The following is a 230,686-nucleotide window of genomic DNA, read 5'->3' as shown; positions in this document are numbered from 1 at the left end:
GCGGCTCTGCTCGACGCCGGCCACCGCGTCGTGACGTACGACCGTCGAGGCTTCGGACAGTCGAGCAAGCCCACGTCCGGGTACGACTACGACACCTTCGCCTCGGACCTGAACGAGGTGCTAGAAGCGCTGGATCTGCGCGACGTGATTCTCGTCGGATTCTCCATGGGTACCGGTGAACTGGCGCGGTATGCCTCGCGATACGGGACCGACCGTGTGGCGAAATTCGCCTTCCTCGCGTCGCTCGAGCCGTTCCTCCTGCAGACCGACGACAACCCGACGGGTGTGCCGCAGTCGGTGTTCGACAGCATCGAAGCCGCCGCACGCGGAGACCGCTTCGCCTGGTTCGACGCGTTCTACAAGGACTTCTACAACCTGGACGACACGCTCGGCACGCGCATCAGCGAGGCCGCCGTCCGCAACAGCTGGAATGTCGCGGCGGCGAGTGCGCCGATCGCCGCGTACGCGGTGGTTCCGACGTGGCTCACCGACTTCCGCGCCGACGTACAAACCGTCCGGGAGTCGGGCAAGCCCACGCTGATCCTGCACGGCACCGCGGACAACATCCTGCCGATCGATTCGACGGGTCGCCCGTTCCACGACGCCTTCCCCGAGGCCACCTACGTCGAGGTGGAGGGCGCGCCCCACGGTCTCCTGTGGACCCACTACCAGGAGGTCAACACGGCGCTGCTCGACTTCCTCGAGTGACGTCAGAAGCGGGACGCGTCGAGCAGTGACTCCGCGACCGAGGTGTCACCGAAGACGGTGAGCACGTCGAGTGGTCGACGACGGCAGAGCACCAGCAGCAGGTGCTCTGCCGTACCCCGCAGTGCCACATCGGCTTTCCCGTGCCCGCGCGCACTGGCGAGGACGTCGGCCCCGAGCGTGAACGTCCACTCCAGGTCGTCCACGTCCGTTCCGTGCACGTGCACGGTGCGCCCGATCGACTCGGGCGTCAGGCGGTCGAGGAGCAGTCGGTGCGGATACTGCACCTCGGTCAGCTCGGCCACGGCGTCCGCGGCGGCGTCGGGATCGAGCGCCTCGGGCGCCACTCCCCCGGCGGCGCGGACGGCGTCGGCGGCGTCGATGCGGTGCACGGCGACCTCGTGTGCCTGCCGTCGGAGCCACCACGCGGCCGTGCGCGCGCCGACGAACGTCTCCACGACCGCCTCGGGATCCGTCGACTCGAACGTGGCGACCATCGCCTCCAGCGACGATCGGTACGCGGGGAGACTGTCCGGGCCCTTGGGCAACGACTCGACCTGCTGCTTCGCCACCGCGCCCGTGTCCGCACCCGGGCCCGCCAGGATCACCGCGTTCGCCCACCGGTGGACCTTGCCCGTGTGTCGGACCACGTGCTCGAGCGTCCATCCCGGCACGGTGGGTACCGGCGCCGTCAGCGCATCGACAGGCATCGACGCGAGGCGGTCGCCCTCGCGTCGCAGTGTGGCGAGGAGGTCGAGGCTCATCGCACCGGAAGCACGGTCAGGCCGTGCGGCCGCGTGTTGACCGACTCGCACCCCTCCGGAGTCACGATGACGATGTCCTCGATGCGGGCGCCCCACTCGCCGGTGAAGTACACCCCCGGCTCGATGCTGAACGCCATCCCCACCTCGAGCGGAATGTCGTTGCCCGCCACGATGTACGGCTCCTCGTGCACCGAGAGGCCGATGCCGTGCCCGGTGCGGTGCACGAAGACGTCGCCGTAGCCGGCGTCGACCAGGATGTCGCGTGCGGCGGCGTCGATCGCCTCCGCGGTGACTCCGGGACGTACTGCATCGACAGCTGCCTGCTGCGCGCGCTCGAGGACCGCCACGGTCGCAGCGACCGAGTCCGACGGCTCGCCGATGCTGTAGGTCCGGGTGGAGTCCGAGTTGTAGCCCGGCTCGACGGGGCCACCGATGTCGATGACGACGACGTCGCCCTCCTCGATGACGCGCTCGGACACCTCGTGGTGCGGGTCGGCGCCGTGCGGGCCCGAGCCGACGATGACGAACGCCGCCTCGGTGTGCCCCTCCTCGAGGATCGCGGCCGAGATGTCGGCAGCGACCTGCGCTTCGGTGCGCCCGGCCGCGAGGAACTCGCCCATGCGCGCGTGGACGCGGTCGATGGCGGCGCCCGCCGTGCGCAACGCGCCGATCTCCGCGTCGTCCTTGGTCATCCGGAGTTCGCGCAGGACCGCCGTCGCCAGGACGGGCATCGCGCCGAGCGCCTCGGTCAGCGGAACGAGATGCAGGGCGGGCATGGCGTCGGTGACAGCGGTCCGGGCCGGGCCGGGAAGCAGCGCCGCGACTGCCTGATGCGGATTCACGCCGTCGACCCAGTCCCGCAGCTCGATTCCCAGGTCGGCCGCGGCCGAGTCCTTCAACGCCGCCAGTTCGATGCGAGGTACCACCACCGACGCGGGCGTGCCGTCCGCCTGGACGACGAGGCAGGTCAGACGCTCGAACGACTCGGCGCGCGAGCCGAGCAGATAGCGCAGGTCGGGTCCGGGCGTGATCAACAGCGCGTCGAGACCGGCCTCGGCGGCGAGAGCCGCCGCTCGGTCGAGGCGGGTGCGATACACGGAGGAGGGAAACCGAGACGTCATGACGCCAGGCTATCGACTCCGGTGCCGCCCACATGCGGCAGGATGTGGCGCATGACGGCCGAGAGCAGAGACACGGTACTTCTCCTCGATGCGGCGAGCCTGTGGTTCCGGGCCTTCCACGCGTTGCCCGAATCGATCACGGCGCCCGACGGTCGGCCGGTGAACGCGGTGCGTGGTTTCACCGACATGGTCGCGTCCCTCATCACGCGGACGGGTGCGTCCCGACTGGCCGTCTGCCTCGACCTCGACTGGCGTCCCACCTTCCGGGTCGATCTGGTGCCGTCCTACAAGGCGCATCGGGTGCTCACCGAGTCCGCTGCTGGCCCGGACGCGGAGGAGGCACCCGACGCTCTGGGTCCGCAGGTGAACCTGATCCTGGAGATCCTCGAGGCCGCGGGCATCGCGACGGCCGGAGCGGAGGGTCTCGAGGCGGACGACGTGTTGGGCACCCTCGCCGCCACCGAGCGCGACGGCACCGTGGTGGTGGTCAGCGGAGACCGCGACCTGTTGCAGGTCGTCTCCGACGATCCGGTTCCGGTGCGTGTGCTCTACGCGGGACGCGGACTGGCGAAAGCCGAGCTGTTCGGCCCGGCAGAAGTGGCCGAGAAGTACGGGGTGCCCGCGGACCGACCCGGGCCGGGCTACGCGGAACTCGCACTGCTGCGCGGTGATTCGTCCGACGGACTGCCCGGGGTGAAGGGCGTCGGGGAGAAGACCGCGGCGTCGCTCATGAAGAAGTTCGGCTCCCTCGAGGCGTTGCTCGCCGCCGCCGACTCGGGCGACCCCGAGATGTCGGCCGGGGTGCGCGCGAAGATCCAGAGCTCCCGCGACTACATCGACGCCGCCCTCCCGGTGGTACGGGTGGTGACCGATGCGGACATCATCTGGTCGCGCCCCGACGTGCTGCCGCACGAGCCCGTCGATCCGGAACGCCTCGCGGCGCTCGCCGAGGAACTCGGCGTGCAGAACTCCGTCGGCCGCCTTCTCACCGCGATGGCGCGGTGAGCTACTGGGGCCGGCCGACCTCGTAGGTGCCCTGGTCGTCCTTGACGGTCACCGTCACCGAGCGCGCCTCACCGTCCACCGTCAGGTCGCAGGAGAAGGTCGTGTTCGCCTCCACCTTCTGGCCCGACGGGCAGGACACCGCGGAGACGTCGATCGCGCCGTAGGACTCGGTCACGATCTTGGCCACTCCGCTCTGCACCGCGGAGTTGTCCAGAGTGTCGCCGCCCAGCGACGTGGCCGCGTAGATCCCACCCGCCACGACGATCGCGGCGATGACGACGCCGCCCACGATGAACGGCACCTTCGACTGCTTCTGCGCCGGCGCGGCGTTCCACTGCTGGTTGCCCTGCGGGTAACCCGGCTGTCCGTAGGGCTGCTGGCCGTACTGGGGCTGCTGGCCGTAGGGCTGTTGGCCGTAAGGCTGCTGGCCGTACTGGGGCTGCTGGCCATAAGGCTGTTGGCCGTACTGGGGCTGCTGGCCGTAAGGCTGCTGCCCGTACTGGGGTTGCTGACCGTAGGCCTGCTGGTCGTAGCCCGGCTGCTGACCATAGGGCTGTTGACCATAGGGCTGTTGACCGTAGGGCTGTTGACCGTAAGCCTGCTGGTCGTAGCCCGGCTGCTGTCCGCTCGGGTACTGGCTGGTGGGCGTGTCCTCACCGGCCGAGGAACGGTCGTCGGGGTTGTACGGGCCGCTCATCATCGCCTCCGGTGGGTGCCTGTGGTGACTGCTGTGACTGTGGAGACCATCATGCGGCATCGACGGCGACGACTCCGCGCCGTATCGCCGAGATCGCCTTCGTGGCGGTCGCGGTGACCTCGTCGTCGGGGGACGCCGAGCGGATCTGGTCGAGCAGATCGATGACCTGGCGGCACCACCGTACGAAGTCTCCGCCGGACAGGGCGCGGCCGTGCTGACCCGCGGCGAACAGCACGTCCTCGAGCGACTCCTTGCGAGCCCACTTGTAGACGGCCACCGCGAACCCGGTGTCGGGTTCCCGCGTCGGAGGCAGCTTCAGTCGGATCTCGTCCGCGCGGAGCTCGTGCCACGCGGCGACGGTGCGGGTCAACGCGTGTCGGATGTTCCCGGTCGGACCCTGCTCCGCGCTCTCACCCTCCTGGCGCGACTCGTACACGACGGTCGAGACCACGGCGGCGAGCTCGGCCGGCCCGAGGCCTCGCCAGATTCCCTCGGCGAGGCACTCCGCGACCAGCAGGTCCGACTCCGAGTACAGACGTCCGAGCTTGGCTCCACGGTCGGTGACCGCGACCTCGCCGTCAGGACCGGCGGCCAGATAGCCGCGCTCGGTGAGCAGCGCCAGGATGCGATCGAAGGTACGGGCCAACGAGTTGGTGGTCGCGGCGACCTTCTGCTTCATCGCATCGGTGTCACGTTCGAGCCGGCTGTACTTCTCGGCCAGCCGGGCGAGATGCTCACGATCCGGCCAGGTGTGGCACGGATGCGAGCGGACGGCGCGGCGCAGCACTCCGAGCTCGCGATCGTCGCCTGCGGACGACTGCCGGCGCCGACCGCGTCCCGGCGCGCTGATTCCCGTTCCACGGAGCGCGGACGCCAGGTCCCGACGGGTCTGCGCCGTGCGGTGATCGACGTGGCGGGGAAGGCGCATGTGGCCGAGAGCCGACACCGGTGTGGGGAAGTCAGCCGACGACACGCGCCCCGCCCACTTGTCCTCGGTGAGCACCAGCGGCCGCGGGTCCACCGAGTTCGCGTCGGTCTCCAGGACGACAGCCAGTCCCGAGCGTCGACCGGACGGGATGGAGATGACGTCGCCGCGCCGCAGCGACACCAGCGACGTGACGGCATCGTTGCGACGATCCGTGCGGCCCTGACGCTCGAGCTCGCGTTCGCGCTCCTTGAGGCGCGCGCGCAGGGCGGTGTACTCGACGTAGGGCGAGTCCTCGCCGCCCAACTTGCCGAGCAACTCGCGCCGAGCCACGGCGTTCTTCTCGATACCGCGCACCAACCCGACGACGGACGCATCGGCCTGGTACTGCGCGAACGACCGTTCGAGCAGCATCCGGGACGCGTCGACACCCATCCGGTCGACCAGGTTCACCGCCATGTTGTACGAGGGGCGGAACGAACTCCGCAGGGGGAACGTACGGGTGGAGGCCAACCCGGCCACCTCGGTCGGCTCGACACCCGACTGCCACAGCACTACCGCATGACCCTCGACGTCGATACCGCGACGACCGGCGCGGCCGGTGAGTTGCGTGTACTCCCCCGCCGACAGGTTGGCGTACGCCTCACCGTTGAACTTCACGAGGCGCTCGAGCACCACCGTCCGCGCCGGCATGTTGATGCCGAGGGCGAGGGTCTCCGTCGCGAAGACCGCGCGGACCAGACCGCGGACGAACAGCTCCTCGACCGTGTGCCGGAACACCGGCAGCATCCCTGCGTGATGCGCGGCGATGCCCCGCTCGAGGGCGTCGCGCCACTCCCAGTAGCCGAGCACCTCGAGGTCGCTGCGCGGGATCTCGGCGGTGTGGCGCTCGACGACCTCGGTGATCTCGCGCGCCTGCTCCTCGGAGGTCAGCCGCAGTCCCGATCGAAGACACTGATCGACGGCGCCGTCGCACCCGGCGCGGCTGAAGATGAACGTGATGGCGGGAAGCAACCCCTCCTGGTCGAGGAGCTTGATGACGTCGGGCCGCGGGATCGGACGAGATTCCGGCCGGCCGGGGCGGCCACCGGACCGACCCGACCGCGGGCCACGGCCGCGTGGGGCCTCCCAGGCGCCCATGCGCTCGGCCTGCACTCGTTCCTTGACGTACCGGACGAGGTTCTTGTCCACGACCACGCCGCCCGGAGCACCGTTGTTCGCCTCGACGTCGAAGAGGTCGAACAGGCGGCGACCGACGAGGATGTGCTGCCACAGCGGAACCGGGCGGGTCTCGTCGACGACGACGGTGGTGTTGCCCCGCACCGTCTCCATCCAGGCGCCGAACTCCTCGGCGTTGCTCACCGTCGCCGACAGGCTGACGAGCCGGACGTCCTCGGACAGGTGCAGGATGACCTCCTCCCACACGGCGCCGCGGAACCGGTCGGCGAGGTAGTGCACCTCGTCCATCACCACGTGCGAGAGTCCGCGCAGCGCAGGCGATTCCGCGTACAGCATGTTGCGGAGCACCTCGGTGGTCATGATGACGATCGGTGCGTCCGAATTGATGCTCTGGTCACCGGTCAGCAGGCCGACGTAGCCCTTGCCGTAGCGCGCGACGAGCTCGGCGTACTTCTGGTTGCTCAGTGCCTTGATGGGGGTGGTGTAGAAACACTTCGCGCCGCTGGTGAGTGCGAGGTGGACGGCGAACTCGCCGACGACGGTCTTGCCGGCTCCGGTCGGCGCGCACACCAGCACGCCGTGCCCGTCCTCGAGGGCCGAGCAGGCGCGGATCTGGAAGGGATCGAGCGGGAACGGAAGCGACGCCGCGAACTCCGTCAGCTTCGGCCCGTCCACGAGTCGAGTCCGGATGTCGCCGGTGTTCTGCTGCCCGCTGTGATTGGCCACGACTCCAGATTAGAGGGTGTCCGCCGATGGGGGTCACTCAGACAGCGTGGGCAGCTCAGAGAGTGTCGGAGTAGTCGGCCTCGGCGTCGTGACGCACCGGGACGGGCCTGCCGACCGGGGCGGCGGAGGTGTCGAGAGGCGACGCCTCGTCGTCGGAGACGTTCCCCCACTCCTCGGTCTCGCGCCGTGCGCGCCGTCGATCGTTGACGCGCGCGATCTGGATGGCGAACTCGACGAGGATGCTCAGCGCGAGCGCCAGCGCGGTCATCGAGAAGGGGTCACCGCCGGGCGTGACGACGGCGGCGAAGGCGAACATCGCGAAGATGAGCCCGCGACGCCAGCCGCGGAGCTTCTCGTACTTCAGGACGCCGACGGCGTTGAGCGCGACGATCAGGAGCGGGATCTCGAAGCTGACGCCGAAGATGACGAGCAGGTTGATGACGAAGCCGAAGTACTCGGCGCCACTGAGAGCGGTGACCTGGACGTTGTCGCCGATGGTCAGCAGGAAGTGCAGGGCCTTCGCGACGACGATGTAGGCGAGGACGGCGCCGGAGACGAAGAGCACGGCCGCCGCCGTGACGAACGAGATGGCGTAGCGCCGTTCCTGGCGGTAGAGGCCGGGCGTGATGAACGCCCACACCTGATAGAGCCAGATGGGGCAGGCGAGCACGACGCCCGCGGTGATGGCCACCTTGAACCGGAGCATGAACTGCTCGAACGGTCCGGTGGCGAGCAGCCGACACGTGCCGTCGTCGGTGAGCTCGGCGCGACTCTCGGACGGGAGCGAGCAGTACGGCCCGCGGAGCAGGTCACCGAGCGACTCGATGCCCAGCAGCGAGTGCGAGTACCAGAAGAACCCCACGATCGTGGTGAGGACGATGGCCAGCATCGACCACAGCAGACGCGTGCGGAGCTCGTAGAGATGCTCCACCAACGACATGGTGCCGTCGGGATTGACGCGACGCCTGCGCTGTCGCGGATCGAACGGTATGCGCACGGTGACTCTTCGCCTGTCGACTGCGGTGCCTGGACTGAAGACTGTGGTTGGCGGTGACGGGTGCCGAGGTGCGCACGCCGCAGCGGGCGCGAACCTCGGTCACCACCCACGAAACGGCCGAGGCGACATCGCCCCGACCGTGGTGCCTGCGAGTGTCAGGCCGAGCGCGGGTGCTGCTCGTGCGTCGGTTCGGTCGACGCGACGGTCGGGGTGACCGTGTTCGGGGACGGCAACTGCGACTGCGGTGCCGGCGCCGTGTTCGTGGTGGTGTCCGGCTTCTTGCCGTCGTTCTGCATCTCCTGCACTTCACTCTTGAAGATGCGCATCGAGCGTCCCAGGCCACGTGCGGCCTCGGGCAGCTTCTTCGATCCGAACAGCAGTACGAGCACGACGATCAGGACGATCCAGTGCCAGGGTTGTAACGCACCCATGAAAACCTCCCAGTTTCGGTGGATTCGATGCTACCGGACCCGAGGGCTCCCACCCGGTGTCCGGTGGACCCGCGTACCGACCGTTCGCCGAGAGTTCACCGGACGAGTCCTGCATGTCCGGACGACTCGAGATGGGCCGGTCACGCTCCCGAGACGGCGCGATAGACGTCGAGGGCGTCGCGCGACCGAGCGGTGACCTCACGAACCAGTGCGGGCGGTCCGAGCACCCGCACTCCCGACCCCAGACCCAGCGCCAGACGGCTCATCCAGTCGAGCGTCGCGAATCGCATCGAGACCTCGATCGAGCCGTCGTCGTGCGCAGCGGTCTGCGTCATGGGGTAGTAGTCCAGAATCCACACGTGGTCGGGTGCGACGACGAGCCGTGCGAGCGGCAGCGACGGATCGTCGTGGAAGAGATCGAGTGCGTCCCCACCGGTCCGGGCCTGCTCGGGCGGTGCGGACGGCTCGTCCAGCTCGGTCGCGGCATCGATGCGGTCCAGCCGGAACAGCCGGACGCCCTCCGCGTCGCGGCACCAGGCCTGCAGGTAGCTCTGGTCGTCGACGAGGACGATGCGCAACGGATCGACGGTGCGTTCGGACACCACGTCCCGCGATGCCGAGTAGTAGGTGATGTGCAGCGCGCGACCGCGGGCGAGCGCCCCACGGACGGTCGTGACACTGGGACTCTCCTGCGGCTCGGGCGTGTCGTCCGGCCCCTCGGCCGCCGCGACACCCGCCGCGGCCTCGATCTTCGCGATGGCGCGGTACGCCGCGGACGGGTCCACCATGCCGGGCATCTCGACGAGTGACCGCAGCGCGATGAGCAGCGCGGTCGCTTCCGTGGACGTCAGACGCAGCGGCCTGTCGATACCGGCGGAGAACGTGACCTCGATGCTGTCCTCGGAGAACGACAGATCGATGAGATCGCCCGGACCGTATCCGGGCAGTCCGCACATCCACAGCTGGTTCAGGTCGTCCATCAGCTGTTTGGTCGTGACCCCGAGCTCGGCCGCGGCGTCGGCCGCGCTGATACCCGGATTGGCGATGAAGTACGGCACGAGGTTGAGCAGCCGGGCCAGCCGCGAGGACAGGCGAACGCTCATGAGCTGCTCCCGGGCGAGACGGCGTCGGTCGGCGCGCGGTGCGCGCTCACGGACAGGGTGCCGACGACGATGTCGCGGAGTTCGGTCGGCGACAGCACGATCGCGTCGGCGCCGTGGCCGGCGACCACCCGGGCGATCCACTCCCACGACCGCACCGGGATGCGGACCACGGAACCGCGTCGCCCCACGAGATCACGTGTCTCCACCTCGGTGCCGAGACGGCGCAGCTCGAGTCCCCGTCCCTCCGACACCCAGACGTCGGCGCTGCCCGCCACGTCACCGCTCGCGGCGGCGCGGGCCACGATGACACCGAGATCGACGTCGTCGGGCTTGCGCACCGATCCCGCCGGTCCGAAGGCCACGACGTCGTCCCCGATCCGTGACAGGCGGAAGGTACGGACGGCGTCGCGCTCGGTGTCGTGCCCGACGAGGTACCAGCGTCCGGAGTGGGTGACCACTCCCCACGGCTCGACGGTGCGCTCCCGGAAGGGGGCGGCCGGGGTGGAGCGGTGCGAGAACCGCACGGACCGGCCGGCGTCGATAGCGGCGAGCAGCTTGCCCAACGCGGGCTCGGAACCTCGACTGCGGGACGGAACGGCGGTCACGGCGGCCGGCGAGTTCTCGGTGTCCACCTGCACGCCCGCGGCGCGCAACTTCAACATCGCGCTCTGAGCGGCGGAGGTGAGCTCGGGCGACTCCCAGAGTTGGACGGCCACGGCGACCGCAGCGGCCTCGTCGCTGGCCAGGTCGACGTCGGGGAGTTCGTACCGATCGCGGTTGATGCGGTACCCCTCGACCGTCGAGAAGCGCGAGATCTGACCGGTCTCGAGCGGGACGCCGAGATCACGCAGTTCGTTCTTGTCGCGCTCGAACATGCGACTGAAGGCCTCGTCGCTCGCCGAGTCCTCGTATCCGGCGACGGACTCGCGGATGCGCTCGGCGGTCAGGTACTGCCGTGTCGAGAGCAGGCAGATGACGAGGTTCATCAACCGCTCGACTTTGGAGATCGCCACCGACCCAGCCTAGTGGCTGAGCATCTCCCCACCCGTGCGCATCGCCGGGGTGGGGAGGGCGGGACTCCTGTGGAGAAGGAGGACCGTCGGCCTCTACATCGACGCGATCAGGCGCTCCACGCGCTCGTCGACCGAGCGGAACGGGTCCTTGCACAGCACCGTGCGCTGAGCCTGGTCGTTGAGCTTGAGATGCACCCAGTCGACGGTGAAGTCGCGTCCCGCCTCCTGTGCGGCGCTGATGAACTCGCCACGCAGCTTCGCGCGTGTCGTCTGCGGCGGCGTGTTCACCGCCTCGTCGATCTGGTCGTCCTCGGTGACGCGCTTGACCAGTCCCTTGCGCTGCAGCACGTCGAAGACGCCGCGGCCGCGCTTGATGTCGTGATAGGCCAAGTCCAGCTGGGCGATCTTCGGGTCGGACAGGTCCATCGAGTACCTGTCCTGATAGCGATCGAACAGCTTGCGCTTGATAACCCAGTCGATCTCGGTGTCCACCTTGGCGAAGTCCTGCGCCTCGACGGCGTCGAGGGTGCGGCCCCACAGGTCGACGACCTGCTCGATCTGCGCGTCCGGCTCGCGGTTGCGCAGGTGCTCGACGGCGCGGGCGTGGTACTCGCGCTGGATCTCGAGTGCACTGGCCTGGCGTCCCCCCGCGAGACGGACGGGGCGCCGCCCCGTCGAGTCGTGGGACACCTCGCGGATGGCGCGAATCGGGTTGTCCAGGGCGAAGTCTCGGAACGAGACGCCCGCCTCGATCATCTCCAGGACGAGCGCTGCGGTGCCGACCTTGAGCATGGTCGTCGGCTCGGCCATGTTGGAGTCGCCGACGATGACGTGCAGACGACGGTACTTCTCGGCGTCGGCATGCGGTTCGTCACGCGTGTTGATGATGGGCCGTGAGCGGGTGGTCGCGGACGACACGCCCTCCCAGATGTGCTCGGCGCGCTGCGAGAGGCAGAACGTGGCGGCCTTCGGCGTCTGCAGGATCTTGCCCGCGCCGCAGATGAGCTGGCGGGTGACCAGGAACGGCAACAGCACGTCGGAGATGCGGGAGAACTCGCCGGCGCGCACCACGAGGTAGTTCTCGTGGCAGCCGTAGGAGTTGCCCGCGGAGTCGGTGTTGTTCTTGAACAGGTAGATGTCGCCGCCGATGCCCTCCTCGACGAGACGCTGCTCGGCGTCGATGAGCAGGTCCTCGAGAACACGCTCGCCGGCGCGGTCGTGCGTGACCAGCTGCAGAAGGCTGTCGCACTCGGCAGTGGCGTACTCGGGATGGGAGCCGACGTCCAGGTAGAGCCGCGCACCGTTGCGCAGGAACACGTTGGAGCTGCGTCCCCACGACACGACACGCCGGAACAGATACCGGGCCACCTCGTCCGGGCTGAGTCGACGGTGCCCGTGGAACGTGCACGTCACACCGAACTCGGTCTCGATCCCCATGATTCGTCGCTGCACACTTCGACAGTACAACGGCATCGACCGCGGCATCGGCTACCCGAGCCCGTGGCAGCCGTAGTGTGGCGCAGGTGAATCCCCGATCGCTGCGCGGCCGCACCCGTTCCGTCGATCTGGCGCTGGTGAAGGCCAGTTTCGCGTCGCGACCGTCGGGGTTGGACCCCGCGCTGCGCACGCTCACCGGGCTCGCCGATCACAGTGTTCTGTGGGCGATCGTGGCGTCGGCGCTCGCCGCGTCCGGCGGCCCCCGACGACGAGGTGCCGTACGCGGCATGCTCGCGGTCGTGGGTGCCAGCTCGCTCGCGAACGGGGTGCTCAAGCCGCTGCTCCCCCGCGATCGTCCACCGGCCGCGTCGGTCCCCGCGCTCCGGCGGATCATGACCCCACCCGTGTCGTCGTCGTTCCCGTCCGGTCACGCCGCCTCCGCCGCGGCGTTCGCGACGGGCGTGGCGCTCGAGGCTCCGCTCGCCGGTCTCCTCGTCGCCCCGCTGGCCGCGACCGTCGCGTACTCGCGAGTGCACGTCGGTGTGCACTGGCCGTCGGACGTGGTGGTGGGCGCGGCGCTCGGGGTCGCGGTCGCGCTGTCGACCCGCCGCTGGTGGGCCGTGCGCTCCACCGAGTCGGCCGAGTTGGGCCCCGCGGGGCCGGCGCCCGCCCTGCACGAGGGTGAGGGAATGCTTGTGCTGGTCAATCCGGGCGCGGGCACCCACAATTCGGAAGTCGTCGCCGACGTGGCGAAGGCCCTGCCGAGGGCGCGGTTCCTCGAGCCGAACGCCGACGACGACTTCACCGCCCAGTTCGTCCGCGCCGCAGGATCGGACGTGCTCGCGCTCGGAGTCTGCGGAGGGGACGGCACGGTGGCCGCTGCCGTCGCGGCCGCGGTGCGGACGGGGCTTCCTCTCGCGGTGTTCCCCGGCGGCACGCTGAACCACTTCGCACGGGACGTCGGCGCGGTGGAGGTGTCGGTCACCGCGGACGCCGTCACTCGCGGCGCGTCCAGCCGGGTGGATCTCGGCGGTGTGAGCATCGACGGCGGTGAGGAGATCCTCTTCGTCAACACCGCCAGCATCGGGGGCTACCCGGATTCGGTTCGGCTGCGGGACAAGTGGAGCTCACGCATCGGGAAGTGGCCCGCGGCCGCGGCCGCGATGGTGGCCGTCCTGGCGGTGGCCGAGCCGATGCACGTGGAGATCGACGGGCGCCGCGACTCGGTGTGGATGATGTTCGTCGGCAACGGCACCTACACGCCGGGTGATCAGGTGCCCATGTCGCGGCCGTCGATCGCGAGCGGTGTGCTGGACGTGCGGTTCCTGCGCGCGCACATGCGGCTCTCGCGTACCCGCCTCGCACTCGCCGCGATGACCGGGACTCTCGGCACGTCGCCCACCTACCGCCATCTGCGGGTGCCGGCGGTCTCGGTGCGCAACCTGCAGACCACGGTCGCGGTGGCGGTGGACGGGGAGGTGGCGGGCAAGGGCCGGGCCTTCGACTACCGGGCCCGGCCCTCGCTGCTCACGCTGTACGGAACGGGCACCGCCGACGCGCCGCGCGCGTGACGGGTGCTTCGTAGCCGGTCGGTCAGGTGCCCGCAGGTTCCGAACCGGGGGGCAACAGTCCCTGGAGCGCCGCTCCGGAGATCCGCCGGAACGCACGCCTCGGCCGCGTCTGTTCGAGAACGGCCACTTCGAGGCTCGTGACCTCGAGGACGCGCTTCTCCGCGGGCTCGCTCGCGGCACCGTTGGTCGGCGGGTTCGACGTGGAGTCCTGGAGCGCACCGACTGCCAGCGCGACCGCCGCGTCGAGATCGAGCCCCGAGCGGTACTTCTCGCGCAGGACCGTCGAGATCGGTTCGGTGGCACCGCCCATGACCACGAAGTCGACCTCGTCGACGATCGAGCCGTCGTACGTGATGCGGTAGAGCTGGGACCGGGGGCTCTCGTCGACGGCACCGACCTCGGCCACGCAGATCTCCACCTCGTACGGCTTGAGCTGCTCGGTGAAGATGGTGCCGAGCGTCTGCGCGTACGCCTTGGCCAACGATCGTCCGGTGACGTCCGCACGGTCGTAGGTGTAGCCCTTGGTGTCGGCGTGCACGATGCCGGCGCGACGTAGATTCTCGAACTCGTTGTACTTGCCCACCGCGGCGAAGCCGAGGCGGTCGTACAGCTCGCTCACCTTGTGCAGTGCGGAGGACCGGTTCTCGGCGACGAAGAGCACGCCGTCCGCGTAGGTCAGCACGACCACGCTGCGACCGCGTGCGATTCCCTTGCGCGCCAGTTCCGAACGATCGCGCATGATCTGTTCGGCGGACGCGTAGTACGGCATCGTCATCGGCGCGGACCCCCTTCTTCCGATCGGTCCTGCAGTACCGCACGGGCCAGAGCCTCGATGCGGTCCGATCCCACCAGGTTCGCTCCCCCGGCACCGATGGCCACCGCCGTCGGGTAGATGCCGCGGGTCAGATCCGGTCCGCCGGTCGCCGAATCGTCGTCGGCAGCGTCGTACAGCGATTCGACCGCGACGCGCAGTGCCTCGTCCTCGGTCATGTCCTCGCGGTAGAGCTTCTTCATCGCCGACTTCGCGAACAGCGATCCCGATCCCACCGCGTGGTAGCCGGACCGTTCCTCGTAGCGGCCACCGACCACGTCGTAGGACACGATGCGCCCCGCATGGCGGGCGTCGACGGCGTCGAGGTCGTAACCGACGAGCAGCGGAACCACAGCCAGACCCTGCATGGCCGCACCGAGATTGGCCCGCACCATGGAGGACAGCTTGTTGGCCTTGCCGTTGAAGGTGAGGGAGACGCCCTCGATCTTCTCGTAGTGCTCGAGTTCGACCGCGAACAGCCGCACCAGCTCGATCGCCATGCCGGCGGTTCCCGCGATGCCGGCGGCCGAGTAGTCGTCCGTGACGTACACCTTGTCGACGTCGCGACTGGCGATGAGGTTGCCCATCGTCGCGCGGCGATCACCCGCGAGGATGACGCCGCCGTCGAAGGTGACGGCCACGATGGTGGTGCCGTGCGGTGCGATGTCGGACTGCATCGTCGCCTCCGGGGACAGAGCGAGATCCGCACGAAAACGGTTCTCGGGCAACAGGTGCGGTGCGTAGGCGCGCAGGTGTTCACTGAAGGAGGAGAACGGCGACCCGTAGCGCAGGGTGGTGTCGCTCTCGTGGGGACGGGGAACGGAGTTCGCGTCCGTCACTGGCCGCCCTTTTGCACGTAGGCGCGGACGAAGTCCTCCGCGTTCTCCTCGAGCACGTCGTCGATCTCGTCGAGGAGATCGTCGGTCTCCTCGGCGAGCTTCTCGCGTCGTTCCTGACCCGATGCGCCCTCGGCCGAACCGTCGTCGTCATCGCCACCGCCGGAGCGTGTGGTCTGCTCTTGTGCCATAGCCGACCTCCTCGTCACGAACCGCGTGTTCTCTCGACACGCAGCGAAACTTCACCCTACCGAGCATGCGCCGTCACAGGGTGACAACCCACCGTACGTCCGGCACGGGCGGACCGTCAGGTGGTGAGCTGGTCCACCAGTTCTGCGGCCGAGTCCACCGATTCGAGCAGAGCACCGACGTGGGCCTTGCTCCCCCGCAGTGGCTCGAGGGTGGGGATACGCACCAGCGAGTCTCCACCGAGGTCGAAGATGACGGAGTCCCAGCTCGCGGCCGCTATGTCGCGGCCGAACTTGCGGAGGCACTCGCCGCGGAAGTACGCGCGGGTGTCGGTCGGGGGGTTCGAGACGGCGTCCATGACGTCCTGCTCGGCGACCAGCCGTTCCATCGATCCGCGCGCGACGAGCCGGTTGTAGAGACCCTTGTCGAGGCGGACGTCCGAGTACTGCAGGTCCACGAGGTGCAGTCGCGGCGCCGACCAGCCGAGTCCCTCGCGGTTGCGGAACCCTTCGAGCAGCCGCAGTTTCGCCGGCCAGTCGAGGAGGGACGCGCAGTCCATCGGGTCGCGCTCGAGCTTGTCGAGGATCATCGCCCACTTCTCGACCACGTCGGCGGCGCGCGGATCCTTCTCGCCCTGTGCGTCGAGATGCGCGGAGACGCGCTCGAGGTAGATGCGCTGCAGTGCCAACGCCGTCAGCTCGCGACCGTCCGCGAGCGCGACCGTGCGGCGCAGCGTCGGGTCGTGACTGATCTGGTGCACCGCCGTCACCGGACGGGCCAGCTGCAGATCGGACAGGTCCACGCCGGCCTCGACGATGTCGAGCACCAGGGCCGTCGTTCCGACCTTGAGATAGGTCGCCATCTCGGCGAGGTTGGCGTCACCGATGATCACGTGCAGGCGCCGGTACTTGTCGGCGTCGGCGTGCGGCTCGTCGCGGGTGTTGATGATGCCGCGCTTGAGCGTCGTCTCGAGGCCCACCTCGACCTCGATGTAGTCGGCGCGCTGCGAGAGCTGGAATCCGGGCTCGTCTCCGGACTGACCGATGCCGACGCGGCCCGAGCCGGTGAACACCTGGCGGGAGGCGAAGAACGGCGAGAGCCCGGCGATGATCGCGGAGAACGGGGTCTCGCGAGACATCAGGTAGTTCTCGTGGGTGCCGTAGGACGCGCCCTTGCCGTCGACGTTGTTCTTGTACAACTGCAGGCGCGGGGCGCCGGGCACGCTCGAGGCATGGCGCGCAGCCGCTTCCATGACGCGCTCCCCCGCCTTGTCCCAGATGACGGCGTCGAGCGGATCGCGCACCTCCGGTGCGGAGTACTCCGGGTGGGCGTGGTCGACGTAGAGACGCGCGCCGTTGGTGAGGATCATGTTGGCCGCGCCGACCTCGTCGGCGTCGATGATCGGCGCCGGGCCACTGAACCGGCCCAGGTCGAACCCGCGTGCGTCACGCAGCGGGGATTCCACCTCGTAGTCCCAGCGCGTCCGCTTGGCCCGCGGCACACCCGCCGCGGCGGCGTACGCCAGCACCGCCTGGGTGGACGTCAGGATCGGATTGGCGGAAGGCTCGGTAGGAGAGGAAATTCCGTACTCGACCTCGATGCCGATGATGCGCTGCATGCTCTCGACCCTAGGCTATCGACCCTGTGACCCCTGATCGAGTGGGAGCGGTGACACATGCCTGACGACGAGATCGTGGCCGTGTACGACGAGCGTGGCCACGTGGTGGGCGCGGCGCCGCGCACCGAGGTGTACGAGCGCGGTCTGTGGCACGCGAGTGCCGGCGTGCTGGTGCGATCCACCGACGGGTCACGCGTGTACGTCCACCGCCGCACGACGACCAAGTCGGTGTTCGCGGGGATGCACGACGTTCTGGCCGGTGGGGTCGTCGATACCGGGGAGGACCCTCGACAAACCGCCTCGCGAGAACTCGCCGAGGAACTCGGCGTCGTAGCGGACGTGACGGGCGACCCGGTGGTCGGCCGCTGGACGGGACGATCCGGCGCTGCGACGGTGCGCTGCCACCTGTTCGCGTACGAGGTGCGCCACGACGGGCCGATGCACCACCAGCCGTCCGAGATCGCGGACGGCTGGTGGTGGTCGGACGTCGAGGTGCTGACACACCTGGACGATCCCGCGTGGCCCTTCGTTCCGGACACCCGCGTGATCGTCTCGGCGCTGCTACAGGTGGGCGGTCAGAGGTACTGACCCGTGTTCGACTCGGTGTCGATCGAGCGGCTCGCACTGGCGTTCTTACCGGTGACGAGCGTGCGGATGTAGACGATCCGCTCACCCTTCTTGCCCGAGATGCGGGCCCAGTCATCGGGATTGGTGGTGTTGGGCAGATCCTCGTTCTCGGCGAACTCGTCGACGATGGAGTCGAAGAGGTGTCCGACGCGCAGACCCGGTGTCCCGGTGTCGAGCACCGACTTGATGGCGTACTTCTTCGCGCGGTCGACGATGTTCTGGATCATCGCGCCCGAGTTGAAGTCCTTGAAGTACAGGACCTCCTTGTCGCCGTTGGCATAGGTGACCTCGAGGAATCGGTTGTCGTCGCTCTCGGCGTACATGCGCTCGACGACGCGTTCGATCATGCCGCGGATGCAGGCGGCGCGATCGCCGCCGAACTCCGCGAGATCGTCGGCGTTGACGGGCAGCGAGTCGTCGAGGTACTTCGAGAAGATGTCGAGCGCGGACTCGGCGTCCGGCCGCTCGATCTTGATCTTCACGTCCAGACGGCCCGGGCGCAGAATGGCCGGGTCGATCATGTCCTCGCGGTTGGACGCACCGATCACGATGACGTTCTCGAGGCCCTCGACACCGTCGATCTCGGCCAGCAGCTGAGGAACGACGGTGGTCTCCACGTCGGACGAGACGCCCGACCCACGGGTACGGAAGATGGAGTCCATCTCGTCGAAGAACACGATGACGGGAGTGCCCTCGGACGCCTTCTCGCGAGCCCGCTGGAAGATCAACCGGATGTGGCGCTCGGTCTCACCGACGAACTTGTTGAGCAGCTCGGGGCCCTTGATGTTGAGGAAGTAGGACTTCGCGTCGCGTGCGTCCTGCCCCCGTGCCTCGGCGATCTTCTTCGCCAGTGAGTTGGCGACCGCCTTGGCGATGAGTGTCTTGCCGCAGCCGGGAGGCCCGTAGAGCAACACACCCTTGGGCGGGCGCAGCGAGTACTCACGGAACAGATCCTTGTGCAGGAACGGCAGTTCCACGGCGTCGCGGATCTGCTCGATCTGCCGCCCGAGGCCGCCGATGTCCTCGTAGCCGACGTCGGGGACCTCCTCGAGCACGAGGTCCTCGACCTCGGCCTTGGGAATGCGCTCGAACGCGTAGCCGGCCTTGGTGTCGACCAGCAACGAGTCGCCGGGGCGCAGGCGGCGCGACGGCCCGTCCGGATCCTCCGGTGCCTCGTCGTCGGCCATCTCCTGCAGCGGAGTCGCCAACCACACGACACGTTCCTCGTCGGCGTGGCCGACGACGAGGGCGCGCTTGCCGTCCTCGAGGATCTCGCGAAGGGAGCTGATCTCGCCGACGCGTTCGAATTCACACGCCTCGACGATGGTGAGGGCCTCGTTCAGACGCACGGTCTGGCCGGGCCGGAGTGCGGTGGCGTCGACGTTCGGCGAGCACGTCAGGCGCATCTTGCGGCCCGAGGTGAACACGTCCACCGTCGCGTCGTCGTAGGTGTGCACCAGGACGCCGTAACCGCTGGGCGGTGCGCCGAGCCGGTCGACCTCCTCGCGCAGGGCGATGAGCTGCTGGCGCGCCTCCTTGAGCGTCTCCATCAGCTTCGTGTTGCGTGTGGAGAGCGAGTCGACCCGCGACTCGAGATCACGCACGTCGGTGTTACGGGTGTCCGCCGACGGCGCACCCCCACGGGAAGCGTCGAGTTGTCGACGCAGGACGGTGGCCTCGGCTCGCAGGGCATCGAGTTCGGCCAGGACTGCGGACTGGTCCGGGTTGTCTGTAGGGCTCATGCAGGACTCCTCCCAAAGCGATTTCTCAACGCTACCGGGCGAAACGCAAACGTGTGTGACGACCGTGGTCAGACACTGTCACCGACCACCGACAGACAGCGGACGAACGGCACACGGTCGGTGCATGAACCCCCGGTGTCAGGCGGGTTCGGTGGGGGTCTTGCCGGCCCGTCGCTGCGGTTTCGGGGTGACGGTGCCCTCGGCCAGACGACGCGCACTGACCAGGAACGCGGTGTGCCCCTGCATGCGGTGCTCGGGTCGCACTGCCAGCCCGACGACGTGCCACCCCCGCACGATCGACTCCCACGACCGCGGCTCGGTCCAGCACTCCTGCGCACGCAGGGCCTCGACGACCTTGGACAACTGCGTGACGGTGGCCACGTAGACGATCAGCACGCCGCCCGGAACCAGCGCACCGGCGACGGCGTCGAGTGCGTCCCACGGCGCCAGCATGTCCAGCACCACCCGGTCGACCATGCCCTCGTGACGCGCGACGTCGAACGCGGCGACGTCGTCGATCACCAGGTCCCAGTTCTCCGGCCGCTCGCCGAAGAAGGTCTCCACGTTGCGCACCGCGTGCACGGCGTGGTCCTCGCGCACCTCGTAGGAGATGACGCGCCCCTGCGGACCGACGGCACGCAGCAGCGAACACGTCAGGGCGCCGGAACCGGCACCCGCCTCGAGCACGCGGGCACCCGGGAAGACGTCGCCCTCGTGCACGATCTGGGCGGCGTCCTTGGGGTAGATGACCTGCGCGCCGCGCGGCATCGACAGCACGTAGTCGACGAGGAGCGGGCGCAGAGCGAGATACGGGGTGCCGTTCGTCGACTTCACGACGCTGCCCTCGTCGACACCGATCAGATCGTCGTGGCGGATCCCGCCGCGGTGGGTGTGGAATTCCTTGGCCGCGTCGAGCACCACCGTGTAGTGCCGCCCCTTGGCGTCGGTGAGCTGCACGCGATCACCGACGCGGAACGGTCCGCTCGCGCGCGCAGACGTGTCGGTGTCGGTCGGTTCCACGGGTGGTCCTCTTTCCGGTGCACTCTGGTCCCGCCCACGAAGCGGGGCGCTCTAGGGGCGCGACGCGCCCCGGGGAACTGTAGGGCAGATACCGGATCGTGTCGGTGAGCGGGCATAGTGTCGGCGCCGTGAGCATCTCGACCGAAGACCCCGTCGTCACCGACGTCGCCGCGGCGGCACCCGACCGTCCTCGCCGTCGTCCCGCGTTGTCGCCCTCGCGCGCAGCGGATTACAAGCAGTGCCCCCTGCTCTACCGGTTCCGGGCCATCGACCGCCTGCCCGCACCGCCGTCGAAGGCGCAGTTGCGCGGCACCCTCGTGCACTCCGCCCTCGAGTCGCTCTACGCGTTGCCCGCGGCGGACCGGGTCTCGACGCGGGCCGGCACCCTCGTGCAGGAGGAATGGGACGCCATGGTCGTGTCGCACGAGTACGCGGCCGATCTCGTCGAGGAGCACGAGCGCGAGAAGTTCGTCGCCGAGGCGCAGTCGCTCGTGGCGTCCTACTACTCGCTCGAGGACCCCACACGGTTCGACCCCGAGTCGTGCGAGCAGCTCGTCGAGACCGAACTGGACGACGGCGTGCTGTTGCGCGGCTACATCGACCGCATCGACGTCGCGCCCACCGGGCAGCTGCGCGTCGTCGACTACAAGACGGGCAAGGCGCCGCGCGAGATCGCCGAGGCCAAGGCGTTGTTCCAGATGAAGTTCTACGCGGTGGTGCTGATGCGCACGCGCGGCATCGTTCCCGCGCAGCTGCGCCTGCTGTTCCTGAAGGACAGCCAGATTCTCACCTACGCCCCGGACGAGGACGAGCTCCGCCGGTTCGAACGGACGCTGTCCGCCATCTGGACGGCCATCCGGTCCGCCGGCGAGACGGGCGACTTCCGCCCCAAGCCCGGAAAGCTGTGTGGGTGGTGCGACTTCCAGGCCCTGTGCCCGTCCTTCGGCGGCACTCCGCCCGAGTACCCGGGGTGGCCGAGCGAGCCGACGGAGGTCACGGCGTGAGCGAGGATGCACTCTTCGTCCGTGTCGAGGGAACCGATCGCTATCGCGCCACGCGGCTCACCACGAGTGTGTGGGCGGAGACCATGCAACACGGCGCTCCCCCGTCGGCGCTGCTCGCGCGAGCACTGGAGCAGTGTTCGCCGGTGCCGGGCACCCGGCTCGCGCGGGTGACGATGGAGATCCTCGGGCCGGTGCCCGTCGGAGAACTCACCGTTCAGGCCCGTGTGGAACGCCCCGGTCGACGGGTCGCCATGCTGTCGGCCGACCTCGTCGCGGATCTGCCCGACGGGTCGACCAGGGCGGTCGCGCGTGCCACGGCCTGGCGCGTGGCGATGACCGACACCTCGGCGGCCGGGCAGACTCTCGATCCACCGTTGGTGCCCGGTCCGGACGAGTCCGAGGCCGGGTGGGCATTTCCGGACCACTGGCACGGCGGGTTCCTCGACAGTCTCGAGTTCCGGGGCGCCCGCCCGGTGACGGCGTCGGAGCCCGGCCGGGTGTGGGCACGTCCGAGGTATCCCGTGGTGGCAGGCGAGCAGACGTCGCCGATCGTCGGACTGTTCGCCGTGGCGGACATCGCCAATGGCGTCGCGGCGCTTCTCGATCCGACGGAGTGGACGTTCCTCAACACCGATCTGACGGTGCAGATCGTGCGCGAACCCGTCGGCGAATGGGTGGGTGTGCAGGCCCGCACCGCGATCGGCGACGACGGCATCGGGCTGTGCACCTCGACGTTGTACGACGCGACGGGGTCGGTGGGCCGCACGTTCCAGACACTCGAGGTGCGCGCTCGCGCCTGACGTCTCCACACCGGATCAGCCGAGCCGGACCACCTGTCCGACGCGGAAGATCCCCGCGGGATCGTGCTGTTCGGCCAGGGCTCCGAGCCAGGCCCGAGTGTCCTCGTCGTAGACCCGTGCGAGGTGAGCGGGGTCGTCGGACGCCGCGAAGTTGGGCAACGCGCCACCGGTCGACCACGGTGCCAGAGCCTCCACGACTGCCTCGCCGTGCGCGATCACCGCATCGGCGACGGGAGGCGCCAGCACTCCGATGCACAGGAGGCTGTAGGCGGCCTCGCGATGGCAGTACACGTCGGGATGCGGTCCCGGCCGGCCGAGAGCGCCGCCGAGCAGCCTCAGCTCCACGATCACCTGCGGTGAACTCGACGCGGGGCCGGTCATGACCAACACGGTCGCTGCCGCCTCCTCGTCGAATACGCGGAGCATCGTCGTGGCCTCACGTGTCGGCATCGGATCCACCGGGTCGGCATGCACCGACCCCACCGCCGCGTACGGAATGGTCGTGACCGTGTCGATGACGGTCGGGGCCGCAGCGCGCATCGGCGCGAGAACGTCGGCTGCGATCCCCGGCTCCGCGACCGATGCGAAACGCACCGCGACCACGAACTTCCCGGCCAATGGTTCCGGCACGCCGGGCAGCGGTGGAAGCTGGAGGAACGCCAGCGAGGTGTTGTGCTCCTCGGTCAGCGTGGCGCTCCACACCCGCCACGCCTCGAGTACCGCCGCCGCGTGCCGGCCGTCGTAATACAGTGCGCCCGCGTAGAACTCGGCGATCGGCAGCAGCTCCGTCTCGACCGAGGTGACGATGCCGAGTGTCGACTTGCCCCCACACAGGCCGCGGAAGAGATCGGCGTCGCTGTCCGGTGTCACCCGGCGCAGTGTGCCGTCGCCCGTGACGAGATCGAACGCGCGCACACGACTCGACGAGACCCCGTACGTCCGAGCCACCGGCCCGATTCCCCCACCGGTCAGAAATCCCGTGACGCCGGTGTTCGGCGACGACCCACACAGCGGCGCCGATCCGGACGGCGCACCGGCGTCGAGAACCTGCTGCCACAGGACCCCGGCGCCGAGCCGGGCGACGCGCGTGTCGGGGTCGATCGTCAGTTCGTCGAGATCACCGGTGAGGACCAGAATCGTGTCCGGACCGATGTGCACCGCCCCGTGTCCGGTGGCCTGCACGGCCACGCGAAGCCCGGCCTCGCGCGCTGCCCGCACGGTGGCGGCGACATCGTCCGCGGTGGCGGCCGCGACGACTGCCACCGGATCGACGGGGACGGCGACGTTCCACGGCACCGACCGCTCGTATCCGGGCTCCCCCGGACGCGACAGTGTTCCGGTGAGTGCGGCGGCGAGCGAGACCAGCAGGTCGGGGCTCGCAGAATCGACGACGGTCATGACGGATCCTCTCGACGACGCGACTCTAGCGACGAGAGGAGACTGGTCGGTACCGATCAGAAACTACTGGGACCGATCACAACGGAGCGGACGCGTCAGAATGCGCGGCACGACCGGATGTCGGACGCCAGAATCGCCTTGGCGCCGAGCTCGGCGAGCTCGTCCATCACGGCATTGTGTCCCTTGCGCGGAACCATGGCACGAATGGCCACCCACGCCTCGTCAGCGAGCGGGGACAACGTCGGCGACTCGAGGCCGGGCGTGATCTTGACGGCGTCGTCGAGGATGCTGCGCGGGCAGTCGTAGTCGAGCATCAGGTACTGCTGGGCGAAGACGACGCCCTGGACACGCGCAATGAGCTGGTTGCGCGCCTTGTCGTCGACGGGCGAGCCCGCCTGCTCGATGAGCACGCCCTCCGAATCGCACAGGGATTCACCGAACGCCACCAGGTTGTGTTGGCGCAGTGTGCGTCCCGAGCCCACGACATCGGCGATCGCATCGGCGACACCCAACTGGATGGAGATCTCGACGGCTCCGTCCAGACGGATCACGGTGGCCTCGAGGCCCCGCGCCGCGAGGTCCCGGCGGACCAGGTTGGGGTACGACGTGGCGATGCGGAGCCCGGCCAGATCGTTCGGGGTCCACTCCTTGCCGGCCGGCGCGGCGTAGCGGAAGGTGCTGTTGCCGAATCCGAGTGCGAGCCGCTCGGTCACGGGTGCGCCCGAATCGAGCGACAGATCCCGGCCGGTGATGCCGAGATCGAGCTCACCCGAGCCCACGTAGATGGCGATGTCCTTGGGACGGAGGAAGAAGAACTCGACGTTGTTGGCGTTGTCGAGCACGGTGAGATCGCGGGAATCGGCGCGGCGACGGTAGCCCGCCTCGCTCAGAATCTCTCCGGCGAGCTCGGACAGGGAACCTTTGTTGGGGACGGCGACGCGAAGCATGGTGGGACTCCTGGGGTGCGGGAAGATCGGTGGCGGTGGAAGTGGGGTGGTCCGCTCACAGATGTCGGTAGACATCCTCGAGGGAGAGGTTCTTCCCGACCATCAACACCTGGATCCAGTACAGGAGCTGCGAGATCTCCTCCGCCAGCGCCTCGTCCGTCTCGTGCTCCGCGGCGATCCACACCTCGCCGGCCTCCTCGAGGATCTTCTTGCCCTGCTGATGCACACCCGCGTCCAACGCGGCGACGGTGCCCGAGCCCTCGGGCCTGGTGGCAGCGCGGTCGGTGAGCTCGGCGAACAGGGACTCGAAGTTCTTCACGGGTGATGATTGTTCCACGACGCGGCCCGCGGACCGCTATCAGTGTCCCCCGGCGCGCGCAGACCGGAGATCGTCGAGGGTGAGCCCCTCGAGGGTCGTGCGGAACGTACGGCCCGGTCCGCTGGGCACCTGCACCTCGGAAGGCACCACCACGACGGCGCATCCCGCCGAGACGGCGGACTCGGTTCCCGTGGGCGAATCCTCGACGGCGACGCACGACGCCGTGTCGACACCGAGCAGCTCTGCGCCCCGGCGGTACGGATCGGGAGCGGGCTTCGCGTGCGTCACCTCGTCGCCGCACACGGTCGCGCCGAAGCGGTGACGGCCCAGCGTCTCGAGCGCGATCTCCGTCAGCATGCGCTCGGTGTTGGTGACGAGGGCACAGCCCAGACCGGCCGACTGCACCAGATCCAGCGCCGCCTCCGCACCCGGACGCCACGGCAGACCACCCGCGAACAGCTCGACAACACGGCCGTTGAGCCAGGCAGCGGACTCCGCCAGGTTCTCCGGCGACGCCTCCCGTCCCACGTGCGCGTAGACCTTCGCCAGCGCACCCATCATCGAGTTGCCCAGAGTCGACTCCCGCACCTCCGGAGTGAGCTCGCGCCCGAGGGACTCGGACAGCTCGTACACCGCGATGTCCCACAGGCGCTCCGAGTCCAACAGCGTCCCGTCCATGTCGAACAAGACGGCCTGGAGCTCAGACATCCGACCGGCCTCCGGCCTGCCCGCTCAACTCCGACCGGCTCCGGCCTGCCCGCTAGACATTGAAGTACTTCGCCTCCGGGTGGTGCAGCACGAACGCATCTGTCGACTGCTCGGGGTGCAACTGCAACTCGTCGGACAGATCCACCCCTATGCGCTGGGGTTCGAGCATCGCGACGAGCTTGATGCGGTCCTCCAGATCGGGGCACGCGCCGTACCCGAACGAGTACCGGGCACCGCGGTACTCGAGCTTGAAGTACCCCTCCACGTCGGACGGATCCTGATCCACGAGGGAGCGGCCGCTGGGCAGCACCAGTTCCTCGCGGACGCGGCGATGCCAGTACTCTGCGAGCGCCTCGGTGAGCTGCACGCCGATGCCGTGCACCTCGAGGTAGTCGCGGTACGCATCCGCCTTGAAGAGCTCGTTGGCGAAGTCGGCGATGGGCTGACCCATCGTCACCAGGTTCATCGGCAGGACGTCGACCACACCCGTCTCACGGGCGAGGTCTCGCGACCGCACGAAGTCCGCGATGCAGAGGAACCTGCCGCGGTCCTGGCGCGGGAACGTGAACCGGAAGCGCTCCGCCGCATCGGGTTCCGGGGACTCGAGAACCACCACGTCGTCACCCTCGGACACTGTCGGGAAGTACCCGTACACCAGTGCCGCGTGCGCGAGGATGCCGTCGGTGCTGAGGCGGTCGAGCCAGTACCGCAGGCGCGGACGGCCCTCGGTCTCCACGAGGTCCTCGTAGGACGGGCCCTCACCGGCGCGTGCGCCGCGCAGACCCCACTGACCGAGGAACAGGGCACGCTCGTCGAGAAGCCCCGAGTACTCGGACAGCGAGATGCCCTTGACGATCCTGCTGCCCCAGAACGGCGGCGCCGGAAGCTCCTTCTCGACGGAGACGTCGGAGCGCTCGGGAACGACGACCGGTGTCTCCGCGGCCTTGCGCTTCTCGGCGATGCGCCGGGACCGCTCGTGCCGCTCCTTGCGCTCCGCGGTCTTCTGCTGAGCGGCGAGCGCCTCCTCGCTGTCGGGAGCCGGCGCCACACCGCGTTTGGTGTTCATGATCGTGTCCATCAGGCGCAAGCCCTCGAACGCGTCACGCGCGTACGACACCTCACCCTCGTAGACCTCGGCGAGATCGTTCTCGACATAGGACCGGGTGAGCGCTGCGCCACCGAGCATGACGGGGAACTTCTCGGCGACGCCCTTGGCGTTGAGCTCGAGCAGGTTCTCCTTCATGACCACCGTGGACTTCACCAGCAGACCGGACATGCCGATGACGTCGGCACGCTTGTCCACCGCGGCGTCGAGAATCGCCGAGATGGGCTGCTTGATACCGAGATTGACCACCTCGTAGCCGTTGTTGCTCAGGATGATGTCGACGAGGTTCTTGCCGATGTCGTGGACGTCGCCCTTGACGGTGGCGAGCACGATGCGGCCCTTGCCGTCCTCGTCGGACGCCTCCATGTGCGGCTCGAGGTGTGCCACAGCCGCTTTCATCACCTCGGCGGACTGCAGCACGAACGGAAGCTGCATCTGCCCGGACCCGAACAGCTCACCGACGGTCTTCATGCCGGACAGCAGCGTCTCGTTGATGATCGCGAGCGGCGGCTTCTCCTGCATCGCCTCGTCGAGATCGTCTCCCAGCCCGGCACGCTCACCGTCGACGATGCGGCGCTCGAGGCGATCGAACAAGGGAAGGCCGGCCAGTTCCTGCGCCCGCGACTCGCGTGCGGACGCCGCGGAGACGCCTTCGAACAGCGCCATGAGCGCCTGCAACGGGTCGTAGCCCTCGCGGCGACGGTCGTACACGAGGTCGAGCGCGACCTGGCGCTGCTCCTCGGGGATACGCGCCATGGGGAGGATCTTCGACGCGTGAACGATGGCCGTGTCGAGCCCGGCCTCCGTGCACTCGTGCAGGAAGACCGAGTTGAGCACCTGCCTCGCAGCAGGATTGAGGCCGAACGAGATGTTCGAGATACCCAGGGTGAAGTGCACCTCGGGATGACTCTCGTGCAGTCGACGGATGGCCTCGATGGTCTCGATGCCGTCCCGCCGGACCTCTTCCTGGCCCGTCGAGATGGGGAACGTCAGGGTGTCGAGGATGATGTCCGATTCCGGAAGACCCCAGTTGTCGCGGATGTCGGCGATGAGCCGCTCCGCGATGCGGATCTTCCAGTCCGCCGTCCGGGCCTGACCCTCCTCGTCGATCGTCAGCGCGACGACCGCCGCTCCGTGACGCTTGACCAGCGTCATGATGCGCTGGAAGCGCGAGTCGGGCCCGTCGCCGTCCTCGTAGTTGACGGAGTTGACCGCGCTGCGCCCACCGAGGTGCTCGAGCCCGGCCTCCAGGACTGCGGGCTCGGTGGAGTCGAGCATGATCGGCAGCGTCGAGGAGGTGGCCAGGCGCGAGGCCAGAGCCGACATGTCGGCAGCACCGTCGCGGCCGACGTAGTCGACGTTGAGATCGAGCATGTGCGCGCCGTCGCGCGTCTGGTCCTTCGCGATGTCGAGGCACTTCTGGTAGTCCTCGGCCAGCATCGCGTCACGGAACGCCTTCGAACCGTTGGAGTTGGTGCGTTCGCCGATCATGAGGATGCTGGCGTCCTGCTCGAACGGCACCGCTGCGTAGAGAGACGAGACACCCTTCTCGGGCTTCGGGTCCCGCACTCCGCGGCGCGCGTCGTGCACCGCGTCGGCGACCTGGCGGATGTGCTCCGGGGTGGTTCCACAGCAGCCACCCACCAGGGAGAGGCCGAACTCGGTGACGAAGCCGCTGAGCGCCTCGGCCAGCTCGTCGGGACCGAGCGGGTACTCGGCACCCTTGGGGCCGAGCTGCGGCAGGCCGGCGTTGGGCATGACCGAGACCGGCACGGTGGCATGCCTGCTGAGGTGACGCAGGTGCTCGCTCATCTCGGCGGGGCCCGTGGCGCAGTTGAGGCCGATCAGGTCGACCCCGAGCGGCTCGATCGCGGTCAGTGCCGCGCCGATCTCGCTGCCCAGCAACATCGTGCCGGTGGTCTCGACCGTCACGTGCGTGATGATCGGGATGCGGATGCCCAGCTGCTCCATCGCGGCCTGACTGCCGAGGATGGCGGCCTTCACCTGGAGCAGGTCCTGGCACGTCTCGATCAGGACGGCGTCGGCGCCACCGTCGATCATTCCCAGCGCAGCTTCGGCGTAGGCGTCGCGCAGCGCCCGGAACGGGGCGTGGCCGAGGGTGGGCAGTTTGGTGCCCGGCCCCATGGACCCGAGCACGAAGCGGCCCATGCCGTCTCGCCCGGTACCCATCTCGTCGGCGACCTCGCGGGCCAGGATCGTTCCCTTGTAGGACAGCTCGCGGATGCGGTCCGAGATGTCGTAGTCGGCGAGGTTGGGGAGGTTGCACCCGAAGGTGTTGGTCTCGACGGCGTCCGCGCCCGCCTCGAAGTACTCCCGGTGGATCTGGCGGAGCACGTCGGGACGCGTGTCGTTGAGGATCTCGTTACAGCCTTCGAGGCCGCGGAAATCGTCCAGCGTCAGGTCTGCGGCCTGCAGCATCGTTCCCATGGCACCGTCGCCGATGACAACACGCTGGGACAGCGCATCGAGCAGGCGTGATCGGAATTCGACAGGCATGCCCCCAAGCGTAGTGGTCTGTCCCGACAGCTCTGGTCGTAGGCTGGGCGGGTGAGTGCGCCAGAAACGCCCGAGGGCGATCTCCCCGTGGTCCAGGACCCCCCGACAGACCTCGCCGCCGGCGTCGCTGCCGAGCTGGTGGCCGGTGTCGGAGCGGACGATCAGGACTCCGCGACGGACGAGTCCGAGCTGGACGAGATCCTGCCGACCCTGCGCAGCCCGATTCTCGTCGCGGCGTTCGAGGGATGGAACGACGCGGGCGACGCCGCGAGCGGCGCGGTGGAGCATCTCGAACTGATCTGGGACGCGACGCCCCTGGCCGAGCTCGACTCCGAGGACTACTACGACTACCAGGTCAACCGCCCGACGGTCCGACAGGTGGACGGTGTGACGCGCGAGATCGAGTGGCCGTCGACGAGGTTGTCGGTGTGTTCGCCTCCCGGCAGCGACCGCGACGTCGTGCTGCTGCGCGGTATCGAGCCCAACATGCGGTGGCGGAGCTTCTGCGACGACCTGCTCGAGTTCATCGACCAGCTCGGGGTCGAGACGGTCGTGATTCTCGGCGCACTGCTCGCCGACACGCCCCACACCCGGCCCGTTCCCGTGACCGGCACCGCGTACAGCACCGAGTCGGCGGAGCAGTTCAACCTCGAGCAGACCCGGTACGAGGGCCCGACCGGCATCACCGGTGTTCTGCAGGACGAGTGCGTCAAAGCGGGGATTCCGGCAGTGTCCCTGTGGGCGGCGGTCCCGCACTACGTGTCCCAGCCGCCGAACCCCAAGGCCACCGTCGCCCTGCTCCAGCGTGTCGAGGACGTCCTCGACATCGAGGTGCCGCTCGGCGAGCTGCCGTCCCAGGCGGAGGACTGGGAGGAGTCGGTCACCGAGATGACCAAGGACGACGACGAGATCGCCGAGTACGTCCGCACCCTCGAGGAGCGCGGCGACGCCGAGGTCGACATGTCCGAGGCCGTCTCCAAGGTGGACGGCGATGCGCTGGCCGCCGAGTTCGAGCGCTACCTGCGCCGACGCGGGCCGGGCAGCTTCGGGCTGTGACGCGCGCTCGTCACCGGTGAGCGCACGACTCGCACGGCTCCGCATCGGCGCTCTGTACGCCGGTGGCTTCCTCGGCCCGTTCGGCGGCGGAGTGGTGTCCTCGATGCTGCCCGAGATGGGCGCGGATCTGGGGGTGTCCACCGGGTCGGCGGCATCGACTCTCAGCGCGTACCTGTTTCCGTTCGCTCTGGCCATGCTGGTGTCGGGCACTCTCGGCGCGCGATGGGGCCGGGTGCGCACCGTGCGCCTCGCCTACCTGCTCTACGTCGTCTCCTCGCTCCTGTGTGCGGTCGCGCCCACGCTCGACCTGTTGCTGGGTGCGCGCGCACTGCAGGGTATCGGCAATTCCTTCACGACGCCGCTGCTCCTCGCGTCACTGGCGGCCGTCACTCCCCGCGAGCGCCTGGGACGGGTGCTGGGTACCTTCGGCGCCCTGCAGGCGGCGGGTCAGACCAGTGCGCCGCTGGTCGGTGGCCTGGCCGCCGAGTTCGACTGGCGGTACGCGTTCGTCGTGCTGGCCGTCGTCGCCGCGATCCTCGGGCTGGTCGGGCTCCCCGCGGCCACCGCGCCGTCCACCCCCGGCGGTCGTCCCGAACGGTTGCGCGACGCTCTCACCGTCCCGGTCCTCCGCGTGGCAGTGGTCGCGCTCCTCGGCTGGGGCGCCCTCGGGGGACTCAACTTCCTCGTCGCCTTCCGCGCGGAGGACACGTTCGGTCTGTCCTCCACACAGCGCGGACTGCTGCTGACCGTGTTCGGGGTCGCCGGAATCCTGGTGGCACGACGCGTCGGTGGACTGATCGACCGCATCGGTCCACGTCGAGCGATCGTCGGCGCAGCTCCTGTCGGCGCAGTCCTCATCGCCCTCGCCGGCACCATGCCCAGCCTGGTGGTCGTCGGCCTCGTCTGGGCGGCAGCGGGTGTGGCCAGCCAGTTCATCCTCGTCGGCGTCAACGCCGCTGTCCTCGGCTCGTCGGGGGCGAACCGCGGCGGCGCCGTGTCGGTCGTCCAGTCGTTCCGGTTCTCCGGGGCGGCCTTCGCTCCTCTCGCGCTCACCCCGCTGTACGGGGTGCACCCGACGCTGGCGTTCGTCATCCCCGCCGTTCTGTTGGCAGTCGTCGCGCCGCTGGTGATGACCGGGCCGAAGACCTGACAGCGCGCCGGTCGCGCTCGAGAGTGAATGATGACGCCGCCGTAACACGAGCGCAGCAGTGCCGTCACCGCGTGCACGGACAGTCGACCCATGGCCAGCACTCCGAAGTTCATCCAAGGCGTCTTTCCCTTCGTCGGGCACGGCCTGGGCAAGTCCGAGCTTCTCGACGCCGCCACGGCGTACACCGTTCCGTCGGGCCTGACCGCCCAGCCGCTCTACTTCCGCGGCGGTAACTCCTCCGACGAACTGGTCGTCGTCACGCTCACGCGCGACGGAGAGTCGATGCGCGTGTTCCCGATGGGCGCGAAGGCGAGCGTCAACGTTCCGCTACGCGTCGTCGAGGACGTCGATCCCGACTCGGTCCTCGAGCTCACCGTCGCGGCGCCCGACGGCTGCAGCGGCGAGGTCGTCGTCGATTTCGGGATGATGATTTTCTGATGTCGGCTGCAGGGGAACGGCACCGCCTGCTCGTCGTCGGCAACGGAATGGCGGGGGCTCGCACCGTCGAGGAGATCCTCGGCCGCGACCCCGACAAGTTCGACGTCACGATGATCGGCGACGAACCGTACGGCAACTACAACCGCATCATGCTCTCGCACGTGCTCTCCGGCGAGTCGTCCATCGACGACGACGATCTGATGCTCAACCCCATGGCCTGGTACCGGGAGAACGGCGTCACCCTCCACGTCGGTGACCGGGCGGTCGCGCTGGACCGATTCGCCAAGAACGTGACATGCGAGAGCGGGCGAGTCGTCCCGTACGACACCGTGATCATCGCGACCGGGAGCACGACGTTCTTTCCCAACATGGACGGACTTCGAGAGGCCGACGGCAGACTGGCGCGCGGCGTCTTCGGTTTCCGGACGATCGAGGACACCAACGGGATGCTGCAGATGGCGTCCTCCCGCGACGGCATCCGCGCCGTCGTCATCGGTGGCGGACTGCTGGGACTCGAAGCCGCCTACGGTTTGCGCACTCAAGGCATCGACGTCGACGTCGTGCACTCCCCCGGTCACCTGATGAACCAGCAGCTCGACGAACGTGGTGGACGCGTGCTGCGCAACAAGATCGAGGACCTCGGCGTCGGCGTGTACACGTCCAAGCGCACCACGGCTGTGTTGCGGGACGAGAGCGGTGCCGTCACCGGGGTCGCGTTCAACGACGGTTCCACCCTGCCCGCGGACATGATCGTCGTGACGGCCGGTATCCGCCCCAACGTAGACCTCGCGCGGCGTGCCGGACTGGTGATCGAGCGCGGCATCGTCGTCGACGATCAGATGCGGTGCGAGGACGAGGGAGCGATCCACGCAGTCGGAGAATGCTGCCAGCATCGCGGTGAGGTGTACGGCCTCGTGGCTCCCTTGTGGGAGCAGGCGTCGGTCCTGGCCGACGTGCTGACCGGTGCGAATCCGGCTGCGGCTTATCATGGTTCGCGACTGACGACGAAGCTCAAGGTCGCGGGCATCGACGTTGCGGCGATGGGCGTCAAGGGTCCCGAGCGGGACACCGACGAGTTCGTGCAGTTCTACGAACCCCGCAGCGGCACCTACAAGTCGGTGGTCGTGCGCGACAACAAGCTGATCGGCGCGATGCTGCTGGGCGACATCAGCAAGGTGAGCTTCCTGACTCAGGCGTTCGACGAGAAGGTACCGCTTCCCGACGAGCGCATCAGCATGCTGTTCGACATGGGCACGCCGAGCGCGGAGACCGGCGCCGCCGAACTGTCCGACGATGTCCAGGTGTGCAACTGCAACGGGGTCACGAAGGGCGACATCGTCGCCTGCGTGCACGGCGGGGCCACCACCGTCTCCGAGGTCGTGGGAAAGACCCGTGCGGGCAAGGGATGCGGATCCTGCAAGGGCCTGGTCGCCGACATCGTCGCCTGCGCCGCCGGTGGAGCGCTCGCGGTCGATCCCGCGGCGGACTGGTACGTCCCCTGTATCCCGATGTCCAAGCCCGAGCTGATCGAGGCCGTCCGCTCGCAGAACCTCCGGTCCGTCTCCGCAGTCTTCGATGCGTTGGCCGACGCCGAGGACGCGACCGCGAAGATGCCGCTGGCCTCGCTGCTGCGCGTGGTCTGGGGACCCGACTGGGTCGACGAGCGAGGCGCGCTGTTCATCAACGACCGCGTTCACGCCAACATCCAGCGAGACGGCACCTTCTCCGTCGTGCCGCAGATGAAGGGCGGCGTGACCACCCCGGACCAGTTGCGGCGCATCGCCGATGTGGCCGACAAGTACGGGGTCCCGCTGGTCAAGGTCACCGGTGGACAGCGCATCGATCTTCTCGGCATCAAGAAGGAGGACCTGCCGAAGGTGTGGGGCGATCTCGACATGCCGTCCGGGTTCGCGTACGGCAAGAGCATGCGCACCGTGAAGACCTGTGTCGGCAGCGATTTCTGCCGTTTCGGGCTCGGTGACTCCACCGCACTCGGCATCGCGATCGAGGAACGGTTCCAGGGTCTCGAAACTCCCGCAAAGCTCAAGCTGGCCGTGGCCGGATGCCCCCGCAACTGCTCCGAGGCGCTCTGCAAGGACTTCGGTGTGGTGGCCGTCGGCGACGGCCGCTGGGAGATCTACATCGGCGGCGCGGCCGGCGCACACATCCGCAAGGGCGACGTCCTCGCCACGGTCGACTCCCCCGAGGAGGTCCTGACCCTCGCGGGCCGATTCATCCAGTACTACCGCGAGGAGGCGAAGTGGCTTGAGCGGACCTACGCCTTCGTCCCGCGGGTCGGCCTCGAGACGTTGCAGCGACTGCTCGTCGACGACGCCGAGGGTCTCTGTGCAGGACTCGACGAGCGCATCCAGATATCCATCGACGGCTACACCGATCCGTGGAAGGAACGCGCGGCGCCGCGGTCACCGGCCCAGTTCGCGCCCTCCCTCCCGCTTCTCCCGCTGCCTCAGGTGCCGGTTCGATGACGACGGCACAGGCGACCGTGGTGGGAACCGTCGACGATCTCACCCCCGGCGAGGGCCGGACCTACGTGGTCGACGGACGACAGATCGCCGTCTTCCTCCTGACCGACGGGACGGTCCGCGCCATGGACGCGGTGTGCCCCCATCGCGGCGGGCCGCTGGCGGACGGGCAGATCGACGGGGCCGTCGTCGTGTGTCCACTGCACCAGTACCAGTTCTCCCTGGACACCGGCCGGTGCACCACCGACGGCATCGGAACGGTCGCGACCCACCGTGCCGACGTCGTCGACGGGCAGGTGGCTGTCCGACTGTCCTGACCGCCTACCCTGTTGCAGTGACCGAATCCGCCGACTCCTTCGTGGTGGACGACAGGCTCCGGCTCTTCTCGTTCGCGACAGCCGAGAAACGGGCCGACTACCTGCGGGTTCTGCGCGCTTTCGAACATGCACGCACCGGCTACGTCGTTCTTCTGCACGCCGGCGAGGTGGCCGAGATCCTGGCCCGCACCGACGGCGGCGACACTCTGACCGGCGTCGAGATCGGCCCGCTGCTCGAACAGTTGCACACGTGGGGCGTCCTCGAACGCAGCTACGACGGCACCCGCGCGGCCACGCTCGCCGAGTACCGCAATCGCCACTACGTCTACCAGTTCGGTCAGGTCGGCTACCAGGCATACCGCGCCGTCGAGGACGTCCTGGCCGCCCGCCCCGAGGACGCCTCGCTCTCGCGTCTGGTGCTGCCCGAGCTGCTCGCCGACCTGGAGGATCTCGCGGCGGCGAACCTCGCCGGGGACGCCGAGCTGGTGTACCGCAAACTCGATCGGCTCGACACCGCTCTCAACGACATGGCCACACGCGCCGCGCACTTCTACCTGTCGCTGGGCGACCTCGTCCGCACCACGGACGTCACACCCGAGTCGTTCCTGGCACACAAGGACGCATTGCTCTCCCACATGCGGGAGTTCTCCCTCGACCTCGCCCGCTTCGGCCCCAAGCTCACCGCCGCCATAGAGCGGGTGGATGCCACCGGACTCGACTCGCTGCTCGACCGGGTGGCAGCCAGTGACGAACGCGTCTTCCTCAGCCGCGAGGAGCGCCGCGCCGACTGGGCGGGCCGGTGGACCGGTCTCGTGCACTGGTTCACCTCCACCGACGGCGAGCTCACCGAGTCGGATCGTCTGCGGGAGGGCACCATGAGCGCCATCGCCGCCGTGCTGTCGCTGCTGCGCCGCGTCACCGAGACCCGCAGGGGCGGAGTCAGTCGCGAGTCCCAGCTGCGACATCTCGCCGGGTGGTTCGCGTCCGCTCCCTCCGAGGAGTCCGCCCACGCCCTGTTCGGTGCCGTGTTCGGCCTCGGCCGGCCTCGTCACCTGTCGATGGTCCACCCCGACGACGACATCATTCCCACCACGCGATCGTGGTGGGACGCTCCGCCTGTCGAGATCTCGCGCACGCTCGCCGAGACCGGTCGGCCCCCCGCCGCCGGTGCTCCTGCCAGGGTCCACCGCAACGACGCCGGTGTCCGGCGTCTGCGCGAGGAACAGCTGAGCGTGCAGCGTCGCCGCGCTCAGGCCGCGCGATCACTCGCCGAACACGGGGTGTACGAACGGGATCTGACCAACGAGGAGACCGACGTGCTGCTCGGGCTGCTCAACGCCGCCCTCACCGCACGCGTCCCGGTCAGCGGCCGCGTGGGCAGCTCGACCGGCTCCGAGGGTGGCGTCACCCTGACACTGGCACCGCACGAGCAGTCCACCGTGGTGCGCACCGAACGCGGTCTACTGCACCTCGAACGGCTGTCACTCACCATCGGCGCGCGGCGATGAGAGCACGCACCATTCCGAGCCTGGCACTCGACTCGTACCAGCGCGCCGCCCGAGTCGTGTTGTCCCACCACCTGATCACCCGCACCTACCCGGACCGCATCGCCCTGCCCCTGGTTCGCCGATGGGCCACGGAACTGCGCGAGGACATGCTCGATCTCTTCGGATACCGACTCGAGGTCACGGAGACCACGGCCCGGCTCTACCCCGTACTCGACCGGTTGGACGCGAGTCGACCGGCCCGCACGACCTCCGACCGCGTCTTCGACCGTCGCCGCTACGCATTCCTGGCGCTCACCCTGGCGGCACTCGGTCGCGCGGGTGACCAGATCACGTTGTCCGAGTTGGCGGTTCAGGTCGCCTCCGATGCCGGACGGGTGGTCGGGGTCGACCTCGACACCGAACGCGCGACCGACCGGGACGCCTTCGTCGACGCCGTCGGCTGGTTGTCCGTTCGCGGTGCGATCACCCTGGCCGACGGCGATGCCGGCGGGTGGGCGCACAACCCCGACGCGGGAGAGGCCTTGTACGACATCGACCGCTCCGTCGTCGTGGCCCTGTTTCGTCCACCGCGCGCGCTCCAGCATCTGCGCAGCACGGCACACCTGCTGCACAGCACCACGGACGACCCGGCCGATCGCGCTCGCCGTGCCCGCCGTGCGCTCGTCGAGCAGCCCGTGGTCCACGGCCCCGACTCGGTGCCGGACGACCGGTCCGTCGAGGATGTCCGGCTGCTGACCGGACTGTCCGTCGAACGCCGGGCGGAGGGCATCGCGCTCATCGACACGTCGGGACGCCTGTCGGACATCAGGTTTCCGTCCACCGGCACGGTCGCGCAGGTCGCCCTTCTCCTCGCCGGTGAGATCGCGGAGCGGGTACTCGATCCCGATGCCGACGATCGGACCATGCTCGAGGCGGACATCGACCCTACCGACGCGCTGCTCGCGGCCCTCGACAGCGCGATCCCGGACGGCGGCGTCGTGGACGACCTGGTCGACGACTCTGTCGCCCCGGACACGGTGGAGGCGTCGGACGAGACGATCCGGCACCCGTTCGTCGCGGACTCCTGGCTCGACGAGACCGTCGGCGCCCTCGTCGACGCCTACGGCCGCACCTTCGCCGCTCAGTGGCAGGCGGACCGTGCCGGTGTTCGCGCGGCCGCTGTCGCACTCCTGACGAACCTCACTCTGGTGGCACCGGTACGCGGGGGCATCGTCGCGTTGCCGGCCCTGGCGCGCTATCGGGGAGTGGTCGTCACCGTCCGAGAACAGGCGTCCGCCGGCCTCTTTCCCACCGATCACACGAGCACCCTCGAGGAGCACACCCCGTGACGCGCAGCACCCGATTCCGGCCCACGCGCGCCGGCATCATCAACCTCTGGGACTACCGCGATCAGGAGTTCTCGTTCGCCGACGGTCGGCTGGTGTTGCGTGGCCCCAACGGATCCGGCAAGACCAAGGCACTCGAGGTGCTGTTCCCGTTCGTGTTCGACGGCCGGATCGAGCCGCGTCGCCTCAACCCGTTCGCGGGTGAGGAACGCACCATGAAGTCCAATCTGCTCTACCGCGGCCAGGATTCGGCGCACTCGTACGTGTGGATGGAGTTCGCACGTGGCGATCGGGACGAGCCCGAAGCGGTGACCGTCGGCATCGGCATGCGTGCGACACGGTCGGCGGACAAGGTGACGCGCTGGTACTTCGTCGCCGACGGCCGCGTGGGCGTCGACTTCTCGCTGCTGGGCACCGACGACAGGCCGCTGACGAAGAAGCAACTGGCCGAGCAGATCGGGACCGACGCCATCGTCGATCGGCCGGTGGACTACCGCGCCGCCATCGACGCGCGACTGTTCGGTCTCGGCGCCGAGCGGTACGACCAGCTCATCACCCTGATTCTCACGCTGCGACGCCCGCAGTTGGCGAAGAACCTCGACCCGAAGGGCTTGTCCCGTGCGCTGTCCGACGGACTGCGCCCCCTCGACGAGCACCTCGTCCTCGAGGCGGCGCGCTCCTTCAGCGACATGGAGGAGGTGGGCCGCGCCCTCGAGGGACTGGTGCAGGCCGACCACGCGTCGAAGAGGTTCGTCGAGGTCTACTCGAAGTACCTTGCCGTCCAGGCGCGCACCGACGTCGATCAGGTCGGTCGACGTCTCGAGGCCGTCGACCACGCCACCGTCGCCCTCTTCGCCGCCAAGGGCTTGCGTGAACGACGACGGGTCGAGCGCGTCGAGGCGGAGAAGCGGTACGAGGCAGCCGAGCGCGCACTCGATCTCGCCGTCGCCGACCAGCAGACCTTGCAACGGTCCACCGCCTACGAGGGCAAGCAGCAGCTCGACGATCTCGCGGATGCGGTCCGCAAGCTCGAGGTGTCCACCGTGCAGCAGCGCGACAAGGCTCGCAAGGCGACGGAGGCCGTCGACGTCCGGCGACGAGAGGCAGACGAGGCCGCAGTGGCGCTGCGGGAGTCGACCGCGTCGATCGTCCGCGCCGAGGACGAGCTCCTCGCGGCCGCCGAGGACGCCGGCATCGCCTGGACGCCACTCCCCCGCGACGCCCGTACCGACCAGATCACGGCAGCGGTACGCGGTCATGCCGAGGAGCGGGACGGGGACGTCCGGGCCGTGCGTGCCGCGCTGTCCGTCGTCGACCGTGCCACCACCGAGCGTGCCCGTACCGAACGGGCCGCCGACCGCGCCCACACACTGCACGACGCCGCGGTGGCCTCCGTCCGCGAGGCCGAGGCCGCCGTCGAGTCGTCCCGTGCCGCGACAGCGGAATCGCTGCGCGCGTGGTGGGCCACGCACGCCTCGGTGCTGGACGACGGCGAGATCTTCGAGTCGTTGCACACCGCGCTCGCACGCATCGGTGAGGACGACGCACCCACGCTCGGCGAGGTACTCGGCGACGGAGTTCGCGAGCTGCTCGACACGGTGCGGGACCGACGGAGTGCTGCACTGCAGGACCGGGACGACGCGGCGCGCACCATCGCCGAGTCGACGGCCGAGCGCGCGTCGGTCGCCGCCGAGCACGACGACGCTCCCCCGGCGCTGCGCACCCGTACCGGCGACCGTGCGGGTCTCGACGGCGCACCGTTCTGGACACTCGTCCGCTTCGCCGACGACGTCAGCGCCGACGATGCCGCGGACCTCGAGGCCGCGCTCGACGCGGCCACCCTGCTGGACGCGTGGGTCGCCGACACGGCTCCGACGGGGCTCGTCTCGGATCAGTACCTGACCGCCACCACACCGGTGAGCGGGCGATCGCTGGCCGACGTCCTCGTCGTCGAGGACGACATCCCCGTGCAGCACAGCACCGTGCGGGCGATCCTCGACTCGATCGCTCTGGACGACGTGGGCAGTTCTGTGGGGGTCGGACGGGACGGGAGCTTCGCGCACGGTCTCGTGCGCGGCGCGCACCACAAGGACGCCGCCGAGTACATCGGCGCGACGGCACGAGCTGCACGGCGCACGTCCCGCATCGCGGAGATCGACGAGGCCCTCGAGGTGGCCACCGCGCGGCGCGACGAGGCCGATCGAGTCGCCGAGCAGTGTCGAGAACGTCTCGACTCGATCCGCGCCGCCGTCTCGACGGTTCCTCGTACGTCGGAGGTCACCGCGGCGCTCCGAGCGGTCACGTCGGCCGCCGGCGCTCTCCGATCGACGACCGAGTCGGTCGCGTCCGCCGACCGAGAACTGGACCACGCGATCGCCGAACTGTCTGCCGCCGAACGACGTCTGCGGACGGACGCCGTCGCGCGGCGGGCTCCGTTCACGCCGCGAGACCTCGACGCGCTCGCGGCGGCGATCCGCCACTTCGAGAACACCGGTTCCGCCATCCTGCGCCACCGCGGCGACGCGGACCGGTCCGCCGAGCGCGACCGGGAAGCTGCCGGGCGCCTCGACGAGGCCATGATTCTGGCCGAGGAGTACGCGGAGGAAGCGGCCATCGCCGAATCCGACTACGAGCAACAGCACGCCAAGTTGGAGATGCTGCGGGACTCGCTCGGTGCGAGCGCCGAGAAGATCGATGCCGAACTCGACGTGATCAGGATGCGCATCGAGGCGTGCAAGACCGAGCAGCGCGCCGCCACGAAGGCGGACCGTGAATCGGGCGAGGCCATCGGCAAGGCGGAGGGCGCGCACGAGACGGCCGTCGCCGGACTGACGACCGCGTTGACCGAAGCGCTCAGCGACGCCGCGCGACTGGCTCCCTACGCGCACCGCGATCTGCTGGCGGTGCTCGGTGCGGCGCGCGACTGCTCCTGGCCGGCGAGCGACGCGGCCTGGTCGACGGTCGAGCAACTGCTCTACCGAACCGACACGGCTGCCGGGCCAGACGAGGCCCCGGACGTGCTGCCCCCGGAAGTGCACCGACTGCACACCGAGCTGACCGAGGCGACGGCGCAGGTCAAGGTCAGCGATGCGAGCCGCCGCTCCACACGCAGCGCGCTGACGGCGGCGTTGCAGGAGTTCGACGCTCAGCTGGCCGCGTCGGGTCAGGATTTCCGGCTCAGTTGGGACGCGGCCGACGGGGTCACGGTGGTGCGGGTGCAGGACGAGCAGGGCCACTCCACCATCGCCGACTTCGCGGATCGCATCGACGCGGCACGACGCGACCAGGAGACGCTGCTCACCGATGCCGAGCGCCGTATCCTTGAGGACGCTCTGCTCACCGGCCTGGCGCAGCAGATCCACGAGCGCACGGTCGACGCCCGCGAACTGATCGCCCGTATGGGATCGGAGATGAAGCAGCGCCGCATGTCGTCGGGCAACACCATCGGCGTGCACTGGGTGCTCGCGGACAACCTCGACGACAGCACCCGTGCCGTGTCGAAGCTGCTCGAGCGGGACGCCTCCGCGCTCGGACCCGAGGAACTGGCCGAGATGCGTGTGCACTTCGCGGCACAGATCCGGACGGCGCGGGCGCAGCATCCTGAGCGCTCGTACCCCGAGATCCTCAGTGCCGCACTGGACTACCGGCAGTGGCGCGTCTTCGCGTTCACGCTCATCTCCGGTGACGGCTCCGAGGACAGGCTCACCGTCGCACGCCACAGTGCGCTCTCGGGCGGCGAGCAGTCGGTGTCGCTGCACCTCCCGCTCTTCGCGGCGGCGCACGTGATGCTGTCGTCCGCGGACCCGCACTCACCGCGGTTGCTCGCACTGGACGAGGCGTTCGCGGGTGTCGACGACAACGGTCGCAGCGAACTCCTCGGTCTCAGTGTGCAGTTCGACCTGGACCTCTTCATGACGGGCTACGACCTCTGGATCACCTACCGCGACGTGCCAGGGTGCGCCCACTACGACCTCGCGCACTCGACGGTCGAGAACACCGTCAGCGCAGCGCTTCTCGTGTGGGAGAACGGGGAGTTGCTCGCGGAGCACGACGGGTCGGACCTGGCGGCGGCACTGGGCTCGCCGTTGAGCCGCCGCGTCGACCTCCCCGCGGAGGGTGGGCTGGACTTCGCCGAGGTGTGATGGTGGGTGTTCTGCTCCTCTCGTGACCCCATTCGAGCGGGAACCCGCTTGAAAGCTGGGCGAGCGGAGCAGAACCATCACCGCCGCGCGTGCCGACGACGTCGTACCTCCGCGACGATCTCGTCGGCGACGGCACCGGGATCCTTCAGCACGTCGAACGCGGCATACCGCAGAACTCGCAGATCGCCGAGGATCAGAACGTTCTGCCGTCGCCTGTCGTGGCGAAACACCTTCGGTGCACTGTGGAATGCGTACCCGTCCACCTCCACCACCAGGTTGGCGAGCTCGTCGTAGAAGTCCACCACGAACGCACCCACCCGGACATTGGTCTGCATGCGGAGATGTCGCCGAATCAGCTCACGCCCGAGAACTCGCTCGGGCTCGGAGGCGAAGCCGCGCGCAGCGGTGTCGACGAGGCGCCGCGCACGGATGTGCCCGCGCCGGCCAGGTAGTGCGTCGAGGAGCGCGCGAACGCGGTTCTCGTCGACCTCGTGCACCAGAGCGTCGTCCACGAGCCGCTCGGCAGCGGCATCGCTCAGCACCGCCGCGCAGTCGATGAGGGTCTGCTCCCGAGTGGTGACCGGCAACCCCAGCACCTCGTCGCAGGCACCCTGCCTGCGTCTGTGCACCGTCAACCATTCAGGTGCCCGTGGCCTTGCGAATTCGCCGACCAGAGCGTGAACACCGGACGGTTCGCCGATCCACCCGTACAGCCGGGCAGCACTCGTATGACTCAGCAACGCGTCGGGGCGCCACAGAGTCACGGCCAGGCAGCGGTCGAACCAGGCGGGCTCCTCCTGGCAGAAGACTCCGGGCAGCACGCGGTGGAAGCGTCGACGAATTGTCGTGGCGGACATTCCGGCACCGGTCAACTGGGCGAGGGTCGACACTCGAGTGACGGGCACAGCATCGACGATGGCCCATCGCGGACACTGCCCGATGACGGCGATCTGCGGCGATGGTCGACCCCGGGGACGGACGGCTACCTGTGGATGTGGAGTTTCTGCTCCGCTCGAGCGCCGAATCGGCGGGATCCCGCTAGATATCGCACCGAGAGGAGCAAAAACACCACTCCCGACGAGCTAGAGCTTCACACCCAGCAGCGCGTCCACCGCCAGCGACACCAGCCCCGGCGCCGCGGGGTCGGAGCCGCCGAGCGTCACGGCGTCGTGTGCCCACGCATCGATCGCGTCGAGTGCCTTGGCGGAGTCGAGATCGTCGGCCAGGTGCTGGCGCACGCGGGCGACGGTGTCCTCGGCGGACTGTGCCGACTCGAGCGCCACGGCCTTGCGCCACAACGCGAGTCGGTCCTGCGCAGCGGCGAGGATCTCATCGGTCCAGGTGCGGTCCTGCCGGTAGTGGCCGGCGAGGAGACCGAGGCGGATGGCACCGGGATCGACGCCCGCAGCGGTGAGCTTCGAGACCAGGACGAGATTGCCCAGCGACTTGGACATCTTCTCGCCGTCGAGGCCGATCATGCCGGTGTGCACGTAGTGTCGCGCGAAACGGTCTGCGCCCGTGAGCGATTCGGCGTGAGCCGCGGAGAATTCGTGGTGCGGGAAGATGAGGTCACTGCCGCCACCCTGCACGTCGAAGCCGGATCCGATGCGGTTCAACGCGATCGCCGCGCACTCGATGTGCCAGCCGGGGCGCCCCGGACCGAACGGCGAGGGCCACGACGGCTCGCCCGGACGCTCGGCCTTCCAGACGAGGGCGTCGAGAGGGTCGCGCTTGCCGGGGCGGTCGGGATCTCCGCCGCGCTCGGCGAAGAAGGTGTCCATCGTCGCCCGGTCGTACCCGGACTCGTAGCCGAACTGCTCGGTGGCGTCCGCGCGGAAGTACACGTCGGGGTACTCGGCGTCGTCCACCACGTAGGCAGCGCCCGAGGCGACGAGCTTCTCGACGAGCTCCACGACCTCGGTCACGGACTCGACCGCGCCGATGTAGTCGCGCGGCGGGATGACGCGGAGCGCGGTCATGTCCGACCGGAAGAGGTCGGTCTCGCGCTGTCCGAGCGACACCCAGTCGTCGCCGTCGCGTGCCGCGCGCTCGAAGAGCGGGTCGTCGACGTCGGTGACGTTCTGGACGTAGTGCACGTCGTGGCCGGCGTCGCGCCAGACCCGGTTGACGAGGTCGAACGTCAGGTAGGTGGCCGCATGGCCCAGGTGCGTCGCGTCGTACGGGGTGATGCCGCAGACGTACATGGTGGCGGTCGAACCGGGCGCGACGGGACGCACGGCGCGATCGGCCGTGTCGTACAAACGGAGCGGCGGGCCCTCGCCCGGCACGCTGGGAACGTCCACTTCGGGCCACGACTGCATGGGTGAAGACTATCCGGTCGGGCCGGAGCCGCCGCCGCGTGCCCGGTCTAGAACGCGGGCCAGGGAATGGGCCTGCTGGAGTCGGGCGCCGGCATGACCGGTTCCGCGAGCAACCGCGACACGCGACCGGCCAGCGCCTCGATCTCCTCGTCGGTGATGTGTGGCGCGAGGGTGTCCCCGAAGGCACCGCGCAGGTCGCGGGAGAAGTCGACGAGGTCGGCCACCAGAGCGGCGTCGACGGGTCGACCGGCCCACCCCCACAGCACGGTCCGCAGCTTGTTCTGCCGGTGCAGGGCGATGCCGTGGTCCACGCCGTACACGGAGCCGTCGAGTGCCTCGAGCACGTGTCCGCCCTTGCGGTCGGCGTTGTTGATGACGACGTCGAGAACAGCCATCCGGTGCAGCCGCGGATCGTCCGCGTGCACCAGTGCCACCTCGTCGCCGGCATCGTCGTAGGCCCGGAGCACGGGGATGTAGGACGAGGGCACGAGGTCGGGGCGGCAGAGGTCCACCATGTCGTAGCCCTCGCCCTTCTCGGGGAGGCGCTCGACGGTGTCGATCCACCGCTGCACCATGCCGACACCGAGCGGACCGTCCCGTAGCACGGTCGTGGGCACGACGCCCCAGCCCAGTGCGTCGGAGATCAGGTAGGACGAGATCTCGCGGCCCGCCAGCGTGCCGTCGGGGAAGTCCCACAACGGCTGTTCCCCGCGCACCGGCTTGTAGACACATCGCAGTGCCGGCGCCGGATCCTCACGCTCGATCTCGCACACGAGCGTCGCGTTGGACGCCTGCACCACGCGACCGACGATGGTCATCTCGCCGTGCGCGAGCAGGTCCGTGTCGTCGTCGGTCCAGGGCGCGGTGGCGTCGCCGGCGGAGGTCAGGACTCGTCCCCGAACTCGGTGGTGTCGCTTCCCAGCACGGTGCCGCGCCGGTACCCGTTGGTCCGCACGCACATGTGACCACCGGGCGCGAGGGGCTCACCGCAGAGCGGGCACGGGGGCCGACCGGCAGCGATGACGCGCTCGCTGCGCGCGGCGAACTCACGGGCCTGCTCCGGACTCAGGAACACCCGCACGGCGTCCGGACCCTCGTCCGTGTCGTCGAGCACCACCGACTCGTCGATCTCGGTCTCGGTGATGGCGAGCAGCTCCACCACGACGGCGCCGGCGTCGGCGTCCCAGCCCAGACCCATGGTCCCGACCCGGAACTCGGCGTCCACGGGCATCACCAGTGGGTCGACGTCGCTCGGATCGGCTTCCTCGGGTGGCACATCGGTACCGAAGCGCCTCGCCACCTCGTCGAGCAGGAGCCCGACACGGTCGGCCAGGACCTGAACCTGCTGCTTCTCGAGCGCCACCGACACCACTCGGGCGTCGTGCACTGCCTGGAGGTAGAAGGATCGATCGCCGGGCTCACCCACCGTTCCGGCGACGAACCGGTCGGGGGTGCGAAAGACGTGAATCGCGCGTGGCATATCTGCACCTCCAAAGATCGCGCCGCCGAACTGCCGCGGCTGTGACTCCCATTATCCGCGTGTTGTCACTGTCCGGTGGAACCACCGGGGACGGCGTCCGATTCCGACGCGGTCGGAGCCTGGTCGGACGGGGCCTCGGCAGTGGTGTCCGTCTCGGCGGGCGGCGTCGGAACGAACTGCGTCAGATCCCCACCGAGATCGCCGAGACGATGGACGAACGGCCGCGTCTCGGTGTACCGGACGACACTGATCGACGCCGGGTCCACCACGATGCGCTGGAACTGGTCCAGGTGCGACCCCAGAGCATCGGCCAGGACGGACTTGATGACGTCGCCGTGCGAACAGGCCACCCACAGCACGTCGGCGCCGTGCTCGGCGGCGAGCCGCGCGTCGATCTCACGGATCGCGCGCACCGCCCTGATCTGCACGTCGGCGAGGCTCTCACCCCCGGGGAAGACGGCAGCGGACGGGTGCTGCTGCACCACCTTCCACAGCGGCTCCCCCACGAGATCCTTGATCGGCTTGCCGGTCCACTCGCCGTAGTCGACCTCGAGCAGCCGATCCTCCACGACGGGTTCGAGCTCGCGCGCCGCAGCGAGAGGCGCGATCGTCTGTTCGCACCGGAGCAACGGTGATCGCACGATCGCCGCGAGCGGAAGCACCTCGAGACGGGCGACGACACGCTCCGCCTGCTCCCGACCGAGATCGTCGAGTTCCACGCCGTCCGACCTGCCCGCGAGCGTGCCGGCCGTGTTGGACGTCGAGCGTCCGTGGCGCAGAAGTATGACCGTCATGACCTCAGCCTAGTGAGACGCGAGGGGCGCCCGGCGTCGCGGTGGCATCAGTTCGCTGCGACGACACCTGTGGCGAGGAGGCCGAGAACCGCGACGCCGACGACGATGCGGTACCCGACGAACCAGTACAGCGAGTGGTTCTCGACGAAGCGCAGCAACCAGGCGATGGAGGCGTACCCCAGTACGAAGGCCACGAGCGTCGCCACGACGAGCTGGGAACCCGATGCCTGCAGACCTTCGCCCGCCGGTTCGAAGGCATCCGGCAAGGAGAAGAGTCCGGACGCGGTGACGGCCGGGATCGCGAGCAGGAACGAGAAGCGGACTGCGGCGGCACGCGTCAGCCCCATGAACAGACCGGCACTCGTGGTGGCGCCGGATCGGGACACGCCCGGGATGAGCGCGAGACACTGCGCCGCGCCCATGACGAGGCCGTCGCGGGTGGTGAGCTTCTCGATCGGTCGCGTCTGTCGGCCGACCTTCTCCGCGACGGCGATGACCACGGCGAACACGATGAGCAGCGTCGCGATGATCCACAGGTTGCGCGCACCCGTCCGGATCGCGTCCTTGAAGACGAAGCCGAGCACCCCGATCGGGATGGTGGCGAAGATGACGTACCACCCCATGCGGTAGTCCAGCGTGTCGCGCTGGGACTTGTCGGCGATACCGCGGAACCACGCCGCGACGATGCGCCCGATGTCGCGGGCGAAGTAGAGCAGGACCGCGGCCTCGGTACCGAGCTGCGTCACCGCGGTGAACGACGCGCCGGCGTCGTCACCGAAGAAGACCTCGGAGACGATGCGCAGGTGTGCAGAGGAGGAGATGGGGAGGAACTCGGTCAACCCCTGCACGGCGCCGAGCACGAGGGCCTGCACCCAGGACATCGATTCCGCGATCATCGCTGCTCTCCTGCCGTCCGATTCCGCGGCGCGCAGACGCCACCGACGAGGTTTCCTGTCGAAGTCACGAGGCACGACCGTACTAGGGTCGTGCCTCGACCACCGTGTCGGCAGGACGAGACACGGACGGAACACGGCGAAACGGATGCACTGCCTTCATGAAGCACAGAACGGTCGGGAGCAGCGGGCTGCGGGTGTCACGCCTGGGGCTCGGAACGGGTGAATGGGGACGCGGAGTCGACGGTGACGACGCCGCGGCGCAGGTGACGGCGTTCGTCGACGCGGGCGGGACCCTCGTCGACGCGTCCGCCTCGTATGGAGACGGACGCGCGGTGCGGGTGTTGGCCGAAATCGTCGACGACGTGGTTCCGCGCGGTGAGCTGGTTCTCAGCATCGATTCCGGCGTCTCGCGTCCGGACACCTCGGGGCACTGGACCGTCGACTGCTCGCGGCGCGCGCTCCTCGCAGACCTGGACAGGACACTGCGCGAGCTCGGCACCGATCACCTCGATCTGTGGAGCGTCGGCGCGTGGGATCCGCAGACCCCTCTCGGTGAGGTGGCGGCGACTCTGGAGCACGCGGTCTCGTCCGGGCGGGTCCGCTACGCGGGTGTTCGCGGCTTCACGGCGTGGCAGCTGGCCACCGTGTCGGCGTCCGTCGACATCACCGCGGCGCAGGCGGAGTACTCCCTGCTCGCGCGCGGCGCCGAGGACGAGCTGTTCCCCGCGGCCGACCACCACGGCGTGGGCGTTCTCGCTGTGTCGGCTCTGGCGGGCGGCGTGCTCACGGGCAAGTACCGGGACGGTGTGCCCGCGGATTCACGCGGCGCGGACGATCACCGACGCCACGCGCTCGCACCCTTCCTCGGTGAGGACGGCGGGAAGGTGGTCGAGGCTGTCCTCACGGCGGCCGACGGTCTGGGCACGTCGCCACTCGCGGTGGCTCTGGCGTGGGCCCGAGATCGCCCCGGTGTCGCGTCGGTCGTGGTCGGGACGCGGGACATCGGTCAGCTGACGGGTGTGTTGGCCGCCGAGGAGGTCGCGCTTCCGTCGGCCATCACCTCCGCGCTGGACGACGTCAGTTCCTGACCGTCACTTCGGGTCGATCGCGTTGCCCAGCCGCCCGAGCAGCGATCGCAGGAGTGTGGTGTCGGGCGGCTGCGGCGAGTCGAGCGGACGGACGTCGGCGACCGCGTCCCGGACCGCGGCGACGATCGAGCGCTCGTCCGAGAGGTCGACGTCCGTGACATCGCGCTCCGCGACCGCGTCGACGTCGAGATCGTCGGGAACGGCCTGCGCCAGGTCGGAGCGGTAGACCTCCACGCGCAACGACTTACCGCGTACCCGGAAGGCGAAGCTCCGCCCGTCCGGAGTGGACCCGAACCCGTGGGCGTGCGCCCCCACCGACACGTCCTCCACCGAGAACTCCGTATTGCTCGGCCCCGTCATGCGCCCTCCCTCGCTCTCTCTCGTCGACAGGCACTCGTCGAAACGTACAGACGCGTCATGGTGGACACATCCCTCCCCTGTGCTCGCGCCGGGACGGCGAGATGATCGGATGAGAGAAGACCTGAAGGAGAATCACCCCCATGGCACCCCGACCGACCAGTGCCCAGTCGGCACGACGCAGCAGTACCCGTTTCGTCCTTCTCGGCCTCGCCCTGGTGACGACGGTCACAGCAGGATGCGCGAACTCCGACGATCCGGAGCAGCTGAACACGCGTGAGCCGGAGGTCGCCGCGGTGTCCCCCGACACGACCGTCACGCCGGCGGGCGTCACGGCCGACCCGCGCTTCGGCGGTCCGGCCACCGTCGACGGCCTCGCGATCGAGCCTCGCGACCGGATCGCCGGGATCCTCACCGACGACGGTACGACGCTGCTGCTGACCCCGCTCGACTCGGAGGATAATCCGCGCTCGGTGCGACTCTCCGCACCCGGCACATCCGTCTCCGCCGGCAGGGACGGCGAACTGTTGGTCACGTCGTCGTCGGGCATCAGCCGGGTGGACGCGCAGTCCGGTGAGGCGACCGACGTCGCGATCGACGGCGGCGCCGCCTCGGTGACGCCGTGGGACGACGGGTACGCCGTCGGGACGCCGACCGGAACCGTCGTGATCACGGGAGCCGACGGCGCGGTCGAGAGCACCATCCCCGGTCAGGCGTCGGTCGACGGTCTCGTACGCACCGGAGACGATCTGGTGTCCCTGGACACCCGGCAGACGTCGGTGACGTCCGTGAACGTCGGTGCCGAACGTCTCGGCGCCGCGCTGCGCGCAGGCGACGGGGCCACCCGCATGACCGGATGCGCCGACGGTGCCGTCGTGGTCGCCGACACGACCGACGACGAACTGCTCGTCTTCACGGGCGACCCCGATCTGATCATGCGACAGCGCTACCCCGTCGCCGGTTCCCCGTTCGCCGTCGCGTGCGAGGACGACGGCACCGTGTGGGTGACCGTGACCGCACTGAACGAGGTGGTGGGATTTGACATCACCTCCGGAATTCCTGTCGAGTCGGCACGGTTCCCCACAGTGCGCCAGCCCGACTCGCTCGCCGTGGACTCGCAGTCCGGCGAACTTTTCGTAGGCTCGAACAGTGGCGCCGGGGTCCAGGTGATCCCGACCCGGGCGTGAGTGCCCGCGAGGACGAGAGCGAGATCCGTGAACCGGAACAACCGTGCGATGCCCGTCGGCTGGGAGACCCAGTCGGACGACTGGGAGTACGTGCCCATCAAGCTGCCGCCGGACGTCACCCGAGTGACGGCCTCGATGCGGCTGGCCATCTCCGCCGAGTTCGGTGGGTGGGAGCTCTCCCGGGTCCGGCTGTACACCGACGGCAGCAGGCGAGTACTTCTCAAACGACGCAAGACCGCGCACCACGTGCCCGATCCCGGTCTCTGACCGAGTGGCGGCGCCGCACCACCGACGAGATTCCCCGACGAGAGGTTTCCAGGCTGTGAGCCCGTACCGGCTGCTGCTCCGCGCGATGTTCCTGCTCCCTCCGGAACGCATTCATCACCTCGCATTCGCGGCGATGGTCGCGGTGACTCGATTCGCGCCCCTGCGTGCGCTGGTCTCGCGCGTGCTCTCGGTCCGAGATCCGGCACTGCGGACGACCGCCTTCGGCGTGACGTTTCCCACCCCGGTCGGGCTGGCCGCCGGTTTCGACAAGACCGGTGAGGGTGTCGACGCGTGGGGTCCGCTGGGGTTCGGTTTCGCGGAGGTCGGCACCGTGACCGCGCAGGCGCAACCCGGAAACCCACAGCCTCGACTCTTCCGGCTTCCCGCCGACCGAGGCCTGCTCAACCGCATGGGTTTCAACAATCCGGGTGCTGCGGCGGTGGCCGAGCGTCTGCGCGGACGACGCGGGGACATCCCGGTCGGCGCCAACATCGGCAAGACCAAGGTGGTTCCCGCGGCGGACGCCGCGATCGACTACACGGAGAGTGCGCGGCTGCTCGGCCCGCTGTCGGACTTCGTCGTGGTCAACGTGAGTTCGCCGAACACCCCCGGACTGCGGGATCTGCAGGCGGTGGAATCGCTGCGGCCTCTGCTGGCCGCCGTGGCGAGCGTCGTGACGGTGCCCGTCCTGGTGAAGATCGCGCCCGACCTGTCGGACGACGACGTCGACGCGGTGGCAGACCTGGCCATGGAGCTGGGATCCGCCGGCATCGTGGCGACCAACACGACCATCGGGCGCGACGGGCTGCGGACGGCCGGGGCCGCGGATCTCGGAGCGGGTGGCGTCTCCGGCCCGTACGTCGCGGACCGATCACTCGAGGTGCTGCGCCGACTGCGTGCACGCGTCGGGGACTCGATGACGCTGATCTCGGTCGGCGGTGTCGAGACCGCCGACGACGCGTGGGAACGCATCCTCGCCGGTGCCACCCTCGTGCAGGGGTACACCGGCTTCGTCTACGGCGGTCCGTTCTGGGCGCGTCGCGTCGCCGTCGGCCTGGCTCGACGAGCCCGGGCCGCGGGATTCGCCTCGGTGGCCGACGCGGTCGGCACGGAGACTGTCCCGCGGCCCGGGCCGCGCTGACTCGGTTCTCGTCAGCTCTGCTCGTACGTGCCCACGATGACGGCACGCGCGATGGCGTGACTGAAGAGGTTGAATCCGAGGTACGCCGGTGACGCACTCTCGTCGATCTCGAGCTTCTCGACGTCGACGGCGTGTACCGCCACGAAGTAGCGGTGCGGTCCGTGCCCCTGCGGGGGTGCGGCACCGATGAACCGGGCCAGGCCCGCGTCGTTGCGCAGCGTGATCGCGTCGTTCGGCAACCCGGTGGAGCTGTCGTCGCCCGCTCCGGTGACCAGGGTGGTGGTCGAGACGGGGATGTTCGCCACCGCCCAGTGCCAGAAACCGGACGCCGTCGGCGCATCGGGGTCGTAGACGGTGACGGCGAAGCTCTTGGTCTCCTCCGGGAAACCCGACCACGAGAGCTGCGGCGAGTTGTCGTGGCCGCCCGCGCCCATGATGCCGCTGACCTGGTCCTCGTGGAGCGGCTGACCGTCGGTGACGTTGTCCGACGTGAGCTCGAACGACGGCAGCGACGGCAGTGCGGCGTAGGGATCGTGTGACATGAGGTCCTCTCGGGAGATATGGGTTCGGGGGTTGTCAGCTGTGCAGAAGGAAGTGCTCGAAGACCTTGGTACCGAAGATCAACGACTCGACGGGTACCCGTTCGTCCACGCCGTGGAACAACGCCGCGAAGTCGAGCTCGGGCGGCAGCTTGAGCGGCGCGAAGCCGAAGCAGCGGATGCCCAGCTTGGCGAACGCCTTGGCGTCGGTGCCGCCGGACAGCATGTAGGGCACCGTGCGACCGTTCTCGTCGAACGCCAGTATCGCGTCGTTCATCGCGTCGACGAGGTGCCCGTCGAATGTGGTCTCGTACGGCTCCAGGTCGGTGATCCAGGACCGTTCGACGTGCGGACCGATGAGCGCGTCGACCTCGCGCTCGAACTGCGCCTTGCGTCCCGGCAGGACGCGGCAGTCGATGGTGGCGGAGGCCGTCTGCGGGATGACGTTGGCCTTGTACCCGGCCGAGAGCATCGTGGGGTTTGCCGTGTCGCGCAGTGTCGCGCCGACGATGCGGGCGATGCTGCCGAGCTTGGCGAGGGTGCCGTCGATGTCGGGCGACTCGGGGTCGAAGGCCAGGCCGGTCTCCGAGCTCACGGCGGCGAGGAACTCGGTCACCGAGTCCGTCATCACCAGCGGGAACTGGTGGTTACCCAGTGCTGCAACGGCTTCGGCGAGGTACGTCACGGCGTTGTCCTCGTGCAGGAACGATCCGTGACCGGCGCGAGCCTTGGCCGTCAGACGCATCCAGGCGAGCCCCTTCTCCGCCGTCTCGACGAGGTAGAGGCGACGCTCGTCGCCCTCGGGGGTGGACACCGTCAGCGAGAAGCCGCCGACCTCGCCGACGGCCTCGGTGACACCCTCGAACAGATCGGGTCGGTGCTCGACGAGCCAGTGCGACCCGTACCTGCCGCCGGCCTCCTCGTCGGCCAGGAACGCGAAGACCAGGTCGCGGGGCGGGACGGTGCCGGCCGACTTGAACTGTCGGGCCAGCGCCAGGGCCATGCCGACCATGTCCTTCATGTCGACGGCGCCGCGTCCCCACAGGTAGCCGTCCTCGACGGCACCCGAGAAGGGATGCACGCTCCAGTCGGCGGGCTCGGCCGGAACGACGTCGAGGTGGCCGTGCACGAGCAACGCGCCGCGTGAGCTGTCGGCGCCGGCCAGTCGGGCGAAGACGTTGCCGCGGCCGGGCGCACCCGACTCGACGTACTCGGTCTCGTACCCCACGGCCTCGAGCTGGCGCGCCACCCACTCGGCGCACTCCTTCTCGCCGGCGGTGGTCTCGAGCTCACCGGTGTTGGAGGTGTCGAAGCGGATCAGCGACGAGACGAGGTCGACCACCTCGTCCACGGCCACGGTCTGCTTCTCGGTCTGGTGGTCGTTCTCTCCTGTTGCGGACACAGCTCGTTCCTACCACTCCAGGTGCCTCGGCAGGTGCTCCGACGTGCGGTTTTGGTCCAGGGCGCGGTATCGGCTAGATTTAGCGACCGCACCGAGAACACGGGTGCGACGCGATCGTGAACTGTGTGTGACCAGCAGGGTGTGACGCGGGTTGTCCGAGTGGCGGAATGGCAGACGCGCTAGCTTGAGGTGCTAGTGTCCTATTAACGGACGTGGGGGTTCAAGTCCCCCCTCGGACACCGAAGACAGACCGACGAAAGCCCCGATTCCTCACGGAATCGGGGCTTTCGTCATGACACGGGAGCGTGGAGGCGGCGATGACGGAGCACAGCGTGACGGGCATCGACCCCGACGAACTCGCCGCGTGCCTGCGCGTGCTCGACCGCGCGGCGGCCCTGGACGACGATCACCCCGACGCCGTGACCGTGCAGCGTGCCACGGCCGGCATGTTCAAGGCCGCGAAGAAGCGTCGCCGCCTGGAGTCGCGCGCCCGCGTCGCCGACGCCGACCGCGCCGTCGTCGCCGCCACGGCGACCGGATCACCCGACCGCATCGACGACGAGACCGCCGGGCTGGCGCTGACGTCGGCCACCACCACCGAGACCGCGGGCACACTGCAGCGTGCACGTCCCTGCTACATCTGCAAGCAGCGGTACACGACGGTGGACGCGTTCTATCACCAGCTCTGCCCCGAGTGCGCCGCCCTGAACCACGCGAAGCGGGACGCCCGGACCGATCTCACCGGCCGCCGCGCCGTGCTCACCGGCGGGCGCGCGAAGATCGGCATGTACATCGCGTTGCGCCTGCTGCGCGACGGTGCTCACCTGACCATCACGACGCGCTTCCCCGCGGACGCGGTGCGCCGGTTCTCCTCGATGTCCGACAGCCACGACTGGATGCATCGGCTGTCCGTCGTCGGCATCGACCTGCGTGATCCCGCGCAGGTGGTCGCGTTCGCGGACTCCGTCGCGGCGGAGGGCCCGCTCGACATCCTGATCAACAACGCCGCTCAGACCGTCAAGCGGTCCGCCGGCTCGTACACCGCCCTCGAGGACGGTGAGCACGGCGTCGATCTGGCAGCGCTCGGGGTGCGCACGTTCGGCGCGACGAGCGATGCCCACCCGGCAGCGCTGGTGGGAGCGTTCGGCGAGACCGACGGCGACACCGTCGCTCTCGACACCGCCGTCATGGCGAACATGGGGCCGTCGCAGGTGACCTCCATGGCCCTCGTCGCCGGTTCGGCGTCCCTGCAGCGCATGGCTGCCGGAACGGCGATCGACGCGGGTGGGCTGGTACCCGACGAGGCGCCGACCAACAGCTGGGTGCACACCGTCGACCAGGTGGATCCCGTCGAGCTGCTCGAGGTGCAGCTGTGCAACTCGGTGGCGCCGTTCATCCTCGTCTCGCGCCTGCGCGCCGCCCTGGCGGCGTCGCCGCATCGCCGGTCCTACGTCGTCAACGTCTCCGCGATGGAGGGCCAGTTCGGCCGCGGCTACAAGGGAGCGGGTCATCCGCACACCAACATGGCCAAGGCCGCACTGAACATGCTGACGCGCACCAGTGCGAACGAGATGCTCGACGACGGCATCTCGATGAGCGCGGTGGACACCGGCTGGATCACCGACGAACGCCCGCACCCGACGAAGATCCGCCTCGCCGACGAGGGCTTCCACGCGCCCCTGGATCTGGTGGACGGCGCGGCTCGTGTCTACGACCCCATCGTCCAGGGTGAGCTCGGTGTCGATCTGCACGGGAAGTTCCTCAAGGACTACGCGGCCTCGCCCTGGTGACACCGCCGAACCCCCGTGTCGTGCGCCTGGCGGCCGCCCACGTGGTGCAATGTCGTGATGGGCGACGAGGTCGAGCAGCGCACGTTCAGCCGTAAGGACCGGCAGATGTTCCGGCACAAGGTGCAGGAGTGTCTGGACGCCCTGGCGGCGATGTTGGCGGACGACACCTTCCGGGTGGACGAGCCACGCCTGGGCATGGAGATCGAGCTCAACCTGGTGGACGAGTCGATGCAGCCGGCCATGGCCAACGCGGCCGTGCTCGAGGCGATCGCCGATCCGGACTTCCAGACCGAGCTGGGCCAGTTCAACATCGAGATCAACGTGGCCCCGGAACCGCTGGCGGGCGACCGGATGCGCATCCTGGAGAACGGATTACGCACCTCCCTGGACACCGCGGACGCCCGTGCTCGTGAGCAGGGATGCGCCCTGGCGATGATCGGGATGCTGCCCACGCTGGGCAAGGATCACTTCGCCCACCAGTGGTTGTCCAGCAATCCGCGATACGACCTGCTCAACCAACAGATCTTCGCGGCGCGCGGCGAGGACATCGAACTGTCGATCACCGGGGTCCCTCTGCCCGGCAGCCACGACATCGAGTCGTTGAACGAGATCTCCGACACGATCCTCCCCGAGGCCGCGTGCACCTCCGTGCAACTACACCTGCAGGTCTCGCCGACGGAGTTCCCCGCGCACTGGAACGCCGCGCAGGCGCTGGCGGGAGTGCAGGTGGCACTGGCCGCCAACTCCCCCTTCCTCGCCGGCAAGGCACTGTGGCACGAGACCCGGATCCCCCTGTTCGAACAGGCGACGGACACGCGCCCACAGGAACTCAAGAACCAGGGAGTACGACCCCGCGTGTGGTTCGGCGAGCGCTGGATCACGTCGATCTTCGATCTGTTCGAGGAGAACTCGCGGTATTTCCCCGCGCTGCTGCCGGTCGTGTCCGACGAGGATCCGATGGCCGAACTCGCGGCGGGCCGAGCGCCCGGCCTGACCGAGCTGAAGATGCACAACGGCACCGTCTACCGATGGAACCGTCCGATCTACGACACCTCGAACGGCGAGCAGCACATCCGCCTCGAGAACCGCGTTCTTCCCGCAGGGCCGACCGTGCTCGACGTCCTCGCCGACGCGGCGCTGTACTACGGCACCCTGCGGTCGCTCGTCGACGCGGACCGGCCGGTGTGGACGCAGATGTCGTTCGACGCCGCCGTGGAGAACCTGCACTCGGCGGCCCGCGGCGGGTTCGACTCGCGGCTCTACTGGCCGGAGGTCGGATGGATCTCGCCGCAGGAGCTGGTCCTGCGCCGACTGCTGCCCATGGCCGAGGCGGGTCTCGCGTCGTACGGCGTGGACACCGAGGTGCGCGACCGCTACCTCCGGGTCATCGAGGGTCGATGCCTGCGCCGTCAGTCCGGATCGGTGTGGCAACGCAATGCCGTCGTCGCACGCGAGCGTGCCGGGGAGTCGCGCGAGCGCGCCGTGGCGGGCATGTTGTCCGACTACCTGCAGCTCATGCACGAGGGCGAGGCCGTCCACACGTGGTCTTGGTGAGTGGTGGTGGGTCACAGGAGCGCTTGTAGGCTCGGGTGATGGCCGAGACTTCCGCACCTGACCCATCCGAACTCGACACTGCGTCCGATCTCGACACGGCAGGGGATCGCGAGTTGGACGTCGTCGTCTACGGCGCCACCGGTTTCGTGGGCGCGCTCACCGCCGAGTACCTGGCGAATCATGCCCCGCAGGGCACGTCGATCGCTCTCGCGGGCCGGTCCCGATCCAAGCTGGAGTCGACCCGTCGCGGTCTGCCGTCCCGCGCCGCCGACTGGCCACTGCTCGTCGCGGACGCGGACGACGAGGCCGCGCTCACCGACATCGCTTCTCGCACACAGGTCGTCATCACCACGGTCGGGCCGTACGCGAAGTTCGGACGCACGCTCGCGCACGTCTGCGCGGCGCAGGGCACGGACTACGTCGACCTCACCGGCGAAGTGCTGTTCGCTCGTCTCAGTGCCGACCAGAACCACGATCTCGCACACTCCACCGGCGCTCGGATCGTGCACTCCTGCGGCTTCGACTCGGTGCCGTCCGACATCGGCGTGCACGCGCTCTACTCCAAGGTCCACGAGGACGGAGCAGGCGACCTGACAGACACCACCCTCGTCGTGACGTCGATGAGCGGCGGAGTCAGCGGCGGCACCATCGACTCGCTGCGCGGCCAGATCGACGAGATCACGAAGGACCGCGCCGCGGCGAAGATGGCGGCGAGCCCCTACTCGCTCAGCCCCGACCGCTCGATCGAGCCGGATCTGGGACGCCAGAGCGACACCCCCATCGTCAAGGGCGCCGACATCCACCCCGATCTCAAGGGGTGGAAGGCACCGTTCGTGATGTCCTCGTACAACACTCGGGTCGTGCGCCGCACGAACGCGCTGCTCGGATACCCGTACGGCAAGAACTTCCGCTACAGCGAGGTCATGAGCGTCGGCTCGTCGCCCGCCTCCCCGGTGATCGCCGGTGCCGTGCTCGCCGGACTGGGCGCCTTCGTCGCGGGCATGGCCTTCAAGCCCACCCGTTTCCTCCTCGACAAGATCCTGCCCAAGCCGGGCGACGGTCCCAGCGAGAAGACCCGGCAGAAGGGGCATTTCACGATCGACGTCTACACCACCACCAGCACCGGTGACCGGTACGTCTCGCGCGTGAAGGCGAAGGGAGATCCCGGCTACGCGGCCACCGCCATGATGCTGGGCGAATCGGCACTGGCGCTCGCGCTCGACCGTGACGCACTCCCCTCCGTCGGCGGCGGCGTGCTCACCCCGGCCTCCGGAATCGGTGACGCGCTGATCCACCGACTCCGCGGCGCCGGCATGGAGATCTCCGCGCGCAAGGTATGACCGACCTGCTGCACCGGTACCAGGCCGACCTGGGTCTCGCTCAGGCCGCCGACATCACCGTGCGACCCGTGTCCGAGGGCGTGTTGTCGTCGACCCTGCCGGTGGCCGCGCTGGCCGTCGGTGCGGTCGCTGCACTCGGTTCCGCGGTCGACCGGTTCCGCGTCGCCTCGGGGCTTACCGCGCCGTCACCGCACGTGGTGGTCGGTGATCGGGTCGCGGCGTCGTTCGCGGGAGACAGACTGTTGCGCATCGACGGGCGGCCGGTCGCAGGGTTCGCCGCCCTGTCCGGCTTCTTCCGCACCGCGGACGGGTGGGTGCGCACCCACGCCAACTACCCGCACCACCGGGCGCGACTGCTCTCGCTCCTCGAGCTCGCCGACGACTCCGACCACACCGCCGTCGCGGCGGCTCTCCTCCGCCGCGAGGCTCTGGACGTGGAGGAGCGTGCAGCAGAACTCGGCGCGCTCGTCGTGGCGGTGCGGACCCCGGACGAGTGGTTCGGCTCGGCGCCCGGCCGTTTCACACGTTCCGGCCCCATCGTCTCGTCCACCGTGCGTCCCGACGGTCTGCCGTCGCTTCCCGAACCACCGACCGACCCGATGCGACCGCTGGCCGGGGTGCGCGTACTGGATCTCACGCGGGTCATCGCCGGCCCGGTCGCCACGCGCGATCTGGCCCTCCTCGGTGCATCGGTACTGCGGGTCGACTCCCCACTGCTGCCGGAGATCGAAGCCCAGCACCTCGACACCGGCGCCGGCAAGTACTCGACTCTCCTGGACGTGCTCGTCGACGACGACGACGAGCGACTGACGGCGCTGATGTCGTCGGTGGACGTGGTGGTCGGCGGCTACCGGCCGGGCTCCTACATCGACGACCACCTCCGAGCGCACCGGCCGAGCGGAGCGATCATCGGGACGGTGAGTGCGTGGGGCGGCCGGGGGCCGTGGGCACGGCGGCGCGGATTCGACAGCCTGGCGCAGGCAGCGTCCGGCATCGCGAACATGTGCGGCGGGAAGGCCGGAGGCCGGTCGGATGACGGCGGGAAGGCCGGAGGCCGGTCGGATGACGGCGGGAAGGCCGGAGGCCGGTCGGATGACGGCGGGACGACCGGGGTTCCGGGGGCGCTGCCGGTGCAGGCGCTCGACCACGCGTCCGGCCACCTGCTGGCGGCGGGGATCGTCGACGCTCTGACCCAGCGCCTCGACGGTGGCATCGGTAGGACGGTGTCGGTCTCGTTGGCACGCACTGCCGCCTGGCTGCTCGATGCCGACGGCAGGGTCGACACTCCGGCCGACCCCGTGCTGCCGACGGACGAGCACACCGTCCTCCACGACGACGTGCGCACGGCCCGACCGGCGCTCGCGGAGTACGACGATCACCCCTTCCCGGCCCGCCCGTGGGGATGCGACGAGCCGCGCTTCCCGTCCTGACAGGATGGCGGCATGACCGACGTCGACTCCCCCGCCCGCACTCGACTCCTCGTCGACGTCGACACCGGAATCGACGATTCCCTCGCTCTGGTCTATCTGGCTGCGAGTCCGGAGGCCGAGATCGTGGCCGTGTGCTGCACGGCGGGCAACGTGCCCACCGCGCAGGTGACACGGAACACGCTGTCCTGGTTGGAGATCTGTGGTCTGACCGACGTGGAGGTGGCCGTCGGCGTCGACGCACCGCTGGTCGCCCCGCTGATGACGACGGAGGACACGCACGGTCCGCTGGGAGTGGGCTACGCGAATCTGCCGGCGCCCACCATGACCGTCTCCGACCGGACGGCGGCGCAGGCGTGGGTGGACCTGGCGCGCGAGAACCCGGGCGAGCTGGTCGGGCTGGTGACCGGTCCGATGACGAATCTGGCTCTGGCACTGCGGCTCGAGCCCGCACTACCCGTGCTGCTGAAGCGTCTGGTGATCATGGGCGGCAGCATCGATCACCCGGGGAACACGACGCCCACCTCCGAATGGAACGTGGCGGTCGACCCGGAAGCTGCGAAGGAGGTGTTCGACGCCTTCGACGCGGTGCCCTCGGGCCGGGAGCCGATCGTGTGCGCCCTGGGCCTGACGGAACGGATCGAGATGCATCCGTCGCACGTGGCACGTCTGGCAGAGATCGCCGGATCCGTTCCGATGGAGCACCTCTCGATCGACGAGGTGGGAGCACGCTCGACGGCGTCGGTGCCCGTCGTGCGGTACCTGACGGACGCGGTGCGGTTCTACATGGAGTTCCACCACGCGCAGGGTGAGGGATACCTGGCGCACATGCACGACCCGTTCGCGGCGGCCGTCGCACTGCACCCGGAGATCGCCGAGTACGCCCTGGCCACCGTCGACGTCGAACTCGTCGGGACCCTCACGCGGGGAACGACGGTGGCCGACCGGCGCGGGTTCTGGGGACGTCGCCCCAATGCCGCGATCGCCGTGTCGACCGATCCGGACGCCTTCTTCGATCACCTGCTCGCGACGGTCGGGGCGTTCGCCGCCGGGAACTGAGTTCAGCCGTCGAAGGCGGTCAGGATCTCCTGCGCACCCAGTGCGGCCGTGAGCGATCCGTCGGCCACGCGCCTCTCCACGTCGGCGCGGACGGCGGTCACCGCGGGACTCGACGACAGTCGGCGCATCAGCTGGTCCTGCACCATGGTCCACACCCACTGGACCTGCTGGTCGCGGCGGCGGGCGTCGAAGTCGCCTGCCGCGGTGAGGACGTCGCGGTGGCGGCACACAGTGTCCCAGAACTCCGTGAGTCCGGTCTCCTCGATCGCGCTCATCGTCAGCACGGGCGGCGTCCACAGGGCGTCGTGCGGGTAGATCAGTCGGAGCGCTCCGGCGAGTTCGCGCGCGGCACCCTTGGCGTCGCGGAGATGGTTCCCGTCGGCCTTGTTGACGGCGACCACGTCGGCGAGTTCGAGGACACCCTTCTTGATGCCCTGCAGCTGATCTCCCGTGCGCGCGAGCGTCAGGAAGCAGAAGGTGTCCACCATGCCCGCGACCGTGATCTCGGACTGCCCGACCCCGACGGTCTCCACCAGCACGACGTCGTAGCCGGCCGCCTCGAGCAGCACGATCGTCTCGCGGGTCGCCTTCGCGACACCGCCGAGGGTTCCCGACGTCGGGGACGGCCGGATGTACGCCTCGGGCGCGACCGTGAGCCGTGCCATCCGTGTCTTGTCCCCGAGGATGGAGCCCCCGGTACGGGTCGACGACGGATCCACCGCGAGAACCGCGACGCGGTGGCCCTTCTCGATGAGCGTCATGCCCAGGGCATCGATGAACGTCGACTTGCCGACTCCCGGTACGCCCGTGATGCCCACCCGATGCGACCCCCCGGCGTGCGGAAGGAGCTCGAGCAGCATCTGTTGGGCGAGGTCGCGATGGTCGTCGCGGGTGGACTCGACGAGGGTGATGGCACGCGCCAGCCCGGCACGCTCACCGGCCCGCACCGAGGCCACGAGCGCGTCGAGATCGATCGCCGGACGCGTGGGACGTGCTGCGGTCGCGTCGGACATGCTCAGGCGTTCGCTCCTGCGTCCGAGACGGCCGCGCCGTGACCCAGGCTCTCCGCGAGCTGGCCGATGAGATCGACCGCGGCGTCGGCGATCACCGTGCCGGGCGGGAAGATCGCGGCCGCCCCGGCCTCACGCAGCGCGTCGAAGTCGCCCGGCGGGATGACGCCGCCGACCACGACCATGATGTCGGACCGGCCGACGGCGGCGAGTGCTTCCCGCAGCGCCGGAACCAGCGTCAGGTGACCGGCGGCGAGCGACGACACCCCGATGACGTGGACGTCGTTGTCGGCGGCCTGGTTCGCCACCTCCTCGGGGGTCTGGAACAGGGGGCCGACATCGACGTCGAAGCCGATGTCGGCGAACGCCGTCGCGATGACCTTCTGCCCGCGATCGTGTCCGTCCTGCCCCATCTTCGCCACCAGGATGCGGGGTCGGCGGCCCTCCGCCTTCGCGAACGCCGTCGCCAGCTCGCCTGCATGCACCATGTTCGTGGCCTTCCCCGCCTCGTCCCGGTAGACACCGCTGATCGTGCGGATCTCGGCGCGGTGCCGTCCGTAGACCTTCTCGAGAGCGTCGGAGATCTCGCCCACCGTCGCCATGGCCCGCGCCGCGTCGACGGCGAGGGCGAGCAGGTTGTTCTCCATCCCGCCGTCGGTGGACGCGGCCGCCGCGGTGAGGGCGGACAGCGCCGCCTCGACGCGGCCGGGGTCGCGCTCCTCGCGCAGCCGCTCGAGCTTCTCGATCTGCTCGGTGCGCACCCGCGAGTTCTCGACCTTGAGCACCTCGATGGCGTCGGGCTCGTCGGGAACGTACTTGTTGACACCCACCAGCGGCTGCCGACCGGAGTCGATGCGCGCCTGCGTCCGCGCCGCCGCCTCCTCGATGCGGAGCTTCGGGATGCCCTCACCGATGGCCTTGGCCATTCCACCGGCCTCCTCGACCTCGGCGATGTGCGCGCGGGCCCGATCGGCGAGCTGGTGGGTCAGCCACTCCACGTAGTACGAGCCGCCCCACGGATCGATGGGCCGCGTCGTGCCGGACTCCTGCTGCAGCAGCAGCTGGGTGTTGCGGGCGATCCGGGCGGAGAAGTCGGTGGGCAGCGCGAGTGCTTCGTCGAGCGCGTTGGTGTGCAGTGACTGCGTGTGTCCCTGCGTCGCCGCCATCGCCTCGATACACGTGCGGGAGACGTTGTTGAAGACGTCCTGCGCCGTCAGCGACCAGCCGGACGTCTGCGAGTGTGTGCGCAGCGACAGCGATTTCGCGCTGGACGGGTCGAACTTCTGCACCAGCTCCGCCCACAGCAACCGGCCTGCGCGCAGCTTGGCGACCTCCATGAAGAAGTTCATGCCGATGGCCCAGAAGAAGGACAGCCGCGGGGCGAACGTGTCGATGTCCATGCCCGCGGCCAGCCCGGCGCGGATGTACTCCACCCCGTCGGCGAGGGTGTACGCGAGCTCCAGATCGGCCGTCGCGCCGGCTTCCTGGATGTGGTAGCCGGAGATGGAGATCGAGTTGAACTTCGGCATGTGCGTCGAGGTGTACGCGAAGATGTCGGAGATGATCCGCATCGACGGCTCGGGCGGATAGATGTAGGTGTTGCGCACCATGAACTCTTTGAGGATGTCGTTCTGGATGGTGCCGGCGAGCTTCTCGGGTCCGACGCCCTGCTCCTCCGCCGCGACGACGTACAGCGCCAGGATCGGCAGCACGGCGCCGTTCATGGTCATCGACACCGACACCGACCCCAGGTCGATCCCGTCGAAGAGTTGGCGCATGTCGTAGATCGAGTCGATCGCGACACCCGCCATGCCGACATCGCCCTGCACGCGCGGGTGGTCACTGTCGTAGCCGCGGTGCGTCGCGAGGTCGAACGCGACCGACAGCCCCTTCTGACCGGCAGCGAGGTTGCGACGGTAGAACGCGTTGGACTCCGACGCCGTCGAGAATCCCGCGTACTGACGAATCGTCCACGGCTGGTTGACGTACATCGTCGGGTACGGACCGCGCAGGAACGGAGCCGTGCCCGGGTAGGAGTCGAGCGGGTACCCGGCCTCGGCCGCCTCCGCCCGGTCGGCGCCGGTGTACAGGGGTCGGACGTCGATGCCCTCGGGGGTGGACCACACCACCTGCTCGGGCGAGTAGCCGTGAGCCGCCGCGGCCGCCTCGACGTGGGCGCGCGCATCGTCGGCCGCCGGCGCTGCCGCGTCCGCACCGCGGGGGTCGACGAGCGGAACGTCCGCGAAACTGCCCACGGGGCCCATGTCACCAGCGTCGTCGGTCATGCGGTGTGTCCTTCCGTACGAGCCTCGCCGGTGAGTGCATCGAGAAGAGCACTCAGTTCGGCGACGGCATCGATGGTGAGCGTGAGATGTCCGTCCGGGGTCTGTTCCGGCGACGCGTCCGCGAAGGCCGAGGCACCGCCGGCGACGAGCACCGTCCGCACCCCCGCCGACCGCAGAGCGGCGACGGCGTCCGGTCCCTCGGCTGCGTACCGCTTGTCGGTGCCGCACAGCACGGCGATCGGCGAGGCGGTCTCGCGTGCCACCGCGGCGAGATCGGCTCCCGCACCGGGGTTCACCGCCTCGATCCCGCCCGACGCCATGAGGTTCGCCGCGAACGTGGTGCGTCCGTTGTGTTCCGCGACGCTGCCCAACGGCGCCAGCAGCACCACCAGGCGACTGCCCTTGTCCGCCAGCACCGCGTCGCTGCGATCACGCAGCGCCTCGAACTCGGCGGCGTACCGCGTCGCGGGACGTCCGGCGACGGTGCCGTTCCCCGAGGCCGCGGGCGACGGCTCCTGCAGGTTCGGGAACTCGTTGACACCGGTGACCGCGGTGCGGCGGTGGGCGATGTCGCTCGCACGGGCAGCTCGGGTCTCGTCGACCCGGCGCGCGATCTCACCGGACTCCAGCGCGGCGCGGTAACCGCCGGCGGCCTCGACCGCCTGCAGAACCGACCACGCCGAGTCCGCGAGCGCGTCGGTGAGCGACTCGACGTACCAGGAACCACCGGCCGGATCGACCACCCGCCCCAGGTGGGACTCCTCGAGCAGGAGCAGCTGGGTGTTGCGCGCGATCCGTGCGGCGAAGGTCTGCGAGACGTCCGCGGCGCCGCCGGGAATCGCGGCGTCGAACGGCAGGACGGTCACCGCGTCGGCTCCGCCCACACCGGCGCCGAACGCGGCCAGCGTCGTGCGCAGCATGTTCACCCAGGGATCGCGCTGCGTCATCATCGCCGCCGAGGTGACGGCGTGCTGTGGGGCCCCGCCGTGCTCCGGCGCCCCGAGCACCTCGGCCACCCGGGCCCAGACCCGCCGGGCCGCACGGAACTTGGCGATGGTCTCGAACTGCTCATCGGTGGCCGCGAGCCGGAACTCCACCTGTCCCAATGCCTCGACAGGGGACAGTCCCGCCGCCGTGAGCGCGCGCAGATACTCGAGTCCGGCCGCGACGGTCAGACCGACCTCCTGCGCGTCTGCCGACCCGGCAGCGTGGAACACGGTGCCGTCCAACGTGATCGCGCGCACCCGCTCGGTGCGCGCCACTGCCCGCACCGCGAGATCGATCGCGTCCTGCTCGCTCGCACCCGGGAGGTCGGCGAATCGATCGGTCAGCGGTGACGCCCCCAGTCGGACGTCGGCGGCGGCACCGCGCTCGTCCAGGAGCGCGAACAGCGCGTCGGCCACCGCTGTGACGTCCGCACCCGCGTCCAGTGGCAGGGGCGCGAGGTCGAGCAGGACCCCGTCGAGTGCGCGGGCCAGGCCCTCGGCGCCCACGGACGCCGTGTCGAGCCACAGGGCGCTCGTGCCGTTCTGCAGCGCGTCGAGGAGCTGGTCGTTGAGCGTTGCCGCGTCCGAGTCCGCACCGGCGGGACGGCCGAACCGACCGGCGACCAGCCACCCGACGTTGACGTCGCGATGCGCGTCCGTGCCGCGCGTGAAGGGGAAGGTGCCGGGCAGCGGAGCCTCGGCAGTCTCGTCCAGCGGCCCGTACAGGGGCCGCACCGTGACCCCGTCGTACGTGGTCACCTCGAGCAGCGTCTCCGGATGCTCGGGGAGCTCCGAGACGTCCACCCGACGAGCCTTGGCCAGCACCCCGGCCACGCCGCGGCGCCAGGTCGCGAAACCCTCCTCGGCGCTGCTCACCGGTACGGCCGCGCCGACGTCCTCGGCAGCGACGGAATCCGGTGTCCCGGTGTGTGACGTGGCCATGTGTCCCTTTCGCGCCAGCGGATGCTGTGATGTTAACCGCACTCCGGGCACGCTATCCCGAGTCCCATCACAGTGGCCTGAGACAAACTTCACACTAGTAGGGCGTCCGAGCATCGGTCCTCCTAGTGACCGTTCCGACCGCGTCGACGAGCACCGCTCGCATCGCTCTTCGGTAGCGTGAGCAGACGTGACGACCCCCGACATCGACCCGCACGACACAGTGCCGTCGGAGGAGTCGATCGTCGTCGGAGGCCGCCGCGCGCTCGTGCTGCGCGTGGCCGCGACCGTCACCGTGCTCGCCGCCCTGATCGTCGTGGCACTGCTCGTACCCCTCCCCACCATCGACCGCGTGCGGGAGTGGGCCGTCGCCGTCGGGCCGGCCTTCCCCCTCGTCTTCTTCGCGGCGCACGCGATCATCACGGTGGCGCCGATCCCCCGCACCCTGTTCACGGTGTCGGCGGGTGTGCTGTTCGGACCCGTGACGGGGGTCGGTGTGGCGGTCGCAGCGACGACCGTGAGTGCAGTGCTCGCGTTCCTGCTGGTCCGAGCACTCGGCCGCGACGTGGTGACCGCACGCTGGGACCATCCGGTGATCCGGGCCGTCGATTCCCGTCTCGCGCGACGGGGATGGTTGGCGGTGGGGAGTCTTCGACTCATCGCGCCGGTGCCGTTCTCGGTGGTCAATTACTCCGCCGGCCTGTCTTCGGTGGCCGTGGTGCCGTTCGCGCTGGCGACGGTGGTCGGGGTGATCCCGGGAACGGTCGGCATCGTGTTGCTCGGCGACGCTCTGGCCGGTCACGGCGATCCGGTCCTGCTCGCGATCTCGGGGGTCTGCATTGCCGTGGGCGTCGTGGGACTGATCCTGGACGCGCGGATGCCGGTGGCCGGCGATCGATGAGGTCAAGGTCATGGGCTTGATGTGGACGGATCAAGGTCGACGACGAACTTTGTACGTCGCAACGCATCAAGACTCGAGGCTTGATTCCGACTGATCAAGCTTCTAGGGTTGATCGATGTTCGTTCTGACCGTGGACCAACGCGGAAGTCGACGCGACATCGATCGCGTCGCCGACATCCTCGACCGAGCCACCGACCTGGTGCGCCCGTTCGAACGCACGGCCGGCGACGAGGTCCAGGGTGTGGCGGACGACGCGTCGGTGGCGCTCGACCTCGCCCTCGACTTCCTCGAGGACGGGCACTGGAGCGTCGGGATCGGGGTGGGGGCCGTGGAGGATCCGTTGCCACGCTCCACCAGAGCGGGTCGGGGCCCGGCGTTCGAAGCCGCGCGGGACGCCGTCGACAGCGCCAAGAACGCCGTCGCCCACATCGCGGTCCGCGGCGGTGACGCCGAGTCCGCCGGCGATGCCGACGCCGTGGTGGCACTGCTCGCACTGCTCCTGGTCCGGCGCACCGAGCAGGGCCGCGCCGCGGTCGACAGTGTCCGCAGGCTCGGATCGCAGACCGCCGTCGCCGAGGAACTGTCCATCACACCGCAGGCCGTGTCCCAACGACTGGCCGTCGCGGGGTGGCAGGCCGAGCGTGCAGCACGACCGGTCGTGGCGCGGATGCTCGCGCTCGCCGATCTGCGCGCACGCGGAACGGACGCCTGATGGCGACCACCCTCGCGCTGCTCGCACTCGCGCTCTCCGCCGGAGCAGCACTGCTTCCCGCCCGACCGGTGCCGACGATCCCACCGACGGCTGCGCCGGGACGCCGCGTCCGGTGGCTGCCGCCGCTGCGCTGGTGGATTCCGGCACTCCTGTCCGCCGGGATGCTCGCACTGGCGGGTCTCGCCGCCGCGATCGCCGGCGCACCGGTCACCGGGCCACCACTCGTCGTCGCGATGGTCCTGGTCGTCGCGGTCGCCGTCACCGGCGGCACCGTCGTCGTTCCCGCGGTCTTCCATCTCGCGCGCCGACGGCCCGAGCCCGGAGACGGCGATGCCGACGACGAGCGCCCCGTCCTGCGTGGGGGGCTCGTCATCGGCACACTCGAACGCATCGCCGTCGTGGTCGCGGTGCTCACGGGGTGGCCCGAGGGCATCGCCGTGGTGCTCGCGGTGAAGGGACTCGCACGCTACCCCGAACTCCGCGACCCGCGGGCGTCCGAGTACTTCATCATCGGAACCTTCACCAGCGTGCTCTGGGCACTCGCCGCGGGCGGCATCGGCGCGGGCCTGGCTGCCTGACCGTCAGCGGTCCAGTTCGCGCGGTGCGTCGTCGCCCGACCCGGACCCGTCCGGCGTGGAGGCCTCGACGGCCTTCGCGGGCTCCGGAGCCGAGTCCCGCGCCGGGTTGGGTGCGGCGGCCAACGACGTGTCGACAGGCTTGCGTGCCACGGCCTCGGCGTCGGCGACCGCCCGAGCGATGGCCGGGTCCGTCTTCGTGTCGAACCAGTCGGCCACCTCCGCGGAGTCGTCCTCCGGCTTGGAGTGCGTCTCGCCCTGGTCGCTGGGCTCGAAACGGAAGACGCCGTCGTCGCCCGGCGCACCGAGATTCTTGGCGAAGCCCTTCAGGGCATCACCGAAGTCGGACGGCACCACCCACATCTTGTTGGCATCACCCTGCGCCATCTTCGGCAGCGTCTGCAGGTACTGGTACGCGAGCAACTCTGGCGTCGGCTTGCCGGCCTTGATCGCCTCGAACACCTTCTCGATGGCCTTCGCCTCACCCTGTGCGTTGAGGTACTTGGCCGCCCGCTCACCCTGCGCACGGAGGATGCGGGACTGACGCTCACCCTCGGCGGAGAGAATGGCGGCCTGCTTGGCGCCCTCCGCGGACAGGATCTGCGACTGCTTGTCACCCTCGGCCGTCTTGATGGACGACTCACGGTGTCCCTCGGCCGTGAGGATGGTGGCACGCTTCTCGCGGTCCGCCTTCATCTGCTTCTCCATCGACTCCTGGATGGAGGGCGGCGGATCGATGCTCTTGAGCTCAACTCGGGCGACACGCAGGCCCCATCGCCCGGTGGCCTCGTCCAACACTCCGCGGAGCTGGCCGTTGATGGAGTCACGCGAGGTGAGCGTCTCCTCCAGGGTCATACCGCCGACCACGTTGCGAAGCGTCGTCGTGGTGAGCTGCTCGACACCGACGATGTAGTTGCTGATCTCGTAGACCGCGGCCTGCGGGGTGGTGACCTGGAAGTACACGACGGTGTCGATGGACACCGTCAGGTTGTCCTGCGTGATCACCGGCTGCGGTGGGAAGGACACGACGCGCTCACGCAGGTCGACCTTCGCCCGGACACGGTCGACGAACGGCACGAGGAACGTGAGCTGCCCGGAGACCGTCTTGGAGTATCGGCCCAGACGCTCGATCACCGCGGCCTCGGCCTGCGGCACGAGCGTCACCGACTTCGCCACCACCACGGCGACGAACAGCACCACCACGGCAAGGGGCGATCAAGGCGGCATAGTCACCCATCTAGGGTCCTTTCCACACGACGGCCGTGGCGCCGTCGATCTTCATCACGGTCACGGTCGTTCCGGCCGCGTACACCTCGGTGGGATCGAGCGGACGAGCCGTCCACACGTCACCGTCCAGCCGCACCGTGCCGGAGTGCTGATCGATGGCATCCAGCACCTGCGCGGATCGCCCGGTGAGCGCGGCGATCCCGGTGGGGGTCGGCGGGGGCGTCGAGAACCGGCGGGTCAGCACCGGCCGGACACCCAGGATGAGGGCTCCGGACAGGATCGCGAACACGATCGCGTCGCCCCACACGGGGAAGTCGGTCAGCGCCGAGATGCCCGCGGTACCCAGGGCCCCGCCGGCCAGCATGAGAAGGAAGAAATCTCCGGACAGCGCTTCACCCGCAGCGAGAATCACCGCTCCGACGAGCCACAGAAGTGCAACCACGAACTCCACAGTAGCGACGAACGACGAGCCCGTGGGGTGCGCGCGACCGTCGTGGGGAGATCGTTACCGACCTGTCTCCCCGTTCTCGTCATCCAGGGTGACGAAGTCGACGAGGCGCTCCACCGCGCCGATGAGCGGCGCCTCGAGATCGCGAAAACTGGACACCGCACCGTAGACCCGGCGCCACCCGTCCTGCGGTGTGCCCCAACCCAACTCGCGGCAGATGCCGGTCTTCCAGTCGGTGCCGCGCGGGATCCGTGGCCATGCCTCGATGCCCACCGCGGCGGGCTTCACCGCCTCCCACACATCGATGTAGGGGTGTCCCGTGACCGTCACGTACCGGCCGAGCGACCGCGTCAGGCGGTCCTCCTTCGAACCGTCGACGAGGTGGTCGACGAGAACCCCCACCCTGCGTCCCGGCCCGGGCCCGAACTCCTGCAACCGCTCTGCCAGGTTGTCCAGTCCCTCGAGATGCTCGACGACCACACCCTCGACCCGCAGGTCGTGGCCCCAGACCCGTTCGACGATGGCGGCGTCGTGAATGCCCTCCACCCAGATACGGCTGGGCAGAGCCACTTTCGCTCGTACGTTCTCCACCCGCGTCGACCCGGAGGCCGAGCGGGTCGGAGCGACGGCACGGGTCGGCGCCGGACGCGTCAGCGTCACCGGGCTTCCGTCGACGAGGAAGGCGGCCTCGCGCATCGCGAAGAGCCTCCGTACGCCTCGGCCGTCCTCGAGCCGGACGAAGTCACCGTCGTACGTGCGCTCGAAACCCACCACGGCGCCGCAGAATCCGGTCGCCGCGTCCTCGACCACCACGTCCCGTTCGGCCGCCATCGTCGGGACCACGCGTCGCGCTCGCCTCGCGTGCCCGGCGAAGATGTCGCCGCCGTACCGGTTGTCCGCTGTCATCGTCTTCCCTCGCCCTCCGCGCTCACTCCCGGGACAGGACTGTCGGGTCACCGGGCCGTCCCACGGTATCGGCGCCGCGCACTCCCCGACCGCAGCCACGCCGGTCGCCTCCGACGCCGCCTATGATCGGACGGTGTCGTCCCCATCCTCGAGCCTCGCCATCTGGTGCGGCGCCTGGCTCGCCGGAGCCGCGCCGCCCGACGACGTGATCGATGCCCTCACCGAGTGGGCACCGTTGGCCCTCGTCGTCGCCGCCGATCCCGAGACAGCCGAGCGGCACGACCTCCCGTGGCCCACTCCTCGTGACGTCGGCATCGCCCAGTTGCTCCGAGTCGTCCGCGCCGCGGCGCCCGTCGGCGACCGCGAGGTGACCGTCGACATGGTTCTTCCCGCCCCCGGTGACGTCGCCGGGCTGCCGACCGACTCCGCGTTCTCGGCAGCCGCCGTGCTCGCGGGCGAAGGCGTCGTCATCGGAGTGCCGGGGCAGCGGGGTGTCGGACTCGTCCCCACCGACGAGGGCCCCGACGTCATGCGGTGGACGGTGTTCACCGTCACCGTGCCGGTCACCTACCAGGAGCTGGCGCTCGGGGAGATCGAGTACTCGATGCGGGACACCGTCCGGAGTGCGGCCGAGGCCCTCACCGCGGTGCAGACGGTCGACACCGGCCGTTCCGGCGGCGACCCGCACACGATGATTGCCGAGCGCCTCGCCATCGCGAGCCGCCATCGCTACCCGCCGCTCCCCGAACGCACCACCCGAGTTCTCGACACGGCCGACCGGGTGGACGCCATCCTCGCGGCCGCGCAGACGTCGGCGCCCTCGGAGGCACCCAGCAGCAGCGGTGCCGAGGCCCGCGAAGCCGTGCTCCGACCGTTGCGTCACGCCGTGCGCGCCGCGCGCCGTGCCGCCGTGCGCGCCGCCGTGGACGGGTACCTGTCGCCCGATCGCCGCTAGCGGTACCCCCTCGCGCGAGTACGTCCGTAGTGTCGCGATCCATGCCCGGATCACGACACTTTCGGCGTACTCGCGGGTGGGTGGTTCCCGGGATGTTCGAGCTGTCAGGCCGGGCGGCGACGCACCGGGGGCTCACAGCAGCCGGGATTGCACGGCGTTCCGTCGACGGTGGTCCCGAAGGCGGGCTCGGAACCCAGACGCAGCGGCGCGGTGCCCACGGTGCGTTCCTCTACGAGCGTGCGCACGAGCCGCGCGAATCGAGGGTCCGCACCCGGGGTGCCGGCACGCTCGAGAGCGATGCCGAGTTCCTGCGCCTTCTCGACCGCCTCGGTGTCCAGGTCCCACACCACCTCGAGGTGATCCGAGACGAACCCGACCGGGCAGATCACCACGGCGTCGACGCCCGTCTCCGCCAGGGCCTCGAGGTGATCGCAGATGTCGGGATCCAGCCACGGGATCTGCGGCGGTCCCGACCGGGACTGCCACACGACGTCGAACTCGTCGACACCTGCTGCGGCGGCGCACAATCGGGACGCCTCGGTGACCTGACGGCTGTAGAGGTGGCCGCCCGCCGACGGCGGACCCGCGGCCTCGTCCGCCGAGACGGGCACCGAGTGCGCCGTGAAGACCACGCGAGCACCGGCCCGGCGATCCGCCGGAAGCCTGCCGATCGCCGCGCGGATCGCGTCGGCGAAGGCATCCACCATGAGCGGATGGTCGTAGTACTGCCGCAGTTTCGTGAGCTGCGGAGCGCCCTCCCCCACGGCGGCACGGGCGCGGGCGATGTCTTCGTGGTACTGCCGACAGCCCGAGTACCCGCCCCAGGCCGAGGTGGGGAACACCAGCGCGTTGCGCACGCCGTCGGCCTGCATCGCGGCGACGGTGTCCTCCGCCATGGGATGCCAGTTGCGGTTACCGAAGTACATCGGCAGATCGATGCCCGTGAGCGCGAACTCGGTCTCGACCGCGGCGATGATCTCGCGGTTGAGTCGGTTGATCGGCGAGACCCCACCGAAGTGGTGGTAGTGCTCGGCGACGGCATCGAGGCGTTCGGGCGGGATTCCGCGGCCACGGGTGACGTTCTCCAGGAACGGCCGCACCTCGTCCGGCCCCTCGGGCCCACCGAAGGACAGCAGCAGAAGCGCGTCATAGGTCATGACGCCATTGTGCCGGAACCCGTTTCGGTGGACCCGAGAGGATGCTCGGATCGAGGCGAGATGTCAGAGATTCTCGGGCAGCCAGGTGTTGTGGCTCGCGCCGCCGTCGACGTAGACGATCGACCCGGTCGTCGCCGGCAGCCAGTCCGACAGCAGCGCGCAGATCGACTTGGCCACGGCCGTCGGGTCGTTGAAGTTCCAGCCGATCGGGGACGCACCGTTCCAGTACTCGTTGAGCTGGTTCATCTTGTCCGCGTCACCCGTCGCGGTACCCGCGATGGCCTTGGCGGCGAGCGTCTTGATAGGGCCCGCGGCGACCAGGTTGGAACGGACCTTCTTGGCCTCGCCGACCTCGCGGGCGACGTAGCGGTTGACCGACTCGAGCGCAGCCTTCGCCACGCCCATCCAGTTGTAGAACGGCATCGCCGTGCGCGGATCGAAATCCATGCCGACGATCGATCCACCCTCGTTCATGACGGGGAGCACGGCGCGTGCGAGCGAGGCGTAGGACCAGGCAGAGATCTGGAACGCGGCGGCGGCGTCGGGACCCGGTCCCTCCAGGAACGGCTTGGACCCCGGGCCCATCAGGGTGCGCGGAGCGAACGCGATGGAGTGCAGAACGCCGTCGATGCCCTCCGGAGCGACCTCGGAGATGCGACCGGCGAGTGCGGCGAGATGCTCCTCGTTCGTCGCGTCCAGCTCGATCGCCGGCGGCACGGGCTCCGGCAGTCGCTGGGCGATCCTGTCGATCAGTCGCAGCCGGTCGAACCCGGTGATGACGACCTTGGCGCCCTGCTCCTGCGCGACCTTGGCCGCGTGGAACGCGATGGACGCGTCGGTGATGATCCCGGTGATCAGGATGGTCTTGCCTTCGAGCAGTCCGCCCATGTGCGTGTGCCTTTCGTGTGAAGTCTGGTGGGCCCGAGTCGATCGGGCGGGAGTCGGGACGAGGTGGGCTAGTGGCCCATGCCCATACCGCCGTCGACCGGGATGATCGCGCCGGAGACGTAGCTCGAATCGGGTGACGCGAGGAAGCTCACCACCGCGGCGACGTCCTCGGGAGTACCGAGTCGCTTCAGCGGGATGTACTCGCGCGCGGTGTCCCGGAGTTTGTCGTCGAGCTCGGCCGTCATGTCGGTCTCGATGAACCCGGGTGCCACGACGTTCGCGGTGATCGAACGCGAGCCCAGCTCACGGGTGAGCGAGCGCGCCATGCCGACGACACCCGCCTTGGAGGACGCGTAGTTGATCTGGCCGGGTCCGCCGGCCTGACCGACGACGGAACCGAGGAAGACGAACCGTCCGAAGCGTGCCCGCAGCATCGAGCGGCTCGCTCGCTTGGCCACCCGGAACGCGCCGGTGAGATTGGCGTCGATGACGGAGGTGAACTGCTCCTCGGTCATCCGCATCAGCAGGGTGTCGTCCGTGATGCCCGCGTTGGCGACGAGCACCTCGACGGGGCCCTGATGCTTCTCCACCTCGGTGAACGCGGCATCGACGGACGCGGTGTCGGTGACATCGCACTGCACCCCGAACAGTCCGTCCGGTGCACCCGAGCTGCGGTGCGTGACCGCGACCTTGTGGCCGTCCGCGGCGAGTCGGCGGGCCACGGCCAGGCCGATGCCCCGATTACCGCCGGTGACCAGCACGGACCGGGAGACGAATCCCCCGCCGGCCGTCGCGTCGGGTGTCGCGGACTCGGGCGCAGAGGACATACGGATGAACCTTCTCTCTCGGGGGTGCTGCTCGCAGCAACGGCCAGTCGGTGGGCGATCACGGACGTCGTCGATCGCCTCGACCCGCGCGTACTTTACCGATGCGTGTCAGGGGACTCGCTGGCGTAGTGACAATGCTGTGACAAGTCCCGCCGACACGAACAGCACTCCGGCGATCAACCAGGGCCGACTCGCGTCACCGCGGGTGGTCTCGTAGCCGATCTGCTCCTCGAGCGTGTCGTACACCTCGGTGAGTTCCTCGAGACTCGACGCCGTGAAGAAGTTGCCACCCGACAGGCGTGCGATCTCCTCGAGCGACGGGTCGTCGACGGGCACCGCGACGCGCTGGGTGTCGCCCTGCTCGTCGGTGATGTCCACCGTGCCGTAACTGGTGCCGAACGAGATGGTGGAGACCGGGATCCCCTTCGTCTCCGCCTCGCGGGCCGCCGTGTACCCACCGCGCGGGTCGTCCGGGTTCTCGGGAACGGTCTGCTTGCCGTCGGACAGCAGCACGATCCGTGCCGGCGGCGCCGCGTCCGATCCACCGAGCACCGCGCCGAGTGTCTCGATCGACTGCATCGCCGTGAAGATGGACTCGCCCGTGGCGGTCCGCTCGGCCAGCTGCAGCCGATCGATGGCCGATTTCGTCGCCTCACGATCGGTGGTCGGTGAGACCAGCACCGATGCCGTGCCCGCGAACGCGACGAGTCCGAGGTTGATGCCGGGAGTCAGGCCGTCGGCGAACTGCTTGCCGGCCTCCTGCGCCGCTGCCAGTCGCGTCGGTTGGACGTCGGTGGCCTCCATCGACAACGACACGTCGATGACCAGCATGACCGTCGCCCGATTACGCGGAACCCGTTGATCGGACGTCGGTCCGGCCAGGGCGACGGTCAGGAAGAGCAACCCGACGAGCACGAGCGCCGTGGGGACGTGGCGCACCAGTCCGGGGCGCTGCGGTGCGACGCGTTCGAGCAACTCCATGTTGGTGAAGCGCATGGTGTTGCGCTGACGGCGGCGCTGCGCGAGCACGTAGGCCACCACCAGGCCCGCGACCACGAGGAGGAAGAGCAGCCACCAGGGTGACGAGAAATCGGACAGGCTCACCGCGTACTCGCTCCCATGCTCGCGCCGTGGCGTCGCCGGGACACGAAGCGGACGACGTCGGCGATCCAGTCGCCGTCCGTCCGCAGGGTGAGCCGAGGCGCGCTGCAGCCACGCAGGATCTTCTCGACGTTCGCGCGGTGCGCCGCAGCGGCGGCCGCGAAGTCCTCCCGCAACCGGGGTGTCGTGCTGAACTCCCGCGTCCGTCCCGTCTCCGGGTCGTGCAACACCACGTCACCGACATCCGGCAGCTCGAGGTCGCGGGGGTCGACGACCTCCACGGCCAGCACGTCGTGGCGGGCCGCCAGGGCGCGGAGCGGACGCTCCCAGTCCGTCGGACCGAGGAAGTCGCTGACGACGACCACCATGCCGCGTCGACGTTCGGGCCGTCGCAGAGCGTCGATGGCGCCGACGAAGTCGCCGCGGGTGCCGTCGGGTGCGTGCGGTGTGGTGGCCACGGTGCGGAGCAGGGACTGGATGTGCGCCCGACCGCCCCGCGCGGGGACCCGGACGACGCGTTCGCCCGTCGCGACGACGGCGCCGATGCGGTTGCCGCCGCCACTGGTCAGATGCGCGATGGCCGATGTGGCCGCGACGGCGAGGTCCCGCTTCTCGCACCCCGCGGTGCCGAAGTCGAGGGAGGCCGACAGGTCGATCGCCATCCACGTCTCGAGCTCGCGGTCCGCGACGCTCTGCCGAACGTGGGGGTGCGTCGTCCTCGCGGTGACGGACCAGTCCATCTGACGTACGTCGTCGCCCGGCTGATACTCGCGTGCATCGCCCGGCTCGGAACCCGGGCCCGGGATGAGGCCCAGATGATCGCCGTGCAGAACGCCGTCGAGGCGCCGACGAACGGTCAGCTCGAGGGTGCGCAGCGCAGCCGACAACCGAGGGTCCTCCAGCGATCCCGAGGCGAAGGACGGGGGCGCACCGCGCAACGACTGCTGCACGGCGGGCGCGCCGAACACCGGATCACCGGGCCGGTCACCCGTGGGTGACGCCATGGTCACCGCGTGGGATCGGTCGCGGGGGTCTGCTTCTGCATCCACGGCGCCGGGCCACCCTGCTGGGGACCGTTCTGCTGGGGGCCACCCTGCTGCGACGGTCCGTCGGGACCGGGCTGCGGGGGTCCGGGCTGGAACTGCTGCGGTCCGCCCGGTCCCTGCTGCTGGGGGCCGTTCTGCAGGGGTCCGTTCTGCTGGGGTCCGTTCTGCAAGGGTCCGTTGTGCTGGGGAGCCGGCGCCTGCTGCTGGACCGGCTGGGCGCCGACCTGCGGCAGACCCACGGTCTGCAGGATGCGCGTGATGATCTGCTCGGGCGTGATCTCGTCGGCCAGGGCGTCGTACGAGAGCACGAGACGGTGCCGCAGCACGTCCGGCACCACGTCGAGGACGTCCTGCGGCACGACGTAGTCCCGTCCACGCAGGAACGCCAGCGCACGGGAGGCACTGATGATGCCGAGGGTCGCACGGGGTGATGCGCCGTAGGCGATCCAGCCGGCCACGTCGTCGAGGCCCACGTCGCGCGGAGTACGGGTGGCGGCGATGACGCGCACGACGTAGTCGACCAGAGCGTGATGGACGAACACGGATGCCGCGACGTTCTGGAGGCGCACCAACTCGACCGGGTCGAGGATCTGCTTGGGCTTCGGTGCCGCGACGCCCATGCGGTAGACGATCTCGCGCTCCTCCTCGACCGTCGGGTAGTCCACGACGATCTTGAACAGGAAGCGGTCGCGCTGCGCCTCGGGAAGGGGGTACACGCCCTCGTTCTCGATGGGGTTCTGCGTCGCCATGACCAGGAACGGATCCGGCATGGGGTACGTGTGACCACCGATGGAGACGTGGCGCTCGGCCATCACCTCGAGGAGAGCCGACTGCACCTTGGCCGGAGCTCGGTTGATCTCGTCCGCGAGCACGAAGTTCGCGACCACCGGGCCGAGCTCGGTGTCGAATTCTTCTTTGCCCTGACGGTAGATGCGCGTACCGATGAGGTCGGTGGGCACCAGGTCGGGCGTGAACTGCACGCGGGAGAACGAGCCCCCGACCACCGTCGCGAACGTCTCCACCGCCAACGTCTTCGCCACACCGGGAACACCCTCGAGCAGGACGTGCCCACGTGCGAGAAGCCCGACGAGGATGCGTTCGACCAGTCGGTCCTGACCGACGATGACGCGTTTGACCTCGTAGACGGCCTTCTCGAGCGTCTGCACGTCCCGAGAGATGTCGGTCGTGTCGGTCTCTCGTGACGTCACCTGTGGAACCACCGCTTTCTACCCGGACTCTGCTGCCGAGCACCACTATTGCAGGTGGCGAGGACACATGACGTTCTAGCTGCTCGGACGGGGTGTCACTCCACCATGCGGACGGCGTACGGCGTCATGCCGTCGAAACGGACGGGCGACACCTTCACCACCGATCCCGACTGCGGAGCCTCGAGCATCTTGCCGTCACCGAGGTAGAGGGCGACGTGCTGCGAGGCGCCCGGACCGTAGAAGATCATGTCGCCGCGGCGCATCTGGGACGACGGCACCTGCTTGCCGGCCGTGTACTGGTAGCCGGTGTAGTGCGGGAGCGAGATCCCGAGTCCACCGAAGGCGTACATCATGAGGCCGGAGCAGTCGAAGCCCACCTTGTTGTAGTCGCCGTAGCTGTCGGCGACACCGCCGTCACGGATGCCCTTGGTCGGCCCGTTCTCGTTGCCGCCACCCCACGAGTAGGGGGTGCCCAACACGGACATGCCGCGGTCGATGACGAGTTCGATGGCTGCGGACCCGGTGAGCGACGGATCCTTGGTGGCGGTCCCGCGACCGCCGCCGGACGACGTGCTGCCCGACGACGTGCTGCCCGACGACGTGCTTCCCGACGACGAGGTACCCGAGGACGTGCCGCCCGAGGACGAGGTACCGGACGACGTGCTGCCGGTGGACGAGGTACCGGACGACGTGCCGCTCGACGTCGATCCGGTCAGGTCGGTGTGGTCGCGTTCCCCGTCCACCAACGCTGCGGCACGATCGGCGGCGGCCTGGTTCGCGGCCACCCGGGCGGCCGCGGCCACCGCTGCCTCCTGCGCTGCCTGCGCGGCTGCCGCGGCGGCGGCTTCCTCCGCCTGACGCTGCTGGTCCCACTGCGAGTACGCGTCGCGCTGTCCCTCGAGCCCCGCGGCGTCGTTGCGCGCCTGCTCCAGCTCGGCGGAGGCGCTGTCCCGCTGTGCCTCGACGGCCGCTTTCTGCGCTGCCTGCTCCTGCTGTGCGGTCACGGCCGCGGCGATGGCCTGTTCCGCCTCGTCCTTCTTCGCGTCCGCTTCCGCGGAGGCACGGTCGGCCTCGATCTTGCTCTGGCGTGCGGTGGAGTCTCGGTTGGCCTCCTCGGTACGCGCCCGCTGCAGGCTGTCCAGGGTGGCGTTCTGCTTGGCGGACAGCATCCGCAGGATCTGCGCGCGATCGAGCACGTCCTGCGGCCCCTGCGCGTCCAGCAGTGAGGAGACACCGGCGGACCCGGTGCCCTTGACGTAGTCGGTGACGGCGAAGGCGTCGAACTTCTTCTGCGCGTCGGAGATCATCTGGCCGGCGTCGCGGAGGGCCTGCTGCGCGATGCCGACGGCCGCGGCGGCGGCGTCGGCGACGGTGCGAGCGTTCTGCAGGTCGACGAGGGCCTTGTTGACGTCCTCGCGCTTGACGGCCACCTGCGCGTCGATCGCGGCGAGCTGCTGGTTGGCCGAGGCGACCTGGTCGATGAGTTGACCGACTCGTCCGAGCTGGTCCCCCACGCGCGCACCGGCGGCGGCGATGTCGGAGTCGGAGGGATTGGGCGGGGGCGGCGGCACGGCGGACGCGAGACTCGGTGCGAGGAACCCCGTCCCGGACAGCAGCAGCGTCGTCGCGACGACGGCGCCCCCGATCGTGCGACGCAGAGCCCGCGATCGACCGACGTGCCGTCGACCTCCGGAGTATCGCTTCACCTGTTCGTCTCCCTCACGTCCGCAGTGCGGATTCACCCACCGCACGCGTGGGGAGGACACGACGCAGCGTGACAGGATCCCGGACCACAGCCGACAACGGCCGACCCGGGAGCAACGATCAGCCCCTCTGCGACACTTCTTCCCCAAGCAGTGCCATGCGAACCGTACGACACTTCGAACGCTTAAGGAACTCCAGTCACAAATGACACATGTGTCATTCCGCCGACCGCATCCGCGCTGATCAGGACGTTGTCCGAGAAAGATTCGTTGAGACTTTTTTGGGAACGGTCACTGCCCGTCGGGCGTGACGGCCTCTCGATCGGTGACATCTCCCGAACGATGACGGCGTTCGTTCACCCACCAGGTGCCGCCGAGCACGGCGACGACCACGAGAACGAGGCCCAGAGTGATGCCGGTCCACGGTGGGCCGGGCTCGACGAGCACGTCGAGGAAGTTGTCCGCGGACTGCACCGCGTTGCCGGTGTACGCCTGATCCTGACCCGCTTCGAGCGTCACGCGATCGATCGAGTCGCTGAACGTGCCGACCTGTCCCGGACCGATCACGAGGACCGTCCCACCGTCGGTGGCACCGACTGACGTGGCGAGATCGCGGAGCTGCGAATCGAGCGGCGCCGGCGCGTCGAGCACGACGATGCTCAGGTCGATACCGTGCTCGCCGGCGCGCGCCACGACACCCTCGAGCCCGACGACGTCCTGACCCGGCGCGGCCACCCCGTCGTCCGCGACGTCGGCGAGGGTCGCCTGCAGGTCGACGAACGTCGGCACCTCGCTGATCATCGGGAGGGCGACCAGCGGCTGATCACTCAGCGGTAGGGCCGGGAGAGGAGAGAGAGACATCGTCCGTCCGTTGTCGTCGATCGCGAGGCGATGCGGTGGATCGCGAGGCGATGATGGTCGAAGTGTGTGCGCCGTCGAGCGGGACCCTACGGGACGGGACCGTCGCCGAGTCCGAGGCGCACCGAGGTGCACGGAGGCAGCCCTTCGTTGCGCCCGGAACGCCGCCGGGGAACGATGAGTGCGCACCACGGTGAGAGCGACACGGCGATTCGGCCACTCGTTCTCACAGGACAAGCGTACTGTTAGAATCGAAACACCGAGACTGCGGCGGCCTCGACGCCACCCGGGTGCACCCTCACCCACGGCGATGTCCGCCCGCTCTCGCCACGCCGTCGACACAGCCCCGTCGACGGCAGCCCAGAAGACGAGTGGAGCTGACGTGACCGCAAGTATCGATTCGTTCGGCGCCAAGGGAACGCTGGAGGTCGGAGAGAACTCGTACGAGATCTTCCGCCTGAAGGCCGTCCCCGGCACCGAGAAGTTGCCCTATGCCCTCAAGGTCCTCGCGGAGAATCTCCTGCGTACCGAGGACGGCGCGAACATCACCAAGGACCACATCGACGCGATCGCCGCGTGGGACCCGTCCGCCGATCCGAGCATCGAGATCCAGTTCACGCCGGCCCGCGTGATCATGCAGGACTTCACCGGTGTCCCCTGCATCGTGGACCTCGCGACCATGCGTGAGGCCGTCACCGCTCTCGGCGGCGACCCGGAGAAGGTCAACCCGCTCGCTCCGGCCGAGATGGTCATCGACCACTCCGTCATCATCGACGTGTTCGGCCGCGCGGACGCCTTCGAGCGCAACGTCGACATCGAGTACCAGCGCAACGGTGAGCGCTACCAGTTCCTGCGGTGGGGCCAGGGTGCGTTCGACGACTTCAAGGTCGTCCCGCCCGGCACCGGCATCGTGCACCAGGTCAACATCGAGCACCTCGCCCGCACCGTCATGGTGCGGGGCGGTCAGGCCTACCCCGACACGTGTGTCGGCACCGATTCGCACACCACGATGGTCAACGGCCTCGGCGTGCTCGGCTGGGGCGTCGGCGGCATCGAGGCCGAGGCTGCCATGCTCGGCCAGCCCGTCTCCATGCTCATCCCCCGTGTCGTGGGCTTCAAGCTCAGCGGCGAGATCAAGCCCGGCGTCACCGCGACCGACGTCGTGCTCACCGTCACCGACATGCTGCGCAAGCACGGCGTCGTCGGCAAGTTCGTCGAGTTCTACGGCGAGGGTGTGGCCGAGGTCCCCCTGGCCAACCGCGCGACGCTCGGCAACATGAGCCCCGAGTTCGGTTCCACCGCGGCGATCTTCCCGATCGACTCGGAGACCGTCGACTACCTGCGCCTGACCGGACGCTCCGACGAGCAGCTCGCGCTCGTCGAGGCGTACGCCAAGGAACAGGGCATGTGGCACGACCCCGAGAACGAGGCGACGTACTCCGAGTACCTCGAGCTCGACCTCGGCGACGTGGTGCCGTCCATCGCCGGACCGAAGCGTCCGCAGGACCGAATCCTGTTGTCGGAGTCCAAGATCGCGTTCCGCAAGGACATCCACAACTACGTGGGCGGCGAGGACGTCGACGCCACCCCGTCGAAGCTGGACGAGGCACTCGACGAGACGTTCCCGGGCTCGGATCCGGCCACGCTGTCCTTCGCCGACGACGATGCGGCTCCGCTGCACTCCGCCGCCGGCAACGCCGAGGGTCGCCCGACCAACCCGGTGCGCGTCGACTCGGACGAGCAGGGCTCGTTCGTCCTCGACCACGGCGCCGTCGCCATCGCGTCGATCACCTCGTGCACCAACACCTCGAACCCGTCGGTCATGCTCGGCGCTGCCCTGCTGGCCAAGAAGGCCGTCGACAAGGGTCTGACCAGCAAGCCGTGGGTCAAGACCTCGATGGCGCCGGGCTCACAGGTGGTCACTGACTACTACGACAAGGCCGGCATGTGGCCGTACCTGGAGAAGCTCGGCTTCTTCCTCGTCGGATACGGCTGCGCCACGTGCATCGGTAACTCGGGACCGCTCGATCCCAAGATCTCCGAGGCCATCCAGGACAACGACCTCACGGTCACCGCGGTCCTGTCCGGTAACCGCAACTTCGAGGGTCGCATCTCCCCCGACGTGAAGATGAACTACCTGGCGTCCCCGCCGCTCGTCATCGCCTACGCGCTGGCCGGCACCATGGACTTCGACTTCGAGCACGACGCTCTCGGTCAGGACAACGAGGGCAACGACGTCTTCCTGAAGGACATCTGGCCCTCGCCCAAGGAGATCCAGGACACGATCGACTCGTCCATCTCCAAGGAGATGTACACCAAGGGCTACGCCGACGTCTTCAAGGGCGACGAACGCTGGCGCGGACTGCCCACCCCGGACGGCAAGACGTTCGAGTGGGACCCGCAGTCGACCTACGTGCGGAAGCCCCCGTACTTCGACGGCATGCCCAAGGACCCGGAAGCCGTCACGGACATCTCCGGTGCGCGCGTGCTGGCGTACCTCGGAGACTCGGTCACCACCGACCACATCTCCCCCGCCGGCAACATCAAGGCAGGAACGCCTGCTGCGCAGTACCTCGACGAGCACGGTGTCGAGCGCAAGGACTACAACTCCTTCGGCTCGCGTCGCGGCAACCACGAGGTCATGATCCGCGGAACGTTCGCGAACATCCGGCTGCGCAACCAGCTCCTCGACGACGTCTCGGGTGGCTACACCCGCGACTTCACGCAGGACGGTGGCCCGCAGGCCTTCATCTACGACGCGTCGCAGAACTACCAGAACGCCGGCATCCCGCTGGTCGTCCTGGGCGGCAAGGAGTACGGCTCCGGATCCTCGCGTGACTGGGCTGCCAAGGGCACCCGCCTGCTCGGCGTCAAGGCCGTCATCACCGAGTCGTTCGAGCGCATCCACCGCTCCAACCTCATCGGCATGGGCGTCGTCCCGCTGCAGTTCCCCGCCGGCGAGTCGGCGGCGTCGCTGAAGCTCGACGGCACCGAGACCTTCGACATCTCGGGCATCACCGAGCTGAACGAGGGCCGCACGCCGAAGACGATGCACGTCACCGCGACGAAGGAAGACGGCTCTGCCGTCGAGTTCGACGCCGTGGTCCGCATCGACACCCCCGGCGAGGCGGAGTACTACCGCAACGGCGGCATCCTGCAGTACGTGCTGCGCAACATGATCGGCTGATCACCGCAGTGATCACTGCCCCGTGAGGGGAGCAGAACGCGCACGACCGCGCCGCGATACCGCGTGTATCGCCGGTTCGGTCGTGCGCGTTCTGCGATCAGCACGATGTCCCCAGCACACGACAGGAGCACCGAGTGCCGAAGGTCAGTGACGACCATCTCGCGGCGCGCCGAAGTCAGATCCTCGACGGCGCGCGCCGCTGTTTCGCCGAATACGGTTACGAGGGCGCCACGGTGCGGCGACTCGAGGAGGCCACCTCGCTCTCGCGAGGAGCGATCTTCCACCACTTCAAGGACAAGGACGGGCTGTTCCTCGCGCTCGCCCGCGACGACGCGCGCCGCATGGCCGACGTCGCCGCCGAGCAGGGGCTCGTCCAGGTGATGCGGGACATGCTGGCCGCTCCCGACCAGTTCGACTGGCTCGGTACACGTCTGGAGATCGCCCGACGGCTCAAGACCGACGCCGAGTTCCGGGCCGGGTGGTCGGAGCGCTCGGTCGAGCTGCAGGACGCCGTCCTGTCACGTCTCGAGCGTCAGAAGTCTGCGGGCCGACTGCGGGACGACGTGCCCACCGCGGTACTGCTGGGATACCTCGACCTCGTCATGGACGGTCTCGTGACCCGCATCGCGTCGGGCCAGGGCACCGAGAATCTGTCGGCCGTCCTCGATCTGGTCGAGGAGTCGGTCCGTCGCGATCGGCCGTGAGCCGACTCAGGCGAGCGTGATCAGGTCGAGGTAGTCCTGCGACCAGTGGTCCTCGTTGCCGTCCGGCAGGAGGATCACTCGTTCGGGAGACAGTGCCTCGGCCGCACCCGGATCGTGCGTCACCAGCACGACGGCGCCCTTGTAGCTCCGCAGCGCCTCGAGGACCTGCTCACGCGAGATCGGGTCGAGGTTGTTGGTCGGCTCGTCGAGCAGCAGCACGTTGGCCGCCGACGAGACCAGGCCGGCGAGCGCGAGTCGCGTCTTCTCACCGCCGGAGAGAGTGCCGGCCGGCTGCTCGAGCTGCGGGCCGGTGAACATGAACGCACCGAGCAGCGACCGCAGCTCCTGCTCCGGGGTGTCCGGTGCCGCGTGCCGCACGTTCTCCCAGACCGACGCCATGTCGTCGAGGGTGTCGTGTTCCTGGGCGAAGTAGCCGATGCGTAGACCGTGACCGGGCTCGATCTGGCCCGAGTCGCTCTTCTCCGTGCCGGCGAGGATGCGGAGCAGCGTCGTCTTTCCGGCGCCGTTGAGGCCGAGCACCACGACGCGGGAACCGCGGTCGATGGCCAGATCCACACCCGCGAAGATCTCCAGGGACCCGTACATCTTGGTGAGGTTCGACGCCATGAGCGGCGTCTTGCCGCACGGTGCGGGCTCGGGGAAGCGGATGTGTGCCACCCGGTCGGACACGCGTTCCTCGTCGAGGTTCGCCATCAGCTTGTCGGCACGCTTGGCCATGTTCTGGGCGGCCACGGCCTTGGTGGCCTTCGCACCCATCTTGGCGGCCTGCGCGCGCAGAGCGCCGGCCTTCTTCTCCGCGTTGGCACGCTCGCGGCGACGACGCTGCTCGTCCGTCGAGCGCGCGTCGAGGTACTTCTTCCAGTTCATGTTGTAGACGTCCGGCTCGCCGCGGACGGCATCGAGGAACCACACGCGGTTCACGACGTCGTTCAGCAGCTCCACATCGTGACTGATGACGATGAGCCCACCCTCGTGGCTCTGCAGGAAGCCGCGGAGCCAGGTGATGGAATCGGCGTCGAGGTGGTTGGTGGGCTCGTCGAGCAGCAGCGTGGTGGCCGAGCGACCACCACTGCCGTCGGACGCCGCGAACAGGATGCGTGCCAGCTCGACGCGGCGGCGCTGACCGCCGGAGAGGGTGCGCAGGGGCTGCGCCAGGACACGGTCGGGAAGTCCGAGGCTGTTGCAGATGCGCGCCGCTTCGCTCTCGGCCACGTAGCCGCCGAGCGAGGCGAAACGCTCCTCGAGCTCGCCGTATCGGCGGACGGCCTTGTCGAGGCGATCCTCGTCGGCCACCTCGGCCATGAGCGCCTGCTGCTTCTCCATGTCGTGGAGCAAGGTGTCGAGTCCGCGGGCGGACAGGACGCGATCCTTGGCCAGCAGGTCGAGGTCGCCCTCCTTGGGGTCCTGCGGCAGGTAACCGATGTCCCCGGTGCGGGTGACCGAGCCGGCGTAGGGCTCGCCCTCTCCTGCCAGAATGCGAAGAGTGGTGGTCTTTCCGGCGCCGTTGCGGCCCACGAGGCCGATGCGGTCGCCGGCCTGCACGCGCAGGGCGGGCCCGGGAGCGGACAGAAGAGTACGCACGCCGGCACGAACCTCCAGGTCGGTGGCGGTGATCACGGTGCGAACTCCTCGATCGTCGTAGTTGTCCGGTGGCAGACCGGGCGCAGCGCGAAGTCGACTGCGCAGCAATCCCTCATTTTAACGCCTCCGCGGGATCCCACGGTCCACGCAGACGTGACTCCGCTAACGTTCGACGCATGGAGAAGGAACAGGATCTGCAGGGGCGTGTCGCCGTGGTCACCGGCGCGAGCCGCGGAATCGGTCGGGCCATCGCGGCCGACCTCCTCGCTCGCGGAGCCGCCGTGACGGTGACCGCCCGCAAGAAGGAGCAGCTCGACGCCACCGCCGAGGAGTTGCGCGCCGCGGTACCGGGGGCCACAGTGCTCGCCATCGCCGGCAACGCCGGGGACGAGGAGTCCCGCCGCGAGACGGTCGACCGCACGGTCGCCGAGCTCGGCTCACTCGACATTCTGATCAACAACACCGGCATCAATCCGGTGTACGGATCGCTGATGGAGGCCGATCTGGCCGGCGTCCGCAAGATCTTCGAGGTCAACGTCGTCGCGACGCTCGGCTTCATCCAGGAGGCGCACCGAGCGTGGATGGGCGAGCACGGCGGCTCGGTCGTGAACCTCGCCAGCGTGGCGGGAATCCGATCCACCGGAGTCATCGCCGCGTACGGCTCGTCCAAGGCGGCGCTCATCCGGCTGACCGAGGAGCTCGCGTGGCAGCTCGGACCCTCGATCCGTGTGAACGCGGTGGCCCCGGGCGTCGTCAAGACCAAGTTCGCCGAGGCACTCGTCGCCAATGGTGAGGAGGCGGCGGCCGCCGGCTACCCGATGAAGCGGCTGGGAACGCCCGAGGACGTGGCCTCGCTCGTCGGGTTCCTCGTGTCCGACGCCGCGTCGTGGATCACCGGTGAGACGGTGCGCGTCGACGGCGGACTGCTGGCGACGGGAACGTTCTGACCGACGTCATCGTCGTCGGCGCCGGCCCGTCCGGCCGCGCGGCGGCACATCGCTGCGCGGCCGCGGGGGCATCGGTGACTCTCGTCGACCCCCGTCCGGATCGTCGATGGATCAACACGTACGGGATGTGGACCGACGAGATTCCGGACTGGGTGCCGGAGTCGACGCGCGCGTCCACGTCCCGCTCCCCCGTCGTGGTCGGCACACGCCGACACGTGGTGGACCGTGAGTACTCGGTGCTCGACACCGGACGACTGCAGGACGGCCTCACGCTCGACGGAGTGTCGGTGGTCGCGGAGTCCGCGGCGGAGGTCACGCCCACGTCGATGACCCTGCGGAACGGCACGACCCTGTCCGGCCGGACGGTGATCGACGCCCGTGGCTCGGCGGTGGGCCCCGGAGTCCCCGAGCAGACGGCCCACGGGGTCGTGGTCGACGAGGACACCGCCGCACGTGCCTGCGGCGGCGAGTCCGCGGTGATCATGGACTGGCGGCGGGACAACGGTGCGGACGCGGACGCGGTGCCGTCCTTTCTGTACGTCGTGCCGCTGGGCGGCGGCGCGGTGTTGCTCGAGGAAACCTGCCTGGTCGGCCGGCCCGGCCTCACCTCACCCGAGCTCGCGCGTCGGCTGCTCGCACGACTGGCTGCGCGGGGTGTGACTCTGCGCGGCGACGAGCCCGTCGAGCGGGTGCGCTTCGCGATGCGTCCGCCGACCCGTCCGACGCGCGGGGTCGTCACCACCGGGACGCGGAGTCCGGCTCTGCACACCGCCACCGGGTACAGCGTCGCTGCCTCCCTGCGCCGAGCGGACGTCATCGCGTCGGTCGTGCTGGACGGCGGCGGCGTCGACTCGGCGGGATCGCGGGCGGTCACCCGGCTGCGGTCGGTGGGCGCGGACGCTCTGCTGTCCTTCCCGCCCGATGCCCTCGCGCCGTTCTTCGACCGATTCTTCGAGATGCCGTCGACGCTGCAACGGGCCTATCTGTCGTCGGACGACGACGTCGCCGGCATGTCCCGGGCGATGCTGACGCTGTTCTCGCGGATCGGTTCGTCCGACCGCCGCGTGATCCTCGGAGCGGTCCGTCGGGCGATGTTCTCCGCAGCGGTGGGGACGCGTTCGTGACGGGTGGTGGAAATGTGACCGGGCGTGCCCCAAGATTGGACACATGCGATCGATCTGGAAAGGCTCCATCGCCTTCGGCCTGGTGAACGTCCCGGTCAAGGTGTACACGGCCACCGAGGACCACGACATCAAGTTCCATCAGGTCCACGGCAAGGACGGCGGTCGCATCAAGTACGACCGGAAGTGCTCCGTGTGCGGTGAGTCGGTGCAGTTCGCCGACATCGACAAGGCCTACGAGACCCCCGACGGCGACCGGGTGATCCTGAACGATCAGGACTTCTCGTCGCTGCCCGCCGCCGAGAAGCACGAGATCCCGGTTCTCGAGTTCGTGCCGACCGACCAGATCGATCCGATCCTGTTCGACAAGAGCTACTACCTGGAGCCGGACTCGACGTCCCCGAAGGCGTACGTGCTCCTCCGGGAGACCTTGTCCACGACCGATCGCACCGCGCTGGTGCACTTCACGCTGCGACAGAAGACGCGCCTCGCGGCCCTGCGCGTGCACGACGACGTGCTGATGATCCAGACGCTGCTGTGGCCCGACGAGGTGCGGGCCGCCGAGTTCTCCTCGCTCGACGACGTCACCGCGCCCCGCCCCAACGAACTGAAGATGGCGGGGGCACTCGTCGAGAGCATGTCGGGCGACTTCGACCCGTCCGAGTACACCGACGACTACCAGATCGAACTCCGCAAGGTCCTCGACGAGATGATCGAGAACGGCGGCGAGAAGGTGGTGCACGCCGAACCGGAGGACACCGACTCGGGAGAGGACGCCGAGGTCGTCGACCTGGTCGCGGCACTCCAACGCAGCGTCGAGGCGGCGGGCCGGTCCGGCCGTGGTCGTCGCGGCGACACCGACTCGGCATCGACGAAGGACGAGTCGGGGAACGAAGAGTCCGCGACGAAGGCTCCGGCGAAGAAGGCAGCCGCGAAGAAGGCACCGGCCAAGAAGGCGGCGGCGAAGAAAGCGCCCGCCAAGAAGACGGCCGCGAAGAAGGCGGCGGCGAAGAAGGCCGGGAGCGGCACGTCGTCGGGCGACGAGGACCAGCAGCGCAAGGGGGCGTGAGGTCTCACGACCACGGCGTGCGCGTCCGCACGGGCCTCACAATCAAGTGCCCACGGAACCGTATGTCTCACAACGCCAAACGTGGTTGATCACCCCAAGGATGCTTTTACTCTCTCTGGAGAGACACAGCGAGTCGTCCCGGTCACACCGGCGACGGGCGCCGCATCCATCGGGGGAGATCACATGTTCGACGAGTACACGTTCAGCACTGTCGCCAACGACGGGCACCTGGTCAGTCCGGTCGTCGCTCTGACGGGCGACGCGCCGTCGCTGTTGTTCTCGCGAAAGTATGCGGACGTCGCGGCGCTGTCCGCCGGCGACCACGAGCTGCTGCGACCGATCGTCGATCCGAGCACCGCCGAGCAGGTGCGCTCCATGGCGCCGCCCGCCGACGAGATCGCGCTGGTGTTCGGTGCCAACGGCTTCGTCGGAGCGCATCTCGTCGCGGAACTGTCTCTGCGCCCCGGAATCACGACGGTCTACGCCGGTGTCCGATCCGCCGGCGACTCCTCCGCCGCCGAGCGTTTCGAGGAGACCGTCGCCCAGTACTCGATCACCGGGATCGATCTCGCGAAGATCGTCGTCATCGAGGCGGTTCCGACCCGGACGAACTTCGGTCTGGACGAGGACACCTACCTGCGGCTCCGCGGCACCGTCGACCAGGTGTTCAACTCGGCCAGTTCCACCGACTACGACTCCAGCTACCTCGAGTTGCGACAGGACTGGTTCGTCTCCCTGCTGCGCGTCGTCCAGTTCACCCTGGAGGACCGTCGCAAGCACCTCACCTACATGGGGTCGATCGGCGCCTTTATCTACACCAGCCCGGAGGACTTCCTGCGTCCCGATTCCTGGTGGTACTCGGGCTACTGTCAGATGAAGTGGATCAACGGTCAGCTCCTCGGATGGCTCGCACGGGACGGCGTCGCCTCCGTCACCCTGGTCGAGTCGCCGTACGTGCTCGGCAGCACCACCGTCGGCAAGGACCCGGGTCGCGTCTACAGCTTCTGGCGCGCGATCGAGCTGGCGAACAGTGTCGGTGCGATGTGGGACGGACCGGGCATGAACTACGCGCCCGTCGACGTGCTCGCGCGCGTGCTGGCGGACAACGCTCTCGGCGACGGCACGCTCCCCCACCTCGTACCGTCCAATCCGGTGCCCTACAGCAACGCCGTCCTGGCATCGGCTCTCGGCCTGGACCTCGTGCCGTGGGCGGAGTTCAAGGCGATTGTCGACAGCAAGATCCCGGCGGAGAAGACGGCGTCCCTGCTCGGGTCCGACGTCAACGACCTCATCCGCCGTTCCAACGCACCGTCGCTCATGCCGTCGTCCTTCGACGGATCCTCGTGGGATCACGATGCGCTCTTCGCGCTGTACCTGTCGGTCATCCAGTTCCGCGACGCGACGGCGCGCCGACCCCGACTGGTCACCGCGTGAGCAGAAGCGCACAGACACGCGACGTCCTCGGTCGTGCACGATGAGTCGCGTCCCGCCGCAACCGATGTTCCTGGAAACCGGCGCGAGGTACCGGGTCCGGGTGTTCCTCGGCGATTTCGTGAACTTCACGCTCGGGCTCGTCTACTACGTCGCCTGCGCGACCCTCGGGGTGCTCGCCGTCGCGATCGACGCCGTGCTGCGCACCCATCTCTACGACGCGTTCATCGCACTGGTCGAGCGCATCGACCACGGTAAGGAGACGGTGGTGGAGCCGTCGTGACCAGAGCAGCCACCACCGCCGGAACCGTGGCTCTCGCCGCGCTCGTCGGCGGGTACTCGTACTGGCGCAGCGCCGCCTTTCTCCGTGATCCCGAGCGGTCGGTGCCCCCGGACCCGTCGTCCATCGTGTCGGCGGCCGACGGCTACATCACCTACGTCAAGCGTGTCGAGTCGGGCCAGATGCCGGTCGCCGTGAAGAAGCGGCGCACCATCCGGCTGTCCGAGTACGCCGGGATCGACTCCGACGCGAGCGGGTGGCTCGTCGGCACCTACATGACCGAGCACTCGGTCCACCGCAATCGCGCACCGATCGAGGGGGCGGTGGTGGTGCGTGAACACCGCGGCGCGGCGCCGTTCAACAGGTCGATGGCTCGCATGACGGCGAACCTGTTCCTGCACCGCACGCCCTACGACGAGGGGTGCGAGTACCTCCTGACCAACGAGCGACTGACCATCGGTGTCCGGCACGCCGACGGTCCCACCGTCTTCGTCACACAGATCGCCGATCTGTGGGTGGACCGGATCGTCGCCCACGTCGAGGTCGGTGAGAATCTCGCTCGCGGCGAGCAGTACGGCCTGATCCGCTTCGGGTCACAGTGCGACGTGTTCCTTCCCGACGCTCTGCTCGACGGCGACGTCCTGGTACGGCCGGGGCAGTACGTGTGGGCCGGTGAGTCGGTGCTCGCCCGGTCCGTCGTGCGGCCGGCACCGACGACCCGGAGCACGATGCAGGACGACCTCGAGGAGGCCCTCTCATGACCTCACGTACGGTCGGTCGGCCGGTCACGACCGCGGCCGTGACCATCACAGCGGTACGCACCCGTCGCGACTGGTCGGCCTTCGCGAAAGTCCCGTTCGCGGTCTATCGGAACGACCCGAACTGGATCCCCGGCGACATCGCGGACGTGGGCTCGATGCTGCGTCGGCCCTCTGAGGAGACGCAGAGCCGGATGACGAGTCAGGCGTTCCTCGCGTATCGCGGTCGGCGGCTCGTGGGGCGGATCGCGGCCATCGCCGACCTGGTCTTCATCTCGCACTACGAGGAGCAGACCGCGTACTTCGGCTACTTCGAGTGCCTCGACGACCGGGAGGCCGCGCACGCTCTGCTCGACGCCGTGGCCGCCTGGGCTCGGGGGCGGTCGCTGAGCACCGTGGTGGGTCCGATGAGCCCGTCACTGCTGTGGAGCGCGGGAGTGCTGGTGCACGGCAACGACATTCCGCCGCTGGTCGGGATGCCCCACAATCCCCCGTATTACGCCGATCTCCTCGAGTCGTGGGGTATGACCAGCATCAAGGAGTTCCACAGCTTCTATCACGACGACCCGCACACGCTCGTCCAGTCGCCGCCGTTCGCACGCAAGTACGCGATGGGCCAGAGGTGGAAGGCGCGGTCGTCCGTCGTCGTCCGGCCGATGAATCCGGCGACGTTCGACGAGGACGTGGCCAAGCTGCGCGTGCTCTACAACACCGCATTCGCGTCGTTCTGGGGATTCACGCCCGTGGAACCCGACGAACTCGATGCGCTCGTGGCGACCATGCGTCCGATCCTCGATCCCGAGATCGTGCTGTTCGCCGAACTCGACGGCGAGGTCGTCGGCTTCGTCATGGGGATCCCGGACGTGAACAAGGCGGCCCTCGGAGCGGTGCGCTCACGGTTCGGCATCGTGCGCGATCTCCACACGATCGCGCGGTGGCGGGGGCCCGGCGGACGCAGACACCGCACGCACGTGCGGCTCGACATGATGTTCGTGGACCCGAGCTGCCCCGACAAGGGCACCTCGGCACTGCTGATCTTCGAACTGTTCCAGCGCATCCACGACGGCGGATACGCCTCCGTGGAAGCAGCCCCCGTGCTGGCGGACGGGGGCTGGTTCCACTCGGTGCGTTCGTCCTACCCGGTGGACCCGAGCAGGACGTACCGCATCTTCTCGCGTGAGATCGGGTGAGCCGGCTCTAGACGGTGAAGCCGAGCGCGCGCAGCTGCTCGCGGCCGTCGTCGGTGATCTTGTCCGGTCCCCACGGCGGCATCCAGACCCAGTTGATCTTGAGGTCCTCGGCCAGACCACTGCGCACCAGGGCGGTGCGGCTCTGGTCCTCGATGACGTCGGTCAACGGGCACGCCGCGGACGTCAGCGTCATGTCGAGGGTGACCACGGCCTCGTCGTCGATGGTGATTCCGTAGACCAGTCCGAGGTCGACGACGTTGATGCCGAGCTCGGGGTCGACGACGTCACGCATGGCCTCCTCGAGGTCTTCGATGACGGAATCGGGCGCCACTGCGCCGTTGTCGGTATCGGTCATGATCGTCCTCCACTGTTCGCGTGCTCGTCCTGCGTCTCCACAGTACGAACAACGGCGTCCTTGAATGCCATCCATCCGAGCAGCGCGCACTTCACGCGTGCCGGGTACTTCGCCACACCCGCGAAGGCGATGCCGTCGCCGATGACGTCCTCGTCACCCTCGACGGTGCCGCGGCTGCCGACCATCGCCGAGAAGGCGTCCACCGTGAGAAGCGCGTCCTCGACGGAGAGTCCGACGACCTGGTCGGTCAGAACCGAGGTGGCCGCCTGACTGATGGAGCACCCCTGCCCGTCGTAGGACACGTCGGCCACGACACCGTCGGCGACGTTCACGCGCAACGTGACCTCGTCACCGCACGTGGGGTTGACGTGGTGCACCTCGGCGCCGAACGGCTCGCGGAGCCCACGACCGTGCGGGTGCTTGTAGTGATCGAGGATCACTTCCTGGTACATCTGTTCCATTCTCACGCGGCACCGCCGACGCCGAAGAACGTCTGTGCCGTGCGGATCGCGTCGCGCAGCGCGTGCACTTCCTCCACCGTGTTGTAGACGGCGAACGAGGCACGGGCCGTCGCGGCCACGCCGAAACGACGGTGCAGCGGCCACGCGCAGTGATGCCCGACGCGGATGGCGACGCCCTCGTCGTCGAGGATCTGCCCCAGATCGTGCGCATGGATGCCGTCGACGACGAACGACACGGCTCCCCCGCGATCCTGCGTGACCGTGGGCCCGATGATGCGGAGCCCGTCGATGGTGGCGAGTTCCGACAGTGCGGCAGCAGTGAGCGTCTGTTCGTGCGCGGCGACGGCGTCCATCCCCAGCGCGTTCAGGTACTCCACGGCGGCACCGAGACCGACGACCTGCGACGTCATGGGCACACCGGCCTCGAACCGCTGCGGGGGCGGTGCGTAGGTGGTCTGTTCCATCGTCACGGTCTCGATCATCGACCCGCCGGTGATGAAGGGAGGCATGTCGGCCAGGAGCGCAGCCTTGCCGTACAGGACACCGACCCCGGACGGTCCGAGCATCTTGTGCCCGGAGAACGCCGCGAAGTCGACGTCGAGCGCGGAGACGTCCACCGGCATGTGCGGCACCGACTGGCAGGCGTCGAGGACGACCAGTGCGTCGACCGCCCGTGCACGACGGACGAGTTCCTCGGTGGGAGCCACCGCGCCCGTCACGTTGGACTGGTGGGTGAACGCGACCACGCGCGTGCGGTCGGTGAGCTCGAGCGAGTCGAGGTCGATCCGGCCGTCGTCGGTGACCCCGTACCACCGGAGCGTCGCACCGATGCGACGTGAGAGCTCCTGCCACGGAACCAGATTCGCGTGGTGTTCGAGCTCGGTGATGACGATCTCGTCACCGGGACGCAGTGACCGCGCGAAGCGGTCGTCGCCGAGGACGTGCGTGACCAGGTTGAGCGACTCGGTGGCGTTCTTGGTGAACACGATCTCGTCCGCGCGGGCACCCACGAAGGCCGCGATGCCCGCGCGGGCACCCTCGTAGGCGTCCGTGGCCTCCTCGGCCAGCTGGTGGGCCCCGCGGTGCACGGCGGCGTTGCAGGTGGTGAGGAAGTGCCGCTCGGCATCGAGCACCTGCACCGGACGTTGAGACGTCGCGCCGGAGTCGAGGTACACGAGAGGCTTGTCGTCGCGCACGGTACGACCGAGGATCGGGAAGTCCTCCCGAAGCCTCGCTACGTCCAGGGTGCCGACCGACGCGACGGCCGTCATGCGCCCGCGGTGGTCTTCGTGAAGCGCTCGTATCCGTTGGCCTCGAGCTCGTCGGCCAGCTCGGGTCCACCGGACTCGACGATGCGGCCCGCGGAGAACACGTGTACGTGATCGGGCGTGATGTAGCGCAGGATGCGGGTGTAGTGCGTGATCAGGAGAATGCCGCCGTTCTCCCGCTCCTTGTAGCGGTTGACACCCTCCGACACGACCCGCAGGGCGTCGACGTCGAGGCCCGAGTCGGTCTCGTCGAGGATGGCGATCTTCGGCTTGAGCAGACCCAGCTGCAGGATCTCGTGGCGCTTCTTCTCGCCGCCGGAGAAGCCTTCGTTGACGCTGCGCTCGGCGAAGGCCGGATCGATGTCGAGCTCGGTCATCGCCTCCTTGGCCTCCTTCACCCAGTGCCGCAGCTTCGGGGCCTCGCCGCGCACGGCGGTGGCCGCGGTGCGGAGGAAGTTGGACATGGAGACACCGGGAACCTCGACGGGGTACTGCATCGCGAGGAACAGGCCGGCGCGAGCACGCTCGTCCACGGACATCTCCTGCACGTCCTCACCGTCGAGCAGGATGGTGCCCGAGGTGACGCGGTACTTGGGATGACCGGCGATCGCGTAGGAGAGCGTCGACTTGCCCGAGCCGTTGGGGCCCATGATGGCGTGCGTCTCGCCCGACGAGACCGTCAGATCGACGCCCTTCAGGATCTCGATCGGCTGCGCGGCGTCGTCGGTGTTCGCGACGTCGACGTGCAGATCGCGGATTTCGAGAGTGGACATGATGTTCCTTGCCTGTCTGTGAATCGGGAGAAGGTGGTCGCGCGAGGGGTCAGACGCCGGTGATGGCGAGTTCCGCCTCGACCGCGTCGGAGAGACGCTCACGGATGGACGCGACCGGGATCTTCGCGATGATGTCGTGGAAGAAACCGCGCACGACGAGCTTGCGTGCCTGGTCCTCCGGGATGCCGCGAGCACGGAGGTAGAACAGCTGCTCGTCGTCGAAGCGACCCGTGGCACTCGCGTGACCGGCCCCGACGATCTCGCCGGTCTCGATCTCGAGGTTCGGGACGGAGTCCGCGCGCGCGCCGTCGGTGAGAATCAGGTTGCGGTTGAGCTCGAACGTGTCCGTGCCCTCCGCCTTCGCACCGATGACGACGTCGCCGACCCACACGGTGTGGGTGTCGGGCTTCTTCGACGCCGGGTCGCCCTGCAGGGCGCCCTTGTAGACCACATTGGACTTGCAGTGCGGCGCGGTGTGGTTGACCAGCAGGCGCTGCTCGAGATGCTGACCGTCGTCCGCGAAGTACAGGCCCAGGAGCTCGGCGTCGCCACCCGGACCGGTGAAGTTCACCGTCGGGGTCAGGCGCACCAGGTCGCCGCCGAGGCTGACCGACACGTAACGCAGGACGCTGTCGCGGCCCACCTTCGCGTGATGCGACGCGACGTGCACCGCGTCGTCGTCCCACTCCTGCAGCGCGACGACCGTGAGGTGTGCGCTGTCCGCGACGACGAACTCGACGTTCTCGGCGTAGGTTCCGCTGCCGCGCTGCTCGAGCACGACGGTCGCCTTGGCGAACGCCTCGACGCGGATCTGGACGTGGCCGTAGGCGACGACGTCCGCTCCCGGACCGTCGACCGTCACGATCAGCGGATCCGCGAGCTCTGCCTCGGAGGCCACCGTGACGACGGTGGCCGAGTCGAAGGACGAGTACGCCTGGGCGGCGACCCGATCGGCCGGCGCACCCGCGGTGCCGAGCCGCGCGTCGTCACGACCGACGGTCTCGACGCGCACGGACTCGGGCGCGTCGGTGACCGTCACGGTCGCGGAGCCCGTGGCCACGGCGGTGCCGTCGTGGAGACCGCGCAGGCGCCGCAGCGGTGTGAAGCGCCAGATCTCATCGCGGCCGGACGGCACCTCGAACGCGGCGACGTCGTAGGACGAGAACTGCGCGCCCTTGTTCGCGACGATCGCGCGCTTGTTCTCGGTGGCGGGGTTCTCGCCGGTGACGGCAGCCTTCACCCCGGTGTCGGTGTGGGGCAGGGTCATCCGACCGATCCCTCCATCTGCAGCTCGATCAGGCGGTTGAGCTCGAGGGCGTACTCCATCGGGAGTTCCTTCGCGATGGGCTCGACGAAGCCGCGCACCACCATGGCCATCGCCTCGTCCTCGGTCATGCCGCGGCTCATCAGGTAGAACAGCTGATCGTCGCTGACCTTGGAGACGGTGGCCTCGTGGCCCATCGTCACGTCGTCCTCGCGGATGTCGACGTACGGGTAGGTGTCGCTGCGGCTGATCTGATCGACCAGGAGTGCGTCGCACTTGACGGTCGACTTCGACCCGTGCGCGCCCTTGTTGATCTGGATCAGGCCGCGATACGATGCCCGGCCGCCGCCGCGAGCGACGGACTTGCTCACGATGTTGGACGACGTGTTCGGCGCGAGGTGGAGCATCTTCGAGCCGGTGTCCTGGTGCTGGCCCTCGCCGGCGAACGCCACCGACAGAACCTCGCCCTTGGCGTGCTCACCGGTCATCCACACGGCCGGGTACTTCATCGTGACCTTCGAGCCGATGTTGCCGTCGATCCACTCCATCGTCGCGCCGGCCTCGGCCTTCGCGCGCTTGGTGACGAGGTTGTAGACGTTGTTCGACCAGTTCTGGATGGTGGTGTAGCGGCACCGACCACCCTTCTTCACGATGATCTCGACGACCGCCGAGTGCAGCGAATCGGACTTGTAGATCGGCGCGGTGCATCCCTCGACGTAGTGCACGTAGGCACCCTCGTCGACGATGATGAGCGTCCGCTCGAACTGACCCATGTTCTCGGTGTTGATGCGGAAGTACGCCTGCAGCGGGATGTCGACGTGGACGCCCGGCGGCACGTAGATGAAGGACCCACCGGACCACACCGCGGTGTTCAGCGCGGAGAACTTGTTGTCACCGGCCGGGATCACCGAGCCGAAGTACTCCTGGAACAGCTCCGGGTGCTCACGCAGACCCGAGTCGGTGTCCAGGAAGATGACGCCCTGCTCCTCGAGATCCTCGCGGATCGAGTGGTAGACGACCTCGGACTCGTACTGAGCGGCGACACCCGACACGAGGCGCTGCTTCTCCGCCTCCGGGATGCCGAGGCGGTCGTACGTGTTCTTGATGTCGGCGGGCAGATCGTCCCACGTGGCGGCCTGCTTCTCGCTGGACCGCACGAAGTACTTGATGTTGTCGAAGTCGATGCCGTCGAGGTTCGAGCCCCAGTTCGGCATGGGCTTGCGCTCGAACGTGCGCAGCGCCTTGAGGCGTGCCTCGAGCATCCACTCGGGCTCGCTCTTCTTGTCGGAGATGTCGCGGACGACGGCGTCGCTGATGCCGCGCTTGGCGCTCGCACCGGCGACGTCGGAGTCGGACCAGCCGTATCCGTAGGTCCCGAGAGACGCGATGGTCTCGTCCTGCGTGAGTGTCGCGGGCACCGTGGGGGTCACCTGGTCTGGTGTGACGGTCATGCGGGCTCCTTCCGGAGACGATCGAGCGGGCTGTTCGGGCTGGAGCTGGTGGTACGGGCCGAATCGAGAGCTGTGCGGTCGTGGTGGACCGTGCCGCTGTCGGCAGCATCACTCGGTGCAACGCCGACATCGTCGTCGGTATTGCCTGATTCGGGAGTCGAGAGTGTGCGAAGGGGCACATGGGTGGTGCACGCGCAGTCGCCGTTGGCGATGGTGGCGAGGCGCTGCACGTGCGTTCCGAGCAGATCGGCGAACGCCTCGCGCTCGGCGGTGCACAGCTCGGGGAACTCGGCCGCGACGTGCGAGACCGGGCAGTGGTGCTGGCAGATCTGCACCCCGTTGCCGACCGGGCGGGTGGAGGCGGCGAAGCCGGACTCGGTCAGCGCCTCGGCGATGGCGTCGGCCGTCTCGGAGACGGACTGCTGCGAGGACGTGTCGGCAGGCTCGACGTCGCCCACGATGGACTGGATGCGTCGGCGGGCGAACGTGCGCACCGCGTCGTCGCCGCCGATCTCCCGTAGGTGCCGCATGGCCGCACCCGCGAGATCGTCGTACGAGTGGCCGAGTCGAGAGCGTCCGTGCGCGGTCAGGGAGAACAGCTTCGCGGGGCGACCGCGGGTACGTGCACCGGGACGCGAGGTCATCGTGACGCGCGCGTCGCCCGCGTCGATGAGAGCATCGAGGTGGCGCCGCACGCCGGCGGCGCTGATGCCCAGACGGGACCCGACCTGGGTGGCGCTGATCGGACCCTCCTCGAGCAGGAGCGTCACGACGGACGACCGCGTGCGACCCTCCGACGTTGCCGAGCCCGACGTTGCTGAACCAGATCCCGAAGCCGGAGTGACAGTGACCGACGCGACGTCGGCGCGGGCGCTGACGCGCTCGCCGGAACGTTCGGTAGTCGTTTTCACAACACCAGTGTGACCGAATTACCGGAGAGGTTCCAGCAAGGGCACCCTGGGTAGCAGGGCCGATGCCGCGGCGACGTTCGTGATCGGCGCCGGTGTCGATACGCTCCGTTCTGTGCCCGCACCTGCCGACGACTCCGTGCCCTCCGCGCCGGTGACACCGACCGACGCCTCGGCGTCTCTCGCGGGCGGCACCGACGACGTGGTCACGGCGGGTGCGACGGAGCCGAGTCGCTCCGGTACCGCCGCGCGGATGCGGGCGACGGCCCGTCGAGCGACGCGTCGGGTGCTGGGGATCGAGGGGTCTCCGCGCAGCGACCGCGTCGCGTTTCTGCACGACAACGAGCCCGAGCGCCCCGAACTGAACGCCGCCGAGGTGCGCGATCTCACACGGATCCGCCGCTTCGGTGCCATCGGCGCCGCGATGATGGCCCTCGGTGCACTGGGCGCCGGCGCACAACCGGTTCTCCAGAACCCGGTGCAGGGTGTCCGCGTGCTCGGGCTCTTCGCTCGCGCGCTCCCCGCCGCACTCACCATCACGATGATCGGCACCGCCGTCGTGGTGCTCGCATGGCTGCTCCTCGGCCGCCTCGCCGTGGGATCTTTCGGCGCGCACTCGTCGCCGCGCCGGATGTCTCGCTCCCAGCTGGACCGCACGCTCGCGCTGTGGATCGTGCCGCTGTGCGTCGCGCCACCGATGTTCAGCAAGGACGTCTACTCGTACCTGGCGCAGAGCGAGATCACGGCCCGCGGACTCGATCCGTACGCCATCGGTCCGCAGGCGGCACTCGGCGTCGACCATGTGCTCACCAGGACCGTGCCGACCATCTGGCGCGACACCCCGGCGCCCTACGGACCGTTCTTCCTGTGGATCGGTCGGGGCATCACCGCGCTCACCGGTGACGACATCGTCGCCGGGATCTTCCTGCATCGCATCGTCGCGCTGATCGGCGTCGCGCTCATCGTGTGGGCTCTCCCCCGCCTCGCCGCCCGGTGCGGAGTGTCCAGCGTGGCGGCGCTGTGGCTCGGTGCCGCCAATCCGCTCCTGCTCTTCCACCTCGTCGCCGGGATCCACAACGAGGCCGCAATGCTGGGCCTGATGCTCGCGGGGCTCGAACTCTCGTTCCGTGCGGTCGAGTCCGCGGCACCACTGCGGGGCCGTACCGGCGTGCTGCTGCTCGCCGGCGCGGCGGTCATCGCCCTGTCCGCGACGATCAAGATCCCGTCGGTGCTCGCGCTCGGATTCGTGGGCATGGCCCTGGCCCGTCGATGGGGTGGTCGGCCCCGCGACGTCGCCGCCGCCGCCGCCCTGCTCGGCGCGGTGACCGTCGCCGTGATCCTGGGCGTCAGCGCCGCGAGCGGGCTCGGATTCGGCTGGCTGGACACCCTGGGCACGGCCAACGCCGTGCGCAGCTGGATGTCGTTGCCCACACTGCTCGGCCTCGCCACGGGAGGCGCCGGCGTCCTCCTCGGCATCGGCGACCACACCACTGCCGTGCTGTCCCTCACCCGCCCGATCGCCTCCCTGGTGGCCGCGCTGATCATCGTGCGGATGCTGGTGTCGGTCCTGCTGGGTCGGCTCCACCCCATCGGAGCCCTCGGCGTGTCGCTCGGGGCACTCGTGCTGCTCTTCCCCGTGGTCCAGCCCTGGTACCTGCTGTGGGCCGTCACCCCGCTGGCCGCCTGGGCCACCCGACCGGCGTTCCGGGTGCCGGTGATCGTCTTCTCCGCGTTCGTCTCGCTGATCGTCATGCCGACCGGCGGTGAGGTCCAGCCCTTCGTCATCGTCCAGGCGGCGGTGGCGACAGTCCTGACGATCGCCGTGCTGTACGCCTCGACGAGGCGACTGCTGCCCTGGCGGGCACGCGACGGGGCGGCGGCGCCGGACCGTCCGTCGGACGCCTACGCTGGATCATCGTGACCGCCCGACCTGTCCCTCCGCCCACGGCGTCCGATGCCGGGACGCCGACGGACTCTCCGGCGGTGTCGCTCCGCGGTGTGGTCAAGCACTTCGGTGACGTCGCGGCCGTCGACGGACTCGACATCGAGCTGCAGCGCGGCCGGGTGCTCGCACTCCTCGGTCCCAACGGGGCCGGCAAGACCACCACCGTCGAGATGTGCGAGGGCTTCCACACGCCCGACTCCGGTGAGGTCCGCGTCCTGGGGCTCGATCCCATCGTCGACTCCGACCGTCTCAAGCCGCGGATCGGGGTGATGCTGCAGGGCGGCGGCGCCTACCCCGGCTCGCGTGCGGGCGAGATGCTCGACCTCGTCGCCGCGTACTCGGCCGACCCGCTCGATCCCAAGTGGCTCCTCGGACAGTTGGGGCTCACCGATGCCGTCCGCACGCCGTACCGACGACTCTCCGGCGGTCAGCAACAACGCCTCTCACTGGCCTGTGCGCTGGTCGGCCGCCCCGAGCTCGTGTTCCTCGACGAGCCGACCGCCGGGCTCGACGCACAGGCCCGGCTCCTCGTGTGGGACCTCGTCGAGGCGCTGCGGCGCGACGGCGTGAGCATCCTGCTGACCACCCACCTCATGGACGAGGCCGAGCACCTCGCGGACGACCTGGTGATCATCGACCACGGCCAGGTCGTCGCCTCGGGGACGCCCACCGAGCTCACCCGTCGGGGCGCCGAGGGCCAGTTGCGCTTCTCCGCACCCTCCGGCCTCGACCTGTCGTTGCTGCAGATGGTGCTGCCCGAGGGGTTCGATCCGGTCGAGAGTTCGCCGGGCTCGTATCTGCTCGAGGGGACTATCGACCCCCAGGTGCTCGCGACGGTGACCTCGTGGTGTGCTCGACTGAACGTGCTGGCCACCGATCTCCGTGTGGAGCAGCGCAGCCTCGAGGACGTCTTCCTCGACCTCACGGGGCGGGAACTGAGAGGGTGAGCGTGACATCACGGTCCGAACGTGCGTCCGACCGATTCGCACCGGGGACGTTCACACCGGATCCCCGGCCCGCACCGCGCCGCCGCATGCTGCTGGCGCAGAGCCGCCTCGAACTGCTTCTGCTGCTGCGCAACGGTGAGCAGCTGCTGCTGACGATGTTCATCCCGGTGACCTTGCTCATCGGCCTCACGCTGCTGCCGTTCGGCGACTTCGGCACCGAGCGCGTCGGCACCGTCGTGCCCGCCGTGATGACCGTCGCGGTGATGTCGACCGCGTTCACCGGTCAGGCCATCGCCGTCGGCTTCGACCGGCGCTACGGCGCTCTCAAGAGACTCGGCGCCACCGCTCTGCCGAAGTGGGGCGCGATCGCCGGGAAGTCGATCGCCGTGCTCCTCGTGGTCGTGCTGCAGTCGGTACTGCTCGGCGCCATCGGCCTCGCCCTCGGGTGGCGTCCGACTCCCGGCGGACTCGTGCTGGGCGCGCTGGTCATCGCTCTGGGCACCGTCACCTTCGCCACGATGGGCCTCCTGCTCGGCGGGACGCTGCGGGCCGAGATCGTGCTCGCCCTCGCCAACATCGCGTGGTTCGTGATGCTCGGCATCGGCAGCGTGGTGTTCGCGAACGAGGCACTCCCCGGCGGCGTCCGCATGATCGCGCGACTGATCCCGTCGGGCGCGATGGCGGAGACGCTCGAGCAGGCAGTCGTGGGACGAGCCGATCTGTTCGGCATCCTGGTCCTCGTCGTGTGGGCGGCGATCTGCGGCTTCTGGGCGACCCGCAAGTTCTCGTTCACCTGACACCGAAGCCGCAGTCCGACCACCCGAAGCCGCAGGCCGACTGCCCCAGGCCGCAGGCCAACTACGCAGCGTAGGAGATGCCGTCTACCATCGACGTGTGCTCTCCCGTGCGTACTTCTCCGTGGTCGACCGCCTCCCGGTCCCCTCCGTTCGCGTCCAGCGAATCATCGCGTTCGTCGTGATCCTGACGCAGGGCGGTATCTCGGTGACGGGCGCTGTGGTCCGGGTGACGGGCTCCGGGCTCGGGTGCCCCACGTGGCCGCAGTGTTTCCCCGGCAGCTTCACGCCCGTCGGCGTGTCCGAGGTGCCCGTCCTGCACCAGGCGGTCGAGTTCGGCAACCGCATGCTCACCTTCGCCGTGGTCCTCACCGCGGCTGCCATCGTCCTGGCGGTGACACGGGCACGGCGCCGCCGCGAGGTGGTCGTCTACGCGTGGCTCATGCCTGCGGGCACGGTGCTGCAGGCCGGCGTCGGCGGCATCACGGTGCTCACCGGGCTGCTGTGGTGGACCGTGGCGGTGCACCTCGTGATCTCGATGCTGATGGTCTGGCTCGCGACGTTGCTGTTCCACAAGATCGGTGAGAAGGACGAGGGCGTCTCGGTACCCGCCGTGCCCGCGCCGCTGCGGTGGTTGACCGTGCTGTCTGCGGTCCTTCTCGCCGGAGTTCTGGTGGCGGGCACCATGGTCACCGGCGCGGGTCCGCATGCCGGTGACGCGGACGTGGCTCGGCTCGAGGTGGAGATCGTCACGCTGGTGCACCTGCACGCCGAACTTCTGGTGGGGTACCTGGCGCTGCTGGTGGGGCTCACGTTCGCCGTCTACGCCGTCAGTCCGTCCGGAGCCTCGGCCATCAAGAAGCGTCTGCAGGTGGTCATCGCGATCGTCGTCGCCCAGGCGTGCGTCGGCATCGTCCAGTACTTCACCGACGTCCCTGCGGCCCTCGTGGCCGTCCACGTCGCCGGTGCTGCCACGGCCACGGCCGCCACGGCCGCTCTCTGGGTGTCTCTGCGGGAGCGGGAGACCGTGCCGGCAGCCGAGGACACCGACGTGACCTCGCCTCGGCTGGCCCGCGCGGACTGATCGGACGCGGTCAGAGACCGTTGCGCGCCTTCGGGAAACGCGACTGACGCGCCACCCATCCCGCCATCTGCGCGAAGTGACCCTTGCGCGGGGTGACGATGCTCGTCAGCTCGCGGTCCCAGTCACCGAGGGTCACGGAGTCGAGCGAGTCCACCACCGCGTGCGCGATGCGGAGATTGCCGGCGACCCGGTCCCCCAGGATCCCGTCGGCACCGACCAGGGTCATGCGGACACCGGCGCGGCCGAGCGGCTGCAACACCACCGTCGCGGACCCGCCGTGCGCTGCGACGAACGACTCGATCGAGGACACCAGGTTCGACGGCGGGGCCGCCGTCTCGGTGCTCTGCCCGGAGTCACCCTTGGGTGCGTTCTCGATGCTCTCGGTGCTCATGACCGTGAGAATACCCGGTCCGTCCCACGCGTCCCTACTGGCCGGTAACTCAGCGGTGGGTCCGTCCCGCCCCCGCTGTCGCGGGCGCGGTGGCAGACTTTTCCCATGCGCGCTGTACTCGTGACCAGAACCGGCGGACCCGACGTCCTCGACGTGACCGACGTCCCCGATCCGTTACCCGGCCCGGCCGATCTACTGGTCCGGGTCCAGGCCTCCGGGATCAACTACATCGACACGTACTTCCGCAGCGGGTCCTACCCGCGGGAGCTGCCGTACGTCCCGGGCGACGAGGGCACCGGCGTCGTCGAGCAGGTGGGCTCGGAGGTGTCCGGGTTCTCGGTCGGCGACCGCGTCGCATGGGCCGCAGCGCCCGGGAGCTACGCCGAACTCGTGCGGGTCCCGGCCGCCTCTGCCATCGCGGTGCCGGCGGGTGTGGATCCCCCTCAGGCGGCATCCGTGCTGCTCCAGGGCATGACGGCGCACTATCTGATCGAGTCGACGTACCCCGTGCGGTCCGGCGACGTGGTGCTGGTGCATGCCGGCGCGGGCGGAGTCGGGCTGATTCTCACGCAGCTCGTCACGGCGAAGGGCGCGACGGTGATCACCACCGTGTCCACCGACGAGAAGGAGGCGTTGTCGCGCGAAGCAGGCGCGACTCACGTTCTCCGCTACGACGACGACATCCCGTCACGCGTGCGCGACATCACCGACGGTGTCGGCGTCGCGGCGGTGTACGACGGCGTCGGTGCCTCGACGTTCGACGCGAGCCTCGAGAGCGTGCGCATCCGCGGGACAGTGGCCCTCTTCGGTGCCGCGAGCGGGCCGGTACCGCCGGTGGACCCGCAACGCCTCAACAAGGCCGGCTCGGTGTTCCTGACCCGCCCCACCCTCGCGCATCACATCCGCGACCGGGCAGAGCTGGAATGGCGCGGCGGAGACGTGGTGCGCGCGCTGGCGGACGGAACCCTGACGGTCCGAGTCGAGCATCGCTATCCGCTCGAGCAGGCCCGTCAAGCGCACATCGACCTGGAGAGCCGGCGGACGGCGGGATCGATCGTGCTGGAACCCTGACGCGGAGCGGGTGTCAGGAGAAGAAGTCGGAGACCGTGGACATCCCGAGCACGGAGTCGACGGCGAGACCGATGAAGACGACCGCGAGGTAGTTGTTCGACTGCAGGAACAGGCGCAGCGGCTTCACGGCCTCGCCGCGTCGCACGCCCGAGTAGAGCTGGTGCGCCATGAGGAGGAACCAGGCACCCGCCGCCAGGGCGACCGCGGCGTAGACGACACCGGCCGCCGGGATCAACGCAGCCGTGGCCGCAACCGTGGCCCAGGTGTAGAGGACGATCTGCCGGGTGACGACCTGTTCGGTGGCGACGACGGGCAGCATGGGCACACCCGCCGCCTTGTAGTCGTCCTTGTAGCGCATGGCCAGGGCCCATGTGTGGGGCGGAGTCCAGAAGAAGATGACGAGGAACAGGACGATCGCCTGCCACCCGACGGTCCCGGTCACGGCGGACCATCCGACGAGTGCGGGCATGCATCCCGCGGCACCGCCCCAGACCACGTTCTGCGAGGTCCGGCGCTTGAGCACCATCGTGTAGACGAGGACGTAGAACAGAATCGTCGCGACGACCAGGATCCCACTGAGGAGGTTCGCCGCCCACCAGAGCCAGAGGAAGGACCCGACTCCGAGGAGCGCGCCGAAGACGAAGGCGTGCGACGTCGGCACGGCCTCGCGGGCCAGGGGCCGCCGCGCGGTGCGCTTCATGACCTTGTCGATGTCCGCGTCGACGACGCAGTTCAGCGTGTTGGCGCTGGCGGCACCCATCCACCCGCCGAACAGCGTGGCGAACAGCAGCGGGAGGTTCACCGTGCCGCGGTCCGCGAGGAGCATCGTGGGGATGGTCGCGACCAGGAGGAGCTCGATCACGCGCGGTTTCGTCAGCGCGATGTAGGCGGCGGGTTTGGCCGTCAGCCGGCCGAGTCTCGACGTGGGAGCGGTCGACACGTCCCGGGTCGGACTGTCGGTGAACCCGTGTCCGCTCGGGCTCTGCCGCATACCCACTCGAATCTCCCTCTCGCACCGTCCGCTCCACCACCCGGCCCAGTTACCGAGCGGAATGGTGCTACTACAAGCGATGGTAGACGCCGCCTGTGTCATCACCCCAATCGGCGGGTAGTCGGATGGTTCGGGCGTCGTGTGACGGATCGGCGGCGGACCACCCGTCGCGGAACCAGCGAGGCGTCCCGGACGGAACTAGGCTCGACCGTGAACCGGGTATCCCCGACCGACCCGCCGGGGAACTAGGCTCATCACGCGCGGAGCGGCGACGAGTGCGCCGCGTCCGTGCACTACTGGCCACCCCCCACCCCGACAGTGTCAGGAGATCTCCACCCGTGTCGATCACAGACGACATCACCGTTCTCACCAGCGCTCACCATCCGAGCGACTGGACCGATCTGGACACACGGGCGGTGGACACTGTGCGTGTTCTCGCTGCCGACGCGGTGCAGAAGGTCGGCAACGGCCACCCCGGAACCGCCATGAGCCTCGCTCCCCTGGCGTACTCGCTCTTCCAGCGCACGATGCGCCACGATCCCACGGACACCACGTGGATCGGCCGCGATCGCTTCGTGCTCTCGTGCGGTCACTCGAGCCTCACGCTGTACATCCAGCTCTACCTGGGCGGCTTCGGCCTCGAGCTCGCCGATCTCGAGGCGCTGCGCACGTTCAAGTCGAAGACCCCCGGCCACCCGGAGTTCCGCCACACCAAGGGCGTCGAGATCACCACCGGCCCGCTCGGTCAGGGCCTGGCCTCGGCCGTCGGCATGGCCATGGCGTCGCGCCGTGAGCGTGGACTCTTCGATCCCGAGCCCGCATGGGGCGACAGCCCGTTCGATCACTACGTCTACGTCATCGCGTCCGACGGCGACATCGAGGAGGGCATCACCTCCGAGGCGTCCTCACTCGCCGGCACGCAGCAGCTCGGCAACCTGATCCTGTTCTACGACGACAACAAGATCTCCATCGAGCACTCCACCGACATCGCGCTGTCCGAGGACACCGCCAAGCGCTACGAGGCGTACGGCTGGCACGTGCAGGTCGTCGAGGGCGGCGAGAACGTCACCGCCATCGAGGAGGCGGTCGAGGCGGCCAAGGCCGTCACCGACAAGCCCTCGATCATCGTGCTGCGCACCATCATCGGCTTCCCGGCCCCCACGATGATGAACACCGGCGCCGTCCACGGTGCCGCTCTGGGTGACGACGAGGTCGCCGCCGTGAAGAAGGCGCTCGGCTTCGATCCCGAGAAGACGTTCGAGGTCACCGACGAGGTCATCGAGCACACCCGCGGCCTGCAGGCGCGTGGCCGCGCGGCGCACGAGGCGTGGAGCAAGGACTTCGACGCGTGGAGCGAGCGCGAGCCCGACCGTCGCCGCCTGCTGGACCGTCTGACCGAGGGCACGCTGCCCGACGGATGGACCGACGTCCTCCCCACCTGGGAGCCGGGCGGCAAGGCCATCGCGACGCGCGCCGCGTCCGGTGAGGTCCTCAGTGCCGTCGGCCCGGTCCTGCCGGAGCTGTGGGGCGGCTCCGCCGACCTCGCCGGCAGCAACAACACCACCATGAAGGGCGCCAAGTCCTTCGGCCCGACGTCGATCTCCACCGACGACTGGGACGCCGAGCCCTACGGCCGCACGCTGCACTTCGGTATCCGCGAGCACGCGATGGGCGCGATCCTGTCCGGCATCGTCATGCACGGACCGACGCGTGCGTACGGCGGCACCTTCATGCAGTTCAGTGACTACATGCGTCCCGCGGTGCGCCTCGCGTCCCTCATGGACATCGATCCCATCTACGTCTGGACCCACGACTCCGTCGGTCTCGGCGAGGACGGCCCGACGCACCAGCCGGTCGAACACCTCGCGGCGCTGCGCGCGATCCCGAACCTCTCGGTCGTGCGCCCCGGCGATGCGAACGAGACCGCCCACGCCTGGCGCGCGGTGCTCGCGCGCTCGTCGAGCAGCGGACCCGTCGGCCTCGCGCTCACCCGTCAGGGCATCCCGATTCTCGACGGCACCAGCTACGAGGGTGTCTCCAAGGGCGGGTACGTCCTGGTCGAGTCGTCCAAGGCCGCACCCGACGTGATCATCGTCGCGACCGGTTCCGAGGTGCAGTACGCCGTGGAGGCACAGAAGCTTCTCGAGGCGCAGGACATCGCGGCGCGCGTCGTCTCGATGCCGTGTGTCGAGTGGTTCGAGAGCCAGGACCAGAACTACCGCGACCAGGTCCTTCCGCCCACCGTGAAGGCCCGTGTCTCCATCGAGGCCGGCATCGCGATGCCCTGGTACAAGATCGTCGGCGGCTTCGGCGAGATCATCTCGCTCGAGCACTTCGGCGAGTCCGCGGACGCGGCGACGCTCTTCCGCGAGTACGGCTTCACGGCCGAGGCCGTCGTGGCCGCAGCTCAGCGCTCCATCACCAACGTGAAGGGATGACAGCATGACTCAGAACCAGAATCTCGCAGACCTGTCCGCCGCCGGAGTCTCGGTCTGGCTGGACGACCTCTCCCGTGACCGGATCTCCTCAGGCAACCTGAAGGACCTGATCGACTCCAAGTCGGTCGTCGGCGTCACCACGAACCCGTCGATCTTCCAGGCCGCCCTGTCGAAGGGCACCTCGTACGACGAGCAGGTGAACGAGCTCGCCGCTCGCGGTGCCGACGTCGATTCCGTCATCCGCACGGTCACCACCGACGACGTCCGCAATGCGTGCGACGTGCTCGCACCGGTGTACGAGGCGACCAACGGAGTCGACGGACGGGTGTCCATCGAGGTCGATCCCCGCCTGGCCCACGACACCGACAAGACGGTCGCGCAGGCGATCGAGCTGTGGAAGATCGTCGACCGGCCCAACGTCCTGATCAAGATCCCCGCCACCGAGGCCGGCATCCCCGCCATCGCCAAGGTCATCGGCGAGGGCATCAGCGTCAACGTCACGCTCATCTTCTCGGTCGAGCGCTACGAGGCCGTCATGAACGCCTACCTCGAGGGACTCGAGTCGGCGAAGGCCGCGGGCCATGACCTGTCGTCGATCCACTCGGTCGCGTCGTTCTTCGTCTCGCGCGTCGACACCGAGATCGACAAGCGTCTCGACGCCATCGGAACACCGGAGGCGACCGACCTGAAGGGCAAGGCCGCACTGGCCAACGCACGCCTCGCGTACGTCGCCTACCAGCAGGTCTTCGAGATCGGGTCGCGTTTCCAGGGCATGCTGACCGACAACGCCCGGCCGCAGCGCCCGCTCTGGGCCTCCACCGGAGTGAAGGACCCGACCCTGCCCGACACGCTGTACGTGTCCGAGCTGGTCGCCCCGAACACCGTCAACACCATGCCCGAGAAGACGATGGACGCCTTCGCCGACCACGGCGAGGTCACCGGCGACACCATCACGGGCAAGGGTCAGGAGTCGCAGGCCGTCTTCGACGCCATCAGTGCACTGGGTATCGACCTGACCGACGTCTTCCTCGTGCTCGAGAACGAGGGCGTCCAGAAGTTCGAGGCGTCGTGGGGCGAACTGCTCGATGCCACCTCCGAGCAACTCTCCGCCGCGTCGAAGAGCTGAACCGTGGCGACGGAGTCAGCCACACCCTGGGTGAATCCGCTCCGTGACAGCAGAGACAAGCGTCTCCCGAGGATCGCCGGGCCCTGCAGCCTGGTGATCTTCGGTGTCACCGGCGACCTGGCGCGCAAGAAGTTGATGCCGGCGGTGTACGACCTCGCGAACCGTGGGCTCCTGCCGCCCGGGTTCGCGCTGGTCGGGTTCGCCCGGCGTGAATGGTCGGATCAGGACTTCGGCACCATCGTCCACGACGCGGTCCGGGAGCACTCCCGGACGCCGTTCCGTGAGGACGTGTGGGAACGGTTGTCGGAAGGCATCCGCTTCGTGCAGGGGTCGTTCGACGACGCCTCGGCGTTCGATCAGCTCACGAGAACGCTCGCGGAACTCGACGTCGAGCGCGGAACCGGTGGGAACCACGCGTTCTACCTGTCCATCCCGCCGGGCGCGTTCCCGACGGTGCTCGAGCAGTTGTCGGCGTCCGGTCTCGCCACCGGGCCGGAGACCGAGGGCGAGGCGCCGCGGCACTGGCGTCGAGTGGTGATCGAGAAGCCCTTCGGCCACGATCTTGCGAGCGCGAAGGAGCTCAACGCGATCGTCAACCGGGTGTTCCCGGAGGATCGCGTCTTCCGCATCGACCACTACCTCGGCAAGGAGACGGTCCAGAACATCCTGGCGCTGCGCTTCGCCAACCAGCTGTTCGACCCGATCTGGAACGCCCACTACGTGGACCACGTGCAGATCACGATGGCCGAGGACATCGGCCTGGGGGGTCGAGCGGGGTACTACGACGGCATCGGCGCTGCGCGCGACGTGATCCAGAACCACCTGCTGCAGTTGCTCGCCATCACCGCGATGGAGGAGCCGGTCAGCTTCAGCCCCAGTGAGCTGCAGAGCGAGAAGATCAAGGTCCTCTCGTCGACGCGTCTGGCGGAGCCGTTCGCGCAGACCGCTGCCCGGGGGCAGTACACCTCGGGGTGGCAGGGCAGCCAGAAGGTGAAGGGGCTCAAGGAGGAGGAGGGGTTCGACGCGGAGTCGAACACCGAGACCTACGCGGCCATCACCCTCGAGGTGGACACCCGGCGGTGGGGCGGCGTGCCGTTCTACCTCCGCACGGGGAAGTCGCTCGGGCGGCGCGTGACCGAGATCGCGATGATCTTCAAACGCGCACCGCACCTGCCGTTCGACGCCACGATGACCGAGGAACTGGGCCAGAACGCACTCGTCATCCGCGTGCAGCCCGACGAGGGCGTCACGCTGCGCTTCGGATCGAAGGTGCCGGGGTCCAGCATGCAGGTGCGGGACGTCAGCATGGACTTCAGTTACGGCCAGGCCTTCACCGAGTCGTCGCCCGAGGCGTACGAGCGGCTCATCCTCGACGTGCTGCTCGGTGAGCCGTCGCTCTTCCCGGTCAATGCCGAGGTCGAGCTGTCGTGGAAGATCCTCGACCCCATCCTCGAGTACTGGGCGTCCGGAGGTGCGGCCGATCCGTACGAGGCCGGCACGTGGGGCCCCGACTCGGCCAACGAGATGATGCAGCGCACCGGACGCGAATGGAGAAGGCCGTGATCGTCGATCTGCCCGCCACCACCACCGGTGCCGTCTCGAAGAAGCTGGTGGAGCTCCGCGAATCGGGCGGCGCCGTCACGCTCGGTCGGGTGCTCACCCTGGTGGTCGTCATCCGTGATCCCGCGAAGTTCGAAGCCGCGATCGAGGCGGCCAACGAGGCCAGCCGGGAGCACCCGTGTCGTGTGATCGTGTTGGCCCGCGGTGATCGCGACGACGACGACGTGCTGGACGCGCAGATCCGCGTCGGCGGCGACGCGGGCGCGTCCGAGGTGGTCTTCCTGCGACTACGGGGCGAGCTGTCGGAACACGAGCAGAGCGTCGTTCTCCCCTTCCTGCTGCCCGACACCCCCGTGGTGGCCTGGTGGCCGAGCGGAGCACCGGCGGTCCCGAAAGAGGACCCGGTGGGCCGACTCGCCATCCGCCGGATCACCGACGCGACCAACTCACCCGACCCGCGCGCCGCCATCTCGTCGCGACTCGAGTCGTACGCCGAGGGCGATTCCGACCTCGCCTGGTCGCGCATCACCTATTGGCGTGCGCTGCTCACCACGGCACTCGACCAGCAGGCCGAGCCGGTGCGCTCGGTGACCGTGTCGGGTCTGCGCGAGGAGCCCGCACTGGACATCCTCGCCGGGTGGTTCGCCGCCCGCCTCGACGTCCCCGTGGTGCGCAAGGTCGGCGAACTGCGCGTGGAGATGGAGCTGGCCGACAGCACCGTGTCCATCAGCAGGCCGCAGACCGGCACCACGGCCACCCTCATCCGCACCGGACAACCGGACACGCTGGTCTCACTCGCCCGGCGAGAGACCCGCGACTGCCTCGCGGAGGAGCTGCGTCGACTCGACCGTGACGAGATCTACGAAGAGGCCCTCGCCGGCCTGACGAAGGTGACCTATGAGTGAGACACGACCGGAGATCCACTGTTCCGACGACACGGCGGCTCTCGCCCGCGCCGCAGCCGAGCGATTCGTGTCGGTGGTCGTCGACGCCCAGCGAGCACGCGGTACCGCATCCGTCGTGCTGACCGGTGGCGGCACCGGCGTCGCGACCCTGGCCGCTGTCCGCGACCTCGGCGGCGACATCGACTGGTCCGCCGTCGACGTCTTCTTCGGTGACGAACGCTTCCTCCCCGAGGGCGACCCGGAACGCAACTACGTGCAGGCCAGGGACGCCCTGCTCGATCACGTCGGCGTCGATCCCGACCGCGTGCACGTCATGGCCCCGTCCGACTCGCCGCTGGGCGACGACGTCGAGGCCGCGGCGGTGACCTACCTGCAGTCGGTGGCAGCTTTCGCACCGGAGGACGGACCCGCCTTCGACATCCACCTGCTCGGCATGGGCCCGGATTCTCACGTCAACTCCCTCTTCGCCCACGGTGACGCGGTGCAGGAGAAGTCACGCTGGGTCGTGGCCGTGACCGACTCCCCCAAGCCGCCTCCCGTGCGCATCACGCTGACGCTCCCGGCGGTGAACAGGTCTCGGCACGCGTGGTTCCTCGTCTCGGGCGAGGGCAAGGCCGATGCCGTCGCCGCCTGTGTCGGGGGCGCGGACCCGGTCGAGCATCCGGCCGCCGGCGCACACGGCCTCGAGTCGACCGTGTGGTTTCTGGACGCGGGGTCGGCGTCCCGCCTCTGAGCGACGGTCAGGCCGGCGGCCGTCCGGGCTGATCGTCCTTCGGTCGGACGGGTGTCGAGGCCTCTGGTCGACGCCGGGGCACTCCCCTGCGCCACGCGGATGCGGTTGCGGTGCAACGGTGTTGGTTCTGCGGAGTCATGACGGAGATCCTCCCGGCGTCGAATGGGTCTGTTCTGTTCGACGCCGGGAGGGTCCGCGCGGTTCCCTCTATCCGCTGTTGCGCAACGCGGTCGCGAGCCCGTTCATGGTCAGCAGGATGCCGCGCTTGACCTGCTCGCGATCGTCTCCCGCCCGCAGCTGTGCGAGTAGTTCCACCTGCAGGTGGTTCAGCGGCTCGAGGTACGGGAAGCGGTTGAACACCGACCGCGCCAGCGCCGGGTTGTCGTCGAGCAGCCCGTCGTGCCCGGTGATCTTCAGGTACATCGACACGGTCTTGGCATGCTCGGTCGAGATCATGTCGAACACGGTCTTGCGGAGCTGCTCGTCCGGCACCAGTTCGGAGTACCGGGCGGCGAGCCCCAGATCCGACTTGGCCATGACCTGCGCCATGTTGGACAGCACCGTCCGGAAGAACGGCCACCGCCGGTACAGATCGGTCAACGTGGCCAGCTTGTCCGCGTCGCCGCCGACCCAGTCCTCGAACGCGGTACCCACCCCGTACCAGCCGGGCAACATCACCCGCGACTGACTCCACGACATCACCCACGGGATCGCCCGCAGGTCGTACACCGAGTTGGTGGGCTTCCGCGACGCCGGCCGGCTGCCGATGTTGAGCTCCCCGATCTCGGCGACCGGTGTGGACATCCGGAAGTACTCGACGAAGCCCGGCGTCTCGTGGACCAGTGCCCCGTACGCGGCCTGGGCGCGTGCCGCCAGATCGTCGAGCAGCGCGTAGGCCGGCTCGGCGTCGTCCCCGAGCCCCTCGACGTCGAGCAACGTGCTCTCGATGGTCGCCGCCAACAGCGTCTCGAGGTTGCGGCGCGCCAGGCGGGGTTCCGCGTACTTCGCCGCGATCACCTCGCCCTGCTCGGTGATCCGCAGCGAGCCGGTGACCGCACCGGTCGGCTGCGCGAGGATGGCGTCGTAGCTCGGGCCACCGCCGCGGCCCACGGTGCCACCGCGGCCGTGGAACAGTCGTAGCCGGATCCCGGCGGCGCGTGCAGCCTCGACGAGGTCGAGTTCGGCACGGTAGAGCGCCCAGTTCGCGGCCAGGTACCCGCCGTCCTTGTTGGAGTCGGAGTACCCCAGCATGACTTCCTGGTTGTCCCCGCGGGACGTCACCAGCGCGCGGTAGACGGGGATGGACAACGTCGCGGTGAGGGTCGCCGCGCCCTGCTGGAGATCGTCGATCGTCTCGAACAGCGGCACCACACCGACGGGCGAGGACGGACCCGTCTCGGCGTCGCCGGGATCGAGGATGCCCGCCTCCTTGAGCAGCACCGCGGCCTCGAGCATGTCGCTGACCGAGGTGCACATGCTGATGATGTAGTTCGGCACCGCGCCGCCGCCGAACGTGCGCACGGCGTCCGCGGCGGACTCGACGATCGCCAGCTCCTTGGCCGTCTGCTCGCTGAACTCCGCGCGGGGCCCGATGAGGGGTCTCCGCGTCTCGAGCTCGGCGGAGAGGATCGCGACGCGCTCGTCCTCGGACAGTGACGCGTAGTCCGCGTGGACGCCCGCCCAGGCCAGCAACTCCGCCACGACCTGTTCGTGGATCTCGGAGTTCTGCCGCATGTCGAGCCCGGACAGGTGGAACCCGAAGGTCTCGAGCGCCTGCCGGAGCGTCGCGAGTCGGTCGTCGGCGATGACGCCGTTGGCCGTGCGCCGCAACGAGCGGTCCAGCAGGTCCAGATCGTCGAGCATCTCCTGCGGGGCGCCGTACGGCTCGAGTTCCGGCGAGTCGAGGGTGTTGTCCGGAACCACGTCCAGCATGCGGCGCGCCGTCGCCGACAGTCGCCCGCGGATACCGCGCACAGCTCGGCGGAAGGGCTCGTCCGCACGGAACGCCGACTCGTCCTTCGACGCATCGGCCAGGGCCTGCAGGTCCGCGTCCACGTCGATCAACCGAGCCGACATGGACAGCTCGTGCTCGAGACCGACGAGATCCGCGAGATACCGGGTGAACGCGACCTGCGCGGCACGGTTGGTCGCGCGGTGCACGATCTCCCCGGTGACGAAGGGGTTGCCGTCCCGGTCGCCGCCGATCCACGATCCGGGTCGCAGCATCGGCTGCGTCAGCAGGTCGGCATCCGGCCAACGGCTGCGGAGCGCTGCCCGCAGCTCGGTGTTGATGCGCGGGATCACGTCGAAGAGCGACATGTCGTAGTAGCGCAGACCCACCTCGATCTCGTCCTGGATCCGCAAGCGGGACAGCCGGATCAGCGCCGTCTGCCACAGTGCGAGGATCTGCCGCTCGATCTTCGCGTCGGTCTCCGCGATCTCGGTGTCGTCCAGTTCCGTGCGCTCACGGAAGCGCATCAGATCGGTGATGCGGCTCTGGATCTCCGACACGGTGCGGCGACGCGTCTCGGTGGGATGCGCGGTGATGACGGGCGACACCAGGGCGTCACGGAGCAGGTCCTCCACCGTGGCGGCGTCGAGGCGCGCCGCATCGAGCTTGCTGTAGGTGGAGGCGAGACTGCTGTCCTGGGGCGGCTCCCCGGCACGCACGTGCACGGCGCGGCGGCGCTCGCGGTGAATGTCCTCCGCCAGGTTGGCGAGAAGCGAGAAGTGACTGAACGCCCGGATCACCGGGATGGCACGCGTGATGTCGATGCCGTCGAAGAGCCGGGCGAGTTCGCCGCGATCGATCTCCGACCGCCGCACGCGGAACGACTCCACTCGGGCCTGCTCGACGAGGTCGAAGATCTCCTCGCCCTCGTGGTCCCGGACGACGGAACCGAGTATTCCACCGAGGAGCCGAATGTCCTCTCGCAGAGGTTCGGTGGCGGGCAGACCTGGATCCACGACTGTCATGTGGACAGTATCGTCGGCGCACCCCCGGACCGCAGCGCGGGGCTAGAGCCCCAACACTGCCCGCGCGATGAGAAAGTAGACGATCAATCCGGTCGCGTCGACGAACGTGGTGATGAACGGGTTCGAGAACACCGCCGGGTCCACCCGGACGGCCTTGCCGATCAGCGGCATCGCTCCGCCCACGGTCGCGGCCATCGTGCAGATGCTCAGCAGGGTGAGTCCGATGACGGTGCCGATCGACGTGTCGTAGACCAGGGAGGCGACCGCGAACCCGACACCACCGAGAAGCAGGCCCAGACTGACACCGACACGCATCTCGCGTCCGACGACGGCGAGGATGTCCCGCGGCCGGACGTCGTCGAGTGCCAGGGCCCTGGTCACGGTCGTCGCCGCTTGGTTTCCGGTGTTGCCGCCCGTGCCGATCAGCAGCGGCACGAACAGCGACAGCACCACCTTCTGTTCGAGCGTCGCCTCGAAGATCTCGAGCACGTGGACGGTCAGCGTGGCTCCGATCGCCAGTACGAGAAGCCACACCACCCGGGACCGGACGACCGACAGGACCGGTGTCGCGAGGTAGGGCCGCCGCAACGGCTCGTATCCACTCAGGCGCGCCTGGTCCTCGGACTCTGCCTCCTCGAGGATCGCGAGGGCGTCGTCCACCGTCAGGATGCCGACGAGCCGGGCCTCGGCGTCGACGACGGGCAGCGCGAGCACTTTGCGGTCGGCGCAGCGTCGTGCCGCGGATTCTGCATCGTCCGTCGCGAGCGCCGAATACGCCTCGTGCACGAGTTCCTGCACCAGCGCATCCGCGGGTGCCACCATCAGGTCGCGCAGGCTGACGACGCCGACCAGGCTGCGGCCCTCGTCCACGACGGGCAGCGTGTAGACCGTCTCGGCATCGGCGACGCGGGCGCGTACTCGGTCGAGGCACTGGGCTGCCGTCATGTCCGGCCTGCACGAGACGTACTCGGGACTCATGCGTCGTCCGATGGACCCGGCCGGGTAGCCCAGCACCGCTGCGGTGAGGTCACGCTCGGCCGGCGGGAGTCCGAGCATCAACCGGGTGGCGACCGAGGCGGGGAGCTCGTCGAGGAGTCCGACCCGATCGTCGGGATCGAGTTCGGCGAAGACCGACGCGACATCCTCGTCGCGAAGTCCGCGGACGAGGTCGCTCTGCAGCGTGCCGGGCAGGCCCTCGAAGACGGCGAGGGCACGATCTTTCGGCAACAATCGGAACACGAGTGCGCGGTGCTTCAGGCTCAGGCGCTCGAGAAGATCGACGGCCTGGTCCACCGAGACCAGGGACAGCCCGACCGTGACGGCGGACAGATCGTGATCAGCGAGGGCGCGATCGATGCGCGCGGAGACGTCGTCGGGAAGAGACGTGTCCGGGTCAGGCGTGTCGGGGGTACGAGACATCGCGGTCGACCGGGCCTCACGTCACCTGATCAGGCGAACTTGATCTCCAGGCCGATGCCCAGGATGCAGATGAGCCACACGACACCGGTGAAGACGGTGACACGGTCGAGGTTCTTCTCGACGACGCTGGACCCGGACAGAGACGACTGCACGCCACCACCGAACAGGCTCGACAGGCCGCCGCCCTTGCCGCGGTGCAGCAGGACGAAGACGAGCAGGCCGATGCTGGTGACCACCAGCAGGATGTCCAGGAACGTGCGCATGATGGCCAATGTTACAGGCCGCGCGCCGCCGAACGACGAAGGGCACGTCGCGTGTGCGACGTGCCCTTCGATCGGTGATGCGCGGTGGGTCAGGGAAGCGGTCCCCCGGCGGCGATGGCACACAGGGTGGCGAACTCGTCCGCCTTCAGCGACGCTCCGCCCACCAGTGCACCGTCGACGTCGGTCTGGCCGACGATCTCGCCCACGTTCTTCGAGCTGACCGATCCGCCGTACAGCACACGGACCGCCGCCGCGGTGTCGACGTCGGCGAGCGACGCCAGCTCCTGACGGATGGCTCCGCAGACTTCCTGCGCGTCCGCGGCACTGGCCACGCGGCCGGTACCGATGGCCCACACCGGCTCGTAGGCGACGACGATCTTCCCGATCTCCTCGGCACTCAGACCCGCGAGGGACCCGCGGAGCTGCTCGACGTTGAACGCCACGTGCTCGCCGGCCTCCCGCACCTCGAGACCCTCACCGATGCAGACGATCGGCACGAGTCCGTGCTTCAGCGCGGCCTTGGTCTTGGCGAGCACCGTCTCGTCGGTCTCGCCGTGTCCGGCGCGACGCTCCGAGTGCCCGACCACGACGTACGTGCAGCCCAGCTTGGCCAGGAAGGCACCGCTGATGTCGCCGGTGTACGCGCCGGAGTCGTGGGGCGAGAGATCCTGCGCGCCGAACGTGAGCAGGAGCTTGTCGCCCTCGATCAACGTCTGGACACTGCGGATGTCGGTGAACGGCGGGATCACCGCGACGTCGACCTTCTCGAAGTACTTCGCGGGCAACGAGAAGGCGATCTTCTGCACCAGGGCGATGGCCTCGAGGTGGTTCAGATTCATCTTCCAGTTACCGGCGATGAACGGGGTCCTGGCCTTACGGTCGAGCGAAGCTCGTGGAGATGTCATGGTTCAGCCCTCCAGTACCGACAGGCCGGGGAGCTGCTTGCCCTCGAGGTACTCGAGGGAGGCACCGCCACCGGTGGAGATGTGCGAGAAACCGGCGTCCGGGAGACCCAGCGTGCGCACGGCCGCGGCGGAGTCGCCCCCGCCCACGACACTGAACGCGCCTTTCGTGGTCGCCGCGATGATCGCCCGAGCGATACCTTCGGTGCCCTTCGAGAACTTCTCGAACTCGAAGACTCCGGCGGGACCGTTCCAGAAGATGGTCTTGGCGTTGCTCAGCACCGCCTCGAACCGGTCCACCGAGTCGGGCCCCACGTCCAGACCCATCCAGCCGTCGGGGATCTCCGACGCCTTCACCGTCTTCGACTCCGCGTCGGCGGAGAAGCTGTCGGCGACGACGACGTCCGTCGGAAGGTGGATGACGTCACCGAAACGCTCGAGCAGGTCCTTGCACGTCTCGATGCGATCTTCCTGCAGCAGCGACGTGCCCACGGAATACCCTTGCGCCGCAAGGAAGGTGAAAGCCATGCCGCCGCCGATGACCAGCGTGTCGACCTTCGGCGCCAGCGCCTCGATGACACCGATCTTGTCGGACACCTTGGAGCCGCCGAGCACCACGGCGTAGGGACGCTCGGGGGTCTCGGTCAGCTTCGTCAGGACGTCGACCTCGGTCGCGACCAGCGTGCCCGCGTAGTGCGGGAGCAGCGTCGCGACGTCGTAGACCGACGCCTGCTTGCGATGCACGACACCGAAACCGTCGGACACGAACGCGGCGTCGTCGCCGGCCAGCGTGGCCAGTTCCTTCGCCAGCGCCAGCCGCTCGGCGTCGTCCTTGCTGGTCTCGCGCGGATCGAAGCGGATGTTCTCGAGCAGGAGAACGTCTCCGTCGGTCAGACCCTCGGCGCGAGCCTCGGCGTCCTGACCGACGACGTCACCGGCGAGCTGGACGTGGCGTCCCAGCAGTTCGCCGAGCTTCGCCGCGACCGGAGCCAACGAGAACGCGGCGTCCGGCTTGCCCTCCGGCCGGCCGAGGTGCGCGGTCACGATGAGCTTGGCACCCGCCTCGAGCAGCGTCTTCAGCGTCGGGAGCGACGCCTCGATACGGCCGGCGTCCGTGATCTGCCCGTCGTCGAGCGGAACGTTGAAATCGGCACGGACGAGGACGCCGCGTCCGTCGACGCCCTCGTCGATGAGATCCTGCAGTGTCTTGACGGCCATCGGGTCAGAGCGACTTTCCGACGAGTCCGATGAGGTCGACGAGACGGTTGGAGTAGCCCCACTCGTTGTCGTACCAGGAGACGATCTTGACCTGGTCCTCGATGACCTTGGTCAGGCCCGAGTCGAAGATCGACGACGCCGGGTCGGTGACGATGTCGGAGGAGACGATCGGTGCGTCGGTGTACTTCAGGATGCCCTTCAGCGGGCCCTCGGCCGCAGCCTTCATGGCCGCGTTGATCTCCTCGACCGAGGCGGTCTTGCGCACCTGGGCGGTGAGGTCGGTGACCGAACCCGTGGGGATCGGGACGCGCAGCGCGTAGCCGTCGAGCTTGCCGAGCAGCTGCGGGAGCACCAGGCCGATGGCCTTCGCGGCGCCGGTGCCCGTGGGCACGACGTTGAGCGCGGCGGCGCGGGCGCGACGCAGGTCCGAGTGCGGACCGTCCTGCAGGTTCTGATCCTGCGTGTAGGCGTGGATCGTGGTCATGAGGCCCTTGACGATGCCGAACTCGTCGTCGAGCACCTTGGCGATGGGGCCGAGGCAGTTGGTGGTGCACGAGGCGTTCGAGATGATGTTCTGGCTGCCGTCGTACTTGTCGTCGTTGACGCCCATGACGATGGTGATGTCCTCGCCCTTGGCCGGCGCGGAGATGATGACCTTCTTGGCACCGGCGTCGATGTGGCCCTGAGCCTTCGACGCGTCGGTGAAGATGCCGGTGGACTCGACGACGACGTCGACGCCCAGGTCTCCCCACGGCAGGGCGGAGGGACCCTCGCGCAGTGAGAGAGCCTTGATCTTGCGGTCGCCGACGACGATGGTGTCGTCGCCCTCGAGCGAGACGTCGTGCGGGAGGCGGCCGAGGATGGAGTCGTACTTGAGCAGGTGAGCGAGAGTTGCGTTGTCGGTGAGGTCGTTCACCGCAACGATCTCGATGTCGGTGGTGCCGAGCGCCTTCTGCGCATCGACCGCCCGGAAGAAGTTACGTCCGATACGACCGAAGCCGTTCACGCCAACCCGAACCGTCACTGTTCGCTCCTTTGTGTTGAAACTCGTGTTCCTCGTCGATGCACGGGTCGTGCATCGGTTTCCTCCACCGCACGTGATGGTGCGGACGTGTCCGTCACGGGCGACCGAGCCGCTCCGTGACCTGTGATCACCCTAATGGTTCGGGGTGGTGCAGTTCTCGGTCAGGCACCCGCGCTCATGCCTCGTCGAGCAGGTCGGCCGTGACGGCCGACTCCGTGTCCGGGATGCCCGAGTCCTTCGCCTTGCGGTCGGCCATGGACAGCAGTCGGCGGATCCGGCCCGCCACCGCGTCCTTCGTCATGGGCGGATCGGCGAGCTGCCCGAGCTCCTCGAGCGACGCCTGGCGGTGCTGCACGCGCAGGTGACCCGCCGCGGCGAGATGGTCCGGGACGTCCTCGCCGAGAATCGCGAGCGCCCTCTCGACCCGCGCCGCGGCCGCGACGGCCGCCCGCGCGGAGCGTCGCAGGTTGGCGTCGTCGAAGTTCGCGAGACGGTTCGCCGTGGCCCGCACCTCCCGGCGCATCCGGCGCTCCTCCCACGTCAGTCGAGTGTCCTGGGCGCCCATCCTCGTGAGGAGGACACCGATGGCCTCGCCGTCGCGTACGACCACGCGATCGGCGCCGCGCACCTCTCGCGCCTTGGCCGCCACACCGAGCCGGCGGGCGGCGCCGACCAGCGCGAGTGCTGCCTCGGGTCCGGGGCAGCTGACCTCGAGCGCCGACGATCGACCGGGTTCGGTGAGCGAGCCGTGCGCGAGGAACGCACCGCGCCACGCCGCCTCGGAATCGGCGACGGTGCCGCCCACCACCTGGGCGGGAAGTCCGCGCACCGGCCGACCACGCATGTCGAGGAGCCCGGTCTGGCGCGCCAGGGCCTCGCCGTCCTTGGCCACCCGGACGATGTAGCGGGTCGACTTGCGCAGCCCGCCCGCGCCGATGGAGTGCACGTCCGCGTTGTAGCCGAACAGATCGAACACCTCGCGCTTGAGCCGCCGGGCGATGGACAGCTGGTCCACCTCCGCCTCGACGACGACGCGACCGGCCACGATGTGCAGCCCCCCGGCGAAGCGCAGCAACGCGGCGACCTCCGCCTTGCGGCAGCTGACCGCCGTGATGGTGAGGCGGCTCAGTTCGTCCTTGACATCGGCTGTCATGGCCACGACGTCGATCCCTTCCTGCTGTCGGTGCTGCTGTCGAGGTCGGCCCGGTCGGCGCCCTCGAGAACAGCGGCGAACACGGCCGCGAGCTTGCTCGGGTCGTGTGCGTGTGGTGTCGCCCCCGCGACGTCGGCGTGGATCACGTCGGCGCCGAACACCGCGGCGGCCCGCGCGAGGTGATCACGCTCGGACCCCGGCGGCACCGACGTCGAGTCGACCACCACGTGATGCACCCGAAAACCCTGCGCGTGTTGGGACAGTACGTGGAGATGACGCTCCGCCGAGAATCCCGTGGTCTCCCCCGGCTCCGGCCCGAGATTGAGCACCAGCACCTTGCGGGCCTCGGTGGCGCGCAGCGCCGAGGCGAGCTCGGGCACGAGGACGTGCGGCAACACGCTGGAGAACCAGGACCCGGGTCCGAGGACGACCAGATCGGCGGCGCCCACAGCGGTGACGGCCTGCTCGGTGGCCGGCGGATCCGACGGGCGCAGTCGGACGCGCCGCACCTTGCCGGGAGTGGTGGCGACGGCGACCTGCCCACGGATGACGCGGCTCACGCGCGGGTCGGACTCGAGTCCCGACACGTCCGCCTCGATGTCCAGGGCGATGGGCGACATCGGCAGCACCCGGCCGTCGACACCGAGCAACCGCGCGGCCTCGTCGAGTGCGGCCACCGGGTCACCGAGCACCTCGGACAGTCCGGCGAGCAGAAGATTGCCCACCGAGTGCCCGGCGAGCGCGCCGCTGCCGCCGAAGCGGTGCTGCAGGATGTCCGCCCAGAGCCTGCCCTGCGGAGAGTCTGCGGCCAACGCCGCGAGCGCCATGCGCAGATCGCCGGGCGGGATCATGCCGAGCTCCGCGCGTAATCGGCCGGACGACCCGCCGTCGTCGGCCACGGTGACCACCGCCGTCACCCGGGTGGAGAGCGACCGTACGGCGGACAGGGTCGCGTAGAGGCCGTGTCCGCCGCCGAGCGCGACGATGTGCGGAGCGTCGTCGTCGCGTCCGCCGTCCGCGCTCACTCTCGACCCAGGTCGCGGTGCACGACGCGGACGCTGGTGTCGGCATCGGCACGCAGCCGTTCGGCGAGCGCCTCGGTCATGGCGACGCTGCGATGCTTGCCGCCGGTGCAGCCGACGGCGACGGTCATGTATCGCTTGCCCTCGCGCCGGTAGCCGGCGAGCGTCATCGTCAGCAGGCGGTGATACAGCTCGAGGTACTCCTCCGCGTCCGGCTGCCCCAGCACGTAGTCCCGCACGCCGGCGTCCTTGCCGGTGAGCGGGCGCAGCTCGGGGATCCAGTGCGGGTTCGGGAGGAAACGCATGTCACACAGCACGTCCGCGTCGAGCGGTACCCCGTACTTGAAGCCGAAGGACTCGACGGTGACGGCCACGGTGCCCACCACGTCGTCGCCGAACGCCGCGGCGACACGATCGCGCAGACCGTGCACGGAGAGCGAGCTCGTGTCGATGACGATGTCCGCGGCCTCCTTGACGGTGGCCAACCGGGCCCGCTCGTCCGAGATGCCTTCCGTGAGCGTGCCGTCCACACCGTAGTTCTGCAGCGGGTGGCTGCGGCGCACCGATTCGAATCGCCGGATCAGCACGTCGTCGGACGCGTCCAGGAACAGCACGCGCGGGCGCACCCCGTCCGCTGCCAGGTCGGCGAGCAGGGTGCCGACGTCGCCGTTGAACAATCGGCTGCGCACGTCGACCACCAGGGCGAGCCGCTCGATGCCGGGGTCCGAGGTGCGACCGATCTCGATCATGCGAGTGATCAGCTCGGGCGGCATGTTGTCGGCGACGTACCAGCCCAGGTCCTCGAGGACCTTGGCCGCCGTGCCGAGCCCGGCACCGGACAGCCCTGTGACCAGAGCGACGTCGATGTCGGAGTGCGGTCGAACGGGGTCACCCACCTGCTCTCGCTGCACGTTCACTCGTCCCGGTGTCCTGTTCCTCGATGCGCGGCCACCGACAGCGGCTCACCGGACGGTGCCGGCAGCTCGTCACGGTCGCTGCCGTCGGTGCGTTCATCATGTCGTACCGGGGCGCTGTCCGCTTCGTTGTCGGGGACCGCGGTCGGTTCCGACGTGGCCGCGGCAGCCGACGCGTCCTGGTCCTGTGGAACTCCCAGTGCCTCGAGGACGGCGCGTGCCGTCGTCTCGCCGATACCCGGCACCTTTACGATCTCGGACACCTCGGCCTGCTTGAGCTTGGCCACCGAGCCGAAGTGCGTCACCAACGCCGTGCGACGCGCCTCACCGAGCCCGCGCACCGAGTCCAGCGCGGACGCCGTCATGCGCTTGGACCGCTTGCTGCGGTGGAACGTGATGGCGAAGCGGTGCGCCTCGTCGCGAACCCGCTGGAGGAGGTACAGCGACTCGCTGGTGCGCGGCAGGATCACGGGGTCGCTCTCCCCCGGCACCCACACCTCCTCGAGCCGTTTCGCGAGGCCCACCACCGCGACGTCGGTGACGCCCAGCTCGTCGAGCACCTCGGCCGCCGCGGCCACCTGCGGTGCGCCGCCGTCGACGACGAAGAGGTTCGGCGGATAGGCGAAGCGGCGGGGCCGACCCGTCTGCGGGTCGAGGGAGGCCTCGGGAGCCAGATCGCCGCCGGAGTCCTTGCCGTGACGCAGGAACCGTCGCCGTGTGACCTCGGCGATGCTCGCGACGTCGTCCGAGTGACCGTCTCCCGCAGCCTCCTTGATGGAGTAGTGGCGGTAGTCGCTCTTGCGCGGCAACCCGTCCTCGAACACCACCAGCGACGCGACCACGTCGGTGCCCTGGACGTGCGAGATGTCGATGCACTCGATACGCAACGGTGCACTGTCGAGGTCGAGCGCTTCCTGGATGCCCTGCAACGCTGCGGAGCGCGACGTGAAGTCGCCCGCACGCTTCATCTTGTGCTGCTGGAGCGCTTCGACGGCGTTGCGATACACCGTCTTGGCGAGCTCCTTCTTGTCGCCGCGACGAGGCACCCGCAGCTGCACCGCGGACCCGCGCAGCGAACTGAGCCACGCCTGCACCTCGTCGGCGTTCGGCGGCAACACCGGAACGAGCACCTCGCGGGGTACGGCGTTGGCAGCGGCGTCCTCGGTGGACGACGAGAGCGAGGCCTGCTCACCGTAGAACTGGGTGAGGAACTGCTCGACGAGCGCCGGCAGATCGGACGCCGCCTCCGCGTCCACCGGAGCGTCCTGCGCCTCGGCACGGTCGTCGGCCCCGGCGGACGTCGCCTCGGCCGCGACCGCGGCGTCGATCACCTCGCCTGCCTTCTCCACGACCCACCCGCGCTGGCCGCGCACGCGACCGCCGCGGACGTGGAACACCTGGACCGCCGCTTCGAGGTCGTCGCTCGCGAAGGCGACGAGGTCCGCGTCGGTGCCGTCGCCGAGCACCACGGCCTGCTTCTCGAGCGCGCGCCGCAGAGCCCCCACATCGTCGCGCAGCCGGGCCGCCGTCTCGAAGTCCAGGTCCTCCGACGCCTTCTGCATCCGGTTCTCGAGCTCGCGGACGAGCTTGTCGGTCTTGCCGGACAGGAAGTCGCAGAAGTTCTCGACGGTCGCACGGTGTTCGGCCGCCGACACGCGTCCGACACACGGCGCCGAGCACTTGTCGATGTACCCGAGCAGACAGGGCCGACCGATCTGGTTGTGCCGCTTGAACACTCCAGCGGAGCACGTCCGCGCCGGGAACACCCGCAACAGCAGGTCCAACGTCTCTCGAATCGCCCACGCGTGCGCGTACGGGCCGAAGTAGCGCACACCCTTGCGCCGGGGCCCGCGGTAGACGAACAACCGCGGGTACTCCTCGTTGAGCGTGACCGCGAGCATCGGGTAGCTCTTGTCGTCCCGGTACCGGACGTTGAATCGAGGATCGAACTCCTTGATCCAGTTGTACTCGAGCTGGAGCGCCTCCACCTCGGTGGTGACGACGGTCCATTCGACGCTGGCAGCCGTGGTGACCATCTGACGCGTGCGAGGATGCAGGCCGGCGATGTCGGCGAAGTAGGAATTGAGACGGCTGCGCAGGCTCTTCGCCTTGCCGACGTAGATGACGCGGCCGTGCGGATCACGAAATTTGTAGACCCCTGGCTCGACCGGAATGGTTCCGGTGGCCGGGCGGTACGTAGCGGGGTCGGACACAGCTCCACGGTAGTCGTCGTGACCGACAGTCGAAATCCGCCGTTCGGGCTGCGAACCACGCGAGGACGCGGTGTCATGGATCGGTGACTTCCCGCCGATCACTGACTCGTCCTCTCGCCCTCGCGGCCGTCGTCGCCCTCACCGCCGTGTCCTGCTCCTCGGGCAGCGGTGGCGACGCTTCCGGCTCGACCCCCTCGTGCGTCGCGGGCGGAGGCGGCACCCCCGTCACCGCGGACGCGGGCACGGGACCGGACGGAGCGCCGGAGGTCGCCACCGGCTACCGCACCGGAATGACCGCGGTGCGCACCGCCACGTACGCGGTGTCGACCGCCAACCCGGTGTCGACGGAGGCGGCGTGCGAGGTGCTGCGCGACGGCGGGACCGCGGCCGACGCGCTGGTCGCGGCGCAGACGGTGCTCGGACTGGTCGAGCCGCAGAGCTCCGGTATCGGCGGCGGCGCCTTCCTCCTCTACTACGACGCCGAGTCGAGGACTCTGCGTGCCTACGACGGCCGTGAGACGGCCCCCGCCTCTGCCACTGCGAATTACCTGCGCTTCGTGGACGACACGGCTGCCCCCGGTGCGCCCGCCGATCTGTCCGTGCCGAAGCCCGATGCCCGATCGAGCGGCCGCGCGATCGGCGTTCCCGGCGTCGTGCGCATGCTGGACGACGTCCACCGCGATCACGGGAGCAAGGAGTGGCGGTCACTGTTCGATCCGGCCATCGGGCTGTCCGACGACGGCTTCGAGATCAGTCCGCGGATGGCGTCGTCCATCGCGGACTCGGCGCCGAAACTCGCTTTGGACCCCGCCTCGCGTGACTACTTCCTCGAGCCGGACGGCAGCCCGAAGGCGGCGGGGACGACGCTGACGAACCCCGCGATGGCCAAGACGCTCGGCGCGATCGCCACCGAGGGTGCCGACGCGTTCTACACCGGCGCGCTGGCGCAGTCCATCGTCGACGCGACGGCGGACACGACGGGCGGGCGCACCCCCGGCCGGCTGACACTCGACGACCTCGCCGGATACGAGGCGAAGGAGCGGGACGCGGTGTGCGTGCCGTACCGCGACACGGACGTGTGCGGCATGCCGGGCCCGTCGTCGGGCGGTATCGCGGTCGCGTCCACGATGGGCATCCTGTCCCACTTCGACATGGCGCAGTACGCACCCGCCTCCCCCGATGCCGACGGTGGAGTCCCCGACGCGGAGGGCGTCCATCTCATCGCCGAGGCGGAGCGCCTCGCGTACGCCGACCGCGACAAGTACGTCGCCGATCCCGACTACATCCCCCTGCCCGGTGGCAGCCCCGCCGAGCTACTCGATCCGGACTACCTCGAGCAGCGCGCCCGCATGATCGATCCCGCCCGCAGCATGGGCACGGCTCAGCCGGGCGACTTCGGTCCGATACCCCTGAGCAGCTACGCCGGACCGGAGGCAGGGACCAGTCACCTCAGCATCGTGGACAGCGCGGGGAACGTCGCGTCGATGACCACCACGGTGGAGTCGGCGTTCGGCTCCTTCCACATGACGGGGGGCTTCCTCCTCAACAACCAGCTGACCGACTTCTCGGCCGCACCCGAGGGTCCCGACGGGGTACCCGTGGCCAACCGCGTGGAGCCCGGCAAGCGTCCCCGCAGTTCCATGGCGCCGACGATCGTGTTCGACCGCGGGGACGACGGTGCGCGGGGTGACGTGCGGCTGGTGACCGGATCACCCGGCGGTTCGGTCATCATCCAGTTCGTCGTGAAGAACCTCGTCGGCATGCTCGACTGGGGTCTCGATCCGCAGCAGGCCGTGTCCGCCGTCAACGTGGGTGCGGCCAACGCGCCGACGACGAACGTGGGCGGCGAGCACCCGAACATCGACGCGCAGAACGACGGTGCCGCGGATCCGCTGGTGTCGGCTCTGCGGGCGATGGGCCACCAGGTGTCGGTGGCCGATCAGTCCAGCGGCTCGAGCGCCCTGGTCCGAACGGCCGACGGCTGGATCGGCGGTGCCGATCCCCGACGCGAGGGTGTCGTCATGGGAGACGAGATCGAGTGACCTCGGTCAGCTCGCTGCGGCGTACTTCTGCTCGAGAGAGCGGAACGTACGCGCGGCGTGCACCGCGTACTCGCGATCGTTGGACTGGATCGCCATGACCGGCACGTACTCGTCGTCCGGCAGTTCCACGCGAGCCCAGCTCGATCCGGGCGAGAAGGACAAGCCGCGCACGAGGTCCCACGGAATCAGTTTCTCGGTGACGAGGTTGCGCACCAGCACGCCCTGCGCACCGACCTTGATCCGCGGACGGGTCAGCAACAGCACGCCCGCCGCCATGCCACACCCGATGGCGATCATGGCGAACTGGTCCACGCGCTGGAAGAACACGCCGGTGTTGCCGGTCCGCAGCAGAATCCCCAGGGTGGTGTGCACGATGACGAGGAGAGCGGCGACACCGACGGCGTACTTCGCGCTCTTGCGCGGCCGCGCCTCGAGTTCCCACTGCTGACTCGCTGTGTCGGTCACGACGGACTCCCGTGACGCAGGCCCTTCAGCGTCAGCGCCGTGTCGACGGCCGCCGCGACGGCCTGCGCACCCTTGTCCTCCTTGGACCCGGGAAGACCTGCGCGATCGAGTGCCTGCTGCTCGTCGTTCACGGTGAGTACTCCGTTGGTGACCGGGGTGGACTCGTCCAGCGACACTCGGGTCAGCCCGGCGGTCACGGCGTCGCACACGTACTCGAAGTGCGGTGTCCCGCCCCGGATCACGACGCCCAGAGCGACCACCGCGTCGTGGGTGCGGGCGAGCTGCTGTGCGACCACGGGGATCTCGATGGCTCCGGCGACACGCACGAGAGTCACGTTCCGCAGTCCCACCTCGTCGGCCTTGCGGAGTGCGCCGTCCACGAGTGCCGTGCTGACCTTCTCGTGCCACTGGCCCGCGACGATCGCGACCTCGAGGTCCTCGGCGCCCGAGAGCTGCAGGACCGGTTCGCCCTCGCCGCTCATCAGAGGCCGCCCGCATCGGGGGTGACCACTGGCGTCTCGAAATCGTCCAGCCCGACCAGGTCGTGGCCCATCCGGTCACGCTTGGTACGCAGGTAGGTGAGGTTCTCGGCGTTGGCACGCAGCGGCATCGGCACCCGCTCGGTGATGTGCAGGCCGTAGCCGTCGAGGCCGACCCGCTTCGCCGGGTTGTTGGTCAGCAGACGCATAGACGAGATGCCCAGGTCGACGAGGATCTGCGCTCCGATGCCGTAGTCCCGCGCGTCGGCGGGCAGGCCGAGCGCGAGGTTGGCGTCGACGGTGTCGGTGCCGGCGTCCTGCAGCTGGTAAGCCTGCAACTTGTGCAGTAGGCCGATGCCACGGCCCTCGTGACCGCGCATGTAGAGCACGACTCCGCGACCCTCCTGCGCCACCATGTCGAGCGCCGCGTCCAGCTGCGGACCGCAGTCGCAGCGCAGCGAGCCGAACACGTCCCCGGTCAGACACTCGGAGTGGACGCGGACCAGTACGTCGCTGCCGTCGCCGTCGGGCCCGGCGATGTCGCCGCGCACCAGCGCCACGTGTTCGACGTCCTCGTAGACGCTCTGGTAGCCCACCGCACGGAACTCGCCGTGCGCCGTCGGGATGCGCGCCTCGGCGATGCGCACCACGTGCTTCTCGTGCTTGCGTCGCCACGCGATCAGGTCGGCGATGGAGATGAGCGCGAGGTCGTGGTCGTCGGCGAAGACACGGAGCTCGTCCGTGCGGGCCATCTCGCCCTCGTCCTTCTGCGACACGATCTCGCAGATGACGCCGGCCGGGCGCAGATCCGCCATCCGGGCGAGGTCGACCGCGGCCTCGGTGTGGCCGGGGCGGCGCAGCACGCCGCCTTCCTTCGCCCGCAACGGGACGACGTGACCGGGACGGGTGAAGTCGTTCGCACCGGTGTCGGGGTCCGCGAGCAGACGCATGGTCGCCGCGCGATCCGATGCCGAGATGCCCGTACCGATACCGACGCGAGCGTCGACGGTCACGGTGTACGCGGTGCCGTGCTTGTCCTGGTTCGTGGAGTACATGGGAGGCAGTCCGAGGCGATCGCAGTCCTCGCCCGACAGCGGAACGCAGAGGTATCCCGAGGTGTACCGCACCATGAAGGCCACCAGCTCGGGTGTGGCCTTCTCTGCGGCGAAGATGAGATCGCCCTCGTTCTCGCGGTCCTCGTCGTCGACGACGACGACGGCCTTGCCGGCGGCGATGTCGGCGACAGCGCGCTCGATGGTGTCGAACCTGGTCACGCCGTGCGCTCCCCACGTCTGCTGCCCGCAGTGTCGGGCAGATCCTGTGTTCTCAAGACTACGACCCCCGCTGCGGGGGCCGATGTTCAGTCGACCTTCTGCAACCGCTCGACGTACTTGGCGATCACGTCGACCTCGAGGTTGACCTGCGTTCCCGCCTCCGCCTCGCCCAGTGTGGTGAGCGACAGGGTGGTAGGAATCAGGGAGATCTCGAAGTACTGATCGTCCTTCTCGCCGCCCAGTGCGGACACCGTCAGCGACACCCCGTCGACCGTGATGGACCCCTTGTGCACGACGTATCGCGCGATGTCACGGGGCAGCGAGATGCGTACCACGGTCCAGTTGTCCGACGGGGTGCGCGAGAGCACAACCCCGGTCCCGTCGACGTGGCCCTGGACGAGATGCCCACCGAGCCGCGACGCGAGCGAGGCGGCACGCTCGAGGTTGACCGGTGACCCCACGGCCAGGGACTGCAGTGACGAACGGTTCAGTGTCTCCTGCATCACGTCGGCAGTGAACGCGCCGTCCGCGACCTCGACGACGGTGAGGCACACACCGTTCACGGCGATCGAATCCCCGTGCGACGCATCGGAGGTGACCAGCGGGCCACGCACGGTGAAGCGGGCCGCGTCCGCCAGATCCTCCTTGGCGGTGACACTGCCCAGTTCCTCGACGATTCCGGTGAACATGCTCGTCATCCTCTCGGCACCAGCTGGTGCAGTGATCTCTGTTCGGCTCAGTGGTCGGACGACCGTAGCGGAGCGAGTCGGACGAGCAGATCGTCGCCCAGCGTCTCCACCGACTCTCGTCGAAACCTCATCGCATCGGCAATTGTTCCGACACCCGTCCCCCGCACGGCGGTCGGACCCTCGCCCAGCACGACAGGCGCGAGGTACGCCGTGACGCGGTCGACCAGGCCCGCCGACAGGAACGCTCCGGTGAGCGTCGATCCGCCCTCCAGCACCACGTCGGTCAGATCAGCGAGGGCCTCCATCACCGCGAACGGGTCGCGGGTCCGCACGATGCGGGTGGGGGCGGAGTCGTCGAGGATCTGAGACCCGGCAGGGATGTCGCGCAGCCCGACGACCACGCGCACCGGCTGGTGCGCAGCGAGCGACCCGTCGGGCAGTCGCGCCGTCAACACCGGATCGTCGGCGAGCACGGTCCCGGTACCGACCACCACCGCATCGATCCGCGCGCGCTCGGCGTGGACGTGTGCGCGAGCGATCTCCCCCGTGATCCAGCGGCTGGTGCCGTCCGGCGCCGCGGTGCGGCCGTCGAGCGTGGCGGCGTACTTCCACGTGAGCATCGGGCGCCCGGTGCGCTGCCGATGCAGCCAGGCACGCATCGGCCCGGCCTCGGCGAGATCGGCGAGAACGCCGGACCGTACCTCGACGCCGGCACCGCGCAGAGTCTCCGCGCCGCCTGCCGCCACCGGGTTCGGATCGCCGAGCGCGTGCACGACGCGGACGACACCCGCGCGCAGCAGCGCCTGAGAGCACGGACCCGTGCGTCCCGTGTGGTCGCACGGCTCCAGCGTCACCACGGCGGTGCCGCCGCGCGCTCGCTCGCCCGCCTGCGCTAGCGCGGCGATCTCCGCGTGGGGGCCGCCCGGTGCCGCGGTGGCGCCGACTCCGACCACCAGCCCGTCCCGGTCCAGGACGACGGCGCCGACGGGAGGATTGGGAGTGCTGACACCGCGCGCCGAGACCGATGCCTCGATCGCCCGCCGCATCGCGGCATCGATCGGGTCGAGGCTCCCGGTCACCGGCCGGACAGGTGGGGCGACGCGCTGGCGGCGGACTCACGCAGCGAACGCACGGCACCCGCGGGGTCACTGGTCGAGTACACCGCCGAGCCCGCGACGAAGCAGTCGATGCCCGCGGCAGCGGCCTGCTCCACGGTGTCGGCGTTGATGCCGCCGTCGATCTCGATCACCAGCGTCAGTTCACCCGAATCGACCAGGCGGCGGACGGCGCGAGCCTTGTCCAGTACCTCCGGCATGAAGCTCTGGCCGCCGAATCCCGGTTCGACGCTCATGATCAACAGCGTGTCGAAGTCCTTCAGGACCTCCAGGTACGGCTCGATCGGGGTACCGGGCTTGACCGACAGCCCGGCCTTCGCGCCCGCCGCCCGGATGTCGCGAGCGACGGCGCGCGGATCGTCGGTGGCCTCGGCGTGGAACGTCACGTTGTACGCGCCGGCCTCGGCGTAGGGCGGCGCCCAGCGGGCGGGGTCCTCGATCATGAGGTGGCAGTCGAGCGGGATACCGGTCGCCTTCAGCAGGCTCTCCACCACGGGCAGACCCAGGGTGAGATTCGGGACGAAGTGCGCGTCCATCACGTCGACGTGCAGCCAGTCGCTGCCCGCGACGGCCGCGGCCTCGTCGGCGAGCCGCGCGAAATCGGCGGACAGGATGGACGGTGCGATCATCGGGTGCTGCGGAGTCGGGGCCACGGGCGATCAGCCTAGTAGGTCCGGATCCACCTGCATCAGAGCGTCGTCGATGTGGCCGGCGAGGAGGTACTGACCCTCGTCGGTCGGGTGATCACCGTCGTCCTGGATGATCAGCGGGTCGGCCAGCCACTCCTGCGGCAGCGCGTCGACGTAGTCCAGCCCGGCCGACACCGCGGCGGCGGAGACCGCGGCGTCCACGTCCCACATCTCCTCGCTCACCGGCTCCCCGCTCCAGATCGGTCCGATGACGACGATGTGGGCCTCGGGTGAGCGCTCGCGCAGCGACGCGTACAGGTCGGTGGCGTCGGCGAGCACGTCCGCCGGATCCGCGTCGACGTCGTTCTCGCTGCCGACCACGAGGATGACCGTCGGGTTCTCCTCGGTGGCATAGGCGACCTGGTCCGCGAAGGTGCCGAGATAGTCGTCGCCCGCCTCGTAGCCGGCGCCGCCCAGGCTCGCGTTGGTCACCTCGAATCCGTGTTCCTCCGCCAGGACGTCCGGCCAGACCACGTCGTTCATGGAGCCGGCGGAGAACGAGTCGCCGATCACCGACACGCGGACCGCGCTCCACTCCGACTCTGCCGCGACCACCCGCTCCGCGTCGGCGGTCCTCGCCGAGGCCGTCCCTGCCGTCACCGACGGGGACAGCGAGCAGCCACCCAGCACCGCGACCGAGGCGAGGGCGGCCACCGCTGCCCCGGCCGTGCGGTGTCGAAGGAGTCGCGGAGTCACGTTCCTGTTGTACCCGCGAGTCGTTGCCGACCGGTAACGAGCGCGGTCAGGAGGCATCCTTGCGCAGCGAGGCGAAGAACATCGCGTCCGTTCCGTGCCGGTGCGGCCACAGCTGCACAGACGTTCCCGAGGCCGCCCGCGGCACGCCGGGCGCGAGCGTCGCGGTGTCGAGCGCGGTCAGACCGTGACGTCGGACCGCATCGGCCACGACGCCGACCGTCTCGGACAGATGCGGCGAACACGTCGAGTAGACGACGACTCCGCCCGGTCGCACCAGCTCCACTGCTGCCGCGAGCAACTCGCGTTGCAACGTCACCAGACCCGCCACGTCGCTCGCCTGACGACGCCACCGCGCCTCGGGTCGACGACGGAGTGCACCCAGACCGGTGCAGGGTGCGTCGACGAGGACGCGGTCGTATCCCGCGTCCAGTCCGCTCGCGCGACCGTCCACCGCGTGCACGGTGACCGGGAGATCGCGCACCGTCTTGCGCACCAGGTCGGCTCGATGCTCGGACGGTTCCACGGCATCGACCGTCGCACCGTCGATCGCCGCGATGGCGCCGAGCAGCGCAGCCTTGCCGCCGGGGCCGGCGCACAGATCCAGCCACCGACCTCCGTCCGGCCCGTCGAGCTCCGCGAGCGTGAGAGCCCGAGCGACCAGCTGACTGCCCTCGTCCTGGACGCCGGCCAGCCCCTCACGCACGGCGTCGAGACGACCCGGATCGCCGCCACTGTCCAGATGCACCGCATAGGGCGACCACGGTCCGGGCTCACCGCCGGTGATCGACGCGAGCTCGTCCGCCGAGATCTCGCCGGGCCGCGCCACCAGGTGCACCAGCGGGCGGGCGTCATCGGCGGCGAGCGCCTCGTCCAGCTCCGCAGCATCCGCTCCCAACGCGTCGTTGAACGCCTGTGCGATCCAGGCGGGATGTGCGTGCCGGAACGCCGAGTGACCCACCGGATCTCGCTCCGCGTCGGGAGCCAGCAACTCGACCCACTCTGCTTCCGTGCGCTCGGAAACCCGGCGCAACACGGCGTTGACGAACCCTGCCTGCCCCTGCCCGGCCTCGCTGCGCACCAGGTCGACCGACGTCGCCACCGCCGCGTGCGAGGCCACCCGCGTGCGCAGCAACTGGTACGCACCGAGCCGGATGACGTCCAGCAGTCGACCGTCGATGTCCGACACCGGACGCGAGGCCGCATGCTCGACGACCGCGTCCAGCACCCCCTGCGCGCGGGCCGCGCCGTAGGCCAACTCCGTCGCGAGGGCGGCATCACGCTCGTTCAACCGGCGATCCCGGAGCAGACCCGGAAGCACCAGGTTCGCGTACGCGTCACGTTCCCGCACCGCGCGCAGGACGTCCCGTGCCGCGATCCGTGCGGGGTCCGACCCCGCCTCGGCAGGATTCGGACGACCCGGCTGCTTCGGACGCGAATTCCCGGACCGCCCACCGGCCTTGCTCGAACCCCCGGCCACCGCCGGCCGGCCTCCGGCCTTCCCGCCATCCGGCCGGCCTCCGGCCTTCCCGCTCTCACTCGGCCGGCCTCCGGCCTTCCCGCTCTCACTCGGCCGGCCTCCGGCCTTCCCGCCGGCCTTCCCGCCACGCTTACGAGGACCGCCGGACCCCGGTGTCTGCTCACCGCTCATCGTGCAGTCACTCCGTTCACATCGCGGGCGCCGCGCGCCCAGTCGGTCGCTGCCATCTGCTTCTTGCCGTGCGGCTGCACGAGCCCGAGCGACACGGCCGTCGTCGCGGTACCCACCAGGACCGCCTTCTTCCGTACCTCGACGAGCCCGGGTTCGAGCTCCTCGTCGGTGATCGTCACCGGACCGATCTTGACGCGGACGTCGCCGATCTCGGTCCACGCTCCGGGTGCCGGTGTCACACTCCGGACGTGCCGGTCGATCAGGTGCGCCGGGCGACCGAAGTCGATGCGGGCCGATTCCACGGTCACCTTGGGCGCGTGTGACACGCCGTCACTCGACTGCGGAACCGCCTGCAGGGCACCGTCGTCGATCCCGTCGAGGGTGGACGCGAGCAACTGGCTCCCGCTGTCTGCGAGCCGGGTCAACAGATCTCCGGCGGTGTCCGTGGGGCGCACCCTCTCGGTCACGACGCCGTACACCGGACCGGTGTCCAGCCCCTGCTCGAGGAGGAACGTCGACGCGCCGGTGACCTCGTCACCCGCGGCGATCGCGGCCTGCACCGGCGCGGCCCCGCGCCAGGCCGGCAGCAGGGAGAAGTGCAGATTGATCCAGCCGTGTCGCGGAATGTCGAGCACGGGCCGCGGCAGCAGCGCGCCGTAGGCGACGACGGGACAGCAGTCCGGTTCCAGATCGCGGAGCGCGGCCATCGCCTCGGGGTCGGACGGCTTCGCGGGCTGCAGCACCGGGATGCCGTGCTCGTCGGCCAGCATCGCAACGGGCGATCGCACGACCTTGCGCCCTCGACCGGCCACCGTGTCGGGTCGGGTGAGCACACCGACCACCTCGTGACGGGAGGAGTCGAGCAGTCGCCGCAGCGACGGGAGAGCGGGGTCGGGAGTACCGGCGAAGACGAGGCGCACGCCGTTCACCCTATGCGGAGCGGGTCGACCTGGATTCGCAGCGCCGACGCGGTCTTCTTCGCTCCCACCACGGCCCGTGCCTCACCGAGTGCGCGGGAGAGGGCGGCACCGGACGATCGCGGGACGCGGACCAGCATCCGCTCGACGGGCGCGGACGAGTCGGCGTCGATCTCGCTGCCGAACGGCAGCCGCTCGCCGGGTGGCAGGTCCACGGGTCCCAGCGTGACGGCGTCGTCCGGGAGCCGCGCCGAGTCCAGCAGGGCGCGCAGCGATTCGGTGGTGCCGTCCACGGCGGCGATGTGCACCGCGGGTGGAAACCCGACCTCGGTGCGTTCGGAGAGTTCGGTGCGCGCGTGTCCGACCGGGTCCCACCGCACCAATGCCTGCACGGTGGGCAGTCCCGAATCCGCGACCACGACTACCTCACCGCCCTCGGCCGACGGGCGCACGAGGGTGGCGGCGGCCATCCAGCGGCGAAGGGTCTGCTCTGCGGCGCGCAGATCCGCTCGACCCAGCAGCGCCCACCCGTCCAGCAGCAGCGCGGCACCGTAGCCGCCGTCCGCGACGGGTTCGGCGCCCACTGTGGACACGACGATGGCCGGGCCGGCCGGCACAGTGTCGAGCACCGAGGTGCCGCCGGACTGTCGCACTGTGACGCCGCTGAACGCCCGGCCCAGCTCCTCGGCGGTCCGTCCTGCGCCGACCACGACGGCGCGCAGTGCTCGTGAACCGCACGTGGGGCACGAGTACGACGGGTCGGCGGTGCCGCACCACCTGCACGTGGGGCTGCCCGCGCCGTCGGCACCGGGCGCGGACGGCAGCGCCAGGGGTCCGTGGCACCGTCGGCACCGGGCGGGCGTCCTGCACTTGGAGCAGGCGAGGGAGGGCACGTACCCGCGCCGCGGGACCTGGACCAGCACGGGATGCCCGGCGGTGAGCGACGCTCGGGCCGCCGCGAAGGCGATCGCCGGGAGTCGCGCCGCGCGCGCTCCGGGGTCGCGGGCGAGCGCGTGGTCGCTGTCCGCGAGAGCGGTGACCCGTGGAACGCGCCCGCGGACGGTGTCACGGGTGGCCACGAGATCGTGCGCCCACCCCGTCTCGACCAGAGCCTGTGCCTCCGCCGTCCGGGAGAACCCGCCCACCACGGCGGCGCACCCGGCTCGGTGTGCACGCAGCAACGCGACCTCACGGGCATGGGGGTACGGCGCACGCGGCTCCGACAACGAGTCGTCGCCGTCGTCCCAGACCACCATCAATCCCGGGTCGTGCACCGGGGCGAAGACGGCGCTGCGCGTGCCGATCACGACGCGAGCGCGGCCACGAGCGGCGGCGAGCCACCGTCGGTAGCGTTCGGCGGGACCGAGCCCCGCGGCGAGCGCGACCACCGCGTCGTCGTCGAGGACGGCTCGGCAGGCCGTGTCCACGCGATCGAGATCGCGCTGGTCCGGGACGACGAGAACGGCTCCCCGTCCCGACGACACGGCCACGGCTGCCAGGTCGGCGAGCCGGGCGGCCCAGTCCTCCCCCGGCAACGCCTGCCAGACCGCCCGCGGCGCCCGACCGCCGCCGAGCGCGTCGAGGAACTCGGCGCCGTGCCGGTACGCGGACCACTCGTCGCGGCGAAGGAGGGGGATCGACTGCGCACCGGAGGCGAGCGATTCGTTCTCCACCCGCGCGTGTCGGGGTGGAACCGCGAGACGAAGAACGTCCGGACGGGTGCCGGCGTAGCGCGTGGCGACGGCGTCGACGAGACCGAGCAGTTCGGGGCCGAGCACCGGCTCGGCGGAGACCACCTTGTCGAGGAAGCCGAGCTTCCCCGGATGGTCGCTGGTGTCGAGGCGGGCGAGCAGGAACCCGTCGACCAGACGCCCGGCGAAGCGGACGCGCACACGCACACCGGGTTGCGCCACGGCATCGAGTTCGGCGGGGACGACGTAGTCGAAATCGCGATCGAGGTGGGACAACGCGAGCATGGGAAGCACGCGGGCAATGGGCCGGGTGGGGGCCGGTGAGCGCACACCGGATGCGGTGGCACTCACCGACCGACCCCTTTCAGACGATGATCACGAAGTGGAGCGAGACGTCACAGACCTGCGGCGGACCGCAACTTCTCGGCACGGTCGGTGTTCTCCCACGGCAGATCGATGTCCGTGCGGCCGAAGTGGCCGTACGCCGCGGTGGGCGCGTAGATCGGACGCAGCAGGTCCAGATCACGGATGATCGCGCCGGGACGCAGGTCGAACACGTCGGTGATGGCGGACTGGATCTTGAGCGGATCCACGTTCTCGGATCCGAATGTCTCGACGAAGAGACCGACGGGAGCGGCCTTGCCGATGGCGTAGGCGACCTGCACCTCGACTCGTTCTGCGAGGTCTGCGGCCACGACGTTCTTGGCCACCCACCGCATCGCGTACGCAGCGCTGCGGTCGACCTTCGACGGATCCTTGCCCGAGAACGCGCCGCCGCCGTGGCGGGCCCAGCCGCCGTAGGTGTCGACGATGATCTTGCGACCGGTCAGGCCGGCGTCGCCCATCGGCCCGCCGAGGACGAACTTGCCGGTGGGGTTGACGAGCAGGCGTACCGACGAGGTGTCGAGCGAGTCGTGCCCGAGCTCGGCCAGTACGGCCTCGAGGACATGGGTCCGGATGTCCGGGGTCAGCATGTTGTCGAGATCGATGTCGGCCGCGTGCTGGGTGGAGATGACCACGGTGTCGAGGCGAACGGCCTTGTTGCCCTCGTACTCGATGGTGACCTGGGTCTTGCCGTCGGGACGCAGGTACGGCAGCACCTCGGTCTTGCGCACCTCGGTGAGGCGACGCGACAGCCGGTGCGCCAGTGCGATCGGCAGCGGCATGAGCTCGGGCGTGTCCTTGATGGCGTAGCCGAACATCAGGCCCTGGTCGCCCGCACCCTGACGGTCGATCTCGTCGTCGGTCAGACCCTCGACGCGGGACTCGTGCGAGTTGTCGACGCCCTGGGCGATCTCGGGCGACTGCGCGCCGATGGCGACGTTGACCCCACAGGAGTTGCCGTCGAAGCCCTTGGCCGACGAGTCGTAGCCGATCTCGAGTACCTTCTCGCGCACGATGTGCGGGATGTCGGCGTACGCGGTGGTGTTGACCTCACCGGCGACGTGAACCTGCCCGGTGGTCACCAGGGTCTCGACGGCGACGCGTGCGCGCGGATCGTCGGTCAGGAGCGCATCCAGGATGGAGTCGCTGATGGCGTCACAGATCTTGTCGGGATGACCCTCGGTGACGGACTCGCTGGTGAAGAGCCGACTGGCGGACGTGCTCACAGATGTTTCCTCTCGTACACGCATGAATGTGTCGACATGATCGAACCGCTCCCCGAGACGCCAGTCGACGATAGACGGAGCCACCGACGTCTCGAGTACTGCGGGTCACCGCGAGTCGTCGGCGCTCGTACACTCCTGCGACGTCGGTGACGGTTGACGCACGCGCAACAGGGGCACCAACGCATCGATCACACGAGACGACATGAGCGCCTTCGATCCGTGTTCGAGCGCCAGCTCGGTCCCGTCCGCGGACAGGATCCAGCCGTCGTTGTCGTCCATCTCGAATGCTTTACCCTCACCGACCGCATTCACAACCAGGAGGTCGCACTTCTTGCGTGCCAGCTTGGCGCGGGCGTGCGTCAGCACGTCGCCGTGCTGGTCGCCGGTCTCGGCCGCGAAGCCGACGATCGCGGCGTCGGCGGCCAGGTCGCCGGCATCGCGTGCCGCGACGAGGCCGGCCAGGATGTCGGCGTTGCGCGTGAGCGGGATGGTGTCCGGCTCGTCGGCACCCTTCTTGATCTTGCTGGTGGCGAGCGTCGTCGGCCGGAAATCGGCGACGGCCGCGGCCATGATCACGGCGTCGGCACCGACGGCGGCGGCCGTGACCGCGGTGCGCATGTCCTCGGCGGTGCGGACCGTCTCGACGCGGACACCGGCAGGAGCGGACAGGTCGCTGGTGTAGCCGGAGATCAGCAGCACGTCGGCACCGCGCTGGGCGGCGACCCGCGCGAGCGCGTAACCCTGCTTGCCGGAGCTGCGGTTGCCGAGGAACCGCACCGGGTCCAACGGCTCGCGCGTGCCGCCGGCGGAGACGACGACGCGCCGCCCCTCGAGGTCACGAGGCAGCGCATCGGGTCGCTCGAGCAGCAGCTCGGCGATGCCGGCGATCTCGTCCGGCTCGGGCAGACGGCCCGCTCCGGTGTCCTTGCCGGTGAGCCGACCCGAGGCCGGCTCGATCACCGTGACACCGCGCCGGCGCAACGTCGCGACGTTCTCGACGGTCGCGGGGTGGTCCCACATCTCGGTGTGCATGGCCGGCGCGAACACGATCGGGCACCGCGCGGTGAGCAACGTCGCCGTCAACAGGTCGTCGGCGCGTCCGGCAGCGGCCCGCGACAGCAGGTCGGCCGTGGCCGGGGCGACGACGACGAGATCGGCGTTCTGGCCGAGGCGGACGTGCGGTACCTCCGGCACGTCGGCGAACACTCCGGTGTGCACCGGGTTGCCCGACAACGCCTCGAAGGTCGCCCGGCCGACGAACTGCAGCGCCGACTCGGTGGGGACGACGCGGACGTCGTCACCCGCCTCGGTGAAGTGGCGGATCAGCCCGCACGCCTTGTACGCGGCGATTCCTCCCCCGACACCGACCACGACGTGACGCCGTGTCGTCGTGTCCGAGGGAGACAGGGAACTCACTCGCCTTCGACGTGCTCGAGAAGGTCGGCGTGGATCTCGCGCATGGCGATGGACAGCGGCTTCTCCTGCAGACCCGGTTCGACGAGGGGGCCGACGTACTCGAGGATGCCGTCACCGAGCTGGTTGTAGTAGTCGTTGATCTGACGCGCGCGCTTGGCGGCGTAGATGACCAGCGCGTACTTCGACGACGTCCGGTCCAGCAGCTCGTCGATGGGCGGGTTGGTGATGCCCAGCGGGGTGTCGTACGTCGCCACGTCGATACGGGAGAAGGAATCGGACACGTTCGCCAAGGGACTACTCACAAATGCTCCTGAAGATTCACCGGGGCGGATGCCTCGGAAGAGAAAACTGGTGTTACCTGTGCGGTCACGCGGTCCCGAACTCACCGTTCGGGACGCCACCGACCAACAAGGATACCAACTCCGCGCACGCTCGGTCGACATCGTCGTTCACGATGACCGTGTCGAACTCGTCGGAGGCCGCCAGTTCCTCGCGCGCGGTCTCGAGCCGACGCTCGATGACGTCCTGCGGTTCGGTGCCGCGGCCGGTGAGCCGACCCACCAGCACGTCCCAGGAGGGCGGCGCGAGAAACACGAGCAGAGCCTCCGGGGCGGCGGCACGGACCGCGCGCGCACCCTGCAGATCCACCTCGAGGAGAACCGGCTCACCGGCGGCGAGCGCGCGACGCACGGGCTCGGCGGGCGTACCGCTGCGGTGCAGGCCACGGTGGATCTCCGCCCATTCGAGGAGATCACCGGCCTCGATCATGCGATCGAACTCCGCTGCGTCCACGAACCGGTAGTCCTGTCCGTGCACCTCGCCGGGGCGGGGATCGCGCGTCGTCGCCGACACGCTGAAGTACAGATCGGGAAGCTGCTGACGCACCTTCGCGACCACACTGGACTTACCGACGGCGGAAGGGCCGGCCAGTACCACCAGCCGGCCCTTCCTGAGCGAGGAGTCCTCGCTCGACACTGCCGTCGACTCGTTGTCGGTCGACACGTCGCTGTCAGGCCTCGAAGTCGAACCTGGCGAGAAGCGCCTTGCGCTGACGATCGCCCAGTCCGCGCAGGCGGCGGGTGGGTGCGATCTCCAGCTCGGTCATGATCTCCTGAGCCTTGACCTTGCCGACCTTGGGCAGAGCCTCGAGCAGTGCGGACACCTTCATCTTGCCGAGGATCTCGTCCTCTTCGGCGTCCTTGAGGACCTGCTTGAGGTCGGTGCCGCCGCGCTTGAGGCGTTCCTTGAGCTCAGCCCGGACACGACGAGCTTGTGCCGCCTTCTCCAAGGCAGCAGCGCGCTGCTCATCGGTCAACTGGGGAAGGGCCACGGTTCCTCCGTCTCATCGGTGAATCTCTGTCGAGAAGTGCATTCCGTACCCGCGTCACGCGATGTGCGCGAGCCGGCCGTTCTGGTACATCCAGTCACTGCCACCGGATTGACCAGCGGCGATAGCGACCGTACCCGGGCAGGGCGCCGATTGCGAACTTGCCCCCCGCCGCCGTGTCGCCGCGATGGTGGTCTATGCGAGGGCGTGCTCGACGGTGTCGCGAGCGACGATCGCCGCCTCCCGTAGAGCGGCCACGTCCGGACCGTGTCGCAGGACGTCGCGGGAAGAGTTGGGCAGCAACAACTCTGACGAACCCTGGAACAGGGAGGGCAGGTCCTGCGCGGTGGCACCCTGGGCGCCGAGTCCGGGCGCGAGGATCGGCCCCGAGAACGTCCGCAGATCGAGCCCGTGTCCGCGTGTCGCACCCACCACGAGACCCATGACGTCGTCGTTCGCCCGCGTGTTGACCGCCGCGGCCTCGTCGACCACGGCCTGCGCGACGCTCGCACCGGTGGCGGTGACCGCCTGCTGCAGCGCCGCGCCCTCGGGATTCGACGTGCGTGCGAGCACGAACAGGCCGCAACCGTGCTCAGTCGCCTGCTCGACGAACGGCGTCAGCGCACCCACCCCGAGGTAGGGCGAGACCGTCACGGCGTCCGAGGCGAGTGGTGAGGACGGGTCCAGCCACGCCCGGGCGTACGCCTCCGACGTGGACCCGATGTCCCCACGCTTCGCGTCCGCGACGACGAGCACGCCCGCCGCACGCAGATCGGCGATGGTCCGCTCGAGCACGGCGAGTCCACCGGACCCGAAGCGCTCGAAGAACGCCACCTGCGGCTTGACCACCCCGATGTCCGACGCGAACGCCTCGACGCAGATCCGCGCGAAGCGGTCGAGGCCCGCCACGGTGTCGTCGAGGCCCCAGGACGCGAGGATTGCGGAGTGCGGATCGATGCCGACACACAGGCGTCCCCGCGACCGGACGGCCGCGGTCAGCTTCCTGCGCCACACCCCGGCCTCCGGACTTCCCGTCACCGAGGGGTGACCGGGTCGGTCGTGGCCGTCGGCCCGGTGCCCGCTCGCAGGTACGTCGTCAGCGAGCTGTGCAGATCCTGGAGCGACTGCACCCCGATGTCGCCGCGGATGCTCGCCTCGATCCCCTGCACCGCGGCCGCGGCACCCTGCACGGTGGTGATGCACGGGATGTTGCGCGCCACCGCGGCGCTGCGGATCTCGTACCCGTCGACCCGCGGGCCGGAGTTGCCGAACGGTGTGTTGAACACCATGTCGACCTCCCCCTCGCGGATCAGGTCCACGATGGTCCGCTCGCCGTCCTCGAGCACGTCGGAGTGCTTGCGCACCACGTCGCTGCTGATGCCGTTGCGGCGCAGCATCTCCGCCGTTCCCTCGGTCGCGAGGATGCGGAAGCCCAGATCGGCGAGCCGCTTGACCGGGAACACCATCGACCGCTTGTCGCGGTTCGCGATGGACACGAAGATCGACCCCGTCGTCGGCAGCGAGCCGTACGCGGCGGTCTGGCTCTTCGCGAACGCGGTCCCGAAGTCCGCGTCGATTCCCATGACCTCGCCGGTCGACTTCATCTCGGGGCTCAGGAGGGTGTCGACGCCACTGCCGTCCGCCTTGCGGAACCGGTTGAAGGGCAGCACGGCCTCCTTGACCGCGACCGGTGCATCGAAGGCAGCGTGCCCGCCGTCACCGGTGGGCGGCAACACGCCGTCCGCCCGCAACTCCGCGATGGTCGCGCCCAGAGCGATACGGGCCGCGGCCTTCGCGAGCGGCACCGCCGTGGCCTTGGAGACGAAGGGCACCGTGCGGCTCGCACGAGGGTTGGCCTCGAGCACGTAGAGCACGTCGTCCTTGAGGGCGTACTGCACGTTGAGCAGCCCGCGGACCCCGATCCCGAACGCGAGCGCCTCCGTCGATCGGCGGACCGCGTCGATGTCGGTGCGGCCGAGCGTGATCGGGGGCAGCGCGCACGCGGAGTCGCCGGAGTGGATGCCCGCCTCCTCGATGTGCTCCATGACGCCGCCGAGGTAGACCTCGGTGCCGTCGCACAGGGCGTCGACGTCGATCTCGATCGCGTCCTCGAGGAACCGGTCCACCAGCACGGGGTGCTCCGGCGTGAGCTCGGTGGCGCGGGAGATGTAGTCGTCCAGCGACGCCTCGTCGTAGACGATCTCCATGCCGCGTCCGCCCAGCACGTACGACGGACGCACGAGCACGGGGTAGCCGATCTCGCTCGCGATGCGCTTCGCGCCGTCGAACGTGGTGGCCGTGCCGAACTTCGGCGCGGGCAGACCGGCGGCGACGAGCACCTCACCGAACTCCTTGCGGTCCTCCGCCAGGTCGATCGCCTCGGGCGACGTGCCGACGATCGGCACACCGGCGTCCTGCAGTCGCTGCGCGAGACCGAGCGGCGTCTGCCCACCGAGCTGGCATAGGACACCGACGACACCTGGTCCACCTTCGCCCGACTCCTTCTCCGCCAGGTACACCTCGAGCACGTCCTCGAACGTGAGCGGCTCGAAGTACAGACGATCCGCCGTGTCGTAGTCGGTGGAGACGGTCTCGGGGTTGCAGTTCACCATCACGGTCTCGTAGCCGGCGGCCGAGAGCGTCGTGGCCGCGTGCACGCACGAGTAGTCGAACTCGATGCCCTGGCCGATGCGGTTGGGACCGGAGCCCAGGATGAGCACCTTGCCGAGCGTGGTCTGCGGGGCCACCTCGGTCTCCGCGCCGGGATCGAGCTCGTAGGTGGAGTAGTGGTACGGCGTCTTCGCTTCGAACTCCGCGGCGCACGTGTCGACGGTCTTGAACACGGGCCGCACTCCCAGCCGGTGGCGCAGCGAGCGCACCCCGTCCTCCCCCGCGAGCTCGGGACGCAGTGCCGCGATCTGCCGATCGGACAGGCCCGAGTGCTTCGCCCGACGCAGCAGGTTCTCGTCGAGGACGGGAGCGTCGAGCAGCCGGGTCCGCAGTTCCACCAGACCGGCGATCTCGTCGATGAACCACGGGTCGATACCGGACGCGGCGGCGACCTCCTCGACGGTGCCGCCGAGGCGCAGTGCCAATTCGGCGTCGTAGATGCGTCCCTCGGTGGGAACCTTCAGGTCGGCGAGCACCGCCTGCAGATCGTGCGCCCGGTCCCCTGCCAGCACCTCGTCCGACGTGGTCCAGAATCCGGTGGCCTTGGTCTCGAGCGACCGCAGCACCTTGCCGAGCGCCTCGGTGAAGTTGCGGCCCAGGCTCATCGCCTCGCCGACCGACTTCATCGTCGTCGTGAGGGTGGCGTCGGCGCCCGGGAACTTCTCGAACGCGAAGCGCGGCGCCTTGACGACGACGTAGTCCAACGTCGGCTCGAAACAGGCCGGTGTCTCGCCCGTGATGTCGTTGACGATCTCGTCGAGGCTGTACCCCACCGCGAGCTTCGCCGCGATCTTGGCGATCGGGAATCCAGTCGCCTTCGAGGCGAGTGCACTCGACCGCGAGACGCGCGGGTTCATCTCGATGACGATCAGACGACCGTCCTTCGGATCGATCGCGAACTGGATGTTGCATCCGCCCGTGTCGACGCCGACCTCGCGGAGGATGGCGATGCCCAGATCGCGCATCTTCTGGTACTCGCGGTCGGTGAGCGTCATCGCCGGAGCGACCGTCATGGAGTCGCCCGTGTGCACACCCATCGGGTCGACGTTCTCGATCGAACACACGATCACCACGTTGTCGCGGTTGTCGCGCATCAGCTCGAGCTCGTACTCCTTCCACCCGTAGATGGACTCCTCGATGAGCACGTTGGCGGACGGCGACGCGGCCAGTCCGCCGCCGGCGAGACGCTCGAGATCCTCGGTCGTGTACGCCATGCCGGAGCCGAGCCCGCCCATGGTGAAGCTGGGCCGGATGACGACGGGCAGGCCGAGTTCGGCAACGGTGTCGTGCACCTCGGCCATCGTGTAACAGACACGCGACCGGGCACTCTCGCCGCCGACCTTCGCGACGATGTCCTTGAACTTCTGGCGATCCTCACCACGCTGGATCGCCTCGAAGTCGGCTCCGATGAGCTCGACGTCGTACTTCTCGAGGATCCCCTGCTCGTGCAGCGCCACCGCGCAGTTGAGCGCCGTCTGGCCGCCGAGGGTGGCGAGCACCGCATCGATGGGATGGCCCTCGGCCTTCTCCTTCGCGATGACCTTCTCGACGAACTCCGCCGTGATGGGTTCGACGTAGGTGGAGTCCGCGAACTCGGGGTCCGTCATGATCGTCGCCGGGTTCGAGTTCACGAGGCTGACCCGCAGGCCCTCCTCGCGGAGCACACGGCAGGCCTGCGTTCCGGAGTAGTCGAACTCGCAGGCCTGACCGATGACGATCGGTCCGGATCCGATGACCAGGATGTGCTGGAGGTCTGTGCGCCGTGGCATTACTGGCCGGCTTTCTTGTCGAGGAGCTGCAGGAAACGGTCGAAGAGGTACTCGGCGTCGTGCGGACCGGCCGCGGCCTCGGGGTGGTACTGCACCGAGAACGCCGAGTCGTCGAGCAGACGGACACCTTCGACGGTGCCGTCGTTCGCGCACGTGTGGCTGACGATCGCCCGGCCGAAGGGGGTGTCGAACTCCTCGCCGGCCTCGCCCTCGAGCGCGAACCCGTGGTTCTGGGCCGTGATGGAGATGCGGCCCGTGCCGTGTTCGATCACCGGGATGTTCATGCCCCGGTGACCGAAGGTCATCTTGTAGGTGGAGCGGCCGAGTGCGCGGCCGAGGATCTGGTTGCCGAAGCAGATGCCGAACAGCGGGGTGCCGTCGCCGAGCACCTGCTCGGTCAGCCGCACCACGGAGTCCGCGGTGGCCGGGTCGCCCGGTCCGTTGGACAGGAACACGCCGTCCGCGCCGAGTGCCCGCACCTGGTCGATGTCGGCGTTCGCCGGGACCACGTGGACCCGGATTCCCCGCTGCGCGAACATGCGCGGCGTGTTCGACTTGATGCCGAGGTCGACCGCGACGACCGAGTACCGGGGCTCGCCCTCGGGGTCGACCGTGTACCCCTCGGTCGTGCTCACCTCGCCCGCCAGGTCCGCACCCACCATGCTCGGCTGGCTGCGCACGGTCTCGATCAACGCGTCGACGTCGGTGAGGGCATCGCCGGAGAAGATGCCGGCCTTCATCGACCCGCGGGTGCGCAGGTGCCGCACCAGCGCGCGGGTGTCGATCTCGGCGATGCCGACGACGTCCTGCCGCGCCATCTCCTCGCCCAGGGTGCCGGTCGAGCGCCAGCTCGAGCTGCGGCGGCTGGGGTCGCGGACAGCGAACCCGGCGACCCACATACGGGAGTCGTCGGCGTTGCCGGTGCGTCCGACGGACTCGTTGTCCTCACCGTTCCAGCCGGTGTTGCCGATCTGCGGGGCCGTGGCCACCACGATCTGGCGGTGGTAGCTCGGATCGGTCAGCGTCTCCTGGTAGCCGGTCATGCCGGTGCAGAACACCGCCTCGCCCAGGGTCGAACCCCGGGCTCCGAACGCGGTGCCACGGAAGATGCGCCCGTCCTCGAGGACCAGTGCCGCGGCGTCCTGGGTGCTCACGCGGTCTCCTTCTCGTCACTGCTCGTGTCGTCCACCCACTGCGGGTAGACCGTCTTGTCGTCGGCTCGGAAGCCGGTGTCGATCTCGGTGCCGGTGGGCAGTTCCCAGCGGACGACCAGCAGGCCGTCCCTGGTCATGACCTTGCCGGCGAGGCCACGCTCGGTCCGCACGGCGCGGAGCGAGTCGGCGGGCATCCAGATGTCGGACTCCCCCGTGCGCTCGAGCAGGATGCCCGTCTCGTAGCGCGTCAGCGTTCCGGTGGCGCGATGGCCCATGTCGCCCACGGCGATCCGGTTCTGCCAGCTCGGGGCCAACGTCGATCCCACGTACAGACCTGTGCAGGCCGGGGTGACGACGGCGCCGAGCTGCTCCGGCACGGCCGGCAGGGTTCCGATCGCGTCGGCCTGACGCTTCTGACGGTTCTTCCAGCCCCAGATGATCAGGCCGATCATGGCGACCCAGAACACGAGGAAGCCGACCACCAACAGCACTCTGTCCATCTAGTTCATCCCTCCCGATGGCGCGGCCGCGACTCCGTCGCGGCTGGTGATCCGTCCGCGCAGCAGCGTCGCGGTGACCTTCGCGGGCAGCTCGAGCGACTCGTACGGGGTGTTGGCGGACAGCGAGGCCAGATCCTTCGGGACGACGGTCCACCGGACGTCCGGGTCGACGATCGTCAGGTTGGCGGGCTCTCCGACCGCGATGGGCCGACCCTGGTCGGTGAGCCCGACGATCTCCGCCGGTCGCTCGCTCATGACCCGTGCGACGCCGCGCCAGTCGAGCAGACCGGTCTCCACCATGGTCGTGACGATCACCGACAGGGCGGTCTCGAGACCGAGCATGCCGGGCCGGGCCTGCGAGAACTCGCAGCACTTGTCCTGCTCGGCGTGTGGCGCGTGATCGGTGGCCACGCAGTCCACGACACCCGAGGCCAACGCCGCGCGGAGTGCCTGGACGTCGGAGGCCTCCCGCAGCGGCGGGTTCACCTTGTTCACGGCGTCGTAGGTCTCGAGACGCGAGTCGTCCAGGAACAGATGGTGCGGTGTCACCTCGGCCGTGATGGCGATGCCCTGCTTTTTCGCCCAGTCGAGGAGCTCCACGGTGCCGGCGGTGGAGGCGTGGCAGATGTGGACGCGGCTGCGCGCGTCCCGCGCGAGGATCGCGTCGCGGGCGACGATGGACTCCTCCGCGGACCGGGGCCATCCGGTGAGACCCAGGCGCGCCGCGGTCGGACCCTCGTGGGCGACGGCACCTTCGGTGAGCCGCGGCTCCTCGGCGTGCTGGGCGATGAGCACTCCCAGGCCGGCCGCGTACTCGAGGGCACGGCGCATCAGCAGTGGGTCGGCGACGCAGTGACCGTCGTCCGAGAACATCCGGACCGCACCGACACCGGCGTTCATGGTGGCCATCTCCGCCAGGGCCTTGCCCTGCAGGCCCACGGTGACGGCGCCGACGGGGTGGACGTCGACCAGCCCGATTTCCTGGCCGCGACGCCACACGTGGTCGGTGACCACCACGGAGTCCGCGACCGGAGAGGTGTTCGCCATCGCGAAGACGGCGGTGTATCCGCCGAGAGCTGCTGCGGCGGAACCGGTCTCCATGGTCTCGGTGTCCTCGCGGCCCGGCTCCCGGACATGGGTGTGCAGATCGACGAAGCCGGGCAACAGAACGCCACCGGCACCGTCCACGATCTCGGCTCCCTCGGGAACGGTGACGTCCGCGCCGATCGCGTCGATGACACCGCCCGACACCACCACGTCCACGGGATCACCCTCGCCGTAGGGGCGCACCGAGCGCAGCACCACGGTCCCGCTCATCGCGCGAGTCCCGGTGTCGGCTCGGACCCGATGAGCAGGCGGAACAGCACTGCCATACGCACGTGCACTCCATTCTGGACTTGTTGCAGGACGGCGGTCTCGGGTGCGTCGGCGACCGAGAAGCCGATCTCCATGCCGCGGAGCATCGGACCGGGGTGCAGCACCACCGCGTGGTCGGGGAGCAGATCGAACCGCTTCTGCGACAACCCGTATCCGATGGAGTACTCCCGCGCCGACGGGAAGAAGCCACCGTTCATGCGTTCGGCCTGGACGCGCAGCATCATGACGGCGTCGAGCGCCGGCAGCTCGGAGTCGAGCGACGGTGCCACGGTGACGGGCCAGGTCTCGATGCCGACCGGCAGCAGAGTGCGCGGCGCGACGACCACCACCTCGGCACCGAGCGTGGCCAGCAGGAACGCGTTGGACCGGGCGACGCGGCTGTGCAGGACGTCACCGACGATGGCGATGCGGCGGCCCTCGATTCCGCCGAGACGCTGGCGCAGCGTCAGCGCGTCGAGCAGAGCCTGGGTGGGATGCTCGTGCGTGCCGTCGCCGGCGTTGATCACGGCCGGACCCGATCCGTCGGGCAGGGCCGTCCACTGGGCGATGCGGTGCGCCGCACCGGACGCGGGGTGCCGCACGATCAGGGCGTCCGCGCCGGCCGCTCGCAGCGTGAGGGCGGTGTCGCGCAGCGACTCACCCTTCGACGCGGAGGAGCTGCTCGCGCTGACGTTGATGACGTCCGCGCTCATCCACTTGCCCGCGACCTCGAACGACACCCGGGTGCGCGTCGAGTTCTCGTAGAAGACGGTCATGACCGTCTTGCCGCGCAGGGTGGGGAGTTTGCGCACGTCGCGGCCGAGCAGCGCCTGCTCGAAGCGCTCCGCCTCGTCCAGGATGTCGGTGGCGTCGTCGCGGCTCAGGTCCATCGTCGACAGCAGGTGCCGGGCACTCACGAGAGCTCCACCCCGTCTCGACCGTCGTGCTCGTCGAGCAGCACCGAGACGTCCTCGGTGCGCGCGGTCGGCACGTTCTTGCCCACGTAGTCCGCGCGGAGCGGGAGTTCGCGGTGGCCACGGTCGATGAGCACCGCGAGCTGCACGGCCCGCGGACGCCCGAGATCGCGGAGAGCGTCGAGCGCGGCGCGCACCGATCGGCCGGAGAACAGCACGTCGTCGACGATCACGACGAGGGCGCCGTCCACACCGGTGTCGGGCATCGAGGTGCGCTCGAGCGCGCGATGGGGCTTGCTGCGCAGATCGTCGCGGTAGAGCGTGATGTCGAGAGAGCCGACCGGCGGGCGGAGTCCGGAGTACTCCTCGATCCGCGCCGCGAGGCGCGTGGCGAGAGTGGAACCGCGAGTGGGGATACCCACGAGAACCAGCGGAGCGGCGTCGGCCGAGCCGAACGCGGTCTTCTCGATGATCTGGTGGGCCATCCGGGCGATGGTGCGGCCGACGTCCGCCGACGACAACAGCTCGCGGGACTGGCCTGCTGGACCGGGGGTACCGGGCTCGTCTGAGGACACGAGAACAGGTGACCTCCTTCTCCGCCTCACTGGACGGATCGTTAAAGGATGTCTGACGCGGTGACTATACCAACCACGCCGGGCTCGAACTCAGCTCGAGGCGGGCGGTACGGCCTCGTCGGCGGTGTTCTCCGTCACGGGCCGGCTCTGCGCCGCCGGACGCGCCGCTGCGGCGGCGCGCACCTGGGGTGCGACGAGCACGATCTGGCCCAGCACCCCGTTGACGAAGGACGGCGAGTCGTCGGTGGAGAGTTGCTTGGCCAGCTCGACCGCCTCGTCGACGGCCACCACCGGCGGGACGTCGACCGCGTTCAGCAGTTCCCACACCGCGACGCGCAGGATCGCGCGGTCGACGGCGGGGAGACGATCGAGAGTCCACTGGTGCAGGTGATCCCCGATGACCGAGTCGACGCGGTCGAGGTTCTCGGCCACTCCGGTCACGAGAGTCGTGGTGTACGCGTTGACCGGCGCCACCGTCTCCTCGTGAGCGGACAGCTCGCCGCGCTCGGTCGCGAGCACCACGGGATCGAGATCCCGAGCCTCGGCCTCGAAGAGGAAGTCGACGGCGCGCTTACGCGCCTTGTGCCGTGCTCCGAGCTTCTTCGCCGCCGGCTTGCCCGGTGCGGCAGGGTTCTTGGAAGGCTCGCTCACTCAGGAATTCACGCGCCCGAGGTAGTTGCCGTCGCGGGAGTCCACCTTGAGCTTGTCGCCGGTGTTGATGAAGAGCGGCACGTTGATCTCGGCACCCGTCTCGAGGGTCGCCGGCTTGGTGCCACCGGTGGAGCGGTCGCCCTGCAGACCCGGATCGGTGTGCTGGACGATCAGCTCGACCGTGACCGGCAACTCGACGTACAGCGGCAGACCCTCGTGCATCGCCACCTGGACCTTCATGTTCTCGAGCAGAAAGCGCGAGACCTCGCCGATGGTCGCCTCGGCGACGGAGATCTGGTCGAAGGTGTCGCCGTCCATGAAGACGTAGTCCGAACCGTCGTGGTAGAGGTACGTCATGTCGCGTCGGTCGACCGTCGCGGTCTCGACCTTGACGCCCGCGTTGAAGGTCTTGTCGACGACCTTGCCCGACGTGACGTTCTTGAGCTTGGTGCGCACGAAGGCCGGTCCCTTACCAGGCTTGACGTGCTGGAACTCGATGATGGACCACAACTGGTTCTCGATGTTGAGAACGAGTCCGTTCTTGAAATCACTGGTGGAAGCCACTTGCTTCGCGTCTCCTCGTCGACTGTCGTCTCGGTCTCTCGGTACCCGGACGCCGCGCACGGCCTCCGGGCCTGACAAGCACTGGTCGGCAGGCCCTCGCCTACAGAACGGTGAACTCTTTGCTGGTGAGCGTCAGCAGTTCCGGCTCGTTCTCTCGAACGATGAGCGTGTCCTCGATCCGTACGCCTCCGCGACCGGAGAAGTACACGCCGGGCTCGACTGTCACCGCAGCACCGCAGAGCAGTGTACCGGTGCCGGTGGCACCGATTCCCGGCGCTTCGTGGATCTCGAGTCCCACGCCGTGGCCGAGTCCGTGCAGGAACTTGTCCCCGTGCCCGGCGTCCACGATGACCGAGCGAGCCGCTCCGTCCACCGCCTGCACGTCGGCGCCGGGGAGGACGGCGGCGCGTCCGGCGGCCTGCGACTGTTCGACGAGGGCGTACAGCTCGCGCTGCCAGTCCGCGGGGGTGCCCAGCACGTAGGTACGCGTCATGTCGGAGTGGTACCCGTCCACCTCCGCGCCGAAGTCCAGCTTCACCAGGTCACCCTGCTCGAGCACCGCACCGGTGGGGCGGTGGTGCGGCACCGCCGAGTGTGCGCCCGCGGCCACGATGGTCTCGAACGAGATGGCGTGCGCTCCCAGCTCGAGCATGAGGAACTCCAGATCGATCGCGACCTGCTTCTCGGTCCGGCCGGCGCTGATGCCGCCCCGCTCGATCAACGCGGCCAGCGCGGCGTCGGCGACACCGCAGGCGCGTCGCAGCGCGTCGATCTCGCTCTCGTCCTTGATCATCCGCAGCTTCTCCACCAGGCGCGGCATGCGCTGGAGCGAGAGCGAGGACGCGGCGTCGGACCATGCCTGATGCTCGTCGACGGACACGACGTGCGATTCGAATCCGACGGTCTGCCCGCCCCGCGCACCGCCGGCGTCCTGCAGCAGGCGAACAGGGCCCGCGCGGTCGATCACCGACGCGAGGTCGGGCACCTGCTCGGCCACCTGCGTCACGTACCGACCGTCGGTGCACACCACGGTGCCGGACTCGTCGGAGGCGGAATCGTGCGCACTCAGCAGCAGCGCGGCATTGGAACCGGTGAACCCCGTGAGGTAGCGGACGTTGAGCAGATCGGTCACCAGGAGCGCGTCGGCCTCCCGGTCGCGGACGAGTTCTCGGAGGGCGTCGCGCCGTGCGGCGCGGTCGGAGGACGGCATCTCTCGAACCTACCGCCGCCGTCACCGACGGCCGGCGACACCGGTCCGCCCGACGACACCGCACCCGGATATGTGGGCAGAAGCACACGCGACCGACCGGGGTGATTACTGTGTGCAGCATGACTGGGTGGGTGGTTCGCGGTGTGGGGATGGCGCTGGTTCATGTGGTGGCACGAGTGCTGCTCGCGCTGGCGGTCTCCGCCTGGCCCGCGCAAGGGTCCGTGTTGCGCATGATCACGCTGGCCGCCGTCGTTCTCGTGGCCGTCGTGTGGGGCGGAATCGACGGGATCAACGCGCACCGCCGCGGTGACCACGGCGAGGGCCGGACCGATTTCACGATGCTGTGGCTGAAGGCGTCGGTCGTGGCCGGTGTCCTCGCCGGGCTCGTCTGCTGGGTGTTCTCGGCGGTGGCGAACCTCGCGGTGAGCAGCAACTCCCTCTTCTTCGAGGTCACCTCCGGCGCAGCGTTCACGATTCTGCTCGTCTTCATCCCCACGGTCATCGCCGTCACGGTGGGCCGCTGGCTGGCCGGACGCGGCGACGACAAGCAGGAGGACCTGCGGCCGGGCAAGAAGGAGGACGCGACCGAGCGCGACCGCGTCACCTCCGGAGCACCCGCACGGGGCGAGTCGGACGCCGACACCGAGGTCTTCGCGCCGGTCCGGGACTCCGATCGGCGCCCGAACCTCGCGAAGGGCGACCGCTCCTCCTGACCGACCCCGTCGTCAGAGGAAGATCGACGACCCCGTCGTCGGCTCCTCACGCGCCACTGCGGAGTACGCGGCTGCCAGGAGCGCCGGATCCGGTCCTTCGAGGCGGCCCGGCTTGGCCAGTCCGTCCAGCACGACGAAGCGCAGCAGCCCGTTGCGGTTCTTCTTGTCCGTCTGCATGCCCGACAGCAGATGGGCGAACGCGTCCGCGTCGTAGCTGACGGGCAGTCCCACCGCCTGCAGGATGCTGCGGTGCCGGTCGGCGACATCGTCCGACAGTCGCCCCGCGAGACGTCCGAGCTCGGCGGCGAACACCAGACCGACGGAGACCGCGGCGCCGTGGCGCCACTTGTACTTCTCGCGGCGCTCGATGGCGTGTCCCAGGGTGTGGCCGTAGTTCAGGATCTCGCGAAGATCGGACTCCCGGAGATCGGCCGCGACGACCCGAGCCTTCACCTCGATGGAGCGCCGGATCAGCTCGGGCAACACCTCGCCCGTCGGGTCCAGCGCGGCAGCGGGATCCGCCTCGATGAGGTCGAGAATCACCGGGTCGGCGATGAATCCGGTCTTGATCACCTCGGCGAGCCCGGCCACGATCTCGTTGTGCGGCACCGTCTCGAGGGTCGCCAGGTCCACCAGGACGGCCGCAGGCTCGTGGAAGGCACCGACGAGGTTCTTCCCGGCGTCGGTGTTGATGCCGGTCTTGCCTCCCACGGCCGCGTCGACCATGGCGAGCAGCGTGGTGGGCACGTGCACGATGCGGACGCCGCGCATCCAGGTGGCCGCGACGAAGCCGGCGAGATCGGTGGCCGCGCCGCCGCCCAGGCTGACCACGGCGTCGCTCCGCGTCAGACCGATGCGGCCGAGCACCTCCCAACAGAAGCCGGCGACGGCCAGTTCCTTGCCGTCCTCGGCATCGGGGATCTCGATGCGGTGTGCGTCGATCCCGTTGTCCGCCAGTGCTGCTCGGACGGCCTCGGCGGTCTCGGCGAGCGGAGGCTGATGGAAGATCGCGACGGTGCGCGTGCCCGCGAGCTGCTCCACCAGGTCGGTGAGCAGACCGCGACCGATGATCACGGGGTACGGGTTCGCCGTCCGGACGTCGATACGAACAGGTTCTGTCACGAGAGCGTCTCCTGTGCTGGGGGTGGATCCTGCGGTGGTCGGGTACGGCCGGTCCGTGGTGCCGACTGCCGCGGCAACGGTCCCGGATCGGTGGGGATCGGACGTCCGCCCTTGCGCCGGATCCGGCGCCGCGGCGAGGTCCGCTGCGGTGGTGCGGCCGGCGCGGGGACGCGGTCGGCGGGGGCGACGCCGAGACGGCCGAGCACAGCGGTGACGACGCGAGCGGGGCTGCGGCCGTCCGTGCGGACACGGATGGTGGACACCTCGCGGTACAGGGGTCGCCGAGTGCGCATCAGTTCGCGGTACTTCGCCCGTGGGTCCGAGCCGGCCAAGAGGGGTCGTGAAGCGTTGGCACTGGTCGCACCGGTGCGCCGGAGGCCCTCGCCGACACTGATCTCGAGGTAGACGACGGTGTGACCGCGGAGCGCCGCACGAGTGCGCGAGGACAGGATCGCCCCACCGCCCAGGGACACGATGCCCGGATACGTGCGCAGCGCATCGAGCACGATGCGCTCCTCGATGGCACGGAACTCCGCCTCACCGCTCTCGGCGAAGATCTGCGGGATGGTGCGGCCGGTGTCCTTCTCGATGGCCACGTCCGTGTCGTACACCTGCGTGCCCAGGGCCTGAGCCAGCCGTCGGCCGATGGTGGACTTCCCGGCGCCGGGTGGCCCGATCAGCACTGCACGCGGCGGACCGGAGACCTCCCCGGCCTCACCGGTCTCCCCCGACCGGCCTCCGGCCTGCCCGGCATCCTGCGACCGGCCTCCGGCCTGCCCGGTCATCGCGGCGGACGGGCTTGCGCGTTCTCCACGTAGCGGCGCACGTTGCCGGCGGTCTCGGCGACGGAGTCGCCTCCGAACTTCTCCAGCGTGGCGCGGGCGAGCACCAGAGCCACCATGGTCTCCGCGACGACCCCCGCGGCCGGCACGGCGCAGACGTCGCTGCGCTGGTGGATGGCCACCGCACCCTCGCCGGTGGACATGTCCACCGTCGCCAGGGCACGCGGAACCGTGGAGATGGGCTTCATGGCCGCGCGCACCCGCAGCGGGGCGCCGTTGGTCATGCCGCCCTCGATGCCGCCGGCGCGGTTGGTGGTGCGGACGATCCCGTCCGGGCCGGGGAGGATCTCGTCGTGGGCGGCGCTGCCGCGGCGGCGTGCGGTCTCGAACCCGTCGCCGACCTCGACACCCTTGATGGCCTGGATGCCCATGAGTGCCGCGGCGAGCTGCGCGTCGAGCTTGCTGTCGCCGGTGACGAACGAGCCGAGTCCCACGGGAAGGCCGTGGACGACCACCTCGACGATGCCGCCGAGGGTGTCCCCGTCGCGCTTGGCCGCTTCGATCTCGGTGATCATGGACTGCTCGGCCACGGCGTCGAACGCCCGCACGGGGCTGGCGTCGATCGCCTCGATGTCTCCCGCCGACGGCTCCGGGCCCTCGTACGGGTCGGACGCGCCGATCGAGATGACGTGCGACAGGACGTCGACGCCGAGGACCTGTTTCAGGAACTGTCGCGCGACGGTGCCGACCGCGACGCGGGCGGCGGTCTCCCGTGCGCTGGCGCGTTCGAGCACGGGCCGGGCGTCGTCGAAGCCGTACTTGAGCATGCCCGAGTAGTCGGCGTGGCCGGGGCGCGGACGGGTCAGGGGCGCATTGCGCGCGAGGTCGGCGAGCACGGCGGGATCGACCGGGTCGGCCGCCATGACGGTCTCCCACTTCGGCCACTCCGTGTTGCCGATCTCGATGGCGACGGGACCGCCGAGCGTCGAGCCGTGCCGGACACCGCCGATGACGGTGACCTTGTCGGCCTCGAACTTCATGCGGGCGCCGCGGCCGTAGCCCAGGCGTCGTCGGGCGAGCTGAGCTCCGATGTCCTCGGAGGTCACCTCGACTCCGGCCACCATGCCCTCGAGAATGGAAACCAGGGCAGGGCCGTGAGATTCTCCGGCAGTGATCCATCGCAACACGGATCGATCTTTTCACGTCCCGGCGTTCACCCACGCCACCAGGGTCGCCGCACACAGAGCGGGTCCGTGCGGAATCCCCGCCGCTCCCCCGGTTCGTCCCGTCATCGCCGCCAGCACCAGCGTCGTCGTCGGTGCCAGCACGGCGGCCACGGTCCACACGGACGGCCCCGAGACCGCGCCCAGTCCCCCGAGTGCGAGACACAGCTTGACGTCGCCGCCTCCGATCGATCCGGGTGACGCCACCGACCCGACGAGGTGGACACCGGCCAGAGCCAGGCCGCCGAGGAGCGCCGACTCGCCCCCACCCTGGTGGGCGGCTGCCAGGAGCACCGCACCCGCGGCGGGCAGCGTCAGATCGTCCGGCAGGCGGTGACGGACCAGGTCGACGAGCGCGACGGCACAGGACCACGCCCCGACCGCGAGGATCGCCACGTCGGTGGTGACCGCGCCGAGCGCGGCACCGACGACGGCGGCCGCGAGCAGGTCGGGCACCGTCGGCGTCACCCACCGACCGACGGTGAGAAGAGCGAGGCAACACAGCGCGGATCCGAGGAGGACGGTCATGCAGTCACGGTGGCACCGGTGACTCCCATGATCCGTGCCGCGGCGACCCGCCCGGGGACGACGGCGCACCCGGGGATGGTCAGGACTCCCGCAGAGCCCGCTCCATCGCAGCACGCGGGGCAGGCATACCGGTGAACTGCTCCACCTGACCGAATGCCTGGTGCAGCAGCATCGCGAGGCCGCCGACGACGACGCCACCGGACTCCTCGACCGCGGCGGCCAGCGGCGTGGGCCACGGGTGGTAGATCGCGTCCAGCAGCACGCGCGTCCCGCGCAGTGCGTCGATCATCGCAGCGCCGCCCTCGGGCGGGACGGTGGACACCACGGCTGCCGCGTCCGCGACCGCTCGCGGCAGCGCGTCGTCATCCGGTGCACTCCACCGGGCGGTGAGACCGGCGTCGCGCGCACAGACCAGAGCTCCCTCCGCCCGCTCCTCGTCCCGCGAGACGACGGTGACCGCATTCGCCCCGAGATCACGCAGAGCGACGAGCGCCGGGCGGGACGTTCCGCCCGCCCCGACGACGACCACCGACGCTCCCGACAGGTCACGGACACCGACCGTGCCGAGGGCGCCCGTGACACCGTCGACGTCGGTGCAGTCGGCGCGCCAGCCCGAGTCTGTGCGTACCAGGGTGTTCGCCGAGCCCACAGCGATTGCGCGCTGCGTTCGTTCGGTCGCACAGGCCAGAGCCGCGAACTTGCCCGGCATCGTCACCGACAGTCCCACCCACTCGGGGCCGAGGCCGTCCACGAACTCCGGAAGCCGTTCCGCGGTGCACTCCACCCGCTCGTAGGTCCACCCGGTGAGCCCGAGCTCCCGGTACGCCGCCGCGTGCAGGATCGGTGAACGCGAGTGCGCCACCGGCGACCCCAGAACGGCCGCGCGCCTCGTCGACGAGGCGTCGGAGACGGACGTCACCGGCCGCTGTCGAGGAACCCGCCCTCGACCTTCGTGATGTTGTCCAGGTGCACCTGGTAGTCGTCGGTGAAGAGCGTCTCACCGGCGGCGTTGATGGTGACGAAGTAGAGCCAGTTGCCGGGCTCGGGAGCCTCGGCGGCCTGCACCGCTGCCACACCGGGAGAGCAGATCGGCGTCGCCGGCAGACCCTCTTTGGCGTACGTGTTCCACGGCGTGACGTTCGCACGGTCGGCGTCGGTGGTGGCCACCTCGGTGGTGTCCAGCGAGTAGTTGACCGTGGAGTCGAACTCCAGACGCTGCCCGATGGCGAGACGGTTGAGGATGACGCGCGCCACCTTGGCGAAGTCCTGCGGCAACGCCTCGCGCTCGATGAGGGACGACGCCACGAGCACTTGGTACGGGTCGAGACCCGAGGAGGCGCCTGCCTCCAGTAGACCGGTGTCCTCGTAGATCGCAGCACTCTCGGACACGAGTTGACGCAGGATGTCCGTCGGTGCGGCGCTGGGGTCGAAGTTGAACGTGCCCGCGGCGATGAGCCCCTCGAGCTGACGATCGCGATCCGGCACCTGCCGCACCGCGTCGGTCGCCCAGTCGGCGACACCGAGTGCGGAAGGATCGTCCCCCGCACCCGCGAGGTTCAGGTCGTCGTATGTCACGCACGGAAGACCCTCTCCGACAGCACAACTGGCCTCGGAGATCAGCGTGTAGATGCCCTTGCGGACGGCGCCGGTGTTGACGTCGGTCGAGTCGTGCAGCTGACGGCCCTCGGCGATCTGGATCTGGCCCACTCGCGATGCCGGGTCCACCAGTGCGGAGACGGCGTCGGTCGCCGCCATCTGCGAGCGCATCCGATAGAAACCGGGCTGCACGGAGGTCATCGCGGTGTTCTGGACCGCGGCCTCGTAGAAGGCCGCCGAGCTGGCGGTGACGTCCTTGTCCGCCATCTCGGTCGCGATCTCCTGTGCGGTGTCGCCCGAGGCGACCTGCACCACCACGGCGTCGCCGCCGGGACCCGGGTAGTCCTCCGCGACCGCGGCCCCGCCGCCGGTGAACTTCGACACTCCCCACACACCTCCGACGGCCACGAGGCCGACCAGGACCAGCACACCGAGTCCGCCGATGATGCGCGAGCGACGTTTGCGACCGGCCGCGGCGCGGTCGCGGCGGGTGTCCGCGCGGCTCGCGCGGCTCGGGCGGTCACCGGGACCCGACGCCACTCGCGCAGGACGGGCGCGGCGGTCGTCGGCGAGCGGCTGACGGCGCAGGTCGTCGACCGGGAGATTCAGCTCGTCGGTGTCCCACTCGTCGCGTCGGCCGGGCCGCTGTCCACGACCGTCGTCCGTCACGGGGTCGTCCCCGGTGTGTCCTGCTCCGGACCGTGATTCTCGGGCACCGTTGCCCCCTCCTCGTTCGCCTGGGCGACCATCTCTCGCGCCAGGACACTGCGGCGCTCGTCGAGCCACCCTTGCAGGATGGCGACCGCCGCCGCCTGGTCGATCATCGACCGTTGGTCTCTCGCGCGGACGCCGCTGTCTCGAAGACCACGCGCGGCACTCACCGTAGTCAAGCGTTCGTCGGACAGCCGCACCGGCACGCCGGGCAGCGCACGGTGCAGGACTCGGGCGAAACGGACAGCCAGCGTGGCGGCGGTTCCGCGCTCGCCGCGCAGAGTGCGCGGTAGACCGACGATGATCTCGACGGCCTCGTACTCCTCGGCGAGCGCGACGATCCGCTGGACGTCGGCCGAGTCGGTGTGTGTCTTCGCCGCGCGCGGGACCGTCTCGACGGGTGTGGCGAGGGTGCCGTCGGGATCGGAGGACGCCACCCCGACGCGCACGCTCCCGACGTCGATCGCGAGCCGCCGCCCCCGCCCCGGGTCGTCGGCGCCCGGCCGGTCGGGCGCGGAGCTGCCGGCGGCCACCGTCAGGAGTTCCCGGCGATCTCGGTGACGCGACCGAGCAGAGCCTCGATCGCCGCCGGAATACCCGACGCGTCGGACCCGGCTCCCTGCGCGGTGTCGGCCTTGCCACCGCCGCGGCCGCCGATGCTCGGACCGAAGGCACCCACCAGTTCACCGGCCTTCACGCCGAGTTCCTGCGCGGCCTTGGTCGTCGACACGACGAACGGCACCTTGCCGTCGACGTCTCCGAACAGCGCCACCACCGCGGGCTGCGTGCCGAACCGGCCGCGAACGTCGCCGACGAGGGTGCGCAGATCCGCGGCACCGACGCCGGCCGGCGCGGGCTCCGCGACGACGAGCAGCGACCCGACCCGGCGCGCCGTGTCGACGTAGGACCCGGCGGACGAGAGCACGGCGGCGGCGCGAGTGGCCTCGAGCTCCTTCTCGGCGACGCGGAGCCGTTCGACGAGGTTCTCGATCCGCGCGGGCACCTCGTCGGTGGGCACCTTGAGCGACGAGGCGACACCGGCGAGCAGCGCGCGCTCCTTGGCGAGGTACTTGTACGAGTCGAGGCCGACGAAGGCCTCGACGCGTCGCACGCCCGACCCGACCGACGACTCCCCGAGGAGCGTCACCGGGCCGATCTGCGACGAGTGCTGGACGTGGGTGCCGCCGCACAGTTCCATCGAGAACGGTCCGCCGATCTCCACGACCCGGACCTCGTCGCCGTAGTTCTCACCGAACAGCGCCATCGCCCCCATGGCCTTGGCGTCGTCGAGATCGGTGACGAAGGTGTTGACCGCGAAGTCGGACGCGACGGCGTCGTTGGTGACGGACTCGATGTCCTCGCGCTGCGACTCCGACAGCGCACCCTGGTACGTGAAGTCGAACCGCAGGTAGCCGGGCTTGTTCAGCGATCCGGCCTGTACCGCGTTCGGGCCCAGGATCTGGCGGAGTGCGGCGTGCACCATGTGCGTGCCGGAGTGTCCCTGGGTGGCGCCGCGGCGCCACTGCTGGTCGACGTGCGCGGTGACGACGTCGCCCTCGGTGAGCTGCCCCTCGTCGACGGTGACCTTGTGCACCCACACGGTCTTCGCGATCTTCTGCACGTCGCCCACGGTGACACTCAGTCCCGGGCCCGTGAGGGTGCCGATGTCCGCGAGCTGTCCGCCGGACTCGGCGTACAGCGGGCTGCGGTCGAGGATGACCTCGACCTTCTCCCCCGCAGCGGCGGTGGGCACCCGCACGCCCCCGGCGATGATCGCGAGAACCGTTGCCTCGCTGTCCAGCTCGTCGAAACCGGTGAACTCGGTGGGACCACGGTCGACGAACTCCTTGTACACCGTCAGGTCGGTGTGCGCGTGCTTGCGCGACTGCGCATCGGCCTTCGCACGGTTACGCTGCTCCGCCATGAGCGTGCGGAATCCGGCCTCGTCGACCTGCAGGCCCGCCTCGGCCGCCATCTCGAGTGTGAGGTCGATGGGAAAGCCGTACGTGTCGTGCAGGACGAAGGCCTCGTCACCGCTGATGCGGGTGCCGCCGGACGCGGTCACGGCCTGAGCAGCGTTGTCGAAAAGGCGCGATCCGGACGTGAGGGTCGCGAGGAACGCCTTCTCCTCGCCGACGGCGACGGACTCGATGCGCGCGAAGTCCTCGACCAGTTCCGGGTACGACTCGGCCATCGTGTCGCGGACGACCGTGACGAACCGCGCCATCGAGGGGTCCTCGGCACCGAGCAGGCGTGCGCTGCGCACGATCCGGCGCAGCAGACGCCGCAGCACGTAGCCACGGCCGTCGTTGCCCGGCGTCACGCCGTCGGCGATGAGCATGACCGCGGTGCGGGCGTGATCGGCGATGACGCGGAACCGTACGTCCGCGTCGTGGTTCTCCCCGTACCGACGGCCGGACAGTGCCTCGGCCTCGGTGATGACGGGACGGACCAGATCGGTCTCGTAGACGTTGTCGACGTCCTGCAGCAGGAACGCCACGCGCTCGACACCCATACCGGTGTCGATGTTCTTGCGCGGCAACGGCCCCAGGATCTCGAAGTCGTCCTTCGACGTCCCCTGTCCGCGCTCGTTCTGCATGAACACGAGATTCCAGATCTCGATGTAGCGGTCCTCGTCCGCCTCCGGACCGCCCTCCTTGCCGAACTCGGGTCCGCGGTCGTAGTAGATCTCCGAGCACGGCCCGCAGGGTCCGGGAATGCCCATGGACCAGTAGTTGTCGGCCATGCCTCGGCGCTGGATGCGCTCGTCGGGCAGACCGGCGACGTCCTTCCAGATCTGGATGGCCTCGTCGTCGTCGAGATACGCTGTGGCCCAGATCCTCTCGGGATCGAAGCCGTAGCCACCGTCCTCGACGGACGAGGTGAGCAGTGACCACGCGAAGCCGATGACCTCGCGCTTGAAATAGTCGCCGAACGAGAAGTTGCCGGCCATCTGGAAGAACGTGTTGTGGCGGGTGGTCACGCCCACGTTCTCGATGTCGCCGGTGCGCACACACTTCTGCACACTCACGGCACGCGCGAACGGCGGGGTGCGCTGCCCGAGGAAGTACGGGACGAACTGCACCATGCCGGCATTGATGAACAGCAGATTCGGGTCGTCGAGGACCAGCGAGGCGCTGGGGACGGGGGTGTGTCCCAGCTTCTCGAAATGGTCGAGGAAACGACGGCGAATCTCGTGAGTCTGCACGGAAACACCCTAGCGCGCGAGAGCACGCACGATTCTGCGGAGCTTGCCGACGCGCGTCTCGAGGTCTCGCTCCGCTCCGTGGTTGGTGGGCCGGTAGTAGTCGGCGCCCACCAGCTCGTCCGGCGGGTACTGCTGGGCGAGCACACCGTCGGGGTCGTCGTGCGGAAACTTGTAGCCCACCGCGTTGCCCAGTGAGGCGGCTCCCGTGTAGTGCCCGTCGCGCAGGTGCGGCGGCACGGCGCCTGCCTTCCCCGCCGCGATGTCGGCCATCGCCGCGGACAGCGCGCTGGTGACGGCACCGGACTTCGGTGCGGTGGCGAGGTGGATGGTGGCCTGGGCGAGGGCGAGCCGCGCCTCGGGCATCCCGATCGTCTGCACCGCCTGCGACGCCGCCGTCGCGACCAGCAACGCGGTGGGGTCGGCCATGCCGATGTCCTCGCTGGCGTGCACCACGAGCCTGCGGGCGATGAAGCGTGCGTCCTCACCGGCGGTGATCATCCGGGCGAGGTAGTGCATGGCCGCGTCGACGTCGGAACCGCGGATCGACTTGATGAACGCGCTGATGACGTCGTAGTGCTGGTCACCGTCCCGGTCGTACCGCACCGCGGCTCGGTCGACACTCTTCTCCACGGTCTCGAGATCCACGGTGCCGCCCGCACCCGCAGTGTCGGCGGCCGCCTCGAGCGCTGTCAGACCCCGTCGAGCGTCACCGCCGGCCAGCCGCACGAGGTGTCCGAGCGCCTCGTCGGTCACCGTCACCGACCCGCCGAGACCGCGCTCGTCCGCCAGGGCCCGCGTGAGAACCTCGCGGATGTCGTCGTCGGTGAGCGACCGGAGCTGCAGCACCAGGGACCGTGACAGCAGCGGCGACACGACGGAGAACGACGGGTTCTCCGTCGTCGCGGCGACGAGCAGCACGATCCGGTTCTCGACGGCGGCGAGCAGGGCGTCCTGCTGGGTCTTGGAGAACCGGTGCACCTCGTCGATGAAGAGCACGGTCTGCTCGTTGTTCAGCAGCCGGCGACGCGCCAGGTCGATCACGGCCCGGACGTCCTTGACGCCCGCGGAGAGCGCGGACAGGGCCTCGAACTTGCGGCCGGTGGCACCCGAGATCAGGGACGCGAGCGTGGTCTTGCCGGTGCCGGGTGGGCCGTAGAGCATGACCGACGCTGCCCCGGACCCCTCCACCAGGCGGCGCAGCGGGGCACCCGGGGTGAGGAGGTGGCCCTGGCCCACGACCTCGTCCAACGACCGTGGACGCATCCGCACGGCCAGCGGCGCACCCGGTGTGCTCGCACGCGGGGACGGGACGAACGCGTCCCCGTCGGGAGCAGCGGTGTCGTCGTCGAAGAGGGAGTCGTCGGCGCTCATCGGACGGTCAGGACGCGGCGGCGGGCCACCGCGCCGCGAGTGCCTGCCGGACATCGCCCGCGAAGTCCGCGAGGTCGTGGTGCCCGACGAAGCGCGCGTACTCCGAGAGGATGGACCACCGCGTGGTCAGCGCGGCGGCGCGGGGCACCGAGAGGTGGTGCCGACGCAGTGCGGCGTTGCGGGTGTCGTCGTCGGGGAGGAACCAGTGCGTCGTGAGCCAGGCCCACACCAACTGGGCGTCCAGCAACTTGGCGTGCAGCACGTCGTCGTCGGCGAGGTGCGGCCAGATTCCGACCACCTCGGCGCGCCACGCATCGACCATGGCCTCGGCGCGTTCCGGCGTGAGATCGAGACGGCACAGGCAGCCGGGGTAGGACAGGAGCGTGTAGGCCACGTCGAGAGTGGCGTCCCGGAAGCCTCCCCACTCGTAGTCCAGGAATCGCACGCCCTCGTCGTTGACGATGATGTTGTCGGGGCACAGGTCCGACGGACTGAAGGCGCGGTGTCCGCCGGAACCGAAGAGTTTGGCCGCGCGGGCGACGGCGGCGGCGACCGCGGGCGGCACCTCGATGCCGAGATCCGCGGCGAGCATCGCCGGGACGTCCGACTGGGCCACCGCGACCTGATCGGCCAGCCCGTCCCGAGAATCGGCGACGCCGGCGCGACCGAGGAGCGCCCCGAAATCCTCCTCGCGGCCGAACGTGGCGGCGTGCATCCGCCCGAGTGCCTGGGCCAGAGCCATGAGCGAGTTGGTGACGGACGACGGATCGGGGTTCGCGATCAGACTGGTGAACGGCGCGGCGTCCCCCAGGTCACTGAGGACGAGGAGCCGTTCCTTCAGGTCGTACGCGATGAGGGAGGGACCGGGACGGGTGTGCGTCGCGAGGGCGGTGGCGAACTGGTACGAGACCGCTTCGCGCAGGAACGCCGTGTGGTCTCCGGCGCCGAGACCCGTGCGGGACACCGACTCCGTGGACGTCTCGCGGACCTGCTTGATCACGAGCGTGCGGGGCAGCTGGAACGGGTTCTCGGCCACCCGGACACGGATGACCACGGTGCGCCCGCTGCCGCCGAGATCGACCGGGTCGACCAGGGTCACCGATGCTCCCGTGCGTCTGGTGAGGAGTTCTCGTGCTGCTGCCACTGCTTCGGTGACCGGATCTGCCAACATTGCCGTCATCGATTGTCCGACCCACCTCGTTCGTGAACGGGCAGGTCATTCCTCGTTTCCGTACTCGCGTCGGCCCGTGAGGGCCGCCTGTGATGCTGTGTGCGTACTGCCGGAGCAGGATCGGGTTCCCCGCTCCACAGTCGATGAAACGGGCTCGCTGTGCGGTTTCTCGACCCTATCGCACTCTCGGCGACAGCTCGGGGGCGCCGCTGGCACCGCGGTGCCCACGAGAGGCAAGATCCGAGGTCAGACGGCTCGGACGATCGGCGCGACGTCGACCGACACGGCGATGCGGCTCCCCGCCGACTCCGTGTAGATGATGCCGCGCAGCGGCGGGACGTCGTCGTAGTCACGGCCCCACGCCACCGTCACGTAGCGCTCGTCCACCCACTGGTCGTTGGTCGGGTCGAAGGCCAGCCACGAGCCGTCCGGTGACCGCACCGCCGCCCAGGCGTGGGTGGCGTCCACACCCACCATGCGTTCCTTGCCCGGCGGCGGTTGAGTCGCGAGGTAGCCGGAGACGTAGCGCGCGGCGAGGCCGTGCGAGCGCAGGCACGCGACGGCGACCCGCGCGAAGTCCTGACACACACCGGTCCGGGCGGCGAGGACGTCCGCGACGGTCGTCGAGATGGTCGTCGACCCCGACAGGTAGGCGAAGTCGGTGTGGATCCGGTGGTTGAGGTCGAACACCGCCTCCACCAACGGGCGGCCCTCGGTCAGCGAGAGCGCGGCGTACTCGTGCACCTCGTCGGTGATCTCCGGTGGCACGAGATCGAGCACGAAGTCGACGTCCAGGGCCCCGTCGACCCCGGTGGGACGAGCACTCTCCCACGCCGTCGTCGCAGCCCGGGTGGTGAGGCGAGCGGGGTCGGGAGGGTCCACGGCGACCAGGGCGCGCGCGGTCACGCACAACCGGTCGTGATCGGTGGTGACGTGGAAGTAGACGTCCTCGTTCCCGAAGAGGTCGACACCGGTGGACCGGTCGGTCGGCGTCGGCGTCACGGTGACGGAGGCGTCGAGACACCGCTGCTCCGAGGTCGAGCGCGGGAAGAGGTGGCCGCGGCCGTACGACGACGACACGGTGCCCTGATAGACGTACTCGGTGCGGTGGGTGATGGCGTACCACCGCGCACCCTCGTGATCGGTCACGACAACACCCGTCCGCCGCCGCGTCCCCACAACGGCTGCGTGCCGCCGGGCAGCGTCAGGTGCGCCGCGGTGATCGACTCGGAGAGGTCGAGCAGATCGGTGTGCACCGACCGGACGACGTCGTCGAACTCCGATCGGGTCCCGGTGGCGTCGACGTCCTCGAGATCGGACGGGTCGACTCGGCGCAGCGTCGCGACGATGCGCTCGAGCGCCCGATCGGTGCGGGAGGTCCCCGTCGACCCGGGCAGCGACGCCAAGTTCACCGCTGCTCGTTCCACCGAGTGGATGACCGAGCGCGGGTTGCCGCCGTCGAAGAGCACGAGCTCGGCCACGGCGCCCACCTCGGGAGCACCGCGATAGCGGCGCCGGTAGGTGACCGACGAGTCGGCGGCGTTCAGCACCGCCCCGAGCACGGCCTGCTCGACGGCCGGTGGGCGTGCGGTGCCCACGGTCTCGGCGAGCAGGGCGGTGATCTGCAGAGCGCGCTCGATGCGCTTGCCCGTGTCCATGAGGAACCAGCCCGGATCGTGCACCATCGACTCGGCCGACAGACCGGCGACGGCGAGCATCGACCCCACGACACGGCTCTGCGTCGACCAGAGCCCCGCCTCGTCGGACACCGGCGACGCCGCACACTCGGCGAGCGCGGTGTCGAGCCGGTTGAACACCGCCCAGGTGTCCTCGCCCAGCTGATCCCGCACCGCGCGGGCACACGTCTGCAACGCCGCCACGGCGTGCGCGAGCGAACCGGTGCGCCGCGTCCGCACCGTCAGCGACCGGAACTCCGCGAGCAGGTCCGACCGCGTGGTCGCGGCGCGGAACCCCGGCGCCGTCGCGGTCACCGCGGTCACCGCGTCGAGCACCACGGCCAGGGCGACGTCCGTGTCGGACCGCGCCTGCTCCCCGAACGGCGTCTCGCCGCGATGATCGCGGACCATCTGGTTCGCGGCCACCAGCAGGCGGGCCGTCGCCTCGGCACGCTCGCCGTAGCGACCCATCCAGTACAGGTCGTCGAGCACACGCGGCGTACTCACCGAGTCGATGACACGGGGACGGCGTCCACCCATCGGACGCGGTGCGTCGACGGCGCTCGACACGTCCGGCTGATCCGACCGGCCGCGACGCTGGGCCAGCACCCACACGTCCTTGGCAGCGGTCGTGGCCATGGGCTCCGACGGCGGATCCGTGACCAACACCTGGGCGAGACCGCCCGTCATCGGGGTGTAGCCCCGGCGCCCGGCCACGTCGAACAGTCGGATGCCGACGGGCCTCGGCAGCACGGCGGCGTCGTGCCGGCGATGACCGACCGGCCCGACAGGCGACGTCGCCAGGTCCGGTATCGCCCGCGCCGCCCACCCCGTCGGGTCCGCCCCGATCCGCCGCACCAGCTCGTCCCGCTCGCGCATGGACAGCGCGGGACCGACGACGCTCTCGTGCGAGCCGATCGCGTACACCACGAGCGAACCGATACGAGAGACGATGTGCGACAAGCCGTGTGGATCCCCCGCCCAGAAGGCCGGGACCGAGTCGAGCAGGGGCTCCTCGCCGAGCAGCGCCCGGCCCAGCTCCGGCAGCCGTCCGAACAGCGCCGCGTTCTCGAGCGCGCCGCTGCCGATCGTGTTGACCACGGTCACGGCTCCGCGCCGCGCGACCTCGAGCAGTCCCACGACACCGAGGCGTGACTCGGGGCGCAGGTCGAGCGGATCCACGTAGTCGTCGTCGACACGGCGCACCACGACGTCGACGCGGCGCAGGGTGCCGAGCGAGCGCATCCACAGGGCGCCGTCGCGGACGACCAGATCAGCGGACTCGACCAAGGGGAATCCGAGCACCGAGGCGAGATGCGCCTGGTCGAACGCCGTCTCCGACCAGACACCGGGACTGAGCACCACCACGAGCGGGTTCTCGGCGGCGGCAGGCGCCACCTCGACGAGGGCCACGCGCATCGCACCGACGTAGGTGCTCGCGGGACGGGGCGCCACCCGGCCGAAGACAGCCGGTACCGCACGCGCGACGATCGACCGGTCCGCCAGGGCGTAGCCGGCGCCCGACGGTGCCTGAGTGCGGTCGGAGAGGACTCGGAACTCGCCGTCGGTGCATCGGGCGATGTCCGCCGCGTGGAAGAACAGCTGATGTGGGCCGGGGATGGTGATGCCGTGCGCGGCGCGGAGATAGCCGCGATGCCGGAAGACGATCTCCGGCGGCAGCAGACCGCGGCGAATCAGGGTGCGCTCGCCGTACAGATCGGTGAGCACCGCGTCGAGGATGCGCGAGCGTTGCAGCATGCCGGCCTCGAGCCGGTCCCAGTCCGGCGCCGACACCACCGTCGGCACCACGTCGAGCTCCCACCGCGCACCGGACTGCGTCGACGACGGCGATTCGGACGACGCGTCCGCCGTGTCGTTGTAGGTGATGCCGGAGTCGTCCACCAGACGGCCCACGCGCAACTGTGCGGCGGCGAGATCAGCCGGGGTCACGTCCTCGGCGCCGGGGAGGGCCGCCCAGCGCTCTCGTAGCCGCGGACCACCGTCGACGGCGTTCTCCACGAGGTCGTCGTGGCCGTCCGGACGGATCTCGTCGAGGTACGCCGCGAGCACAGGAGATGTGGCCTCACCCTGCTGCACGCAACTCCCCCTCCGCAGACGACCGGCACCGCGCTCGGCGCACGTCCGCGAGAAATCTACCTGTCCGCCTGTGCCCGAGCCGATCGCCGGTGCAGGGAGAGCACAAAGGTCGCCGCGACGACGATGCCGAGGAGGTTGATACCCAGCTGTCCTGCGGACAGAGCGGCGATGCGCCAGCTCCCCACCGTGGCCGCGACGACGGCGAAACCTGCTGCCGGAACGGTGGTCACGGAGATGAAGACCCCGACCAGGGCGGCCGATTTCGCCGACACGAGCGCGAGCATGCCGGCGGCGCCGGCGAGCAGAGCCACGACGAGAGAGAACGGACCCACCTGGTAGATGAAGTCGACCTGCTGCAGGTCGTCCATCGCCTCCGGTCGGATCCATCCGAGGGCCTCGGCCCCGAACGCCCCCAGCGCCGTGATGACCATCGCGGTCGGGAAACCCACGAGCAGCGCCAGCAACGATCGACGGATCAGTGATCGCTGACGACGCACCAGGCCGACCGACAGCGCTGCCAGCGGACCGAACTCGGGTCCCACCACCATCGCACCGACGATGGTGACCGGCGAGTCGGTCACGACGCCGATGGCCGCCAGCAGCAATGCGATGGTCAGGAAGGCGACGAACGTCAGGGTGAGGGACGATTCCTCCCGCGTACGTCCGACCAGTTCGTCCCAGACGATCGAGTCGTCCGGGTCACCGGGCGCGTCCTGTTCCGCGGTGCGCGCCGCGTCCGACAGCACCGTCTCCACGGGTTGCATGGTGATGGCTCCGTCGTGGGTCAGGCGCAGCGAACGCAGACCGTCGAGAACCTGATTCGCGCACTCCCGCACGACGACGGCGTCCACGACGTCGCCCTCCGGGCGCACGGCGGCACCGCGCAGAACGACGACGTGTGCGACGCCGGGAGTCTCGTCGAGCACCCGCAGCACCTCGTCGGTCCGGTCCGCCGGACTGACCACCCTGAGGTTCTGCATGCACTCTCCGTCCGCGCGTCGTCGACGCGTGACCGGCGACGCCTCGACCCTAGGTCGTGGGGCCCTCCGACGCGGGCTTCTCGCCCGATGCGCCACCCGGCGTCTGACGAGGAACCGGCTTCGCGTCGATACCCGACTCCTTGCGCTGCGCCGGGGTGATCGGAGCCGGCGCGTCGGTCAGCGGATCGACGCCGCCGCCCGACTTCGGGAATGCGATGACCTCACGGATGGAGTCCACCCCGGCCAGCAGGGCCGTGATGCGGTCCCAACCGAAGGCGATACCACCGTGGGGCGGCGCACCGAAGGCGAAGGCGTCGAGGAGGAAGCCGAACTTCTCCTGCGCCTGCTCCGCGTCGATGCCCATGATCGCGAAGACGCGCTCCTGGATGTCCTTGCGGTGGATACGGATCGAGCCGCCGCCGATCTCGTTGCCGTTGCAGACGATGTCGTACGCGTAAGCCAGGGCGTTGCCGGGGTCGGTGTCGAAGGTGTCCATCGACTCTGGCTTCGGCGAGGTGAAGGCGTGGTGCACGGCGGTCCACGAGCCGGAACCCACGGCGACGTCGCCGCTGGCGGTGGCATCGGACGTCGGCTCGAACAGCGGCGCGTCGACGATCCAGACGAAGGCCCACTCGTTCTCGTCGATGAGGCCCTGCTTGCGGGCGATCTCACCGCGGGCGGCACCGAGCAGTGCGCGCTGCGCCTTGGCGGGGCCGGCCGCGAAGAAGACGCAGTCACCGGGCTTCGCGCCGACGTGGGCGGCGAGTCCGTCGCGCTCGGCGTCCGACAGGTTCTTGGCGACGGGACCACCGAGGGTGCCGTCCTCCTGGACCAGGACGTACGCGAGGCCCTTGGCGCCGCGCTGCTTCGCCCAGTCCTGCCACGCGTCGAGCTGCCGACGCGGCTGCGACGCACCGCCGGGCATGACGACGGCGCCGACGTACGGCGCCTGGAAGACGCGGAACGGCGTCTCGGCGAAGTACTCGGTGCACTCCACGAGCTCGACTCCGAAGCGGAGATCGGGCTTGTCGGAACCGAAGCGGCGCATCGCGTCCGCGTAGGTCATGCGCGGGATGGGTGTGGTGATCTCGTGGCCGATCAGGTTCCACAGCGAGGTGAGGATCTCCTCGGCGAGGACGATGACGTCGTCCTGCGTGACGAAGCTCATCTCGACGTCGAGCTGGGTGAACTCCGGCTGCCGGTCGGCGCGGAAGTCCTCGTCCCGGTAGCAGCGGGCGATCTGGTAGTACCGCTCGATGCCGCCGACCATGAGCAACTGCTTGAACAGCTGCGGGCTCTGCGGGAGTGCGTAGAAGCTTCCCGGCTGGAGTCGCGCGGGAACCAGGAAGTCGCGGGCACCCTCGGGGGTCGAGCGTGTCAGCGTGGGCGTCTCCACCTCGACGAATTCGTGGTGGGCCAGGACGGACCGTGCCGCCGCGTTGACCTTCGAGCGCAGTCGGATCGCATGACCGGGTCCGGCGCGACGCAGGTCCAGGTAGCGGTACTTGAGCCGCGCTTCCTCGCCCGGAGTCTCGTCCAGCTGGAACGGCAGCGGCGCGCTCTCGCCCAATACCTCCAGCTCGGTCACGTTCACCTCGACGGCGCCCGTCTGGATCTCGTGGTTCTGGTTGCCCTCGGGGCGGAGCTCGACGATGCCGGTGATCTTGACGCAGAACTCCGACCGCAGGCGGTGCGACTGCTCGGCCGCCGGACCGTCGCGGAACACGGCCTGGACCACTCCGGAGGCGTCACGCAGGTCGATGAAGATGACTCCGCCGTGATCGCGCCGTCGAGCGACCCAACCGGTCAGGGTGACGTGTCGGTCCGCGTGCTCGGCTCGAAGCGAACCGGCGAGGTGCGTGCGCAGCACAGGAGTCCTTCCAGAAGTAGACGAATACAGCTGGTGATCCTACGGACCATTCGAGCCCACCCCGACGCCGGGAGAAACAGCGCTGTGTCGGTGGTGGCCACGTGCGAAGCTGTGAGCCGCACACGCCGACGAAAGTGGTGACTCATGACGTTCGACCCCGACGCCAGGATCGACTCCTCCCGGGTTCGACGGTCCTCCGGTGGCCGCGGCAAGGGCATCGCCGTCGGCGGCGGTCTCGGCGGCATCGTCATCGTGGTGATCACCCTGCTGCTCGGCGGCGACCCGTCGTCGGTGATCGGGCAGCTCGGCGGCGGTGAGGCAACGTCGCAGGACTCGGGCAGCGGCGCCATCGAGAACTGCGACACCGGGGCCGACGCCAACGCGAACGTCGACTGCCGGGTCACGGCCACCGTGAACAGTCTCGATCAGGTGTGGGACGCCGAGCTGGCGGCGCAGACGGGCGTGCCGTACGAGCGCCCCGAGGTCGACATCTTCTCCGGTCAGGTCTCCACCGGGTGCGGCGCCGCGACGTCCGACGTCGGCCCGTTCTACTGCCCCGCCGACTCCACCGCGTACTTCGACACCGGTTTCTTCCAGGTTCTCGTCGACCAGTTCGGCTCCAGCGGTGGACCGCTGGCGCAGGAGTACGTCGTGGCCCACGAATTCGGCCACCACATCCAGAACCAACTCGGCGACATCGGCCGGGCGCAGGCCGACCCGAACGGACCCGAGTCCGGCGCCGTGCGCACCGAGCTCCAGGCCGACTGCTACGCCGGCGTGTGGGCGAACAAGGCCGACGACGTTCCCGCACCCGGCAGTTCCGAGCCGCTGCTCGATCCGCTCACCGACCAGGACGTGTCCGACGCGTTGTCGGCCGCGTCGTCCGTTGGCGACGACCGGATCCAGCAGGCCTCGACGGGCCGCGTGAACCCGGAGGGCTGGACCCACGGCTCGTCCGACCAGCGACAGGCGTGGTTCGACGCCGGCTACCGCACGGGAGCTGTCGCCGCCTGCAACACCTACGACGCGTCGGACCTGAACGACCCGTCGTCCGTCCGCTGATGTCGTCCCGCACGGAGCTGCCGGTCTGTGAGACGTGTGGCGTGCAGTTCGACCGCGTCGATCCGGACGAGTGCCCGATCTGCACCGACGAGCGCCAGTACGTCGGACGCGGCGGCCAGCGGTGGACCACCGTCGCCGAGGTGTCGGCGTCGCACCGGACCGTGGTGCGCGAGGAGTACCCGGGCCTGTGGGGCATCGGCACCGAGCCGACCTTCGCGATCGGTCAACGCGCGCTACTGGTCCCCGGCGACGGCGGAAACCTGCTGTGGGACAGCATCACCACGATCGACGACGCCGCGATCGCCCGTGTCACCGAACTGGGCGGCGTGTCGGCCGTCGCTCTGTCCCACCCGCACTACTACAGCGCGATGGTCGAGTGGAGCGAGGCCTTCGGCGACGTGCCGATCTACGTGCACGAGTCCGACCGTGCGTGGCTGCCCCGCGCCGGCAACATCCGCACGTGGTCGGGCGACTCCCTGGAGATACTGCCGGGGCGGACGCTGATCAACACCCGGGTCCACTTCGCCGGCGGTTCGGTGCTGCACTGGCCGGGCACCGACGGCCGCGGCGCGCTGTGCACCGGGGACATCGTCCAGGTGGTGTCCGACCGCCGATGGGTCTCGTTCATGTACAGCTACCCCAACCTGATCCCAGAACATCCCGACACGATCCGCCGGACGGTCGCCCTCCTCGAGAACGTGGCCTTCGAGCGCATCGTCGGGGCGTGGTGGGACCGGGTCGTCGAGGAGGACGCTCACGGCGCGGTGGTCCGCTCGGCGCGGCGCTACCTCGAGCACATCGGCGTGACCCCCGGCTTCTGACCGACCGGCTCAGAACAGGGTCATCGCTGGTTCCGGAGCGGGTTCCGCGGGAGCTGCCCTGGCCACACGCCGCGCACCGGCCGGATCGAGCCCCGTCAGAGAGTGCTTCTCCCGCAACGGTTCCACCTTGTCGCGGAGCCACTGCTTGTATTCCGGGCTGACGTACGCCCCGCGTCCGTAGAGCACCCGGTAGCGGCGCACGAGAGCCGGATGATGCTCGGCGAGCCAGCTCATGAACCACTCCTTGGTGCTGGACCGCAGATGCATCGGCAGCGCGGTCACACCGGTCGCGCCCGCCTCCTCGAGAGCCGCCATCAGGGCGCCGAGGTGTTTGGGACTGTCGGTCAGGAACGGGATGACGGGCGCGATGAGCACGTGGCACGACAGACCCGCGTCCGTGATGGCCCGGATCATGTCGAGGCGAGCGCGCGGTGACGGCGCCCCCGGCTCGAGGGACTTCTGCAGATCCTCGTCGTGAAAGGCGAGACTGACACTCACCTGCACGTTCACCTGCTGAGCGGCGAGGGTCAGCAGCGGCAGATCCCGTCGCAGCAGCGTGCCCTTGGTCAGAATCGAGAACGAGGTGCCGGACTCGGTGAGCGCCCGGATGATGCCCGGCATGAGCTCGTAGCGACCCTCCGCGCGCTGGTACGGGTCGGTGTTGGTGCCCAGGGCGACCGGGTCACGTTTCCACGAGGCGCGGGCGAGCTCCTTGCGCAGCACCGAGACGATGTTGGTCTTGACCACGATCTGCGAGTCGAAGTCGCGGCCCGCATCGAGGTCGAGGTACTCGTGGGTGGGCCGGGCGAAGCAGTAGCGGCACGCGTGCGAGCACCCGCGCGCGGGGTTGATGGTCCAGCGGAACGGCAGCGCCGATTCCTCGGGCACCCGGTTGAGGGCGCTCTTGCAGAGCACCTCGTGGAAGGTGACGCCCTCGAACTCGGGCGTGCGGACAGTGCGGACCAGACCGGCACGCACCAGCCCGGTGCGCTCGAGGCCGGGAAGCGCCCCGTCGGGAGCGTCGAGTGTCTGACCGTCCCACCGCATGACCCCTCCTGTTCTCCGGCGACCCCGGCACACCGATCCCTCGAACACACGATCGATCGACGAATCGCAGACAGTCGAACATCCGTTCTATCGAGGTGTCAACTCTTCGGTAGTGTCGGTCGACATGGCCCTCCTCCCGTCTCCCCCGTCACCTGCTGACGGCGCCCGGTCCGACGATGTCGTCGCCTGGGTCGCCGAGCACCTCGGTGACCTCACCCTCGAAGAGCCCGAGGAGATCCGGGCGGGCGGTCTGCGCGGCGGACAGTCGGCAGCCGACGCCGCTCTCGCAAGCCTGGACATCACGGGCTACGCCCGGTCCCGCAGCACGGTGGAACCGCCGTCGCGGCGCGGGGCGAGTCGAATGTCGCCGTACATCCGGCACGGCCTGCTCACGCTGAGCGAGGTGTGGGACGCGGTGGCGGACGCGCCGACCCGCGACCGGTCTCGTTACCGCGACGAGTTGCTGTGGCAGGAGTACGCCCGCCACCTGTACGCACGGGTGGGCTCGCACCTGGGGGCGTCACTCACGCGCGAGCAGCCCCGTCCGGCCGTCTCGGCGCACGACACCTGGTCGGACGATCCGTGGCCGGCCCGGATGCGCTGCATGGAGTCCGTCGTCGACGAGCTGCACGAGGACGGGTGGCTGGTGAACCAGACGCGCATGTGGCTGGCGTCGCAGTGGGCCGTGCGGGCCGGCGCGACATGGCGGGACGGCGAGGACGAGATGTTCACCCATCTCCTCGACGGCTCGAGGGCGGCCAACCGACTCGGCTGGCAGTGGACCGTCGGTACCGGCAGCGGCAAGGTTTACGGGTTCAGTCGCTGGCAGGTGGAGAAACGCGCACCCAGCCTGTGCCGATCGTGCGCGCTGTCGTCAGCGTGTCCCATTCAGGACTGGCCGACGGCCGCTCTCGGCCCGTCGGTCGACGGACCGAGCCTGGCCACCGGCGACACCCCGGCCGGCCCCGCGGACACCGTGGGTGAGGACGGCGACGAGGTGTGGCTGACGGCGGAGTCGCTCGGCAGCGCGGATCCGGCCCTCGCGGCCGACGACGCCCGCCCCGCGGTGTTCGTGTTCGACGAGCCGCTGCTCCGACGGTTGCGATTGTCCGGCAAGCGACTGGTCTTCCTCGCCGAGACACTCGGCGAGCTCGCCGCCGTCCGGCCTCTGGAGGTACGGCGCGGACGGGTCACCGAGGAGCTCGCCGGACGGCGCCTCGCCGCGACATACGCCCCGGTACCGGGGTGGGCACGCATCGCGGCCGCCCTCGATCCGGTGGAGGTGCACCCGTGGCCGTGGTTGGTGCGTCCGACCCGATCGTCGGTGCGGTCGTTCAGCGCGTGGCGCCGGGCGTCGGAGCGGGGAGGCCGGAGGCCGGCCGGGAAGTAGGCGGGGAGGGCGGAGCCCGGCCGGAAAGTCGGCAGGAGGGCACCAGGTGGATCGGATACGGTCGAGCGCGTGACCGAACCCACGGACCCGTCCGCGTCGATCGAACCGACCGCTCCCACGCTCGAGCCGCTGCTGCGCATCGTGTTGCGCACCGCGGATCCGGTGCAGCTCGGCGACACTCCCGTCGGCGCGGAGTCCGTGGCACCGGTCGTGGGTGGTGTGCTGAGTGGGCCCGGGGTCGAGGCCGTCGTCCGCGCCGTCGGTGCCGAGCACGCCCACGTCCGAGCGGACGGATCGACCACGTACTCCACCGACCTGTTGGCCGACGTCGAGTCGGACGACCCGGGCGCCGTGATGCGGTTGACGCTGAACTCCGTCCGCTTCGGATCGGCCGAGGTCGTCGAGGCCCTCGATCGCGGGGAGGACGTCGAGTCCGCGCTCTACTACTTCCGCGGCACCCTCACGGTGTCCACGTCGATCCGGACGCTCGCCTACCTGAACAGGGCCGTGATCGTCACCTCCGGCTCGCGTCAGGGCACCCAGTCCGTGGTCGACGCGTTCCTGGTCACGTAGTCGATGACCACCACCGGTGCCGGGCGTCCCAGGCTCACCACCCGTAAGCGACCGGGAGCCACGGCGCGGGAGGAGATCCTCGACGCGGCGGCGGAGCTGTTCACGACGCGGGGTGTCACCAGCACGTCCACCCGCATGATCGCCGACGCGGTCGGGGTCCGGCAGGCGTCGCTGTACCACCACTTCGCCACCAAGGACGACATGCTCGCGGCGCTGCTGGTGGGGACCGTCGACGCACCCCTGGCCTGTGCGCAGGCGCTGCGTGACGCCGCGGCCGACGCTCCGAGCGCGCTGTATGCCCTGGTGTGGTTCGACGCGGACCAGCTCATGACCTCGCGATGGAACCTCGGCGCCCTGTACCTCGTCCCCGAATTGCGCAGCGCACGGTTCGAACAGTTCCGCACTCGTCGCTCCGACCTCATGGCGCTCTACGCCTCGCTGTCGCGGGACGCTCTCGTCGACATCGGCACGCTGGTGGTCTCCGAGGAACTCACACACCTCCCGTTCCGCATCGTCGAATCGGTGATCAGCGCCCGGTCCGATGCGGAATCGACGCGGCACTCCCTCGCGACGCCCGACACGATCGCCGACGCCGCGGTGCGTGTGCTGGGGTGGGCGGGCGCGACGGCGTCGTTGCGTGACACGGCCACGACACTGCTCGACGCCGCTCGGCCGATCAGTCGGTGAGAGCCGCGACCTCGGCGTCGGTGAGCACGGTCGCCGGGGCTCGCCCGGACGTGCGGACCACGTCGATCGCCCGATAGAGCGGGCGCTCCGACAGCCCGGCCTCGCGGGCCTCGGCGCGAAGCTGGGTCACCAGTACCGACGACAGCGCCAGAGCCGACGCGAGCGGGGACGAGGCCAGTCCGTCCGCCACCGCGCGCAGCGCGATCGGCTGCAGTTCGCGACCGCCGTCGGTCGTGTACATCGCCACGCCGACCGTGACGTCGCCGGACGAGTCGCCGACACGGATCAGCACCTGGCTGACGCGCGCGACCCGCACGAGGACCTCGACCTTCGTCGCGTCCGACAGGTTGACCCGTCGCACGCGGAACGACCCGCGCCGGCTCACCACACCGTGATCGATCCACACGCGTCTGCGGCCGCCCGACACGACGGCGAACCCTGCAGTGGCGACGAGCGCAGCTCCCAGAGCGACACCGACGTACGGCGAGATCAACAGTCCGGCGACGACACCGAGCACGGCACCGACCACGGCGAACACCGCACCGGCGACGCGGAGCCGCGGAACGATGAGCTCCGGCGGCACCAGATCGAGCGCCACCAGCCCTCTGTCGGCCATGGTCAGCTCACTGGCGACAGCGTGGCACGCACGCGAGCGGTGGCCTCGGACAGCGGGATCGACGACTGCTCGCCGGTCGCCAGGTCCTTGAGGCCGATCTCTCCGGCCTCGAGATCGCGATCACCGAGCACCAGCGCGAGGCGGGCACCGGAACGGTCGGCACCCTTCATGGCGCCCTTCATTCCGCGGTCGCCGTAGGAGAGGTCCACGCGGACGCCGGCGGCCCGAAGTTCCCGGGCGATCACCGCGAGACGCAGCTTGGCCTCCGGACCCATGGGCACGCCGTACACCTCGCACCGGGCCGTCGACGCGGGCGCGACGCCCTCGGCCGCGAGAGCGAGCACCGTGCGGTCCACGCCGAGACCGAAACCGATGCCCGACAGGGGCTGCCCGCCGAGCTGCGCCATGAGGCCGTCGTACCGTCCACCGCCGCCGATGCCGGACTGCGCACCGAGACCGTCGTGGACGAACTCGAAGGTGGTCTTCGTGTAGTAGTCGAGACCGCGCACCATGCGCGGATTGACCACGTACGGCACGCCCATCGCGTCGAGATGGGCACGCACGGTGTCGAAGTGGACGCGAGCCGACTCCGACAGGTGGTCCATCATCAACGGTGCGTCGGCCGTCATCTCACGGACGTGCGGTCGCTTGTCGTCCAGGACGCGGAGCGGATTGATCTCGGCGCGGCGACGCGTGTCCTCGTCCAGCTCGAGACCGAACAGGAAGTCTTGCAACAGCTCCCGGTACTGCGGGCGGCAGGTCTCGTCACCGAGCGAGGTGAGCTCGAGCCGGAAACCGGTGAGACCGACGCTCCGGAACCCACTGTCGGCCACGGCGATGACCTCGGCGTCGAGCGCAGGATCGTCGACCCCGATGGCCTCGACGCCGACCTGCTGCAGCTGCCGGTACCGACCGGCCTGGGGGCGCTCGTAGCGGAAGAACGGGCCGGAGTAACTGACCTTCACCGGGAGCGCTCCGCGGTCGAGGCTGTGCTCGATGACCGCGCGCATCACGCCGGCGGTGCCCTCGGGACGCAGCGTGACACTGCGGTCACCCTTGTCGGCGAAGGTGTACATCTCCTTGCTCACCACGTCGGTGGACTCACCCACGCCGCGTGCGAACAGCGCCGTGTCCTCGAAGATGGGGAGCTCGATGTGGCCGTAGCCCGCGGCCCGGGCAGCGGCGGTGAGAGCGTCGCGCACGGCCACGAAGGTCGCGGAGTCGGGTGGCAGGTAGTCCGGGACGCCCTTGGGGGCGGCGAACGGCTGGATGCGTTGTGTGTCGCCGGTCATCGCACACCACCGAGTCCCACGAGGAACGGGTTGCTGCCGCGTTCCGCGCCGATGGTGGTGGACTCGCCGTGTCCGGGCAACACGGCGGTCTCGTCGTCGAGGCACAGCAGGTGCTCGGCGATCGAGGCGAGCAACTGCTCGTGATCGCCGCCGGGCAGATCGGAGCGACCGATCGATCCCGCGAAGAGCGTGTCCCCCGAGAAGATCACCTGCTGCTCGCCCCCGTCGAGACGGAAGACGACGGAGCCACGGGTGTGACCGGGCGTGTGCGCGACGGTGACACCGAGTCCGGCCACGTCGAGAACGTCGCCGTGCGCCAGTTCCACCACCGTCGAGGGCTCCTCGAAGGTGGAGTGCGCGATCAGCGGCGCCAGGACCGGGCCGATACCGGACGCCGGATCGGTGAGCATGTGGCGGTCGTCGGGATGCACGTACAGGGGAATGTCGAAGCGCGCGCACACCGGCGTCGCGTCCCACATGTGATCGAGGTGGCCGTGCGTGAGGAGCACTGCGATGGGCGTCAGGCCCGCGTCGTCGAGGAACGAGTAGAGCGGCGCCGCGGCGTCCTGGCCGGGATCGACGACGATGCAGTCCGTCCCCTCGTCCCGACTGACGACGTAGCAGTTCGTCTGGAACATGCCGGCGGGGAATCCGGTGACACGCACAGTGAAGGACTCCTCATGCTTTGCGGTGCAGCGATCCGCGATCGGACGAATGCCACCAGCGTAGGCGGTGCGACCGGGCGCCCCGGAACGTGGGGCAGGCACCTCGGCCGTCCACCGGGTCAGGTGCCTCTCAGGGAAGCCTGGCACACTTCTGCTGCTCACCCGCTCCAGCGAGAAGAGGAACGCCAACCGTGCCGACGAACGAACAACGACGTGACGCTGCCAAGCGCAAGCTCGAACGCCAGCTCGAGAACCGTGCCGCTCGGGCGCGACGACGCAAGCAGGCGACCATCGCCGCCGCCGTCATCGGACTGGTCGTCGTCATCGGCGGCGTCGCTGTCGCCATCGGTGTGACACGCGGCGACGACGACACCGCCGTCGAGGCCTCCGACTCCCCCACCAGCGAGAACGCGACCCCGGAGGGCATGCTGCCCGCCGGCCGCTCGGAACCGCTGCCCGAGACCGTGAGCTGCTCCTACCCTGCGGGCGGCACTGCCGCGAAGCCGGCGAACGCTCCGCAGACCGAGAACGTGCCCACCACGGACGACAACGTCAGCGTCAGCATGGACACCTCGCAGGGCCCGATCGGCCTGTCGCTCGACGCCACGAAGGCGCCCTGCACCGTGAACAGCTTCGCCTCGCTGGCCGGGCAGAACTACTACGACGCCACTCCCTGCCACCGTCTGACCACGGCCGACAGCCTGAAGGTCCTGCAGTGCGGTGACCCGACCGGCGCCGGAACGGGCGGCCCGGGCTACCAGTACGCCAACGAGTTCCCCACGGACCAGTACGCCGACGATCCGGCCGCGTTGCAGTCGCCCGTCCTGTACCCCCGCGGAACCATCGCGATGGCGAACGCCGGCGCCGACACCAACGGCAGCCAGTTCTTCCTCGTGTTCGGCGATTCGCAGCTGCCCCCGAACTACACGGTGTTCGGCACGATCGACGAGACCGGCCTCGCGACGCTCGACAAGATCGCCGCAGCGGGCGTCGAGGGTGGCGCGCAGGACGGTGCGCCGGCTCTCGCGACCACCCTGAACACGGTGCGGCTCGACCTGGCCTGACGGCTCACCCCGCACCCTCCCCGCGAGTACGCCGACAGTGTCGTGATTCCGGACGGGATCACGACACTGTGGACGTACTCGCGGGAAGGGTGTCGAGTTCTAGGCAGCCGAGGTCAGGCGATACACGTCGTAGACACCCTCGACGTTGCGGACCACGTTGAGCACGTGCCCCAGGTGCTTGGGATCGCCCATCTCGAAGGTGAACTTGGAGATGGCCACGCGATCACCGGACGTGGTGACCGACGCCGACAGGATGTTGACCTTCTCGTCGGCCAGCGCCTTCGTGACGTCGGAGAGCAGACGGTGGCGATCGAGTGCCTCGATCTGGATCGCGACGAGGAACACCGACGACGGCGACGGGGCCCACTCGACCTCGATCAGCCGCTCCGACTGCGTCTGCAGCGACCCGGCGTTGGTGCAATCGGTGCGGTGCACGCTCACCGAGCCACCGCGGGTGACGAAGCCCATGATGTCGTCTCCCGGCACCGGGGTGCAGCACTTCGCCAGCTTGGCGACGACGCCGTCCGCACCCGACACCATGACCCCTGCGTCGCCGACGCGGCGCGGACGGGTGGGAATGGTGGACGGGGTGGACCGCTCGGCCAGTTCCTCCTCGACATCGCCGACACCGCCGAGGTGAGCGACGAGACGCTGCACGACGTGCTGCGCCGAGACGTGGTTCTCCCCCACCGCGGTGTAGAGAGCCGAGACGTCGACATACCGCAGCTCGTGCGCGATGGCCGACATGGACTCGCCGTTCATCAAGCGCTGCAACGGAAGACCCCCGCGCCGCACCTCCTTGGCGATGGCGTCCTTGCCGGCCTCGAGCGCTTCCTCGCGGCGTTCCTTGGCGAACCACTGGCGGATTTTGGTCTTCGCACGCGGCGACGCGACGAAGGTGGCCCAGTCGCGGCTCGGTCCGGCTGTCGGGGCCTTCGAGGTGAAGACCTCGACCACCTCGCCGTTGTCGAGCTGACGCTCCAGTGCGACGAGGCGCCCGTTGACGCGGGCACCGATGCACCGATGCCCCACCTCGGTGTGCACGGCGTAGGCGAAGTCCACGGGACACGATCCGGCGGGCAGGGTCACCACGTCGCCCTTGGGGGTGAAGACGAAGATCTCCTTGACCGCGAGGTCGTACCGCAGCGACTCGAGGAACTCCCCCGGATCCGCGGCCTCCCGCTGCCAGTCGAGCAGCTGGCGCATCCACGCCATGTCGTCGAGCTCGGTCGCGTCACCGGAGTGACGGCCCTTCGTCTCCTTGTATCGCCAGTGCGCGGCGATGCCGAACTCGGCGGTGCGATGCATGTCGCGGGTGCGGATCTGCACCTCGAGAGGCTTGCCCTCGGGACCGACGACCGTGGTGTGCAGCGACTGGTAGACCCCGTAGCGCGGCTGCGCGATGTAGTCCTTGAACCGTCCGGCCATCGGCTGCCACAGCGAGTGGACCACGCCGACGGCGGCGTAGCAGTCCCGGATCTCGTCGCACAGGATGCGCACGCCGACCAGATCGTGGATGTCGTCGAAGTCGCGGCCCTTGACGATCATCTTCTGGTAGATCGACCAGTAGTGCTTGGGCCGACCCTCGACCACGGCACTGATGCGGGAGGCCGACAGGGTCGCGTTGATCTCGGCGCGCACCTTGGCGAGATAGGTGTCGCGTGACGGGGCCCGGTCGGCGACGAGGCGCACGATCTCGTCGTACTTCTTGGGGTGCAGGATCGCGAACGCGAGGTCCTCGAGCTCCCACTTGACCGTCGCCATGCCGAGGCGGTGCGCGAGCGGTGCGATGACCTCGAGGGTCTCCTTCGCCTTGCGCGCCTGCTTCTCCGGCGGCAGGAAGCGCATCGTACGCATGTTGTGCAGCCGGTCGGCCACCTTGATGACCAGCACCCGCGGATCCCGCGCCATCGCGATGATCATCTTGCGGATGGTCTCGCCTTCGGCGGCGGTGCCGAGGGCGACCTTGTCGAGCTTCGTCACGCCGTCGACGAGATGGGCGACCTCGTCGCCGAACTCGGTGCGCAGCTGGTCCAGCGAGTAGCCGGTGTCCTCGACGGTGTCGTGCAGCAGCGCCGCGACGAGCGTCGTGGTGTCCATTCCCAGCTCGGCCAGGATGTTGGCGACCGCGAGCGGGTGCGTGATGTACGGGTCACCCGACTTGCGCATCTGCGAGGCGTGCCGCTCGTCGGCCACGTCGTACGCGCGTTGCAGCAGACCGAGATCCGCCTTCGGGTACATCGACCGGTGGGTGCCGGCCAACGGCTCGAGCACCGGCTTGACCGCGGTGTTGCGCTGCGCGGTGATGCGGCGGGCCAGCCGCGCACGAACGCGCCGGGACGCGGACGACGGCGCAGTGGGGGTGGCGGAGGAGGGTGCCGGATCGGGCACTGGCTCCGTGGCGGGTGCGACCGGCTCCGGTGTCAGGGCATCGGTGCGCGCTGTCGGATCGGCAGGCTCCGCCCCGAAGGGCACGGGCTCCGTCGCGGCCTCGTCAGCCGCAGCATCGGCAGGCAGGACGGCGTCGGACGGCAGCGACTCCCCCGCGGCAGGCGGCACTGCTGCGGACTCCTCGGCGGTACGACCGATGTATCGCGTCATGATCGACACCTCCTCAGCTGCTCGAGAGACCCGACTCTATCCGCCGTCACCGGAGCGCACAGCGCACGCCCTCACATCTTCTCGAGGTCGGATGCTCAGACGACGCCCAATGTCGTGAGCGGTCCATGCTTCCAACGCTCGCGGCCGCCCAGAACTTCCACCTCGAGAACGACGGCGGCACCCACCACGATCGCTCCGCACCGCGTCAACAGTTCGGCGGCGGCCTCGAGTGTGCCGCCGGTCGCGAGCACGTCGTCGACGACGAGTACGCGGCGCCCCTCGAGCGCGATGCCCTCGGCGGAGATCTCGAGCTCCGCCGTGCCGTACTCGAGTTCGTACGACTGCCGGTGCACCGGCGGGGGCAACTTCCCCGCCTTGCGGACGGCGATCACGCCGGTGTTCAACGCCAGCGCGACGCCGGCACCGAGAAGGAAGCCGCGCGCGTCGATACCGGCCACGACGTCGGCGTCACGGCCCGCCTCGGCGAGCGAGTCCACCACGGTGCGCAGCCCCTCCGCGTCGGCGAACACGGGCGTGAGGTCGGCGAAGCGCACTCCCGGCGTGGGGAAGTCGTCGGCCCAGCGCGTCAACCGGGCGACGACGTCCGATCCACCGGGTGCGCTCGTGGTGGGGCTGCTCGATCCGGGTGTACTCATCCGACGAGTATCCACTTGTCCATGTTCCAGCCCGCACCCGCGACCGTCGGGTTCGACTCCACACCACGCATTCCGGACGCCACCGCGGTGACGCGCGGCGCGTTGTAGAGCGGGAGGGTGGGCATGTCGGTCCACAGGATGTTCTCCGCCTCGACCGCCGCGGCGAGCACGGTGGCGTCGGACTGGTCGACGGCCAGGCGATCGATCAGCTCGTCGAGACGCCCGTTGGCGTAGCCGCCGACGTTGACGCCCTGTCCGCCGCGCAGGGCGAAGCGACCGGGATCCGCGGAGGACGTGCCCGACGCTCCCGCCTGTCCGGCGGTGGAGGCCAGGACGGCGTCCACTTCCCCGGCGCGCAGAGCGAGCGGCGAGAAGGTCGGCGACGACGCGTCCACGATCTCGATGCCGAGAGGTGCGCAGGACGATGCAATGGCGGCGACGACGGCCGCGCGGCGCTCGTCGGGCCCCAGGTAGCCCACGCGGACGACGGGGTCGGTCAGACCCGCTTCGGCGAGACCCGCGGTCACCCCGGCGACGTCCGCGGTGCGGTACCGCTCCGCCGCGGTGGCCGCCACCGAGCGGTAGGGCAGCGTCGCGGGAAGGGTGGTCCGGCTGTCGACGATGCCGGACCCGCGGCCGGTCTCCGCCTCGTATCCGGGGTGGCCGTGCTGCGCGTACAGCTCGCCGCGGGGAACGCATGCAGCGAAGGCGCGGCGTGCGGCCGGGTCGACGAAGACACCGGACGTGGCCATGGTCAACTGCTCGACGCCGAAGGACGGCTGAGCCGTCGACGTGAAGCCGTCGGGAGTCGCCGTGCCGCCGTCGGCGTCGACGACCTCGATGTCGCCCGATGCCGCCTTGGCCGCGATGTCGGCGCCCTTGGGCCACACGACGACACGATCCGTGGCGGCGGGAACACCCCACCACCGTTCGTTGGGTACGAGCGCGAGACCGTTCTCGACCGAGTACGACTCGATGCGGAAGGGCCCGGACGACACGAAGACCGCCGGGTCGACGGTTCCGACGTCCTCCCCCTCCGCCGGGGTGAGGTTCCATCCGGTGTTCCAGACGTCCGCGATGCGCCGCAGTGCGTCCTGGTCACCGCCGGCGAGGGTGCTCACGACGTCCGGCACGCCGGCGATGCGGGCCGCGACGTGTGCGGGCATCATCGTCCCGGCGCCGAAGAGGGACTGCCACTCGACGTACCCGCGTCCCGAGCGGAACGTCACGGTCGCGACCTTGTCCGCGGGAGCGCAGTCGATGCGTTCGATGTCGGTGTAACCGGCGGTGGACGCGGCGTCGAAGAGCGGCGCTCCGTCCGCGGCTGTCCGGCCGCTGCGTGCGGCCCACGCCAGCACGAGGTCGTCGCACGTCATCGGCACACCGTCGGACCACACGGCGGGCGCGGCGAGCGTGTAGGTGACCACCTGCTGCTCGCCGGGTACCTCCACGGCCGTCCCGATGTCGGTGTCGCTCACGGCACCGCCGCTCGGGGCGGTGAGCGCGAATCCGGGCAGCACTCGCGAGAAGGCCTGCGGCGCAGCCGAGACCGATCCGGCGACGGTTCCGCCGTTGTAGGTGGTGACGGTGTTGTCGACGGCGTAGCCGATGGACGGGATGCGGGTGTCCTCGTCGCCGCACGCCACGAGTGTCGTGGCCGTGATCGCGGCGAGCGCCGCGACGGCGACGCCTGTCCTGACCCCTGACGACGCACGCATGTCAGCTCCTCCGCTTGCCGCGCTTACCCGTCGGGCGCGCGCCTGCGCGAGGCGCCGCGGCCGCAGTGCGTGCGGTCTTGGCCGGAGCACCCGTTGCCGTTGCCGTGGCGGTCGCCGTGCCCGTGGCGCCGGCCGGAACCGCGCTCTCGGCGCGCGGACACGTGGTGCCCTCGCGCTTCGCGAGCACCTTCTTCGTGTGCGCCGCGACCGGGCCCCACCGTTCCTTCAGCGTGACCACCAGCGGGGTCGCGAAGAAGATCGACGAGTAGGCGCCGATGACGATGCCGACGAGCTGGACCAGTGCGAGATCCTTCAACGTCCCCACACCCAGCAACCAGACCGCGATGACGATGAGGGCGATGACAGGGAGCACGCTGATGACGGTGGTGTTGATCGAGCGCATCAGCGTCTGGTTCACCGCGAGGTTGGCCTGCTCGGCATAGGTGCGCCTGTTGAGGTGCAGGATGCCGCGGGTGTTCTCCTCGACCTTGTCGAACACCACCACGGAGTCGTACAGCGAGAAGCCCAGAATGGTCAGCAGTCCGATGACGGTCGCCGGAGTGACCTCGAACCCGACCAGCGAGTAGACACCCGCCGTGACGAGGATGTCGAAGAACAGGGCCGCGATACCGGCGAGCGCCATGTCCCGCTCGTACCGGACGGCGATGTAGATGCTGACGATCACCAGGAACACCACGAGCGCGATCAGCGCCTTGTCGGTGATCTGGGAACCCCAGGTCTCACTGACGTCGGTGAAAGAGACCGCATCGCGCGTGGTCTCACCCTCCGCGTTGGCGGGCTGGAACGCGTCGAACAGGGCCGTCTGCAGCGCGGACGCCTGCCCCTGGTCCAGCGACTCGGAGCGGATCTGCACGGTGGCGCCGGATCCGGTGCCCACGGTCTGGACGGCGACGGCGTCCTGACCGAGGGTGTCGGTGTAGATCTCCTCGACCTGCGCGGTGTCGACGCCCTGCGGAGCCGGGAACTGCACGCGCGTGCCGCCCTCGAAATCGATACCGAGCGTGAAGCCGCGGACCGCGATCGACAGCAACGACACCAGCACGAAGGCCGCGGTGACGCCGTACCAGAGGCGACGGCGTCCGATGATGTCGAACGCGCCGGTGCCCGTGTAGAGCCGCGACAGGAGTCCGCGACCGGCCTCGGGTGCGTCGGGAACGGTGTCCTCGGTGGTGGTGGTCGTCTCGGCCACGGGTCAGGCCTCCTTGCTCGGGCCGGCTGCCGCGGTAGCAGCATCGCGGGTGGTCTTGGCGGCGGCAGCGCGTTTGCGCGCGCGGGCGATCTCCTGGACCGCACCGAGACCGTTGATCGACGGCTTGGACCAGAACTCGGACCGCGAGGCGAGGTTGACCAGTGGCCACGTCACGAGGATCACGATGACGATGTCCAGCAGGGTCGACAGGCCGAGCGTGAACGCGAAGCCGCGCACCTGACCGACGGCGAGCACGTACAGCACCGCCGCCGCGATGAAGCTCACCGCGTTGCCGGACAGGATGGTGCGCCGCGCACGGGCCCAACCACGCGGAACCGCCGAGCGGAAGCTGCGACCCTCGCGTATCTCGTCCTTGATGCGCTCGAAGAACACCACGAACGAGTCGGCGGTCATACCGATACCGATGATCAGACCGGCGATGCCGGCGAGATCGAGCGTGAACGAGATCCATCGACCGAGCAGGACGAGGATCCCGTAGATGGCGACCAGCGACAGCACCAGCGACAGCGCTGTGAGGATGCCGAGCATGCGGTAGTAGAGGAGGCAGTAGATGAGGACGAACACGAGGCCGATGGCGCCGGCGATCAGGCCTGCCTCGAGCGACGCGAGTCCCAGCGTCGCCGACACTGTCTCCGCCTCGGAGGCGGCGAACGACAACGGCAGCGATCCGTACTTCAGCGTGTTGGCGAGCTCGCGGGCACTGTCAGCGGTGAAATTGCCGGTGATCTGCGTGGCGCTGCCCGCGGGGGTCGCGCCCTGGATGACCGGTGCGCTGACGACCTTGGAGTCGAGGGTGAACGCGGCCTGCTTGCCGATGTTCGCCGACGTGAACTGAGCCCAGGTGTTGCCACCCTCGGTGGTGAAGCTGAGGGAGACGACGTTGCGGGACTGCTGGGTGTCGAACTGCGAGCTGGCGTCGGCGATCTGCTGTCCGTCGATGATCGACGGCTCGAGGATGTAGACCGCGGTGCCGTCCGTGGAGCAGGCGACGAGCGGCAGGGCCGGATCGTCGTTGCCCTGCAGGGGGTCGGGCGCGGAGCAGTCGATCGTGGCCATGGCCTGCTGCTGCACTGTCGGGTCGGTGCTCTGCCGCTGCGCCTTCGCCTCGGCGATCGCGTCGGCGGTCTCGTCCGCCGACGACGCGGGCGGGGCGGCACCGGGCTCGGAGGCGGAGGTGTCGGACGGCGCGGGTGTCTCGGACGGGGCGGGGGTGTCCGTGGGGTCCTGCGCCGGGAAGGGGCGGTTCTGCGGCGCCGGTGTCGCCGGAGCCGTGGTGGCCGCAGGGTCGGCAGCCGCGGGGTCGGCAGCGGGGTCGGTCGCCGCGGGAGCGGGAGTGCCCGCCGGAGTGGGGGCCTGGGACGTCAGCACGGGGCGGATGTACAGCCGGGCCGTCTGACCGAGTGTGCGGGCCTGCGAGCTGTCGTCGCCGGGAACCGTGATGACCAGGTTCTGACCGTCGACGACCACCTCGGAGCCGGAGACACCGAGACCGTTGACGCGGGTCTCGATGATCTGCTGCGCCTGACGCAGGCTCTCCTGGCTCGGGGCGCTGCCGTCGGGCGTGCGCGCGGTGAGCGTGACGCGTGTTCCACCCTGCAGGTCGATGCCCAGCTTGGGAGTCGGGGACTTGTCACCGGTGAAAAAGACCAGGACGTACACGAGGGCGATGAAGACGCCGAACACGGCGAGATACCGCACCGGATACGAGGATCCGCTGGATGGGGCCACGGTGAGTGCTTCTCCTGAGTGAGACGGACCGGCTGGAGGAGACGGACCTGCTGCTGGTCGGACGGGGGTGGAGCGCGGCGGCGGCGGGCGTCACGGACGGCCGGAGCCTGACCGACCGTACCCTCTCCACAACGACGCACCGCCCCCGAGGACGACCTCGGGGGCGGTGTATCCGCTTTGTCTCACTCCTTGGTGAGTCGTGCCTGCGATCGGCCGTCGTCCGCTCCGCCGAGGCCGTTCTCCAAACTGTCGACGCGCGATCCGGCGTCGCTGTGGTCCTCGAAGTCGCTGGTCGGAGCGGCGTTCTCCGCAGCCGACTCGTCCAGCTCGTCCTCGTCGGGCAGCACGTCGCGCACGACGGCACGCGACCAGGTGGTGATGATGCCGGGAGCGATCTCCAGGTCGACGGTGGTCTCGGTGAGTCCGTCGACGAGGCCGTGCAGCCCGGACGTGGTCAGGACGCGATCGCCGATGGACAGCGCTTCCTGCAGCTCGACCGTCTTGGCCACCTCACGCTTCTGGCGGCGGATGCCGAGAAACATGGGCACGAGCAGGGCGAGAACGAGAAGCGGAAACAGCAGTTCCATCAGAAACGTCAATCCTTAGATCTTGGGACTCGGAACTTTCAGTGTGCCACGTTCGGTCGGGCAATCGGGCGTGTCGACCGCCCGAAACGCCGGAATCGTCCGGATCCACCGGCTCAGGTCTCGTCGAAGAGCGTGCGTTGCGGCTCGTTCGTCCGCACCGAGATGCCGCCGACCGCGAGATCCGGCGGGGGTGTGAGACCCATCCGTTCCCACGCGGCGGCCGTGGCCACCCGACCGCGCGGCGTCCGCGCGATCATGCCCGCGCGGACGAGGTAGGGCTCGCACACCTCCTCCACGGTGGCCGGTTCCTCCCCGACCGCGACCGCGAGCGTCGAGACCCCCACGGGCCCGCCGCCGAAGCTGCGGACGAGTGCGCCGAGCACGGCCCGGTCGAGGCGATCGAGGCCGAGCTCGTCCACGTCGTAGACCTCGAGCGCCGCCCGGGCGACCTCGAGTGTCACGCGGCCGTCGGCACGCACCTCGGCGTAGTCCCGCACCCGGCGCAGCAGGCGGTTGGCGATGCGGGGTGTGCCGCGCGATCGTCCCGCGATCTCCGCGGCGGCATCCGCCTCGATGCGCACTCCGAGGATTCCCGCCGACCGCGTCAGGATGCGCTGCAGTTCGCGGGGGTCGTAGAAGTCCATGTGCGCGGTGAAGCCGAAGCGGTCGCGCAGCGGGCCGGTGAGGGCGCCGGACCGGGTGGTGGCACCGACGAGCGTGAACGGTGCGACGTCGAGCGGAATCGAGGTGGCGCCCGGCCCCTTACCGACGACCACGTCGACGCGGAAGTCTTCCATCGCCAGGTACAGCATCTCCTCGGCCGGCCGCGCGATGCGGTGTATCTCGTCGATGAACAGCACGTCACCCTCGACGAGGTTGCTCAGCATCGCCGCGAGGTCTCCCGCTCGTTCGAGGGCCGGCCCGGACGTCAGGCGCAGCGCCGAGTTCAGCTCCCCCGCGATGATCATCGCCATGCTGGTCTTGCCGAGTCCGGGCGGACCGGACAGCAGGATGTGGTCCGGTGTTCCGCCGCGTTGCGTCGCGCCCTGCAGGACGAGCTGCAGTTGCTCCCGCACGCGGGGCTGACCGATGAAGTCGTCGAGCGACTTCGGCCGCAGACTCGCATCGAGATCGCCGTCGTCCGGCACCATCTCGGCGGTGACCAGTGAGTCGTCCGTGCCGTCCGGGTCCGTCACCGCGACCTGCCCAGGCTCACCAGGGCCGAGCGCAGAGCCTGCGCCGTTTCGACGGCGGGGTCGTCTGCCAGCACGGCATCGACGGCGGGCTCGGCCTGCTTGGCCGGGAACCCGAGGCCGAGCAGCGCCTCGACCACCTGATCACGCACCGGGCCCGACGAGTGGCCGGGTGCGGCGACACCGGCCGGACCGGACACCACCGCGTCCACCTTGTCGCGCAGTTCGACCACGAGACGCTCGGCGCCGCGCTTGCCGATACCCGGTACCCGCATCAGGGCCGTGACGTTGCCGTCGGTCAGCGCGGTGCGCAGCGCGTCGGGTTCGAGGACGGCGAGCACGGCCATGGCGAGCCGGGGACCGACGCCGGAGACCGTCTGGAGCAGACCGAAGAGATCGCGCGACGTAGCGTCCGCGAAGCCGTACAGCGTCATGGAGTCCTCGCGCACGATCATCGAGATGACCAGGCGCGCCTCGGTTCCGCGAGAGAGCCCGGCCAACGTCGCCGGCGTCGCGTTGACGCGGTAGCCGATGCCTGCCGCTTCCACCACCGCGTGGTCGAGGGCGATCTCGAGCACCTCGCCCCGTACCGAGCTGATCATCGCGGCTGCGCTCCCGTCCTCGCGGCGGCCCGCACGGCCGCGCGCTGCTGCTTCAGTTTCTTCTCGTACGCGGCCTTCGCCGCGGCCGCCTGCGCCTCGGCGGCGGCCATCCGCGCCATCATGGGTGCCCGCCAGCAGTGACAGATCGCCAGGGCGAGAGCATCGGCGGCGTCGGCGGGGCGGGGGGCCTGCTGCATGCCGAGAATGCGGGTCACCATGGCCGTCACCTGAGCCTTGTCCGCGGTGCCGTTCCCGGTGACCGCGGCCTTGACCTCGGACGGGGTGTGGAAGGCGACCGGGATACCGCGCCGGGCGGCCGCGAGGGCGATCACTCCCCCGGCCTGCGCGGTGCCCATCGCGGTGCGCACGTTGTTCTGGGAGAACACCCGCTCGACGGCGACCACCGTGGGCCGGTGGGTGTCCAGCCAGTACTCGGCGGATTCGGCGATCAGGAGAAGTCGCTGCGCCAACTCCATGTCGGCCGGCGTCCGCACCACGTCGACGTCGAGCGCCGTGACCGCTCTGCCTGCGCCGGACTCGACCAGGCTCAGTCCACACCGGGTCAGCCCGGGGTCGACTCCCATGACACGCAACGCCCACTCCCTCACCGGATTCGGCCGCTCCGGACCTTCGAACACGTAGAACTGTTGTTCGATACCTTAGCGGCGAGTCGGTGACGAGTGTGGGCGGCGCGCTGGAGTCAGTCCTCGTCGAGCTGCGCGAGCACCTCGTCGGACAGATCGACGTTGGACCACACGTTCTGCACGTCGTCGCTGTCCTCGAGCGCGTCGATCAGCTTGAACACCTTGCGCGCTCCGTCGACGTCGACGGGCACACTGACGGACGGCTGGAAGCTGGCCTCGGCGGAGTCGTAGTCGATGCCCGCCTCCTGCAGCGCGGTGCGCACGGCGACGAGGTCGGTCGGCTCCGAGACCACCTCGAAGGTGTCCCCGTTGTCGTTGACCTCCTCGGCGCCGGCGTCGAGCACGGCCATGAGGACGTCGTCCTCGGACTGGCCGTTCTTCTCCAGCGTGACGACGCCCTTGCGCGAGAACAGGTAGGACACGGAACCCGGGTCGGCCATGTTGCCGCCGTTGCGAGTCATCGCGACGCGGACCTCGCCGGCCGCGCGGTTGCGGTTGTCGGTGAGGCACTCGATCAGGACGGCGACACCGTTGGGCCCGTAGCCCTCGTACATGATGGTCTGCCAGTCGGCGCCGCCCGCTTCCTCACCGGCGCCGCGCTTGCGCGCACGCTCGATGTTGTCGTTGGGGACCGAGGTCTTCTTCGCCTTCTGGATGGCGTCGTACAACGTGGGGTTACCGACGGGGTCACCACCACCCGTGCGCGCGGCGACCTCGATGTTCTTCACCAACTTGGCGAAGGACTTCGATCGGCGGGCGTCGACGACAGCCTTCTTGTGCTTCGTGGTCGCCCATTTGGAGTGGCCGCTCATCGGCAATAGCCCCTTTCGTACCGGCAGAGAACGTGCCCATCTTACGCGGGCGTGGACGAGGTCCTTCGCTCCCGCACCATGTCGGCGAACAGGGCGTGGACCCGGCGGTCCCCCGTGACCTCGGGGTGGAACGACGTCGCGAGCACGTCGCCCTGCCGCACGGCGACGACGCGGCCCGCCGCGGGACCCTCCGGGACGGTGGCCAACACCTCGACTCCGTCGCCGACCCGCTCGACCCACGGCGCCCGGATGAACACGGCACGCATCGGCTCGCCGCCCACCCGAGCGACGTCGAGGTCGGTCTCGAAGGAGTCGACCTGACGACCGAAGGCGTTGCGCCGCACCGTGATGTCGAGGCCGTCGAGATGCACGGCATCCGGGGTGGTGTCCAGGATGTCGGAGGCCAGCAGGATCATGCCGGCGCAGGACCCGTAGGCGGGCATACCGGCGGCGAGGCGCTCGCGGAGCGGATCGAGGAGATCGAAGATCCGCAGCAGCTTCCCCATCGTGGTCGACTCGCCGCCGGGCAGCACCAGACCGTCGACGGCGTCGAGTTCCTCGGGACGGCGCACCGTCACCGCGCTCGCACCGGCGGCAGTGAGCGCCTCGAGATGCTCTCGCACGTCACCCTGCAGCGCGAGCACTCCGATGGTCGGAGCTGTCACCGTGACGTCTCGAGGCCCGGCGTGTGCTGCGCCGAGCGGTCGTAGCGCATCAGACCCTCCTGCGTGACGGCCGCGACCATCCGGCCCTGACGGTCGTAGATCCGTCCCTGGGTCAACGCGCGGCCGAGGCCTGCGGAGGGCGACGTCTGGTCGTACAGCAACCACTCGTCCGCACGGAACGGGCGCAGGAACCACAACGCGTGATCGAGCGACGCGGTCTGCGTGGCGACGTCCTCGTGCGGGACCTTCGCCGAACCCAGCAGCGTCATGTCCGACATGTACGCCAGAGCGCACACGTGGAAGACCTGGTCGTCCGGCAGCGGATCGCGGTAACGGATCCACACCTGTTGCTGAGCAGCAAGACTGGAGCTCCGGGTGATGCGGTCCTGCGGGACGAGCCGCACGTCCCACCGGTTCCACTCCTTGTAGAACATCTTCTGCCGCAACGCCTCGTCCTCGGCGACGTCGGGGAGGTCCTCCGGACCCACCACCGCCGGCATCCGGTCCTGATGCTCGATGCCCTCGTCCTCCACGTGGAACGACGCCGACATCGTGAAGATCGCCTTGCCGTCCTGGATGCCCGTGACCCGACGCGTGGCGAACGACCGACCGTCGCGGATGCGGTCGACCGTGAAGACGGTGGGCTCGTTCGGGTTTCCGGGACGCAGGAAGTATCCGTGCAGCGAGTGCACGCGGAACGCGGGATCCACCGTCTTCGCCGCGGACACCAACGACTGCCCGGCGACCTGGCCGCCGAACGTGCGCTGCAGCTGACTCGGGACGGAACTCCCCCGATAGATGTCGTTCTCGATGCGCTCGAGCTCGAGGATCTCTTCGATTCCGGCCATGATCACCCTTTCCGGTCGGGACAGACGGGACCTGCCCCGCGAGTACGGCAGAAGTGTCGCAGAATCGGGACCCGGAACGACACTTCGGCCGTACTCGCGGGGGGCGGAGGCGGCGCGTCGGGCAGGATCGAGGCCGTGCCCCGCTTCTCCCCCACCACTCCCGACGCGGTGGTGGACCACGTCGTGGACCGCATCGACGCCGTCGACGGACGGTGTGTCGTGGCCGTCGACGGTGCGGACGCCGCCGATCCGGTGGCCTTCGCTCAGCGCGTCGTGGCCCGGCTCCGCGCGGACGGCCGCGCCGCCGATCTCGTCTCCCTGCACGACTGGGTGCGGCCCGCGTCGCTGCGACTCGAGTACGGGCACGAGGACGAACTCTCCTACCGCACCCTGTGGTTCGACTACGACGCACTGACGCGCGAGGTGATCACGGCCGTGCGCACGCGCGATCAGTGGTTGCCCGCGCTGTGGGACGAGCGGTCCGATCGCTCCGCTCGCGCTCGGCCGCGAACGGCGGCGCAGAATCAGGTGGTGGTCGTCGCGGGCCCCATGCTGCTGGGGCGTGGCCTCGATCTCGACGTCACGGTGGCGCTGACGCTCACCGAGCGCACCGCGTCGCGCCTCACCCCGGAGGACGAGCGCTGGACGGTGCCTGCCCTGACGGCGCACGCGGAGCACGGCGAACGGGCGGACGTCGAGGTGCGGATGGACCACCCCGACCGCCCGGCCCTGCTCGTCGAGCGCTGACCACCCCCGCAGACCGGAGGTGGTGTCAGATCACCAGCCGCGCTCGGCGAGGCGGTGCGGCTGCGGGATCTCGTCGACGTTGATGCCGACCATGGCCTCGCCCAGGCCGCGGGAGACCTTGGCCAGCACGTCCGGGTCGTCGAAGAAGGTGGTCGCCTTGACGATGGCGGCGGCGCGCTGCTCGGGGTTGCCGGACTTGAAGATGCCGGACCCGACGAAGACACCCTCGGCACCGAGCTGCATCATCATCGCGGCGTCCGCCGGGGTGGCGATGCCACCGGCGGTGAACAGGGTGACGGGGAGCTTGCCCGCGCGGGCGACCTCGACGACGAGATCGTAGGGAGCCTGCAGCTCCTTCGCGGCGACGTACAGCTCGTCCTCGGGCAGCGACGTCAGGTGGCGGATCTGGTCACGCAGGGTGCGCATGTGCGTGGTCGCGTTGGACACGTCACCGGTGCCGGCCTCGCCCTTCGAGCGGATCATGGCCGCGCCCTCGGTGATCCGGCGCAGCGCCTCGCCGAGGTTGGTCGCACCACAGACGAAGGGAACCGTGAACTTCCACTTGTCGATGTGGTTCGCGTAGTCGGCGGGGGTCAGCACCTCGGACTCGTCGACGTAGTCGACGCCGAGGCTCTGCAGGATCTGTGCCTCGACGAAGTGGCCGATGCGCGCCTTCGCCATGACGGGGATGCTGACCGAGGAGATGATGCTGTCGATCATGTCGGGATCGCTCATCCGCGAGACGCCGCCCTGTGCGCGGATGTCCGCGGGCACCCGCTCGAGAGCCATGACGGCGACGGCGCCGGACTGCTCGGCGATCTTCGCCTGCTCGGCGGTGACCACGTCCATGATGACGCCACCCTTGAGCATCTCTGCCATACCGCGCTTGACGCGGGCGGTTCCGGTGGACGGAGTGGCGTCCTGCTCGGACGGGAGGGTGGTGGTCACGGTGATCTCCTCAGGCATGCGGGAATGTGTGCACCGCGAGCCTAGGCTCGGCTGGACCTCGTCGCGATAACCACTTCGACCGCACTGGCCCGCTATGGCTGCCACCACACCAGGTCAGTGGATGGCGCGCACGTCCGGATCGGTGCGGAGAGCCAGCACCGTGTCCGCCTCGTCGAGCAGCTCCGCCATCGCGCGCGGATAGACCGCGTCGCCCGAGGCGGCCAGTGACCGGATCTCGTCCGCCGTGCACCAGCGATGTCCGGTGACGACGCGTCGCTCGAGCTCCGTGAAGCCCGTGCGCACCGGCTCGAACGCCTCGGCGCGGAGAGCGAAGAACAGCTCCTCCGACCGGATCACGACGCCGTCGAAGGAGAACGTCGCGGTCCGACGCCACATGGGCCCGCGCAGGTCCTCCGACGAGGCGACCATGCCGGTCTCCTCGCGCAGTTCGCGAACGGCGGCGTCGCGCAGGGTCTCCCCCACCTCGACGCCCCCACCGATGGTGAACCAGAAGTGCACGTCGGGCACCGACGGATCGTGACCCCGCAGCAGCAGCACGCGGCCGCGCCCGTCGAGCAGCACGACCCGCGCCGAGGTCCGGGTCGACGCGCCCTCGACCTCCTCGAGGGTCGCCTCGCTCTCGGAGAGCTCGAAGTAGGTCGGCATCGCGGCCGTCCCGCCGAGTCGGAGCAGGCGGACGGGTCGACGCGATCGCAGTGCGACGGTGTCGCGGACCGCGTCGTTGTGGAACCGCCGGGCGATCTGCACCCGCGCCTCCGCGTCGGCGAGTTCGGAGATCATCTGCGGGTTCAGCCGGGCGAGGTCGATGCGGCCGAGCGCGACGGACACCGCGTTCTCGGCGCGCTCCCGGTCGGCGCGCTCCGCCCGTTCCGCCCGATCCGCGAGCGTCGTCAGGGTGCGGCTCTCCACCGATCCCGGCGCGTCCAGGGCGGCGGCGACCGCACGGGTCACCACCGACCGACGGGCCAGGGCGGCCTCGAGGGACTGCCAGGACCGGTCCGAACGCACGTGCAGTCGGTCGAGACGGTGCGCCGTCGAGTACGCCCAGAGGCCGAGGAGCAGGACCAGCAGTGCCACGACCACGACGGCGGCGGCCACCCAGAACGTCATCAGTCGATCACCTTCACCGTGCGACCGGCCACCGCGACCGCTTCGTACACCCGGACGATCTGCTCCGCGACGACCGGCCAGTCGTAGGACACGGCGGCGCGGCTCGCCTGACGCACCAGGTCGGCCCGCTCGTCGTCGTTCGACAGCACGCGGATCACCGCGTCCGCCATGGCCTCGGAATCGCCCACCGGGAAGAGCACACCGGCCGTGCCGTCCCGCAGCACGCGGCGGAACGCGTCCAGGTTGCTCGCGACCACGGGCGCGCCCGCAGCCATGGCCTCCACCAGCACGATGCCGAAGCTCTCGCCGCCGGTGTTCGGAGCACAGTAGATGTCGGCGCTGCGCAGTGCCGACGCCTTCTCGGCGTCCGTCGTCTGGCCGAGGAAGCGGAAGTGCTTCGCCAGATCGCCGGCCTCTCGGCACAACTTCTGCTCGTCGCCGCGGCCCACGACCAGCACCTCGATGTCCGGGAACACCGCGGCGATGGGCCGGAGCGCGGCCAGCAGGGTCTGCATGCCCTTGCGGGGCTCGTCGTAGCGGCCGATGAACACCAGCGTCCGGCCCGGCCGGGGATACCCGGGCAGCAGGGGCGCCGTCGCGAACGCGGGGACGTGGACCCCGTTGGGGATCTCCACCGCATCGGACCCCAGAGCCTCCACCTGCCACCGTCGCGCCAGCTCCGAGACGGCGATGCGCCCGGCGATCTTTTCGTGATACGGGCGCAGCACACCCTGGAAGGTGCTCAGCAGCAACGACTTCGTGGTCGAGGCGTGGAACGTGGCCACGATCGGACCGTCCGCGATCTTCAGCGACAGCATCGACAGACTGGGCGCGTTCGGCTCGTGGATGTGCAGGACCTCGAACTCGCCCTTCTCGATCCATGCCCGGATGCGGGTGTAGGTCACCGGACCGAACGCCAGGCGCGCCACAGAGCCGTTGTACGGGAAGCTCAGGGCCTTGCCCGTCGAGACGACGAAGTCGGGCAGCGCCGTCTCGTCGCTCGCCGGGGCCAGGACGCTGACACGGTGACCGCGCTGGATCAGTACCTCGGCCAGTTCCGCGACGTGCGCCTGCACGCCACCCGGGACGTCGAACGAGTACGGGCAGACGATGCCGATCTTCACCGGTCGGCCTCACCGGTCATGCGGTCACGCCGGCCCTGCGAGAGGTCGTCCCACCACAGCGGCTGCAACATGTGCCAGTCGGCCGGATGCGCGGCGATGTTGGCGGCGAAGTGGTCGGCGAGCGACTGGGTGGCCTGCTCGACGCCGGCGGAGACGTCGATCGGGGGCTCGATCGAGAAACCCCAGCCGGTGGGGGTGAACCAGCAGTGCACCGGGAGCAGAGCCGCACCGGTGTCGATCGCGAGACGCGCGGGCCCGGCCGGCATGCGGGTCGGCTCCCCGAAGAACGTGACGGGCACCCCGTGGCGGGCGAGGTCGCGCTCACCGAGGAGGCACACGACCTTTCCGTCTCGCAGGCGCTCGGAGAGTTGCTCGAACGGCGGGCGTTCGCCGCCGCTCAGCGGGAAGATCTCGAACCCGAGGGACTCGCGGTACGCGACGAAGCGTTGGTAGAGCGACTCCGGCTTCAGCCGTTCGGCCACCGTCGTGAACTGGCCGCGGGTGCGCGTGAGCCAGACGCCCGCCATGTCCCAGTTCCCGCTGTGCGGGAGCGCGAGCACGGCGCCGCGGCCGGACGCCAACGCCGCGTCCAGATGTTCCTGGCCGACGACGGTGTCGTCGATGGCCGCGGCCTGGGCCGCGAGATCCATGGACGGCAACCGGAACGCCTCGCGCCAGTACCGCGCGTAGGAGCGCGCCGACGCCTGCACGAGGTCGTCCGGTACCGCGTCCGCGGTGGTGCCCAGCACGCGGGCGAGGTTGCGGCGCAGCTGCTCCGGTCCACCGTTGCGGCGCGCGGCGAGGTCGGCGCCGGCGTCGAAGAGTCGGGTCGCGACGCCGTCGGGCAGCGCCCGGACGACCCGCCATCCGGCGATGTATCCCGCGGCGCCGAGCCGCTCCGACAGACTCATCCAGCCGTGCTGTCCGGCTCGATCCGGTTGGCCTTCGGCTGGATCGGAATGATGTCGCGGGCACCGGCGGAGTTGCGGACGGCCAGTACACGCTGGAACACCGTGACGATGCTCGCCGCGGCCAGGAAGTACGTCGCGACGGGCAGAGCGAACTGCAGCCAGGTGAGATCGGCGAGTTGGCCGATGCCGGTGAGCCCGGATCCGACGAGGACGATCACCAGGCGGTCCGGACGTTCGATCAGGCCACCGTCTGCGGACAGTCCGCTCGCCTCGGCACGGGCCTTGGCGTAGGAGATGACTTGCGACGTCACCAGACACACGAGCATCGCGACGAACAGCGGCCGATCGTTCTGGTGGAAGACCGCCCACCACGACAACCCGGCGAAGATGGCGCCGTCGGCCACGCGGTCGCACGTCGCATCGAGCACGGCGCCGTACTTGCTGCCGCCGCCCCGCGCACGTGCCATCGCACCGTCGAGCATGTCGAACATGACGAACAGCCAGATCACCAGCGTGCCGATGAACAGATGGTCAGTGGGGAACAGTGTGATCGCGGCGACGACGCTCGCGACGGTGCCGATGATGGTGACCGAGTCCGGCGTGAGACCCGTGCTGTTGAGGGCGCGGCCCAACGGCGCGGTGACCTTGGACGCCGATGCCCTACCGAAGATGCTCAGCACGACGGAGTCAGTCCTTCCACGCGGCGGCGAGCAACGCGCGAGTGTCTCGGAGGAGTTGCGGCATGACCTTCGCACCGCCGATGACGGTGATGAAGTTGGCGTCACCGCCCCACCGCGGTACGACGTGCTGGTGCAGGTGCTCGGCGAGCGAACCGCCTGCGGGCGCACCGAGATTGAGCCCGACGTTGAACCCGTGCGGGCGTGAGACCCGCTTCATCGTGCGGATCGCGTGCTGCGTGAATCGCATCAGCTCCACGCTCTCCTCGTCCGTGAGGTCCTCGAGGTCGGCCACCTTGCGGTACGGCACCACCATCAGGTGACCCGGGTTGTACGGGTAGAGATTCAGCACCGCGTACACGTGCTCTCCGCGCGCGACGATGAGCCCGTCCTCGTCCTCCAGCGTGGGAATCTGGGTGAACGGCTCCGACGCCATCTTGTCGTCGACCTTCGGAGCTGTCGCGATGTAGGACATCCGGTGCGGCGACCAGAGCCGCTGAAGGCGGTCCTCGTCACCCGTCCCGGTGTCCACGATGGCTCCCGCGTCGGCGGTGGCGTCGTCCTCGCTCATGCTCCGTCACTCCCGCCGGGGATGGTGTCGAAGGTGTCCGCCGTCGGGGACTCGTTGCGGCGCTGCGCCACCCAGGAGGCGACCGCCGTGACCGCGTCGTCGACGGGGACACCGTTGATCTGGGTGCCGTCGCGGAAGCGGAAGCTCACCGCACCGGCATCCGCGTCGTTCTGCCCGGCCAGCAGCATGAACGGCACCTTCTGCGTGGTGTGGTTGCGGATCTTCTTCTGCATGCGGTCGTCACTGGCGTCGACCTCGGCGCGGATGCCCGCCTTCCGCAGCGCAGCGATCACACCGAAGAGGTGGTCCGCGTATGCCTCGGCGACGGGGATGCCCACCACCTGCACGGGGGCGAGCCACGCCGGGAAGGCACCCGCGTAGTGCTCGGTCAGCACACCGAAGAAGCGTTCGATGGAACCGAACAGTGCGCGGTGGATCATGACGGGGCGCGTCTTCACACCGTCGCTACCGGTGTACTCGAGGCCGAAACGATCGGGCAGGTTGAAGTCGAGCTGAATGGTCGACATCTGCCATGTCCGGCCGAGCGCGTCCTTCGCCTGCACCGAGATCTTGGGTCCGTAGAACGCGGCGCCGCCCGGATCGGGAACGAGGTGCAGCCCGGAGGCCGCGGCGACCTCGGCGAGGGTGGCGGTGGCCTCCTCCCACACCTCGTCGGAGCCGACGGACTTGTCGGGGTTACGGGTGGAGAGCTCGAGATAGAAGTCGTCGAGGCCGTAGTCCTTCAAGAGTCCGAGCACGAAGTTCAGCGTGTTCGTGAGCTCCTCGTGCATCTGCTCGCGAGTGCAGTAGATATGAGCGTCGTCCTGCGTCATACCGCGCACACGGGTCAGACCATGGATGACGCCCGACTTCTCGTAGCGGTAGACCGACCCGAACTCGAACAGCCGCAACGGAAGTTCGCGGTACGAGCGGCCGCGGGAGTCGAAGATCAGGTTGTGCATCGGGCAGTTCATCGGCTTCAGGTAGTAGTCCTGGCCGGGCTTGCGCACCGTGCCGTCCTCGGCGAGTTCCGCGTCGAGATGCATCGCGGGGAACATGCCGTCCTTGTACCAGTCGAGGTGACCGGAGACCTCGTACAGCGTGCTCTTGGTGATGTGCGGTGAGTAGACGAACTCGTAGCCCTGCTCGACATGGCGCTGGCGCGAGTAGTCCTCGAGCTCCTTGCGCACGATGCCACCCTTGGGGTGGAAGACCGGCAGGCCGGATCCCAACTCGTCGGGGAAGCTGAACAGGTCGAGCTCCGACCCCAGCTTGCGGTGATCGCGACGCTCGGCCTCCGCGAGGAGCTCGAGGTACGCGTCGAGCGCCTCCTGCGACTCCCAGGCGGTGCCGTACACGCGCTGTAGATCGGCCTTCGACTGATCGCCGCGCCAGTACGCGGCCGAGCTGCGGGTGAGCTTGAACGCCGGGATGTACTTGGTGGTGGGCACGTGCGGTCCGCGGCACAGATCGCCCCACTCGCGATCGCCGGTCCGCGGGTTCAGGTTGTCGTAGGCGGTGAGCTCTCCCCCGCCCACCTCCATGACCTCGGGATCGTCGACCGAGCCCTTGTCGTCGACGAGTTCGAGCTTGTACGGCTCGTCGGCCAGCTCGGCCTTGGCGGCGTCGAGGGAGTCGTAGACGCGCCGCGAGAACCGCTGACCACTCTTGATGATCTGCTTCATCTTCTTCTCGAGCTTGGTCAGGTCCTCCGGAGTGAACGGGTTCTCCACGTCGAAGTCGTAGTAGAAGCCGTTCTCGATGGGCGGGCCGATGCCCAGCTTCGCGTTCGGGAACATCTCCTGGACCGCCTGGGCCAGCACGTGCGCGGCCGAGTGGCGGATGACGCTACGGCCGTCCTCGCTGTCGGCGCGCACGGGCTCGACCTCGGTGTCCGCCTCGGGCGCCCACGACAGGTCGCGGAGTCGACCCTCCTCGTCCCGGACCACCACGATGGCGTCCGGCCCCTTGTTGGGAAGGCCGGTGTCGCGCAGCGCCGTTCCGGCGGTCGTCCCTGCGGCCACGCTGATGCGAGGTGCGAGGACAGCGGAATCGGGCATGCTCACGGTGATGCGCTCCTACGGACGTGGGTCGGTGCCGCCCGGGTGGGGCGGCGGCGACAGGTGTGGGTCGGGTGTCGTGCACAGCGTATCGGCATCGGGGACGCGGCAGACACCTCGCCCGAACGCCTGGCGCGTCAGAGAAGCGCCGACCACCGTCGGGCTCTGTCCTCGGGGATGCGACGCGGACAGCTGACGCACATGTCGACCCCGGCCTCGAAGACCAGACAGCACGATCCACGACGGACGACACGGCGAGAGTGCGCATCCGGCGCACTCGCAGTCGCCGGTGTGACGATCGCGTCCGCAGTCACGTCCACGAAACGCGGTTCGGGGAACCGGTGCGTCCGAGCCTGCGACGTGAGGAGCCGCGCCATCGCGGTGGCGTCGGCCACGCGTCCGAGTGCGGAGGCCACGTCGAGCACCCGGTTGGCCACGGAGTCCGAGGCGATCGCCCACAGGCTCGGTGCGGACAGCCCCGGCACGCGCTGTGCGAGCCCCCCGACCAGGCGCTCGACCAGGTCCGCCACGACTGTGCCCGCCGACGTCGCCACCGTGGGCGACGTCAGTGCGGCAACGGTCCCGGTGTCGCCGATGGCCACCACCGCATCGGGAGCCGTCGGGTCGACGCAGTGCCCGGTGACGAGCATCTGAGCGCCGAGGACCAGTGCGAGCGTCGAGCTGGAGCCGTACCACCACAGCGTCGCGCACGTGGTGTCCGAGACGTCGGGCCACCGCGCGGCGGACCGAGCCAGTGCGACGTCCAGCAGCGCTGAATCGGGGATGTCCCAGCCGTCCCCGGGCGGGACCACCATGAGGTTCGCGGTCCACGGCAGCGCCTTCGCGGTGCGCGTGACGACGTCCGCGGCGGTCAGAGTGGGCTCTGCAGCCACGCCCAGTCCAGGCCCACCCAACCGGCGACCAGCTCGAGGGCGCCGAGCAGCCACAGCGTGGCGAGCACGACCACGGTGGTCAACAGTGCGCCGAGTCCCTTGACGACGATGTTCTGCCGACCGAACCACTCCATGAACGTGTCGTACCGGGCCCGCACCCAGTGCAGGACGGTCTTGGCCCACGCGAACTCCGAGGCGAGGATGCCGAGACCGGCGAAGACGATGAGCCATCCGGGACCGGGATACGGGATGGCGACGATGCCGAGGGCGAGGACGACGGTTCCCACCGCGGCCACCGCGATGCGGTACGCACGATCCACGGTCGGGCGCGAGGCGATGCCGTCACGCCACTCGCGGTACCGGCTGCGCTCCTCGCGCCCGCGGCTGCCGCGCTCGCGCGATCCGGAGTCCGTCGCCGCGGACGGGTCGGCAGTCGCTGCGCGCTCTGCGGGGAGGACCCTGTCTGCGGGGGCCTTGTCGGTACTCACCAGGTCACCATACCCGGGGACACCGACCTCGGAACGGCGAAAGGCCCCCGCTGCAGCGAGGGCCTGTCGTCTTCTCTGTGGTCCCGGCTGGGATCGAACCAGCGACCTTCCCGGTGTGAACGGGACGCTCTTCCACTGAGCCACGGGACCGGGCCGCGTGCGAGCACGCCGTCCGAACGAGGGGAAACGTTAACACGTCCCCGAGGGTGCTCCCAACACGGACCCCGACCCGCGCCGGCCACCGCTGCGGCCGACCGACCCTGCGGCGGTCGTGACAGGAGTGACGGCAGGGAAACACGGTGTGAACAGCGGATTTGTGACTTCCGGCCGACGTGGGCTAATGTTTCGAACCGCACCACGGAGGCGGAAACGCCACCGAGGAGTGTGCGGACGTGGCGCAGCTGGTAGCGCACAACCTTGCCAAGGTTGGGGTCGCGGGTTCGAATCCCGTCGTCCGCTCGAGGGTATCGAGTCCCCCGGTTCTCACGAGCCGGGGTTCTCGTCACCACGGTGGAGTGGCCGAGTGGTGAGGCAACGGCCTGCAAAGCCGTGCACACGGGTTCGATTCCCGTCTCCACCTCGTCACCCGTCACCGGGTCCCGCGCGATTAGCTCAGCGGGAGAGCGCTTCCCTGACACGGAAGAGGTCACTGGTTCAATCCCAGTATCGCGCACCACCACACGAAGCCCCCGTCCTCGGACGGGGGCTTCGTGCATTCCGCCTCATCCCACTCGGTACCGCTCGAACAGCTCGTCGAGGTGCCGCGTCGTCGTCTCGTCGTCGACGTAGTCCACCTCGTCGCGCGTCGTCACGTGCACGTGATCGTGGGCGTACTGGATCCACTCGAAATCCGCCACCAGCTGATCGCTGCCGTACGCGCCCGCCTCGTCGACGGCCTTCTGAACCGCTGCCTTGACCCGGTCCACGCGACCCGTGAAGTACTGCACCGTCATCTGTTCGCTCATGTCGATCCTCTCGTCGTCGCCACGCTGCGGCGTCGTGACCCTGCGCCGTCGTTTGTCCGTTCGCGGTTCATCCTCCGCCTACCCGATCGTCCGGTGTCGTGAACGACACGTCTCGGACGTCGGGAGTGAGAAGACACAACGGCGATCGCCCGCCGATCACCCGAATCGCCGTGTGCGTCCGGCGCAGGGTGATTGACTTGCCTCATGCCTACCTGGGGTTGGTTCGTCGTGGCTCTCGTGGTCATCGATCTCGCCGTCGTCGTCACCTGGTTCGCGCTGCGACACCGCACCGCCGCCGCACGGACGGAGACCGTCGACCGTCATCCCGTCGACGCCGAGACTCACACCGCCGTGGCCGCTCTGGTGCACGCGCGCAAGCCGGCGCAGGCGATGTCGCTGCTGCGCGATCGCACGGGAATGCCTCTGCGACAAGCGAAGAACGTGGTGGACGCCGTGGAGGCGACGGACCGCCCCCACGCCGCCCACCCTCGATCGGCCTGACGGGTGGCGACACAGCCCACGAGACGCGCCACGGACGCCGACGTGCCGGCCCTCGCCGATCTGGCGGGACGGACCTTCCCCCTGGCGTGTCCACCCGGAACGCTGCAGGAGGACATCGACCATTTCGTGGCGACCGTGCTGTCGGAGTCGGCGTTCCGCACCTACCTCGACGACGACGAGCGCATCGTGCGGGTCGCTCCGCAGGGCACGGCACTGGTCGGGTACACGATGCTGATCCTGTCGGCGTCGACCGACCCGGACGTGTCGAGCGCCCTCACGGCCACGGACGCCGTGGAGGTGAGCAAGATGTACAGCGACCCCGCCGCCCACGGCACGGGAGTTGCTGCAGCACTGATGGAGTCGGCCGCGGACGAGGCTCGACGGCTCGGACGCAGCGCGCTGTGGCTCGGAGTGAACCAGCAGAACGCCCGCGCGCTGGCGTTCTATCGGCGCAGCGGTTTCCGGCAGCTGGGAGAGAAGCGTTTCGCGCTGGGAGCCGTGCTGCACGAGGACTTCGTCATGCAGCGCGACCTCACCTGACGCCGACTCGGACGGCAGCGACTCAGACGGAGGCGAAGCGCGAGAGCGCCAGCAGACGCGACGTCGCGCGCAGGTACTTCTTCCGGTATCCGCCCTGGAGCATCTCCTCGGTGAAGAGCTCGTCGAGCTTCGCACCCGACACGGTGACCGGCGTACCCGCGTCGTACAGGCGGTCGGCCAGCACGACGAGGCGCAGCGCCACGGACTGGTCGGGTGCCGCGTGGACGTTCTCGATGAAGACGGCCGTGACACCCTCGATCAACTTCCCGTAGCGCGACGGGTGCAGGGTGCTCAGATGCTTCACCAGCGCGTCGAAGTCGTCGAGCGTCGATCCCTCGACGGCCGCCGCGGCGGCTTCGATCTGGTCCGCGCCGATCGGGTCCGGAGCCGGGGGCAGGTCGCGGTGCCGGTAGTCGGGACCGTCGACACGAATGGACTCGAAGATCGAGCCGAGCTTCTTGATCTCACGCAGGAAGTCCTGAGCGGCGAAGCGACCCTCGCCCAACTGGCCGGGCAGCGTGTTGGACGTCGCGACGATGGAGACGCCCTTGGCGGCCAACTCGGTGAGCAACCGAGACACCAACATCGTGTCGCCCGGATCGTCGAGCTCGAACTCGTCGATGCACAGCACGCTGTGCCCGGACAGCTCGTCGAGCGCCTTCGTGAATCCGAGAGCTCCGACGACGTGGGTCAACTCGACGAAGGTGCCGAACGCCTTGGGCTCCGGCGACGCGTGGAAGATCGACGCCAGCAGGTGGGTCTTGCCGACGCCGAACCCACCGTCGAGGTACAGACCTGCGCCGGAGGCCGGCGTCTTCTTGCCGAACAGACCGCGCTTCCCGCCCGACCGGATCTTCGCGACCTTGCCGGCGAACTCCTCCGCCTTGCGCACGGCCTCTGCCTGCGTCGGCTCGTTCGGGTCCGGGATGTAGGACGCGAAACTCACGTCGTCGAACATCGCCGGCGGCACCATCTGGGCGATCAGCTGGTCGGCGGGCACCACGGGATCGCGGTCGACGAGGCGTTGTGGCATGGGACGAGGTTAACGACGTGGTGTGATGGCTTTTGTGCAGCGTATCGATAATGGGACCTACCTCACAGTGACCGACGACGATCTCACCGATCTCTACGCGTATCCGGCCGAGCTCCACTCCCCCTGGATCCGCGTCAACTTCGTGGCGGGCATCGACGGTGCGGTGTCGCAGGACGGGGTGTCCGGTGGACTGGGGACCCCTGCTGACAAGGCGGTCTTCGGCGAGCTCCGCTCGCTCGCCGACGCCGTCCTGGTGGGTTCGGGCACCGTCACGGCAGAGAACTACGGCGGTGTCGAGGTGTCCGACGCGGTGCGCGCCGCGCGCACCGCGCGGGGTCAGAGCGAGGTCCCTCCGATCGTCGTGGTGACCGGATCCGCGAGCGTCGATCCCGAGTCGACGGTGGTGACGGGCGCGGAGGTGCCGCCGATCGTGCTGACCACCTCGCACGCGCCCGAGGACAAGGTGCAGGCACTGCGCGACGCCGGGCTCACCGTCGTCCGCGCCGACGGCGACCTCACCGGCGACGTCGTGGTCGCGCTGCTGCAGGACCTCGGCCTGCAGCGAGTGCTGTGCGAGGGCGGGCCCGGACTCTTCGGGTCGCTTCTCGCCGCGGATGTCGTCGACGAGGTCTGCGTGACCACCTCGCCCACCCTCAGCGCCGGGACCTCGGGCCGGATGGCGACGTCCGATGCCGCCGTCGACCGCCCGATGACCCCGGGCCACATCCTGCTCGACGACGACGGGACCATCCTGGTGCGCTGGGTGCGCGCGCGCGAGATGGCACGCTGAACGTATGCAGATGTCGAGGTTCGTGTCACGGCTCGCCGCCCTGACGGCCGTCGTCGTGGTCGCCGCCGCGTGCGGGGCCGGACCGTCGACCCGTCCGGACGTGGCGATCGAGGGTGGATCGGCCGGGTCCGACGGCGGGCCCGCGACGACCGAACCCACCGACGAGGGGCCACGTCCCCTCGAGGCACCGGTCACCGACCTGAACTGGACCGACTGCACGGCCCGCACCACCGCTGCTCGCGGGGTCACGGCCGCGCCCGGAGTGCTGGTGGACTGCGCGACCTTCCCCGCTCCCATCGACCGCACCGTCGCCTCGGACGGCACGTTCGAACTCTCCGCGGTCCGCGTGCGCACGGCCGCCACGCCGGCGGACGCGGCGCCGCTGGTCTACACGTCCGGCACCGATCGACCGTCGTCCGCGGACATGGCGGCGCTCGCCGCGCAGCCGGACACCGCGCTCCTCGACGCCCACCCGATCGTCGGCGTCGATCGGCGCGGCATCGGCAACTCCGCGCCGTTCGACTGCTACTCGGGTGCCACGTCCACCCGCGACGCGCTGACCGACCTCGGGCAGTACTCACCCGGCACCGACGCGGCGGACAAGGTCGCGACCCTCGCCCGCGACGCGACGATCGCGTGCACCGACTTCCTGCTTCCCGAGGCACTCATCTTCGGGGTCACCAACAGCGCCGACGATCTCGAGGCGCTCCGGGAGGCGTGGGGAGTGCGTGCCCTGTCGCTCCTGGGATCGGGCAACGGCGCCCTCGTCGCGCTCGGGTACGCGGCCGCGTACGGCGACCACGTCGCCCGTCTCGTGCTCGATTCCCCCACCAGCGTCATCACCGACGCCGTCACCAGCGCCGAGCAGACCGTGCGCGGGGAGGAGGCCGCCCTGACGGCGTTCGCCACCCGATGCGCCGCCGTCGGATGCTCGCTCGGGGCGGATCCGCGCTCACAGGTGGTGGAGCTGTTCCGCCGCGCCGACGCCGGTGATCTCGCACCGCTGTCCGGTGCCACCGTTCGACAGGCAGTCGTCCACCTGCTGGCGTATCCGTCCACCGCCGACGGCGCCGCGCGGGTGCGCTCCACGTCGGACACGGTGGCAGGTGCGCTCGTCGGGAACACCACCGCACTCGACGACGCGGTCGACGAGGTGCGTGCCCTGACCGAGACCGACGGTCATTTCGTGAGCCGCTGCACCGACGGCCAGCAGTGGCCCGCGCCCGACCGGGTCCGGGAGCTGCAGACGTCGTGGTCCGGCCAGTATCCGGCCTTCGGTGCGACGGCGGCGTTGAACCTGCTCACCTGCTCGGCGTGGCCGGCGACCACCCCGCCGCCCGTCCCCTCCACCCTGGGGCTCCCGGTCCTGGTGCTCAGCGGGAACGCCGACGCCGTCACCGGTACGGAGCCGCTTCCGGCGGTCACGGGAGCGTTGGGCGCGGCCGGCGCGGCCACCACGACGATCACCTGGGACGGCATCGGACACCCCGTGTCGGTGGGCTCGGGGTGCGGGCGCGCGGCCGTCGCGGCGTACCTCGAAACGGGCGACGTGCCGGAAGGCGGTAATGCGTGTCCGGCCTAGTTGCCGGGGTACCGTCTCCGGGTGTCGTTCCGTCATCTCGAACCGCGAACTGGTGAGACCACCGCGCAGGTGATCCGTTTCGCGTTGTGGCCCATCGCCATCCTGACGGTCCTCAATCGCGTGATCGTCAAGGCCGTCAACGGCAACATCACCGACGATTTCCGCCCGGTCTACAACGCCGCGTTGGCATTTCTGAACCGGCGCGAGGTCTACACGGCGAACTTCGACTCGGTCGACCCGCACTATCTCTATCCGCCGAGCGGGACGCTGATCATCGCGCCGCTGGCCGTGCTGGACCCCGAGCGCTCGCGCTGGTTGTTCATCGGAGTCAACGCCGTCGCCGTGATCGTCGCGCTCTACCTACTGCTGCGCATGTTCCAGCTCGGCCTGTCGTCGGTGGCCGCACCGGTGGTGCTGCTCGCCGCGTTCTCCACCGAGACCGTCACCAACACACTGATCTTCACCAACATCAACGGCCTGATCCTGCTGGGCGAAGTGCTGTTCATGATGCTGCTGTTGAGGCGGCACCCGTACTGGTCCGGCGCCGCTATCGGCCTGACCATCGCCGTCAAACCGACTCTCGTACCGCTGCTTCTGCTGCCGCTCGTCCGCAAGGAGTGGCGGGTCTTCGTCACCGCCGTCGGTATCCCCGTCGTTCTGACGCTGCTCGCCCTCCCGCTGTCGGTCGACCCGATGGCCTTCGTCTCCCACACGGTGCCGTACCTCCTCGAGACGCGGGACTACTTCAACAGCGCGATCGTCGGCAACGGCCTCTACTACGGACTGCCCACCGCGCTGGTGCTCGCGCTCCGCGCCGTGTTCGCCGTGATGGTGCTCGTGTCCCTGTGGCTGCTGTGGAAGTACTACCGCCACGACGAACTGTTCTTCGTGACCACTGCGGGTGGGCTGCTGCTGGTCGCATCGTTCCTGCTCGCGTCGCTCGGCCAGATGTACTACTCGATGATGCTGTTCCCGCTGATCATGTCGGTGGTGCTGCGCAACTCGGTGATGCGCAACTGGCCGGCGTGGCTCGCCGTGTACGGGTTCCTCAGCTACGACAGCTGGCTCGTCGGCCGCTTCCCGGAGTTCGGGCGCTCCATCGAGTACCTCCGCACGACGTGGGGTTGGTCGCTGATCATCGTCGTGATCTTCGCCGTGCTCGTCGGTCGCTATCTCACCGCGCGCCGCGAGGGCCGGCTGGACGGCGGCATCGATCCGGCGTTCCTGCTCGACGAGAACACGACCTCACCGAAGCCTGTACCTGCGACGACAGCGGGAACCGCGGCCACGCATTAGCGTGGAGGCATGAGTTCCGCACCAGAGAAGAAGCCCACGTTCGAGCTGTCCGACGACGAGTGGCGTACCAAGCTCACCGCAGCCGAGTACGCAGTGCTGCGCAAGGCCGGCACCGAGCGGCCGTTCGTCGGCGAGTACACCGACACCACCACCGAGGGCGTCTACAAGTGCCGCGCCTGTGACGCCGAACTGTTCCGCAGCACCGAGAAGTTCGAGTCCCACTGCGGGTGGCCGTCCTTCTTCGATCCCAAGGACACCGACGCCGTGATCCTGAAGGTCGACCGGTCGATGGGCATGAAGCGCACCGAGGTCCTGTGCAGCAACTGCCACAGTCACCTCGGCCACGTCTTCGAGGGCGAGGGCTACCCCACCCCGACCGATCAGCGGTACTGCATCAACTCGATCTCGCTCACGCTGGAGCCGAAGGGCTGAGTGAGCCGTAGTACCCACACTGGGACGGGTGGTAGTCGTCGAAGGACGGCGACCACCCTTCCGTGTGTGTGGAGACCAGCATGTCGAGGTAGTACTCCCATCCCGGGCCGATGTCCTCGAGGCCGTCCGTCGTCGTCAGGTGGTGCCGGAACATCAGCGTGGTCCCGTCTCCCGTGGTCCTGAGCGTCACGTCGAACGTCCACCCGTCGGACTCCAGTGCGAGATACCTCGGCGCGTCACACGCCAGGATCGTCAGGTCGGAGACGGGTGCGTTCTCCTCGAACCCCATCGTCACCCGCACGGTGCTGCCGGCTCCGGGCGTTCCCTCCCAGCTCCCGTACCACCGCGCGGTGCGCTCACTGATGGTGAGACTGTCCCAGACGTCGTCGATCGGTACGTCCAGGACGCGCTCCAGCACGAGATCGACACCCGTCTCGGCGCGCTCGAGTAGGCCGGTGGGTTCCGGGTGTGACGTCATCGGCGCATCGTACTGCGCTCGTCCTGCACACAGGCCGGGTCCGCAGGGCCGGATGTGGCGCCCCGACAGAGGTTCTGTGCAGAACGGCTCGCCGCCGCTAGTGTCGGCTCCATGCGTACCTTCACGTCCGCGGACGACATCGTGTCCGCCCTCGGCGAGACCATCGGCACCAGCGACTGGCTGGAGATCACGCAGGAGCGCGTGAACCAGTTCGCCGACGCCACCGGCGACCACCAGTGGATCCACGTGGATCCCGAGCGCGCCGCGAAGGAGAGCCCCTTCGGTGGTCCCGTCGCCCACGGGTACCTCACGCTGTCCCTGTTGCCGGCCCTGTCCTGGCAGACCTACACGGTCGAGAACTCCACGATGGGAGTCAACTACGGCAGCAACAAGGTTCGCTTCGTCAATCCTGTGCTCGTCGGGTCGCGCGTTCGTCTGACGGCCGTCCTCGCCGCAGCAGATCGGCTGGACGGCGGAGCGGTGCAGATGACCGTCGACTCGACCATCGAGATCGAGGGTGCGACGAAGCCCGCGCTGGTCGCCCAGGTCATCAGCCGCGTCTACTTCTGACGCACGTCCCCACGATCGACGAACTCCGGCTGATCGTGCGCGCGGATCGGCGGCAGTTCGCCGGTCCACTTCTGGACGTCCACCAGGACGTGCTGGCCGGTGGACCCCTGCGCGAGCGACGACGTGCCGCGGTCGGCGGTGAGCACGTTCGGGTTGCCGTGCACGCACATCGAGCGCGGGTCCGACGGATCGAGCGGGTCGTACCAGGCGCCGGTCGACAGTTGCACCACGCGCTCGCGCAGGCGATCGTCGACGACGAGCCCCGCGAGGCACGAGCCACGGTCGTTGAACACCCGCACCACGTCGCCGTCGCGCAGTCCGCGCGCTGCGGCGTCCGCGGGATGCATGCGCATCGGTTCCCGGCCCTGAATCTTCGACGCGAGGCTCACGGCCCCGTGATCGAGTTGGCTGTGTAACCGGGTCCGCGGTTGGTTCGCGATCAGGTGCAGCGGGAACGCCTGTGCGCGTTCACCGCCCAGCCACTCGTCCGGTGCGTACCACCGTGGGTGTCCCCCGCAGTCGGCGTAGCCGAACGACTCGATGTCGGCCGAGAAGATCTCGATGCGCCCGCTCGGTGTCCGCAAGGGGGCCCGCTCGGGATCGTCGCGAAAATCGGACAGCAGCGTGAGACCGTCCTCGGTGTCCATCCGGAACGTTCCCTCGGTCCAGAACTCGTCGAACACAGGCGGCGTCACCCGCCCCGCATCGGACACGAACCGTCGCCACTGGTCGTAGAGGTGCCGCAGCCAGTCCGCGGACGAGCGACCTTCCGTGAATTCGTACTCGACGCCGAGCTCTCGCGCGAGCAGCGCGAAGGTGTCGTAGTCGTCGCGGCTGTCGGCGAAGGGCGGGACGGCGGCCTGCATCGCCACGAGCAGCGGGTCGTTGCGGGTGCAGCTCAGGTCGTCGCGTTCGAGGGTCGTCGTCGACGGCACCACGAAGTCGGCGTGCCGTGCCATCGGTGTCCAGTACGGCTCGTGCACCACGATGGTCTCGGGGCGAGCCAGCGCGATGCGCAACCGGCCGATGTCCTGGTGGTGATGGAACGGGTTGCCGCCGGCCCAGTGCAGCAGCCGGATGTCCGGATACGTCGACGCGGTGCCGTCCGCGTCGTACGGCCCACCAGGGTTCAACAGCATGTCCGAGATCGCGGCGACCGGAATCGACGTCGACACACCGTTGATGCCCTGGGGAAGCGTGGGCAGCGGATACGGCACGGGTGCCAGGCCGGGTTCGTTCATCGACCCGTAGCCGTGGCCGAAGCCCGCGCCCGGCACACCGACGCCGCCGAGCATCGCGGCGAGCGTGAGACCCATCCACGGCGCCTGCTCACCGTGGCGGATGCGCTGCAGTGACCAGGTGACGGTGACCAGCGTGGTGGCGCGAGCCATGCGCCGCGCCAGGGCGGTGATGTCCGACGCCGGGACTCCCGTCAGGTTCTGCGCCCACTCCGGTGACTTCGGGACACCGTCGGTCTCGCCGAGCAGGTAGCGCTCGAAGACGTCGTACCCGGTGGTGTACCGCTGCAGGAACGCGGTGTCGTGCAACCCCTCCGAGGCGAGCACGTGTGCCAGCCCCAACATGAGGGCGACGTCCGACCCCGGTACGGGTGCGATCCACTCCGCCGCTCCGTCCGTGTCGTCACGCAGCGGCGAGATCGAGACGATCCGGCCGCCGCGCGCACGGAGGCGATGCAGCGCGTCGCGTGTCGGATGATCGCTGGTGCCACCGTGATTGACCGACGTGTTCTTCAGCGGAACCCCGCCGAACGCGACCAGCAGATCGGTGTGCTCGGCGATCACGTCCCACGAGGTGGAGCGCGAGAACATCTTCCAGTGCGTCCCCATGACCCGCGGCATGATCGTGCCGGTGGCGCCGAGGGAGTAGCTGCCCACCGACCGCGTGTAACCACCCAGGGTGTTCAGGAACCGGTGAACCTGACTCTGCGCGTGGTGGAACCGGCCCGCGCTGCCCCACCCGTACGACCCGCCGAAGACGGCCTCGTTGCCGTGCTCGCGCACGACTCGACGGAGCTCGCCGGCGAGCAGGGGGAGGAACTCGTCCCACTCCATCTCGACGAACGCATCGGCGCCACGCGCGGTGGACGGTCCGGGGCCGTTCTCGAGCCAGCCCCGACGCACCGCCGGTCGACGGATGCGCGAGCGATGGGTCACCGACCCGGGAACGTTGCCCAGGATCGAGGACGGATCGGCGTCGCCCGTCGGCGGACGGACCGCGACCACGTCCCGGCCGTCCGTGTCGGCGGTGTACATACCGAAGTGGGCCATGTGCTGCACCCCACGGCGCGCGGACGTCACGGCGCCCTACGCGAGCGCGAGACCGTGCGCCGCCACGGCGTCGAGCAGAGCCGACGGTCGTTCGGACGTCGGCAGTGGATCGAGCAGCGCGAAGGACATACCGAGCGCCTGCGCTCCGCCGTCGGCCTCCTCGCTGTCGCCGACCATCAGGCACGAGGCCGGGTCGACGCCCAGAGCGTCCACGGCGGAACGGAAGATCGCGGCATCGGGCTTGACGGCGCCCACCTCGAACGACAGAGCGTAGTGCGCGACGGTGTCGTGCACGCCGAGCAGATCGAACGCCGCCCGCAGATCGAACGCGATGTTGCTGACCACCGCCACGGGAACGCCGCGATCGGCGAGGCCGTGCAGCACTCGCGCCGTGTCGGGGTACGGCGTCCACGAGGACGGGTCGATCACCTTGTCGTACAACGCCTCGGCGTGCTCGACGCGGTGCACACCCGACGCCTTCAGCACTGCCAGGTAGGCGGCCCGGTGCATCGCGGGGTCGAGATCGCGAGCCTCCCACGCCCGGTGGCCGTCGTCGTCCAGGGTGACCACCGACCCGACGGGCTGGGTCATGCGGCGCATCAACTCGGCCTGGAGATGACCGTCGATCTGCTCGTCGTCGCCGACACGCAGATCGGTGAACCAGCTCTCGTCCTCCTCGAGACGGAACAGCGTGCCGGAGAAGTCGAAGAGCACCGCGGCCGGCGTGGTCACGGTAGTGACTCGACGAGCGCCTCGACCGTCACCCGGGGTCCGCTGAAGAACGGAACTTCCTCCCGCACATGACGTCTGGCCTCGGTCGCACGCAGATCACGCATCAGGTCGACGATGCGGTCCAGCGTCGGAGCCTCGAACGCGAGAATCCACTCGTAGTCGCCCAGGGCGAACGACGGGACGGTGTTGGCGCGCACGTCCTTGTAGCCGCGTGCCGCCTTGCCGTGGTCGGCGAGCATCGTGCGACGCTCCGCGTCGGGCAGCAGGTACCAGTCGAGCGAGCGGACGAACGGGTACACGCAGATGTAGGCGCCCGGCTCCTCGCCGGCGATGAAGGCCGGGACGTGCGACTTGTTGAACTCCGCGGGGCGGTGCAACGCGGCGTTGCTCCAGAACGCGTCGCACGCGCGGCCGAGAGCCGTGGACCGACGGAAGCGCGCGTACGCCGCCTGCAGGTCCTCGATCTTCTCCGCGTGCCACCAGATCATGAAGTCGGCGTCGGCGCGCAGTCCGGCCACGTCGTAGATCCCGCGCACCACGACGTCGGTCTCGTCGAGACCGTCGAAGAACGCGCGGGCCTCGGCGAGCGCCGCCTCCCGATCCTCACCGAGGGCGCCCGGCCGAGCCGTGAACACCGAGTGCATCGAGTAGCGCAACGTGGAATTGAGTGCTTCGAAATCGAGACGTGCCATGACACCCATCGTGCCACCCGGCCGTCCCGATCGGGCCGTCAGGCCAGCGCCTCCGCCAGTCGGGCCGCCGCCGCGGATGCCGTCGCGACGCACGCGGGAACTCCGACGCCGTGCAGGTACGCGCCCGCGAGTTCGAGTCGGCCCACCGCCGAGGCGGCGTCCTCGACGCGGGCCACGAGGTCGGTGTGGCCGGGGCGGTACTGCGGCAGTCCGCCGTGCCAGCGTTGCACGAACGTCGTCGTCGGCTCCTCGTCCACACCGAGCACCTCACGCAGATCCGTGCGGGCCGCCGACACCAGGTCGACGTCGGGCCGGTCGACGATGTCCGCGTCCCCGAAGCGTCCGAAGGAGACCCGCACCAGCTGGCCGCCGCGCTCGGCGAGATGCGGCCACTTGCGGCTCGACAGCGTGAATGCTTTGGCGCGCAACGGAACACCGGAGAAATCGAGCTCCCCCGTGGCGACCAGGACGCCCGAGTTCTGCGGTAGTCCCCCGTCCTCGAACCCGAGGGCCACCACTGCCGACGAGGCGAGTTCCACGTCCCCTAGTTCCCGCGCGAGTGCGGGCGCCGTGTCGAGCAGCATCGAGACCGTCTGCGGTGCGGGCGCGGCGAGGACGACGCCGTCCACCACCCCGACGCCGTCGACGTGCCACGCGCCCCGGCCGTCGGACGTCACCCGCCGCACGTCCGCGGCGACGAGTTCGGCACCGGAGGCGGCGAGCAGCGCGTCGAGAAGCACGCCGTAGCCACCGCGCAGTCCGCCGAACACCGGTCCCGGCGACGGCGTCGGGCGCGCTCGCTCGACGGCGTCCACCAGCGACGGGGCACCGGCGTCGAGGGCCGCGGCGAGAGTCGGCACCGCGGCACGGATGCTCGTGGTGACGGCCAGCCCGGAGTAGACGCCGCCCAGCAGCGGGTCGACGCTCCGCGCGGTCACCTGGGAGCCGAAGCGTTCGGACACCAGGTCACCCACCGACGCATCGTCGCCGGGCGTCCACCGCAGCGGCCGGTCACGATCGGTGTCGATGCGGCGGCACGTGGCGTCGTCGACCAGAGTCCGCACCGAGTCGGACGTGGCCGGGATGCCCATCAACGTGCCGGTCGGCAGTCCGTGCAGTGCGCCACCCGAGCGCAGGAGCGGGCGGGCGGCGGGCGACGGCCGCACGAGCTGGTCGGCGAGTCCGAGCTCGTCGAGCAGAGCGGGAACCTCGGGACGACGCGCGAGGAACGCCTCGGCACCGACGTCGACCGGGCCACCCGCCAGGTCCACCGACCGGAGTTTGCCCCCGATGCGCGGCGCCTTCTCGACCACCACGATCCGCGCGGCCGGCCCCAGCGACTGCCGCAGCCGGTACGCGGCCACCAGTCCGCTGATGCCCGCTCCGACGACGGCGACCGAGGTCACAGCGAGTGCACCAGCTCCACCACCGACGTCACCACGTCGGGATCGGTGGCGGGCAGGACCCCGTGGCCCAGGTTGAAGATGTGCCCGGTGGCGCCGGCCGCGAGTGCGGCGTCCGCCTCGCCCACGATGCGGGTGACCTCGCGGCGCACCGCGTCGGGGCCCGCGAACAGCACGGCGGGATCGAGATTGCCCTGCAGAGCCTTGCCCGGACCGACCCGACGAGCGGCGACGTCGAGCGGGATCCGCCAGTCGACACCGACGACGTCCGCGCCCGCCTCCCCCATCGCACCGAGCAGCTCGCCCGTCCCGACACCGAAGTGGATGCGCGGCACGCCGGCCGACGCCATGGCCTCGAACACGCGGCTGGAGTGGGGGAACACGAACTCGCGGTACTCGGCGAGTGACAGCGCCCCGGCCCACGAGTCGAAGAGCTGGACCGCGTCGACGCCGGCATCGGCCTGCGCGGTGAGGAAGGCGATGGTCATGTCGGCCAGCGACGAGAGCAATGCGTGCCACGTCTGCGGATCCGAGTGCATGAGCGCCTTGGTGCGCTCGTGGTTACGACTCGGACCGCCTTCGACCAGGTAGGACGCCAGCGTGAACGGTGCGCCCGCGAAGCCGATGAGGGGCACGTCCTTCAACTCGGCCAGGAGCAGGGAGATGGCCTTCGCGACCGGCTCGATCTGCTCCGACTGCAGGACCGGCAACGACTGCACGTCGGCCACGGACCGCACCGGGTTCGCCACGACGGGACCGGTGCCGGCCACGATCTCGAGGTCGACGCCGGCCGCCTTGAGCGGCACGACGATGTCGGAGAACAGGATCGCCGCGTCGACCCCGTGCCGCCGGACCGGCTGCATCGTGATCTCGCAGACCATCTCGGGGTCGAAGCACGAGGCGAGCATGGAGGTGCCCTCCCGCAGCGTGCGGTACTCGGGCAGCGACCGACCGGCCTGACGCATGAACCACACGGGCCGACGCGACGGCGTCCGTCCCGTCGCGGCCGCGAGGAAGGGAGCTTCGGGCAGGCTTCGACGCGGGCCGACGGCGTCAGGGATGGTGTTCATCGGCGTCCATGCTGCCAGAGACGCACACCTGCCCGGCGCGCCTCCTCCGCTGGGCCGACGGTCGCGGCTAACGTCCGCACACGTGACCACGTCCGAGAGCGCCTCGCAGCCTGCGCCCTTCCGCGCCGCCATCGACGCGATGCACCGGGCGACGGTCCACCCGAGCATCGAGGTCGGGCCGATCCGGCCTCCGCAGCGCCTGGCACCGTTCAGTTACGCACTGGGGGCCGAGGTGCGCCACTCCGAGACGGAGTCGGTGCCCGAGCAGAGCGAGGGTGACGCGTTCGGGCGTCTCATCCTGTTGTACGACCCGGACGGCGACGAGGCGTGGAACGGCACCATGCGCCTGGTCGCCTACATCCAGGCCGACGTCGACGCGTCGCTGGCGTCGGATCCGCTGCTGCCCGAGGTGGCGTGGAGTTGGCTGGTCGACGCGTTCGAGGCGCGGTCCGAGCCGCTGACGGCGCTGGGCGGCACGGTCACCTCGACGAGTTCGGTGCGGTACGGGGACATCGCCGGCCCGCCGCGTGCCCACCAGCTCGAGCTGCGGGCCTCGTGGACCGCGCTCAGCGAGGAACTGTCGGTGCACGTCGAGGCGTTCGGTGAGGTTCTCGCCTACGCCGCGGGGCTGCCCCCGGCGGGCATCACGGCGCTGGGTGCACGCGCCGACTCGGGCAGCTCCGACGCCTGATCGTCGGACAGCCTAGAGTTCGAACAATGCCCGACACGCCCGACTCGACTCCTGCCTCCTCCGGCGACACCGCCGTCGAGCCGGAGGCGACTCCCCTTCTCGCTCCACGCGAGGGGGTCCCGCCGTTGACGGACACGGCGGACGCGGTGCGAGCGGCCGCGGAGCTGCTGGCGTCGGGAACCGGACCGTTGGCCGTCGACGCGGAACGCGCATCGGGTTTCCGATACTCGGCTCGCGCGTATCTGCTGCAGTTCCGTCGCCGGGGTGCGGGCACCGTCCTGCTCGATCCGATTCCGGTGGTCCGCGACGGTGGTGTCGAGGCGCTCGCGGGCTTCGCCGCCGTCGTGAACGACATGGAGTGGGTACTGCACTCCGCCGATCAGGATCTGCCGGGGCTCGCCGAGCTCGGCATGACGCCCGCGTCGCTGTACGACACGGAGCTGGCGGGCCGACTCGCCGGCTTCGACCGTGTCGGTCTGGCGGCCATCGTCGAACGGACGTTGGGCCTGTCGCTGCAGAAGGGTCACGGTGCGGCGGACTGGTCCACCCGACCGTTGCCCGACACCTGGCTCAACTACGCGGCACTCGATGTCGAGGTGCTCGTCGAGTTGCGTGACGCCATGGCCGAGGAGCTCGAGAGCCAGGGCAAGACCGACTGGGCCGCACAGGAATTCGAGTACATTCGCACCGCACCCCCGGCGCCTCCCAAGCCCGACCGCTGGCGCCGCACCTCCGGTATCCACACCATCAAGAACGCGCGGACGCTCGCCGTCGTCCGCGCGCTGTGGACCGCCCGCGACGATCTCGCGCGCCGCCGCGACATCGCGCCGAGCCGCGTCCTGCCGGACTCCGCGATCGTCGCCGCCGCGCAGAGGAACCCCGCCACGGTGTCCGAGCTGAACGCGTTGCCCGTCTTCGGCGGACCTCGTCAGCGTCGCCAGGCGCGCGTGTGGATGGACGCGATCGAGCACGCCCGCGCACTTCCCGACGATGCGCTGCCCCCGGTGACCCAGCCCTTCGTGGGGCCCCCGCCGGTCAGTCGGTGGGCGCGGCGCGATCCGGAGGCCGCCGGGCGTCTGTCCGCCGTCCGCGACGCGATGGCCGCCCTGTCCGCGGAAGTCGCGATTCCCGTCGAGAACCTGCTGACTCCCGATCTCGTCCGTCGGATCTGCTGGGACCACCCCGCTCTCGTCGCGGAGTACGGGACGGACGAGGACGTGCTCGTAGACCGTTTCCTCGACGCGCACGGGTCGCGGCCCTGGCAGCGCGAGGTGGCGGGTCCCGTCGTGGCAGCAGGCCTACGGACCGCCGAGGAGTCGAGGACGGCCGAAGTTACCGGCGAGTAGGCACGGGTTAGAGTGGGCGCGCGAGCCGGGCGTCCGGCTCGTTCCAGCGCCTGCCGGAAGGAACCATGTCTTCTCCGAAATCCGCTCCCGCTCGATCCGCGTCCAGTCGTGGCGTCGCGTTCGTCGACGGTGTTCGTACGCCGTTCGGCAAGGCCGGCCCCAAGGGTATGTACGCGGACACCCGAGCGGACGACCTCGTGGTCAAAGCGATCCGTGAACTGCTCCGCCGCAATCCCGAACTGCCACCCCAGCGCGTCGACGAGGTCGGCATCGCCGCCACGACGCAGACCGGCGACCAGGGTCTGACCATCGGCCGCACGTCGGCACTGCTCGCCGGGCTCCCCCGCAGCGTGCCCGGTTTCGCCGTCGACCGCATGTGTGCGGGCGCGATGACCGCGGTGACCACCACCGCGTCGGGCATCGGCTTCGGACAGTACGACGTCGTCATCGCCGGCGGCGTCGAGCACATGGGCCGGCACCCGATGGGCGAGGGCGTCGATCCGAACCCGCGCTTCCTGGCCGACAAGCTCGTCGACCCGAGTGCGCTCGTCATGGGCAACACGGCCGAGAATCTGCACGACCGCTACCCGTCCATCACCAAGGACCGCACGGACGCCTACGCCGTCGCGAGCCAGGAGAAGTACGACGCCGCGAAGAAGGCCGGCCTGATCGCCGAGACGCTCGTTCCCGTTGCGACCAAGTCCGCCGCCGGGTGGGGCCTCGCCACCGAGGACGAACCGCCGCGCCCCGGCACGACCCTGGACGATCTGGCGAAGCTCAAGACTCCGTTCCGGCCCGCCGGACGCGTCACCGCCGGCAACGCCGCCGGACTCAACGACGGTGCGACAGCGGCGATCCTGGCCGGCGAGGACACCGCCGCGGAACTCGGCCTGAAGGTCGGGATGCGCATGGTGGGCTTCTCGTTCGCCGGCGTCGATCCGGCCGTGATGGGCATCGGTCCCGTCCCCGCCACCGAGAAGCTGCTCGGACGCACCGGCCTGTCCATCGAGGACATCGGCCTCTTCGAGATCAACGAGGCCTTCGCCATCCAGGTCCTCGCGTTCACCGAGCACTTCGGTATCGCCGACGACGACGCCCGGATCAACCAGTGGGGCGGCGCCATCGCCTGCGGCCATCCCCTCGCGTCCTCGGGCGTTCGACTGATGACCCAGCTCAGCCGGCAGTTCGCCACTCGCCCCGATGTCCGCTACGGCCTCACCACCATGTGCATCGGCCTCGGCATGGGCGGCAGCGTCATCTGGGAAAATCCCGCCTACGACGGAAGCAAGTGATTGCCATGACTTCTGCCTTCTCCGATGAAGTGGTGACCCACGCGTTCACCAGGATCGTCACCGTGCCCGGCCTCGACGGCCCGGTCGCCATCGTCACGCTCGACAACGGCTTCGACCACACCAAGCCGTCCACCTTCGGACCCGCCGGACTCACCGAGCTCGATGCGGCACTGGACGCGGCCTACGCGGCGAATCCGGTGGCCGTCGCGGTGACCGGGAAGCCGTTCATCTTCGCCGTCGGCGCGGACCTCAACGGTGTGCCGAACATCTCCGACCGCGCCGTCGCGCTGGAGATCGGCACGTTGGGGCACAGGGTGTTCCGCCGCCTGCGCGAGTCCACGGTGCCCACGTTCGCGTTCGTCAACGGCGCCGCTCTGGGCGGTGGACTCGAGATCGCGCTGCACTGCCACTACCGCACCGTCGCGGACAACGCTGCGGCACTGGGGCTCCCGGAGACATTCCTGGGCCTCGTTCCCGGTTGGGGCGGAACGCAGTTGCTGCCCAACCTGATCGGGCCGGCCAATGCCGTCACCGTGGTGATCGAGAACGCGCTCAACCAGAACCGCATGCTGAAGCCCGCGGACGCGCAGAAGCTCGGAATCGCCGACGAGGTCTTCGGCGGCGCCGACTTCCTCGAACAGTCGCTGCTGTGGGCCGCGAAGGTCGTCTCCGGTGACGTCACCCCCGCCCGCCCCGACATCGATCGCGGCCAGGGCTGGGACGACGCGATCGCGCGCGCGAAGGCCATCGTGTCCGGCAAGACGGGAGACCACGCACCGGGACCGGTGCGCGCCGTGCAGCTGCTGGAGCTGGCGAAGTCGACCGACATCACCGACTCCGCGTCGCTCGACGCCGCCTTCGCTGCCGAGGACGAGGCGCTGGCCGACCTTCTCATGGCCGACGAACTGCGGGCCGGGCTCTACGCATTCGACCTCGTGCAGAAGCGTGCCAAGCGGCCTGCCGGAGCGCCCGACAAGTCCCTCGCCCGGAAGGTCACCGGCGTCGGCATCGTGGGCGCCGGCCTCATGGCCAGCCAGCTCGCCCTGCTGTTCGTACGTCAGTTGAAGGTGCCGGTGATCCTCACCGACATCGACCAGGAGCGCATCGACAAGGGCGTCGGCTACGTTCACGCCGAGATCGACAAGCTGCAGGGCAAGAAGCGACTCTCCCCCGACGCGGCGAACCGTCTCAAGGCGTTGGTGTCCGGATCGCTCGACAAGTCCGCATTCGCGACGACCGACTGGGTCATCGAGGCAGTGTTCGAGAATCTCGACGTCAAGAAGAAGGTCTTCGCCGAGCTCGAGGAGTTCGTCTCCCCCGAGACGATCCTCGCGACGAACACGTCGTCGCTGTCGATCACCCGTATGGCGGCAGAGCTGAAGCACCCCGAGCGGGTCGTCGGATTCCACTTCTTCAACCCCGTGGCCGTTCTTCCGCTGCTGGAGATCGTCCGCGGCGAGAAGACCGACGATGCGACGCTCGCAACAGCATTCGCGACGGCGAAGTCTCTGAAGAAGTCGGCCGTGCTGATCGCCGACAAGCCCGGCTTCGTCTTCAACCGCCTCCTCACCCGCGCCCTCGGCGAGGTCATGAACGCGATCGACGAGGGCACTCCCTTCGACGTCGCCGACAACGCCATCAGTGAGCTCGGCATGCCGATGAGCCCGCTCACGCTGCTCTCGCTCGTCGGCCCCGCCGTCGCGCTGCACACCGGCGAGACCATGGCCGAGTACTACCCGGAGCGGTTCCACGACTCCCCCGGCCTGCAGGCGATGGTCGCGAACAAGAAGTCCGCGGTGTGGACCTACGGCGCCGACGGAACCAAGACCGTCGACCCCGAGATCGCCGATCTGTGGCCGCAGGGCGACTCACCGTCGACGGCCGAGCAGGTGCTCGATCGCACCCGCCGCGCCTTCGCGGAGGAGATCGACATCATGCTGCAGGAAGGCGTCGTCGCGGCCGCTCAGGACATCGACCTCTGCCTGATCCTCGGCGGCGGCTTCGGGTTCTGGAACGGCGGCATCGTGCCGTACCTCGATCGCACGGGCACCTCCGAGGCCGTCACCGGTCACCGGTTCCTCGACAAGGGTGTCGCCAGCGTGTGATGGGGCTGCGCCCTCGTGCGCCCTTTGCGCATCCCTGGATACGCGAAGGGCGCACGGGGCCGGAGGCCATACATAGGTTAGGCTAACCATGTGAAACGCTCTCGCCTTCTCCCCGCCGTCGCGGCCACCGCCGCGCTCGCCCTCGTCGCCGGATGTTCGTCCGATGCCGACTCCGACGCGCCCGCCGCCGCGTCGGGTGGCGCGTTCCCCGTCACCATCGACCACGCCTTCGGTTCGACCACCATCGACGCCGCACCGGAGCGCATCGTCACGATGGGCTGGAACGCACAGGACATCCTCGGCGCCCTCGACATCACGCCTGTCGGCCAGCCGAAGTACACCTACGGTGCCGACGAGAACGGCGTGATGCCGTGGGCACAGGAGTTCTACGACGCGGACGCCACCACCCTGTACGAGGATCCGGCTGCGGGTGAGCCCGACGTCGAGGCCCTCGCGGCCCTGGCACCCGACCTGGTGCTCGCGCCCTACGAGGGTTTCCCGCAGTCGTACTACGACACGTTGTCCGCTGTCTCGCCCGTCGTCGCCTACCCCGGTGAGGCCTGGCAGACGACGTGGCAGGACCAGACCACGATGATCGGTGAGGCAGTCGGGAAGCCCACGGAGGCACAGGCTCTCATCGACGGCATGGGCCAGCGGCTCGCCTCGGAGGCCGAGGCCAATCCGGAGTTCGCGGGCAAGACCGTCGCGGTGGTGAACCTGGACACGGACGCCGGTCAGGCGAACGTCTACATGCCGTCCGATCCACGCGTGCAGGTTCTCAACGAGATGGGTTTCGTCAACGCCCCCGGCGTCGTGGCACTCGACGAGGCCGACTCCGCGGACACCTTCTTCTCCACCGTGTCCCTGGAGAACGTGCAGAGCTTCGACGCCGACGTGATCGTCGCGTTCACTCCGGAGGGCTTCGACCTCGCCTCGGTTCCGGCTGTGGCGACGCTGCCCGCGGTCGCCTCCGGATCCGCGGTCGCGCTCAGTGACGAGCAGGTCATCGCCGGTCTGAGCAACGTCAACCCGGTGAGCACCCCGTGGGTACTCGACCGGATCCTCCCGCAGTTGAAGGACGCCGCCACCAAGGCGACGTAGCGACCGTCAGATGTCGCCGGGCCGGTGTGCGATCCATCCGCGCACCCGGCCGGCGATGTCCGACGGGGTGAGGCCGATGTCGGCGTGAATGCGATCCCGCGAGCTGTGGTCCAGGAACTGCTGTGGCACACCGAGATCCCGACAGGGGACGTCCACGCCGCCGGCGCGCAGGGCAGCCGACACGGATGCACCGATGCCGCCGTGCAGACCGCTGTCCTCGAGCGTGACCACCAGGCGGAAGTCCGCGGCGAGCTTCACGAGCGAGTCCGGAACGGGCAGCACCCACCGCGGATCGACGACTGTGGCCGAGACACCGTCCGCGGCGAGTTCTCGCGCCGTGTCCAGTGCCAACGACGCGAACGGACCGACGGCGACGAGGAGTACGTCCGACTCCCCCTCGGGCTCGTGCAGCACGTCGACGGAGTCGTCCAGACGCCGCACCGCCTCGATGTCGTCGGGGATGGCGCCCTTGGGGAAGCGCAGCGCGGTGGGACCGTCGGACACCGCGAGTGCCTCGGCGAGTTCCTCGCGCAGGGTCGCTCCGTCGCGAGGCGCCGCCACGCGCATGTTCGGCACGATGCCGAGCAGCGACATGTCCCACATGCCGTTGTGGCTGGCGCCGTCCGATCCGGTGACCCCGGCGCGATCGAGCACCAGGGTGACCGGCAGGTTCAGTAGTGCCACGTCCATCAGCAGCTGGTCGAACGCCCGATTGAGGAACGTCGAGTAGATCGCCACCACGGGATGCAGACCACCGAGTGCGAGACCGGCGGCGGACGTGAGCGCGTGCTGCTCGGCGATGCCCACGTCGAAGAAACGGTCCGGGAACACCTCGCCGAACGCGGCGAGCCCGGTGGGTCCCGCCATCGCGGCGGTGATGGCCACGACGTCCTCGCGGTCGGTTCCCAGGGCGATGAGTTGACGGGAGAACTCCGACGTCCAGTCCGGAGCCGCGACGCTGGTCGCCAGGCCGGTGAGCGGGTCGATGACTCCCGTCGAGTGCATCTGGTCGGCGACGTCGTTCTCGGCGAACGAGTAGCCCATGCCCTTGCGCGTCACCGCGTGGACGATGACCGGCCCGCCGAAGGCCTTCGCGCGGCGCAGCGCCGATTCCAGAGCCGCCTGATCGTGTCCGTCGACCGGACCGAGGTACTTGATGCCCAGATCGGTGAACATGACCTGCGGGCTGATCGCGTCCTTGAGGCCGGCCTTCATGCCGTGCAACATGGCGTACGCGGCCGACCCGACCACGGGCAGGTTCTTCACCATGTGACGGCCGGTGTCCAGCGCGCGCTCGTAGTTGGGCTGCAGGCGCAGCGTCGCGAGATGGTCGGCGAGGCCGCCGATGGTCGGCGAGTAGGAGCGACCGTTGTCGTTCACGACGATCACGACGGAACGATCCTTGCCGGCCGCGATGTTGTTGAGCGCCTCCCAGCACATGCCACCGGTGAGGGCGCCGTCCCCGACGACCGCGACGACGTGACGATCGCCGCGCCCGGTCAGCTCGAAGGCCTTGGCGAGGCCGTCGGCGTAGGAGAGGGATGCCGAGGCGTGCGAGGACTCGACCCAGTCGTGCTCGCTCTCGCTGCGGGACGGGTAGCCGGACAGCCCACCCTCCTTGCGCAGGGAGTCGAATCGGTCCGCCCGACCGGTGACCATCTTGTGCACGTACGCCTGGTGGCCGGTGTCGAAGATCACCGGGTCGCGAGGCGAGTCGAACACGCGGTGGATGGCCAGAGTCAGCTCGACGACACCGAGATTGGGTCCGAGGTGGCCACCCGTGGCAGACACCTTCTCGACCAGGAACCGACGGATCTCGTCCGCCAGTTCGGCGAGCTCCACCGGGCCGAGGGCACGCAGGTCGCTGGGCTCGTGCACGCCGTCCAGAACACCCAACGAAATCGCTCCCCTCCGAAGATTGCCTTGTCGTCCGTCGTGCCGTGAGGCGCTCGGACAGGCCAGTTCGGACAAGTCTACGTGGACCCGGATCGGCGGGTTACCGTACGAGCGCCGAGCCGCGGCACAGAATCGAGAGAGTGGTGACGATGACCGACGTCGTGCAGGAGATTCTGGAGGAGGTCCACGCGCTGTGTGTGGCGGACACCTCCGGTCGCGTCGCCGACTACATCCCCGAACTGGCGGCCGCGAACCCCGATCGCTTCGGTATCTGCCTCACGACGGCCGACGGCCACGTGTACCAGGTGGGCGACACGGACGTGCCCTTCACGATCCAGTCGGTGTCCAAACCGTTCACCTACGCCCTCGCTCTCACCGATCGCGGCGAGACCGCGGTGGCCCGCAAGATCGACGTGGAGCCGTCCGGTGAGCCGTTCAACGAGATCAGCCTCGACCCCGTCACCGAGCGCCCGCGCAACCCGATGATCAACGCGGGCGCCATCACCTCCGCGTCGCTGGTGCGAGGCGCGACGCCCGACGAGCAGTTCGAACGGATCCGGGCCTCGTTCTCGCGGTACGCGGGACGCGAACTCGCCATGAACGCCGCCGTGCACGCCTCCGAATCACGCACCGGCCATCGCAACCGCGCCATCGGCCACATGCTGCGCTCCTTCGGCATCGTCGAGGGCGATCCCGACGCGATGGTCGATCTCTACTTCCGCCAGTGCTCGCTGGACGTCACGTGCCGCGACATCGGCGTCATGGCGGCGACCCTCGCCAACAACGGCCTCAACCCGTGTACCGACGTCCGAGCCCTCGAACCGGTGCTCGTCGAGCGTGTGCTGAGCGTCATGACGACGTGCGGCATGTACGACGGAGCCGGCGACTGGGTCAACCGCGTCGGACTCCCCGCCAAGAGCGGTGTCGCCGGTGCGGTGCTCGCGGTCCTGCCCGGTCAGCTCGGTATCTCGGTGTTCTCACCCAGACTCGACGCCCACGGCAACAGCGTGCGCGGAGTCAAGGCGTGCCGCGAGCTGTCCTCGCGCCTCGAACTGCACTTCCTCCACGTCGGCCGGGCCGCACGCAGCGCCGTGCGCGCCGAGTACACCGTCGCCGACTCCCCCTCGCGTCGCCGGCGCACCGCCGCCGAACAGGAGACGCTCGCGGCGCGGGGACGCCGAGTCCGCGTCTTCGAACTGCACGGCGATCTGCTGTTCTCCGCAGCGGAGAGCGTCGTACGAGCGGTGTCCACGGCCGTCGACCACGGCGCCGACGACGGGAGCGCACTCGACGGCGTGATCCTGGACATGCGTCGGGTCGACGAGGTGAGCGACGTCGCCCGCTCGATGCTGGACACCCTCGCCGCCGGGCTCCGCCGACAGGGTTGTGCCGCCGTCCTGGTCGATCCCCGAGCTGCGATGGCGCACACCGTGTCGTCCCTGTCCGAACACGACGGCAGTGGCCGGGTCTTCGACGATCTGGACTCCGCACTGCGCTGGGGCGAGGACACCGTCCTCGACCGGTGGTGCGGCGGCGCACGGCAACCCACGGAGGTGACGGTCGATCAGCACCCGATCGTCACCGCGCTGGACGAGGCCCACCGCGATGCGATCACCTCCCGCACGACGGACGCGCAGTACAGCGCAGGCACCGTCATCGCCGAGGTCGGTGACGTGTCACTGGGTCTGGTGATGGTGCTGTCCGGCCGCGTCGCGGTCGACTTCATCGGCGCGGACGGCCGGGCCCGCGCCGTGTCGACGCTGTCCGCCGGCATGAGTTTCGGTGAGATGCCGTTGGTCCGGCGCTCGCGCTTCGGGCTCCGCATCACCGCGGTGAAGGACACCACGGTCGCGATCCTCGGCCCGAAGGAGTTTGACGCGCTGACCGAGAGCAACCCCGCTGCGAAGACAGCCTTGCTGGAGGTGCTTCTCGATCGCGCGTACGAGCAGGCCGAGTCGATCGTCGCCGCACTGCGCCGTTCCGGCGTCGTCTGAGCCGGCGGCTGCGCTCAGGCGTCGAGCGTGACCGCGGCGATGGGCGTCGTGGTGGGTGCGTCCGAACCGCTCTCGGGCTCGACCGTCACCGCCCACGTGGTCGCGTCGCTCAAGCCTGTGACGACGTGCTCGCGCGCGGGCGTGGCGGCATCGGCGGGGACGAGACCGGCCGGGCGCGGCGCGGGATCCTCTCCGATGAGCCACATCTCGAACACCTTGCCGTCGCCGGGCTCCGCGAGCCCGTCGAGCGTGACCACGGCGGCGTCCTGCGAGCGCGACCAGCGCACGGTGGCGGTACCGCCACCCTCGACCTCGACGGTGCTGGTCCTGATGTCACCGGCCGCAAGCACCTGCGACGTGGGCGACGACGGTGCGTCTCCCAGTTGCTGCGTGACCACGGCGCCGCCCACTCCGACGATCACGACGGCCGCCGCGGCTGCCGCGAGCACGCGCAGGCGTGTGCGGCGGCGATCGTCGAGCGACACCACCGGGGCGACCGGAGCGTCGTCGATCGAATCGGCCAGTGGCCGGGCATCACCCTGCGGAGTGCTCTCCACCGCGGCGAGAATGCTCGCACGCAACGACGAGGGCGGTTCCGCGGCCGTGGACGACGCGCTGAGCGCCATCGTCTCGTCGACCGACTCGACGATGCTCTCGAACCACGACCGCGTCGCCGCGTCCGACTGCGCGAGCCTGCGTTCGATGTCCGCCCTCTCGGCGGGGTCGATCGCGTCCAGTGCGTAGGCGTAGGCGTCGTCCACCACGCTGTCGTTCATCTCGTTCACGTCCTGCATCGCATCCTGCTCCGACACGTCGTCGGGTGCGGACGCGTCGTCATGGCGGCGATGGCGACCTTCTCCGTCACTCACCGGTCTCCACCCCCAGACAATTCTTCAACTTGATCAGACCGTCCCGGATCCGGGACTTCACGGTGGGAACGGCCACGCCCAGGCGCTCGGCCACTTCCCGATACGTCAACCCGCTGTAGTACGCCATCCGTACCGATTCGCGTTGGGTCTCCGTCAGCGTGTCCAGGCATCGGACCACCGACTCCGACTCCAGGGTCTGGGTGACGGATTCGAGGACCTCGTCGTGCGCGGGACTGTGGGTCGAGGAGCCGTAGAGCGCCTCGCGATCCGTGCCGGACTGCTCCGACCGGACACGGTCGACGGCGCGGCGATGCGCCAACGTCATCATCCAGGCGAGCGGAGACCCCTGCGCGGGGTCGTATCGGTCGGCCGTCTTCCAGATCTGCAGGAACACCTCCTGCGCGGTCTCCTCGCTGAACCCGGGATCGCGCAGCACACGCAGCACCATGCCGAACACCCGAGACGAGGTCGCGTCGTACAGATCGGCGAACGCTCGGCGGTCACCGGTGGCGACACGTGCGAGCATCGCACGC

Annotated in this window: 206 protein-coding genes and 5 tRNA genes (2 of these 211 cut by a window edge); 72 read left to right on the top strand and 139 right to left on the bottom strand. The window is 69.5% G+C overall.

Going from position 1 to position 230,686, the window contains the following annotated elements; all coding sequences use genetic code 11:
* Positions 1–708, top strand: partial view of an alpha/beta fold hydrolase gene (locus QE397_RS09510; protein ID WP_307093023.1) — the 3' portion only. The gene continues 132 nt to the left of window position 1, outside the view; the window shows 708 of its 840 coding nt (coding positions 133–840); its start codon lies beyond the left edge, outside the window; the stop codon is at positions 706–708.
* Positions 709–710: 2 nt separating this feature from the next.
* On the opposite strand, the gene QE397_RS09505 is transcribed toward QE397_RS09510, so the two are convergent.
* Both QE397_RS09505 and QE397_RS09500 read right to left on the bottom strand, forming a co-directional pair.
* A complete protein-coding gene (locus QE397_RS09505; protein WP_056444564.1) occupies positions 711–1,469 on the bottom strand; it encodes a maleylpyruvate isomerase family mycothiol-dependent enzyme in 759 nt (252 codons plus the stop codon).
* Positions 1,466–2,590 (bottom strand): Xaa-Pro peptidase family protein, encoded by a 1,125-nt coding sequence (locus QE397_RS09500; RefSeq protein ID WP_307093022.1) that lies wholly within the window; start codon positions 2,588–2,590, stop codon positions 1,466–1,468. The genes QE397_RS09505 and QE397_RS09500 overlap by 4 nt, the downstream gene beginning before the upstream one ends.
* Before the next feature lie 42 nt (positions 2,591–2,632).
* Between QE397_RS09500 and QE397_RS09495 the strand changes: the two genes are divergently transcribed.
* On the top strand, positions 2,633–3,595 hold the full coding sequence (locus QE397_RS09495) for a 5'-3' exonuclease (RefSeq protein ID WP_307093020.1): 963 nt from the start codon (positions 2,633–2,635) through the stop codon (positions 3,593–3,595).
* 1 nt (position 3,596) lies between these two features.
* On the opposite strand, the gene QE397_RS09490 is transcribed toward QE397_RS09495, so the two are convergent.
* The 7 genes from QE397_RS09490 to pafA all read right to left on the bottom strand — a co-directional run bounded on the left by QE397_RS09490 (position 3,597) and on the right by pafA (position 12,118).
* Complete coding sequence (locus QE397_RS09490; protein WP_307093018.1) at positions 3,597–4,352, bottom strand: DUF4333 domain-containing protein; 756 nt, start codon at positions 4,350–4,352, stop codon at positions 3,597–3,599.
* A complete protein-coding gene (locus QE397_RS09485) occupies positions 4,342–7,071 on the bottom strand; it encodes an RNA helicase (protein WP_307097459.1) in 2,730 nt (909 codons plus the stop codon). Before QE397_RS09485 ends, QE397_RS09490 begins: the two co-directional genes overlap by 11 nt.
* 106 nt (positions 7,072–7,177) lie before the next feature.
* Positions 7,178–8,119: a twin-arginine translocase subunit TatC gene (gene tatC / locus QE397_RS09480; RefSeq protein WP_027505365.1), complete on the bottom strand. Its 942-nt coding sequence runs from the start codon at positions 8,117–8,119 to the stop codon at positions 7,178–7,180.
* Positions 8,120–8,274: 155 nt separating this feature from the next.
* Positions 8,275–8,550, bottom strand: a complete 276-nt coding sequence (gene tatA, locus QE397_RS09475) for a Sec-independent protein translocase subunit TatA (RefSeq protein WP_027505364.1) — start codon at positions 8,548–8,550, stop codon at positions 8,275–8,277.
* Between the two features lie 140 nt (positions 8,551–8,690).
* A complete protein-coding gene (locus QE397_RS09470; protein WP_027505363.1) occupies positions 8,691–9,653 on the bottom strand; it encodes a YafY family protein in 963 nt (320 codons plus the stop codon).
* Complete coding sequence (locus tag QE397_RS09465; protein WP_222637552.1) at positions 9,650–10,666, bottom strand: YafY family protein; 1,017 nt, start codon at positions 10,664–10,666, stop codon at positions 9,650–9,652. The genes QE397_RS09470 and QE397_RS09465 overlap by 4 nt, the downstream gene beginning before the upstream one ends.
* Before the next feature lie 93 nt (positions 10,667–10,759).
* Positions 10,760–12,118: a Pup--protein ligase gene (gene pafA / locus QE397_RS09460; protein WP_197027762.1), complete on the bottom strand. Its 1,359-nt coding sequence runs from the start codon at positions 12,116–12,118 to the stop codon at positions 10,760–10,762.
* A 272-nt stretch (positions 12,119–12,390) separates the two neighbouring features.
* Here pafA and QE397_RS09455 point away from each other — a divergent pair, with 272 nt between their 5' ends.
* Positions 12,391–13,674, top strand: a complete 1,284-nt coding sequence (locus QE397_RS09455) for a bifunctional phosphatase PAP2/diacylglycerol kinase family protein (RefSeq protein WP_373425286.1) — start codon at positions 12,391–12,393, stop codon at positions 13,672–13,674.
* Positions 13,675–13,696: 22 nt separating this feature from the next.
* On the opposite strand, the gene prcA is transcribed toward QE397_RS09455, so the two are convergent.
* The 4 genes from prcA to dop form a co-directional block, all read right to left on the bottom strand.
* Entirely contained in the window at positions 13,697–14,449 is a 753-nt protein-coding gene (gene prcA / locus QE397_RS09450) for a proteasome subunit alpha (protein ID WP_307093011.1), read from the bottom strand.
* Complete coding sequence (prcB, locus tag QE397_RS09445; RefSeq protein ID WP_307093009.1) at positions 14,446–15,324, bottom strand: proteasome subunit beta; 879 nt, start codon at positions 15,322–15,324, stop codon at positions 14,446–14,448. Before prcB ends, prcA begins: the two co-directional genes overlap by 4 nt.
* Complete coding sequence (locus QE397_RS09440; RefSeq protein ID WP_027505357.1) at positions 15,321–15,512, bottom strand: ubiquitin-like protein Pup; 192 nt, start codon at positions 15,510–15,512, stop codon at positions 15,321–15,323. The genes prcB and QE397_RS09440 overlap by 4 nt, the downstream gene beginning before the upstream one ends.
* Before the next feature lie 116 nt (positions 15,513–15,628).
* Positions 15,629–17,128 carry a depupylase/deamidase Dop gene (dop, locus tag QE397_RS09435; protein WP_307093006.1) on the bottom strand — a complete coding sequence of 500 codons (1,500 nt, stop codon included), beginning with the start codon at positions 17,126–17,128 and terminating at the stop codon, positions 15,629–15,631.
* A gap of 57 nt (positions 17,129–17,185) precedes the next feature.
* Here dop and QE397_RS09430 point away from each other — a divergent pair, with 57 nt between their 5' ends.
* Positions 17,186–17,716 (top strand): NUDIX domain-containing protein, encoded by a 531-nt coding sequence (locus QE397_RS09430; RefSeq protein ID WP_307093004.1) that lies wholly within the window; start codon positions 17,186–17,188, stop codon positions 17,714–17,716.
* Here QE397_RS09430 and arc read toward each other — a convergent pair.
* Positions 17,704–19,497, bottom strand: coding sequence for a proteasome ATPase (gene arc, locus QE397_RS09425; RefSeq protein ID WP_027505354.1), 1,794 nt, complete (start codon positions 19,495–19,497; stop codon positions 17,704–17,706). The two genes, QE397_RS09430 and arc, sit on opposite strands and share 13 nt — an antisense overlap.
* 138 nt (positions 19,498–19,635) lie before the next feature.
* A complete protein-coding gene (locus QE397_RS09420; RefSeq protein ID WP_027505353.1) occupies positions 19,636–20,517 on the bottom strand; it encodes a tRNA (adenine-N1)-methyltransferase in 882 nt (293 codons plus the stop codon).
* 128 nt (positions 20,518–20,645) lie between these two features.
* Between QE397_RS09420 and QE397_RS09415 the strand changes: the two genes are divergently transcribed.
* Together QE397_RS09415 and QE397_RS09410 are read left to right on the top strand one after the other, a co-directional pair.
* Positions 20,646–21,521, top strand: a complete 876-nt coding sequence (locus QE397_RS09415; protein WP_027505352.1) for a RecB family exonuclease — start codon at positions 20,646–20,648, stop codon at positions 21,519–21,521.
* Positions 21,518–22,321, top strand: a complete 804-nt coding sequence (locus tag QE397_RS09410; protein ID WP_056445157.1) for a thioesterase family protein — start codon at positions 21,518–21,520, stop codon at positions 22,319–22,321. Before QE397_RS09415 ends, QE397_RS09410 begins: the two co-directional genes overlap by 4 nt.
* Positions 22,322–22,336: 15 nt before the next feature.
* Here the strand turns inward: QE397_RS09410 and QE397_RS09405 are convergent, their stop codons facing one another.
* The 5 genes from QE397_RS09405 to metH all read right to left on the bottom strand — a co-directional run bounded on the left by QE397_RS09405 (position 22,337) and on the right by metH (position 29,315).
* The gene (locus QE397_RS09405) at positions 22,337–23,719 is read right to left on the bottom strand and encodes an FAD-binding oxidoreductase (RefSeq protein ID WP_307093001.1); all 1,383 of its coding nucleotides are present in this window, start codon (positions 23,717–23,719) and stop codon (positions 22,337–22,339) included.
* 95 nt (positions 23,720–23,814) lie between these two features.
* Positions 23,815–24,666 (bottom strand): ATP phosphoribosyltransferase, encoded by an 852-nt coding sequence (hisG, locus tag QE397_RS09400; RefSeq protein ID WP_027505349.1) that lies wholly within the window; start codon positions 24,664–24,666, stop codon positions 23,815–23,817.
* Positions 24,667–24,721: 55 nt separating this feature from the next.
* The gene (locus QE397_RS09395) at positions 24,722–24,985 is read right to left on the bottom strand and encodes a phosphoribosyl-ATP diphosphatase (RefSeq protein ID WP_027505348.1); all 264 of its coding nucleotides are present in this window, start codon (positions 24,983–24,985) and stop codon (positions 24,722–24,724) included.
* A 39-nt stretch (positions 24,986–25,024) separates the two neighbouring features.
* A complete protein-coding gene (locus QE397_RS09390; RefSeq protein ID WP_056444592.1) occupies positions 25,025–25,693 on the bottom strand; it encodes an HAD family phosphatase in 669 nt (222 codons plus the stop codon).
* Between the two features lie 52 nt (positions 25,694–25,745).
* Positions 25,746–29,315 (bottom strand): methionine synthase, encoded by a 3,570-nt coding sequence (gene metH / locus QE397_RS09385; protein ID WP_307092998.1) that lies wholly within the window; start codon positions 29,313–29,315, stop codon positions 25,746–25,748.
* A 189-nt stretch (positions 29,316–29,504) separates the two neighbouring features.
* On the opposite strand from metH, the gene QE397_RS09380 reads away from it, so the two are divergent.
* The 8 genes from QE397_RS09380 to QE397_RS09345 all read left to right on the top strand — a co-directional run bounded on the left by QE397_RS09380 (position 29,505) and on the right by QE397_RS09345 (position 41,734).
* The gene (locus QE397_RS09380) at positions 29,505–30,371 is read left to right on the top strand and encodes a PAC2 family protein (protein WP_197027772.1); all 867 of its coding nucleotides are present in this window, start codon (positions 29,505–29,507) and stop codon (positions 30,369–30,371) included.
* A 16-nt stretch (positions 30,372–30,387) separates the two neighbouring features.
* Positions 30,388–31,521, top strand: a complete 1,134-nt coding sequence (locus QE397_RS09375; RefSeq protein WP_285184871.1) for an MFS transporter — start codon at positions 30,388–30,390, stop codon at positions 31,519–31,521.
* Between the two features lie 90 nt (positions 31,522–31,611).
* Entirely contained in the window at positions 31,612–31,959 is a 348-nt protein-coding gene (locus QE397_RS09370; RefSeq protein ID WP_042572487.1) for a hypothetical protein, read from the top strand.
* Entirely contained in the window at positions 31,959–34,445 is a 2,487-nt protein-coding gene (gene nirB, locus QE397_RS09365) for a nitrite reductase large subunit NirB (protein WP_307092993.1), read from the top strand. The genes QE397_RS09370 and nirB overlap by 1 nt, the downstream gene beginning before the upstream one ends.
* A complete protein-coding gene (locus QE397_RS09360) occupies positions 34,442–34,759 on the top strand; it encodes a Rieske 2Fe-2S domain-containing protein (protein WP_056444601.1) in 318 nt (105 codons plus the stop codon). The genes nirB and QE397_RS09360 overlap by 4 nt, the downstream gene beginning before the upstream one ends.
* A 17-nt stretch (positions 34,760–34,776) precedes the next feature.
* Positions 34,777–36,267, top strand: coding sequence for a TIGR02677 family protein (locus tag QE397_RS09355; RefSeq protein WP_307092990.1), 1,491 nt, complete (start codon positions 34,777–34,779; stop codon positions 36,265–36,267).
* Positions 36,264–37,595, top strand: coding sequence for a DUF2398 family protein (locus QE397_RS09350; RefSeq protein WP_307092987.1), 1,332 nt, complete (start codon positions 36,264–36,266; stop codon positions 37,593–37,595). Before QE397_RS09355 ends, QE397_RS09350 begins: the two co-directional genes overlap by 4 nt.
* Positions 37,592–41,734, top strand: a complete 4,143-nt coding sequence (locus QE397_RS09345) for a TIGR02680 family protein (RefSeq protein WP_307092985.1) — start codon at positions 37,592–37,594, stop codon at positions 41,732–41,734. The genes QE397_RS09350 and QE397_RS09345 overlap by 4 nt, the downstream gene beginning before the upstream one ends.
* A gap of 77 nt (positions 41,735–41,811) precedes the next feature.
* On the opposite strand, the gene QE397_RS09340 is transcribed toward QE397_RS09345, so the two are convergent.
* From QE397_RS09340 to QE397_RS09315, 6 genes are all read right to left on the bottom strand, one after another.
* Positions 41,812–42,639 carry a DUF559 domain-containing protein gene (locus QE397_RS09340; RefSeq protein WP_307092983.1) on the bottom strand — a complete coding sequence of 276 codons (828 nt, stop codon included), beginning with the start codon at positions 42,637–42,639 and terminating at the stop codon, positions 41,812–41,814.
* Positions 42,640–42,816: 177 nt separating this feature from the next.
* Entirely contained in the window at positions 42,817–44,055 is a 1,239-nt protein-coding gene (mshC, locus tag QE397_RS09335; RefSeq protein ID WP_027505337.1) for a cysteine--1-D-myo-inosityl 2-amino-2-deoxy-alpha-D-glucopyranoside ligase, read from the bottom strand.
* Positions 44,056–44,102: 47 nt separating this feature from the next.
* Positions 44,103–44,942 (bottom strand): SCO1664 family protein, encoded by an 840-nt coding sequence (locus QE397_RS09330; RefSeq protein ID WP_373425285.1) that lies wholly within the window; start codon positions 44,940–44,942, stop codon positions 44,103–44,105.
* Entirely contained in the window at positions 44,939–45,535 is a 597-nt protein-coding gene (locus tag QE397_RS09325; RefSeq protein ID WP_027505335.1) for a DUF3090 domain-containing protein, read from the bottom strand. Before QE397_RS09325 ends, QE397_RS09330 begins: the two co-directional genes overlap by 4 nt.
* A 65-nt stretch (positions 45,536–45,600) precedes the next feature.
* Positions 45,601–46,329 carry a histidine phosphatase family protein gene (locus QE397_RS09320; protein ID WP_307092980.1) on the bottom strand — a complete coding sequence of 243 codons (729 nt, stop codon included), beginning with the start codon at positions 46,327–46,329 and terminating at the stop codon, positions 45,601–45,603.
* Positions 46,330–46,376: 47 nt separating this feature from the next.
* Positions 46,377–47,222, bottom strand: a complete 846-nt coding sequence (locus QE397_RS09315; protein ID WP_027505333.1) for an undecaprenyl-diphosphate phosphatase — start codon at positions 47,220–47,222, stop codon at positions 46,377–46,379.
* Between the two features lie 161 nt (positions 47,223–47,383).
* Between QE397_RS09315 and QE397_RS09310 the strand changes: the two genes are divergently transcribed.
* On the top strand, positions 47,384–48,313 hold the full coding sequence (locus QE397_RS09310) for an aldo/keto reductase (protein WP_307092978.1): 930 nt from the start codon (positions 47,384–47,386) through the stop codon (positions 48,311–48,313).
* Positions 48,314–48,316: 3 nt separating this feature from the next.
* On the opposite strand, the gene QE397_RS09305 is transcribed toward QE397_RS09310, so the two are convergent.
* Positions 48,317–48,673 (bottom strand): hypothetical protein, encoded by a 357-nt coding sequence (locus QE397_RS09305; protein ID WP_056444616.1) that lies wholly within the window; start codon positions 48,671–48,673, stop codon positions 48,317–48,319.
* 140 nt (positions 48,674–48,813) lie between these two features.
* On the opposite strand from QE397_RS09305, the gene QE397_RS09300 reads away from it, so the two are divergent.
* From QE397_RS09300 to QE397_RS09290, 3 genes are read left to right on the top strand one after another with little or no spacing between them, the layout of a single operon-like run.
* Positions 48,814–49,857 carry a hypothetical protein gene (locus QE397_RS09300; protein WP_307092973.1) on the top strand — a complete coding sequence of 348 codons (1,044 nt, stop codon included), beginning with the start codon at positions 48,814–48,816 and terminating at the stop codon, positions 49,855–49,857.
* A 48-nt stretch (positions 49,858–49,905) separates the two neighbouring features.
* Positions 49,906–50,124 carry a DUF5703 family protein gene (locus tag QE397_RS09295; RefSeq protein WP_037185612.1) on the top strand — a complete coding sequence of 73 codons (219 nt, stop codon included), beginning with the start codon at positions 49,906–49,908 and terminating at the stop codon, positions 50,122–50,124.
* A gap of 55 nt (positions 50,125–50,179) precedes the next feature.
* Positions 50,180–51,265 (top strand): quinone-dependent dihydroorotate dehydrogenase, encoded by a 1,086-nt coding sequence (locus QE397_RS09290; RefSeq protein ID WP_307092970.1) that lies wholly within the window; start codon positions 50,180–50,182, stop codon positions 51,263–51,265.
* Between the two features lie 11 nt (positions 51,266–51,276).
* Here QE397_RS09290 and QE397_RS09285 read toward each other — a convergent pair whose 3' ends face one another.
* Both QE397_RS09285 and QE397_RS09280 read right to left on the bottom strand, forming a co-directional pair.
* Positions 51,277–51,807, bottom strand: coding sequence for a YbhB/YbcL family Raf kinase inhibitor-like protein (locus QE397_RS09285; protein ID WP_027505328.1), 531 nt, complete (start codon positions 51,805–51,807; stop codon positions 51,277–51,279).
* A 34-nt stretch (positions 51,808–51,841) separates the two neighbouring features.
* Entirely contained in the window at positions 51,842–53,206 is a 1,365-nt protein-coding gene (locus QE397_RS09280; protein WP_081821196.1) for a M20/M25/M40 family metallo-hydrolase, read from the bottom strand.
* Between the two features lie 153 nt (positions 53,207–53,359).
* On the opposite strand from QE397_RS09280, the gene QE397_RS09275 reads away from it, so the two are divergent.
* From QE397_RS09275 to QE397_RS09250, 6 genes are all read left to right on the top strand, one after another.
* A tRNA-Leu gene (locus QE397_RS09275) sits at positions 53,360–53,445 on the top strand.
* Between the two features lie 78 nt (positions 53,446–53,523).
* On the top strand, positions 53,524–54,996 hold the full coding sequence (locus tag QE397_RS09270; RefSeq protein WP_307092967.1) for an SDR family NAD(P)-dependent oxidoreductase: 1,473 nt from the start codon (positions 53,524–53,526) through the stop codon (positions 54,994–54,996).
* Between the two features lie 57 nt (positions 54,997–55,053).
* Positions 55,054–56,550 carry a glutamate-cysteine ligase family protein gene (locus tag QE397_RS09265; RefSeq protein ID WP_027505325.1) on the top strand — a complete coding sequence of 499 codons (1,497 nt, stop codon included), beginning with the start codon at positions 55,054–55,056 and terminating at the stop codon, positions 56,548–56,550.
* A gap of 38 nt (positions 56,551–56,588) precedes the next feature.
* The gene (locus tag QE397_RS09260; RefSeq protein WP_222648994.1) at positions 56,589–57,890 is read left to right on the top strand and encodes a trans-acting enoyl reductase family protein; all 1,302 of its coding nucleotides are present in this window, start codon (positions 56,589–56,591) and stop codon (positions 57,888–57,890) included.
* On the top strand, positions 57,887–59,320 hold the full coding sequence (locus QE397_RS09255) for a CoA transferase (protein WP_307092965.1): 1,434 nt from the start codon (positions 57,887–57,889) through the stop codon (positions 59,318–59,320). Before QE397_RS09260 ends, QE397_RS09255 begins: the two co-directional genes overlap by 4 nt.
* A 12-nt stretch (positions 59,321–59,332) precedes the next feature.
* Positions 59,333–60,376 carry a nucleoside hydrolase gene (locus QE397_RS09250; RefSeq protein WP_307092962.1) on the top strand — a complete coding sequence of 348 codons (1,044 nt, stop codon included), beginning with the start codon at positions 59,333–59,335 and terminating at the stop codon, positions 60,374–60,376.
* Positions 60,377–60,378: 2 nt separating this feature from the next.
* Here QE397_RS09250 and meaB read toward each other — a convergent pair whose 3' ends face one another.
* The 3 genes from meaB to QE397_RS09235 are packed head-to-tail and all read right to left on the bottom strand — an operon-like array spanning position 60,379 to position 65,599.
* A complete protein-coding gene (meaB, locus tag QE397_RS09245) occupies positions 60,379–61,389 on the bottom strand; it encodes a methylmalonyl Co-A mutase-associated GTPase MeaB (protein ID WP_027505321.1) in 1,011 nt (336 codons plus the stop codon).
* A gap of 2 nt (positions 61,390–61,391) precedes the next feature.
* Positions 61,392–63,671, bottom strand: coding sequence for a methylmalonyl-CoA mutase (gene scpA, locus QE397_RS09240; RefSeq protein WP_235578919.1), 2,280 nt, complete (start codon positions 63,669–63,671; stop codon positions 61,392–61,394).
* Positions 63,668–65,599, bottom strand: a complete 1,932-nt coding sequence (locus QE397_RS09235) for a methylmalonyl-CoA mutase family protein (protein ID WP_307092959.1) — start codon at positions 65,597–65,599, stop codon at positions 63,668–63,670. The genes scpA and QE397_RS09235 overlap by 4 nt, the downstream gene beginning before the upstream one ends.
* 274 nt (positions 65,600–65,873) lie before the next feature.
* On the opposite strand from QE397_RS09235, the gene QE397_RS09230 reads away from it, so the two are divergent.
* The 3 genes from QE397_RS09230 to QE397_RS09220 all read left to right on the top strand — a co-directional run bounded on the left by QE397_RS09230 (position 65,874) and on the right by QE397_RS09220 (position 67,787).
* The gene (locus tag QE397_RS09230) at positions 65,874–66,497 is read left to right on the top strand and encodes a TVP38/TMEM64 family protein (RefSeq protein ID WP_285186007.1); all 624 of its coding nucleotides are present in this window, start codon (positions 65,874–65,876) and stop codon (positions 66,495–66,497) included.
* A 115-nt stretch (positions 66,498–66,612) separates the two neighbouring features.
* Complete coding sequence (locus tag QE397_RS09225; protein WP_027505318.1) at positions 66,613–67,209, top strand: hypothetical protein; 597 nt, start codon at positions 66,613–66,615, stop codon at positions 67,207–67,209.
* The gene (locus QE397_RS09220) at positions 67,209–67,787 is read left to right on the top strand and encodes a hypothetical protein (protein WP_037185388.1); all 579 of its coding nucleotides are present in this window, start codon (positions 67,209–67,211) and stop codon (positions 67,785–67,787) included. Before QE397_RS09225 ends, QE397_RS09220 begins: the two co-directional genes overlap by 1 nt.
* Before the next feature lie 3 nt (positions 67,788–67,790).
* Here the strand turns inward: QE397_RS09220 and QE397_RS09215 are convergent, their stop codons facing one another.
* From QE397_RS09215 to QE397_RS09205, 3 genes are all read right to left on the bottom strand, one after another.
* Positions 67,791–68,987, bottom strand: a complete 1,197-nt coding sequence (locus tag QE397_RS09215) for an SPFH domain-containing protein (protein ID WP_307092955.1) — start codon at positions 68,985–68,987, stop codon at positions 67,791–67,793.
* Between the two features lie 34 nt (positions 68,988–69,021).
* Positions 69,022–69,453, bottom strand: a complete 432-nt coding sequence (locus QE397_RS09210) for an NfeD family protein (protein WP_027505316.1) — start codon at positions 69,451–69,453, stop codon at positions 69,022–69,024.
* A gap of 63 nt (positions 69,454–69,516) precedes the next feature.
* A complete protein-coding gene (locus tag QE397_RS09205) occupies positions 69,517–70,365 on the bottom strand; it encodes a DUF3097 domain-containing protein (protein WP_307092953.1) in 849 nt (282 codons plus the stop codon).
* Positions 70,366–70,498: 133 nt separating this feature from the next.
* Here QE397_RS09205 and QE397_RS09200 point away from each other — a divergent pair, with 133 nt between their 5' ends.
* Positions 70,499–71,320 carry a hypothetical protein gene (locus QE397_RS09200; RefSeq protein WP_307092951.1) on the top strand — a complete coding sequence of 274 codons (822 nt, stop codon included), beginning with the start codon at positions 70,499–70,501 and terminating at the stop codon, positions 71,318–71,320.
* A gap of 104 nt (positions 71,321–71,424) precedes the next feature.
* On the opposite strand, the gene QE397_RS09195 is transcribed toward QE397_RS09200, so the two are convergent.
* The 8 genes from QE397_RS09195 to QE397_RS09160 all read right to left on the bottom strand — a co-directional run bounded on the left by QE397_RS09195 (position 71,425) and on the right by QE397_RS09160 (position 80,111).
* Complete coding sequence (locus tag QE397_RS09195) at positions 71,425–72,477, bottom strand: ferrochelatase (RefSeq protein ID WP_307092949.1); 1,053 nt, start codon at positions 72,475–72,477, stop codon at positions 71,425–71,427.
* Positions 72,478–72,540: 63 nt separating this feature from the next.
* On the bottom strand, positions 72,541–73,365 hold the full coding sequence (gene inhA, locus QE397_RS09190; RefSeq protein WP_027505312.1) for an NADH-dependent enoyl-ACP reductase InhA: 825 nt from the start codon (positions 73,363–73,365) through the stop codon (positions 72,541–72,543).
* A gap of 68 nt (positions 73,366–73,433) precedes the next feature.
* Complete coding sequence (gene fabG1 / locus QE397_RS09185; protein ID WP_037185384.1) at positions 73,434–74,192, bottom strand: 3-oxoacyl-ACP reductase FabG1; 759 nt, start codon at positions 74,190–74,192, stop codon at positions 73,434–73,436.
* Positions 74,193–74,300: 108 nt separating this feature from the next.
* Positions 74,301–75,296: a VWA domain-containing protein gene (locus tag QE397_RS09180; protein ID WP_027505310.1), complete on the bottom strand. Its 996-nt coding sequence runs from the start codon at positions 75,294–75,296 to the stop codon at positions 74,301–74,303.
* Positions 75,293–76,297, bottom strand: coding sequence for a DUF58 domain-containing protein (locus QE397_RS09175; RefSeq protein WP_082544467.1), 1,005 nt, complete (start codon positions 76,295–76,297; stop codon positions 75,293–75,295). The genes QE397_RS09180 and QE397_RS09175 overlap by 4 nt, the downstream gene beginning before the upstream one ends.
* Positions 76,298–76,299: 2 nt before the next feature.
* Entirely contained in the window at positions 76,300–77,547 is a 1,248-nt protein-coding gene (locus tag QE397_RS09170; protein ID WP_307092945.1) for a MoxR family ATPase, read from the bottom strand.
* Between the two features lie 95 nt (positions 77,548–77,642).
* Positions 77,643–79,253, bottom strand: a complete 1,611-nt coding sequence (locus QE397_RS09165) for an NlpC/P60 family protein (RefSeq protein ID WP_373425220.1) — start codon at positions 79,251–79,253, stop codon at positions 77,643–77,645.
* A 288-nt stretch (positions 79,254–79,541) separates the two neighbouring features.
* Positions 79,542–80,111, bottom strand: a complete 570-nt coding sequence (locus tag QE397_RS09160; RefSeq protein WP_231476272.1) for a DUF6676 family protein — start codon at positions 80,109–80,111, stop codon at positions 79,542–79,544.
* A 379-nt stretch (positions 80,112–80,490) separates the two neighbouring features.
* Between QE397_RS09160 and QE397_RS09155 the strand changes: the two genes are divergently transcribed.
* Positions 80,491–83,295: an aconitate hydratase gene (locus QE397_RS09155; RefSeq protein ID WP_056445197.1), complete on the top strand. Its 2,805-nt coding sequence runs from the start codon at positions 80,491–80,493 to the stop codon at positions 83,293–83,295.
* A gap of 134 nt (positions 83,296–83,429) precedes the next feature.
* Positions 83,430–83,999 (top strand): TetR/AcrR family transcriptional regulator, encoded by a 570-nt coding sequence (locus QE397_RS09150; protein ID WP_027505306.1) that lies wholly within the window; start codon positions 83,430–83,432, stop codon positions 83,997–83,999.
* A gap of 6 nt (positions 84,000–84,005) precedes the next feature.
* Here QE397_RS09150 and QE397_RS09145 read toward each other — a convergent pair whose 3' ends face one another.
* Positions 84,006–85,637, bottom strand: a complete 1,632-nt coding sequence (locus QE397_RS09145) for an ABC-F family ATP-binding cassette domain-containing protein (protein WP_027505305.1) — start codon at positions 85,635–85,637, stop codon at positions 84,006–84,008.
* A gap of 140 nt (positions 85,638–85,777) precedes the next feature.
* On the opposite strand from QE397_RS09145, the gene QE397_RS09140 reads away from it, so the two are divergent.
* The 7 genes from QE397_RS09140 to QE397_RS09110 all read left to right on the top strand — a co-directional run bounded on the left by QE397_RS09140 (position 85,778) and on the right by QE397_RS09110 (position 92,397).
* Positions 85,778–86,548 carry an SDR family oxidoreductase gene (locus QE397_RS09140; RefSeq protein ID WP_027505304.1) on the top strand — a complete coding sequence of 257 codons (771 nt, stop codon included), beginning with the start codon at positions 85,778–85,780 and terminating at the stop codon, positions 86,546–86,548.
* Positions 86,545–87,672, top strand: a complete 1,128-nt coding sequence (locus QE397_RS09135; protein WP_307097454.1) for a lycopene cyclase family protein — start codon at positions 86,545–86,547, stop codon at positions 87,670–87,672. Before QE397_RS09140 ends, QE397_RS09135 begins: the two co-directional genes overlap by 4 nt.
* Positions 87,673–87,715: 43 nt before the next feature.
* Positions 87,716–88,738 (top strand): Ku protein, encoded by a 1,023-nt coding sequence (locus QE397_RS09130; protein ID WP_307092943.1) that lies wholly within the window; start codon positions 87,716–87,718, stop codon positions 88,736–88,738.
* A 183-nt stretch (positions 88,739–88,921) separates the two neighbouring features.
* Positions 88,922–90,172: an SDR family oxidoreductase gene (locus tag QE397_RS09125; RefSeq protein ID WP_261769385.1), complete on the top strand. Its 1,251-nt coding sequence runs from the start codon at positions 88,922–88,924 to the stop codon at positions 90,170–90,172.
* A 40-nt stretch (positions 90,173–90,212) separates the two neighbouring features.
* Positions 90,213–90,452: a hypothetical protein gene (locus QE397_RS09120; protein ID WP_155956982.1), complete on the top strand. Its 240-nt coding sequence runs from the start codon at positions 90,213–90,215 to the stop codon at positions 90,450–90,452.
* Positions 90,449–91,210 (top strand): phosphatidylserine decarboxylase, encoded by a 762-nt coding sequence (locus tag QE397_RS09115; RefSeq protein WP_081821190.1) that lies wholly within the window; start codon positions 90,449–90,451, stop codon positions 91,208–91,210. Before QE397_RS09120 ends, QE397_RS09115 begins: the two co-directional genes overlap by 4 nt.
* Complete coding sequence (locus tag QE397_RS09110; RefSeq protein ID WP_051613225.1) at positions 91,207–92,397, top strand: GNAT family N-acetyltransferase; 1,191 nt, start codon at positions 91,207–91,209, stop codon at positions 92,395–92,397. The genes QE397_RS09115 and QE397_RS09110 overlap by 4 nt, the downstream gene beginning before the upstream one ends.
* Before the next feature lie 7 nt (positions 92,398–92,404).
* Here the strand turns inward: QE397_RS09110 and QE397_RS09105 are convergent, their stop codons facing one another.
* Genes QE397_RS09105 through QE397_RS09075 form a run of 7 tightly spaced genes read right to left on the bottom strand, consistent with a single transcriptional unit; the run spans position 92,405 to position 98,880 of the window.
* Complete coding sequence (locus QE397_RS09105) at positions 92,405–92,752, bottom strand: metal-sulfur cluster assembly factor (RefSeq protein WP_027505300.1); 348 nt, start codon at positions 92,750–92,752, stop codon at positions 92,405–92,407.
* The gene (gene sufU, locus QE397_RS09100; RefSeq protein ID WP_027505299.1) at positions 92,749–93,219 is read right to left on the bottom strand and encodes a Fe-S cluster assembly sulfur transfer protein SufU; all 471 of its coding nucleotides are present in this window, start codon (positions 93,217–93,219) and stop codon (positions 92,749–92,751) included. The genes QE397_RS09105 and sufU overlap by 4 nt, the downstream gene beginning before the upstream one ends.
* Positions 93,216–94,484, bottom strand: a complete 1,269-nt coding sequence (locus tag QE397_RS09095) for a cysteine desulfurase (protein WP_307092938.1) — start codon at positions 94,482–94,484, stop codon at positions 93,216–93,218. The genes sufU and QE397_RS09095 overlap by 4 nt, the downstream gene beginning before the upstream one ends.
* Complete coding sequence (gene sufC, locus QE397_RS09090) at positions 94,481–95,254, bottom strand: Fe-S cluster assembly ATPase SufC (RefSeq protein ID WP_027505297.1); 774 nt, start codon at positions 95,252–95,254, stop codon at positions 94,481–94,483. The genes QE397_RS09095 and sufC overlap by 4 nt, the downstream gene beginning before the upstream one ends.
* A 49-nt stretch (positions 95,255–95,303) precedes the next feature.
* Positions 95,304–96,521, bottom strand: a complete 1,218-nt coding sequence (gene sufD, locus QE397_RS09085) for a Fe-S cluster assembly protein SufD (protein ID WP_222637586.1) — start codon at positions 96,519–96,521, stop codon at positions 95,304–95,306.
* Positions 96,518–97,969 carry a Fe-S cluster assembly protein SufB gene (sufB, locus tag QE397_RS09080; RefSeq protein ID WP_027505295.1) on the bottom strand — a complete coding sequence of 484 codons (1,452 nt, stop codon included), beginning with the start codon at positions 97,967–97,969 and terminating at the stop codon, positions 96,518–96,520. Before sufB ends, sufD begins: the two co-directional genes overlap by 4 nt.
* Positions 97,966–98,880 carry a metalloregulator ArsR/SmtB family transcription factor gene (locus QE397_RS09075; protein ID WP_328812938.1) on the bottom strand — a complete coding sequence of 305 codons (915 nt, stop codon included), beginning with the start codon at positions 98,878–98,880 and terminating at the stop codon, positions 97,966–97,968. Before QE397_RS09075 ends, sufB begins: the two co-directional genes overlap by 4 nt.
* A gap of 250 nt (positions 98,881–99,130) precedes the next feature.
* On the opposite strand from QE397_RS09075, the gene mptB reads away from it, so the two are divergent.
* The 4 genes from mptB (at position 99,131) to QE397_RS09055 (ending at position 103,647) form a co-directional block, all read left to right on the top strand.
* Positions 99,131–100,798 (top strand): polyprenol phosphomannose-dependent alpha 1,6 mannosyltransferase MptB, encoded by a 1,668-nt coding sequence (gene mptB / locus QE397_RS09070; protein WP_051613271.1) that lies wholly within the window; start codon positions 99,131–99,133, stop codon positions 100,796–100,798.
* Positions 100,795–101,769: an ABC transporter ATP-binding protein gene (locus QE397_RS09065; protein WP_051613224.1), complete on the top strand. Its 975-nt coding sequence runs from the start codon at positions 100,795–100,797 to the stop codon at positions 101,767–101,769. Before mptB ends, QE397_RS09065 begins: the two co-directional genes overlap by 4 nt.
* Positions 101,766–102,566: an ABC transporter permease gene (locus QE397_RS09060; protein WP_027505292.1), complete on the top strand. Its 801-nt coding sequence runs from the start codon at positions 101,766–101,768 to the stop codon at positions 102,564–102,566. The genes QE397_RS09065 and QE397_RS09060 overlap by 4 nt, the downstream gene beginning before the upstream one ends.
* 97 nt (positions 102,567–102,663) lie before the next feature.
* Positions 102,664–103,647 (top strand): heme A synthase, encoded by a 984-nt coding sequence (locus tag QE397_RS09055; protein WP_307092935.1) that lies wholly within the window; start codon positions 102,664–102,666, stop codon positions 103,645–103,647.
* 10 nt (positions 103,648–103,657) lie between these two features.
* Here QE397_RS09055 and QE397_RS09050 read toward each other — a convergent pair whose 3' ends face one another.
* Entirely contained in the window at positions 103,658–104,038 is a 381-nt protein-coding gene (locus QE397_RS09050) for a hypothetical protein (protein ID WP_027505290.1), read from the bottom strand.
* 105 nt (positions 104,039–104,143) lie between these two features.
* On the opposite strand from QE397_RS09050, the gene QE397_RS09045 reads away from it, so the two are divergent.
* Positions 104,144–105,109 (top strand): quinone oxidoreductase, encoded by a 966-nt coding sequence (locus QE397_RS09045; protein WP_307092934.1) that lies wholly within the window; start codon positions 104,144–104,146, stop codon positions 105,107–105,109.
* 13 nt (positions 105,110–105,122) lie between these two features.
* On the opposite strand, the gene QE397_RS09040 is transcribed toward QE397_RS09045, so the two are convergent.
* Positions 105,123–106,100: a heme o synthase gene (locus QE397_RS09040; protein WP_056444679.1), complete on the bottom strand. Its 978-nt coding sequence runs from the start codon at positions 106,098–106,100 to the stop codon at positions 105,123–105,125.
* 338 nt (positions 106,101–106,438) lie between these two features.
* Between QE397_RS09040 and tkt the strand changes: the two genes are divergently transcribed.
* The 5 genes from tkt to pgl are packed head-to-tail and all read left to right on the top strand — an operon-like array spanning position 106,439 to position 112,862.
* The gene (gene tkt / locus QE397_RS09035; protein ID WP_027505287.1) at positions 106,439–108,538 is read left to right on the top strand and encodes a transketolase; all 2,100 of its coding nucleotides are present in this window, start codon (positions 106,439–106,441) and stop codon (positions 108,536–108,538) included.
* A gap of 4 nt (positions 108,539–108,542) precedes the next feature.
* On the top strand, positions 108,543–109,664 hold the full coding sequence (gene tal, locus QE397_RS09030; RefSeq protein ID WP_027505286.1) for a transaldolase: 1,122 nt from the start codon (positions 108,543–108,545) through the stop codon (positions 109,662–109,664).
* 3 nt (positions 109,665–109,667) lie between these two features.
* Positions 109,668–111,227: a glucose-6-phosphate dehydrogenase gene (gene zwf, locus QE397_RS09025; protein WP_307092932.1), complete on the top strand. Its 1,560-nt coding sequence runs from the start codon at positions 109,668–109,670 to the stop codon at positions 111,225–111,227.
* The gene (gene opcA / locus QE397_RS09020; protein ID WP_200933809.1) at positions 111,224–112,129 is read left to right on the top strand and encodes a glucose-6-phosphate dehydrogenase assembly protein OpcA; all 906 of its coding nucleotides are present in this window, start codon (positions 111,224–111,226) and stop codon (positions 112,127–112,129) included. Before zwf ends, opcA begins: the two co-directional genes overlap by 4 nt.
* A complete protein-coding gene (gene pgl, locus QE397_RS09015; protein WP_307092930.1) occupies positions 112,122–112,862 on the top strand; it encodes a 6-phosphogluconolactonase in 741 nt (246 codons plus the stop codon). Before opcA ends, pgl begins: the two co-directional genes overlap by 8 nt.
* Before the next feature lie 207 nt (positions 112,863–113,069).
* On the opposite strand, the gene ppc is transcribed toward pgl, so the two are convergent.
* The 10 genes from ppc to uvrC form a co-directional block, all read right to left on the bottom strand.
* Positions 113,070–115,838 carry a phosphoenolpyruvate carboxylase gene (gene ppc / locus QE397_RS09010; RefSeq protein ID WP_056444689.1) on the bottom strand — a complete coding sequence of 923 codons (2,769 nt, stop codon included), beginning with the start codon at positions 115,836–115,838 and terminating at the stop codon, positions 113,070–113,072.
* Positions 115,839–115,880: 42 nt separating this feature from the next.
* Positions 115,881–117,257 (bottom strand): magnesium transporter, encoded by a 1,377-nt coding sequence (gene mgtE / locus QE397_RS09005; RefSeq protein ID WP_307092928.1) that lies wholly within the window; start codon positions 117,255–117,257, stop codon positions 115,881–115,883.
* Between the two features lie 29 nt (positions 117,258–117,286).
* Positions 117,287–117,520 (bottom strand): preprotein translocase subunit SecG, encoded by a 234-nt coding sequence (gene secG / locus QE397_RS09000; RefSeq protein ID WP_027505281.1) that lies wholly within the window; start codon positions 117,518–117,520, stop codon positions 117,287–117,289.
* Between the two features lie 89 nt (positions 117,521–117,609).
* Positions 117,610–118,425 carry a triose-phosphate isomerase gene (gene tpiA / locus QE397_RS08995; RefSeq protein WP_307092926.1) on the bottom strand — a complete coding sequence of 272 codons (816 nt, stop codon included), beginning with the start codon at positions 118,423–118,425 and terminating at the stop codon, positions 117,610–117,612.
* A 3-nt stretch (positions 118,426–118,428) separates the two neighbouring features.
* The gene (gene pgk / locus QE397_RS08990; RefSeq protein ID WP_222637594.1) at positions 118,429–119,640 is read right to left on the bottom strand and encodes a phosphoglycerate kinase; all 1,212 of its coding nucleotides are present in this window, start codon (positions 119,638–119,640) and stop codon (positions 118,429–118,431) included.
* A gap of 4 nt (positions 119,641–119,644) precedes the next feature.
* On the bottom strand, positions 119,645–120,664 hold the full coding sequence (gene gap, locus QE397_RS08985) for a type I glyceraldehyde-3-phosphate dehydrogenase (RefSeq protein ID WP_027505278.1): 1,020 nt from the start codon (positions 120,662–120,664) through the stop codon (positions 119,645–119,647).
* A 175-nt stretch (positions 120,665–120,839) separates the two neighbouring features.
* The gene (gene whiA, locus QE397_RS08980; RefSeq protein WP_197027771.1) at positions 120,840–121,817 is read right to left on the bottom strand and encodes a DNA-binding protein WhiA; all 978 of its coding nucleotides are present in this window, start codon (positions 121,815–121,817) and stop codon (positions 120,840–120,842) included.
* Positions 121,814–122,842: a uridine diphosphate-N-acetylglucosamine-binding protein YvcK gene (yvcK, locus tag QE397_RS08975; RefSeq protein ID WP_307092922.1), complete on the bottom strand. Its 1,029-nt coding sequence runs from the start codon at positions 122,840–122,842 to the stop codon at positions 121,814–121,816. The genes whiA and yvcK overlap by 4 nt, the downstream gene beginning before the upstream one ends.
* The gene (gene rapZ / locus QE397_RS08970) at positions 122,839–123,756 is read right to left on the bottom strand and encodes an RNase adapter RapZ (RefSeq protein WP_051613222.1); all 918 of its coding nucleotides are present in this window, start codon (positions 123,754–123,756) and stop codon (positions 122,839–122,841) included. The genes yvcK and rapZ overlap by 4 nt, the downstream gene beginning before the upstream one ends.
* Positions 123,753–125,966 carry an excinuclease ABC subunit UvrC gene (uvrC, locus tag QE397_RS08965; RefSeq protein WP_307092920.1) on the bottom strand — a complete coding sequence of 738 codons (2,214 nt, stop codon included), beginning with the start codon at positions 125,964–125,966 and terminating at the stop codon, positions 123,753–123,755. Before uvrC ends, rapZ begins: the two co-directional genes overlap by 4 nt.
* A gap of 83 nt (positions 125,967–126,049) precedes the next feature.
* On the opposite strand from uvrC, the gene QE397_RS08960 reads away from it, so the two are divergent.
* Entirely contained in the window at positions 126,050–128,008 is a 1,959-nt protein-coding gene (locus tag QE397_RS08960; RefSeq protein WP_307092919.1) for a gamma-glutamyltransferase family protein, read from the top strand.
* Between the two features lie 6 nt (positions 128,009–128,014).
* Here the strand turns inward: QE397_RS08960 and QE397_RS08955 are convergent, their stop codons facing one another.
* The 25 genes from QE397_RS08955 to QE397_RS08835 all read right to left on the bottom strand — a co-directional run bounded on the left by QE397_RS08955 (position 128,015) and on the right by QE397_RS08835 (position 153,387).
* A complete protein-coding gene (locus QE397_RS08955; RefSeq protein WP_027505273.1) occupies positions 128,015–128,473 on the bottom strand; it encodes a PH domain-containing protein in 459 nt (152 codons plus the stop codon).
* Complete coding sequence (ribH, locus tag QE397_RS08950; protein WP_027505272.1) at positions 128,470–128,955, bottom strand: 6,7-dimethyl-8-ribityllumazine synthase; 486 nt, start codon at positions 128,953–128,955, stop codon at positions 128,470–128,472. The genes QE397_RS08955 and ribH overlap by 4 nt, the downstream gene beginning before the upstream one ends.
* Positions 128,955–130,226: a bifunctional 3,4-dihydroxy-2-butanone-4-phosphate synthase/GTP cyclohydrolase II gene (locus QE397_RS08945; protein WP_051613220.1), complete on the bottom strand. Its 1,272-nt coding sequence runs from the start codon at positions 130,224–130,226 to the stop codon at positions 128,955–128,957. Before QE397_RS08945 ends, ribH begins: the two co-directional genes overlap by 1 nt.
* Positions 130,227–130,312: 86 nt before the next feature.
* Positions 130,313–130,915 carry a riboflavin synthase gene (locus QE397_RS08940; RefSeq protein ID WP_027505271.1) on the bottom strand — a complete coding sequence of 201 codons (603 nt, stop codon included), beginning with the start codon at positions 130,913–130,915 and terminating at the stop codon, positions 130,313–130,315.
* Between the two features lie 47 nt (positions 130,916–130,962).
* Positions 130,963–131,961, bottom strand: coding sequence for a bifunctional diaminohydroxyphosphoribosylaminopyrimidine deaminase/5-amino-6-(5-phosphoribosylamino)uracil reductase RibD (ribD, locus tag QE397_RS08935; RefSeq protein ID WP_307097447.1), 999 nt, complete (start codon positions 131,959–131,961; stop codon positions 130,963–130,965).
* Between the two features lie 29 nt (positions 131,962–131,990).
* Positions 131,991–132,659: a ribulose-phosphate 3-epimerase gene (gene rpe / locus QE397_RS08930; protein WP_307097446.1), complete on the bottom strand. Its 669-nt coding sequence runs from the start codon at positions 132,657–132,659 to the stop codon at positions 131,991–131,993.
* 30 nt (positions 132,660–132,689) lie between these two features.
* On the bottom strand, positions 132,690–133,415 hold the full coding sequence (locus QE397_RS08925; protein WP_307092916.1) for an SGNH/GDSL hydrolase family protein: 726 nt from the start codon (positions 133,413–133,415) through the stop codon (positions 132,690–132,692).
* Positions 133,416–133,461: 46 nt separating this feature from the next.
* Complete coding sequence (locus QE397_RS08920; protein ID WP_307092914.1) at positions 133,462–134,892, bottom strand: RsmB/NOP family class I SAM-dependent RNA methyltransferase; 1,431 nt, start codon at positions 134,890–134,892, stop codon at positions 133,462–133,464.
* A gap of 167 nt (positions 134,893–135,059) precedes the next feature.
* Entirely contained in the window at positions 135,060–135,983 is a 924-nt protein-coding gene (gene fmt / locus QE397_RS08915) for a methionyl-tRNA formyltransferase (protein ID WP_307092912.1), read from the bottom strand.
* A 5-nt stretch (positions 135,984–135,988) separates the two neighbouring features.
* Positions 135,989–137,956 carry a primosomal protein N' gene (locus tag QE397_RS08910; protein WP_307097444.1) on the bottom strand — a complete coding sequence of 656 codons (1,968 nt, stop codon included), beginning with the start codon at positions 137,954–137,956 and terminating at the stop codon, positions 135,989–135,991.
* A 110-nt stretch (positions 137,957–138,066) separates the two neighbouring features.
* On the bottom strand, positions 138,067–139,281 hold the full coding sequence (gene metK, locus QE397_RS08905; protein ID WP_027505264.1) for a methionine adenosyltransferase: 1,215 nt from the start codon (positions 139,279–139,281) through the stop codon (positions 138,067–138,069).
* A 105-nt stretch (positions 139,282–139,386) separates the two neighbouring features.
* Positions 139,387–140,697 (bottom strand): bifunctional phosphopantothenoylcysteine decarboxylase/phosphopantothenate--cysteine ligase CoaBC, encoded by a 1,311-nt coding sequence (coaBC, locus tag QE397_RS08900; RefSeq protein ID WP_056444715.1) that lies wholly within the window; start codon positions 140,695–140,697, stop codon positions 139,387–139,389.
* Positions 140,694–140,999, bottom strand: coding sequence for a DNA-directed RNA polymerase subunit omega (gene rpoZ, locus QE397_RS08895; RefSeq protein WP_027505263.1), 306 nt, complete (start codon positions 140,997–140,999; stop codon positions 140,694–140,696). The genes coaBC and rpoZ overlap by 4 nt, the downstream gene beginning before the upstream one ends.
* A gap of 64 nt (positions 141,000–141,063) precedes the next feature.
* Positions 141,064–141,633 (bottom strand): guanylate kinase, encoded by a 570-nt coding sequence (gene gmk / locus QE397_RS08890; RefSeq protein ID WP_056445214.1) that lies wholly within the window; start codon positions 141,631–141,633, stop codon positions 141,064–141,066.
* Positions 141,634–141,706: 73 nt separating this feature from the next.
* On the bottom strand, positions 141,707–142,027 hold the full coding sequence (gene mihF, locus QE397_RS08885; protein WP_027505261.1) for an integration host factor, actinobacterial type: 321 nt from the start codon (positions 142,025–142,027) through the stop codon (positions 141,707–141,709).
* A gap of 192 nt (positions 142,028–142,219) precedes the next feature.
* Positions 142,220–143,062, bottom strand: a complete 843-nt coding sequence (gene pyrF / locus QE397_RS08880; protein ID WP_307092908.1) for an orotidine-5'-phosphate decarboxylase — start codon at positions 143,060–143,062, stop codon at positions 142,220–142,222.
* Entirely contained in the window at positions 143,059–146,463 is a 3,405-nt protein-coding gene (carB, locus tag QE397_RS08875; protein ID WP_051613218.1) for a carbamoyl-phosphate synthase large subunit, read from the bottom strand. The genes pyrF and carB overlap by 4 nt, the downstream gene beginning before the upstream one ends.
* Positions 146,463–147,617, bottom strand: coding sequence for a glutamine-hydrolyzing carbamoyl-phosphate synthase small subunit (carA, locus tag QE397_RS08870; protein ID WP_307092905.1), 1,155 nt, complete (start codon positions 147,615–147,617; stop codon positions 146,463–146,465). Before carA ends, carB begins: the two co-directional genes overlap by 1 nt.
* On the bottom strand, positions 147,614–148,117 hold the full coding sequence (locus QE397_RS08865) for a hypothetical protein (protein WP_027505258.1): 504 nt from the start codon (positions 148,115–148,117) through the stop codon (positions 147,614–147,616). Before QE397_RS08865 ends, carA begins: the two co-directional genes overlap by 4 nt.
* On the bottom strand, positions 148,118–149,434 hold the full coding sequence (locus tag QE397_RS08860) for a dihydroorotase (protein ID WP_307092902.1): 1,317 nt from the start codon (positions 149,432–149,434) through the stop codon (positions 148,118–148,120).
* Positions 149,431–150,390 carry an aspartate carbamoyltransferase catalytic subunit gene (locus tag QE397_RS08855; protein ID WP_307092900.1) on the bottom strand — a complete coding sequence of 320 codons (960 nt, stop codon included), beginning with the start codon at positions 150,388–150,390 and terminating at the stop codon, positions 149,431–149,433. Before QE397_RS08855 ends, QE397_RS08860 begins: the two co-directional genes overlap by 4 nt.
* Positions 150,387–150,962 (bottom strand): bifunctional pyr operon transcriptional regulator/uracil phosphoribosyltransferase PyrR, encoded by a 576-nt coding sequence (gene pyrR, locus QE397_RS08850; RefSeq protein WP_027505255.1) that lies wholly within the window; start codon positions 150,960–150,962, stop codon positions 150,387–150,389. Before pyrR ends, QE397_RS08855 begins: the two co-directional genes overlap by 4 nt.
* 90 nt (positions 150,963–151,052) lie before the next feature.
* Positions 151,053–151,613, bottom strand: coding sequence for a transcription antitermination factor NusB (gene nusB / locus QE397_RS08845; RefSeq protein WP_307092898.1), 561 nt, complete (start codon positions 151,611–151,613; stop codon positions 151,053–151,055).
* The gene (efp, locus tag QE397_RS08840; RefSeq protein WP_027505254.1) at positions 151,614–152,177 is read right to left on the bottom strand and encodes an elongation factor P; all 564 of its coding nucleotides are present in this window, start codon (positions 152,175–152,177) and stop codon (positions 151,614–151,616) included.
* Between the two features lie 100 nt (positions 152,178–152,277).
* The gene (locus QE397_RS08835) at positions 152,278–153,387 is read right to left on the bottom strand and encodes a Xaa-Pro peptidase family protein (RefSeq protein WP_307092895.1); all 1,110 of its coding nucleotides are present in this window, start codon (positions 153,385–153,387) and stop codon (positions 152,278–152,280) included.
* A 119-nt stretch (positions 153,388–153,506) separates the two neighbouring features.
* Between QE397_RS08835 and QE397_RS08830 the strand changes: the two genes are divergently transcribed.
* Positions 153,507–154,100, top strand: a complete 594-nt coding sequence (locus tag QE397_RS08830; RefSeq protein WP_222631037.1) for a B-4DMT family transporter — start codon at positions 153,507–153,509, stop codon at positions 154,098–154,100.
* 12 nt (positions 154,101–154,112) lie between these two features.
* Here QE397_RS08830 and aroB read toward each other — a convergent pair whose 3' ends face one another.
* The 14 genes from aroB to aspS all read right to left on the bottom strand — a co-directional run bounded on the left by aroB (position 154,113) and on the right by aspS (position 172,435).
* On the bottom strand, positions 154,113–155,222 hold the full coding sequence (gene aroB, locus QE397_RS08825) for a 3-dehydroquinate synthase (RefSeq protein ID WP_027505251.1): 1,110 nt from the start codon (positions 155,220–155,222) through the stop codon (positions 154,113–154,115).
* Complete coding sequence (locus tag QE397_RS08820; protein ID WP_235578935.1) at positions 155,219–155,905, bottom strand: shikimate kinase; 687 nt, start codon at positions 155,903–155,905, stop codon at positions 155,219–155,221. Before QE397_RS08820 ends, aroB begins: the two co-directional genes overlap by 4 nt.
* 98 nt (positions 155,906–156,003) lie before the next feature.
* Positions 156,004–157,191, bottom strand: coding sequence for a chorismate synthase (aroC, locus tag QE397_RS08815; protein WP_027505250.1), 1,188 nt, complete (start codon positions 157,189–157,191; stop codon positions 156,004–156,006).
* Positions 157,192–157,203: 12 nt separating this feature from the next.
* On the bottom strand, positions 157,204–157,755 hold the full coding sequence (locus tag QE397_RS08810; protein ID WP_056444731.1) for a prepilin peptidase: 552 nt from the start codon (positions 157,753–157,755) through the stop codon (positions 157,204–157,206).
* A 79-nt stretch (positions 157,756–157,834) separates the two neighbouring features.
* Positions 157,835–158,674, bottom strand: a complete 840-nt coding sequence (locus QE397_RS08805) for a shikimate dehydrogenase (RefSeq protein ID WP_307092892.1) — start codon at positions 158,672–158,674, stop codon at positions 157,835–157,837.
* Positions 158,671–160,020, bottom strand: a complete 1,350-nt coding sequence (gene mltG, locus QE397_RS08800) for an endolytic transglycosylase MltG (protein ID WP_307092890.1) — start codon at positions 160,018–160,020, stop codon at positions 158,671–158,673. Before mltG ends, QE397_RS08805 begins: the two co-directional genes overlap by 4 nt.
* A complete protein-coding gene (gene ruvX / locus QE397_RS08795; protein WP_051613214.1) occupies positions 160,017–160,595 on the bottom strand; it encodes a Holliday junction resolvase RuvX in 579 nt (192 codons plus the stop codon). The genes mltG and ruvX overlap by 4 nt, the downstream gene beginning before the upstream one ends.
* A gap of 2 nt (positions 160,596–160,597) precedes the next feature.
* Positions 160,598–163,270 (bottom strand): alanine--tRNA ligase, encoded by a 2,673-nt coding sequence (alaS, locus tag QE397_RS08790; protein ID WP_307092887.1) that lies wholly within the window; start codon positions 163,268–163,270, stop codon positions 160,598–160,600.
* Between the two features lie 9 nt (positions 163,271–163,279).
* On the bottom strand, positions 163,280–164,641 hold the full coding sequence (locus QE397_RS08785; protein ID WP_307092885.1) for a replication-associated recombination protein A: 1,362 nt from the start codon (positions 164,639–164,641) through the stop codon (positions 163,280–163,282).
* Between the two features lie 7 nt (positions 164,642–164,648).
* Complete coding sequence (locus QE397_RS08780) at positions 164,649–165,821, bottom strand: kinase (protein WP_027505245.1); 1,173 nt, start codon at positions 165,819–165,821, stop codon at positions 164,649–164,651.
* Positions 165,822–166,058: 237 nt separating this feature from the next.
* Positions 166,059–166,961, bottom strand: a complete 903-nt coding sequence (locus tag QE397_RS08775; protein ID WP_056444737.1) for a transglutaminase family protein — start codon at positions 166,959–166,961, stop codon at positions 166,059–166,061.
* Positions 166,958–169,585, bottom strand: a complete 2,628-nt coding sequence (locus tag QE397_RS08770) for a circularly permuted type 2 ATP-grasp protein (RefSeq protein WP_307092882.1) — start codon at positions 169,583–169,585, stop codon at positions 166,958–166,960. Before QE397_RS08770 ends, QE397_RS08775 begins: the two co-directional genes overlap by 4 nt.
* 56 nt (positions 169,586–169,641) lie before the next feature.
* Positions 169,642–170,565: a DUF389 domain-containing protein gene (locus QE397_RS08765; RefSeq protein ID WP_056444744.1), complete on the bottom strand. Its 924-nt coding sequence runs from the start codon at positions 170,563–170,565 to the stop codon at positions 169,642–169,644.
* A gap of 49 nt (positions 170,566–170,614) precedes the next feature.
* A complete protein-coding gene (gene aspS / locus QE397_RS08760) occupies positions 170,615–172,435 on the bottom strand; it encodes an aspartate--tRNA ligase (RefSeq protein WP_222631023.1) in 1,821 nt (606 codons plus the stop codon).
* A gap of 144 nt (positions 172,436–172,579) precedes the next feature.
* On the opposite strand from aspS, the gene QE397_RS08755 reads away from it, so the two are divergent.
* Both QE397_RS08755 and QE397_RS08750 read left to right on the top strand, forming a co-directional pair.
* Positions 172,580–173,497, top strand: a complete 918-nt coding sequence (locus QE397_RS08755; RefSeq protein ID WP_027505242.1) for a neutral zinc metallopeptidase — start codon at positions 172,580–172,582, stop codon at positions 173,495–173,497.
* A 41-nt stretch (positions 173,498–173,538) separates the two neighbouring features.
* On the top strand, positions 173,539–174,318 hold the full coding sequence (locus QE397_RS08750; RefSeq protein WP_222631021.1) for an MBL fold metallo-hydrolase: 780 nt from the start codon (positions 173,539–173,541) through the stop codon (positions 174,316–174,318).
* A gap of 9 nt (positions 174,319–174,327) precedes the next feature.
* On the opposite strand, the gene QE397_RS08745 is transcribed toward QE397_RS08750, so the two are convergent.
* Entirely contained in the window at positions 174,328–175,365 is a 1,038-nt protein-coding gene (locus QE397_RS08745; RefSeq protein WP_056444753.1) for an Rv2578c family radical SAM protein, read from the bottom strand.
* 124 nt (positions 175,366–175,489) lie between these two features.
* On the opposite strand from QE397_RS08745, the gene QE397_RS08740 reads away from it, so the two are divergent.
* From QE397_RS08740 to QE397_RS08730, 3 genes are all read left to right on the top strand, one after another.
* The gene (locus QE397_RS08740; RefSeq protein ID WP_307092877.1) at positions 175,490–176,755 is read left to right on the top strand and encodes an FAD-binding domain-containing protein; all 1,266 of its coding nucleotides are present in this window, start codon (positions 175,490–175,492) and stop codon (positions 176,753–176,755) included.
* 69 nt (positions 176,756–176,824) lie between these two features.
* Positions 176,825–177,328, top strand: a complete 504-nt coding sequence (locus QE397_RS08735; protein ID WP_056444756.1) for a DUF3237 domain-containing protein — start codon at positions 176,825–176,827, stop codon at positions 177,326–177,328.
* Positions 177,329–177,331: 3 nt separating this feature from the next.
* Positions 177,332–178,015 (top strand): TetR/AcrR family transcriptional regulator, encoded by a 684-nt coding sequence (locus tag QE397_RS08730; RefSeq protein WP_307092875.1) that lies wholly within the window; start codon positions 177,332–177,334, stop codon positions 178,013–178,015.
* Here QE397_RS08730 and QE397_RS08725 read toward each other — a convergent pair.
* Genes QE397_RS08725 through QE397_RS08715 form a run of 3 tightly spaced genes read right to left on the bottom strand, consistent with a single transcriptional unit; the run spans position 178,005 to position 180,588 of the window.
* On the bottom strand, positions 178,005–178,631 hold the full coding sequence (locus QE397_RS08725) for a hypothetical protein (RefSeq protein ID WP_027505236.1): 627 nt from the start codon (positions 178,629–178,631) through the stop codon (positions 178,005–178,007). The genes QE397_RS08730 and QE397_RS08725 overlap by 11 nt on opposite strands.
* Positions 178,632–178,633: 2 nt before the next feature.
* Complete coding sequence (gene hisS / locus QE397_RS08720; protein ID WP_222645259.1) at positions 178,634–179,923, bottom strand: histidine--tRNA ligase; 1,290 nt, start codon at positions 179,921–179,923, stop codon at positions 178,634–178,636.
* Positions 179,920–180,588: an MBL fold metallo-hydrolase gene (locus tag QE397_RS08715; protein ID WP_307092872.1), complete on the bottom strand. Its 669-nt coding sequence runs from the start codon at positions 180,586–180,588 to the stop codon at positions 179,920–179,922. The genes hisS and QE397_RS08715 overlap by 4 nt, the downstream gene beginning before the upstream one ends.
* Before the next feature lie 191 nt (positions 180,589–180,779).
* Here QE397_RS08715 and QE397_RS08710 point away from each other — a divergent pair, with 191 nt between their 5' ends.
* Entirely contained in the window at positions 180,780–181,652 is an 873-nt protein-coding gene (locus tag QE397_RS08710; RefSeq protein ID WP_027505233.1) for a peptidylprolyl isomerase, read from the top strand.
* Positions 181,653–181,751: 99 nt separating this feature from the next.
* Here QE397_RS08710 and QE397_RS08705 read toward each other — a convergent pair whose 3' ends face one another.
* From QE397_RS08705 to QE397_RS08650, 12 genes are all read right to left on the bottom strand, one after another.
* A complete protein-coding gene (locus QE397_RS08705; RefSeq protein ID WP_307092871.1) occupies positions 181,752–184,253 on the bottom strand; it encodes a bifunctional (p)ppGpp synthetase/guanosine-3',5'-bis(diphosphate) 3'-pyrophosphohydrolase in 2,502 nt (833 codons plus the stop codon).
* A 95-nt stretch (positions 184,254–184,348) separates the two neighbouring features.
* Entirely contained in the window at positions 184,349–184,909 is a 561-nt protein-coding gene (locus tag QE397_RS08700; protein WP_027505231.1) for an adenine phosphoribosyltransferase, read from the bottom strand.
* Positions 184,906–186,627 (bottom strand): ABC transporter substrate-binding protein, encoded by a 1,722-nt coding sequence (locus tag QE397_RS08695; protein WP_307092870.1) that lies wholly within the window; start codon positions 186,625–186,627, stop codon positions 184,906–184,908. Before QE397_RS08695 ends, QE397_RS08700 begins: the two co-directional genes overlap by 4 nt.
* Position 186,628: 1 nt before the next feature.
* Positions 186,629–187,837: a protein translocase subunit SecF gene (gene secF / locus QE397_RS08690; protein WP_373425219.1), complete on the bottom strand. Its 1,209-nt coding sequence runs from the start codon at positions 187,835–187,837 to the stop codon at positions 186,629–186,631.
* A 3-nt stretch (positions 187,838–187,840) separates the two neighbouring features.
* On the bottom strand, positions 187,841–189,586 hold the full coding sequence (gene secD, locus QE397_RS08685; protein ID WP_051613210.1) for a protein translocase subunit SecD: 1,746 nt from the start codon (positions 189,584–189,586) through the stop codon (positions 187,841–187,843).
* A gap of 182 nt (positions 189,587–189,768) precedes the next feature.
* Entirely contained in the window at positions 189,769–190,173 is a 405-nt protein-coding gene (gene yajC / locus QE397_RS08680; protein ID WP_081821185.1) for a preprotein translocase subunit YajC, read from the bottom strand.
* 113 nt (positions 190,174–190,286) lie between these two features.
* Positions 190,287–191,324 (bottom strand): Holliday junction branch migration DNA helicase RuvB, encoded by a 1,038-nt coding sequence (gene ruvB, locus QE397_RS08675; RefSeq protein ID WP_056445240.1) that lies wholly within the window; start codon positions 191,322–191,324, stop codon positions 190,287–190,289.
* A gap of 41 nt (positions 191,325–191,365) precedes the next feature.
* Positions 191,366–191,968 (bottom strand): Holliday junction branch migration protein RuvA, encoded by a 603-nt coding sequence (gene ruvA, locus QE397_RS08670; protein WP_307092866.1) that lies wholly within the window; start codon positions 191,966–191,968, stop codon positions 191,366–191,368.
* On the bottom strand, positions 191,965–192,561 hold the full coding sequence (gene ruvC / locus QE397_RS08665; RefSeq protein WP_027505226.1) for a crossover junction endodeoxyribonuclease RuvC: 597 nt from the start codon (positions 192,559–192,561) through the stop codon (positions 191,965–191,967). Before ruvC ends, ruvA begins: the two co-directional genes overlap by 4 nt.
* A gap of 107 nt (positions 192,562–192,668) precedes the next feature.
* Entirely contained in the window at positions 192,669–193,424 is a 756-nt protein-coding gene (locus QE397_RS08660; protein WP_027505225.1) for a YebC/PmpR family DNA-binding transcriptional regulator, read from the bottom strand.
* Positions 193,425–193,465: 41 nt separating this feature from the next.
* The gene (gene pdxT, locus QE397_RS08655; protein ID WP_027505224.1) at positions 193,466–194,089 is read right to left on the bottom strand and encodes a pyridoxal 5'-phosphate synthase glutaminase subunit PdxT; all 624 of its coding nucleotides are present in this window, start codon (positions 194,087–194,089) and stop codon (positions 193,466–193,468) included.
* Positions 194,086–194,937, bottom strand: a complete 852-nt coding sequence (locus QE397_RS08650; RefSeq protein WP_027505223.1) for an acyl-CoA thioesterase II — start codon at positions 194,935–194,937, stop codon at positions 194,086–194,088. The genes pdxT and QE397_RS08650 overlap by 4 nt, the downstream gene beginning before the upstream one ends.
* 135 nt (positions 194,938–195,072) lie before the next feature.
* On the opposite strand from QE397_RS08650, the gene QE397_RS08645 reads away from it, so the two are divergent.
* Positions 195,073–195,684, top strand: coding sequence for a hypothetical protein (locus QE397_RS08645; RefSeq protein WP_197027759.1), 612 nt, complete (start codon positions 195,073–195,075; stop codon positions 195,682–195,684).
* A 30-nt stretch (positions 195,685–195,714) separates the two neighbouring features.
* Here the strand turns inward: QE397_RS08645 and pdxS are convergent, their stop codons facing one another.
* The 10 genes from pdxS to QE397_RS08595 all read right to left on the bottom strand — a co-directional run bounded on the left by pdxS (position 195,715) and on the right by QE397_RS08595 (position 204,637).
* Positions 195,715–196,650 (bottom strand): pyridoxal 5'-phosphate synthase lyase subunit PdxS, encoded by a 936-nt coding sequence (gene pdxS, locus QE397_RS08640; RefSeq protein WP_051613209.1) that lies wholly within the window; start codon positions 196,648–196,650, stop codon positions 195,715–195,717.
* A gap of 96 nt (positions 196,651–196,746) precedes the next feature.
* Positions 196,747–197,763 carry an NUDIX domain-containing protein gene (locus QE397_RS08635; RefSeq protein WP_307092863.1) on the bottom strand — a complete coding sequence of 339 codons (1,017 nt, stop codon included), beginning with the start codon at positions 197,761–197,763 and terminating at the stop codon, positions 196,747–196,749.
* Entirely contained in the window at positions 197,763–198,887 is a 1,125-nt protein-coding gene (locus QE397_RS08630; protein WP_027505220.1) for a glycosyltransferase family 4 protein, read from the bottom strand. Before QE397_RS08630 ends, QE397_RS08635 begins: the two co-directional genes overlap by 1 nt.
* On the bottom strand, positions 198,884–199,798 hold the full coding sequence (locus QE397_RS08625; RefSeq protein WP_307092861.1) for a phosphatidylinositol mannoside acyltransferase: 915 nt from the start codon (positions 199,796–199,798) through the stop codon (positions 198,884–198,886). The genes QE397_RS08630 and QE397_RS08625 overlap by 4 nt, the downstream gene beginning before the upstream one ends.
* The gene (gene pgsA / locus QE397_RS08620) at positions 199,795–200,478 is read right to left on the bottom strand and encodes a phosphatidylinositol phosphate synthase (RefSeq protein WP_307092859.1); all 684 of its coding nucleotides are present in this window, start codon (positions 200,476–200,478) and stop codon (positions 199,795–199,797) included. Before pgsA ends, QE397_RS08625 begins: the two co-directional genes overlap by 4 nt.
* Before the next feature lie 7 nt (positions 200,479–200,485).
* Complete coding sequence (locus QE397_RS08615; RefSeq protein ID WP_027505217.1) at positions 200,486–201,046, bottom strand: HIT domain-containing protein; 561 nt, start codon at positions 201,044–201,046, stop codon at positions 200,486–200,488.
* Positions 201,043–203,106 carry a threonine--tRNA ligase gene (gene thrS, locus QE397_RS08610; RefSeq protein ID WP_222637802.1) on the bottom strand — a complete coding sequence of 688 codons (2,064 nt, stop codon included), beginning with the start codon at positions 203,104–203,106 and terminating at the stop codon, positions 201,043–201,045. Before thrS ends, QE397_RS08615 begins: the two co-directional genes overlap by 4 nt.
* Before the next feature lie 137 nt (positions 203,107–203,243).
* Positions 203,244–203,999 (bottom strand): (2Fe-2S)-binding protein, encoded by a 756-nt coding sequence (locus tag QE397_RS08605; protein WP_307092856.1) that lies wholly within the window; start codon positions 203,997–203,999, stop codon positions 203,244–203,246.
* Positions 203,978–204,337: a TIGR02611 family protein gene (locus QE397_RS08600; RefSeq protein ID WP_231476284.1), complete on the bottom strand. Its 360-nt coding sequence runs from the start codon at positions 204,335–204,337 to the stop codon at positions 203,978–203,980. Before QE397_RS08600 ends, QE397_RS08605 begins: the two co-directional genes overlap by 22 nt.
* Positions 204,338–204,565: 228 nt before the next feature.
* Positions 204,566–204,637, bottom strand: a tRNA-Val gene (locus QE397_RS08595).
* A 236-nt stretch (positions 204,638–204,873) separates the two neighbouring features.
* On the opposite strand from QE397_RS08595, the gene QE397_RS08590 reads away from it, so the two are divergent.
* From QE397_RS08590 to QE397_RS08580, 3 genes are all read left to right on the top strand, one after another.
* A tRNA-Gly gene (locus tag QE397_RS08590) sits at positions 204,874–204,946 on the top strand.
* Positions 204,947–204,996: 50 nt separating this feature from the next.
* A tRNA-Cys gene (locus QE397_RS08585) sits at positions 204,997–205,067 on the top strand.
* A gap of 21 nt (positions 205,068–205,088) precedes the next feature.
* A tRNA-Val gene (locus tag QE397_RS08580) sits at positions 205,089–205,163 on the top strand.
* A gap of 46 nt (positions 205,164–205,209) precedes the next feature.
* Here QE397_RS08580 and QE397_RS08575 read toward each other — a convergent pair.
* Complete coding sequence (locus QE397_RS08575) at positions 205,210–205,452, bottom strand: hypothetical protein (protein WP_162246765.1); 243 nt, start codon at positions 205,450–205,452, stop codon at positions 205,210–205,212.
* A gap of 204 nt (positions 205,453–205,656) precedes the next feature.
* On the opposite strand from QE397_RS08575, the gene QE397_RS08570 reads away from it, so the two are divergent.
* The gene (locus QE397_RS08570; protein ID WP_162246766.1) at positions 205,657–205,953 is read left to right on the top strand and encodes a hypothetical protein; all 297 of its coding nucleotides are present in this window, start codon (positions 205,657–205,659) and stop codon (positions 205,951–205,953) included.
* Positions 205,954–205,956: 3 nt separating this feature from the next.
* Positions 205,957–206,493 (top strand): GNAT family N-acetyltransferase, encoded by a 537-nt coding sequence (locus tag QE397_RS08565; RefSeq protein ID WP_307092853.1) that lies wholly within the window; start codon positions 205,957–205,959, stop codon positions 206,491–206,493.
* A 22-nt stretch (positions 206,494–206,515) separates the two neighbouring features.
* Here QE397_RS08565 and zapE read toward each other — a convergent pair whose 3' ends face one another.
* Positions 206,516–207,526 carry a cell division protein ZapE gene (gene zapE / locus QE397_RS08560; RefSeq protein ID WP_027505213.1) on the bottom strand — a complete coding sequence of 337 codons (1,011 nt, stop codon included), beginning with the start codon at positions 207,524–207,526 and terminating at the stop codon, positions 206,516–206,518.
* 25 nt (positions 207,527–207,551) lie between these two features.
* Here zapE and QE397_RS08555 point away from each other — a divergent pair, with 25 nt between their 5' ends.
* The 4 genes from QE397_RS08555 to msrB are packed head-to-tail and all read left to right on the top strand — an operon-like array spanning position 207,552 to position 211,626.
* Positions 207,552–208,316, top strand: a complete 765-nt coding sequence (locus QE397_RS08555; RefSeq protein WP_081821184.1) for a pyrimidine reductase family protein — start codon at positions 207,552–207,554, stop codon at positions 208,314–208,316.
* Positions 208,317–208,320: 4 nt separating this feature from the next.
* Positions 208,321–209,898, top strand: a complete 1,578-nt coding sequence (locus QE397_RS08550; protein ID WP_285185032.1) for an alpha/beta hydrolase — start codon at positions 208,321–208,323, stop codon at positions 209,896–209,898.
* A gap of 21 nt (positions 209,899–209,919) precedes the next feature.
* A complete protein-coding gene (locus tag QE397_RS08545) occupies positions 209,920–211,194 on the top strand; it encodes a glycosyltransferase family 87 protein (protein ID WP_307092849.1) in 1,275 nt (424 codons plus the stop codon).
* Between the two features lie 9 nt (positions 211,195–211,203).
* On the top strand, positions 211,204–211,626 hold the full coding sequence (msrB, locus tag QE397_RS08540; RefSeq protein ID WP_027505209.1) for a peptide-methionine (R)-S-oxide reductase MsrB: 423 nt from the start codon (positions 211,204–211,206) through the stop codon (positions 211,624–211,626).
* On the opposite strand, the gene QE397_RS08535 is transcribed toward msrB, so the two are convergent.
* Positions 211,604–212,104: an SRPBCC domain-containing protein gene (locus tag QE397_RS08535; protein WP_285185034.1), complete on the bottom strand. Its 501-nt coding sequence runs from the start codon at positions 212,102–212,104 to the stop codon at positions 211,604–211,606. The two genes, msrB and QE397_RS08535, sit on opposite strands and share 23 nt — an antisense overlap.
* Positions 212,105–212,215: 111 nt before the next feature.
* Here QE397_RS08535 and QE397_RS08530 point away from each other — a divergent pair, with 111 nt between their 5' ends.
* A complete protein-coding gene (locus QE397_RS08530; protein WP_056444801.1) occupies positions 212,216–212,674 on the top strand; it encodes a MaoC family dehydratase in 459 nt (152 codons plus the stop codon).
* Here the strand turns inward: QE397_RS08530 and QE397_RS08525 are convergent.
* Genes QE397_RS08525 through hemE form a run of 5 tightly spaced genes read right to left on the bottom strand, consistent with a single transcriptional unit; the run spans position 212,665 to position 218,859 of the window.
* Positions 212,665–214,962, bottom strand: a complete 2,298-nt coding sequence (locus QE397_RS08525; RefSeq protein ID WP_307092845.1) for a molybdopterin-dependent oxidoreductase — start codon at positions 214,960–214,962, stop codon at positions 212,665–212,667. The genes QE397_RS08530 and QE397_RS08525 overlap by 10 nt on opposite strands.
* 36 nt (positions 214,963–214,998) lie before the next feature.
* A complete protein-coding gene (locus tag QE397_RS08520; RefSeq protein ID WP_037185352.1) occupies positions 214,999–215,694 on the bottom strand; it encodes an HAD family hydrolase in 696 nt (231 codons plus the stop codon).
* Positions 215,691–216,386 (bottom strand): hydrogen peroxide-dependent heme synthase, encoded by a 696-nt coding sequence (gene hemQ, locus QE397_RS08515; RefSeq protein ID WP_307092842.1) that lies wholly within the window; start codon positions 216,384–216,386, stop codon positions 215,691–215,693. Before hemQ ends, QE397_RS08520 begins: the two co-directional genes overlap by 4 nt.
* Before the next feature lie 38 nt (positions 216,387–216,424).
* Complete coding sequence (locus QE397_RS08510; RefSeq protein ID WP_307092840.1) at positions 216,425–217,792, bottom strand: protoporphyrinogen oxidase; 1,368 nt, start codon at positions 217,790–217,792, stop codon at positions 216,425–216,427.
* On the bottom strand, positions 217,789–218,859 hold the full coding sequence (hemE, locus tag QE397_RS08505) for a uroporphyrinogen decarboxylase (protein WP_027505203.1): 1,071 nt from the start codon (positions 218,857–218,859) through the stop codon (positions 217,789–217,791). Before hemE ends, QE397_RS08510 begins: the two co-directional genes overlap by 4 nt.
* 82 nt (positions 218,860–218,941) lie before the next feature.
* Between hemE and QE397_RS08500 the strand changes: the two genes are divergently transcribed.
* The 5 genes from QE397_RS08500 (at position 218,942) to QE397_RS08480 (ending at position 225,394) form a co-directional block, all read left to right on the top strand.
* The gene (locus QE397_RS08500; RefSeq protein ID WP_027505202.1) at positions 218,942–219,550 is read left to right on the top strand and encodes a DUF3000 domain-containing protein; all 609 of its coding nucleotides are present in this window, start codon (positions 218,942–218,944) and stop codon (positions 219,548–219,550) included.
* Positions 219,551–219,576: 26 nt separating this feature from the next.
* On the top strand, positions 219,577–220,896 hold the full coding sequence (locus QE397_RS08495; RefSeq protein ID WP_307092836.1) for a ribonuclease D: 1,320 nt from the start codon (positions 219,577–219,579) through the stop codon (positions 220,894–220,896).
* A gap of 65 nt (positions 220,897–220,961) precedes the next feature.
* Complete coding sequence (locus tag QE397_RS08490; RefSeq protein ID WP_307092834.1) at positions 220,962–222,188, top strand: thiolase family protein; 1,227 nt, start codon at positions 220,962–220,964, stop codon at positions 222,186–222,188.
* Positions 222,189–222,193: 5 nt separating this feature from the next.
* Positions 222,194–224,293, top strand: coding sequence for a 3-hydroxyacyl-CoA dehydrogenase NAD-binding domain-containing protein (locus tag QE397_RS08485; RefSeq protein WP_373425218.1), 2,100 nt, complete (start codon positions 222,194–222,196; stop codon positions 224,291–224,293).
* A gap of 90 nt (positions 224,294–224,383) precedes the next feature.
* Positions 224,384–225,394: an iron-siderophore ABC transporter substrate-binding protein gene (locus QE397_RS08480; RefSeq protein ID WP_307092831.1), complete on the top strand. Its 1,011-nt coding sequence runs from the start codon at positions 224,384–224,386 to the stop codon at positions 225,392–225,394.
* Between the two features lie 6 nt (positions 225,395–225,400).
* Here QE397_RS08480 and dxs read toward each other — a convergent pair whose 3' ends face one another.
* On the bottom strand, positions 225,401–227,290 hold the full coding sequence (gene dxs, locus QE397_RS08475) for a 1-deoxy-D-xylulose-5-phosphate synthase (protein WP_027505197.1): 1,890 nt from the start codon (positions 227,288–227,290) through the stop codon (positions 225,401–225,403).
* A gap of 149 nt (positions 227,291–227,439) precedes the next feature.
* On the opposite strand from dxs, the gene glsA reads away from it, so the two are divergent.
* The gene (glsA, locus tag QE397_RS08470; protein ID WP_307092827.1) at positions 227,440–229,284 is read left to right on the top strand and encodes a glutaminase A; all 1,845 of its coding nucleotides are present in this window, start codon (positions 227,440–227,442) and stop codon (positions 229,282–229,284) included.
* 14 nt (positions 229,285–229,298) lie between these two features.
* On the opposite strand, the gene QE397_RS08465 is transcribed toward glsA, so the two are convergent.
* Complete coding sequence (locus QE397_RS08465; protein ID WP_156380496.1) at positions 229,299–230,153, bottom strand: anti-sigma factor domain-containing protein; 855 nt, start codon at positions 230,151–230,153, stop codon at positions 229,299–229,301.
* Positions 230,146–230,686, bottom strand: the 3' portion of a protein-coding gene (locus tag QE397_RS08460; RefSeq protein WP_307092826.1) for a sigma-70 family RNA polymerase sigma factor. Its footprint extends 143 nt past the window's final position; only the last 541 of its 684 coding nucleotides appear in the window; its start codon lies beyond the right edge, outside the window — the gene reads right to left on this strand; the stop codon is at positions 230,146–230,148. The genes QE397_RS08465 and QE397_RS08460 overlap by 8 nt, the downstream gene beginning before the upstream one ends.

The sequence above is a fragment of the Rhodococcus sp. SORGH_AS_0301 genome, assembly GCF_030818285.1.
Lineage (GTDB): Bacteria > Actinomycetota > Actinomycetes > Mycobacteriales > Mycobacteriaceae > Rhodococcoides.
The sequence above is the reverse complement of the archived record's forward strand: the minus strand, read 5'-3'. Positions and strand labels throughout refer to the sequence as shown.

What these genes read in the sequence shown, in the direction of transcription:
- QE397_RS09505 (WP_056444564.1), bottom strand. Translation starts at nt 1,469, where the DNA reads ATGAGCCTCGACCTCCTCGCCACACTGCGACGCGAGGGCGACCGCCTC.
- QE397_RS09500 (WP_307093022.1), bottom strand. Translation starts at nt 2,590, where the DNA reads ATGACGTCTCGGTTTCCCTCCTCCGTGTATCGCACCCGCCTCGACCGA.
- QE397_RS09495 (WP_307093020.1), top strand. Translation starts at nt 2,633, where the DNA reads ATGTGGCGCATGACGGCCGAGAGCAGAGACACGGTACTTCTCCTCGAT.
- QE397_RS09490 (WP_307093018.1), bottom strand. Translation starts at nt 4,352, where the DNA reads ATGCCGCATGATGGTCTCCACAGTCACAGCAGTCACCACAGGCACCCA.
- tatA (WP_027505364.1), bottom strand. Translation starts at nt 8,550, where the DNA reads ATGGGTGCGTTACAACCCTGGCACTGGATCGTCCTGATCGTCGTGCTC.
- QE397_RS09470 (WP_027505363.1), bottom strand. Translation starts at nt 9,653, where the DNA reads ATGAGCGTTCGCCTGTCCTCGCGGCTGGCCCGGCTGCTCAACCTCGTG.
- QE397_RS09455 (WP_373425286.1), top strand. Translation starts at nt 12,391, where the DNA reads ATGCTCGCGGTCGTGGGTGCCAGCTCGCTCGCGAACGGGGTGCTCAAG.
- prcA (WP_307093011.1), bottom strand. Translation starts at nt 14,449, where the DNA reads ATGACGATGCCGTACTACGCGTCCGCCGAACAGATCATGCGCGATCGT.
- QE397_RS09440 (WP_027505357.1), bottom strand. Translation starts at nt 15,512, where the DNA reads ATGGCACAAGAGCAGACCACACGCTCCGGCGGTGGCGATGACGACGAC.
- dop (WP_307093006.1), bottom strand. Translation starts at nt 17,128, where the DNA reads ATGCAGCGCATCATCGGCATCGAGGTCGAGTACGGAATTTCCTCTCCT.
- QE397_RS09430 (WP_307093004.1), top strand. Translation starts at nt 17,186, where the DNA reads ATGCCTGACGACGAGATCGTGGCCGTGTACGACGAGCGTGGCCACGTG.
- arc (WP_027505354.1), bottom strand. Translation starts at nt 19,497, where the DNA reads ATGAGCCCTACAGACAACCCGGACCAGTCCGCAGTCCTGGCCGAACTC.
- QE397_RS09405 (WP_307093001.1), bottom strand. Translation starts at nt 23,719, where the DNA reads ATGACCGTCGTCGATTCTGCGAGCCCCGACCTGCTGGTCTCGCTCGCC.
- hisG (WP_027505349.1), bottom strand. Translation starts at nt 24,666, where the DNA reads ATGCTTCGCGTCGCCGTCCCCAACAAAGGTTCCCTGTCCGAGCTCGCC.
- QE397_RS09390 (WP_056444592.1), bottom strand. Translation starts at nt 25,693, where the DNA reads ATGTCTGAGCTCCAGGCCGTCTTGTTCGACATGGACGGGACGCTGTTG.
- metH (WP_307092998.1), bottom strand. Translation starts at nt 29,315, where the DNA reads ATGCCTGTCGAATTCCGATCACGCCTGCTCGATGCGCTGTCCCAGCGT.
- QE397_RS09370 (WP_042572487.1), top strand. Translation starts at nt 31,612, where the DNA reads ATGGCCAGCACTCCGAAGTTCATCCAAGGCGTCTTTCCCTTCGTCGGG.
- nirB (WP_307092993.1), top strand. Translation starts at nt 31,959, where the DNA reads ATGTCGGCTGCAGGGGAACGGCACCGCCTGCTCGTCGTCGGCAACGGA.
- QE397_RS09360 (WP_056444601.1), top strand. Translation starts at nt 34,442, where the DNA reads ATGACGACGGCACAGGCGACCGTGGTGGGAACCGTCGACGATCTCACC.
- QE397_RS09350 (WP_307092987.1), top strand. Translation starts at nt 36,264, where the DNA reads ATGAGAGCACGCACCATTCCGAGCCTGGCACTCGACTCGTACCAGCGC.
- mshC (WP_027505337.1), bottom strand. Translation starts at nt 44,055, where the DNA reads ATGCAGTCGTGGCCCGAAGTGGACGTTCCCAGCGTGCCGGGCGAGGGC.
- QE397_RS09325 (WP_027505335.1), bottom strand. Translation starts at nt 45,535, where the DNA reads ATGCCACGCGCGATTCACGTCTTTCGCACCCCCGACCGGTTCGTCGCC.
- QE397_RS09320 (WP_307092980.1), bottom strand. Translation starts at nt 46,329, where the DNA reads ATGACGGTCATACTTCTGCGCCACGGACGCTCGACGTCCAACACGGCC.
- QE397_RS09310 (WP_307092978.1), top strand. Translation starts at nt 47,384, where the DNA reads ATGAAGCACAGAACGGTCGGGAGCAGCGGGCTGCGGGTGTCACGCCTG.
- QE397_RS09305 (WP_056444616.1), bottom strand. Translation starts at nt 48,673, where the DNA reads ATGACGGGGCCGAGCAATACGGAGTTCTCGGTGGAGGACGTGTCGGTG.
- QE397_RS09300 (WP_307092973.1), top strand. Translation starts at nt 48,814, where the DNA reads ATGGCACCCCGACCGACCAGTGCCCAGTCGGCACGACGCAGCAGTACC.
- QE397_RS09295 (WP_037185612.1), top strand. Translation starts at nt 49,906, where the DNA reads ATGCCCGTCGGCTGGGAGACCCAGTCGGACGACTGGGAGTACGTGCCC.
- QE397_RS09285 (WP_027505328.1), bottom strand. Translation starts at nt 51,807, where the DNA reads ATGTCACACGATCCCTACGCCGCACTGCCGTCGCTGCCGTCGTTCGAG.
- QE397_RS09270 (WP_307092967.1), top strand. Translation starts at nt 53,524, where the DNA reads ATGACGGAGCACAGCGTGACGGGCATCGACCCCGACGAACTCGCCGCG.
- QE397_RS09265 (WP_027505325.1), top strand. Translation starts at nt 55,054, where the DNA reads ATGGGCGACGAGGTCGAGCAGCGCACGTTCAGCCGTAAGGACCGGCAG.
- QE397_RS09260 (WP_222648994.1), top strand. Translation starts at nt 56,589, where the DNA reads ATGGCCGAGACTTCCGCACCTGACCCATCCGAACTCGACACTGCGTCC.
- QE397_RS09255 (WP_307092965.1), top strand. Translation starts at nt 57,887, where the DNA reads ATGACCGACCTGCTGCACCGGTACCAGGCCGACCTGGGTCTCGCTCAG.
- QE397_RS09250 (WP_307092962.1), top strand. Translation starts at nt 59,333, where the DNA reads ATGACCGACGTCGACTCCCCCGCCCGCACTCGACTCCTCGTCGACGTC.
- meaB (WP_027505321.1), bottom strand. Translation starts at nt 61,389, where the DNA reads ATGTCCGACGCGACCGCAGCACGTCCCACGCGTCCGGCGATCGATCTC.
- scpA (WP_235578919.1), bottom strand. Translation starts at nt 63,671, where the DNA reads ATGACCGACGACGCTGGTGACATGGGCCCCGTGGGCAGTTTCGCGGAC.
- QE397_RS09235 (WP_307092959.1), bottom strand. Translation starts at nt 65,599, where the DNA reads ATGGCCACGTCACACACCGGGACACCGGATTCCGTCGCTGCCGAGGAC.
- QE397_RS09225 (WP_027505318.1), top strand. Translation starts at nt 66,613, where the DNA reads ATGTTCGTTCTGACCGTGGACCAACGCGGAAGTCGACGCGACATCGAT.
- QE397_RS09220 (WP_037185388.1), top strand. Translation starts at nt 67,209, where the DNA reads ATGGCGACCACCCTCGCGCTGCTCGCACTCGCGCTCTCCGCCGGAGCA.
- QE397_RS09205 (WP_307092953.1), bottom strand. Translation starts at nt 70,365, where the DNA reads ATGACAGCGGACAACCGGTACGGCGGCGACATCTTCGCCGGGCACGCG.
- QE397_RS09195 (WP_307092949.1), bottom strand. Translation starts at nt 72,477, where the DNA reads ATGACCTATGACGCGCTTCTGCTGCTGTCCTTCGGTGGGCCCGAGGGG.
- inhA (WP_027505312.1), bottom strand. Translation starts at nt 73,365, where the DNA reads ATGGGCGGACTGCTCGAAGGCAAGACCATCCTGATCACCGGGATCATC.
- fabG1 (WP_037185384.1), bottom strand. Translation starts at nt 74,192, where the DNA reads ATGTCCTCTGCGCCCGAGTCCGCGACACCCGACGCGACGGCCGGCGGG.
- QE397_RS09175 (WP_082544467.1), bottom strand. Translation starts at nt 76,297, where the DNA reads ATGGCGTCACCCACGGGTGACCGGCCCGGTGATCCGGTGTTCGGCGCG.
- QE397_RS09160 (WP_231476272.1), bottom strand. Translation starts at nt 80,111, where the DNA reads ATGTCTCTCTCTCCTCTCCCGGCCCTACCGCTGAGTGATCAGCCGCTG.
- QE397_RS09140 (WP_027505304.1), top strand. Translation starts at nt 85,778, where the DNA reads ATGGAGAAGGAACAGGATCTGCAGGGGCGTGTCGCCGTGGTCACCGGC.
- QE397_RS09130 (WP_307092943.1), top strand. Translation starts at nt 87,716, where the DNA reads ATGCGATCGATCTGGAAAGGCTCCATCGCCTTCGGCCTGGTGAACGTC.
- QE397_RS09125 (WP_261769385.1), top strand. Translation starts at nt 88,922, where the DNA reads ATGTTCGACGAGTACACGTTCAGCACTGTCGCCAACGACGGGCACCTG.
- QE397_RS09120 (WP_155956982.1), top strand. Translation starts at nt 90,213, where the DNA reads ATGAGTCGCGTCCCGCCGCAACCGATGTTCCTGGAAACCGGCGCGAGG.
- QE397_RS09110 (WP_051613225.1), top strand. Translation starts at nt 91,207, where the DNA reads ATGACCTCACGTACGGTCGGTCGGCCGGTCACGACCGCGGCCGTGACC.
- QE397_RS09105 (WP_027505300.1), bottom strand. Translation starts at nt 92,752, where the DNA reads ATGACCGATACCGACAACGGCGCAGTGGCGCCCGATTCCGTCATCGAA.
- QE397_RS09095 (WP_307092938.1), bottom strand. Translation starts at nt 94,484, where the DNA reads ATGACGGCCGTCGCGTCGGTCGGCACCCTGGACGTAGCGAGGCTTCGG.
- sufC (WP_027505297.1), bottom strand. Translation starts at nt 95,254, where the DNA reads ATGTCCACTCTCGAAATCCGCGATCTGCACGTCGACGTCGCGAACACC.
- sufD (WP_222637586.1), bottom strand. Translation starts at nt 96,521, where the DNA reads ATGACCCTGCCCCACACCGACACCGGGGTGAAGGCTGCCGTCACCGGC.
- sufB (WP_027505295.1), bottom strand. Translation starts at nt 97,969, where the DNA reads ATGACCGTCACACCAGACCAGGTGACCCCCACGGTGCCCGCGACACTC.
- mptB (WP_051613271.1), top strand. Translation starts at nt 99,131, where the DNA reads ATGCGGGCGACGGCCCGTCGAGCGACGCGTCGGGTGCTGGGGATCGAG.
- QE397_RS09050 (WP_027505290.1), bottom strand. Translation starts at nt 104,038, where the DNA reads ATGAGCACCGAGAGCATCGAGAACGCACCCAAGGGTGACTCCGGGCAG.
- QE397_RS09045 (WP_307092934.1), top strand. Translation starts at nt 104,144, where the DNA reads ATGCGCGCTGTACTCGTGACCAGAACCGGCGGACCCGACGTCCTCGAC.
- QE397_RS09040 (WP_056444679.1), bottom strand. Translation starts at nt 106,100, where the DNA reads ATGCGGCAGAGCCCGAGCGGACACGGGTTCACCGACAGTCCGACCCGG.
- tal (WP_027505286.1), top strand. Translation starts at nt 108,543, where the DNA reads ATGACTCAGAACCAGAATCTCGCAGACCTGTCCGCCGCCGGAGTCTCG.
- pgl (WP_307092930.1), top strand. Translation starts at nt 112,122, where the DNA reads ATGAGTGAGACACGACCGGAGATCCACTGTTCCGACGACACGGCGGCT.
- ppc (WP_056444689.1), bottom strand. Translation starts at nt 115,838, where the DNA reads ATGACAGTCGTGGATCCAGGTCTGCCCGCCACCGAACCTCTGCGAGAG.
- mgtE (WP_307092928.1), bottom strand. Translation starts at nt 117,257, where the DNA reads ATGTCTCGTACCCCCGACACGCCTGACCCGGACACGTCTCTTCCCGAC.
- secG (WP_027505281.1), bottom strand. Translation starts at nt 117,520, where the DNA reads ATGCGCACGTTCCTGGACATCCTGCTGGTGGTCACCAGCATCGGCCTG.
- tpiA (WP_307092926.1), bottom strand. Translation starts at nt 118,425, where the DNA reads ATGACATCTCCACGAGCTTCGCTCGACCGTAAGGCCAGGACCCCGTTC.
- pgk (WP_222637594.1), bottom strand. Translation starts at nt 119,640, where the DNA reads ATGGCCGTCAAGACACTGCAGGATCTCATCGACGAGGGCGTCGACGGA.
- whiA (WP_197027771.1), bottom strand. Translation starts at nt 121,817, where the DNA reads ATGACAGCCGATGTCAAGGACGAACTGAGCCGCCTCACCATCACGGCG.
- ribH (WP_027505272.1), bottom strand. Translation starts at nt 128,955, where the DNA reads ATGAGCGGCGAGGGCGAACCGGTCCTGCAGCTCTCGGGCGCCGAGGAC.
- QE397_RS08940 (WP_027505271.1), bottom strand. Translation starts at nt 130,915, where the DNA reads ATGTTCACCGGAATCGTCGAGGAACTGGGCAGTGTCACCGCCAAGGAG.
- ribD (WP_307097447.1), bottom strand. Translation starts at nt 131,961, where the DNA reads ATGCGGCGGGCGATCGAGGCATCGGTCTCGGCGCGCGGTGTCAGCACT.
- rpe (WP_307097446.1), bottom strand. Translation starts at nt 132,659, where the DNA reads ATGATCGCACCGTCCATCCTGTCCGCCGATTTCGCGCGGCTCGCCGAC.
- QE397_RS08910 (WP_307097444.1), bottom strand. Translation starts at nt 137,956, where the DNA reads ATGCTCGCGTTGTCCCACCTCGATCGCGATTTCGACTACGTCGTCCCC.
- carB (WP_051613218.1), bottom strand. Translation starts at nt 146,463, where the DNA reads ATGCCACGGCGCACAGACCTCCAGCACATCCTGGTCATCGGATCCGGA.
- QE397_RS08865 (WP_027505258.1), bottom strand. Translation starts at nt 148,117, where the DNA reads ATGGACAGAGTGCTGTTGGTGGTCGGCTTCCTCGTGTTCTGGGTCGCC.
- QE397_RS08860 (WP_307092902.1), bottom strand. Translation starts at nt 149,434, where the DNA reads ATGAGCGGGACCGTGGTGCTGCGCTCGGTGCGCCCCTACGGCGAGGGT.
- QE397_RS08835 (WP_307092895.1), bottom strand. Translation starts at nt 153,387, where the DNA reads ATGCCGTCCTCCGACCGCGCCGCACGGCGCGACGCCCTCCGAGAACTC.
- QE397_RS08830 (WP_222631037.1), top strand. Translation starts at nt 153,507, where the DNA reads ATGACTGGGTGGGTGGTTCGCGGTGTGGGGATGGCGCTGGTTCATGTG.
- QE397_RS08810 (WP_056444731.1), bottom strand. Translation starts at nt 157,755, where the DNA reads ATGACCGTCCTCCTCGGATCCGCGCTGTGTTGCCTCGCTCTTCTCACC.
- QE397_RS08785 (WP_307092885.1), bottom strand. Translation starts at nt 164,641, where the DNA reads ATGAGCGCCGACGACTCCCTCTTCGACGACGACACCGCTGCTCCCGAC.
- QE397_RS08780 (WP_027505245.1), bottom strand. Translation starts at nt 165,821, where the DNA reads ATGACGGCAATGTTGGCAGATCCGGTCACCGAAGCAGTGGCAGCAGCA.
- QE397_RS08765 (WP_056444744.1), bottom strand. Translation starts at nt 170,565, where the DNA reads ATGCAGAACCTCAGGGTGGTCAGTCCGGCGGACCGGACCGACGAGGTG.
- QE397_RS08755 (WP_027505242.1), top strand. Translation starts at nt 172,580, where the DNA reads ATGACGTTCGACCCCGACGCCAGGATCGACTCCTCCCGGGTTCGACGG.
- QE397_RS08745 (WP_056444753.1), bottom strand. Translation starts at nt 175,365, where the DNA reads ATGCGGTGGGACGGTCAGACACTCGACGCTCCCGACGGGGCGCTTCCC.
- QE397_RS08740 (WP_307092877.1), top strand. Translation starts at nt 175,490, where the DNA reads ATGGCCCTCCTCCCGTCTCCCCCGTCACCTGCTGACGGCGCCCGGTCC.
- QE397_RS08730 (WP_307092875.1), top strand. Translation starts at nt 177,332, where the DNA reads ATGACCACCACCGGTGCCGGGCGTCCCAGGCTCACCACCCGTAAGCGA.
- QE397_RS08725 (WP_027505236.1), bottom strand. Translation starts at nt 178,631, where the DNA reads ATGGCCGACAGAGGGCTGGTGGCGCTCGATCTGGTGCCGCCGGAGCTC.
- hisS (WP_222645259.1), bottom strand. Translation starts at nt 179,923, where the DNA reads ATGACCGGCGACACACAACGCATCCAGCCGTTCGCCGCCCCCAAGGGC.
- QE397_RS08705 (WP_307092871.1), bottom strand. Translation starts at nt 184,253, where the DNA reads ATGACGCGATACATCGGTCGTACCGCCGAGGAGTCCGCAGCAGTGCCG.
- QE397_RS08700 (WP_027505231.1), bottom strand. Translation starts at nt 184,909, where the DNA reads ATGAGTACACCCGGATCGAGCAGCCCCACCACGAGCGCACCCGGTGGA.
- QE397_RS08695 (WP_307092870.1), bottom strand. Translation starts at nt 186,627, where the DNA reads ATGCGTGCGTCGTCAGGGGTCAGGACAGGCGTCGCCGTCGCGGCGCTC.
- yajC (WP_081821185.1), bottom strand. Translation starts at nt 190,173, where the DNA reads ATGGAACTGCTGTTTCCGCTTCTCGTTCTCGCCCTGCTCGTGCCCATG.
- ruvB (WP_056445240.1), bottom strand. Translation starts at nt 191,324, where the DNA reads ATGGTGCCGGACGACGGCGATCTCGATGCGAGTCTGCGGCCGAAGTCG.
- ruvA (WP_307092866.1), bottom strand. Translation starts at nt 191,968, where the DNA reads ATGATCAGCTCGGTACGGGGCGAGGTGCTCGAGATCGCCCTCGACCAC.
- QE397_RS08660 (WP_027505225.1), bottom strand. Translation starts at nt 193,424, where the DNA reads ATGAGCGGCCACTCCAAATGGGCGACCACGAAGCACAAGAAGGCTGTC.
- QE397_RS08650 (WP_027505223.1), bottom strand. Translation starts at nt 194,937, where the DNA reads ATGGCCGGAATCGAAGAGATCCTCGAGCTCGAGCGCATCGAGAACGAC.
- pdxS (WP_051613209.1), bottom strand. Translation starts at nt 196,650, where the DNA reads ATGCCTGAGGAGATCACCGTGACCACCACCCTCCCGTCCGAGCAGGAC.
- QE397_RS08635 (WP_307092863.1), bottom strand. Translation starts at nt 197,763, where the DNA reads ATGACGTTCTGGGTGGCCGCCGCCGTCGTGGTCGTGGCACTGCTGGTC.
- QE397_RS08625 (WP_307092861.1), bottom strand. Translation starts at nt 199,798, where the DNA reads ATGAGTCTGTCGGAGCGGCTCGGCGCCGCGGGATACATCGCCGGATGG.
- QE397_RS08615 (WP_027505217.1), bottom strand. Translation starts at nt 201,046, where the DNA reads ATGAGCGAGGACGACGCCACCGCCGACGCGGGAGCCATCGTGGACACC.
- thrS (WP_222637802.1), bottom strand. Translation starts at nt 203,106, where the DNA reads ATGCCCGATTCCGCTGTCCTCGCACCTCGCATCAGCGTGGCCGCAGGG.
- QE397_RS08575 (WP_162246765.1), bottom strand. Translation starts at nt 205,452, where the DNA reads ATGAGCGAACAGATGACGGTGCAGTACTTCACGGGTCGCGTGGACCGG.
- QE397_RS08570 (WP_162246766.1), top strand. Translation starts at nt 205,657, where the DNA reads ATGCCTACCTGGGGTTGGTTCGTCGTGGCTCTCGTGGTCATCGATCTC.
- zapE (WP_027505213.1), bottom strand. Translation starts at nt 207,526, where the DNA reads ATGCCACAACGCCTCGTCGACCGCGATCCCGTGGTGCCCGCCGACCAG.
- QE397_RS08555 (WP_081821184.1), top strand. Translation starts at nt 207,552, where the DNA reads ATGGCTTTTGTGCAGCGTATCGATAATGGGACCTACCTCACAGTGACC.
- QE397_RS08550 (WP_285185032.1), top strand. Translation starts at nt 208,321, where the DNA reads ATGCAGATGTCGAGGTTCGTGTCACGGCTCGCCGCCCTGACGGCCGTC.
- msrB (WP_027505209.1), top strand. Translation starts at nt 211,204, where the DNA reads ATGAGTTCCGCACCAGAGAAGAAGCCCACGTTCGAGCTGTCCGACGAC.
- QE397_RS08535 (WP_285185034.1), bottom strand. Translation starts at nt 212,104, where the DNA reads ATGACGTCACACCCGGAACCCACCGGCCTACTCGAGCGCGCCGAGACG.
- QE397_RS08530 (WP_056444801.1), top strand. Translation starts at nt 212,216, where the DNA reads ATGCGTACCTTCACGTCCGCGGACGACATCGTGTCCGCCCTCGGCGAG.
- QE397_RS08525 (WP_307092845.1), bottom strand. Translation starts at nt 214,962, where the DNA reads ATGGCCCACTTCGGTATGTACACCGCCGACACGGACGGCCGGGACGTG.
- hemQ (WP_307092842.1), bottom strand. Translation starts at nt 216,386, where the DNA reads ATGGCACGTCTCGATTTCGAAGCACTCAATTCCACGTTGCGCTACTCG.
- hemE (WP_027505203.1), bottom strand. Translation starts at nt 218,859, where the DNA reads ATGAACACCATCCCTGACGCCGTCGGCCCGCGTCGAAGCCTGCCCGAA.
- QE397_RS08495 (WP_307092836.1), top strand. Translation starts at nt 219,577, where the DNA reads ATGCCCGACACGCCCGACTCGACTCCTGCCTCCTCCGGCGACACCGCC.
- QE397_RS08490 (WP_307092834.1), top strand. Translation starts at nt 220,962, where the DNA reads ATGTCTTCTCCGAAATCCGCTCCCGCTCGATCCGCGTCCAGTCGTGGC.
- QE397_RS08485 (WP_373425218.1), top strand. Translation starts at nt 222,194, where the DNA reads ATGACTTCTGCCTTCTCCGATGAAGTGGTGACCCACGCGTTCACCAGG.
- glsA (WP_307092827.1), top strand. Translation starts at nt 227,440, where the DNA reads ATGACCGACGTCGTGCAGGAGATTCTGGAGGAGGTCCACGCGCTGTGT.